Annotated in this window: 214 protein-coding genes, 5 tRNA genes and 1 pseudogene (2 of these 220 cut by a window edge); 145 read left to right on the top strand and 75 right to left on the bottom strand. The window is 62.6% G+C overall.

Translation table 11 applies throughout. The annotated features are described in order from the left end of the window. On the top strand, positions 1-1,140 hold the 3' portion of the coding sequence (locus tag K1177_RS07870; protein ID WP_224702729.1) for an oligosaccharide flippase family protein. 99 nt of this gene lie to the left of the window's left edge; the window shows 1,140 of its 1,239 coding nt (coding positions 100-1,239); the start codon falls outside the window, past its left edge; its stop codon occupies positions 1,138-1,140. Here K1177_RS07870 and K1177_RS07865 read toward each other — a convergent pair. The 3 genes from K1177_RS07865 to K1177_RS07855 form a co-directional block, all read right to left on the bottom strand. Further along, positions 1,130-2,110 (bottom strand): phage head spike fiber domain-containing protein, encoded by a 981-nt coding sequence (locus K1177_RS07865; protein ID WP_224702728.1) that lies wholly within the window; start codon positions 2,108-2,110, stop codon positions 1,130-1,132. The two genes, K1177_RS07870 and K1177_RS07865, sit on opposite strands and share 11 nt — an antisense overlap. Next, positions 2,110-2,373: a spike base protein, RCAP_Rcc01079 family gene (locus tag K1177_RS07860; protein ID WP_224702727.1), complete on the bottom strand. Its 264-nt coding sequence runs from the start codon at positions 2,371-2,373 to the stop codon at positions 2,110-2,112. Before K1177_RS07860 ends, K1177_RS07865 begins: the two co-directional genes overlap by 1 nt. A gap of 92 nt (positions 2,374-2,465) precedes the next feature. Next, positions 2,466-3,479 carry an FG-GAP repeat domain-containing protein gene (locus K1177_RS07855; protein ID WP_224702726.1) on the bottom strand — a complete coding sequence of 338 codons (1,014 nt, stop codon included), beginning with the start codon at positions 3,477-3,479 and terminating at the stop codon, positions 2,466-2,468. Between the two features lie 385 nt (positions 3,480-3,864). Between K1177_RS07855 and K1177_RS07850 the strand changes: the two genes are divergently transcribed. From K1177_RS07850 to K1177_RS07825, 6 genes are all read left to right on the top strand, one after another. Beyond that, entirely contained in the window at positions 3,865-5,019 is a 1,155-nt protein-coding gene (locus K1177_RS07850) for a plasmid recombination protein (protein WP_224702725.1), read from the top strand. A gap of 82 nt (positions 5,020-5,101) precedes the next feature. Then, positions 5,102-8,509 carry a type I restriction-modification system endonuclease gene (gene hsdR, locus K1177_RS07845; protein ID WP_224702724.1) on the top strand — a complete coding sequence of 1,136 codons (3,408 nt, stop codon included), beginning with the start codon at positions 5,102-5,104 and terminating at the stop codon, positions 8,507-8,509. Between the two features lie 65 nt (positions 8,510-8,574). Continuing rightward, on the top strand, positions 8,575-10,110 hold the full coding sequence (locus K1177_RS07840) for a class I SAM-dependent DNA methyltransferase (RefSeq protein ID WP_224702723.1): 1,536 nt from the start codon (positions 8,575-8,577) through the stop codon (positions 10,108-10,110). Positions 10,111-10,143: 33 nt separating this feature from the next. Continuing rightward, entirely contained in the window at positions 10,144-11,469 is a 1,326-nt protein-coding gene (locus K1177_RS18525; RefSeq protein WP_224703712.1) for a restriction endonuclease subunit S, read from the top strand. Between the two features lie 27 nt (positions 11,470-11,496). Further along, complete coding sequence (locus tag K1177_RS07830; RefSeq protein ID WP_224702722.1) at positions 11,497-12,366, top strand: GIY-YIG nuclease family protein; 870 nt, start codon at positions 11,497-11,499, stop codon at positions 12,364-12,366. Between the two features lie 7 nt (positions 12,367-12,373). Further along, entirely contained in the window at positions 12,374-13,297 is a 924-nt protein-coding gene (locus tag K1177_RS07825; RefSeq protein WP_224702721.1) for a restriction endonuclease, read from the top strand. A 379-nt stretch (positions 13,298-13,676) separates the two neighbouring features. On the opposite strand, the gene K1177_RS07820 is transcribed toward K1177_RS07825, so the two are convergent. From K1177_RS07820 to K1177_RS07805, 4 genes are all read right to left on the bottom strand, one after another. Continuing rightward, positions 13,677-14,516 carry a hypothetical protein gene (locus tag K1177_RS07820; RefSeq protein ID WP_224702720.1) on the bottom strand — a complete coding sequence of 280 codons (840 nt, stop codon included), beginning with the start codon at positions 14,514-14,516 and terminating at the stop codon, positions 13,677-13,679. A gap of 410 nt (positions 14,517-14,926) precedes the next feature. Then, on the bottom strand, positions 14,927-15,220 hold the full coding sequence (locus K1177_RS07815) for a hypothetical protein (protein ID WP_224702719.1): 294 nt from the start codon (positions 15,218-15,220) through the stop codon (positions 14,927-14,929). A gap of 18 nt (positions 15,221-15,238) precedes the next feature. Further along, a complete protein-coding gene (locus K1177_RS07810) occupies positions 15,239-15,631 on the bottom strand; it encodes a hypothetical protein (protein WP_224702718.1) in 393 nt (130 codons plus the stop codon). 945 nt (positions 15,632-16,576) lie between these two features. Next, complete coding sequence (locus K1177_RS07805; RefSeq protein ID WP_224702717.1) at positions 16,577-17,071, bottom strand: hypothetical protein; 495 nt, start codon at positions 17,069-17,071, stop codon at positions 16,577-16,579. A 290-nt stretch (positions 17,072-17,361) separates the two neighbouring features. Here K1177_RS07805 and K1177_RS07800 point away from each other — a divergent pair, with 290 nt between their 5' ends. Together K1177_RS07800 and K1177_RS07795 are read left to right on the top strand one after the other, a co-directional pair. Then, complete coding sequence (locus K1177_RS07800) at positions 17,362-18,624, top strand: tyrosinase family protein (protein WP_224702716.1); 1,263 nt, start codon at positions 17,362-17,364, stop codon at positions 18,622-18,624. A gap of 111 nt (positions 18,625-18,735) precedes the next feature. Continuing rightward, entirely contained in the window at positions 18,736-19,122 is a 387-nt protein-coding gene (locus K1177_RS07795; protein ID WP_224702715.1) for a hypothetical protein, read from the top strand. 786 nt (positions 19,123-19,908) lie between these two features. Here the strand turns inward: K1177_RS07795 and K1177_RS07790 are convergent. Continuing rightward, entirely contained in the window at positions 19,909-21,372 is a 1,464-nt protein-coding gene (locus K1177_RS07790) for a competence protein CoiA family protein (protein ID WP_224702714.1), read from the bottom strand. 44 nt (positions 21,373-21,416) lie between these two features. Further along, positions 21,417-22,658, bottom strand: a complete 1,242-nt coding sequence (locus K1177_RS07785; protein WP_224702713.1) for an AAA family ATPase — start codon at positions 22,656-22,658, stop codon at positions 21,417-21,419. Between the two features lie 1,236 nt (positions 22,659-23,894). Here K1177_RS07785 and K1177_RS07780 point away from each other — a divergent pair. The 10 genes and pseudogenes from K1177_RS07780 to K1177_RS07735 all read left to right on the top strand — a co-directional run bounded on the left by K1177_RS07780 (position 23,895) and on the right by K1177_RS07735 (position 34,161). Next, positions 23,895-24,107, top strand: coding sequence for a transposase (locus K1177_RS07780; RefSeq protein ID WP_396119703.1), 213 nt, complete (start codon positions 23,895-23,897; stop codon positions 24,105-24,107). A 12-nt stretch (positions 24,108-24,119) separates the two neighbouring features. Further along, the gene (locus K1177_RS07775) at positions 24,120-24,287 is read left to right on the top strand and encodes a hypothetical protein (RefSeq protein WP_224702712.1); all 168 of its coding nucleotides are present in this window, start codon (positions 24,120-24,122) and stop codon (positions 24,285-24,287) included. 94 nt (positions 24,288-24,381) lie between these two features. Beyond that, positions 24,382-24,651 (top strand): IS66 family insertion sequence element accessory protein TnpB, encoded by a 270-nt coding sequence (gene tnpB / locus K1177_RS07770; protein WP_224702711.1) that lies wholly within the window; start codon positions 24,382-24,384, stop codon positions 24,649-24,651. A 54-nt stretch (positions 24,652-24,705) separates the two neighbouring features. Further along, positions 24,706-26,227: pseudogene (gene tnpC / locus K1177_RS07765) on the top strand (IS66 family transposase). A 293-nt stretch (positions 26,228-26,520) separates the two neighbouring features. Next, positions 26,521-29,454 (top strand): hypothetical protein, encoded by a 2,934-nt coding sequence (locus K1177_RS07760; protein WP_224702710.1) that lies wholly within the window; start codon positions 26,521-26,523, stop codon positions 29,452-29,454. Further along, complete coding sequence (locus tag K1177_RS07755) at positions 29,432-29,887, top strand: hypothetical protein (RefSeq protein ID WP_224702709.1); 456 nt, start codon at positions 29,432-29,434, stop codon at positions 29,885-29,887. The genes K1177_RS07760 and K1177_RS07755 overlap by 23 nt, the downstream gene beginning before the upstream one ends. Next, positions 29,887-31,218 (top strand): response regulator, encoded by a 1,332-nt coding sequence (locus K1177_RS07750; RefSeq protein WP_224702708.1) that lies wholly within the window; start codon positions 29,887-29,889, stop codon positions 31,216-31,218. Before K1177_RS07755 ends, K1177_RS07750 begins: the two co-directional genes overlap by 1 nt. A 315-nt stretch (positions 31,219-31,533) precedes the next feature. Next, the gene (locus K1177_RS07745) at positions 31,534-32,430 is read left to right on the top strand and encodes a hypothetical protein (RefSeq protein ID WP_224702707.1); all 897 of its coding nucleotides are present in this window, start codon (positions 31,534-31,536) and stop codon (positions 32,428-32,430) included. 5 nt (positions 32,431-32,435) lie between these two features. After that, entirely contained in the window at positions 32,436-33,731 is a 1,296-nt protein-coding gene (locus K1177_RS18520) for a phospholipase D-like domain-containing protein (protein WP_224702706.1), read from the top strand. Beyond that, positions 33,703-34,161 carry a hypothetical protein gene (locus K1177_RS07735; protein WP_224702705.1) on the top strand — a complete coding sequence of 153 codons (459 nt, stop codon included), beginning with the start codon at positions 33,703-33,705 and terminating at the stop codon, positions 34,159-34,161. The genes K1177_RS18520 and K1177_RS07735 overlap by 29 nt, the downstream gene beginning before the upstream one ends. An 892-nt stretch (positions 34,162-35,053) precedes the next feature. Here K1177_RS07735 and K1177_RS07730 read toward each other — a convergent pair. Then, complete coding sequence (locus K1177_RS07730; protein WP_224702704.1) at positions 35,054-35,899, bottom strand: hypothetical protein; 846 nt, start codon at positions 35,897-35,899, stop codon at positions 35,054-35,056. Between the two features lie 229 nt (positions 35,900-36,128). Here K1177_RS07730 and K1177_RS07725 point away from each other — a divergent pair, with 229 nt between their 5' ends. Then, positions 36,129-36,290 carry a hypothetical protein gene (locus K1177_RS07725; protein ID WP_224702703.1) on the top strand — a complete coding sequence of 54 codons (162 nt, stop codon included), beginning with the start codon at positions 36,129-36,131 and terminating at the stop codon, positions 36,288-36,290. Here the strand turns inward: K1177_RS07725 and K1177_RS07720 are convergent. Continuing rightward, complete coding sequence (locus K1177_RS07720; protein WP_224702702.1) at positions 36,287-37,135, bottom strand: hypothetical protein; 849 nt, start codon at positions 37,133-37,135, stop codon at positions 36,287-36,289. The two genes, K1177_RS07725 and K1177_RS07720, sit on opposite strands and share 4 nt — an antisense overlap. A gap of 60 nt (positions 37,136-37,195) precedes the next feature. On the opposite strand from K1177_RS07720, the gene K1177_RS07715 reads away from it, so the two are divergent. Then, positions 37,196-37,426, top strand: coding sequence for a peptidoglycan recognition protein family protein (locus tag K1177_RS07715; protein ID WP_224702701.1), 231 nt, complete (start codon positions 37,196-37,198; stop codon positions 37,424-37,426). Between the two features lie 6 nt (positions 37,427-37,432). Here K1177_RS07715 and K1177_RS07710 read toward each other — a convergent pair whose 3' ends face one another. Together K1177_RS07710 and K1177_RS07705 are read right to left on the bottom strand one after the other, a co-directional pair. Next, positions 37,433-38,317, bottom strand: a complete 885-nt coding sequence (locus K1177_RS07710; RefSeq protein ID WP_224702700.1) for a TIR domain-containing protein — start codon at positions 38,315-38,317, stop codon at positions 37,433-37,435. A 985-nt stretch (positions 38,318-39,302) separates the two neighbouring features. After that, positions 39,303-39,683 (bottom strand): helix-turn-helix domain-containing protein, encoded by a 381-nt coding sequence (locus tag K1177_RS07705; protein WP_224702699.1) that lies wholly within the window; start codon positions 39,681-39,683, stop codon positions 39,303-39,305. Between the two features lie 313 nt (positions 39,684-39,996). On the opposite strand from K1177_RS07705, the gene K1177_RS07700 reads away from it, so the two are divergent. After that, positions 39,997-41,112, top strand: coding sequence for a tyrosine-type recombinase/integrase (locus tag K1177_RS07700; protein WP_224702698.1), 1,116 nt, complete (start codon positions 39,997-39,999; stop codon positions 41,110-41,112). An 81-nt stretch (positions 41,113-41,193) separates the two neighbouring features. On the opposite strand, the gene K1177_RS07695 is transcribed toward K1177_RS07700, so the two are convergent. Together K1177_RS07695 and K1177_RS07690 are read right to left on the bottom strand one after the other, a co-directional pair. Beyond that, positions 41,194-41,269: transfer RNA gene (locus tag K1177_RS07695), tRNA-Thr, on the bottom strand. Between the two features lie 76 nt (positions 41,270-41,345). Continuing rightward, the gene (locus K1177_RS07690; protein WP_224702697.1) at positions 41,346-42,779 is read right to left on the bottom strand and encodes a mannose-1-phosphate guanylyltransferase/mannose-6-phosphate isomerase; all 1,434 of its coding nucleotides are present in this window, start codon (positions 42,777-42,779) and stop codon (positions 41,346-41,348) included. 388 nt (positions 42,780-43,167) lie between these two features. On the opposite strand from K1177_RS07690, the gene cysD reads away from it, so the two are divergent. Then, entirely contained in the window at positions 43,168-44,076 is a 909-nt protein-coding gene (cysD, locus tag K1177_RS07685) for a sulfate adenylyltransferase subunit CysD (protein ID WP_224702696.1), read from the top strand. Continuing rightward, the gene (gene cysN / locus K1177_RS07680; protein WP_396119695.1) at positions 44,076-45,962 is read left to right on the top strand and encodes a sulfate adenylyltransferase subunit CysN; all 1,887 of its coding nucleotides are present in this window, start codon (positions 44,076-44,078) and stop codon (positions 45,960-45,962) included. Before cysD ends, cysN begins: the two co-directional genes overlap by 1 nt. A 3-nt stretch (positions 45,963-45,965) precedes the next feature. On the opposite strand, the gene K1177_RS07675 is transcribed toward cysN, so the two are convergent. Then, entirely contained in the window at positions 45,966-47,183 is a 1,218-nt protein-coding gene (locus tag K1177_RS07675) for an ROK family protein (RefSeq protein WP_224702695.1), read from the bottom strand. A gap of 227 nt (positions 47,184-47,410) precedes the next feature. Here K1177_RS07675 and xylF point away from each other — a divergent pair, with 227 nt between their 5' ends. From xylF to K1177_RS07640, 7 genes are all read left to right on the top strand, one after another. Further along, positions 47,411-48,454 (top strand): D-xylose ABC transporter substrate-binding protein, encoded by a 1,044-nt coding sequence (gene xylF, locus K1177_RS07670; protein ID WP_224702694.1) that lies wholly within the window; start codon positions 47,411-47,413, stop codon positions 48,452-48,454. Positions 48,455-48,592: 138 nt separating this feature from the next. Further along, positions 48,593-49,894, top strand: coding sequence for a sugar ABC transporter permease (locus tag K1177_RS07665; RefSeq protein WP_224703710.1), 1,302 nt, complete (start codon positions 48,593-48,595; stop codon positions 49,892-49,894). A gap of 12 nt (positions 49,895-49,906) precedes the next feature. Next, complete coding sequence (locus tag K1177_RS07660; protein ID WP_224702693.1) at positions 49,907-50,689, top strand: ATP-binding cassette domain-containing protein; 783 nt, start codon at positions 49,907-49,909, stop codon at positions 50,687-50,689. A gap of 61 nt (positions 50,690-50,750) precedes the next feature. Beyond that, positions 50,751-51,383: a DUF1345 domain-containing protein gene (locus K1177_RS07655; protein WP_224702692.1), complete on the top strand. Its 633-nt coding sequence runs from the start codon at positions 50,751-50,753 to the stop codon at positions 51,381-51,383. Between the two features lie 73 nt (positions 51,384-51,456). Then, a complete protein-coding gene (locus K1177_RS07650; protein WP_224702691.1) occupies positions 51,457-52,584 on the top strand; it encodes an S-(hydroxymethyl)glutathione dehydrogenase/class III alcohol dehydrogenase in 1,128 nt (375 codons plus the stop codon). After that, on the top strand, positions 52,574-53,056 hold the full coding sequence (locus tag K1177_RS07645) for a YaiI/YqxD family protein (protein WP_224702690.1): 483 nt from the start codon (positions 52,574-52,576) through the stop codon (positions 53,054-53,056). Before K1177_RS07650 ends, K1177_RS07645 begins: the two co-directional genes overlap by 11 nt. Before the next feature lie 164 nt (positions 53,057-53,220). Continuing rightward, on the top strand, positions 53,221-54,033 hold the full coding sequence (locus K1177_RS07640; RefSeq protein ID WP_224702689.1) for a polysaccharide deacetylase family protein: 813 nt from the start codon (positions 53,221-53,223) through the stop codon (positions 54,031-54,033). A gap of 3 nt (positions 54,034-54,036) precedes the next feature. Here K1177_RS07640 and K1177_RS07635 read toward each other — a convergent pair whose 3' ends face one another. From K1177_RS07635 to K1177_RS07615, 5 genes are all read right to left on the bottom strand, one after another. Continuing rightward, positions 54,037-54,429 carry a hypothetical protein gene (locus K1177_RS07635; RefSeq protein ID WP_224702688.1) on the bottom strand — a complete coding sequence of 131 codons (393 nt, stop codon included), beginning with the start codon at positions 54,427-54,429 and terminating at the stop codon, positions 54,037-54,039. Continuing rightward, positions 54,429-55,181: a 23S rRNA (guanosine(2251)-2'-O)-methyltransferase RlmB gene (gene rlmB, locus K1177_RS07630; protein WP_224702687.1), complete on the bottom strand. Its 753-nt coding sequence runs from the start codon at positions 55,179-55,181 to the stop codon at positions 54,429-54,431. Before rlmB ends, K1177_RS07635 begins: the two co-directional genes overlap by 1 nt. A 249-nt stretch (positions 55,182-55,430) precedes the next feature. Next, a complete protein-coding gene (locus tag K1177_RS07625; protein ID WP_224702686.1) occupies positions 55,431-55,721 on the bottom strand; it encodes a hypothetical protein in 291 nt (96 codons plus the stop codon). A 322-nt stretch (positions 55,722-56,043) separates the two neighbouring features. Next, positions 56,044-56,128 (bottom strand) — tRNA-Tyr (locus K1177_RS07620). 174 nt (positions 56,129-56,302) lie between these two features. After that, positions 56,303-57,157 carry a sugar phosphate isomerase/epimerase family protein gene (locus K1177_RS07615; RefSeq protein ID WP_224702685.1) on the bottom strand — a complete coding sequence of 285 codons (855 nt, stop codon included), beginning with the start codon at positions 57,155-57,157 and terminating at the stop codon, positions 56,303-56,305. A 97-nt stretch (positions 57,158-57,254) separates the two neighbouring features. On the opposite strand from K1177_RS07615, the gene K1177_RS07610 reads away from it, so the two are divergent. Then, positions 57,255-57,328: transfer RNA gene (locus K1177_RS07610), tRNA-Gly, on the top strand. Positions 57,329-57,527: 199 nt separating this feature from the next. Here K1177_RS07610 and cydX read toward each other — a convergent pair. The 3 genes from cydX to K1177_RS07595 are packed head-to-tail and all read right to left on the bottom strand — an operon-like array spanning position 57,528 to position 60,349. Next, entirely contained in the window at positions 57,528-57,623 is a 96-nt protein-coding gene (cydX, locus tag K1177_RS07605) for a cytochrome bd-I oxidase subunit CydX (RefSeq protein ID WP_224702684.1), read from the bottom strand. A 9-nt stretch (positions 57,624-57,632) separates the two neighbouring features. Further along, entirely contained in the window at positions 57,633-58,781 is a 1,149-nt protein-coding gene (cydB, locus tag K1177_RS07600; RefSeq protein WP_224702683.1) for a cytochrome d ubiquinol oxidase subunit II, read from the bottom strand. Further along, a complete protein-coding gene (locus tag K1177_RS07595) occupies positions 58,778-60,349 on the bottom strand; it encodes a cytochrome ubiquinol oxidase subunit I (RefSeq protein ID WP_224702682.1) in 1,572 nt (523 codons plus the stop codon). The genes cydB and K1177_RS07595 overlap by 4 nt, the downstream gene beginning before the upstream one ends. A 150-nt stretch (positions 60,350-60,499) precedes the next feature. Here K1177_RS07595 and cydD point away from each other — a divergent pair, with 150 nt between their 5' ends. Further along, complete coding sequence (gene cydD / locus K1177_RS07590) at positions 60,500-62,218, top strand: thiol reductant ABC exporter subunit CydD (RefSeq protein WP_224702681.1); 1,719 nt, start codon at positions 60,500-60,502, stop codon at positions 62,216-62,218. Continuing rightward, positions 62,215-63,882, top strand: coding sequence for a thiol reductant ABC exporter subunit CydC (cydC, locus tag K1177_RS07585; protein ID WP_224702680.1), 1,668 nt, complete (start codon positions 62,215-62,217; stop codon positions 63,880-63,882). Before cydD ends, cydC begins: the two co-directional genes overlap by 4 nt. Positions 63,883-63,884: 2 nt before the next feature. Here cydC and K1177_RS07580 read toward each other — a convergent pair whose 3' ends face one another. From K1177_RS07580 to K1177_RS07565, 4 genes are all read right to left on the bottom strand, one after another. Next, on the bottom strand, positions 63,885-64,802 hold the full coding sequence (locus K1177_RS07580; protein WP_224702679.1) for a phosphotriesterase family protein: 918 nt from the start codon (positions 64,800-64,802) through the stop codon (positions 63,885-63,887). 42 nt (positions 64,803-64,844) lie between these two features. Then, on the bottom strand, positions 64,845-66,824 hold the full coding sequence (locus K1177_RS07575; RefSeq protein ID WP_224702678.1) for a glycoside hydrolase family 43 protein: 1,980 nt from the start codon (positions 66,822-66,824) through the stop codon (positions 64,845-64,847). A gap of 159 nt (positions 66,825-66,983) precedes the next feature. After that, a complete protein-coding gene (locus tag K1177_RS07570; protein WP_224702677.1) occupies positions 66,984-68,339 on the bottom strand; it encodes a sensor histidine kinase in 1,356 nt (451 codons plus the stop codon). 1 nt (position 68,340) lies between these two features. Then, on the bottom strand, positions 68,341-69,018 hold the full coding sequence (locus K1177_RS07565) for a response regulator (RefSeq protein ID WP_224702676.1): 678 nt from the start codon (positions 69,016-69,018) through the stop codon (positions 68,341-68,343). Positions 69,019-69,207: 189 nt separating this feature from the next. Here K1177_RS07565 and K1177_RS07560 point away from each other — a divergent pair, with 189 nt between their 5' ends. Beyond that, complete coding sequence (locus K1177_RS07560) at positions 69,208-69,900, top strand: ROK family protein (protein WP_224702675.1); 693 nt, start codon at positions 69,208-69,210, stop codon at positions 69,898-69,900. After that, on the top strand, positions 69,897-72,206 hold the full coding sequence (locus K1177_RS07555; protein ID WP_224702674.1) for a glycoside hydrolase family 15 protein: 2,310 nt from the start codon (positions 69,897-69,899) through the stop codon (positions 72,204-72,206). The genes K1177_RS07560 and K1177_RS07555 overlap by 4 nt, the downstream gene beginning before the upstream one ends. Positions 72,207-72,366: 160 nt before the next feature. Here K1177_RS07555 and K1177_RS07550 read toward each other — a convergent pair whose 3' ends face one another. The 5 genes from K1177_RS07550 to K1177_RS07530 form a co-directional block, all read right to left on the bottom strand. Beyond that, entirely contained in the window at positions 72,367-72,780 is a 414-nt protein-coding gene (locus tag K1177_RS07550) for a hypothetical protein (RefSeq protein WP_224702673.1), read from the bottom strand. 318 nt (positions 72,781-73,098) lie between these two features. Further along, positions 73,099-73,701 (bottom strand): DUF6969 family protein, encoded by a 603-nt coding sequence (locus K1177_RS07545; protein WP_224703709.1) that lies wholly within the window; start codon positions 73,699-73,701, stop codon positions 73,099-73,101. Positions 73,702-74,167: 466 nt separating this feature from the next. Further along, complete coding sequence (locus K1177_RS07540) at positions 74,168-75,391, bottom strand: YeeE/YedE family protein (RefSeq protein ID WP_224702672.1); 1,224 nt, start codon at positions 75,389-75,391, stop codon at positions 74,168-74,170. A 104-nt stretch (positions 75,392-75,495) separates the two neighbouring features. Next, a complete protein-coding gene (locus tag K1177_RS07535) occupies positions 75,496-76,419 on the bottom strand; it encodes a sulfurtransferase (RefSeq protein ID WP_224702671.1) in 924 nt (307 codons plus the stop codon). A 222-nt stretch (positions 76,420-76,641) separates the two neighbouring features. After that, the gene (locus K1177_RS07530) at positions 76,642-77,550 is read right to left on the bottom strand and encodes a LysR family transcriptional regulator (RefSeq protein ID WP_224702670.1); all 909 of its coding nucleotides are present in this window, start codon (positions 77,548-77,550) and stop codon (positions 76,642-76,644) included. Between the two features lie 191 nt (positions 77,551-77,741). Between K1177_RS07530 and K1177_RS07525 the strand changes: the two genes are divergently transcribed. The 8 genes from K1177_RS07525 to atzF are packed head-to-tail and all read left to right on the top strand — an operon-like array spanning position 77,742 to position 85,965. Beyond that, complete coding sequence (locus K1177_RS07525) at positions 77,742-78,869, top strand: BMP family ABC transporter substrate-binding protein (RefSeq protein ID WP_224702669.1); 1,128 nt, start codon at positions 77,742-77,744, stop codon at positions 78,867-78,869. A 4-nt stretch (positions 78,870-78,873) separates the two neighbouring features. Further along, positions 78,874-79,998: an ABC transporter permease gene (locus K1177_RS07520; protein WP_224702668.1), complete on the top strand. Its 1,125-nt coding sequence runs from the start codon at positions 78,874-78,876 to the stop codon at positions 79,996-79,998. Further along, entirely contained in the window at positions 79,995-80,921 is a 927-nt protein-coding gene (locus K1177_RS07515; protein WP_224702667.1) for an ABC transporter permease, read from the top strand. The genes K1177_RS07520 and K1177_RS07515 overlap by 4 nt, the downstream gene beginning before the upstream one ends. A 10-nt stretch (positions 80,922-80,931) precedes the next feature. Then, entirely contained in the window at positions 80,932-81,609 is a 678-nt protein-coding gene (gene biuH / locus K1177_RS07510; protein ID WP_224702666.1) for a biuret amidohydrolase, read from the top strand. Beyond that, positions 81,606-83,138, top strand: a complete 1,533-nt coding sequence (locus K1177_RS07505) for an ABC transporter ATP-binding protein (protein WP_224702665.1) — start codon at positions 81,606-81,608, stop codon at positions 83,136-83,138. The genes biuH and K1177_RS07505 overlap by 4 nt, the downstream gene beginning before the upstream one ends. Next, entirely contained in the window at positions 83,135-83,803 is a 669-nt protein-coding gene (locus K1177_RS07500) for a cysteine hydrolase family protein (protein ID WP_224702664.1), read from the top strand. The genes K1177_RS07505 and K1177_RS07500 overlap by 4 nt, the downstream gene beginning before the upstream one ends. After that, the gene (locus K1177_RS07495; RefSeq protein WP_224702663.1) at positions 83,793-84,137 is read left to right on the top strand and encodes a cupin domain-containing protein; all 345 of its coding nucleotides are present in this window, start codon (positions 83,793-83,795) and stop codon (positions 84,135-84,137) included. The genes K1177_RS07500 and K1177_RS07495 overlap by 11 nt, the downstream gene beginning before the upstream one ends. Positions 84,138-84,171: 34 nt before the next feature. After that, complete coding sequence (atzF, locus tag K1177_RS07490) at positions 84,172-85,965, top strand: allophanate hydrolase (RefSeq protein ID WP_224702662.1); 1,794 nt, start codon at positions 84,172-84,174, stop codon at positions 85,963-85,965. Positions 85,966-86,070: 105 nt separating this feature from the next. On the opposite strand, the gene K1177_RS07485 is transcribed toward atzF, so the two are convergent. Continuing rightward, a complete protein-coding gene (locus tag K1177_RS07485) occupies positions 86,071-86,658 on the bottom strand; it encodes a HupE/UreJ family protein (RefSeq protein WP_224702661.1) in 588 nt (195 codons plus the stop codon). A 201-nt stretch (positions 86,659-86,859) separates the two neighbouring features. Here K1177_RS07485 and K1177_RS07480 point away from each other — a divergent pair, with 201 nt between their 5' ends. Then, complete coding sequence (locus tag K1177_RS07480; protein WP_224702660.1) at positions 86,860-87,252, top strand: MAPEG family protein; 393 nt, start codon at positions 86,860-86,862, stop codon at positions 87,250-87,252. A 56-nt stretch (positions 87,253-87,308) separates the two neighbouring features. Then, positions 87,309-87,384: transfer RNA gene (locus K1177_RS07475), tRNA-Trp, on the top strand. Between the two features lie 125 nt (positions 87,385-87,509). Here the strand turns inward: K1177_RS07475 and K1177_RS07470 are convergent. Further along, the gene (locus K1177_RS07470; protein ID WP_224702659.1) at positions 87,510-87,791 is read right to left on the bottom strand and encodes a hypothetical protein; all 282 of its coding nucleotides are present in this window, start codon (positions 87,789-87,791) and stop codon (positions 87,510-87,512) included. 280 nt (positions 87,792-88,071) lie between these two features. On the opposite strand from K1177_RS07470, the gene secE reads away from it, so the two are divergent. The 41 genes from secE (at position 88,072) to K1177_RS07265 (ending at position 120,594) form a co-directional block, all read left to right on the top strand. After that, a complete protein-coding gene (gene secE, locus K1177_RS07465) occupies positions 88,072-88,266 on the top strand; it encodes a preprotein translocase subunit SecE (protein WP_224702658.1) in 195 nt (64 codons plus the stop codon). Between the two features lie 43 nt (positions 88,267-88,309). Next, positions 88,310-88,840, top strand: coding sequence for a transcription termination/antitermination protein NusG (gene nusG, locus K1177_RS07460; RefSeq protein WP_224702657.1), 531 nt, complete (start codon positions 88,310-88,312; stop codon positions 88,838-88,840). A 197-nt stretch (positions 88,841-89,037) separates the two neighbouring features. Next, entirely contained in the window at positions 89,038-89,466 is a 429-nt protein-coding gene (gene rplK, locus K1177_RS07455) for a 50S ribosomal protein L11 (RefSeq protein WP_224702656.1), read from the top strand. A 3-nt stretch (positions 89,467-89,469) separates the two neighbouring features. Next, positions 89,470-90,162: a 50S ribosomal protein L1 gene (rplA, locus tag K1177_RS07450; protein ID WP_224702655.1), complete on the top strand. Its 693-nt coding sequence runs from the start codon at positions 89,470-89,472 to the stop codon at positions 90,160-90,162. A 313-nt stretch (positions 90,163-90,475) separates the two neighbouring features. Continuing rightward, a complete protein-coding gene (gene rplJ / locus K1177_RS07445; protein ID WP_224702654.1) occupies positions 90,476-90,997 on the top strand; it encodes a 50S ribosomal protein L10 in 522 nt (173 codons plus the stop codon). A 66-nt stretch (positions 90,998-91,063) separates the two neighbouring features. Further along, positions 91,064-91,438: a 50S ribosomal protein L7/L12 gene (rplL, locus tag K1177_RS07440; protein ID WP_224702653.1), complete on the top strand. Its 375-nt coding sequence runs from the start codon at positions 91,064-91,066 to the stop codon at positions 91,436-91,438. A gap of 348 nt (positions 91,439-91,786) precedes the next feature. Further along, on the top strand, positions 91,787-95,929 hold the full coding sequence (rpoB, locus tag K1177_RS07435) for a DNA-directed RNA polymerase subunit beta (protein ID WP_224702652.1): 4,143 nt from the start codon (positions 91,787-91,789) through the stop codon (positions 95,927-95,929). Positions 95,930-96,007: 78 nt separating this feature from the next. Next, the gene (gene rpoC, locus K1177_RS07430; RefSeq protein ID WP_224702651.1) at positions 96,008-100,192 is read left to right on the top strand and encodes a DNA-directed RNA polymerase subunit beta'; all 4,185 of its coding nucleotides are present in this window, start codon (positions 96,008-96,010) and stop codon (positions 100,190-100,192) included. Between the two features lie 123 nt (positions 100,193-100,315). Further along, a complete protein-coding gene (locus K1177_RS07425; protein ID WP_224702650.1) occupies positions 100,316-100,762 on the top strand; it encodes a YdeI/OmpD-associated family protein in 447 nt (148 codons plus the stop codon). A gap of 375 nt (positions 100,763-101,137) precedes the next feature. Further along, entirely contained in the window at positions 101,138-101,509 is a 372-nt protein-coding gene (gene rpsL / locus K1177_RS07420; protein ID WP_046136734.1) for a 30S ribosomal protein S12, read from the top strand. 12 nt (positions 101,510-101,521) lie between these two features. Then, the gene (gene rpsG / locus K1177_RS07415) at positions 101,522-101,992 is read left to right on the top strand and encodes a 30S ribosomal protein S7 (RefSeq protein ID WP_137152199.1); all 471 of its coding nucleotides are present in this window, start codon (positions 101,522-101,524) and stop codon (positions 101,990-101,992) included. A 12-nt stretch (positions 101,993-102,004) separates the two neighbouring features. Then, positions 102,005-104,095 (top strand): elongation factor G, encoded by a 2,091-nt coding sequence (gene fusA / locus K1177_RS07410; protein WP_224702649.1) that lies wholly within the window; start codon positions 102,005-102,007, stop codon positions 104,093-104,095. Positions 104,096-104,151: 56 nt separating this feature from the next. After that, positions 104,152-105,342 carry an elongation factor Tu gene (gene tuf / locus K1177_RS07405; RefSeq protein WP_224702648.1) on the top strand — a complete coding sequence of 397 codons (1,191 nt, stop codon included), beginning with the start codon at positions 104,152-104,154 and terminating at the stop codon, positions 105,340-105,342. 70 nt (positions 105,343-105,412) lie between these two features. Further along, positions 105,413-105,721 carry a 30S ribosomal protein S10 gene (gene rpsJ / locus K1177_RS07400; protein ID WP_056232628.1) on the top strand — a complete coding sequence of 103 codons (309 nt, stop codon included), beginning with the start codon at positions 105,413-105,415 and terminating at the stop codon, positions 105,719-105,721. Between the two features lie 82 nt (positions 105,722-105,803). Then, entirely contained in the window at positions 105,804-106,505 is a 702-nt protein-coding gene (gene rplC / locus K1177_RS07395; RefSeq protein ID WP_137152196.1) for a 50S ribosomal protein L3, read from the top strand. Then, the gene (gene rplD / locus K1177_RS07390) at positions 106,506-107,126 is read left to right on the top strand and encodes a 50S ribosomal protein L4 (protein ID WP_137152195.1); all 621 of its coding nucleotides are present in this window, start codon (positions 106,506-106,508) and stop codon (positions 107,124-107,126) included. It abuts the gene before it with no gap. Continuing rightward, positions 107,123-107,416 carry a 50S ribosomal protein L23 gene (locus tag K1177_RS07385; RefSeq protein WP_224702647.1) on the top strand — a complete coding sequence of 98 codons (294 nt, stop codon included), beginning with the start codon at positions 107,123-107,125 and terminating at the stop codon, positions 107,414-107,416. The genes rplD and K1177_RS07385 overlap by 4 nt, the downstream gene beginning before the upstream one ends. A gap of 16 nt (positions 107,417-107,432) precedes the next feature. Continuing rightward, positions 107,433-108,272: a 50S ribosomal protein L2 gene (gene rplB, locus K1177_RS07380; protein ID WP_224702646.1), complete on the top strand. Its 840-nt coding sequence runs from the start codon at positions 107,433-107,435 to the stop codon at positions 108,270-108,272. A 3-nt stretch (positions 108,273-108,275) separates the two neighbouring features. Next, complete coding sequence (gene rpsS / locus K1177_RS07375) at positions 108,276-108,554, top strand: 30S ribosomal protein S19 (RefSeq protein WP_137152192.1); 279 nt, start codon at positions 108,276-108,278, stop codon at positions 108,552-108,554. Position 108,555: 1 nt separating this feature from the next. Beyond that, entirely contained in the window at positions 108,556-108,936 is a 381-nt protein-coding gene (rplV, locus tag K1177_RS07370; RefSeq protein ID WP_137152191.1) for a 50S ribosomal protein L22, read from the top strand. Next, positions 108,936-109,676: a 30S ribosomal protein S3 gene (gene rpsC, locus K1177_RS07365; RefSeq protein ID WP_224702645.1), complete on the top strand. Its 741-nt coding sequence runs from the start codon at positions 108,936-108,938 to the stop codon at positions 109,674-109,676. The genes rplV and rpsC overlap by 1 nt, the downstream gene beginning before the upstream one ends. 15 nt (positions 109,677-109,691) lie before the next feature. Continuing rightward, positions 109,692-110,105, top strand: a complete 414-nt coding sequence (gene rplP, locus K1177_RS07360; RefSeq protein ID WP_108398529.1) for a 50S ribosomal protein L16 — start codon at positions 109,692-109,694, stop codon at positions 110,103-110,105. 11 nt (positions 110,106-110,116) lie between these two features. Next, the gene (gene rpmC, locus K1177_RS07355; protein ID WP_137152189.1) at positions 110,117-110,311 is read left to right on the top strand and encodes a 50S ribosomal protein L29; all 195 of its coding nucleotides are present in this window, start codon (positions 110,117-110,119) and stop codon (positions 110,309-110,311) included. A gap of 12 nt (positions 110,312-110,323) precedes the next feature. Beyond that, positions 110,324-110,575 (top strand): 30S ribosomal protein S17, encoded by a 252-nt coding sequence (gene rpsQ, locus K1177_RS07350; protein ID WP_224702644.1) that lies wholly within the window; start codon positions 110,324-110,326, stop codon positions 110,573-110,575. 62 nt (positions 110,576-110,637) lie between these two features. Beyond that, positions 110,638-111,006, top strand: a complete 369-nt coding sequence (gene rplN / locus K1177_RS07345) for a 50S ribosomal protein L14 (protein WP_035102635.1) — start codon at positions 110,638-110,640, stop codon at positions 111,004-111,006. Further along, positions 111,006-111,317: a 50S ribosomal protein L24 gene (gene rplX, locus K1177_RS07340; RefSeq protein ID WP_224702643.1), complete on the top strand. Its 312-nt coding sequence runs from the start codon at positions 111,006-111,008 to the stop codon at positions 111,315-111,317. The genes rplN and rplX overlap by 1 nt, the downstream gene beginning before the upstream one ends. After that, positions 111,310-111,867: a 50S ribosomal protein L5 gene (gene rplE / locus K1177_RS07335; RefSeq protein WP_224702642.1), complete on the top strand. Its 558-nt coding sequence runs from the start codon at positions 111,310-111,312 to the stop codon at positions 111,865-111,867. The genes rplX and rplE overlap by 8 nt, the downstream gene beginning before the upstream one ends. Positions 111,868-111,897: 30 nt before the next feature. After that, on the top strand, positions 111,898-112,203 hold the full coding sequence (rpsN, locus tag K1177_RS07330) for a 30S ribosomal protein S14 (protein ID WP_224702641.1): 306 nt from the start codon (positions 111,898-111,900) through the stop codon (positions 112,201-112,203). A 12-nt stretch (positions 112,204-112,215) separates the two neighbouring features. Next, positions 112,216-112,614 (top strand): 30S ribosomal protein S8, encoded by a 399-nt coding sequence (gene rpsH, locus K1177_RS07325; protein WP_046172880.1) that lies wholly within the window; start codon positions 112,216-112,218, stop codon positions 112,612-112,614. Positions 112,615-112,653: 39 nt separating this feature from the next. Then, positions 112,654-113,187 carry a 50S ribosomal protein L6 gene (rplF, locus tag K1177_RS07320; RefSeq protein WP_224702640.1) on the top strand — a complete coding sequence of 178 codons (534 nt, stop codon included), beginning with the start codon at positions 112,654-112,656 and terminating at the stop codon, positions 113,185-113,187. Between the two features lie 12 nt (positions 113,188-113,199). After that, entirely contained in the window at positions 113,200-113,562 is a 363-nt protein-coding gene (rplR, locus tag K1177_RS07315; RefSeq protein ID WP_224702639.1) for a 50S ribosomal protein L18, read from the top strand. A gap of 22 nt (positions 113,563-113,584) precedes the next feature. Then, complete coding sequence (gene rpsE / locus K1177_RS07310) at positions 113,585-114,118, top strand: 30S ribosomal protein S5 (protein WP_056232660.1); 534 nt, start codon at positions 113,585-113,587, stop codon at positions 114,116-114,118. A gap of 23 nt (positions 114,119-114,141) precedes the next feature. Next, the gene (rpmD, locus tag K1177_RS07305; RefSeq protein WP_224702638.1) at positions 114,142-114,330 is read left to right on the top strand and encodes a 50S ribosomal protein L30; all 189 of its coding nucleotides are present in this window, start codon (positions 114,142-114,144) and stop codon (positions 114,328-114,330) included. Between the two features lie 14 nt (positions 114,331-114,344). Further along, positions 114,345-114,845 carry a 50S ribosomal protein L15 gene (gene rplO, locus K1177_RS07300; protein ID WP_224702637.1) on the top strand — a complete coding sequence of 167 codons (501 nt, stop codon included), beginning with the start codon at positions 114,345-114,347 and terminating at the stop codon, positions 114,843-114,845. 129 nt (positions 114,846-114,974) lie between these two features. Beyond that, positions 114,975-116,315, top strand: a complete 1,341-nt coding sequence (secY, locus tag K1177_RS07295) for a preprotein translocase subunit SecY (RefSeq protein WP_224702636.1) — start codon at positions 114,975-114,977, stop codon at positions 116,313-116,315. Continuing rightward, positions 116,312-116,875 (top strand): adenylate kinase, encoded by a 564-nt coding sequence (locus tag K1177_RS07290; protein WP_224702635.1) that lies wholly within the window; start codon positions 116,312-116,314, stop codon positions 116,873-116,875. Before secY ends, K1177_RS07290 begins: the two co-directional genes overlap by 4 nt. 176 nt (positions 116,876-117,051) lie before the next feature. Beyond that, positions 117,052-117,420, top strand: coding sequence for a 30S ribosomal protein S13 (gene rpsM / locus K1177_RS07285; protein ID WP_224702634.1), 369 nt, complete (start codon positions 117,052-117,054; stop codon positions 117,418-117,420). Between the two features lie 78 nt (positions 117,421-117,498). Continuing rightward, positions 117,499-117,891: a 30S ribosomal protein S11 gene (rpsK, locus tag K1177_RS07280; RefSeq protein WP_137152177.1), complete on the top strand. Its 393-nt coding sequence runs from the start codon at positions 117,499-117,501 to the stop codon at positions 117,889-117,891. Positions 117,892-117,991: 100 nt separating this feature from the next. Next, on the top strand, positions 117,992-119,017 hold the full coding sequence (locus K1177_RS07275) for a DNA-directed RNA polymerase subunit alpha (protein WP_224703708.1): 1,026 nt from the start codon (positions 117,992-117,994) through the stop codon (positions 119,015-119,017). A 32-nt stretch (positions 119,018-119,049) separates the two neighbouring features. Then, the gene (gene rplQ, locus K1177_RS07270; protein ID WP_224702633.1) at positions 119,050-119,481 is read left to right on the top strand and encodes a 50S ribosomal protein L17; all 432 of its coding nucleotides are present in this window, start codon (positions 119,050-119,052) and stop codon (positions 119,479-119,481) included. Between the two features lie 75 nt (positions 119,482-119,556). Then, positions 119,557-120,594 carry an NAD-dependent epimerase/dehydratase family protein gene (locus tag K1177_RS07265; RefSeq protein WP_224702632.1) on the top strand — a complete coding sequence of 346 codons (1,038 nt, stop codon included), beginning with the start codon at positions 119,557-119,559 and terminating at the stop codon, positions 120,592-120,594. 15 nt (positions 120,595-120,609) lie between these two features. Here K1177_RS07265 and K1177_RS07260 read toward each other — a convergent pair whose 3' ends face one another. Further along, positions 120,610-121,149, bottom strand: a complete 540-nt coding sequence (locus K1177_RS07260) for a P-loop NTPase family protein (RefSeq protein WP_224702631.1) — start codon at positions 121,147-121,149, stop codon at positions 120,610-120,612. Positions 121,150-121,254: 105 nt separating this feature from the next. After that, positions 121,255-122,436, bottom strand: coding sequence for a type III PLP-dependent enzyme domain-containing protein (locus K1177_RS07255; protein ID WP_224702630.1), 1,182 nt, complete (start codon positions 122,434-122,436; stop codon positions 121,255-121,257). Between the two features lie 181 nt (positions 122,437-122,617). Between K1177_RS07255 and K1177_RS07250 the strand changes: the two genes are divergently transcribed. Both K1177_RS07250 and K1177_RS07245 read left to right on the top strand, forming a co-directional pair. Beyond that, positions 122,618-124,108, top strand: a complete 1,491-nt coding sequence (locus tag K1177_RS07250) for a Do family serine endopeptidase (protein WP_263574786.1) — start codon at positions 122,618-122,620, stop codon at positions 124,106-124,108. A 78-nt stretch (positions 124,109-124,186) separates the two neighbouring features. Beyond that, positions 124,187-124,723 (top strand): AAA family ATPase, encoded by a 537-nt coding sequence (locus K1177_RS07245; RefSeq protein WP_224702628.1) that lies wholly within the window; start codon positions 124,187-124,189, stop codon positions 124,721-124,723. Positions 124,724-124,754: 31 nt separating this feature from the next. Here K1177_RS07245 and K1177_RS07240 read toward each other — a convergent pair whose 3' ends face one another. Beyond that, the gene (locus K1177_RS07240) at positions 124,755-125,138 is read right to left on the bottom strand and encodes a VOC family protein (protein ID WP_224702627.1); all 384 of its coding nucleotides are present in this window, start codon (positions 125,136-125,138) and stop codon (positions 124,755-124,757) included. A 195-nt stretch (positions 125,139-125,333) separates the two neighbouring features. On the opposite strand from K1177_RS07240, the gene K1177_RS07235 reads away from it, so the two are divergent. From K1177_RS07235 to K1177_RS07215, 5 genes are all read left to right on the top strand, one after another. Continuing rightward, on the top strand, positions 125,334-126,659 hold the full coding sequence (locus K1177_RS07235) for a replication-associated recombination protein A (protein WP_224702626.1): 1,326 nt from the start codon (positions 125,334-125,336) through the stop codon (positions 126,657-126,659). 82 nt (positions 126,660-126,741) lie between these two features. Beyond that, complete coding sequence (crcB, locus tag K1177_RS07230; RefSeq protein ID WP_224702625.1) at positions 126,742-127,122, top strand: fluoride efflux transporter CrcB; 381 nt, start codon at positions 126,742-126,744, stop codon at positions 127,120-127,122. Beyond that, positions 127,119-128,105 carry an RluA family pseudouridine synthase gene (locus tag K1177_RS07225; protein ID WP_224702624.1) on the top strand — a complete coding sequence of 329 codons (987 nt, stop codon included), beginning with the start codon at positions 127,119-127,121 and terminating at the stop codon, positions 128,103-128,105. The genes crcB and K1177_RS07225 overlap by 4 nt, the downstream gene beginning before the upstream one ends. After that, entirely contained in the window at positions 128,102-128,764 is a 663-nt protein-coding gene (locus K1177_RS07220; protein WP_224702623.1) for an HAD-IA family hydrolase, read from the top strand. The genes K1177_RS07225 and K1177_RS07220 overlap by 4 nt, the downstream gene beginning before the upstream one ends. A 3-nt stretch (positions 128,765-128,767) precedes the next feature. After that, entirely contained in the window at positions 128,768-129,547 is a 780-nt protein-coding gene (locus K1177_RS07215; RefSeq protein WP_224702622.1) for an ATP12 family chaperone protein, read from the top strand. On the opposite strand, the gene folK is transcribed toward K1177_RS07215, so the two are convergent. The 5 genes from folK to K1177_RS07190 all read right to left on the bottom strand — a co-directional run bounded on the left by folK (position 129,544) and on the right by K1177_RS07190 (position 134,006). Further along, a complete protein-coding gene (gene folK, locus K1177_RS07210; protein WP_224702621.1) occupies positions 129,544-129,975 on the bottom strand; it encodes a 2-amino-4-hydroxy-6-hydroxymethyldihydropteridine diphosphokinase in 432 nt (143 codons plus the stop codon). The genes K1177_RS07215 and folK overlap by 4 nt on opposite strands. After that, entirely contained in the window at positions 129,975-130,361 is a 387-nt protein-coding gene (gene folB / locus K1177_RS07205) for a dihydroneopterin aldolase (RefSeq protein ID WP_224702620.1), read from the bottom strand. The genes folK and folB overlap by 1 nt, the downstream gene beginning before the upstream one ends. Positions 130,362-130,367: 6 nt before the next feature. Continuing rightward, the gene (gene folP / locus K1177_RS07200; RefSeq protein WP_224702619.1) at positions 130,368-131,219 is read right to left on the bottom strand and encodes a dihydropteroate synthase; all 852 of its coding nucleotides are present in this window, start codon (positions 131,217-131,219) and stop codon (positions 130,368-130,370) included. A 7-nt stretch (positions 131,220-131,226) separates the two neighbouring features. Beyond that, positions 131,227-132,996, bottom strand: a complete 1,770-nt coding sequence (locus K1177_RS07195) for an SLC13 family permease (RefSeq protein WP_224702618.1) — start codon at positions 132,994-132,996, stop codon at positions 131,227-131,229. 155 nt (positions 132,997-133,151) lie between these two features. Beyond that, entirely contained in the window at positions 133,152-134,006 is an 855-nt protein-coding gene (locus tag K1177_RS07190; protein WP_224702617.1) for a helix-turn-helix domain-containing protein, read from the bottom strand. A 132-nt stretch (positions 134,007-134,138) separates the two neighbouring features. On the opposite strand from K1177_RS07190, the gene K1177_RS07185 reads away from it, so the two are divergent. Further along, entirely contained in the window at positions 134,139-135,077 is a 939-nt protein-coding gene (locus K1177_RS07185) for a phytanoyl-CoA dioxygenase family protein (protein WP_224702616.1), read from the top strand. A gap of 93 nt (positions 135,078-135,170) precedes the next feature. Here the strand turns inward: K1177_RS07185 and rimO are convergent, their stop codons facing one another. Beyond that, on the bottom strand, positions 135,171-136,502 hold the full coding sequence (gene rimO, locus K1177_RS07180) for a 30S ribosomal protein S12 methylthiotransferase RimO (protein WP_224702615.1): 1,332 nt from the start codon (positions 136,500-136,502) through the stop codon (positions 135,171-135,173). A 249-nt stretch (positions 136,503-136,751) separates the two neighbouring features. Between rimO and K1177_RS07175 the strand changes: the two genes are divergently transcribed. Further along, on the top strand, positions 136,752-137,132 hold the full coding sequence (locus tag K1177_RS07175; RefSeq protein ID WP_224702614.1) for a DoxX family protein: 381 nt from the start codon (positions 136,752-136,754) through the stop codon (positions 137,130-137,132). Positions 137,133-137,211: 79 nt separating this feature from the next. Here K1177_RS07175 and K1177_RS07170 read toward each other — a convergent pair whose 3' ends face one another. Both K1177_RS07170 and lipB read right to left on the bottom strand, forming a co-directional pair. Beyond that, on the bottom strand, positions 137,212-137,796 hold the full coding sequence (locus K1177_RS07170) for a DUF4282 domain-containing protein (RefSeq protein ID WP_224702613.1): 585 nt from the start codon (positions 137,794-137,796) through the stop codon (positions 137,212-137,214). Between the two features lie 45 nt (positions 137,797-137,841). Then, positions 137,842-138,603 (bottom strand): lipoyl(octanoyl) transferase LipB, encoded by a 762-nt coding sequence (gene lipB, locus K1177_RS07165; RefSeq protein WP_224702612.1) that lies wholly within the window; start codon positions 138,601-138,603, stop codon positions 137,842-137,844. Between the two features lie 79 nt (positions 138,604-138,682). Here lipB and K1177_RS07160 point away from each other — a divergent pair, with 79 nt between their 5' ends. From K1177_RS07160 to K1177_RS07150, 3 genes are all read left to right on the top strand, one after another. Beyond that, positions 138,683-138,916, top strand: coding sequence for a FliM/FliN family flagellar motor switch protein (locus K1177_RS07160; protein WP_224702611.1), 234 nt, complete (start codon positions 138,683-138,685; stop codon positions 138,914-138,916). A 197-nt stretch (positions 138,917-139,113) separates the two neighbouring features. Then, positions 139,114-139,198, top strand: a tRNA-Leu gene (locus tag K1177_RS07155). Positions 139,199-139,333: 135 nt separating this feature from the next. Continuing rightward, positions 139,334-139,651 carry a hypothetical protein gene (locus K1177_RS07150; protein WP_224702610.1) on the top strand — a complete coding sequence of 106 codons (318 nt, stop codon included), beginning with the start codon at positions 139,334-139,336 and terminating at the stop codon, positions 139,649-139,651. Between the two features lie 65 nt (positions 139,652-139,716). Here the strand turns inward: K1177_RS07150 and K1177_RS07145 are convergent, their stop codons facing one another. Further along, a complete protein-coding gene (locus K1177_RS07145) occupies positions 139,717-139,944 on the bottom strand; it encodes a hypothetical protein (RefSeq protein ID WP_224702609.1) in 228 nt (75 codons plus the stop codon). A 264-nt stretch (positions 139,945-140,208) separates the two neighbouring features. On the opposite strand from K1177_RS07145, the gene mgtE reads away from it, so the two are divergent. From mgtE to K1177_RS07115, 6 genes are all read left to right on the top strand, one after another. Beyond that, positions 140,209-141,624, top strand: coding sequence for a magnesium transporter (mgtE, locus tag K1177_RS07140; RefSeq protein WP_224702608.1), 1,416 nt, complete (start codon positions 140,209-140,211; stop codon positions 141,622-141,624). After that, positions 141,625-142,188 (top strand): chloramphenicol phosphotransferase CPT family protein, encoded by a 564-nt coding sequence (locus K1177_RS07135; RefSeq protein WP_224702607.1) that lies wholly within the window; start codon positions 141,625-141,627, stop codon positions 142,186-142,188. Between the two features lie 393 nt (positions 142,189-142,581). Continuing rightward, the gene (locus tag K1177_RS07130) at positions 142,582-143,259 is read left to right on the top strand and encodes a glutathione S-transferase family protein (protein ID WP_318153277.1); all 678 of its coding nucleotides are present in this window, start codon (positions 142,582-142,584) and stop codon (positions 143,257-143,259) included. Further along, positions 143,256-143,681, top strand: a complete 426-nt coding sequence (locus tag K1177_RS07125) for a DUF1489 family protein (protein ID WP_224702606.1) — start codon at positions 143,256-143,258, stop codon at positions 143,679-143,681. Before K1177_RS07130 ends, K1177_RS07125 begins: the two co-directional genes overlap by 4 nt. Positions 143,682-143,769: 88 nt before the next feature. Further along, positions 143,770-144,615 carry a division plane positioning ATPase MipZ gene (locus K1177_RS07120; protein ID WP_224702605.1) on the top strand — a complete coding sequence of 282 codons (846 nt, stop codon included), beginning with the start codon at positions 143,770-143,772 and terminating at the stop codon, positions 144,613-144,615. A gap of 96 nt (positions 144,616-144,711) precedes the next feature. Next, complete coding sequence (locus K1177_RS07115; protein ID WP_224702604.1) at positions 144,712-145,620, top strand: division plane positioning ATPase MipZ; 909 nt, start codon at positions 144,712-144,714, stop codon at positions 145,618-145,620. Between the two features lie 24 nt (positions 145,621-145,644). Here the strand turns inward: K1177_RS07115 and K1177_RS07110 are convergent, their stop codons facing one another. Both K1177_RS07110 and K1177_RS07105 read right to left on the bottom strand, forming a co-directional pair. Then, positions 145,645-145,914, bottom strand: coding sequence for a hypothetical protein (locus tag K1177_RS07110; RefSeq protein WP_224702603.1), 270 nt, complete (start codon positions 145,912-145,914; stop codon positions 145,645-145,647). 85 nt (positions 145,915-145,999) lie between these two features. Continuing rightward, positions 146,000-147,544: an SPOR domain-containing protein gene (locus K1177_RS07105; RefSeq protein ID WP_224702602.1), complete on the bottom strand. Its 1,545-nt coding sequence runs from the start codon at positions 147,542-147,544 to the stop codon at positions 146,000-146,002. Positions 147,545-147,790: 246 nt separating this feature from the next. On the opposite strand from K1177_RS07105, the gene maiA reads away from it, so the two are divergent. The 5 genes from maiA (at position 147,791) to K1177_RS07080 (ending at position 152,849) form a co-directional block, all read left to right on the top strand. Then, positions 147,791-148,420, top strand: coding sequence for a maleylacetoacetate isomerase (maiA, locus tag K1177_RS07100; protein ID WP_224702601.1), 630 nt, complete (start codon positions 147,791-147,793; stop codon positions 148,418-148,420). A 185-nt stretch (positions 148,421-148,605) separates the two neighbouring features. Continuing rightward, on the top strand, positions 148,606-149,010 hold the full coding sequence (gene clpS, locus K1177_RS07095; protein WP_224702600.1) for an ATP-dependent Clp protease adapter ClpS: 405 nt from the start codon (positions 148,606-148,608) through the stop codon (positions 149,008-149,010). A 9-nt stretch (positions 149,011-149,019) separates the two neighbouring features. After that, positions 149,020-151,359 (top strand): ATP-dependent Clp protease ATP-binding subunit ClpA, encoded by a 2,340-nt coding sequence (gene clpA, locus K1177_RS07090; protein WP_224702599.1) that lies wholly within the window; start codon positions 149,020-149,022, stop codon positions 151,357-151,359. A gap of 189 nt (positions 151,360-151,548) precedes the next feature. Next, positions 151,549-152,022, top strand: a complete 474-nt coding sequence (locus K1177_RS07085; protein ID WP_224702598.1) for a GNAT family N-acetyltransferase — start codon at positions 151,549-151,551, stop codon at positions 152,020-152,022. A gap of 344 nt (positions 152,023-152,366) precedes the next feature. After that, positions 152,367-152,849 carry a copper chaperone PCu(A)C gene (locus K1177_RS07080; RefSeq protein ID WP_224702597.1) on the top strand — a complete coding sequence of 161 codons (483 nt, stop codon included), beginning with the start codon at positions 152,367-152,369 and terminating at the stop codon, positions 152,847-152,849. A 92-nt stretch (positions 152,850-152,941) separates the two neighbouring features. Here the strand turns inward: K1177_RS07080 and K1177_RS07075 are convergent, their stop codons facing one another. From K1177_RS07075 to K1177_RS07055, 5 genes are all read right to left on the bottom strand, one after another. Further along, the gene (locus K1177_RS07075; protein WP_224702596.1) at positions 152,942-154,192 is read right to left on the bottom strand and encodes an FtsX-like permease family protein; all 1,251 of its coding nucleotides are present in this window, start codon (positions 154,190-154,192) and stop codon (positions 152,942-152,944) included. Further along, on the bottom strand, positions 154,189-154,866 hold the full coding sequence (locus K1177_RS07070; RefSeq protein WP_224702595.1) for an ABC transporter ATP-binding protein: 678 nt from the start codon (positions 154,864-154,866) through the stop codon (positions 154,189-154,191). The genes K1177_RS07075 and K1177_RS07070 overlap by 4 nt, the downstream gene beginning before the upstream one ends. A 9-nt stretch (positions 154,867-154,875) precedes the next feature. Next, complete coding sequence (locus K1177_RS07065) at positions 154,876-155,307, bottom strand: twin-arginine translocation signal domain-containing protein (RefSeq protein WP_224702594.1); 432 nt, start codon at positions 155,305-155,307, stop codon at positions 154,876-154,878. Positions 155,308-155,449: 142 nt separating this feature from the next. Beyond that, positions 155,450-156,979, bottom strand: a complete 1,530-nt coding sequence (locus K1177_RS07060) for an alkaline phosphatase (protein ID WP_224702593.1) — start codon at positions 156,977-156,979, stop codon at positions 155,450-155,452. Positions 156,980-157,131: 152 nt separating this feature from the next. Further along, positions 157,132-157,785 (bottom strand): YoaK family protein, encoded by a 654-nt coding sequence (locus tag K1177_RS07055; protein WP_224702592.1) that lies wholly within the window; start codon positions 157,783-157,785, stop codon positions 157,132-157,134. A gap of 141 nt (positions 157,786-157,926) precedes the next feature. On the opposite strand from K1177_RS07055, the gene K1177_RS07050 reads away from it, so the two are divergent. From K1177_RS07050 to K1177_RS06975, 16 genes are all read left to right on the top strand, one after another. Further along, positions 157,927-158,937, top strand: coding sequence for a zinc-dependent alcohol dehydrogenase family protein (locus tag K1177_RS07050; protein ID WP_224702591.1), 1,011 nt, complete (start codon positions 157,927-157,929; stop codon positions 158,935-158,937). A 325-nt stretch (positions 158,938-159,262) separates the two neighbouring features. Next, positions 159,263-162,718, top strand: coding sequence for a DNA polymerase III subunit alpha (gene dnaE, locus K1177_RS07045; protein ID WP_224702590.1), 3,456 nt, complete (start codon positions 159,263-159,265; stop codon positions 162,716-162,718). A 301-nt stretch (positions 162,719-163,019) separates the two neighbouring features. Next, positions 163,020-164,864, top strand: a complete 1,845-nt coding sequence (locus K1177_RS07040; RefSeq protein WP_224702589.1) for an AIPR family protein — start codon at positions 163,020-163,022, stop codon at positions 164,862-164,864. A gap of 657 nt (positions 164,865-165,521) precedes the next feature. Beyond that, on the top strand, positions 165,522-166,868 hold the full coding sequence (locus tag K1177_RS07035) for an MFS transporter (RefSeq protein ID WP_224702588.1): 1,347 nt from the start codon (positions 165,522-165,524) through the stop codon (positions 166,866-166,868). 208 nt (positions 166,869-167,076) lie between these two features. Beyond that, positions 167,077-167,847, top strand: a complete 771-nt coding sequence (rpsB, locus tag K1177_RS07030) for a 30S ribosomal protein S2 (RefSeq protein WP_224702587.1) — start codon at positions 167,077-167,079, stop codon at positions 167,845-167,847. 71 nt (positions 167,848-167,918) lie between these two features. Further along, positions 167,919-168,848: a translation elongation factor Ts gene (gene tsf, locus K1177_RS07025; protein ID WP_224702586.1), complete on the top strand. Its 930-nt coding sequence runs from the start codon at positions 167,919-167,921 to the stop codon at positions 168,846-168,848. Between the two features lie 201 nt (positions 168,849-169,049). Then, positions 169,050-169,769 carry a UMP kinase gene (pyrH, locus tag K1177_RS07020; RefSeq protein ID WP_224702585.1) on the top strand — a complete coding sequence of 240 codons (720 nt, stop codon included), beginning with the start codon at positions 169,050-169,052 and terminating at the stop codon, positions 169,767-169,769. An 18-nt stretch (positions 169,770-169,787) separates the two neighbouring features. Next, a complete protein-coding gene (gene frr / locus K1177_RS07015) occupies positions 169,788-170,342 on the top strand; it encodes a ribosome recycling factor (protein ID WP_224702584.1) in 555 nt (184 codons plus the stop codon). A 29-nt stretch (positions 170,343-170,371) separates the two neighbouring features. After that, a complete protein-coding gene (locus K1177_RS07010) occupies positions 170,372-171,133 on the top strand; it encodes an isoprenyl transferase (protein WP_224702583.1) in 762 nt (253 codons plus the stop codon). Then, a complete protein-coding gene (locus K1177_RS07005; RefSeq protein WP_224702582.1) occupies positions 171,130-171,990 on the top strand; it encodes a phosphatidate cytidylyltransferase in 861 nt (286 codons plus the stop codon). Before K1177_RS07010 ends, K1177_RS07005 begins: the two co-directional genes overlap by 4 nt. A 32-nt stretch (positions 171,991-172,022) precedes the next feature. Beyond that, the gene (gene rseP, locus K1177_RS07000; protein ID WP_224702581.1) at positions 172,023-173,159 is read left to right on the top strand and encodes an RIP metalloprotease RseP; all 1,137 of its coding nucleotides are present in this window, start codon (positions 172,023-172,025) and stop codon (positions 173,157-173,159) included. Between the two features lie 183 nt (positions 173,160-173,342). Then, positions 173,343-175,481 (top strand): outer membrane protein assembly factor BamA, encoded by a 2,139-nt coding sequence (gene bamA, locus K1177_RS06995; protein WP_224702580.1) that lies wholly within the window; start codon positions 173,343-173,345, stop codon positions 175,479-175,481. A 72-nt stretch (positions 175,482-175,553) separates the two neighbouring features. After that, positions 175,554-176,582: a UDP-3-O-(3-hydroxymyristoyl)glucosamine N-acyltransferase gene (gene lpxD, locus K1177_RS06990; protein ID WP_224702579.1), complete on the top strand. Its 1,029-nt coding sequence runs from the start codon at positions 175,554-175,556 to the stop codon at positions 176,580-176,582. After that, a complete protein-coding gene (gene fabZ / locus K1177_RS06985; protein WP_224702578.1) occupies positions 176,579-177,043 on the top strand; it encodes a 3-hydroxyacyl-ACP dehydratase FabZ in 465 nt (154 codons plus the stop codon). The genes lpxD and fabZ overlap by 4 nt, the downstream gene beginning before the upstream one ends. Next, positions 177,040-177,849: an acyl-ACP--UDP-N-acetylglucosamine O-acyltransferase gene (lpxA, locus tag K1177_RS06980; protein ID WP_224702577.1), complete on the top strand. Its 810-nt coding sequence runs from the start codon at positions 177,040-177,042 to the stop codon at positions 177,847-177,849. The genes fabZ and lpxA overlap by 4 nt, the downstream gene beginning before the upstream one ends. A gap of 96 nt (positions 177,850-177,945) precedes the next feature. Further along, positions 177,946-179,097 (top strand): lipid-A-disaccharide synthase, encoded by a 1,152-nt coding sequence (locus K1177_RS06975; RefSeq protein WP_224702576.1) that lies wholly within the window; start codon positions 177,946-177,948, stop codon positions 179,095-179,097. Here K1177_RS06975 and gltA read toward each other — a convergent pair. Together gltA and gltX are read right to left on the bottom strand one after the other, a co-directional pair. Continuing rightward, entirely contained in the window at positions 179,073-180,362 is a 1,290-nt protein-coding gene (gene gltA, locus K1177_RS06970) for a citrate synthase (protein ID WP_137152122.1), read from the bottom strand. The two genes, K1177_RS06975 and gltA, sit on opposite strands and share 25 nt — an antisense overlap. Before the next feature lie 156 nt (positions 180,363-180,518). Further along, entirely contained in the window at positions 180,519-181,979 is a 1,461-nt protein-coding gene (gltX, locus tag K1177_RS06965; protein WP_224702575.1) for a glutamate--tRNA ligase, read from the bottom strand. 35 nt (positions 181,980-182,014) lie between these two features. On the opposite strand from gltX, the gene K1177_RS06960 reads away from it, so the two are divergent. Beyond that, positions 182,015-184,162 (top strand): ComEC/Rec2 family competence protein, encoded by a 2,148-nt coding sequence (locus K1177_RS06960; RefSeq protein WP_224702574.1) that lies wholly within the window; start codon positions 182,015-182,017, stop codon positions 184,160-184,162. Here the strand turns inward: K1177_RS06960 and K1177_RS06955 are convergent. Genes K1177_RS06955 through K1177_RS06940 form a run of 4 tightly spaced genes read right to left on the bottom strand, consistent with a single transcriptional unit; the run spans position 184,131 to position 188,517 of the window. Next, positions 184,131-186,089, bottom strand: coding sequence for a beta-galactosidase (locus K1177_RS06955; RefSeq protein WP_224702573.1), 1,959 nt, complete (start codon positions 186,087-186,089; stop codon positions 184,131-184,133). The two genes, K1177_RS06960 and K1177_RS06955, sit on opposite strands and share 32 nt — an antisense overlap. An 11-nt stretch (positions 186,090-186,100) precedes the next feature. Beyond that, a complete protein-coding gene (locus K1177_RS06950; protein ID WP_224702572.1) occupies positions 186,101-186,979 on the bottom strand; it encodes an SMP-30/gluconolactonase/LRE family protein in 879 nt (292 codons plus the stop codon). Next, positions 186,976-187,587 carry a 2-dehydro-3-deoxy-6-phosphogalactonate aldolase gene (locus K1177_RS06945; RefSeq protein ID WP_224702571.1) on the bottom strand — a complete coding sequence of 204 codons (612 nt, stop codon included), beginning with the start codon at positions 187,585-187,587 and terminating at the stop codon, positions 186,976-186,978. Before K1177_RS06945 ends, K1177_RS06950 begins: the two co-directional genes overlap by 4 nt. Positions 187,588-187,596: 9 nt before the next feature. Further along, on the bottom strand, positions 187,597-188,517 hold the full coding sequence (locus K1177_RS06940; protein ID WP_224702570.1) for a 2-dehydro-3-deoxygalactonokinase: 921 nt from the start codon (positions 188,515-188,517) through the stop codon (positions 187,597-187,599). A gap of 293 nt (positions 188,518-188,810) precedes the next feature. Between K1177_RS06940 and K1177_RS06935 the strand changes: the two genes are divergently transcribed. From K1177_RS06935 to K1177_RS06925, 3 genes are all read left to right on the top strand, one after another. Further along, on the top strand, positions 188,811-190,619 hold the full coding sequence (locus K1177_RS06935; RefSeq protein WP_224702569.1) for an IlvD/Edd family dehydratase: 1,809 nt from the start codon (positions 188,811-188,813) through the stop codon (positions 190,617-190,619). A gap of 153 nt (positions 190,620-190,772) precedes the next feature. Then, the gene (locus K1177_RS06930) at positions 190,773-191,558 is read left to right on the top strand and encodes an SDR family NAD(P)-dependent oxidoreductase (protein ID WP_224702568.1); all 786 of its coding nucleotides are present in this window, start codon (positions 190,773-190,775) and stop codon (positions 191,556-191,558) included. Between the two features lie 39 nt (positions 191,559-191,597). Then, entirely contained in the window at positions 191,598-192,095 is a 498-nt protein-coding gene (locus K1177_RS06925) for a GyrI-like domain-containing protein (protein WP_224702567.1), read from the top strand. Here the strand turns inward: K1177_RS06925 and aat are convergent. The 5 genes from aat to K1177_RS06900 form a co-directional block, all read right to left on the bottom strand. Then, complete coding sequence (aat, locus tag K1177_RS06920) at positions 192,079-192,729, bottom strand: leucyl/phenylalanyl-tRNA--protein transferase (RefSeq protein ID WP_224702566.1); 651 nt, start codon at positions 192,727-192,729, stop codon at positions 192,079-192,081. The two genes, K1177_RS06925 and aat, sit on opposite strands and share 17 nt — an antisense overlap. Before the next feature lie 159 nt (positions 192,730-192,888). Beyond that, a complete protein-coding gene (gene accC, locus K1177_RS06915; protein ID WP_224702565.1) occupies positions 192,889-194,235 on the bottom strand; it encodes an acetyl-CoA carboxylase biotin carboxylase subunit in 1,347 nt (448 codons plus the stop codon). 10 nt (positions 194,236-194,245) lie between these two features. Further along, entirely contained in the window at positions 194,246-194,743 is a 498-nt protein-coding gene (gene accB / locus K1177_RS06910) for an acetyl-CoA carboxylase biotin carboxyl carrier protein (protein WP_224702564.1), read from the bottom strand. A gap of 34 nt (positions 194,744-194,777) precedes the next feature. Beyond that, entirely contained in the window at positions 194,778-195,215 is a 438-nt protein-coding gene (gene aroQ / locus K1177_RS06905; RefSeq protein ID WP_224702563.1) for a type II 3-dehydroquinate dehydratase, read from the bottom strand. Between the two features lie 94 nt (positions 195,216-195,309). Continuing rightward, positions 195,310-196,182, bottom strand: a complete 873-nt coding sequence (locus K1177_RS06900; protein WP_224702562.1) for a DsbA family protein — start codon at positions 196,180-196,182, stop codon at positions 195,310-195,312. A gap of 157 nt (positions 196,183-196,339) precedes the next feature. Between K1177_RS06900 and K1177_RS06895 the strand changes: the two genes are divergently transcribed. Next, positions 196,340-197,491, top strand: coding sequence for a pyridoxal phosphate-dependent aminotransferase (locus K1177_RS06895; protein WP_224702561.1), 1,152 nt, complete (start codon positions 196,340-196,342; stop codon positions 197,489-197,491). 71 nt (positions 197,492-197,562) lie between these two features. Further along, positions 197,563-198,144: a hypothetical protein gene (locus K1177_RS06890; protein ID WP_224702560.1), complete on the top strand. Its 582-nt coding sequence runs from the start codon at positions 197,563-197,565 to the stop codon at positions 198,142-198,144. A 9-nt stretch (positions 198,145-198,153) separates the two neighbouring features. Here K1177_RS06890 and K1177_RS06885 read toward each other — a convergent pair whose 3' ends face one another. From K1177_RS06885 to K1177_RS06875, 3 genes are all read right to left on the bottom strand, one after another. Beyond that, positions 198,154-198,525 (bottom strand): VOC family protein, encoded by a 372-nt coding sequence (locus K1177_RS06885; protein ID WP_224702559.1) that lies wholly within the window; start codon positions 198,523-198,525, stop codon positions 198,154-198,156. A 64-nt stretch (positions 198,526-198,589) separates the two neighbouring features. Next, the gene (locus K1177_RS06880; protein ID WP_224702558.1) at positions 198,590-199,282 is read right to left on the bottom strand and encodes a helix-turn-helix transcriptional regulator; all 693 of its coding nucleotides are present in this window, start codon (positions 199,280-199,282) and stop codon (positions 198,590-198,592) included. Positions 199,283-199,330: 48 nt separating this feature from the next. Beyond that, positions 199,331-202,018, bottom strand: coding sequence for an Rne/Rng family ribonuclease (locus K1177_RS06875; RefSeq protein ID WP_224702557.1), 2,688 nt, complete (start codon positions 202,016-202,018; stop codon positions 199,331-199,333). A gap of 635 nt (positions 202,019-202,653) precedes the next feature. Here K1177_RS06875 and K1177_RS06870 point away from each other — a divergent pair. The 4 genes from K1177_RS06870 (at position 202,654) to prfB (ending at position 208,227) form a co-directional block, all read left to right on the top strand. Then, positions 202,654-203,889: an N-acetylmuramoyl-L-alanine amidase gene (locus K1177_RS06870; RefSeq protein WP_224702556.1), complete on the top strand. Its 1,236-nt coding sequence runs from the start codon at positions 202,654-202,656 to the stop codon at positions 203,887-203,889. A gap of 188 nt (positions 203,890-204,077) precedes the next feature. Then, complete coding sequence (locus K1177_RS06865) at positions 204,078-206,549, top strand: penicillin-binding protein 1A (protein ID WP_224702555.1); 2,472 nt, start codon at positions 204,078-204,080, stop codon at positions 206,547-206,549. After that, a complete protein-coding gene (locus tag K1177_RS06860; protein ID WP_224702554.1) occupies positions 206,550-207,044 on the top strand; it encodes a peptide deformylase in 495 nt (164 codons plus the stop codon). Positions 207,045-207,101: 57 nt separating this feature from the next. Continuing rightward, positions 207,102-208,227, top strand: a protein-coding gene (gene prfB / locus K1177_RS06855; RefSeq protein ID WP_224702553.1) for a peptide chain release factor 2 whose coding sequence is annotated in 2 segments (ribosomal slippage) — positions 207,102-207,170 and positions 207,172-208,227 — 1,125 coding nt in all. Because the reading frame shifts where the segments join, the coding sequence is not laid out codon by codon here. A gap of 62 nt (positions 208,228-208,289) precedes the next feature. Here prfB and K1177_RS18515 read toward each other — a convergent pair. Together K1177_RS18515 and K1177_RS06845 are read right to left on the bottom strand one after the other, a co-directional pair. After that, positions 208,290-209,450 carry a M23 family metallopeptidase gene (locus K1177_RS18515; protein ID WP_224702552.1) on the bottom strand — a complete coding sequence of 387 codons (1,161 nt, stop codon included), beginning with the start codon at positions 209,448-209,450 and terminating at the stop codon, positions 208,290-208,292. A gap of 65 nt (positions 209,451-209,515) precedes the next feature. After that, positions 209,516-210,004: a peroxiredoxin gene (locus K1177_RS06845; RefSeq protein ID WP_224702551.1), complete on the bottom strand. Its 489-nt coding sequence runs from the start codon at positions 210,002-210,004 to the stop codon at positions 209,516-209,518. A gap of 145 nt (positions 210,005-210,149) precedes the next feature. On the opposite strand from K1177_RS06845, the gene K1177_RS18510 reads away from it, so the two are divergent. After that, positions 210,150-213,638 (top strand): AsmA-like C-terminal domain-containing protein, encoded by a 3,489-nt coding sequence (locus K1177_RS18510; protein WP_224702550.1) that lies wholly within the window; start codon positions 210,150-210,152, stop codon positions 213,636-213,638. Between the two features lie 58 nt (positions 213,639-213,696). Here the strand turns inward: K1177_RS18510 and tyrS are convergent, their stop codons facing one another. After that, entirely contained in the window at positions 213,697-214,947 is a 1,251-nt protein-coding gene (gene tyrS, locus K1177_RS06835) for a tyrosine--tRNA ligase (RefSeq protein WP_224702549.1), read from the bottom strand. Positions 214,948-215,081: 134 nt separating this feature from the next. Further along, a complete protein-coding gene (locus K1177_RS06830) occupies positions 215,082-215,744 on the bottom strand; it encodes an alpha/beta hydrolase (RefSeq protein WP_137152090.1) in 663 nt (220 codons plus the stop codon). Between the two features lie 289 nt (positions 215,745-216,033). On the opposite strand from K1177_RS06830, the gene K1177_RS06825 reads away from it, so the two are divergent. The 8 genes from K1177_RS06825 to aroA all read left to right on the top strand — a co-directional run bounded on the left by K1177_RS06825 (position 216,034) and on the right by aroA (position 224,416). After that, complete coding sequence (locus tag K1177_RS06825; protein ID WP_224702548.1) at positions 216,034-217,164, top strand: cysteine desulfurase family protein; 1,131 nt, start codon at positions 216,034-216,036, stop codon at positions 217,162-217,164. Positions 217,165-217,228: 64 nt separating this feature from the next. Next, the gene (gene sufB, locus K1177_RS06820; protein ID WP_224702547.1) at positions 217,229-218,731 is read left to right on the top strand and encodes a Fe-S cluster assembly protein SufB; all 1,503 of its coding nucleotides are present in this window, start codon (positions 217,229-217,231) and stop codon (positions 218,729-218,731) included. A gap of 100 nt (positions 218,732-218,831) precedes the next feature. Further along, positions 218,832-219,581, top strand: coding sequence for a Fe-S cluster assembly ATPase SufC (gene sufC, locus K1177_RS06815; RefSeq protein ID WP_137153361.1), 750 nt, complete (start codon positions 218,832-218,834; stop codon positions 219,579-219,581). Between the two features lie 2 nt (positions 219,582-219,583). Further along, on the top strand, positions 219,584-220,792 hold the full coding sequence (sufD, locus tag K1177_RS06810) for a Fe-S cluster assembly protein SufD (protein WP_224702546.1): 1,209 nt from the start codon (positions 219,584-219,586) through the stop codon (positions 220,790-220,792). 147 nt (positions 220,793-220,939) lie between these two features. Then, positions 220,940-222,160 carry a cysteine desulfurase gene (locus tag K1177_RS06805; protein WP_224702545.1) on the top strand — a complete coding sequence of 407 codons (1,221 nt, stop codon included), beginning with the start codon at positions 220,940-220,942 and terminating at the stop codon, positions 222,158-222,160. Positions 222,161-222,174: 14 nt separating this feature from the next. Then, a complete protein-coding gene (locus tag K1177_RS06800) occupies positions 222,175-222,609 on the top strand; it encodes an SUF system Fe-S cluster assembly protein (RefSeq protein WP_224702544.1) in 435 nt (144 codons plus the stop codon). 52 nt (positions 222,610-222,661) lie between these two features. Beyond that, the gene (locus K1177_RS06795) at positions 222,662-223,042 is read left to right on the top strand and encodes a HesB/IscA family protein (RefSeq protein WP_224702543.1); all 381 of its coding nucleotides are present in this window, start codon (positions 222,662-222,664) and stop codon (positions 223,040-223,042) included. A 96-nt stretch (positions 223,043-223,138) separates the two neighbouring features. Then, complete coding sequence (gene aroA, locus K1177_RS06790; RefSeq protein WP_224702542.1) at positions 223,139-224,416, top strand: 3-phosphoshikimate 1-carboxyvinyltransferase; 1,278 nt, start codon at positions 223,139-223,141, stop codon at positions 224,414-224,416. Between the two features lie 3 nt (positions 224,417-224,419). Here aroA and K1177_RS06785 read toward each other — a convergent pair whose 3' ends face one another. From K1177_RS06785 to parE, 3 genes are all read right to left on the bottom strand, one after another. Continuing rightward, positions 224,420-225,424 (bottom strand): GGDEF domain-containing protein, encoded by a 1,005-nt coding sequence (locus K1177_RS06785; protein ID WP_224702541.1) that lies wholly within the window; start codon positions 225,422-225,424, stop codon positions 224,420-224,422. A 197-nt stretch (positions 225,425-225,621) separates the two neighbouring features. After that, positions 225,622-227,169: a DEAD/DEAH box helicase gene (locus tag K1177_RS06780; RefSeq protein ID WP_224702540.1), complete on the bottom strand. Its 1,548-nt coding sequence runs from the start codon at positions 227,167-227,169 to the stop codon at positions 225,622-225,624. A 337-nt stretch (positions 227,170-227,506) separates the two neighbouring features. Beyond that, positions 227,507-228,875: the 3' portion of a DNA topoisomerase IV subunit B gene (gene parE / locus K1177_RS06775; RefSeq protein WP_224702539.1), read on the bottom strand. It continues 644 nt past the right edge of the window; the window shows 1,369 of its 2,013 coding nt (coding positions 645-2,013); its start codon lies beyond the right edge, outside the window; the stop codon is at positions 227,507-227,509.

Here is a 228,875-nt window from a genome sequence, read left to right as displayed (position 1 = left end):
GGGTTTGGTATCGCGCTCACGATGCAGTCTCTGGGGCTGATCGGCTCGCTTGTGGTTCAGTACGGGTTCCATGTCTCAGCGTCCCGCGAGATTGGCTTGGCCACTGAGCCCGCCCAGATCAAGCTCATCTCGAGCAAAGTGCTGGGGGCGCAGGGCATTACGAGCGTTCTTGCAACCGTGCTTGTCGTTATTGGCGGGTTGTTCACCGGCATATTCTCCGGATCGTTTTGGCCCATCCTTAGCGCTGTCCTGTTCACATTGGGCACAGGCCTCAGCCCCGCTTGGTACTTCAGGGGTACGGGGCGAGCGGCGACGGGAATAGCGCTGGAAGTGATAGGGCAAGCTGTTTCCCTGGTCGCTATCGTCTTGTTTGTTCGCAGTCCCGAACAGTTGGAGTTCTCATTGCTGGCGGTTGCCCTTGGCCCTGTGTTGTCCACGGCAATCGGTCTGGTGTGGTTGATGCGCGAACTTGGCGGTCTCGATCGACCTTCATGGAAGGCAGTCTTGGACGCCGTCACCATAGGATTTCCGCTGTTTCTGGTGCGTGCGTCCAGTTCAGGATTCACGTTTGGTTCGGTTTGGATAGTTGGTCTGTTAGCAACTGCTCAGGATGCAGCGTATTTCGGTGTGGCCAGCAAGCTCATTGGCGCAATTACCGTAATGAGTCAGCCGATTACATTTACGCTGCTCCCCAATATTTCTCGGGCGGCGAAGGAATCTCGTGGCACAGCTATTCGAGTTGCAACCAAATGGGGGAGCGCGCTGCTCATAGTAGCGCTTTGTGGCGTAGCAGGCGTTTATGTTTTGGGCGACTTCGTCATTGGAGTCTTGTTTGCGGACGACATGGCGCCTGCAGCTGAACTCACCAAGGTACTGTCCTGGGTCTGCATTCTGGTAGCCATCAAGGAAACGCTGGGCGACTTGATGCTAATCCCACTGCATCGGGATCGCATTGTTGCGGGGGGGGTGATGTTTGGAGGCGCCAGCGGTCTGGCGCTGGCGCTCCTTCTCGTCCCACTTTGGGGTAGTTCCGGCATGGTACTGGCGAGAATGGTCGCCGAGGTTCTCGTGATACTGGTACTCACTGCCGGCGTCTGGACACTTTTGCGAAGCCCGCAACAGCCTGCGGTCAACTCGTAAGGGTTCGTAACATCCCGCCGTTAAGCCAACCCAATGGAAGTGGTTCGTTTTGGTTGTGCCCGGCAAGGGAGGCAGTGGCCCCGGTGTCCAGCACTGCGGTTGCATCAAAGCTGCTCAAGGGGTGCGTCAGGACCATGATGTCCTCAGCACGGGTTAGGGCGGAGCCGTTGGTTAGGATGGGTGACGTTGCTGCACTGCCCAGTTCCATCTGGCCACCAGCCACCCGCAGCGTCATGGCGATATTGGCTGCGTTGCCATAGGCGATTTCGATGACGGGGCGGACGTAGGCGGTGCCGGGCTGGACCAGGGTCTGGGTTTCGCTGAAGCGTTGCGGCGTGGCGGTGAGGCTGTCGCGGATGTTGCTGCCGTAGAGCGTGCCCAGGGCACTGCCGCCCGGTGCAACCTCGATCAAATTGATACGTATGAAACTGATATTGGCCAGCGTGCCGGCGGGCAGGCTGAGGAAGATCGACTGTGTCCAGGTCTGGCCGCTGGCCGCCGCGATGCCCGTGGGACTGTCAAACGAGATCTGTGTGCCGTTGGCCGAGTTGCTGGTGCCAGACAGGGCGAGGTCGACAAAGGGCAGACCCCGCTCCATGCCGCTGGTGCCCACGCTGGCGGCGAGCCCGCCGCCGACGAAGCGGGTCCAATTGGTGGGCAGGGTGCCCGGCGTGCCGGGCAGGGCGCCGCTGCCAGCGCTGTTGCGGATGGCATTGGTGCGCGCCGGCTCGAGCAGCAGCCCGCGGTCGGTGACCGCAGGCACATCGGCGGCAAAGCTCAGCCAGGTCCCGGCCAGGTCGGGCGCCAACTTGGCGCTGGCGCGGGAGAAGCTCAGCGCCTCCGCCGCGGGCACGCCCTGGCCAGCGCGCATGAAGCGCCAGCCGGTGAAGTCGGCGGCGTAGAGCGCGCCGTTTGGCCACCATGGGGCGGGGCGATTGCCGGACACGGGTGAGAGGGCGAGGCCGAGCATCAGACCAGCCCCACCAGCGCGGTGGCCGTGGTGGCGCTGGCGCGGACTTGGCGCACGCGCAGCGGCAGGATCGCGCCCGATGCCGCGCCGCTGAGCGTCAGGCTGGCGCCCGAGGCAAGCACCAGGCTGATGTTGCCAGCGCCGCCCACATAGAGGGCGCGGGTGATTTCCGGCAGGTCGGCGCCGTCGCTGGGCGTGATGGCAAAGCCATGGCCGGCAGGTGATTCAAGGCCGGGGGCGTGGTCAGCAAAGCGGTCTGGCATGGATATCTCCTGGTCGAGTGATGTCGACCAGGAGCATAGTGCGCCCCGTCGGGGCGGGGACTAACGGCACCGAGGGTGCCCGGGTTACCCGATCAGGCTGGGGTCAGCGTTTCCGGAGCCGTGCTTAGACGATAGGCGCGCCAGCCGCTGGCCGTTTCGAGCAGCAGGTCGTCGATGCCGTCATTGTCATGGTCTTCAACGGCCACAAGTTTCAGGCCGTTGTAGTCCCCCAGCGATATCGACTTGCCGGTACCCAGGGCATAGAGCCAGCCGCTGGCGCGCTGCAGCAGCACCTGGGCGGCGCCATTGCCCTCGAAACTGCCGATGGCCAGGGGCTTGCTGTCGCTGGCCTGGCCCAGGTCCACGGGGCCGGATTTGAGGCTGATGGCGAAGAGCCAGTCGGAATCATCGCGGCGCAGCACCACGTCGGCAAGGCCATCGCCATCCACATCGCCCAGGCCGACAACGCTCAGGCCTGCCACAGAGCCCACGTCGACCGTCTTGCCATCCGGCTTGGCGAGATAGAGCCAGTCGCCGGAGCGCATCAGCCTGTCGGGTGTGCCATCGCCATCCAGATCCGCCTCGGGGCCGCCGAGCAGGGCAGCAACCGACAGGCTCTCCGGCGTGGCGGTCACTTCAGTCTTGGTCTTGGCGGCGGGCTCGGCTGCCGGTGCGGCCGCGGCGGTTGTCATCGCGGCGCCGCCTTCAAGCAGCTTGCCAATTGCGGTGGCGGCAGCCGGGCTCAGCGGGCCGGCGCTGCACACGGCCTGGATGCCGCCCTGGGCGCAGAGACTGTTGATCTGCGCGATGGTGTCTGCCGTCAGCAGGCCGGTGGGGGCATCGCTACGCAGGCCGCGCTCGATGAGCGTCTGCTGGATCAGATAGACATAGAGATTGTCGTTCACGGCCACCACTTCGGGCAACAGCGTGCCCATGCCAGTGCCTGCGGCGGTGAGAGTCTTGCTGGCGGCCTCGAAGCCGGCCGGGCCCCGGACAGTGCCGAGGCCGGTGATCATGTCGGTTGGTTGGCCAGACTGCCCAAGGGCTGGTCCGGCCATTGGCCCAGCCATCAGAATGGCGAAGGCGAGAGCTTGATAGGCTTTCATGGCGCGTCTCCATTGCGTGGTGAACGGGAGGTTAAGGTTTTTGGACGCGTCCGACCAGCCTTTCCGGCACCCTTGCCCTTCCAGCCTGCGCAAGGCAGGTCTGAGATGAGCGGGCAGCACATCTGCGTCAGCGCCGAGGCGGGCGCATCTTTGGATATCCGGGCAGTTTTGGGGAATGGTGCCGGCAGCAGGGTTCGAACCCGCGACCCCCTGATTACAAATCAGGAGGTGAACTTGCAAAACTGGCGGAAAACATCGGTTTTTCTGCATCCTGGTTTACACTGTCGGGCGATATCGATGACCAATTTGCGGGCGTCTCCCGTATCGGCTGTAAACCAATCAACTCCCGAGAAAACGGTCCTGGTCGCGCTGACGGGGGTGGGGCATGACTTTCTTTGCTTTCACGCACAGCGAACCTGTCGAGACCCGTCAGCGTCTCAGGGACCTTGAACGTCATGGGCTGCGCGTGGACCTGCTGGCGCGGAAAAATCTGCGGCACGGTGCCATCTCGGGCGCCGGCTTGGATTGGCCGAACTTTAGTGGCCGCCGGCTCACCAAAGCATATGCAGAATTTAAGAAGCGCAACGACGTGAATCCCCGAAAAGGAGCCCAGTTGTTGCACTCCATAGGGATTGGCATCTCGCCAGGTTGGATAAGGGAAACGGGTCATCTTCATGACCCCGCTAACCCTCGTAACGTCCAGATTTTCGACGCGGCCATCGCGTGGGTCAAGAGCTTTGCCGGTGATGATGCCGTCATTAGCGCCCGTATGGACTTGGATGAGGAGGGCGGTGGCTGGGTGGACGTCTACTTCGCGCCGATCCGGCTGGAGAAATACAAGGGGCGTTCGCAAACCAAACGGGTGATTTCCGTGAACAAATGCCTTGAGGAAACCGCAGTCGGCTTGGGGTATCCGAAGGGATCTCACTATTCCGCTTTGAACACAAGCTGGGCCAAATACGCAAAGAAGCATCTCGACCCAGCCATTGAGCGTGGCACACCCGGGCGCGACACGGGCAAGGAGCATCTGACCCCTCGTCAGTACAAAGCTGAACAAGAGGCGAAAAAGAAAGCTGCATCTGCGGAGCGGCGGGAACAGGAAGCCCTTGCTCAGAAGATAGAGTTTGAGGAGGCAACAATTGCCATCGAGGAAGATCGCAAAAAGCTCGCGCGATCGTTCGAGGCCAACGCGAACACACTATTGGAGATTTTCACTGATCCTGAACTCGAAAAACTCGAGCCAAGGCCGCGAGCTGGCACCTGGAAAGCACCGAAGTCCATCGCGGCCAAGGTCAACACGTTGGGTCCTATGATGAACGTGGTGTTGAAAGTGCTGGACACACTCGCGATCAAGGTGGCGGAGCTGCGGGAAAGGCTGGAAAAGATCGTGCGGCGAGAAAAGCAACTTGGTGACGTATTGGTCGAATTGGAGAAGGTCAAAGACCGTTTAGCGGCAGAAGACTTGCAAGCGGTCGAGCGGGGAAGGGCGGTCGCTCGAAACGCCGAGAATGCGGCAACCACCGATGAGCCTTCACCCTGATAGTCAATAAGGCATTTGCAAAGGTCGACAAGAAGGTGGCTAAATGGCCAAATGAGAGAAAATCTCTAGAGCTGGGGGGCACTTGTCGGCAAATTTCGGTCATTTGAGCCAACTCAGTCCAGAGCTGTATCGCCTCGGCACCCTAGCAGAGCGCTTTTTTGCTGAGGACGCCAACACGTCGCTGATCAAAAGTCGTCAGTTTGGCGAATACATGGTCAAGGAAATTGCTGCGTTGTCCGGCGTGTATGACCCCGAGCGCCAGGAAAAAACGAACGACCTGATCCGCCAACTGGCAACGCAGCAGGTACTGCCGCGAGAAGTGGCCGACATTTTCCACGCTGTGCGCCGGAGCGGCAACGAAGCGAGCCACGGCGTTGGTGGCTCGGTTGCCGACGCGCTGGCTGCACTGAAGTTTTGCCGAGCACTCGGGGTTTGGTACCGCCGTACCTTTGGGCGTGATCCAGACTTCAAGTCGGGACCATTTGTACCACCTCAGACCACCCAGGAGCTGGACAGGGCCACAAAAGCAGAGCTGGAGGCCCTCAAGCGCCAAGTGCAACAGGCGGAAGCCGAGCTTGCTGCCGCCAACGCCTCTGCGGATGAGCTGGCCAAAGCGCGGGCAGCTGCGGAAGAGCTTGCTCGACAAGCGCAACAAGAGAGTGCGGTTTGGGAACAAACTGCCGTTGAACTTGAAGCCAACCAGTCTGTGCTAGCTAGCAAGCTAGCTCAACTGCAGGCCCGAGCTAGAGAGCAACCGCAGCAAAGCCAAATTGAGTTCAAGCAGGCCGGCCTTCGGGCGGCCAGCCGGCTCGAACTCGATGAACGGCAGACCCGCCGTCTCATTGATGTGCAGCTCGTCGATGCAGGTTGGGAGGCCGACAGCGACAATCTGGTATTTCAGAATGGTGCCCGACCCGAAGCTGGACGAAATCTTGCGATTGCCGAATGGCCATCGGAAGGCGGACGTGCGGACTATGCCCTTTTTATCGGTCTCACCTGCGTGGCCGTCATCGAAGCGAAGCGGGAAAGTGTCGACGTGCCGTCGACGTTGCAGCAGGCTGAACGCTACGCCCGAACCATCACCTTACCGCCAGAAAACCGGCATCCCGATGGCCCCTGGAGGCATGGTCTGACTGAGCCCATCCGTGTACCATTTGTCTTTGCCACCAATGGGCGGTCCTTTGTCCGTCAGTGGCCGACAAAATCGGGGATATGGTTCTGTGATCTGCGCCGCGACACTGACCATGCCAGACCGCAGACGGCCTGGTTCTCGCCCAAAGACCTGCTTGATATCCTGTCGACCGATCTGGACGCTGCGGCCGCCGGCCTGGCCGATGAGAGCTTCGGCAAGGGCAGGATGCGGCCTTATCAGGAGGAGGCGATCGCCGCGATCGAGGACGCAATCGTCGCTGGCCAACGTGATATTCTCATTTCGATGGCCACGGGAACTGGCAAAACCCGCACGAGCATCGCCCTGATGTACCGCTTGCTCAAACATAAGCGGTTCCGGCGCATCTTGTTTTTGGTCGACCGCAAGGCGCTGGGAAAACAGACCAGCGACGCGCTGGAGACGACCGAGATCGAGGGGCTGTTGAACTTTGCCCAAATCTACAAGGTGGCGGGTCTTGATACCAAGGTGCCCGAGGCCGACGATCAGGTGCAGGTGGCAACCATTCAATCGCTGATCGCGCGTGTGCTGAATGAACCCGATCCCGCCAAACGGCTGACGCCCGGAACCTTTGATTGCATTATCGTGGACGAGGCGCATCGTGGCTACACCCTCGATGCCGAACTCCGCGAGAGCGATATCGGCTTTCGCAATCTTGAGGATTATCAATCTGCTTACCGGCAAATCCTCGACTATTTCGACGCAGTGAAAGTGGCGCTCACGGCGACCCCCGCGCTGCACACCCGCGAGATCTTTGGCCATCCGGTCTTTCACTATGGATACCGCCAGGCCGTGGTCGAAGGCTATCTCAACGACCATCTGCCCCCAAGACGCATCACCACCGCGCTGTCAGAGGCCGGCATTCATTTCGATGGTGCGGAAGAGGTCGAGATCATTGATCGTCAGACCGGCCAAATTGATCTCTTCGACCTGCCTGATGACGTCTCGCTGGATTACGATGTCGCCGATTTTAACAAGAAGGTCTATTCCGAAGCCTTTAACCGCATTGTTTGCCGAGCCATTGCGACGGAAATTCCGCCGGAGCAACCGGGCAAGACGCTGATCTTTGCCGCGCGCGACGCCCATGCGGACGATATTGTACGCTTGCTGATCGAGGAGCTCCAGGAGGAGTACGGCAAGGACGCCGTGCCACACGGCATGGTTGCCAAGATAACTGGCAATGTCGATAAACCCGACGACCTAATCCTCAAGTTCAAGAACGACCCATACCCAAAATACGTGGTGACCGTCGACCTGCTGACTACGGGCATCGACGTGCCCTCCATCTGCAATCTGGTGTTCGTGCGCCGGGTCAAGAGCCGCATCCTCTATGACCAGATGATCGGGCGGGCCACGCGCCTTTGCCCGGAAGTCGGCAAGGAGCATTTCCGCATCTTTGACGCCGTTGATCTCTATGCAGAGCTGCAGGAGATGACCGACATGCGGCCCGTCGTGGTCAGGCCGGATATCTCGCTCGGTCAGCTGGTCGCCGACCTTGGCAATGCGCAAACCGATGAGGACAGGGACTGGGTGGCCGGCCAGGTCGTCGTGCGCATGCGCTCGATGAGCAAGCGAATCGACGACGAGACCCGGCAGAGTTTTGAACGGCAGGCGGGCGAACCAGTGGAGGCTGCTGTTCAACGCCTGTCAAAGTTGTCCGGCGCCGCCTTGCTGGACTGGCTCAAGGCCAATCCCCGGATCGTCGAGCTGCTGGATCGTCGGCCAGCAGGCGGGCGCGGCGGTGATGGCGTGGTGATTTCGCCGCACGAGGATCAACTGCTGCGCATCGAGGAGATTTTCGGCCAGAACACGACGCCGGAAGATTACATCACCGGCTTTGAGCGCTTCGTGCGCGAGAACATGAACCAGGTGCCCGCCCTGATTGCTGTTACCCAACGGCCGCGCGATCTGACGCGCAAGGAATTGTCAGAGCTGGCAGGCCTGCTGGACGAGAAGAACTACTCCGAAGCCATGCTGCGCGCTGCCTATGGCCGGGCGCGCAATGCCGATATTGCCGCCCATATCATCGGCTTTGTGCGCCAGGCGGCTTTGGGCGATCCACTGGTTGCCTATGCGACGCGCGTGGAAAACGCCATCGTCAGGATGGAGCAGTCGCGCGCCTGGACGGCCAAGCAGAAGGAATGGCTGCGCCGCATTGGCAGGGCGCTCAAGGACAAGCCGGTGGCCGATCCCAGCCTGCTCGACCAGGGTGTATTCGCCGACAAGGGCGGTTTCAAGCGCATCTCGCAGGAATTCGACGGCGAGCTGGGCGATGTCCTGCACAGGTTCAACGAGGCGATCTGGGGACCATCGGCCGCCTGAGTTGACCCGGGCTGCCCACCCACTACAAGCGAGCCTCAGACCGGCCAGCGGAAGCGAATCTCACCATGAATGCCAATACCATCGTTCAAAAGCTCTGGCGTCTCTGCACCGTCCTGCGCAAAGACGGCATCACCTATCAGCAATATGTCACCGAGCTGACTTATCTGCTGTTTCTCAAGATGATGGCCGAGCGCAATCGCGAGACGGGCAGCCTGCCACTCGGCATGCGGTGGGCGGATCTTGTTGCCGCCAATGGTCTCGATAAGCTCGAGCGCTATCGCAAGACGCTGGTTACCCTGGGCGCGGCCAGCACACGGCTGGGCAAGGACGATGCACTAGTATCGCCGCCCGCCGACACGGCCACGCCAGAGGAGCGCAAGCAATATGCTGATGCGCGACCGCTGCCGGATATGGTGCAGGAGATCTTCGACAATGCGTCGACTTTCATCCGCGAGCCGCAGAACCTGACCACGCTGGTGACAGCCATCGACGAACTCGACTGGTTTTCCGACGAGCGCGACCAGTTCGGCGATCTCTATGAAGGGCTGCTGCAGAAGAACGCCGAGGAGACTAAGCGCGGAGCAGGGCAGTATTTCACCCCGCGCGTGCTGATCGAACTACTGGTGCGCCTGATGCAGCCCCAGCCCGGCGAGAAGATCCAGGACCCGGCCGCCGGCACCGGCGGCTTCCTGATAGCCGCCGACCGTTTCATACGCGCCAAGACCAACGACTATTTCGATCTCGGCGAAAAGCAGCAGAATTTTCAGAAGCATCAGGCCTTCCGCGGCATGGAAAACGTGCCGGGCACGCTGCGCCTGCTGCTGATGAACCTTTACCTGCACGATATCGACAGCGATCAAGTCCATCTGGGCGATACGCTGTCGGACAAGGGCACCGGCCTCGGCCGCGCCAACCTCATCCTGACCAATCCGCCCTTTGGCCCGGCGGGTGGCGCCCCGACGCGGCAGGATCTGTCGGTCACGGCGACGGTTTCGTCCTATCAACTGCCCTTTGTCGAGCATTGCATCCGCGCGCTGGAGCCTGGCGGTCGGGCCGCCATCGTCGTACCAGACAATGTCCTGTTCGAGGATGGGCGCGGCAAGGCGCTGCGCCAGATGATGATGGACTGGTGCGACGTGCACACCATCCTGCGGCTGCCGACCGGTATCTTTTACGCCCAAGGGGTGAAGACCAATGTCATCTTCTTGACGCGCGGCAAGACCGAGACGGGCAATACCAAGGCCGTCTGGATTTATGACCAGCGCGCCCAAATGCCCAAATTCGGCAAGACGACGCCGCTGACCCCGGCGCATTTCGAAGGTTTTGAGCAGGCGTTTGGCAGCGACCCCTATGGCAAGCAGCGCGGACGTGACGAGGGCGAGGCAGGGCGCTGGCGCCAGTTCAGCCGCGCGGACATTTCGGCTCGCAGCGACAATCTTGATATTTCATGGCTGCGCGAGGCGGAGGACGAGGCGGAAGAAGGGCTGATCGAGCCCGATGACATCGCAGCCGCGATCCTGGGGCATTTGCAGGCTGCGTCGCTGGAAGTTGAGGCTCTTGTTGCGGTTCTAAACGATGAGTTGCCTGAGGCGGCGGAATGAGCGGCCTGCCCAGAGGATGGGTGCAGGCAAAAAATTAGCGAGATCTGTGATCTCATAAACGGGAAGGCATTCAAGCCAACCTACTGGTCAACGAGCGGTCTGCCCATTGTTCGAATTCAGAACCTGAACAACGCCGCTTCGGCCTTCAACTTCTTCAGTGGAGAGGTGGAAGACAAGTTTCTGATCGAGAACGGACAACTTTTGTTCGCGTGGTCAGGTACGCCAGGCACTTCTTTTGGCGCGCATGTTTGGAGCGGAGGTGATGCCGTCCTCAACCAGCACATATTCAAGGTCAATTTTCCGACGCACCTACTGAACAAGCAATTCCTGAAACATGCGATCAATCAAAAGCTTGATGAACTTATCGGCAAGGCGCACGGCGGGGCGGGGTTGCAGCACGTCACCAAGGGCAAATTCGAGGAGACAGTGCTCTCTCTCCCACCCCTGGCCGAGCAAAAGCGCATCGTGGCCAAGCTGGATGCGCTCTCCGCGAAATCCGCCCGCGCCCGCACCGAACTCGCCCACATCGAAACCCTCGTCTCCCGCTACAAGACGGCCGTACTTAGTAAAGCGTTTAGCGGGGAGCTGACGTCAGCTCGATTTGCCGAGGCGGAGGGTGAAAGAAGGCTTGGCCGTCCGCTGCACTGGGAGCAGATGCAGCTGGGTGAAATCGCCGACATTAAGTCCGGGATCACGCTAGGAAAGAAACGCAAGCCGGACGAGCAGTTGTTGGAGTTGCCATATCTGCGCGTTGCGAATGTGCAGCGCGGTTGGCTCAACCTTGATCAGATCAAGACAGTTCAGGTCACCGCGAAAGAAGCGGAAGCGCTTTACCTTCGAGAAGGCGACGTGCTCATGAACGAGGGCGGAGATCGCGACAAGCTAGGACGCGGCTGGGTATGGGAAGGTCAGATTCCTGACTGCATCCACCAAAACCACGTTTTCCGGGTCCGCTTGGCATCAGGATCGGTACCGTCTCGCTTTTTGTCCTATTACGCCAACGAGTTTGGGCAGAAGCACTTCTTCGACGAGGGAAAACAGACGACAAATCTGGCTTCCATCAGCAAGGCGAAGCTATCTGCAATGCAAATTCCTGTTCCGCCCTTCGATGAGGCTACGGAAATCGTTCGCCGCATCGAATCCGCCTTCGCCAAGATCGACCGGCTGGCCATCGAGGCCAAGCGCGCCCTAACGCTGCTGGGCAAACTGGACGAGGCGATCCTGGCCAAAGCCTTCCGCGGCGAACTGGTCCCCCAGGACGAAAACGACGAACTCGCCGAACACCTGCTCGTCCGCATCCGCGCCGAGCGCGAGGCGGCGCCGAAAGTGCGGCGCGGGCGGGGACGACAACAAGCGTAGCGCAATCGGCAAGCGACGAGGGGGAGCATGGCAAACGCCTTTTTTACCTATGTCTGGGGCACGCCAGGCAATCCATGCTGGCCGCTGACCTTCGGGTCAAAGGCTGCACGCACAACTGCCAAGCGAGCCTTGAGCGAAGGCGATTTCGTCTTCACTATTGGCACCAAGGGCGAACCAACGTCGCTGCCGGAGAGGGGGCGGGTGCTTGGCGTCTATCAGGTCTCTTCGCTTGAAGTGAACACCCAGGACTATGTGGGCCAGATCGGCGAAGTCGATGTGGTTGAGCGGGTGGTCAGCAAGTTCCCCTTCGCGCTGCACCCCATCGCAGCCTGGCAAATCACCGCCGCGGCCAACGTCTTTTCCGCAATTGCCGGGCCGTTGACCGGCGCGCACCACCTGAAAGCACAATCCACCGTTGTGGAACTCGATGCAGCCACAGGCGCAGCGCTTCTGGCACTTGAGCGGCGTCCCGTCGCCCTCGCCGAGCCCAAAACGCTGCTCGGTCGCGGCCTCGTCGCGCAGAAAAATAGCAAGCTGGCCCCCAAGCACGACGGCGAGTTCAGCGGACACTTCGGCGAACACGACATCTGGTATGTCTATGCGCTCGCCCTTAGGGATCAGCGGGGACGCGATCTGGCCTTCAAGATCGGATATGCCAGCGACCCCGCTGCGAGGCTAGCAACGCACAACGCGCCGATGGCCTCGGAAGTGACGGGGCTGACCTGGCAGCTTGCACTCAAGCAGCCGACCTCGACTGAGGATGAAGCGCGCGCGGTGGAGCAGGCGCTTCTGGCGCATTTCTCGACACAGAAACTGCCAAGCAATGGTGAGATCGTTGCGGGGCCGTCCCAGTCAGCCATATTGTCGGCCATCGCCGCCATTCTGCGATCAAGTTGAGGCGCCCATGATCCCCGATTACCAGACCCTGATGCTGCCCGTACTTCGCCTCGCGGCGGAGGGCGAAACTCGGGTGGCCGATGTGGCCGGGCGCATCGCCGATGATCTCGGCCTGACATCGGACGAACGCGAGCAGATGCTGCCAAGTGGTCGCCAGCGTGTGCTGCACAACCGTATCCACTGGGCCAAGTTCTATATGAGCAAGGCCGGGCTGATCGCGTCACCGGCACGCGGTCGGTTCGTGGCGACGGAAAAGGGCAGGGCCCTGCTGGCCAGCAAGCCCGAAAAGATCGATGTCGCGCTTCTGATGCAGGAAACGGCATTCCGCGAGTTTTACCGGAACGAGTCCAGCACTGCCGGCACAGACACCGGGATCATTGAGCCCGTTCGCGCCGTCGCCGCCTCGACGACGCCAGAAGAGCAGATCGATGCCGCCTATGCTTCGCTGACAGGCGCGTTGCGTGACGAGCTTCTGGAGCGGATCCTCGAAAATAGCCCAGCCTTCTTCGAGCAGCTTATCGTCGACCTGCTTGTCGCCATGGGCTATGGCGGCAGCCACAAGAACGCCGCGGCCCAGCTGGGTCGCTCCGGCGATGGTGGCGTGGACGGCATTATCAACGAGGACCGGCTCGGGCTCGACCGCATCTATGTGCAGGCGAAACGCTATGCGCCCGCCAACCAGGTCGGTCGTCCTGACGTCAATGGCTTTGTCGGCAGCCTGGTCGGGCTGGGCGCCAGCAAGGGCGTGTTCGTCACCACCTCGACCTTCAGCCAGCCCGCGCGGGACTATGTGAAACACCTAGCCCAGCGCATCATCCTGATCGACGGACGGGAGCTGGCTGACCTCATGATCGAGCATCAGGTCGGTGTTCGCGGCTATCGCACGGTGGAGTTCAAGCGTCTCGATGAGGACTTTTTCAACGAAGAGTGACGCACTTTGGAAGGCTATGGGGAGCCGCTTGAGTGGGCCTCTGGAACGCCCTCCGGAGACGGTACAAAGGTGTGTCGGATGGCATCTGGTGGTCTCAACGCCTGAAGTTTGTTTGACCTAGTTTTATTGGGGCAAAGTCAATGCCCCAACCCACGGGGCGTTGACCCCCTGACGGGGGCCGCTCTGCTTCAACGCCCAGTGGGTCAGGTCAGCGATGATGTGCCCGGGTTTGCTCGTGTCACCAAGGTGGTCTTTAGCCCCGAGACCGCCCCTCGCGCTGTCGCGCAGGGCGGTGAAGTCGCCTCCGGCTCCTCTCGCGGAAGCCAAGATTTTTTGGATGCGGAAGTGATCGGGGCGTATCGGACTGGCGGGCAGGGGGCTACTCGTAACCGGGGACTTCGCCGAAACGATAGAGGATTTCCCTTGGGCCGTTCATGCTGCCGGGAGGTACGCCAATGTGCTTCCAGGCAACCACACCGGCGTAGTCGCTGCGCACCATTGCTCGCGCCAAATCCAACGCCTGCTCCTCGGATTCCATTTCCCTGGGATCGGCGGACTGCACAAGCTTGTCGTCCTGGTCACGCACAAATCCGGTCACAAAGAACGCTTCCCTCAGGGTAAAGAACCAGTCCGGTTCAGGCGGTTCCGAGCTCTGGAAGGAGATTTCGGTTTGCCGGAGCCGTTCTTTCTCTGCGCTCCACTCTCGCAGCTGGTCACCAGTGATAGGCCGCTCGGGCAAGTGCGCAGGTGGCCATTCACCTGGGAACATTGTCAGTTCTCTGATCGACGCCGGATCAGCTGCGCACTGGTCCAGTAGCCTCTGGATCGCCGCATAGGCGTTTGCCGGACGGGCCGTATAGAGCATTATAGTCTGACCTTCACTTGGTCGTGGGACGTAGCGAAAGGCGTGTGTCGCGTGCGCAGCATCCATCTCCAGGATCACGTCTGCAACCTCGTGGCTTGCCCTGAGCCCTTTGCTGACCGCCATCAGGAGGAGCTCCTTCAATGAGTGCCGAACGCGTGGCTCTTTGAGCTCTTTTTCGCTAGTGCCGACCCGCTCAAGGAAGGATTTGAGCGCCAGCTCTGCCGCCATTGCGAACAGGTGGTTCAGCGGCTGCCAAAAATCATCTGCCGTAGTCGAGCTCTTGTGCAGTACCCGTGCTGCGTCGAGGTACCGGACAGCGACCGTCAAGATTGCCCGATGGGCGTTGATTGCCATTGGTAATCTCGACCATTCCTTCGAATGCTTCACGCGCCACGCCCGCGAAGCAAACCCGGGGCTGGCTCTGACGCTGAGCGTGGCCAGTAGCACATATGTTCCGCGAGAACCCGAGCAGAAGCAAGAGGCGCCTGAAGTGGCCGCATTTCGTTGAGGACTGGCTAGAGCTTGTGAGATTTGACGAGAAGGCCGCCCTACAAAAGGTGCGGCTGGTCATTTGGTTGTGCAAGCCTGTACGAACATTGGCGCGAGCCGGTTGGTGGACGGTGCCGAGAGGCAGCAACGCGCCCCATTCCGGTCTTTCGATGTGCCTCGGGCCGCCCCCAACAGCGGACATCGCCATTTGCCCAATGAACGACCTGCCTGGGGTGGATAGTTGCCATACCGAAAATCCGGCTAGCCTTCGATCCTCAACTTACGCCAGTCGTCTCTGAGGAAACCCTGACGCAGTCGCGCTTGTAGCCCACCTCCTCAGGCTGGTCTCTGTTGTTGATGGCGAAGAGCCTCGCCTCTTCGACGAGGCCCTGCAGCAAGAAGTGGCGGATTTTCGGATGGAGCTGCACCTCGATGTCCGCCCGTTCTCGGGTGGCCGTTTCCCACCCGCCCTCCTTGGTGCTTTCGGCCAAAGCGAGTGCGCACTCGTAGTAGTGACGCCACCTTCTGCCGGGTGCCGGCAGCCGAAGAGGGTCTTCGCTGTCGGGCACGGATCACGCCAGTAATACTCAAATACTATTCCTGAAAAAGGCGAAAGAGCCGACGTGGAGCGGGGTGGCCACGGCGCCTATGGCGACAAGCCTTTGCGCCTGTGCCTTCGCGTTGGCCCGGTCGGTTGCCGAAGGCCGAGCCGAACCGCCCTTACTCTCGAAGGCAAACCACTCACCCGCTGCGGACTGGCCTATGAGATCGGGCCGAGAGCGTCCAAGGATGGATGGATTAAGAGTGTCCTTGAAAACGTCAAGGTGCAGCAACCAGGGCGTATGAAGGTAACGTGAGGCAAACAGCTTGGTGAACGTCATGCCGAGGAAGTAACTCACCATTCCATTTTCGGTAGGATCGAGGGCGGCGAAAGCAGAAGTCTTCGCAATATTGCCGTCTCCGTCTTCGTAAAGGGCCATGCGTACTAGCGACAACCGGAACATGGCTTCGTGAAGGGACGCCTGACCATGCTGCAGGACATGATAGGTGCTCGGTCTGCCAATGGTTGCCGCAGCCCAGAGGACATCGTCCCACGATGCACCCAGGTTACCCAGCCCGGTACGCTGAAGGGGGCGCGAAATTCGTCGCTGCGAAAACGGATGTCCATAGTCCGCAATATCCCTTGGTGGCATACGGTTGTTGGCGCCAGTTTGGCAGGATTGTCTCGATCATCGTCAACATGAGCGGGCACGAAGTACACGTCAATAGTCATTCTAAACCACTAGAAACTACCACCATTCCGTATTGTAGCGCGGCTAGGCATGCATAACTGCGGCCTTCAGAGCCGCTGCATCTAAGCTCGAACCAAGCAATAAAATCGACAGCGGTGGGCCGCTGTGCAATCGGCAGCGGCGACGCCGTCATCTGTGCGAGTGCTTCTTGCACGAAATCATTTACTAGCGATCGCACAGCAGCAATTACGTGCTGCGGGCCCCGCGTTCGACATCAGTAAATTTCGGCCATGCGCCCCATTCGGATCGTCATGAGGGCATTTGCAGCTTCATAAAACCGGACGGCCCGATCAAGTCGATACGATAACGACAATGGGGGCGGTGTTGGTCAGCCTGCTTCTAATCAATCGACACGCGGTAGGCCATCGGCATCTGTGACCAGCGCATCAAGCAACCTGATCATTGATTTGGCCACCGACCGCTGCCCTTTTCAAGCATCCGACATATGCATCAGGGCGATGTGCTCCGGCCCGTTGAACACCACTTCCCCGCTCAAGGTCTCGGATTTAAGGTCGAGGAGTATGAGATATTGGGCCTTGGCTTCCACGTGCCGAAAATTCGCACCCCTTCCCGTGCCGGTCGCTTCGAGGCACTTCATGAGCCAGAGCCGTTTCGCTCCCAAAGTTCATGTAACTACGGTGATTTAACTGCGATGAACTGCGCCGCGAAGCCTGCGGGTGCGCCTCCGTGAGGCGCCGTTCGCACCACCGCGCCGATCAGCGCCGGGACCTGATCGATAGAATTGTCCCAAGTCGGCGACAGATAGGCGAAATAGTCATACGCCCACATCTCGCCGCCAATCATCCCGGTGCCCTGGAACTTCGCAGTGACCGCGTCCTGGCCGTACTCGGCCTGCCCGGAGATGGTGAGCGACCAACCTGATCCGCCAAGTGTGCCCGTTATCCTCCCGGTGTCATCTTCGTCGATGACGACCTGAGCAATGCCAAAAAGCAGGTTGTTCGGTTCGACAGAAGCATTTGGGTCATTGATGAAACTTCGATAAGTCCATGATCCTTCAAACGCACCTGAAGTGTCGGGCAGTGTTACTGAAACACTGGCTGGCTGCGCCAAAGCGGCACTTGGCGCAGCAATTGCTAGTAAAATCAATGCAATAAATCGACCGGTCACGTTTGGCTCTCCCTTGTCAAATTCGAGGTTCAGTTCTCACCCTCAAAGCTTGAAGATGATATTGTAGTTGACGAATATTATTCGTAGTCACATTCTGAAGTCCACGAAAAATAAGGAGTGCGGTGATAATGGACAGAAGGTCAGTGTTGTTGTCAGGAGCCGCAGTCCTGGCAGCGCCGTTTATTCAGACGTCGCCTGCGAGGGCACAGGTAACGCGCATTAGGCGTGATGTGACGAGCCTGTCGACTTCTGATCCATTCTTCACTCAGTATGCCGAAGCAGTGAAGGCCATGCACGACTTGCCGCAGTCGGATCCAAGATCATGGTTCTCCCAGGCCATGATCCATCTCGACCACTGCCCGCATAGGTCACAGGGCTTTGCGCCGTGGCACCGCGTCTACCTCCTGAACTTTGAGGCGATTTGCGCAGATCTGATCGGCAATCCTGACTTCGCTCTGCCGTACTGGAACTGGGCCAATAACTCCGGCCGGCTGCCAGGCGCATTCTTTGGCGGCACTAATTTGGACGTGGGGTTCTGGGGTGATGATGGTTCCCAGGTCGGCACGTCGGCAACAAGCGCCCTCACGCCAACCTTCGGTCTTCATGACCATCCGGCGGTTGGCAGCATCTTCTTCCAGAGGCAAATCGATCTACTAAAAACGCAGACGGATTTCACTCTGTTTTGGCGGCAACTTGAGGGCAATCAGCACAATACCGTCCACGGCGTGGTTGGTGCGACTGGCGGGCACATGGGGTCCTTACTTTCGCCGTTGGACCCGTGCTTTTGGCTGCACCACTGCAATGTGGATCGCATCTGGGCCGAGTGGCAGGCCGCGGGCAATGTTCAACCAGCCATAGGCGAGAACTACGTCGGGCAGTTCGTCGATGGCGCAGGGAACTCAGCCGACTTCTCAGCTGATCAGTATGTCCCGCTCGCGAACCTCGATTACAGCTACGACAGTATCCAATTGCCGGACATCCTGTCGCCGTTCCTAAACGAACCCACGGACGAGGCGCTCAACAACCTGTTGAGGCAGGAAATTCGTCCGATTGGAGTGGGCGAGGCGCCGGCGGAAGCGGTGCTACCAAACGTCGAGACGTCGGTAGAGGTCCGGAGTGCTGGCATCCTGGACGAGTTGTTCGAGCAACGATTCTTTAGACCCGCCGAAATTTTTAGCACTCAGCGAGTGGGTGTCGGACAACGCCGCATCCTAGCTCGGTTCCGTGATGTGCGGCCGACCAGCGCTGCAAACGGGATGATCGCGAAGGTTTTCGTTAACTGTCCGTATCTCAGCCCCGTAATCGACTACACGGATCGCAACTATGCCGGTGCTTTCGCGTTCTTTGCGGTTGGCGGGAGCGCGCATTTGGGGCACCACGGCGGTGAAGGTAGTGACTTTGTGGTCGACATCACTGAGCCACTGAGGGACCAGGCAGCGAACGGTCGGTTGGACCCCTCCGCTATCGAAGTGCAGTTGATGCCGGCGATTAGTGAAACCGGTTCGCCCGAGGCAAGCTTCACGTTCAACAGTGTTGAATTGCTGAGCACCTGAACTGTAATTCAGCCACCTTCTTCCTACATTAGGTAAGAAGGAGTATGACCTATGTTCCGAATTTTATTCGTTGCCGTCGCGGTCGGCTGCTCTGCTCAGAGGGGGGTGTCTATGGAGCAAATCCAGACGCTTTCCCTTCCTGAAGAGAGCGTGGTCAGTGCGGACACCTCGGTCGCTGTGAACCTGCCACAAAATGTACCCGAGGCTGCCTACTCGCTGCTGGTTACCATCAAACCTCTTGCCGTGGGCTCAAGCAACTTTGTAATGCAAGCCTGTCCAGAAGCCACTTGTGAAGCAGCCCCAGAGCAGGCATTGGCGATCATGAGCTTCTTCCCGCCCCCGATAGTGGGTGAGGAGCGGCAGTTTGTAATCCAGGTGCCGGCGGCCGCTAGTGCAGCTCACTCGCAGGACAAGCTCGTGCTGTCTCTGGTTCCACTCGTCGAGGGAGGAGCGAAGGCGACCGAACTCCAGATCACTTCGGTTGAGGTCATGCAGTAGCAAGCGTGATCGACTAGCGCACGTACCCGCACTGATGCCCGATGCGGTCTGGTCGCCAATTGGCTAATCGAGACTTGCGACGCTAAGGCGCATGAGAAGGGGCAAGTTCTCTGGTTCGGCCTCGTCGCGATTTTGTGATGCAAAGTTACCACAATAGCGCGAAATTGGATGCCCAAATGTCCCACGAAAGCAGGTGGCTCGATGATAGTCACGCTCGGGCCACGCGTCGGCGCCCGAGCTGATAAGCTAATGTCTGCTATCGATAATCCGACAAAAAAGACTGACGGACCGCTTCCGGCCCCAATCGAGACCTTGGATTTCTTGTTTGTGCGCTTCGCCAAGGTCGTCTGCCTCTCCCTTCCTCATAATGTCGCTTGGCTCGATCTGGTCCGCTAATGCTGGACCAGAAAGATGATGTAGCCCCGCTTGCGCTGTCGCGCACATTTTGAGGATGGGGCCCGGAGGCCGACTTGACTCCGGATTTGTCCGCTTGCGCCTGCGGCGCTTGCCCCAGCTTCGATGGAAGCTGGGTAGGGGAGTGTAGGCGGACCTCTCCGGCGTCAACCTCTGGCTCGGATCTTCTTTCTTTTGGTTATTGGCTGCCGGAACGGCATCTTTGAAGGGATCTCCGATCCCTTCCGTCATTGAGAAGGCCGGCCTGCCGGCCGTCTCGGGGCGTTTACCCCGAGCCCACTTCGGGTGAGCGGAGTAAACGACACGATCTGCTTCTGGCTCTCGGATGAGCCAGAAGCAGAACACTTGCTGTGTATGGATTAGGGGAGGAGCCTAGGGCTGGCGCTGATGCGGTGCCATGCCATTGGGCGCCTTGGCCAGGAGCCAGAACGACAGCCAGGGGTGCAGGGCCGAGATCATGTGACGATGGTAGGCGTGGAACGGGTGCAGCTTTCCGGCCGAGGTCTTAAGCCTTACCATCTTAATGCGAAGCTCGGGAGTGAGCACCGCAGCCACAGCTGGCACGGCGTCGGCAACATGCTCGATGAGCGGGATCCAGTGCTTACCGGTACGGGAAGCAACAATAGCCGCAGCACACGCTGCCACCATCTTGCCAGCCACTTCCTTGTCCTCGACGGAGGCATTGTTGAGCCGCTCGACCGCTTGCAGCCAGCGCAATACGCGCGGCAGCTCGTCCTGGATGGACTGCCGCAGATCGCGCGCTCCGACCAGTTTGGCCAGCGCACTCCATTCCGCTGCAACGAGGTTGAGGTCTGCCCCTGACGGAACGGCGCTGGCGATCTTCTCCGTCAGTGCAGGCGCCTTGGCCTGGAGCTTCTCGGCCAGCGCCGCAGCATAAGCACGCTGGCCCTCGGCATGACGCTGCCCCTCCGGCATGAAGATGACATCCGGTGCGACCATGCGGCTGCGCCAGCGATTGTACACCGCAAACGGGTGCTGGATGCAGGGCTCAAGCGATAGCTCGCGCAGATGCAGGACGCTTGTTTCCTCCGAGCGCTCATAGCTTGCCGCATCGACAGCAAGGATGCGGCCGCCAGCGGCCAGGTACAGGTCGCGGAAGTTCTGGTTGTTGAGCAAGCTAAGCTCGTGTGCGCTGGTCACCCAGACCAGGGCGATCCCGGCGGCCCGGTATGCAGCGGTGCGATCTGTGATCGTGATGAGCGGCATGCGGGCAAGCTGCAGCTCTAGGGCAATGGGCTTGCCCTTGTACGTGGTGAAAACATCCGGCTTGCGGTGCCCGTCACCAATATTGATGAAGTGCTTGTCGACGACCGGCTCAGAAAAGTCTGGGTCGCAGCGGATGCTGTCGGCAAGGCAGTGCTTGAGCCGCCAATGCGGCTCACCTTCCTGGTTGCCACCAAACTGCCCAGCACCGGTATCGCGCATGACGTCAGGCGTGCGCCAGTCGCACTCCGCCGGCGTGCCACCATAGTGCTTGAAGTAAGCACCGCGACCGTCTCCAGTTGAGGCCGTGTGGCTGACGGCGAGATAGACCGGGCTGTTGCACTGGGCACAACGGAACAGGACGTTGCCCTCGCCGCGCTCATGGGCAATGGCGCGCCTTACGGCCGTGAGGTCGACTGCGGTCATCCCGTCCAGCAAAGCATCGACGGGCATGATCAACGGCTCAACACCACGCGCATCGAGGACCTTCTTGATGGCGCGACGGGTCTTGCGGTTCCCGACGATAGCGGGCACCGAGCTGCTGCGGGGTGGAACGGCACTGCCTTTTTGGGCGACCGAGGGAAGGTTTGGCGTGTTCTGGAAGCTAGTCATAGGGCAAAGCCTTTCGATTTCTTGATTCTTTGAAGAAATGGGGTTCAGTGGAGACGCGGACGGCGGAGAGTTGCCTCTGCTGCGTCGAGTGCCCTGTTGAGCTTGCGAAGGCTTTTGATCTGGCCCTTGGCGCACGCGCGGGTGAGTTCAGCGATCAGTTCAGGCTCGAGGTGACGGCGACGAACCTCGGCCTGGGCCACCGCGGCCAGGTCCTTGGGCGTCAAAGCCGGGATCTGGACGACCTTGCAGCGGTCCCTGACGGTCGTGGGCACCTTGTCGAGATCGTTCGCGAGCATGATCCAGTTCAAGAACCGCAGGTCGAGGTCGATCTGCAGGAAGTGCTCACGCACCCGTCCTGCAGTCGCAGGCTCCAGGAACGGAAGCAAGGCTTCCGCCGGCTTCTCCCGCGCACCGCGGCTCACGTCGGAGAGCTTGTCGATCTCATCGAAAACCGCGATGGGATTACCGACCCCATGCTGGATCAATCCCTGGACGATCGCGCTGGGCCGGGATGACCTGAAGACCGAGTCCCCACCCACAAGATCCACAGTGGTCATCATCGTTGAACCATCGAGGACGATGAGTGGTAGCCCAGTGGCTTCAGCGACAAGTCGAACAATAGTGGACTTGCCCTGCCCCGGCGGCGAAACGACCAGCAATGGCCGGAAGTGCAAATAGTTGGCACCGCGCATCAAGGCCAAATGAGAGCTGTCACGGAGGGCCTGAAGGAAGGCGCCGAACGCCGGTGCCCGGGCAAAGAGCGCACTGATGACCTCATCAATGGCGTGCTCGGTTGCCGGTCCAATCAGCTTGACCGGTGTATCTGCATCCAGCTTGAGCCGAACCTTCTGCTGGTGGTCAGCCCCATCCCCACCTCCGGCGCTGATGGTGCCTTTGGTCAGCGGGTCGGTGAGCCGCAGATAGGTGACCGGTCCGGTCGGCAGGAACACCGTCCGGGGCTTGCCCATCTGGACGGTGCTGATCGCACGATCCTGGCGTTCGACATCTTCAAGAGTGAGGCCATCGGGGTGAAACCACCGCCATGGGTTTATGGACTTGTCGTCGCCCTGGTCGGCGAGAGCAGAGGGATGCAGGTCTTCCTGCTCGTAATCAGTGAGCGTGTTGGCAAGGTCGAGCGGGTCGAAGTCCTCGTCGCCGTGAGGACGCGGCTTGAACATGGAGACGGGCTTCGGAGCGGCGTCGGCACCAGAAGCGTCATCGCGCTCTTTGCTGCCCGCAGGCAGCATTTTTTGGTTTTTTGCAATTTTCGTCATGTTGACCATCATCAGTACGAGCCAAACCGTGGCGTCCAAGACGCGGAGAGTAGGGCTCGTAAGGAAACTGGATCCGCAGCATCGCTGCCTCAGGCGGTGGGCCGGAGATCAGTCAGCGATGATGTGCGGAGAATGGAGCGGCTAAGCGCGGGCCGATACCGGCCAGGCGCGGTGCATCGCACAAGCGCCAGACCATCCAGTCGATCCATGGTCGCAATGATGGGGAAGAGAAGGGTTGCTGCGAATCTTGTCGCAGCCGTACATACGGTCAGCCATGTGGCTTCTCCTGTTCACGCAGGTTGATGGTCACTTGGTCAGGCCGTCAAAGTGGGTCCAATCACTTTGGCGGCCGCCTTCTGGTGGCCATGGGTCCATGTGGACTCGGCATTCAGCGTGACAGCCTTGCCCAGAATGTCACGCTCTCTTGTTGGTAATGGTTAATGTCGAGCTGCGCTGACTTAATCGGCGGTGGCTCCTTGTGCTACGTGTCGCGCTGCAATAAGTGTTACGTTGGTTGCGCAAATCCAGCTAACCCGCTGATCTGCAAAACCTGTCCGGAGGCGCAAGATTCCCTCTATCGGGATCGAGCCGTTGCTGGCGCGGGTGGCCGAAGTAGGGGCGGGGGCTACTGTAGGCGGCGATGCGCCTAACTGCACGCGCCAGTTTAGCTCAGCGGCGAGCTTAGCGCCTGTGCAGACGAGAGAAGTCAGGGTTGGGGGCGCCGCAGCCTGGCCCTCGAAGCATGTTAGATAATCCACATTGCTCCTCAGCCTACGATGCCGCGCCACGCTGACCAGTCAGGGAAGCGGTTGCAAGTTCTGAGGGGACCTTGAGCTTTATTATGCCCCCAATGCACTCTGCCGGGACTGACCAGTCCGCCTCCCATCTGGGACATTCACGGGTGCCCTCGCAGCGGCAAAAAAAACTGGCCCGCAAGCGATCTTGCTGCATATGGCGTAGAGTAGAAAGATCTTGCTTACGCTAGTTGCCGACAGGCCGAGCCCAATCCATATCCGGTTGCTGTAGGGCCTAAATAAGCACTTTAAGTAGGATTTCGCACCGCGGGGCGCGAATGGGGGGCTGACTGTTGTTCAATCCGAGTCGGCGTGCCATCGTCTCACTTCGCACATTGCACGGATTTGTTGATTATTCGGGAGCTGCGCTGTAGTCGGTGTTCTGCGCCCACCTTCCGTCCGCTTTGCAGCCATGAGATTCCGCACGGGTTGATGACAGTGCGGGAGCTTCTCCATGGACGCTCTAATGGAGCTTCTCACAAGCGGCGTCAGGCGGCGACATAATCGGCAACAGCCTGACTATGAGAAGGCGCGGATTGTTGCCGAGACGCTGCGACCTGGGACCACGGTGGGCGAAGTCGCGCGGCGGTATGGTCTAAAGGCGAACCATGTCTCGGCGTGGCGGACGATGGCCCGAAACGGGAAGTTGGTGCTAGCGGCGCCATAGGATCCGGTGGAGTTGGCAACGCTGATGGTCGCTCCGATGATTGAGCAGGTGACGGCAGCGGAGCGGGTGGCGGCGGTCGGGCCGGAGATTGTGCTGGGATCGGTGGTGATCCGGCTGAAGCCAGGCGCCTCCGCGCAACGGATTGCTTTAGACTTTCGTGCACTCACGGCGACCACATGATCTTCACCTCGAACCGGCTGCGGATCATGGTAGCCACCAAGCCGGTTGACCTCCGGAAAGGCCACGACAGCCTGGCTGCGCTGGTCAAGAACGTTTGCACGAGGATCCGTTCACCGGCACGATCTTTGTGTTCCGCGCCAGGAAGAGCGATCGGCTGAAGTTGCTCTACTGGGATGGCACGGGTCTGGTCCTGGCCTACAAGCGCCTTGAAGAGCACAGCTTCAGTTGGCCTGCGGTGGAGGACGGCTTGATGACGTTGAGCCACGCACAGTTCGAGGCGCTGTTCTCTAGGCTCGACTGGCGGCGGGGGGCGGTCGGTGGAAGCGCGGGCCCCAGAAGCGGTCGAATAGCTGCGGCGGGATGACTCAAGGCTTGTTTTTTGCGGTATCGGCAGCGCCTGACTTGGTAGAATCTGGTCATGCTCGATGCCGCCGAACTTCCTGACGATATTGCTGCCCCAAAGGCGATGCTCGTCACCGCAGAGGTGCGTGATCGGCGCAAGGATGAACGGATTGCCCAACTGGAAAAGCTGGTCGCCGCGTTCGGGCGTCGACCAGAAAAGAGCGATGCGGACCAGTTCGAGCTGGCGCTGGAGGATCTGGAAACGGCCATCGCGGCGGTCCAGGCCGAAGAAGATGCTTAGGACCGTGCCGCCAAGCGACCGGCCAAACCGCGCAGCGCCAATCGTGGGTCGCTCCCCAAGCACCTGCCGCGGATCGAAGAGATCATTGAGCCCGAAAGCCTGGTCTGTGGCTGTGTCGGCGGCCTGCACCACATTGACGAGGAGGTCTCCGAGCGGCTCGATGTGATCCGGCCCAGTTCCGGGTGATCGTGACCCGTCGCTCCAAATATGCTTGCCGATCCTGCACGGACTGCGTGGTGCAGGCTCCGGCACCCGGGCGGTTGATCCCGGGCGGGATGCCAACCGAGGCCATGGTCGCCCATGTACAAGTCAGCAAGTACGCCGATCACCCGCCGTTGTATCGCCAGGCGCAGATTTTTACCCGTCAGGGTGTTGATCAGGACCGCTCAGCCCGTGCCGATTGGGTTGGTCGGGCCGCCTTCGATTTGCGTCGGCCTACGATGCCCTGATGGCTGACTTCAAACGGTCATCGAAACTGTTCATGGATGAAACCTGCGCCCCGGTGCTCGATCCCGGTGCCCGCAAGACCAAGACCGGACACTTCTAGGCTCTGGCCCGCGATGATCGGCCCTGGAGTGGCACCGCACCACCCGGTGTTGCCTTCACATCTGCTCCCGGCCGAGGTGGACTTCATGCCGAACGGATATTGTAGGGCTTTAGCGGCATCCTGCAGGTGGATGGCTATGCCGACTATAACCGGCCGCTTGCGCTCGGCCGTGTCGGAGCGGATATACAGCTCGCCTATTGCTGGGTCCATGCCCGTCGCAAACTGATTGAGATCACCCGCGCAGGCACTGCCCCGGCTGCAGAAGAGGGTGTGCGGCTCATCGGCGAGCTCTATGCCATCGAAGCCGAGATCCGAGGCCTCGGCCCGAATGCCCGCCTTGCCACTCGCCAGCAGCGATTAGCACCGGCGGCCGGAAGAATAAAACAATGGCTTGAACTTAATCGCGCCCGCGTCTCCGCGAAAGCGCAGCTCGGGGAGGCCTTGAGTTACATCGCCAAATACTGGCCGGTGTTAGTGCTGTTCCCCACCGATGGCGGCATCGAGCTCGACAACAATGCCGTCGAGCGGACTATCCGGCCAATCGCGCTGAACCGAAATAATGCACTTTTCGCCGGCCATGATGCAGGGGTCGAAAACTAGGCCGTCATCGCCTCGTTGATCGAGACCAGCAAGCTCAACGCCGTCAATCCCTATGCCTGGCTGGCCGCGACCCTCCAAGCCATCGTCGCCTACCACAAGCAGAGTCGCATCAATGAACTGCTTTCGTGGAACTATGCCACCGACATGTGATCGGCACGACACTTACGCCGCGCTTCCAAACTTGCGAAATCAACTTCCTAAATTACTCTTCGACCCAAGACGTTACGGTTCGTCGATGACGTCGACCATCGCATAGCGACATATTGCCCAGCCGTTTTCTATATCAACCTGTTGCATATCCAAAGTTTAGGCGACGCCATCAGCATTCGAAAGATAGTGGCTTCTTGGCTGCGTCAGCGTGACAAGGCAGGGACTGCGAGATTGAGGAAAGCGCCAACACTTCATCTAGTTCATCGACGGCTTTGGATTTCTTGACGCAAGTAATGTCTCAGAGTGAGTATCGTATTGTCCAAGTTCCAATTTGGATTTATGTGTCTTCGGGTAATGGCTATCGTTATTCTCCTGTCTTCGGCCCAATGGATGAGCGCGCCAACCTCACAAGGGACCGGCTGGTGGCAGCCCTTGACCAAACCCAATTTGTGAAGCAATTTTCCTTGATGGGGAAGCCGGTGACAGACAGCATTATTGTTAGAGGTTTCGAACTTCGAGGGATCTACTTGCGTGAGCTTGCAAGTGTCGCAACACCTCACGAGCGCTCGAAGGGGAATAGAATCGTTTCAAGCGATGGAGTGCTAGACGATCTAGCGTATTCTGTACTCCAAGACTTCAATTTTTCTTCCATATTGTCAGAGAGAGACTTTTTGATTGGGCTGCCAGTCAGCGACTTTAGGTCGGCTCTTATTGCTTACTGCCTGGGCGGCGCGTATCTCGATTCACCCCTCCCGCAACCAATTACAGACGCTTCACCTGCGGCACGGTCGATAATTTGGGAGACTTTGTCCCCTACCAATCCTTCCGTCTCTGAGTTGCGGAATAAGCTTACAGAAAGCGTGGCATCTGTAATGCAGCTCCATTTGGGAACAACGGAAGACGTCTTCAAGCTACTCAACACACTGGGCATACCGACTGTCGGCGCCGGAATTGATGGCATGAGAAGGTCTCTGTTGTCGGCGAGAAAGCATATCGTTCGCGTGATGGGGCCTGATTTACCTACTCTCCTGTGCATCTTGTGTGACGCACAGGCGGACCTAGAACACTTCGACATCCCGACTTACGTTGCTCTATCGGAAGTTTGGGGTGTCGCGACCTTGGTGGCGAAGTTGTTGTGGCTGAGGAGGTGGTCTCGGATCCGCAACTACGACGACGTTGCCGAAAGGTTCACGACCGAATTATTCGCAAAACGGGGAAACCAAGATCCGTTTCTGGGACACTTGTTGTCTGGCGAGGGTATCGTCAAATCTGATGACATGGAATCGCTCGACCGGATCATCTTGAAGATAAGAGAAATCGCCTATAGTATCGATAGGAATGATTTTTCTAGGACCGTTGAGCAGATTGTTGAGCTGTATAACACTGACCCGTACAGCTGCTGGTTTCTTGACTGGACATCGTTAACTATAGCAATTCGAAGAGAACCCAGAATTGTTAGTCCAGAGATGGCGCTCGTCAATTTGCTTTGTGGACATCCAAATGTTGGGCGAAGACACCGCTCCGTTCGAATTCGGAAAGGAGATGGCGCTTACGAGAGTTCAATGCTCTCGCTTGTAGATTCATTTCCAAATCCAAAGATTTTTTCGCTAGCTAAAAGTGCTGAAGGATTGTCCGGTTTTGCACGCTCGATGTACCTTTCGTCTTTGCTCAAACCGTCTACAATTGCAGTCTTGGCAGTAGCCCTGAACCATCAACCTGAATGGATACAGCCGCTGCTGCAATCAGCGGAACTCCGGGATGACGCTAAGCTTAGCGCGTTGCGATCCGACCTTGCAACCGAACTAGCCCAGTTGGGGATGTTGGAGGACGAGGAGGCCAATTATATCCTTCGTGAAGAAGAGGCTACGCTAGGCGTGCTTTTCTTGCGTGGGCACAAGATGCTGGGTACCCTCCGTATCAGTTGGGAAGATACTGGCAAACAAATAGCCTCTTACTTTGGCGATAGGTTACAGTTCGCAAAACGCTTGGTTGACCTCAACGCAAACGAAGAAGACCAGATCGTCCCAAGAATGTCAGCGCTGCTGGCTTCTCAGATCGTCTCCTTTGTAATGTTGGACGGTCCCGACAATGTTAAGACTGCGATCAGTGATGGCCTGAAACACAACCAACTCTTAAATCACTTCATCTCCGCATTTCAGGATGCGGTTACGGAGTCCCGTCGTTCAGGCAGGGCTCAGGGGTACACCCCAACGCGGCTGCGCCCCCTCACAGCGGATGGCCAGCCGACGGAGGTCGGGGCTCTGCTAAACCGCTTGCACGACGAGCTGACAAGTGCAATCAAGGCCTACAATACTCGGCACTTGGCCGTTGACCCTGAAAGTACAGTCTTCGTTCGTTCGTCGACGGTAGTTACCCGTCTTCTTAATGCGGACCTTGCGCAACCGCAGAATGTCTTGAACGCTAACGAAACGATATACAAAGCCGTTAAGTTAATTAAATCCGAGGTGGATTATTTTCTCAGCAAGGCAAGAGAAGAACTTGCACGTACAGTGCAAGAGTATCTTATACGGATAACGGCCATCATTCCTTCGGAAGACTGGGAAGGTTGGGGCCATGATGAACTGGGTCATACTAGATTCACGGAAGCTCTAAGCATGCAGCTCGCTACGGCTGTTGGAGAAGCGGCTCGATGGATAGCTATCGCCGACCCAGACGAGCGAATTGAGCATTTCAAGTTTTCGAATCTAGTAAAGCTCGTTGCCTTGAGCCATAGGCCCGAACGCCCCAACCTAATAAGCTCTACAACGTCCAGAATCATTCCGGGCGAAGGGGTGGTCGTGACAAGCTCGGAGTACGAAGTTTCTGGCAAATTCTACGCATTTCTCGATTCTGTGTGTAAGAATTTGATCTCGAACGGCTTTAAGCATTCAAACATGGGCAAGGCCACTAAAATTCAGATTGAACTGCAGGTTGGCCGTAACGAATTGCGGGTCATTTGTCAGAACACTATAAGCACTGCAACAGCCGCAAAGATCAGGAACGAGCTGCCTGAACTGGTCCGTTCAGCAAATCAGGCTAGCCCAAAAAAGGCCGCTGAGGACACCGGGTCTGGACTTCAGAAAATTATCGCGCGCGGCCTGCAGTCGCTAGGCTCAAAGCCCCAAATTCGTTTGCGATTGCTTTCTAACCCCCGAAGACTTGAAGTCGGAGTGATACTCAAGCACAAGGGAGGAAGCGCGATTTATGAAGCGAGTTCTCATAGTTGAGGATAACATTCAGAAGGCGAACGCCATAACTTTTGCCCTAAAGGCTGCCTTCGGGGAGTTGGCGTATATTCTTCTAGTTAACACTGTGTCCGTCGCCATGGTGGTCCTCACGGCTGAACGATGGGATGGGGTGGTCCTGGATCTGTCTTTTCAGCGGGCCAGCGGTATGAAGGAAGGAATAGACCGGCCACAACTTGCTGGCGTGAAGGTACTGCAACAACTGGACGAAATGCGCATTGGCGTTCCCGTATTGATTGCGACCCAACATTCTTCATTTGTTGACACTGAGTTCGGTGACTTTCATAGCGTCCACGAGGTGGCAACTACTCTTGAGGAAATTTTCACCGACAACCTTCGGGGCGTCGTTGAGGTGGACCTGTCTAGCACCGAGTGGCAGCCAGTCTTAACTGATTTGGCCAGCAGGTTTTTTTGATGCGGAACGACTTTCGCGTTTTGATAATTGACGATTCCGAGGCCAAAAGGCGTCGAGTGATGGAGAGGTTGGCAGAGACAACCGCTCCGTTTAACTTGGCTTTTGTGGAAGCAGGAAACTACGAAGAGGCCTGCGCTAGGCTTTCAGAGCAGGTGTTTGATTTTGTAGTTTTGGACATCATGCTCCCGGCCGGCAACGGGGAGCCACATCCACGCTGGTCGAGGATCCTCATCGAGAAAATTGCATCAGGAACCTTAAGTACGCCCGTCAATATATTCGGCCTTACCGAATATGAGGATATGGCAGAGCAAGAAAAGTTGTTCTTTGAGGAAAATCTGTTCGGACTATCGGTATTCAATTGGAATGAAGATGGTTGGGCAAACTTCATTGGCGCAAAAATTAGGTTCATCGCGACCGCAATTCATACTAGCCTGTCCTTTCAGATGTCGAATTTTGACTTCGATTTTCTGGTTTTAACTGCTAGGCACGATAGTGAGTATTTGCCAATACGAAATGTCTTGTTCGGTGAAACCAAGTCGTCGCGACACCCGGTTTGGAGGGAGGCTTCCCACTTCGGTGCAATTCATACCCAATCCGGCCGGTCCTTTAAGACTGCGCTTGTTTGTGTAGGTGAAATGGGGCTGGCTGGGACAGCAGCTATCGCCGCTCAAGCGATCCAGTTTTTGCGTCCGAGAGTTGTGGCGATGTTAGGCATGTGCGCCGGTTTCGAGGGAAAAGGATGCAATCTTTTGGATTGCATCGTCGCCACCGAGGCTGCCTGCTGGCAGGACGGGAAACATAGCCGCGATGATGGAAAGTCTGTTTTTGATGACAGGGGAAAAAACCGAAACTGTTCGCCTGGCAGCCGTGCCGTCATCGACGAGATGATCGAGAGGTACGACGATAGTTTTGCCGAGCTAATGTCGTCCAAGGCAAAGCTACCGCGGTTTAGGTCCCTCAAGAAGGCGCTAGGTAGTGATGTTGGCGACGTACCTCGCGTTAGATCTGGCCTTGTCTTATCAGGCTCATCAATTGTAGCCGACGAGGATCTCCGCAGATCGATCGAGGCTCGGCACGCCACAGCAGTGGGCTTGGAGATGGAAATCTACGCGCTCTATACGGCTGCCTATAGGTCCATGGGTAGACCGCCCCAGTATTTCGCTATCAAGGGCATAGCTGATTTTGCAGATGGCAGTAAGAAAGACAAAGCTCAAACGTTTGCGAGTGAGCTGTCGGCTTCGGTGTTTTTAAGAATTGTTGAGATGAGGGGCGAGGACCTCATATCGGAGGACGGCGCTAGACGCGCCATGCCGGGGCTTGTCGGAAGATAGACCTTGTCAGTGAGGGCAGGCAAAAATAAGTCCAGCCGTCGGTCAAGCTAACACTTACACGCCGTCGGGGCGGTCCAAACTTCGGCGGCATTTCATCAACCCAAGGACTCTCCTCAAAATCGGAGGGAACTTGGGGCTCAGGTCAAAGAACACCGATCAGCGCATTGAGGCCAACCTGACGCGGCTGCTTGAGCGGGCAGGGAAGTGAGGCTCGTCTGGAAGTAACCAGACAGAGGCTGATTGCATTTGTCAAGGTGCGGGTGGTATGGCAACTTCAATCCTTATGAGAGTGGCTAATCTCTATGGGGTGGCGTGGTGATCGGGGCCAGATACATCAAGCAGGTCATTGCCTTCTTTTGTATTCTCGGAAGCGTCTCTCCCCCGGCTTCCTCGGCCGATACCATCAAATTCCTGTCTTGGAACGTGTCGAACTACGTTCCGGCATCTGGATACTCCTATCGTGGAGCAATTGGTACCAGGCGACTTGAAGCCGACCTCCTTGCGATAAGGCAGATTTTGGCTGACGGGTACGACGCGCTGCTGCTTCAAGAGGCGGTAAACGATCTAGCCGTTCGATCGACGGTGGGTCCTCTATACTCGGTGCTGTCCACCGAGGAGTATCGCGAAATAGTCAGTGCTCCGCCTCAACTAGAAAGACTGGTGCAACCTTTCGTTGCGATTGCGGAGAATGCAACACTTCAGGTTGCCGAAACCGAAAGCTGGCGTCTGGACGGGGCCGTGGATGGAAATTATCTCACCCGGGATATACTTTACGTCCAACTAGCCTGGGGGCAGCAAAAGATCGGGCTGGTCCACGCTCATATGAAAAGCGGTTGCAATGACACCCTCGCTAGCGTCCAGTTGGACTGCCGGTTGATGAACTCACAGTTCGAAGCGATCGGAGCTGGCGTGGAGCAGAAGATTGGTTTGGTAGATGCGTTGCTGGTGATCGGCGATTTCAATAGAGAGTTGCTTAACCCACGTCTCAAGCAATGGCGCGACGACAAAGTGCCGTGGGCGAGGGAGTTCATCGCCATACCACCATGCTGGCTGAGGCCGTCGCCGCAGCCGATCGACTTTGTCATTGTGGCAAAATTGGCCGCAGGGTTGCGGCTAGCGACCGTTCCTATCGAAACGAGCGATCTGGAACTACTTCTGCCGAACCGGATCAGTGATCACTGCCCTGTAGCCTTCGAACTGGCAGGTGGGTAGCAACTGTGTTTCTCCAAGCACTCACCGCGCTGCTGATCGTGATATCCGGCCAACTGAGCCCCCCAGTGGAAAACGTCGCTTTCTTTGGCAATCTTCCAAAATGCAATGCCGTGTCCAGCGGCCGTGAGCCGAACGTCATCCCCGACACCGACCGCCAGCTTCCCACTTTCGAGCTCTATTGCGATGCTGAAGATCAAGAACGTCAGGGCGATAGCTACCTCATTTCGCTGCTCAGAATAAATCAGGGCCACTTTGATCAGGTCGATGGATTGTTCTGGGCAGTCGCTGATCGGACTTTTTCTCGGGTGCTATGCAGCGCCTTGTCTCCAAGCGCCGTCCACGTCAGGCTTTTCGTAGGGGGAAGCGATAGCGCGCTACGTCCCTTATTGAACTGCAGCCTAGCCTCGGCTCATAAGAGCGTAAGATCTGTCCCATTATTTGACGGGCTTTCCTCTTTCCACCCGAAGTTTCTTGCAGCCGTCGCCGATAACGAAAGCTGGACATATGTCTCCAGCGGCAACCCCACTACTCGGTCAGCCACGGTGGTCGATTTCAACGTGTTATTTAGAGGCTCGGCGACAAGCCAGCTCTATTTATGGCACAGATGCGTGGTCCAAATCTTCGAGCGCTTCATGGCGTTTCCGCAGGATGAGCCTCTGAAAGGCTTGTACCAGCAATGCCGTTTACCGTCCTACAGTACCCGAGATGCCTCTGTCGTCCCCTACCTGATGCCATTCGATCAGGACGCGTACCTCGCGCAGTTGGCCTTCTGGGCCGGTCGCTCCGATGAAATAGACATTTCATCTCAATCCTACAATTCCGACCGGATCCTGGAGATCATTCGGCTTGCGGCAGATAATGGCGCCAAAGTCAGATATCTGCGGGATGACGATATACTGTTGTCCACCGATCCAACTGTTGCAGGGTTGGCAAATAGCTATGACGAGCACATTCTATGGGACCGCCAGTTGTGCGGCCTTGGTGTGTCCCGACGATACCTGCTCACTAAACCAGGCAGCAGCTTTCTCCACTCCAAATTCTTCATATTCCGGGGGTCTTTTGGAATACGGGTCCTTTTCGGCTCTGGAAATCTTACCTATTCAGCAATTACCGACAATTTGGAGAACAACTATTTCTCTTCTGACGAGGAAGTCGCTCTTGGATTTGCTGGATTCTTTGATAAGTTATGGCAGGTATCTGTCGACTATGATCATTGGCGGTCAATAGCCGAGATGCTTGGGTCCTATCGTGGCAAGAAATGGGTGGACGGTAATGACTGTGCTAAACGATCTTCGCGATGAAACAAGGGCGGCCTTTGAGCGCTTTTTGGAAAGTTCAAAGAGCGCCGAGCTTCCTATCGAGCGACTCAACTGCTATCTGGTACATGCGATTGCTACTCACAAAACATTCCTGAAGTTCGCGCCATTCGAAGCTGAACTAAGTCAGACAAAGGGTGCCTGGGAGCTTGTCAAGAGTGGAGAGGATCGTGTCCAAAGCATCGTCCCCAAGCTTTTGGAGTGCATCGCTATCGAGATAAAACCAACCGCAGGTATTCGCAGTGATGGAAATAATCCGTGGGATGCCACTAAGGAATTTTTCAAAGAATGTCTCGATAATCTTTTGGAGAACTGGGATCAGCCCGGCGAATTGATCGACAATTTTCGCGAAGACTTGCACGAGTGGTGGGATGACGTCGGCGATTGGTTGGACGAAAATATTCGCAACTTCTAGCCTCGTAGCGGGCTCGCTAGCGTGGCATTTCAAAGCCTCGAGTACCGCACCGTCCAGCAGCCTTTGAATTCGCAGATCATTGGTCACTAACTGCGTGCCGCTAACGTCAATTCGGCTGTCGATCGCGGCGCCGACCTAAACAGATTAATGGACGTGTCACACCAAGTCGACCTATAGGCGCCAAAGCCGATCACTCTCAAGGTGTGGACGAAAAGACCCGTTGATAGTCGTCGATAGCATCGGGATCGCTTCGTTTCAGTCGGTCCAGCAAGTCGCGTGCGTCTGCATTGTGAACGGCAAGATTATGGTTCATTGCGGACATGCCCTCAATAACGAGCGCAAGCAACCAAAAGAAACCCGTGTGTGCCTTCGCAACCTCGGTCACTTCCACTGTCAGATCACCAATTGACTTCGGGTGCGTGAGCCGATTTCGGACAGCAATCGCAGGTTTCAGGCGTTCGCAACCTGGATGCGAGCAGTCGACTTCGAAGTTAGCACTTTGAGCAGCGACCCTTGTTGCAGGTCCTACCATCGTGGTTAGCGGCAGAAATCAGGTCTGCTCGACCACGTCTCCGCGCTCGCCTACCACATAGCTCTTTTCCTGGAGCGCTATCTCGTCTAGTGCGGAAAGCAGTCCGATGTCCTTGGCTGCATCGCGGACATGCTCCCGAAACGCTCAAACAACTCCTTTAGCGGAGGCTAAAATTGCTCGAATGGTCTCGCGACGGTGCGTTGGGCTATCTTAATCTTCCGCACGCTGGGGCGCGTACGCGACATCATCCACCAATAGAGCGTGTACGAAGCCGATTTTGAGATCGCTCAATGCCGCCGTGCCCTGTGTTGGCGGCACTAAAACCCCCGTGGATGTGGTGTTCCCACGGATGTGCCAAGCTCAGGTGGTAGTGGGTTCCAAAGGGTTCCTCTCGCCGGGCCTATAGCGACCATAGAGCGCCTCCACATCACCATGCATGCGTTCAAATTCCACTTTTGAAGTCAGGCGCCGGCGCCATGTTGGAATCGCGGTGATCGGCGCCGAAATACCGATCAACACCATCAGCACGGCCCCCAAGGCGGCAAGGACATAAACTAAGCCGCTAATGACGCTGACTTCCCAAAAATAGTCCCACCTGTTTGAGAGAGTGTCCAAATCGACTTTCACAACGTCGATCTCGGCCCCGCCAAGCGTTACCTTCGCCAATTCGGGTACACGGTAGGACCGGTCACCAAGGAGAATAAAGTCTAGACTGCTGTGCGGGGCGATGTTCAGCTTATCGAGTTGCTCTTGGCCGACAATTTTCCACTCGCTGTCATAGACCACAGTCGCTCCGCTCCCCAAATAGGATAAGGCCTCCTTCGATGGCATCAGGGCGACGTCTTTCAGAGTGCGGTCGGTGTTGTTCACCAGTCGCATATGAGCAATTTCAGGAGGTACATCCGACAGAAGCTTTTCATCATCGCGAAGCATATCCCTCAAAATCTTCAGGACAACGGCGGCTTCGCCATCGAGTTTAGCTACGAGTCCGTCCAACTGGGTCGCTGCCACACTAAGCGTGGCCCTGGCGTCTGAGAGTAGATGAGGTTCAGGGTTGTCTAGCTTCACGACGTAAGCAGATATCTGCGTTCGAGAATACTGATCCTGCAGAACGGCAAATATAAAAGTGCCTAGGGCAAATAAAGCGGCAGGGATTACCACGGTCAAAACGGCAATGACAACGCTTGTAGCGTGCTCCCGGAGCATCAAGTCCTCCTCATTCGCGAACACTCCCATCGATTGACCAAAATAGAGATTCGAACAAGACAGTGTAACGCTGGGTGGCACATGGATAACACATGGAGAGCAAAACCCCCAGATTTGCTGGGCATGACGTCAGATTGAGAATCCTCGTGTCAATGGTTCGATTCCGTACGGCCTTCGCACCAGCTAGAATGGTGCCAAGCCGCCAGAGGCGGCGCGCGGGATCGTCATCATGGCTAGCGCTACTTCGGGCATTAAGGTGGGCGTGAATGTGGCCTACGAAACCGATGGCATCCACCCCGACGATCCCGGTCACGCCGCCCTCATGCCTCTGGCCAAGAACGCTATTTCGGCCCTGCAAACCGTGCAGTCGGGCAGCCTGATCGTCAGTTAGATTTCCTGTCGGTCTGAGGCAGGCATCTTGGCCACAAGATCGCCTGCCAGCATTAACACGGCAAACGCAACCTCTTTCACATCACGAGGCGGAATCGACACTGTTTGCCCGAGGTTGAAAGTCTGCGTTCTGGTGATGGTGCGCAGCATCACCTGCGTTTCCTTCTGGGTAGGGGCATCGAAATGCATTGCCGTTTCATTGCCCTCGGCATCGAGGTGGTAAAGCTCGACGGTCGGAAGGCTCAAGGTGAGCTGTCCGTTTTGGTCAACGTCGCGCTCTCCCACCACACCACCCCGGTGCTCGAGACAGTTTCGCACCGTCTGGAATGAATGTAGTTCCGGCGTCCATGTGAGAGGAGCAGATAGTCCATCCTGCACCCGTTTGAGAAGCTGGGGATAGTTGAGCGCTTGGGCGCTGGGCCGAATTGCTTCCATGCGGGCAACGACCCTCTCCAGGACTTCATCAGGACTGCCGCCCGCCAACGTTTCTGGCGGCGTCTTCAACAGCTCCATATGCGCGCATGCGGTCTCTAGCGTCTCACGGATGGCCCGCGCCAGGTCGGAGAAGCACATTGCAACCAGGCGCCGCTGATACGCTTCGCGTTGCTCGGCAGCGCTGCGGCCCCGCGTTTTCAAGCTGAAGTGCATGTGTTGGTCTGGATTGGTGGGGATGTTCTCAACGTCTGCGCCAGCAATGACCGTAAAGGCCAAACTAAATATGTCGGACACCTCGCTTGCCGTTTGGTAGGCCACCCGCCCAACTGCGTTTCTATCCAAGGTTACGGTGACCTTCTCCGTCGCCTGACCCACCATGCCGCCCCCTTTCTGCCAGCCGTTGCTGGCCAAGAACCTCACCACTATAGGAGACCACCAAAAGCCCCTTCGAAGGTCACGACGCTGCTTGTCATGCATGTCAACGCCACCCTCGCCTCGCGCGATATCGGCGCTGCAGAGGTGCGCGCGATGCAAAAGTCACAAGGGTGGAGCGATGTCGGCTACAATGCCCTCAGCGTCAGCATCAGTATATCTGAATTGACCTATCACGCGACCCAGCAAGAAAAGCGCACCAACACGCTGGTTGAGATGACTGGCCCTATCGTTCCGCTCACTCCCGTGAACAAAGGTGCTCCGGCCTGACGCACGCTAACTGCGGATCGCTGCCTCAAAATCAATGGCAATTCCAGCGGCCGACATTTCGCGGGCCAGCTCGTTTTTCCAGCCCAGCTGGTGGCTAATGTAAACGACACCCTGATAGTCTGACGGTCGTTCGACACTAGGGCCGAGAAGAACAACCACGCGCTCCACTGGAAGCTGAGACAGGAAGAAACCAAGCTCAAAGATCACGTTTTGCCTCGCTCGCGGCGATAGGCTAGCCGAGTCCCGACCGCCCACGTCATCGCCGGTCATGAGGACAACGGCAAAGTCGGCGGTTGCGGCAGTCTCGATGAACTTCGTTATGATCGTCCGCCCTGCGTTGACCTGCTCGTGCAGAATGACCGGCAGTGTGCCGACGCGCGTAAGGTAGAGCGCCAGCTCGTTTTTGGCCGCGTCATTTGTCCCGTGAACGATGAATACGCGAGCGCGCTCAACCGGCCTTGGCGGTTCGGGTGCCGCGACGACTCGGCGGAAACCATTGGCGGTCGCCCATTGAACTAGATCGGCGTCCTTAACGGCCCAATGAGTACGGTTGTCTTCCCAATCGTGGTCGAAACCAAGCTCTCGACGGTGTTCGAAGACGGTCGCCGTGGGGATTGGGTCAAAGCTCTCGTCAACCCTGAAACGAAAATGGACGTCCCCGCTGTCAATCAGCAGGTCAGTTAGCCAAGCAATTCTGGCGGGGTTTTCAGCGCCTTTTTCGAACCCTAGCAAAACAGGAAGTGCTCGAAGAGCTTCGAAGGCGGCCATGTCTTTCGCAGCGTACTCCCGCTGCTGCCAGACGCCCGTGTACTCTAGTACGCGGGCTAGCTCCATCTGAGAGCCGCCCGGATTCCAAGGCTCGTCATTGCCCCGCATAATCAGATTGTACACAGCCTGGGCCTCCACCCTAGAGCGCAACATTGCTCATGACTTTCGGTTAGATGATGTCGAGCGCGAACGGAAGGGGTACCTTCAATAGTTGGTCGCGCGCCACTCTAGCGATCCGCCGATCCGGTACCTCACCCTCTCGCGCCAGCGGGTTCGTTCGTCCACCCCAATTCAGTTCCCTGTCCTGGCAATGGGGACCGGCTAATTTCAGGGCTTCGCCAAAGCTCGATGAATGTCTGAAATGGGGCGCGTTGCGGTCTGGCGGCTGTTGGCCCGCCCAAACTCCGGTATTTCTTAGTTTGCATGTCGCCCATATCGTCTGCCCCTCCCTTCTCATAGTGCCGCAGGGCTGAATCTGGCCCGCTCGTCCCGGGTTGGATGGCGGGCGGCGCGCTGTCAAGAGAATTTTGAGGAAGCGCTTTGGAGTCGACCTGATCCTAGATTTCTCCGCTCGCGCAACAGCTTCGATGGGAACTGGGGGAGGGAATTGGGGTAGGCCTCTCCGGCGTCAATCTGTGGAGCGGAACCGCTTCCTTTCGACGGATGGCTGCCGACACGGCATCTCTGAAGGGATTTCCGATCCTTCCTGTCCGAGTTAAGGCCGTCTCGCCAGCTGCATCAGGACGGTTATCCGAACCCTCTTTGGGTAAGAGGAGCATCGGTTATTAAGGAACGAGCAAAGCGGCAGCTGTGCTCGCCAGCGTAGAGCAGGGCGTCGCGGGTGCGGATGTCCTACAAAAAGTGCTACAGCCTGTGCCACTTCGAGCTGGGATCGCCTAGTAAAGCATTGAAAAATAACATCTATGAGATAGCCGAGATTCCCGTTTCGGGGGCGGGCCCTAAGCGGACTCTGATGGCATAACCTGGGGCACTGTCGCCGGCCCCTAACGCGCCCTCGACATCCGCCGACTCTAGCTTTTGGTCGGCGGCAAACTAGACCTCGTTGTGAACGTGCGCGGGCTTGCGTGCTGTATCAGCTGGTGTTTGGTCACCCTGATGGCGTCCAGTTCGCGGAGGTCCATTTCTTGCCCGCGTCAAGCGCTTTCAAGAATGTTCCCAACTTGTGTAGCCGTCCTCGTGGCAACCCGCCTCTTAGCTCACAAAAATCATTGTCAAAGATGCCCGATTTCACTGCGGACAGGCGTTCAAGATCAATTGCCACGCCGGGCTTATCTACATCGTCCATGAACACCACTCCCAGGAATTTGTAGACCTCTGCGACCTTTTCAAGCGTGACCGCTTTGACGGGCTCACCCTTTTCAATCCTGGTGATTGTTTCTGGTGAAACGTCAGCCAGAAACGCTGTTTCCCGAACCCCGAGCCCCGTTCCCGTCCTCGCCAGCCGGCTTTGCAACGCGCCTAGAGTCAATCCAAATCCTCACTAAAATTGGTACTATGTAACGAATTCGCTTGCCAGGCTTCTATTTTTTGTACATCGTACCAATAATTCGATCAACAACCCGATGCGGACCGGAGACATAAATTGCCACGCAAACGCGCAAGTTTCTCCGCTGATGATGTGTTCCGGGCACTTACCGGAGCAAAACGCGCCGGCCTAAACGTCACTCGTTGCGAGGTTACGCCGCAGGGACAAATAGTGTTGCTATCAGACGCTATGGCCGCAGTTGACCAAAAGACCCCAGCTGAACCATCGTATCCTCGATCAGCGCTTGAGCGTTGGCTTGCTGACGAAAATGCGCGTTGACCTAAAGGGGGTACACAGGGTTACGAAGCGGTTGGCTCGTGGCAGCCTCCGAACCTACTACTATGCTTGGCGGGGCGGCCCACGCATCCAAGCAGATCTTCGCGACCAAGACGCCTTCATCGCTGAGTTTCAACGCCATAAGCTCTTTCGCGCGCCACCAGAGCACAAGCGGGTTTTGTCGGACTTAATCCGGTCATACATCAGTTCAGCAGATTACACCGGCCTATCTGCAAAAACGAAAGAAGGATACGACAAGGCCCTTTCCCGAATTCAGGGCAAGTTCGGTACTATGCCGATAGCGGCGCTGGAGGAGAAGGGCGCGCGCAGCGTCATCCGGAAGTGGCGCGACGATGTCCTCGCTGTCTCTCCGCGTGCGGCGGATCTGACTATGGCGGTTTTCACTAAGGTCTTGAACTTCGCCAAAGACGAAGAGGAGATCTCACGAAACCCACTGGACGCGTTGACCAAGCTTTCAAGCGGAACCCGGAAGGACATCATCTGGTCCGACGAACAGATGGCGTTGTTTGCTGCAGTCGGTCCAACGCACCTGGTGCGTGCGATGATCTTGGCCAAGTGGACGGGTCAGCGCCAAGCCGATCTCCTAAACCTCAGTTGGCGTGCGTATGATGGTGAGTACATCCGGCTGCAACAAGGAAAGGCTGGCCGTGGCAAAGCAGGCAAGCGAGTCAAAATTCTCGTTTCGGCCGAATTGCGGGCAACGCTTGAGACGATACGAGCTGAACAGGAGGCACGGGCAGAGCATCCCAACCCTCGGAAAAGAAAGGCGTTGCCAACGACAGTCTTGACCACCGAAGACGGGGTTGCATGGAAGTCTGGCTTCAAGGCGTCCTGGGGGGCGGCCGTCAGGGCTGCGGGGATTTCGGGCGTAACCTTTCACGACTTCCGCGGCACTTTCATCACCCTGGCTTATCGGGCTGGCGTGGCCATCAAAGACATTGCTGAAGCCAGTGGTCATGATGAAAAAGAATGCGAGCGCGTCATCCGACAACACTACCTCGCAGGTGGCGCTGACACGGTGATTCAAAAGCTTGAGTCATCGGGTTCGTTCGCCGCAAAATCGGACCAGCTGTAAACCGCGTCGAAGACTGTAAACTAAGAGGCTCGAGAACCAGAGATGATTATGTCTGAAGAGCGCACGAATGCTGGAGATTTCTGGTGCCGGCAGCAGGGTTCGAACCCGCGACCCCCTGATTACAAATCAGGTGCTCTACCAACTGAGCTATACCGGCATGCGCAGGCGTGTAGCATCGAAGACGATTGGCTGCAATGGCCGGTTTCGGGCTTGGCCACCATGCCGCGAGGTGACTATGGCATCGGCGCGACCCGGCCGAATTCGTCATCGAGCCGGATGATATCGTCCTCTCCCAGATAGGAGCCGGTCTGCACTTCGATCAGCTCCAGCTCGATCCGCCCAGGGTTGGCAAGGCGGTGTACACAGCCGAGAGGCAAGTCAATGGATTGATTCTCGTTGAGCGTGTAAACCCTTCCATCTATTGTGACTTCTGCGATGCCGCGGACGACGATCCAGTGCTCGGCCCGATGATGATGCCGTTGCAGGCTGAGCCGCCGACCGGGTTTGACGAAGAGCCGCTTGACCTGGAAGCGCTCGCCCATGTGCACGCTCGCATAGCCACCCCAGGGGCGGAACTGCGTGCGGTGTACCTCGGTCAGAGCTGCCGTGTCCTTGTTGGCGCGCAGCCGCTGCACCATGGCGCCGACGTGCTGCGCATTGTCCAGTCGGCCGACAAACACGGCATCATGTGTTGCGATGACGGCAACGTCCTTGAGGCCGTCCACAGCCACATGGGCATGGTCGGACACAACAAGGGCATTGCTGACAGCGCTCAGGGTGACCGGCCCCCGCGTCAGATTGTTGTCCGGGTCGCGCGGCCCGGCCTTCCAGATGGCGTCCCAGCTGCCCAGGTCCGACCAGAGGAATTCGACCGGCAGCACCACAGCGCGGCCTGTATGCTCGAAAATGGCGTGGTCCACCGAGATCGAAGGCGCGGCGGCCGTGGCCTCAGCGTCAAGACGAATGAAGTCGAGGTCAGCCGTTGCGTTCTCGAGTGCTGTCTGTGCTGCGGTTGCCGTGCTGGGCGCGAGCGCGGCGCATTCCGCGAGAAAGCTATCGGCGCGGAGCATGAACATGCCTGAGTTCCACAGGTGGTCGCCGGCCGCCAACATGCGTTGCGCTTCGGCGGCGTCGGGCTTTTCCACGAATGAGGCGATGGGACGGGCGCCTGCGCCGGGGAGTGCGCGAATATAGCCGTAGCCGGTCTCGGGCCGGTCGGGTGTCAGCCCGAAGGCCACCAGATCGCCATTGCGGGCGGCGATCGCGGCAGCGGCAATGGCCTGGTGATAGGCCTGCTCGGCGGCGAGCAGATGGTCCGACGGCAGCACGAGGAGGGTGATGTCCTGTCCCCAGACGGCCGCCGCGTGCCGCGCCGCGACAGTTATCGCAAAAGCGGTGTTGCGGGTCATGGGCTCGAGCAGGATGGCGCCCAGCGTCACCCCAAGGTCAGCCGCCTGCTCGGCGACGACGAAGCGATAGTCGACATGGGTCATGACGATCGGCGGGGCGTAGATCGCAGGATCGTCCACGCGCTGCAGCGTCTGCTGGAACAGCGTCAAGGTCGCGTTGAGCGCGAGAAACTGCTTGGGCCGTGCTGTTCGCGACAGCGGCCAAAGCCGCGTGCCCTGACCGCCAGCGAGGATGACCGGTACAATCAAATTCGACATCAGTAACCCCCAAGTCGTGATGAGCGAACGATTTTATCTTTTTGTTTAGCATGTGGTGGATCGACAGTGAAAGCCTCGATGAAGACTGCCGTTGCCGGCGTTCGGGGCTCCGTCTACCCGGCTGGTCTGTGCGCTGGATGGGTGGTGAGAGCGAGCGAGAGAACTTTTTTTCTGCCCGGTTCGGCTCCGGCGCATTTTCCAATGCGCGTTTGCCGCGAGCAAAGTTGCGCCTTCGCATGGTTGGCAAGCCCCTGAGACGATTGTGCTAATGGCCTCGCCAGGCCCGGATTTGCGGCCCTTTTCGCCTTGATCGACATTCGGTGGCGGCATACCAACGGGGCCTGTTTCAGGCCTGCTCGTCAGGCGTGCGTCCGGAGCGTGATCACAAGTGCAGAGCCAGTCGCTGACCCATTTGCAGGCCCTCGAAGCCGAAAGCATAGAAATCCTGCGTGAGGTGGCGGCCAGTTTCGAACGGCCGGTGATGATGTATTCGATCGGCAAGGACTCAAGCGTCTTGCTGCATCTGGCGCGCAAGGCGTTCTATCCCAGCAAGATCCCGTTTCCGCTGCTGCATGTGAACACCACATGGAAGTTTCGCGAGATGATCGCTTTCCGCGACTCCATGGCGGAGAAATACGGGTTCGACCTGATCAGCCACACAAATCCTGAGGGATTGGCCAACAATATCAACCCATTCGACCATGGTTCCTCGCGCTATACCGACATCATGAAGACGCAGGCGTTGCGCCAGGCGCTCAACGCCGGACGCTATGATGCGGCCATCGGTGGAGCGCGGCGCGACGAGGAAAAGTCCCGCGCCAAGGAGCGCATCTTTTCCCACCGCAATGCCAACCATGCCTGGGATCCCAAGAACCAGCGTCCCGAATTGTGGAAGGTGTTCAACACCCGGCTCAATCCGGGCGAGAGCATGCGGGTGTTCCCCATCTCGAACTGGACCGAGCTGGACGTGTGGACCTACATCTACGATCAGGGGATCGAACTGCCGTCGCTCTATTTCGCCAAGCCGCGTCCGGTCGTGGATCGTTCGGGCACGCTGATCATGGTGGACGACGAGCGCATGCCGCTTGAGCCCGGCGAGACGGCGCGCATGGAAATGGTGCGGTTCCGCACGCTCGGCTGCTATCCGCTGACCGGCGCCATTCGTTCCGATGCTGCCGATCTGCCCTCGATCATCATGGAAATGCAGGCCAGCCGCACCTCGGAACGCGAGGGCCGGCTGATCGACAGCGACAGCGTCGGTTCGATGGAAAAAAAGAAGCAGGAAGGGTACTTCTGATGGCCCAGCCGATGCACACGCCTGATACCGACATTGGCCTGTGGCTGCAGCAGCAGACCGACAAGTCGCTGCTGCGTTTTCTGACCTGCGGCAGTGTGGATGATGGCAAGTCGACGCTGATCGGCCGGCTACTCTACGATAGCCAGCTGATCCTGGATGACCAGCTGGCGAGCCTGAAGAAGGAAAGCCACAACCGCACGACAGGCGATGAGGGCATCGACTTTTCGCTGCTGGTCGATGGTCTGACGGCCGAGCGCGAGCAGGGCATCACCATCGATGTGGCCTATCGGTTCTTCTCCACTGACAAGCGCAAGTTCATCGTCGCCGACACCCCTGGCCATGAGCAATATACTCGCAACATGGCGACCGGCGCCTCCAATGCCGATCTGGCGCTGGTGCTGATCGATGCCCGCAAGGGCGTGCTGACGCAGACGCGGCGACACAGCTTCATCCTGTCACTGATTGGCGTGAAGCATGTGGTGCTGGTGGTCAACAAGATCGACCTGGTGGACTATGACGAGGCGGTGTTCGATCGCATCGTTGCCGAATACCGGGCCTTTGCCGCGCCGCTGGGTTTCAAGACGCTGGAGGCCATTCCGGTCTCGGCCCTGCGCGGCGACAATATGCTGGCCCAGAGCCCGAACACGCCCTGGTATGGCGGTCCGGCGCTGGTGCCATACCTCGAAACCATCGATGTCTCGGAAGATCGATCGGCGCAGCCGTTCCGCTTCCCCGTGCAATGGGTGAACCGGCCGAACCTGGATTTCCGCGGTTTCTCGGGCACAGTCGCGTCGGGCGCCATTGCGGTTGGCGATGAGGTGCTGATTGCCTCCTCGCGCAAGCCGGCCGTGGTCAAGCGTATCGTCACCATGGATGGCGATCTCGACCAGGCCATTGCCGGGCGGGCGGTGACCCTGGTGCTCGACCGCGAAGTCGATATTTCGCGCGGCGATGTGCTGTCGCGCCCCGGCGAGACGCCGGAGTATTCCAACCAGTTCCAGGCACGCGTGATCTGGATGAGCGAGGAACCAGCCTATCCGGGCCGGTCCTATCTGCTCAAGGTGGGGGCGCAGACGATTTCGGCGACTATCACCGATCTCAAGTTCCGCACCAATGTGAACACGCTTGAGCAGACCGCGGCCACCAAGATTGACCTCAATGAGGTGGCGACGGTGACCCTGGCCACCGACAAGCCGATTGCCTTTGACAGCTACAAGACCAATGCGCTGACCGGTGGTTTCATTCTGGTGGACCGACTGAGCAATGCCACGCTGGGCGCCGGCACCATCGACTTCGGCCTGCGCCGCGCGCAGAACCTGACCTATCAGGCCTTCGACGTGAACCGCGATGTTCGCGCGACCATGAAGGGGCAGTCGCCGCAGATCATCTGGTTCACGGGCCTGTCCGGTTCGGGCAAGTCGAGCGTCGCCAATCTCTTGGAACGGCGCCTCACCGCCGAGGGCAAGCACCTCTATATCCTCGATGGTGACAATGTCCGCCATGGCCTCAACAAGGACCTGGGCTTCACCGAGGCGGCGCGCGTCGAAAACATCCGCCGCGTTGCCGAAGTGGCGCGGCTGATGGCCGATGCCGGGCTGATCGTGCTGGTGTCGTTCATCTCGCCGTTCCGCAACGAGCGGCGGCTGGCCCGCGAGATCGCTGGCGACCTCCGCTTCTCGGAGGTCTATGTCGATACCCCGCTCGAAGTGTGCGAAGCGCGCGACCCCAAGGGCCTCTACAAGCGGGCCCGGGCCGGCGAGATCAAGAACTTCACCGGCATCGACAGCCCCTTCGAGGCGCCCGAGCACCCCGATCTGGTGCTGCACGGCGCCCAGTTCGAGGTCGCCCAGCTGGCCGACCAGCTCTACGACTGGCTCAAGATCTAGCCGCTAGACCAAGCCGGCAAACTCGGCCTGGTCAATCTCGGTCAGTGTCTTCATCAGCAGGCCCTTGAATATGGGCTCCTTTTCGTCGCGATGCGCGACGACGGTTGGCAGGCCATTGATCCTGCAGACGAGGGCGCTCGAGAGGGCCGCGGTGATCTCGGCCTGCATCAGGCCGAAAGCCCGCGCGCCGGGCCCGACGATCAGGATATGGGACGGGTCGAACACGGCCATCATGCGGCTCAGGCCAAAACCGATGGCGCGTCCCGCCAGGTTGAAGGCGTGGGCGGCGCTGCGGTCGCCGGCCTCGGCGCGGGCGATCAATCCCTCATATTCCTGCAACGGGACGGCGGGCGCGGGCAGGGTGGTCTCCGGCACGGAATAGGCGTTGCGCAGCACGCCATAGTCGGCGGCATAGGCCTCGACGCATCCGCGCATGCCGCAGCGGCACAGGGCGCCGTTGGGCACGTGGTTCATGTGCCCGAACTCGGTGGCGCCCTCGTCGCCGCGCCCGGTAATCTGGCCGCGGAACGTCATGCCCATGGCGACTGTGGAGCCGACAAAGACTGTGGCGACGCTGGCGTCATGCAGACCGGGGTCGAGCCAGCGCGCCCCTTCGGCAAGCAGGCGTCCGCGCTTGTGCAGCGTCACAGGCAGGCCAAAATGCTCCACCAGGTCCAGCCCAAAGGGCTTGCCGGCGAGATGGGCGATCGGCGACCACTTCAGCGACATGCCGTCGCGATCCAAAATCCCCTGCACGGAAATGGCGATACGGCGCAGCGGCACGCCGGGCGCGGCATTGCGCGAGCGCAGATAGGTCAGGCGCTCGATGAGGAAGGCTGTGGGCGTCGTCTCTTCGAAGCTGGCTGGGTTGAGCGGTGTCTCGATGCGGTCCACCAGCACGCCGCCATAGTCGACCAGCGAGAGCCTGGCGCGATTGACGTCGAGTTCCACCAGCGCTGCTGCTGCGGCCATACGGCAGAAGCCGACCAGGGTTGCCGGGCGGCCGCGCATGCGGGCATCCGGCTTTTCCACGGTCGCCAGTTCCTGGACAATTCCCTGTGCAATCAGGTCATGGGTGATGGCGGTGATGCTGGCGTGACTGAGCCCTGTCGTGCCCGCCAGGGCGGTGCGCGCCATCTCGCCCTGCGTGCGCAAAGCGCCCAGCACCAGTCCCCGGTTCTGTCGCCGGACGCTGTCACTATCGCTGACATTCCGCGCCAAGCAGTCTACTCCCTACGTCGCTGTGCAACACATCATTGTCCGCTTCATATCGCAAACGGTATTTATTGCGGGTTGCGGAATTGATGTTGACTCAATCCGGCCCATCATGCGACTTCTTTTTTCGAGCAGTGAAATTAATGCTCGGGGCGCCGGTGGAGGGGGCCCGCTGGGGCAATGCCACCGGCACAAATGTGGGCAAGAGGACTGGCCCACGAGGGAGGACAGACATGAACAAGTTTCTAGCGGTTTTGCTTTGCAGCACCGTCATCGCCGGCGCCGCTGGCGTCGCCTATGCGCAGGACGACGTCGTTGTTGGCGTGTCGTGGAACAATTTCCAGGAAGAACGCTGGAAGACCGACGAAGCGGCCATCAAGGCCGTGCTGGATGCCGCCGGCGCCAAGTATATTTCCGCCGACGCCCAGTCGTCTGCGGCCAAGCAGCTGACGGATATCGAAAGCCTGATCAGCCAGGGCGCGGACGCCATCATCGTGCTGGCGCAGGACAGTGAAGCCGTCGGGCCGGCCGTTGCCGCTGCCGTGGCCGAGGGCATTCCGGTGGTCGGCTATGATCGCCTGATCGAAAACCCCGATGCCTTCTACCTGACCTTCGACAACAAGGAAGTCGGTCGTCTGCAGGCGCAGGGCGTGTTTGATGTCCAGCCCAAGGGCAACTACGTCTTCATCAAGGGCAATTCGGCTGATCCCAATGCCGATTTCCTGTTTGCTGGCCAGATGGAAGTGCTGCAGGCCGCGGTTGACGCCGGCGACATCAAGAATGTCGGCGAAGCCTATACCGACAACTGGAACCCGGAAGTGGCTCAGGCCAACATGGAGCAGTTCCTGACCGCCAACAACAACGAGGTCGACGCTGTCGTTGCCTCCAATGACGGTACTGCCGGTGGCGCCATCGCCGCTCTGACCGCACAGGGCCTTGCAGGCTCGGTGCCGGTCTCGGGTCAGGACGGCGACCATGCTGCCCTGAACCGTATCGCTTTGGGCACGCAGACCGTTTCGGTCTGGAAGGACGCTCGCGAACTGGGCAAGAAGGCCGCTGAAGTGGCCCTCGAGCTGGCTGGCGGCAAGGCTCTCAATGAAGTCACCGGCGTCGTGCCCTTCTCGGGCGGTCCCAAGGGCGTGGAGATGAATGCCTTCTTCATCGCTCCCGTGGCGATCACCAAGGACAACCTCAACGTCGTCATCGACGCTGGCTGGGTGTCCAAGGACGTGGTGTGCCAGGGCGTTGCCGCTGGCTCGGTTGCCGCCTGCAACTAGACTTGCAGGGCTAATGGCTCAAAAAGGATGGTGCCGCAGCGTTTGCGCTGCGGCACTGTCATAAAAGGTTGGCGCCGCCGGTGATCGGGCAGGGCGCCTTGCCTTCGGGGGAGACTTGTCTTGGCTGATCAGCACGCCGTGCAGAATATCGTTCATCCCAGTGTGCATGCGCGCAATCCGTTGCAGCGCTTCCTGATAGCCACCGAGCTGGACACCCGCCTGCTGGGCATGGTGGGCGCTCTGGCCATCATCTGGATCGGCTTTCACGTGTTTTCCGGCGGGCTGTTCCTGACCCCGCGCAATCTGTGGAACCTGTCGGTGCAAACCGCCTCTGTGGCCGTGATGGTCACGGGCATGGTTCTGGTGATCGTCACCCGCAATATCGACCTGTCGGTCGGCTCCATCCTGGGCCTGGTGGCTATGGTGATGGGCGTGATGCAGACAGACATCCTGCCCACCCAGCTTGGCCTTGGGCTCGGACATCCGCTGATCTGGGTGCTGTCGCTGGCCGCGGGCCTGATCGTGGGCACCGGCATTGGTGCGCTGCAGGGCAGCATCATCGCCTATCTGCGTGTGCCGGCCTTCATCGTCACGCTGGGCGGCTATCTGGTGTGGCGCGGTGCAGCCTGGTGGGTCACCATGGGGCGCACGGTGGCACCCATGGATCCGACCTTCCAGCTGATGGGCGGCGGACCGACTGGCTCCGTTGGCGCCTTCTGGAGCTGGGTTGTCGGCATCGTCGCCTGCTGCGCCATTGTCGCCGGGCTCTATATGGGGCGCCGCCAGCGCCGTCGCTTCAATTTCCCGCTGCGCCCGGTCTGGGCGGAAGCGGCCCTCGCCATCATCGGCTGCGGGCTCACCATTGCCGCCGTCTGGGTGGCCAATGCCTATCCCTGGCCGGTGCGCATCGCCGAGAAATATGCCGAGGCCACAGGCATGGCGATCCCGCCCGAGGGGCTGTTCATCTCGCATGGCATTGCCATACCAGTGCTGATCGCGATGGGCGTGGGCATGGTCATGACCTTCATTGCCACCCGCACGCGCTTTGGCCGCTATGTCTTTGCCATGGGCGGCAATCCGGAGGCAGCCGAACTCGCCGGCATCAATACCCGCTGGGTCACGGTCAAGATTTTCATGCTGATGGGCGCGCTCTGTGCCATTGCCGCTGCCATTTCCTCGGCGCGCCTCAACGCCGCGACCAATGCCATGGGCACGTTGGACGAGCTCTATGTGATTGCCGCTGCCGTCATCGGCGGCACCTCGCTGGCCGGCGGCGTGGGCACCATTGCCGGTGCACTGCTGGGCGCGCTGGTCATGCAGTCGCTGCAGTCGGGCATGGTGCTGATGGGTCTCGACAGCCCGCTGCAGTCCATTGTCGTGGGTATCGTCCTCGTCTTTGCGGTGTGGCTCGACACGCTCTACCGCCGAAATAAACACTAAGGAGTCCTTGTGATGCTGGACGCCCGTACCCCTCTGGTCGAGATGACCGATATCTCGATCTCCTTCGGCGGCATCCGCGCTGTCGACCACGCCTCGATCGATCTGTTCCCCGGCGAAGTTGTCGGCCTTCTGGGCCACAATGGCGCGGGCAAGTCGACGCTGATCAAGATCTTGTCGGGTGCCTACAAGCGCGACGCCGGCTCGATTCGCATCAATGGCGAGGATGCCACGATCAACAATCCCCGCGATGCCAAGGGCTATGGCATCGAAACGATCTACCAGCAGCTCGCGGTGGCGGACAATGTGGACGCAGCGGCCAATCTCTTTCTTGGTCGCGAGATCACCACGCCTATCGGCACGCTGGACGACGCTGCCATGGAGGCCAAGGCGCGCGAGGTCATGGGCCGGCTCAATCCCAACTTCCGTCGCTTCAAGGAGCCGGTCAAAGCCCTCTCGGGCGGCCAGCGCCAGTCCGTCGCGATTGCCCGGGCGATCCTGTTCAATGCCCGCATCCTGATCATGGACGAGCCGACGGCTGCCCTTGGTCCGCAGGAAACCGCACAGGTCGGCGATCTCATCAAGCAACTCAAGGCCGATGGCATCGGTATCTTCCTGATCAGCCATGACATCCATGACGTGTTCGATCTGGCAGACCGCGTGGTGGTGATGAAGAATGGTCAGGTCGTGGGCAGTGCCCGCACCAGTGACGTCACCAAGGACGAAGTCCTCGGCATGATCATCCTGGGCAAGGTGCCGGCTGGCGCCGTGCCAGGGCCGGGCGCGCTGCAGAGTTAGCGCTGGACATTCCGGCTGGCGTACTGCTGCTGTCGTCGCAGGTTCGCAGCCGGAGTCGGTCATGATCAACCCTCGCCATCGCCTGTTCTACATTTCGATGCTGGCCGGTGCCGCGGCGGGGGGCATCACCTTTTTGGTTGCGCAGGACTGGGCAGTCACCATCGGGGCGGTCGTCTTCTTTCTGTTCTACCTGGCTTTGGCCTTGCGCCGTTTGCCGACCTTTACTGCCAAGCATCTGCGTACGGCGGCCGCCGATGCCGATGTGCCGATGGGCGCGATCTTCGGTGTGACGGCGCTCATCGTGGGCGTCTGCATCGTCTCGCTGTTCCAGGTCATCAATGCGCCGGACGGGCGCGGCGGGCTGCAGCTGGGGCTCAGTATCGGCGCCGTGCTGCTGAGCTGGTTCGTGGTTCACACCATGGCCACCTACCACTACGCCTATGAATTCTACGAGGGCAACGGCGGCGAGGGGATTTCGGGCGGTCTCGACTTTCCCGGTGGCGACGATCCGGATGGCTTTGCCTTCCTCTATTTCGCCTATGTGATCGGCATGACTGCGCAGGTAGCGGATGTCGCCATCACCACCAACAAGATGCGCCGTCTTGTGCTGGTGCACAGTGTCTTCTCGTTCTTCTTCAACACGATCATCGTGGCAGCAACGGTCAACGTGGTGGTGTCGATCGGCTCGGGCTGACAGCAAGTCGGTTGCCGCATCCCCGGAGCCTGTGCCACACAATGGGCAAAACGGTCTCTGGAGAATCTCTGACATGAAAACCCGCGCCGCAGTTGCCTTCGAGGCTGGCAAGCCGCTTGAAATCGTCGAGCTGGACCTTGAAGGCCCCAAGGCGGGCGAGGTGCTCATCGAGATCAAGGCCACCGGCATCTGCCACACTGACGACTTCACCCTGTCGGGCGCCGATCCCGAAGGCCTGTTCCCCGCCGTGCTGGGCCATGAAGGCGCCGGCGTGGTGGTCGAGGTCGGGGCAGGGGTGACCAGTCTCAAGGTGGGTGACCACGTCATCCCGCTCTACACGCCGGAATGCCGCGAGTGCTATTCCTGCCGCTCGGGCAAGACCAATCTCTGCACGGCCATCCGCGCCACCCAGGGCCAGGGCCTGATGCCCGATGGCACGTCGCGCTTCTCGCTCAATGGCAAGCCGATCTTCCACTACATGGGCTGCTCGACGTTCTCGAACTACACCGTGTTGCCCGAGATTGCCGTGGCAAAGATCGATGCGGCCGCGGCCTTCGACAAGGTCTGCTACGTCGGTTGCGGGGTCACCACGGGCGTTGGTGCGGTGATCAACACCGCCAAGGTCGAGATCGGCGCTACCGCCGTGGTGTTCGGCCTGGGCGGCATTGGGCTCAATGTCATCCAGGGGCTGCGCCTGGCCGGCGCCGACATGATCATCGGCGTCGATATCAACAATGACAAGAAGGCCTGGGGCGAGCGCTTCGGCATGACCCATTTCGTCAACCCCAAGGAGATCGAGGGCGACATCGTCCCCTATATCGTCAATCTCACCAAGCGGCGCGGCGATCTGATCGGCGGCGCCGACTACACCTTCGACTGCACCGGCAATACAACGGTCATGCGCCAGGCGCTTGAGTGCAGCCACCGTGGCTGGGGCAAGTCGGTGGTGATCGGCGTGGCCGCCGCCGGCAAGGAAATCTCCACACGGCCGTTCCAGCTGGTCACCGGACGCACCTGGATGGGCACCGCCTTTGGCGGCGCCAAGGGCCGCACCGACGTGCCCAAGATTGTCGACTGGTACATGAACGGCAAGATCGAGATCGATCCGATGATCACCCACACGCTGCGTCTGGAGGACATCAACAAGGGCTTTGAACTGATGCGGGCCGGCGAAAGCATTCGCAGCGTCGTTGTCTACTGACGCCTTGGGCGCCGCGCCCACCATCTTTGTTGATGCCGATGCCTGTCCGGTGAAAGACGAGGCCATGCGCGTTGCCGAACGCCTTGGTCTCGTCATTACGCTGGTGAGCAATGGCGGGGTGCGCCCCTCGCGCGATCCCATGGTCAAGGTGGTCGTCGTCCCCGCGGGCGCCGACGCCGCCGATGACTGGATCGTCGATCAGGCGCAGGCCAATGACATTGTGCTCACCGCCGATATTCCGCTGGCCAGCCGGGCCATCGACAAGGGCTGCCATGTGCTGGGCTTTACCGGCAAGCCCTTTACGCCAGCGTCCATCGGCATGGCGCTGGCCATGCGGGAGCTGAACCAGCATCTGCGCGAGACGGGCGAGAGCAAGGGCTACAATGCCGGCTTCCGTCCGGCCGACCGCTCCGCCTTCCTCAGCGCCCTCGATACGCTGGGGCGCAAAGCTAAAGTGCTGGCCGGTAAGTAGTTCTTAAGGCTTTGCAAGCCGAATATTAACCATAATGGGAAAAACTGGGCTGGTCGCAATAGTACCGAGTTCAGTCCGTGTCGCTGTCACGCTTTGTCTTGTCGCTTGTCGTCGTCGGCGCCGCTCTGGCTGGTTGCGCCAAGCCCCCCTCGGATCGGGATCTGATGACCCGGACGGGCAAGGGGGACATAACCAATTCCATCGTCGATCCCGCCGCAGGCTCGGCCTTGCGGGCCTATCAACCGGTTCTGGAGCAGCCCATGCCCGAGCGCATCTTTGCCTCCGGCAAACTGGGTGGGCGCACGCTGGCTGTCGGCAGCACAGCCGATATCATCCTGCGTCCGGGTGAGGTCGTGCTGACGTTCGACGATGGCCCGCGCCCAGGCAAGACCGGCGAGATCCTGGCCACGCTCGACCAGTTCGGCGTCAAGGCAACCTTCCTGATGCTGGGGTCTGCGGCCAAGGCCCACCCCGACCTGGCGCAGCAGGTCGCGCTGCATGGCCATACTGTTGGCAGCCACACCTATTCCCATGTCGATCTCAGCAGTCTGGATCGTCAGGCGGCCATCGACGAGATTGCCAAGGGCGAAAGCGCCGTTTCGGCAGCGCTGGCCGGGGCAGGGCAACGGCTATCGCCCTTCTTCCGCTTTCCCTATCTGGCCCAGACGGGTTTCCTGCGCACCAATCTGCTGCAGGGCAATGTGGTGGTGCTCGACGTCGATATCGACAGCAAGGACTACTACAAGGATACGGCCGAAACCGTCACGAACCGCACTTTGGCGCGTCTGGACGCGCGGGGCAGCGGGGTGATCCTGTTCCACGATATTCACCAGCGTACCGTCGACCTGCTGCCCGGCTTTTTGGCCGAACTGCAGGACCGCGGCTACTCGGTGGTTCGGCTGGTGCCCAAGGACAACTCGATCTTCGGTCGCGACATCATCACGGCCGACGGCGCCGCCCTGCGCGGCAGTCTCTAGGGCCTAGTCTTCCTCGTCGTCTTCGACGTCGGTGAGATAAACCGAAACCTCGATGTCGATGCCGTGGCCGGCAATGGCCGCGGCGACAAGGGCGGGCAGGCGCGCAGACATGGCCTCGCCCTCTTCGGGATAGTCAAAGGCCAGATCCAGCACCGCCTTGCCGATGCGCCGATCGTCCAGCATGGCAGCGATGGTCGGGCCGGAGCGCTCGGCCAGTTCCAGCAGGCTGCGCACCGGATTGGCGGGTGCGACATCCACCTGGGCGTAGAAGCTGCCCTCGGCATCTTCCGGCTCATAGCGGCTGCAGAGCTGGCGCAGCGCGGCGTCGAGCTCGAACTGCCCGATGGTGACACCCGACAGACGCAGGGCGATGGCAAAGGGGGCAAACTGGCTCATCAGCTTCGTCCGGCAGTGACCGCAAACAGCGCTATGGCGGCGGCATTGGAAACATTGAGCGACTTGATCGGGCCGGGCATGTCCAGCTTGACCATCTCGTCGCAGAGTTCGCGGGTGCGCTGACGCAGGCCCTTGCCCTCGGCACCCATGACGATGGCCATGGCCCTGTCATCACTGCGTGGCTTGAGCTGATGTTCAGATTCCGAATCAAAGCCCAGCACCAACATGCCGCGTGCCTTGAGCTTTTCGATGGCGTCGCCCAGGTTGCGCACTTCGATCATGGGCACCAGATCCAGCGCGCCGGAGGCTGATTTCGCCATGACGCCGGTCTCGCGCGGCGAATGGCGCGCGGTGGTGATGACGGCATCGGCGCCAAAGGCGCAGGCGGTGCGCAGAATGGCACCGACATTGTGCGGATCGGTGATGTGATCAAGGATCACGACGAGGCGGAGCGGGTGGATATCGTCAAGGCCGAAGCGGCCAACCGGATCGACTTCGAGTGCTGCGCCCTGGTGCACGGCGTCATCACCCAGCAGGCGATCGAGTTCCTTGGGCGTGGTTTCCTTGACGGTGACCTTGCCGATCTCGCCGGTTTCTTTCAGCCGGTTAAGGGCATTGGGCGTGGCCAGCAGCACCTTCTTGATGCGGTTGGCATTGTCCAGCGCGGCGCGCACCGTATGCAGACCATACAGGTACACCGGGCCGTCATCGGGGTCGTAGCGTTTCTTGGGCGGGAATTTGTTGAAGCTCATGAGCCTTGCCTAGCGCCTTTGCGCAGTGCCAGCAAGCGGCTCGCCATGCAGAGCGGCCAAGTGGCAAGGTCTGGCCATTCTGGGGACGGGCGACGGGTGAGGGTAACTCCCTCTCACCCAACTGTTAAGCTGCTGTCATTGCGTGGCAATTTCCATATGCCTTTTTGGAAATGCACCACGCTGCCCTACATCATGTCTGTGCGTCACAGCACGTTCCGGACTGCTATCGAGCAGCCAACAGGCGAGGGGTCAACACGCCGTCTCCTGTTCCTCCTGCACGACTGGTTCATCCAACGACAGTTTCTCGGCGTGGTCCCGCAACGACTTAGCCAAATGTGCGTGCTGGCTGACCAGCTCTTTCAGAGTAGCTACCACGGACGCCTCACGCTCGGGCGAAAGGGCTGCCTCCTGCGCCAAGGCGTGCACGGTCTTTGTCAGCTCAATAATGGCAACGGTCAGGTCGGATGCCTGCTCCAATACCTTCTGGTGTCCGTGGGTGGCGGCCGCGGCACCTAGGATTTCTATTTTGTTCGTATCCAAGATGTGCGTCCACTTTGAATTAATTCCCACAGGGATGTTATTCAATATTGTGTGTTGTGCACAAGGTGCGCGCGACTGAAAACGCTGCCTGTTTGGCCTATTCAGGCCTGCGCCACACGGTGATTTCTGTCGGAGAGCAGGACGAGGAAGCCCGTTGAGTGCTGCCGCTGCAAGGGATCAGCGATTCCCGTGGCTGCCGCAGCGCGGGCAGGACAAATCCTTGGGTCATGAACCTGCCCCGGCGGCGAGGCCGAAACTGTCCAACAGTGTGGTGGGGGAGGTGCCAGGAACCGCTGGCCCTTGGGCCTCAGCGGGAGGGCGATGGTGGAGGGGACTGGATTCGAACCAGTGTACGCTAAGCGGTCAGATTTACAGTCTGATGGATTTAACCACTCTCCCACCCCTCCACTACATCGTCGTCTGGGTAGGATGACAACGCGCCGAGGCGTGTCGTCGGGGCGGTTTATGGTGGTCTGTGACAACAGTGTCAACACCCCACGCGCATGGCTCGACAAAAAACCACTGCTCTGTGTGACTGGGCCAGCTTTGCCGGGCGTTTCAGCCGGACGGGGCTGGTGCAGTCACGGCGCCGCGTCGGCCCATTGCTGGCGCAGGAAGAGGATGGATTCGGCAAACAGCGTCTCGAAGTCGGGAAACAGCGGTCGCCACACCCGGGTTGCCGCTGCCAGTTCGGGCAGGCCGGCGCCGAAGGCCTCCAGCGTCACCCAGCCGTCATGGCCGTTGGCACGAATGGCAGCAAATACCGCGGCAAAGTCGATCTGGCCCCGCCCCGGGATGCCGCGGTCGTTCTCGGACACATGCAGCACGCCCAGATGCCGGCCCAGACGGGCGATGGCCCTGGGCTGGCTCTGCTCTTCGATATGGGCATGGAAGGTGTCGTACATAATGCGGAAAGCCGGGTGGTCGACCCGCTCGGCATAGGCGACGGCCTGTTCGGTGGTGTTGAGGAAATAGGTCTCGAAGCGGTTGAGTGGTTCGAGGCTGATGATCATGCCATTGGCCTGGGCCCGCTCGGCCAGAGCGTGGTGGGCTTCGGCGCCATGGTTGAGCTCGTCTTCGGTGGCGCCCTGGCCGGTAAAATGGCCGATCGGTGCATGGACTGGCCCGCCCAGGCTCTCCGACCCCAGGGCGATGGCGCAATCAATGGCCCAGTCGAGATGCTGCCGCCCGGCAAGGCGTTCCGCAGGATCGGCGCTGACCGGATTGGCCAGCGCAGAGGGAATCACCGACGTCGAAGTGCGGCGCAGCCCGATGCGGTCGAGCTCACGACCCAGCCACTCGTAATGCGCCGGCGCACCACGCAACACGGGCACTTCCACGCCGTCATAGCCAAGGTCCTTGAGGCGGTGCAGGTGATCGATGTGCTCGGCCTCGATGAAACCGCTGAGGCACAGTAGATTGATCCCGAGCTGCATGTTCCGTTCACTCTCCGATATCTGCCCGCAGACCGGCCTGAGGGGTTGCGGGCGCGGCGCTGTCAAGCTAATGGCATTCCTGTCGGTCACCGACCGAGCGGGTATAGCTCAGTGGTAGAGCAGCAGCCTTCCAAGCTGAATATGCGGGTTCGATTCCCGCTACCCGCTCCAATCCTCATCCTTGCACAACCATCGGCCCGCTGAAATGGCTGACTGTTTTACGGCCGCTCAGCAGTGCGGCGGCGTCGTGTTGCGCGTAGGTTTGAAGCGATGTCGGGGGCAGGGGCGGGGCGGCACAGCGTCGTGGGCTGGCGTGAGGCGGGCCGAAAGACAACCGCCGCACCAGGGTTCTGGCGCGGCGGCTGATGGGTCAGGTTTTTTCTTCAGTCAGCTCATACCACATCGCATTCAGAATGCCGAAGCAGCAGGCCAGGCTCATGCCCAGGATCCAGGCAAAGTACCACATGATGATCTCTCAATACGCGTTGGGGTTGCGGTTCAGGCTGGTGGTGGTCACAGGGCCGCGCATCACGCGGAAGACCCAGGTTGTGTAGAGCAGGATGATGGGCAGGAAGAGCAGCGTCACGCCCAGCATGATGAACAGGGTCAGCTGGCTCGACGAGGCATCCCACACGGTCAGGCTCGAGGCCGGATCGATCGAGGACGGCATCAGGAACGGGAAGAGCGACAGCCCCGCCGTTGCGATGATGCCCAGGATGGCCAGGCTTGAGCTGAGAATGCCGAGCACATGGGCCCGTGCCGTCAGTGCGACATAGGCCAGCAGGCTCCCCAACAGGGCCAGCGCGGGTGCGGCCAGGGTCCATGGCATGGCAGAATAGTTGCTGGCCCAGCCGCCCGTGGTGATCACCACGGTCTTGCCCAGCGGGTTGGACGGGCCGCCCGTGTCGATGGCGCTGCTGATGCTGTAGCCGCCCAGCATGGTCAGGGCGACCACGCCACCCAGGATGAACAGGACCAGGGTGGCCAGGGCTGCCCAGCGGCCATAGGTGCGGGCCCGCTCAGCCATCGGACCCTGTGTGCGGGCGGCAATCACCGTCGCGCCCTGGGTGAGCAGCATGGAGAGGCTGACCAGGCCCGCCAGCAGGGCAAAGGGAGTCAGCAGGCCGAAGAAATTGCCCTCGTAGCTCACCCGCAGCGTGTCATCGAGGCGGAAGGGGGCGCCCAGGAACAGATTGCCCACGGCCACGCCGAACACCAGCGAGGGAACAAAGCCGCCGATGAACAGGCCCCAGTCCCATACCGAGCGCCAGGTCGGGTTGTCGACCTTGGAGCGGAACTTGAAGCCTACGGGCCGCAGGATCAGTGCCAGCAGAATGGCGATCATGGCGATATAGAAGCCCGAGAAGCTTGCCGCATAGATGGCCGGCCAGGCCGCAAAGATGGCGCCGCCGCCCAGCACCAGCCACACCTGGTTGCCTTCCCAGGTGGGGCCGGACAGGTTGAGCAGCACGCGCCGTTCCGCATCGTTGCGGGCAACGAAGGGCAGCAGGGCACCGATGCCCAGGTCCATGCCGCCCATGATGGCAAAGCCGATCAGCAGCGTGCCGAGCAGCGCCCACCAGATCAGGCGCAGGGTTTCATAGTCGAGAGGAAGTGCGCTCATTCTGCAGGCTCCGGAAAAGCGGTTGCGGGAACGGGGGGGTGATCAAGCGCGGTCTGCTCGGCCGGCCCATGCCGGACGACGCGCAACATCAGCCAGACCATGACGATGGCGAGCACGGTGTAGACGGTAACAAAGAACGCCAGCGAGATGATCAGATCCCAGACATGTAGGCCGGACGCTGCGTAGAAGGTGGGCAGCACGCCCTCGACCACCCAGGGCTGGCGGCCATATTCGGCGATCAGCCAGCCGGCTTCTGCCGCCAGCCAGGGCAGGGGCAGGGCCCAGAGTCCAATGCGCAGCAGCAGCGGGCTCGACGTCAGCGTGTGGCGCGAGGCCTTCCAGAACCACAGGGCAAAGAAGGCGATGAAGAAGAAGCCGATGCCCACCATCAGGCGGAAGCTCCAGAACAGCGGCCAGACATCGGGGACAGTGTCGAGGGCCGCCAGGGTGATCTCTTCGCCGGTGGCGTTCTCGACGTCGGGCCGGTACTTCTTGAGCAGCAGGCCATAGCCGAGGTCGGCCTGGTTGGCGGCGAATTCGGCGCGGGCGACGGCGTCGTTCCTGTCGGCCTTGATGGCTTCGAGCGCGGTATAGGCCTTGATGCCATTGACGATGCGGCCAGCGGCGCGCTCAGTCAGCTCGGTGATGCCCGGGAGGTCGCGATCAATCGACCGCGTGGTGATCAAGCCCAGCACATAGGGCAGCTTGACTTCATAGGTGGGGCGGCCATCGGCGCCGGGGATGGCAAAAAGCGTCAGCGCGGCCGGGGCCGGCTCGGTCTCATACATCGCCTCCATGGCGGCGATCTTCATCTTCTGATGCTCGGTAGCGACATAACCGGACTCGTCGCCCAGTACGACCACCGACAATGCGGCAGCAAGGCCAAAGCTGGCGGCCACCACCATCGAGCGCTTGGCCATTTCGACATGGCGGCCGCGCAACAGGTAGAAGGCGCTGATGGCCAGGACGAAGACGGCGCCGGTCACATAGCCGGCGCTGACCGTATGCACGAACTTGGCCTGGGCAACGGGGTTGAACAGCACGGCCATGAAGTCGGTGACTTCCATGCGCATGGTGTCGGGGTTGAACGTGGCACCCACCGGGTTCTGCATCCAGCCATTGGCAATCAGGATCCAGAGCGCCGAGAAATTGGCGCCCAGGGCCATCAGCCAGGTGACCGTCAGATGCGCCACGGGGCGCAGCCGATCCCAGCCGAAGAAGAACAGGCCGATGAAAGTGGCTTCCAGGAAGAATGCCATCAGGCCCTCGATGGCCAGCGGCGCCCCGAAGACGTCACCGACATAGTGGCTGTAGTAGCTCCAGTTCATCCCGAACTGGAATTCCATGACGATGCCGGTGGAAACACCGACCGCGAAGTTGATCCCGAACAGCGTGCCCCAGAACAGCACGGCCTTCCGCCATATGGGGCGCCCGGTCATCACATAAACGCTCTCCATTGTCGCAACCAGAATGGAGAGTCCCAGCGTGAGCGGGACAAACAGGAAGTGATACATCGCGGTAGCGGCAAACTGCAGCCGCGACAATTCGACGACGAGTGGGTCTGTCATGTCGCAATACCTTAGGTTCATTCCGGACACTGCCGGGTGATCCATGCTTACGCCTGTGCAGAACGGGTGCTGTTGACATGGATCAATGCCCCGCCAGCCAGAGCTGCGATGACTGGGCCATTGCCGGTTACTTGCCCAGGTTGTGCTGCCATGAGTTCCTTGCTGACGCTGCGAAACCTGTCCGCCCCGACGACGACGGGCCGGATGGCAATGGCGCTGCCGCTGGTGTCTGGCCTGCTGCTCATTCCCCAGGCCTGGCTGCTGGCGCATCTGCTGCAGGGCACGGTGGTGGATGGTCTCTCGGTCAGCCTGCTGGGGGCGCCGCTGGTCTATCTGGCGCTGCTCATGGTGGCACGGGTGGCCCTCGGCTTCGGCGCCGATGTGCTGGCGCTGGCCAGCGCCGAACAGGCCAAGTCGCGCCTGCGCCGTACCCTGGTCGAGACCCTGTTTCGCAAGGCGCCGATCTGGACGGCCAGCCGGTCCAGTGGTGCCCTGTCTGCCGCGATGGTCGATCAGGTCGAAGCGCTGGATGGCTATCTGACACGCTATATGCCGGCCATGGTGCAGGCTGCCTTGCTGCCTATTGCAATTGCCGTGGCTGTGCTGCCGGTGGATTGGTTTGTGGCCCTGCTGTTTGCCATCACCGCACCGCTCATCCCGGTGTTCATGGCGCTGGTTGGCTGGGGCGCCGAGGCGGCCAATCGTCGCCAGGCGACAGCCCAGGGGCAGCTGAGCGGCTATTTTGCAGATCGCCTGCGTGGCCTGGTGACGCTCAAGCTCTTCGGTCGGGACGCTGCCGAGATCGAACAGGCCGGCGCGGCCAGTGAAGCCCTGCGTCACAGCACGATGGGGGTGATGCGGATTGCGTTCCTCAGTTCGGCCGTGCTGGAGTTCTTCGCAGCGCTGGGCGTTGCGGGCGTCGCCCTCTATGTCGGGCTGAGCTATCTGGGGCTGGTCAACCTCCGGTTCGAACCGTTCTCCCTGCAGGCGGGTCTGTTCTGCCTGTTGATGGCGCCCGAGGTCTATCAGCCCCTGCGGCTTCTGGCCGCGCACTATCACGACCGCGCCACCGCCAAGGCCGCCGTTGCCGAGATCGCAACGCAGTTTGGCAGCGCCTCCGTTGAAGACGATCAGATCCCCAGCGCCATCGCCGTGCCCGCAACGGCCGCCGGTGCCCGACTGGTGCTGCATGACCTGTGCGTGGATGCGCCCGACAACCGCCCGGTGGTCTGCAAGGCCAGTTTCAGCCTCAAGCCCGGGGAGCACATCGCCATCGTCGGTCCAAGCGGCTGTGGCAAGTCCACCCTGCTTGAAGCCATCGCCGGCTTGCGCCCCTATCGCGGCAGCCTGCTTCTGGACGATTGTGAACTCGACCAGATCGCGCCAAGCCAACTGCATGAGGTCATCGGCATGGTGGGCCAGCGTCCGCTGATCTTCGCGGGGACCATCGCCGACAATATTGGCCTGGGTGACCGCACTGCCGACGCAGCTCGGCTGCAGGAGGCTGCGCGTCGCGCGCAGGTCAGCCGCTTCGCCGGCCAGCTGCCGCTCGGGTTGAACACGCCGCTCGGCGAAACCGGCCTTGGCTTGTCCGGCGGCGAGCGGCAGCGCGTGGCGCTGGCGCGGCTCTATCTGCGGACGCCGGGGTTGATCCTGCTTGACGAACCCACCGCCCATCTCGATGTCGACACCGAACAGGCGGTCCTGGACGAGCTGATGGGCTTTGCGCGGCAACGCACCATGATCGTGGTGACCCATGCCGACGCCGTCGCCGCGCGGATGAATCGCTGCTTCCGTCTCGTCGATGGCCAATTGCTGCCCATGCCGGTGCCCAAACTGCCGCCGGCCGGCCGGAGGTCGGCAGCATGAAGGCGCTCCTGAGCTTTTTCCCCGCCTTCCGCCCGGTGCGGGGACTGTTCCTGCTCACCATTGTGCTGACCACGGTCACGGTGGCCGCCGGCATCGGGCTGCTGGGCCTCTCGGGCTGGTTCCTGACGGCTGCGGCGCTGTCAACCGCCGGCGCGGCCTTCAACCTCTTCGGCCCATCAGCCGGCGTACGGGGCCTGTCGTTCGTCCGCATCCTCTCGCGCTATTTCGAAAAGCTGACAGGCCATAGCGCAACCCTGCGGGCCCTGTCGGACCTGCGCCGCTGGCTGTTTGGGCGCATGTTCGCGCGGTCGCCGCTGCCGGTCTCGATCGGGCGCGGCGATCTGGTCAGCCGGCTGATGGCCGACCTCGACGCGCTCGATACCGTGTTTCTGGTCGCATTGGGGCCGATCGCGGTGGCGGTTATCACCGGCATTGGCATGAGCGTACTGCTGGCACTGGTGTTGCCGGTAGCGGCGCCCCTTTATGCCATAGGCTTCCTTGTCGCCACGGTGCTGGTGCCGGTCGCGCTCGTGCAGGTTTCGCGCAAGCTGGGCAACCAGGCGGCCGAAGCCGGCGCGCAGCTGCGCACCGGCATCCTCGAGAGCCTCGACGGCCATCGGGACCTGGCTCTGTTTGGCGCCCTGGATGCAACCACAGACCGCATTGGCGTTCAGGCCGAACGCCTCTCGATGGTCAAGCAGAAGCTCGGGCGGTTGGGCAGCCTGGCGGCCGCTGCGGTGCAAATGACTTCGGCCATCATCGTCGTTGGCACGTTGGCGGCCGGGATTGATGCCGTCTCAAACGGCCGTATGGACGGGCCGGTGCTGGTCGGCCTCGTCCTGGCCGTGATGGCGAGCTTTGAGGTTTCGGCGGTACTCGTCCGCAGCGCCAGCCGGTTGGCCGGCTCGATCGCGGCGGCCGAGCGCCTTGTGGATGTGGCCGGAGGTGCCGCGCCTGTGGACGGGGTGGCGCCCGAGGTGTCCTTGCGCGCCAATGCCGGGCTCGTGTTCCGAGCGGTCGACTTCGGTTATGACGCCCGGGCGAAAGTGCTGAACGGCGTGGATTTTGCCATCGCTGAAGGCGAATGCGTTGCGCTGCGCGGCCCCAGCGGGGCCGGCAAGTCGACCGTGGCTCAGCTTCTGGTCGGTCTGTTGCAGCCGCTGGCCGGCACCATCCATGTCGGCGGCGTCGACATGGCCCAGATTCCCCTGGACGCGCTGCGGCGGCATATCGCGCTGATGACGCAGGATGCCCCGGTTTTCCACGACACGGTGCGCAACAATCTCCTGATCGGTCGTCCCGATGCCGACGACACCGCTCTGTGGGCGGTGCTCGATGCCGTGCGGCTGGGCGAGGCCATTCGCAGCCTGCCCGGCGGGCTTGATGCCACGCTGGGCGAGGGCGGGCAGAGCCTTTCGGGGGGGCAGGCGCGGCGCATCTGCCTCGCCCGGACGCTGCTGTCGCCAGCACCCGTTGTGGTGCTGGATGAACCGACGACGGGGCTCGATCCCCAGGCGGAGGCCGCTTTCCTGGCCGATGTGCCCCGGCTCACCGCGGGACGCACGGCGCTGGTCATCACCCATGCGGATGTGCCCGCGACAGGTTTCCGCGTGCTGACGCTGCGGGCAGGACACATCGTGGACCAAGCCGCCGGCACCGCCTGAGGTCAGGGCCGCGAGAAGGCGCGGAACGGGTTGGCGTGGGTCAACTGGACGATGGTTGCCTCGTCAACGCCCCGCCGGCGCAACTCAGGCAAGAGCTCGGTGCTCACCACGGTATAGGGCTTGGGCGTGCCGCCGCCGGGCAGGGCCGGGTCGAACCAGCCGCGGTCGTGGCTGATCAGCAATTGTGGCCCGAGACCCGCGTCGAGCGCCCGCACGATCAGATCTGCGCTTTCGGACACGGGCACGGCGCCGATATTGTCATATTCGATCCAGGCGCCGCGCGCTGCGATGGCCTTGTGCAGCGCGAAGTCGGGCTCGGCATGGGTGTGGATGGACACGAAGCGATCGATGGCACCGCCCTCGGCGGCGATGATATCGAGCTGGTCCATCACCACGCGTCCGCGAATGGTATGGCTGCCGATCAGGGCGCCGGTGGCCTTGGAGGCGCGCACGGCAGCACGCAGGATGTTCGCTTCGAGCGGGGTGATGCCGTCGTCGCCGGCGCTGATCTTGATCCAGCCGGCGGGCACGCCCGTCTCGTCCATGCCGTCGGTGAGTTCACGCAGCATCCAGTCGCCCAGTTCGGCCTCGCTGGCGTCCCGCACCCAGTCCGGAATCCAGGGCTCGCGATAATTGCCGGTCGGCACGACGATGGGGAAATTGGTGGCCAGGCTCACAGCGATGTCCATATCGGCGCGGCGACCGACGCCGCCGGTGGAGCATTCCACCAGCGCGGTGACGCCCAGCGCCTTGATCGCCTCGATCTCGGGCACCATCAGCGCCAGAACCTCGGCCTCGTCGGCCTCGGCATAGCCCGGCTGGTCGGGGGTGCGCAGGTCCACGAACACATGTTCATGCGGCAGGATCATCCCGAGCTGATCGGCGCTGCGCTTGCCCAGGGTGGTGTAGAGATAGGTCATCGATCTTCTCGCGGCTTGGGTTGGGGCCAGGATTGCGGACAATCAGCTGACGATAAAGCGGAAACGGACGCCGTCCAGACCGTCGGGCCGGGGCCCCGGGCTGTCGGCACGCACCATGCCATCATCATGGATGCGCAGATAGCGGTGGGTGGCCAGGGACATCAGGATGAGTTCGCCGGTCGGCGTTTCCACCCATTGGAATTCGGTGGCACTGCCCGGCAGCCCGCCCACGCTCACCACGCCACCCGCTGTTACCGACAGCGGGCCATCGGCATGACGGAGGATCACCCGGCCCAGCGCAACCTCCTCGACTGTCAGCGTCATCGGCGGGCCGCCGACAACAGTTCCGACGTCCACCGCCAGCCCGACACCTGTGTCGCGTGCCAGCACCAGCGTGCCGCTGGCGCCGGCCGGGATGGGCTGCATCAGGCCGCGCGGATGCGGCTCGTCGAGGGTGAAGCTGTCGAAATCGGCGTGGCCGCCGGGCTGTCCCGCGCCATTATAGGCAAACAGCGCATAGCGGATGCCCTGGAAGGTCTTGAGCTGGAAGGTCATGATGTGGCGCGGGCCGATGGGCGCAAACTGAGCGCCATCGGTGGAATACAGCAACTGCGCTTCCTCGCTGAGGTAGTCGCAGTCCGCGCGCAGCCAGACGGTGGTTGCGTCTGTCGCCTCAGTCAGGGTTTCCCCGGTCTGAAAGTCAAAATGTCGGATCTCAAAGCCCTTTGCCGTGCGGGCAATGCCCACCCAGCGCCACGGCATGCCCAGCAGCGCAAGGCCCGCCACATCGCCCAGCGCCAGGCCCGAGGCATCGAGGCGTGCGGTCGCTATGGAGCGCGGGCCCATCGCCCGCTGGGTCAGGCTGTTGCGGGCGTGCCAGAAATCCTCGGCTGGCAGCGTGTGCAGCCGCAGGCAGCCGGGCCGTTCGGTCAGCGACCATTTGTCCGCTACCGGCACATGGTTCCATTGCCAGAGGGGGTTCAACTCGGTCGCATCGAAGTCGTCGCTGCGCTCTGGCCAGGGCACGGCAATGGCGGCCTCGGGAACGGCGGGCTTGACCCAGGTGCGCGGGGTGCGGCCCAGATTGCCGGGCAGGCCGAAATAGGGCCAGCCATCCTGCCAGGTGATGGGCGAGAGGCAGGTGAGCCGCCCCAGCGCGTTGTAGTCCATCATCGACCACCCCCACCATTGCCCGTCGGGTGTATCGACAATGCCGCCCTGGTGCAGGTTGAGACGGCCATTGTTGCCGGGGTTGGGTGGCACAATCTCGAAAGGTGGTTCGGGCGTGAAGGGAATGCCGGCGCCCTTGATCTTGTAGCCTTCCACCAGGCCGAAGTCCTCGTCGATCGAGATCGCGGGGTTGATCTCCCAGGGGCCGTCCAGGCTGTCCGCCCTGGCGCAGGGCATGCGCATGCGGCCGACGAACCAGGCGCTGGTGATCAGATACTTGCCATCAACCTTGTAGAAATGGGCGCCTTCACCCATCAGGCTGTCGGGTGGCGTCAGGTCGCGCTCAGTGCCGGGCAATACATGATGCAGCGTAACATCCAGCTCGGCGATCTTGAGATTGCGATAGCCCCAGACGACATAGGCCCGCCCATCGTCGTCAAAGAACACCGTCAGATCATGGTAATTGTAGCTGGCCTCGCTGTGCTGCCAAGGGCCGCGGGGATCGCTGGCGGTGAAGATCTGTGTCTTCTGCTTGTTGACGTTGGAGAAGATATAGAACTTGCCGTCACGATAGCGGATGCAGGGCGCCCAGATGCCCTGACCGTATATCTCGCCGCCCTCCAGCCGAAACTCGGGCCCCAAGTCGAGCTGGTCGAGCGCGTAGCCCAGCAGCGTCCAGTTCACCAGATCGGTCGAATGCAGCACCGGCAGGCCGGGCATGGTGTGCATGGTGGTGCCGGTCATGTAGAAGTCATTGCCGACCCGGATGATGTCGGGGTCCGAAAACTCCTCGTAGAACAAGGGGTTGGTATAGGTGCCGTTGCCGTTGTCCGCGGTCCAGGTGGTGGCCATGGGTGCTGTCTTTGGTTTGATGGTGCGGCGCGCATGGGGCGGCTGGCACGGTGTTATGGGAGAGCGACCGTCCTCCAACAGTCGTTCGCATCATAACCATTGATATGGATCAGGCAATCGGCACGCGATGCTTTTCTCGGCCTGCCGCGCGTTGCCCTGTCAATGCCGGGAAAAGGCCGATTGGGGAACCATCGTCAGGCGGGCGATCAACCCCGGCCGGGCATCTTCCAGCACGATGCCGGCGCGGTGGCGGGCGGCGATGGCCTTGACCATGGCCAGTCCGAGTCCGGTGCCGCGTTCATCGCGCTCGGCGTTTAGGCGATAGAAAGGCTCAAACACGCGTTCCCGCTTTTCATCGGGAATGCCCGGTCCGGTGTCGCGGACCCAGACCACCGGTGCGCCGTCGCCTTCGCCCAGGCCCAGGGTGATGGCCGCGCCCGGGCCGGCATAGCGCGCGGCATTCTCGATGAGATTGACCAGCAGTTGCTGCAGCATGCGGCGGTCGCCGAAGGCCTGAGAGACCGGGCCATCCGGCGGGCTATAGGTGATTGTCTGCTGCTGGTCTTCGACCACCGGCGCAAAGGTCTGCGCCAGGTCGGCCAGCATCTCGTCCATGTCGAAGGGCGCAAAGGCTGACGTGTCGTCAGAGGCCTCGATACGCGAAATGCGCAGGATGGTGTCGAGCGTGTCCTTGAGCCCATCCATCTCGACCTGCACGCGGTCGAGATAGTCCGCAGTCTCCTCCGGACCCGCCGCTGCAGCGTTCTGCAGCAGGATGGAAACGCGGTTGAGAGGGGACTTGAGGTCGTGGGCGATGGCAATGGCCGTATTGCGCAGCGTCGCCATCAGCTCGGACAGACGGTCAAGATAGGCATTGATCTCGCGCGAGACGAAGTCGAACTGGTCATTGCGGTGGCTGATTGGCAGCCGCACCGCGGTATTGCCGCCGGCCACGCTTTCAAGCGTCTGCGCCAGCCGCCGCAGCTTCCGCGAGGCATTGCGGCTGGCGATATAGCCCACCGCCAGGCCAGCCAGGGCGATCACCAGGCCCGCGATGGCGAGGGTTTCCAGCACCACAGCGCCGACAGTTGCCGCGTCGTCATTGGTGCTGGCCACCACCACAACATGGTCGCCGATGACGCCAGCGCGCGCCAGCATGTCGCGCGCTGGCTCGCTGGTGCTGGCGGGCAGGGTGATGGTGCCCCAACCGGTGAAGTCGGGAGCGCTGGCGATATTGCCGGCAACGTGGACGCCGGACTGGGTGAACAGCCCGAAGGCAAAGGTCGGCGCGGCGCGGGTTGCGCTGGCCCAGGTGATGAACTGCGCCAGGCCCAGTTCGCCCGCGCGCTGCTCGGCATCCTGCATCAGCACGAAGTCCTCGGCGACGCTGGCGCGCAACTGGTCCGTCAGGGCGCTGGTGATGCGGTCATAGGCGAACAGGCCGGCAATGCTGAGCACGATGACGAGCACAGCCGTCACCAGCAGCATGGAGCGAAAGGTGTCGCCCGATGTCACATTAGCGTGGTGCGTGAATCGAATAGCCCGAATTCCTCGTGGTGTGGATGAGCGGCACGTCGAAGGGTTTGTCGACCTTGCTGCGCAGCCGGCTCATATGGGTTTCCACCACCGTGGTGCGGGGGTCGAAGTTGAAATCCCAGACCTGCTCAAGCAGCATGGTCTTGGTCAGGATGCGTCCGGCGTTGCGCATCAGCACTTCAAGCAAAGCATATTCCTTGGCCAGAAGCTCAATCTGCTGGCCGCCGCGTCGCGCCGCATGCGTGAGCAGGTCAAGTTCCAGATCATGCACGGTCAGCCGCGTCGTCTGGGTGGCTTCCTGCGGGCGGCGGGTGAGGGCAGTGATGCGGGCCATCAGTTCGGAGAAGTGGAAGGGCTTGACCAGATAGTCGTCGCCGCCCGCCAAAAGGCCCTCGACGCGGTCATCGACGTCGCCCATGGCGGTCAGGAAGATCACCGGTACCTTGCTGGCAGCCGCGCGGAGCGCCTTGAGGACCGACAGCCCGTCCATGCCGGGCATCATGCGGTCCAGGATCAGCAGATCGCAGGGGTTGTAGAGGCAGAATGACAGCGCGTCGCGCCCATCCGTCACATGCTCGACGCTGTGGCCCTCCTGGCTCAGGCCATTGATCAGGAACTGGGCCGAGGTCCGGTCATCTTCGGCGATCAATATCTTCATGGCTGCCTCTCCGGCCGGGCAGTCTGGACTGCACTCATAACCCTATCATGGCATGGCCAGCCAAACGCGCAATTGGCGTCAGCCTTACAAATCTGCAAGATTGGCCCGATACTTGCGCCGGCCGCAAATGGACCACAGTCCTGCCGCCAAGTCCGCCCGCCTTACGCTGACTTGAGAGGACACGCCAGAATGGACGACACGAGTAAAACGAGCCGGATCGTCCTCAGCGTGGATGTGGGCGGCTCGCATGTGAAATGCCTGACCAGTGCTGGTGGCACGCCACAAAAGGCGGATTCCGGCTCCAAAATGAGCGCCAGCCAGATGTGCGACGCCGTCAACGACATGATGGCGGGGCAGCACTATGACTGTGTCACCATCGGGTTCCCCGGTCCGGTGATACACAATCGGCCGATTTCGGAGCCGCATAATCTGGGGTCGGGCTGGGTCGGCTTTGACTATGCGGCCGCGCTGGGCAAGCCGGTGCGGATCGTAAATGATGCGCTGATGCAAGCACTTGGCAGCTATGACGGTGGCCGCATGCTGTTCCTGGGGCTGGGCACCGGCCTGGGTGCGGCGATGATTGTCGATGGTATTGCCGAGCCGATGGAACTGGCGCATCTGCCCTACAAGAAGGGCAAGACGTTTGAGGATTATGTCGGCGAAGCCAGCCGCAAGAAGCGCGGCAACAAGCATTGGCGCAAGACGGTCTTCGACATTGTCGAGCGCATCACAGCAGCGCTGGAGCCCGACTATGTGGTGATCGGGGGCGGCAATGTCGATCATCTCAAGGAGCTTCCGCCCAAGTGCCGTCGTGGCGACAATGACAACGCCTTCGCTGGCGGATTCCGCGTTTGGGCCAACAAAGGGTTGACCGAAGAGTGACCGAACAGCAGCCGATCAAGAACACGCCGCCCGGTGCTCCCGGAATTGCCCCCACCTGGTCGTCCAGCGACAAGGATGCGGTGACCACGTCGCTGGGCAGCAGCCGTATCTGGGCGACCGTTGGCCATGGCATTGTCAACGAGGTCTATTGGCCCTCGACCGGCCATCCACAGATCCGTGACCTCGGCTTCATCGTCGCCGGCCCCGATGGCTGGACCGAAATCAAGCGGGCCAATCGCTATGCCATTTCCACGCCGCATGACGGGGTGCCGCTGCCCAAGGTGGTGCATGAGGGGCCGGGCTATCGGCTGGAACTGGAATTCCTCTGCCATCCGCTGCGCGACACGCTGCTGATCCGCTATGCGCTTTCGGGCGATGGTGTGCGCCTTTATGCGCTCTTGGCCCCGCATCTGGGTGGCAGCGGCAGCAATGATGCCTTTGCCAGCGAGGAGCTGTCGGCGCTGGGCGCCAATGTGGCGCTGTGCCTGCGCGCCGATAGCGGCTTTTCGCGCAGCAGCGCCGGCTATGTCGGCTCCTCCGATGGCTGGCAGGATTTTCACGCCAATGGCGCCATGACCTGGAGCTATCCCGAGGCGCGGGATGGTAATGTGTCACTGATGGGCGAGCTGGCGGCCAATAGCGGCACGCTGTCGCTCGGCTTTGCCGAAACGGCGGAGGGCGCACGGACGCTGTCGCGCTCGGGCCTGGCGGATGACTATGATGAAACGGTCGACCTCTTTGTCGAACAGTGGCGGCAGTGGACGGCCGGGTTGCGCATTCCCTATACGACACCGCAATTGCAGCGGGCAGCGGAGCTGTCGGCTGCGGTGATCAAGGTGCATGAGGACCGCACCTATGCCGGCGCCGTGGTGGCCAGCCTCAGCGTGCCCTGGGGCAGCAGCCATGATGATGCCGGCGGCTACCATCTGGTGTGGACGCGCGACACGGTCGAGGCGGCGTTTGCGCTTGTCACCATCGGCAAGCTCGAAGATGCCGGGCGCACGCTCGATTATCTCATCGGCACCCAGGCCGAGGATGGCAGCTGGGCTCAGAACTATTTCCCTGATGGCCGCGGCTATTGGACGGGCAAGCAGCTCGACGAGGTGGCGCTGCCGGTGCTGCTGGCGGCCAAGCTGCAGGCGGCAGGGCATTTGACCTTCAGCGCGCCCGAACAGAACATGGTGCGCAAGGCGATTGGCTTTATCGTTCGCAACGGGCCGATGAGCGATCAGGATCGCTGGGAAGAAAACGCCGGCGCCAGTCCCTTCACCCTGTCGGTGGTGATCTCGGCCCTTGTGGTGGCGGCAGATTATTTTGCCGAGGCCGAACGCGACTATCTCCTGGCACTGGCCGATTGCTGGAACGAGCGCATCGAGGACTGGACCTATGCCGCCCAGGGACCGCTCGCCGCTGATGCCGGCATTGCGGGCTATTATGTCCGTATGTCGCCGCGCCCGGCCGAAGGCGGGCTGGCCGGGGCAATCGACCGGCGCAATGTCGCGCATGGCCGCGTCGCGGCCAAGGCTCTGCTGGGCATGGAGTTCCTCTATCTGGTGCGCACCGGGCTGCGCTCGCCGCATGACCAGCGCATCGTCGATACGGTCAAGCTGGTCGACAGCGTGCTGCGGCGCGAGACGCCCAGCGGGCCCAGCTACTATCGCTATAATGGCGACGGCTATGGCGAAAAGGATGACGGCAGCGCCTTTGACGGCATCGGCGTCGGCCGGCTCTGGCCGCTGCTGACCGGCGAGCGCGGCCACTATGCCGTGGCGGCTGGTGAAGATGCGCAACCCTATCTCGACGCCATGGTGCGTATGGCCGGGCCTGGGGGGCTCTTGCCCGAGCAGATCTGGGACAGCGCCGCCATTCCCGAGCGGGGCCTGGAACCCGGCAAGCCGAGCGGCAGCGCCATGCCGCTGGTCTGGGCGCATGGCGAACTGCTCAAGCTACTGGCCGCCTCGGTGACCGGCCGCTGTGCGGAGAGCTTTGCCCAGGTCGAAACCCGCTATGGCGGGCAGTCGCCCCAGGCGGACTGCTGGATCTGGCGGGAAAGCAGTGCGTTTGCCGGCGTGCCGAAAGGCCGGGATGTGCGCGTCGAGTGCGAAGAGCCCTTCGTGCTGCATTTCGGCGACGCCGACTGGAAACAGGTCAGCGAGCGGGATTCGATGCCTGTGGGGTTCGGCATGCATGGCGTCACGGTAGAGGCGGATGTGCTGGTTCGGCTTGGCACGTTGCGCTTCACTGTGTTCTTCACCGAGCGCCAGGCCTGGCGGGAACAGGATTTCGCCATTTCGCTTCGTGGCTGATGCGCAGGATTGCGCATAGCAAAACGCCCCGGCAGAGGGCTTGCCGGGGCGTTTGGCCGTCAGGGGCGGCGCAGACGCGGGACATCGTCTGGCCGTCCTGGCCAGCGGTCAGTTGCAACGCGCGGGAGGTTCGCGCCGCAGTTCCGACCGCTGGGATCGCTTACGAGACGTAGATCGACACATTGCCCGCGCCGTCCGACACCAGGTCGACAACGTCATTGATGGCGATGTGGTTGGCTTCGAGCAACTTGGACGCTTCGGGATTGGCCTTGAGCGCCTCACGCAGCTGGCCGATCGACTGCGCATCGGCCGTCAGCAGGTCGACCGCCTTGGCGGTGTCGTCGTCCTTGGTCCAGGCCGTGTCATACTTGACGACCGTGACGGACTTGGCGGCTGCCAGGTCGGTCACTTCGGTCGGGTTGAAGACGCCCAGCTGGCTGCCGAAATCCGCGATCGCCATGCCGCTGCCGGGGGTGGCCGTGGTGAACGTGGGGGCGGCGAAAGCCGCGCCCGCCGAAACGACCACGGCAAAGGCAACAATGGCGGGGGAGGCGATTTTGGCAAAGCTCTTCATTTTGATCTCCTATTGCGAGGCTTGAAACGGATCGGGGCGGAGAAACCGTTGGCCGGTCGCGGTCGATGCATCTGCATCAACACAAACAGGTTTAGGCGGGTGAGTTTGCCTGCACCTCGCCCGAGCTTTACTTATTTGTCAGGTTGCGGGTGGTTCTGAGGGCCAGCGAACGACCCCACCCGGGCCAGCCATTCGACCATAGGTCTCATGGCCTTGTCGGCTCAAATCGCGCCGCTGGCGCAATTTGACCTTCGCTCGCCTCGAGGCCCCTCAAGGGGGAGGGGCGACAGAACCGCGCCGGTCTGAACTTGAAACGATCTAGACGCCCAGCGCTTTGGCGCGGGCTGCCAGGTCCACCATCAGCTCGGAGGTGACTTCGAGGCTGCGATCCTCGCGGGTGGCGATGCCCTCAGGCGGCTGGTGCCGGTCCAGGCAGGCGTCGCGCTGTGCGATGAGCTGGGCAATCTCGGCCTGGTAGAGGCTCAGGACAGCGGTGAGCCAGCGATTGACCAGATAGGATGGCCGCGCCATGTGCACGTCAAAGCGCTCGAGCAGCGGCGTGGTGGTGGCAGCATCGGCCCAGTCGTCACCGACCACCCAGTGATTGACGGTGAACAGCCGCACCAGCCGGCCATAGGCATCGACACCGACGCCGACCAGATGGTGGATCGGACCGGTCTTGCCCTGTGGCCGGATGAAGCAGTGGAAATGCCCGTGCTCGGCGGCATGGGGGCTGGCATCGTGGCAGTGGTAATACCATTGCGCGCCGCTGTCGGGATCGAAGACATCGCCGGGCGGATAATGCGCCCAGGTGACCGGTGCGGCGCCGCGCAGGGTTTCGAGCAGCACATTGTCGCCGCTCTTGGCCAGAATGGTCTGGCAGAACAGGGCTTCCTGGGCGGCGCGCTGCAGGTCGCTCATGGCTGGGCCTATTGCCCCATGGCCGCGCAGGGCGCCGCAGCAGCGCAGGGCGCAGCCACAGGCGCCGGTGCAGCCGCGGCACAGGGGGCCGCAGCTGAACACGGTGCGGCTGCCGAGCAGGGCGCTGCCGCTGCGCATGGTGCAGCAACGGCTGCCGGAGCAGCGGCGGAACAGGGTGCTGCGGCTGAGCAAGGCGCGGCAGCGGCGCAGGGAGCTGCTGCCGAACATGGGTTGGCCGCGGCGCAGGGCGCTGCCGCGCAGGGCGATGCTGCCGGGGACGCGGCGGCGCATGGCGCAGCAGCCGCGCAGGGATTGCCGGCCCCACAGGGATTGGCGGCACAGGGGGCGGCGCTGGCCGCCATGGCTGCGGGGGCCGCCGGCGCGGCGCGATGGCTCACATGATCGGCGGCAATGGCGCCGGTGGCGGCGACGAGGGCGGCGCCGAACAACAGTGTATTGCGATTGCTCATGAGCGCTTGAACCCATCCAGACCAAAGAGCGGCCGGGCAAAGACCCCGACCAGGCTGCCACCGAAGGCGGCGGCGAACCAGAGCCAGCCGTGCAGGCTGCCCGAGGCAATGCCGGAGAACAGCGCGCCGATATTGCAGCCAAACGACAGCCGGGCACCATAGCCCATGATCAGTCCGCCGATGATCGCCGCCAGCAACGAGCCCAGTGGCAGCTTGGCCTTGGGCGCAAACTTGCCGGCCAGGGCCGCCGCCAGCGCGGCGCCCAGAATGATGCCGAAGTCCATCACCGAGGTGACATCCTGCAAGACGCTGGAATTGAGCGCCTTGGCCTGGGCCGGCCAGGTCCAGAATTCCCAGCTGGCGACATCGATGCCGACAGCCTGGGCGATCTTGGCGCCCCACAGGCCAAAGCCATAGGTGATCGACCAGGGGTGGCCGGCCACGAGGAGCGTGGCGATATTGAGGAGGGCAAGGGCGAGGCCTGCGCCGACCAGCGGCCAGGGACCATGCAGCAGGCGCTCGATGCCCTTGCGGCTCGTGGCCGGTTCGCGCTCCAGCGACCCATGGCTGCGCCGCTCGATCACAGCCGTGATCGCGGCGACGGCGGCAAGGCCCAGCAGCGTGACGGCCAGGCCGCCCGGCACACCGAGCACGGTGCCCAGGCTCGTTGGCGGCAAGGCGGGCAGCGTCAGCCAATAGGGCAGGTGGGCGGTGCCCAATACCGCGCCGACGATGAAGAAGACCAGCGTCACCAGCATGCGGGCGCTGCCGCCGCCAACGGTGAACAGCGTGCCCGAGCCGCAACCGCCGCCCAATTGCATGCCCAGGCCAAAGAGAGCGGCGCCGAACAGCACGGAGACGCCGACTGGCGCTGTTGCGCCCACCAGGGCCTGGCCGCCAACGCTGCCCATGGCGAGCAGGGGGATGAAGGCAATGGCGGCGACAGCGATCATCAGCATCTGGGCGCGCATGGCGCGGCCGCGCTTTTCAACCACCATGCGGCGCCAGCCGCCGGTGAAGCCGAAGGAGGCGTGATAGAGCGTCGCGCCGAGCAGGCCGCCGATGAGGAACAGCAGCGACTGGCGGGGCGACACCAATTGGCCGATCAGCTGGACGCCGATCACGATCAGCAGGCTCACCACCAGGGCGACGCTCTTGTCCACCGATGGGGCGGGCAATGTCGGCGCGGACCCCGGCGCTGTCGCGGACAGCTGGCTCATCAACGAATCTCCTCAATGCATCAGATGTTTGGTGGCCGAAAAAGTCAGGCGGTGTCCAGGCCTTAAGCCCGGACACCGCCCGTAATCAGGTTGATCGTGAGATATCAGAGGCCGTTGACGACCGGGCGGGATTCGTCGGCAGCCCATTCGGCCATCGAGCCGTCGTACATGCGGGTGTTCTTGTTGCCCTGCACTTCGGACAGGCCGAACCAGACGATGGACGCCCAGTGGCCGGTGTTGCAGAAGGCGATGTTGGCCTCATCGGCGCCCAGGCCCACGCCAGACGCCAGGTTGGCGACGGTGTCGGCGCTGACGAAAGTGGCGTTGTCGGCGCTATAGAGCTGGCCGTTGTCGATGTTGACGGCGCCGGGGATGGTGCCGGGGACGCGCACGACCGGGCTCTTGCCTTCGCCACGATACTGCGCGACCGGACGACCATCGACGAGCTTGGTGCCATTGGCGATGGCGGCTTCGACGTCGGCGGTGGTGGCCAGCAGCTGCTGCTGGAAATTGGCGGTGAACTGGGCGGGCTCAAGCGTGGTGGCGACCTCGGTCACCTCGCCGCCGGCTGCATCCCAGGCGCGCGCGCCGCCATTGAGGATCGACACGGCGTCGTGGCCGAGCACCTTGAAGGTCCAGTAGACGCGGGTGGCGGCGCCGAACTCGGAGGAATTGGTGCCCTGCGAGACGATGACGACATGCTTGTCATTGCTGATGCCCAGGTCGCCGATCAGCTTGGCGGCCACATCGGCGCCGGGGAACTGGGCCGGCACGCCCTGGACTTCCTGGCGCCAGCCCGCGGTGCCATAGGGTGCCGAGATTGCGCCGGGGATATGGGCGGTGGTGTAGGGCAGCACGTTTTCGACGGCATCGCGGACGTCCAGAACCACCAGGCTTTCATTGCCGAGGTGATCCTGCAGCCAGGCGGCGTCGACCAGAGGGGCATCCGTCAGGCGTTCGGCATGGGCGCCGCCAACCAGCGCAGCGAAACCAACAACCGCCACGGCGGCAAACTTTGCGAACTGCATCTTTGAACTCCAGAACCAGTGTTGCCGCAATCCTAGGACAGGGGGGACGGCGCTGTCTGGCGATGGCTTATCCATTATCGGGCCGGAGGGGGATAAACTTGCCGCGCGGACCAGACAGGGGAGCATCGTATTCTCGACTCCCGGAATCGAGTCAGCAGACGGTGAATCCGCAAACTGCTGCAATGCACTGACAGACCAGCACAAATGGCGGTGACGCTGACGTCAGGCCAGCTCGTATTCATCGGCAAAAGCCGAGGAGAGCTGCGCGGCGAAGCGGGCGGCGGCGACGGGCAGGGTGCGCCCCTTGAGCTGGCCCATGTACAAAATGCCGGCGGGCACGTCGCGGGTGTCGAGCGGGGTGGAGATCACCATGCCGCCGGTCTTGGCCAGCGACAGGCCGATGGGGATCTGGAACGACACCAGATGTTCCTGGGCAGCGTAGTGGCGCAGGAAATCGAAGCTGTCCGATTCAATCATGGGCGTCAGCGCGCGCGCGGTGCGCAAGGCGGCCAGCTCCATCAGATTGCGCACGCCATAGGGTAGGGTCGGCAGGGCAATGGGGTAGTTGAGGCAATCACCCAGCCTGAGGGTTTGCTTGTCGGCCAGCGGGTGGTTGCGGGCCATCACGGCATGCACGGGCTGGCGCACGCTGATGATGGTGTGGAATTCGGCCATGCGCACGGGCTCGAAGACGATGGCGATGTCGGCGGTGTGGTCGGCCAGCGCCCGTTCCGCCGCCTCGCGGTCGCGCACATGTACGCCAAAGCTCACATTGGGATGGGCCTGGCGATAGTGCGCGATCTGGCTGGGCAGGAAATAGGGCACCAGCGCCTGGCTGCAGGCAATCGAGACATGGCCGCGGCGAACGCCGGAGAGGTCGGCGATCTGCGAGCGCACCCGGTCCATGTCGCTGAGCTGGTTGCGGAGGGAGTGGATCAGGATTTCCCCGGCGCTGCTGAGGCGCACGCCGCGCGGCAGGCGCTCGAAGATCGGCGCGCCCAGCTCTTCCTCGAGGTCGAGAATGCGCCGGTTGAGCGCTGTCGAGGTGATCGAGAGCGCCTCGGCGGCCTTGCGGATGGAGCCGGCCTTGGCCACGGCGACGATATAGCGGGCCGATGTCAGGTAGCGCATGGCGGTCTCCGGGCACTGGGATTGGACTGCTGCATTTTTTGCAGCACTCAAGCCAAAAGATAGCACCAGACATGCGCACTAACATCTGAAATCGTCGGCCTCGGAATAACAGTGCGGGTCGAAGCGCGGGCCTTGGGGGCACCGCCCGATCTGTGGACGCAGCAGTTTTCCGCCAGCTGGAGGCAGAGACAATGATCGATGACCGTCAATTCAATCGCCGTGGGTTCCTGAAGTCGGGCGCAAGCCTGGTGGGTCTGGCGGCCGCGGGCAGCCTGCTGCCGCTGTCGGCCGCACGCGCCGCGCCGCTCACGGTGGGCTTCATCTATGTCGGGGCCAAGGATGACTTTGGCTACAACCAGGCCCATGCCGAAGGCGCCGCGGCGCTCAAGGCCATCGAGGGCGTGACCCTGGTCGAGGAAGAAAACGTCCCCGAGACGGTCGATGTGCAAAAGACCATGGAGAGCATGATCAATTTTGATGGTGCGAGCCTGATCTTCCCGACCTCCTTCGGCTATTTCGACCCCCATATCCTGGCCATGGCGCCGAAATACCCCGATGTCCGCTTCCAGCATGCCGGTGGCATGTGGAGCGCCGACAAGCATCCGATGAATGTCGGCTCGTATTTCGGCTACATCGGCATGGGCCAGTATCTGAACGGCATTGCCGCCGGCCATGCCACCAAAACCAAGAAGATCGGCTTTGTCGCGGCCAAGCCCATTCCGCAGGTGCTGCTCAACATCAACTCGTTCCTGCTGGGTGCGCGCTCGGTTGATCCCACCATCACCTGCCAGGTGATCTTCACCGGCGAATGGTCGATGGCAGTCAAGGAAGCCGAGGCGGTCAATGCGCTGGCCGACCAGGGCGCTGACGTCGTCACCTGCCATGTCGATGGCCCCAAGGTGGTGATGGAAACCGGCGCCGGTCGCGGCATGTTCCTGTGCGGCTATCACGCCAGCCAGGCCTCGCTGGCGCCGGACAAATATCTCACCGGCGCGGAATGGAACTGGGCGCAGGTCTATACCGAGATGGTCAACACCATGCTGGCGGGCGAGACCATTCCCAATTTCGTGCGCGGCGGGCTGGCCCAGGGCTTCATCAAGATGAGCCCGCTGGGTCCGGCGGTGTCGGCCGAGGCGCGCGCCCAGTTCGAGGCTACCCAGGCTGAGATCATGAAGGGCGGCTTTGCCGCCATCAAGGGCCCGCTCAAGGACAACAAGGGCAATGTGATCGCCACCGAAGGCCAGAGTTTCGCCGAAGACGATGTCGCGCTCGAGAGCATGGACTATCTCGTCGAGGGCGTCGTCGGGTCGATCTCGTAACGCCATGGACACGGGCACTCCACAGGGCCTGTCTTCCAGCAGCACGGCAGGGGCATCCGCTCCTGCCGGGCCATCCCTGGCGGCCGTGATGCGGCGCAGCGAGGCGGTGGCCCTGCCGCTGCTGGCGCTGCTTGCGGGCCTCGCGGCCTTCGGCGTCTTCCTGCTGCTGCTGGGCAAGTCGCCCATCGAATTCTACGGCTATGTGTACCAGGCCGGGTTCGGCTCGGCCTTCTCCTGGGAGAACACGCTGTCGCGGGCAGCGCCGCTGCTCTTGGCCGCACTCTGCGTGGCGATCCCGGCCCGGCTGGGCCTGGTGGTGATCGGGGGCGAGGGCGCGATTGTGCTCGGCGGCGTTGCGGCCGGGGTCACCGGCGCCAGCTTTCCGGGTCTTGGCATCGGCGGCATTGCCCTGATGGCTGTGGCTGGGGCGCTGACCGGCGCCTTGTGGATCGGCGCCGTGGGCTGGATGCGCGTGCGGCGCGGCGTCAACGAGACCATATCGAGCCTCTTGATGGCCTACATCGCCATCGCGCTGATGAACCATTTCGTCGAAAGCGTGTTCCGCGATCCGGCAAGTCTGAACAAACCATCCACCGCCCCGCTGGAGGAAGCCTATCGGCTGGCCGACATGCCGGGCATGGCGGTGCATTGGGGGCTGGGCATCGGCCTGGTCGCCTGTATCGTCAGCTATATCGTGATGGAGCGCACCACCTGGGGCTTTGCCGCCCGCATCGTCGGCGGCAATGTGCGGGCGGCGCAGATCCAGGGCCTGCCGACGGGGCGGCTCGTGCTGGGCTTCACCGCTCTGGCCGGCGGCTTTGCCGGGCTGGCCGGCATGGTCGAGGTCAGCGCCGTGCACGGTTCGGCCAATGGCTCGCTGGCGGCGGGCTATGGCTATACCGGCATCCTGATCGCCTTCCTCGCCCGCCACAACGCCCTGGCCATCATCCCGGTGGCGGTGCTGCTGGCCGGCTTCGAGGCCTCCAGTGGTCTCGTCCAGCGGCGACTGGATCTGCCCGATGCCACCATGCTGGTGCTGCAAGGGCTGGTGTTCGTGGCGATCCTCGTCAGCGAGACGCTGGTGGGCCGCTTCCGCCTGTTCAAACCAGAAACATGGGTGCGCGCATGAACGGCCTCGACATCGGCTGGTGGGGCGTGCCCATCGCCATCATTGGCGGCGCGATCCGCGTCTCCACCCCCTTTATCTTCGTCAGCCTGGGCGAATGCCTGACCGAGCGGTCTGGCCGCATCAATCTGGGCCTCGAGGGCACGCTGGTGTTCGGCGCCATGGCTGGCTATGCCGTGGCCTTCCATACCGGTTCGCCCTGGGCCGGGGTGGCCGCAGCCGCCCTGGCCGGCATGCTCTTTGGCCTGCTGCATGGCTGGCTGTGCAGCCTGCCCAAGGTCAATGACATCGCCGTGGGCATTGCGCTGATGCTGTTCGGAACCGGCATCGCGTTCTTTTTCGGCAAGCCCTATATCCAGCCCGTGGCGCCGGACCTGCCGGCCATTCCTTTGGGCTGGTGGACTGATATTCCCCAGCTCGAGGCGGCGCTGCGCGTCAATGTGCTGTTCGTGATCGGCGCGATCCTGGCCTTTGCCATGGCCTGGATGTTCAAGGCGACGCGCGTCGGGCTGATCGTGCGGGTGGTCGGCGACAGCACCGATGCGGCGCGGGCCATGGGGCTTGATCCCAATTGGGTGCGGCTGTGGTCGACCGCCGCTGGTGGCGCGCTGGCGGGCATCGGCGGGGCTTATCTCTCGCTCTATTATCCCGGCAGCTGGAACGAGGGCATTTCCTCCGGTCAGGGCCTGATGGCCGTGGCGCTGGTGATCTTTGCCCGCTGGAATCCGATCAATTGCCTGTGGGCCGCGCTGCTGTTCGGCGGCGCCGGGGCGCTGGGGCCGGCCCTGCAGTCGGTCGGCGTTTCGGAAGGCTATTACCTCTTTTTCGCGGCGCCCTATGTGCTGACGCTGGGGCTGCTGGTGGCAACCAGTTCTCCCACCCAGGCCATTTCCGGCGCGCCGGGCGAACTCAGCATTACCAAATAGGAGCGGCACCATGCCCACCATCGCGGCAGACCCCTATAACTGGCCCTATAATGGCGATCTGCGGCCCGAGAATACGGCGCTTGTGATCATCGACATGCAGACCGATTTCTGCGGGGAGGGCGGCTATGTCGACTCCATGGGCTATGACCTGAGCCTCACCCGCGCGCCGATCGAACCGATCAAGGCGCTGCTGGCGGTGATGCGCGAAAAGGGCTTCCACATCATCCACACCCGCGAGGGGCATCGGCCTGATCTGGCCGACCTGCCGGCCAACAAGCGCTGGCGCTCGCGCCAGATGGGGGCGGGGATCGGCGACCCCGGTCCCTGCGGCAAGATCCTGATCCGCGGCGAGCCGGGCTGGGAGATCATCGACGAGCTGGCGCCGCTGCCTGGCGAAGCCATCATCGACAAACCGGGCAAGGGCAGTTTTTACGCGACCGACCTTGATCTGCTGCTGCGCAACTGCGGCATCGAGAACCTGCTGCTCACCGGCATCACCACCGATGTGTGCGTCCACACCACCATGCGCGAGGCCAATGATCGCGGCTATGAATGCGTGCTGGTCGAGGATTGCTGCGGCGCCACCGATCCGGGCAATCACGCGGCGGCCATCCATATGGTCAAGATGCAGGGCGGCGTCTTCGGCTCGGTGAGCAATAGCGCCGCCGTCATCGAGGCCCTGAGATGAGTGCCCTCGATCAGCCGGATTCGGCGCCCATCGGCGTCGAGACTGTCGGAATGACGATGAAATTCGGGGCCTTCGTCGCCCTCGATAACGTATCGATTCAAGTACGCCCCGGCACATTCCATGCCCTGCTGGGCGAGAATGGCGCCGGCAAATCGACGCTGGTCAAATGCATGATGGGCTTTTACCACCCGACATCGGGCCAGCTCATCGTCGGCGACCGCGAGGTCAGCATTGACGATCCCCGTGCTGCCCATGCCCATGGGCTGGGCATGGTCTATCAGCATTTTACCCTGGTGCCGTCGCTGACGGGGGCGGAAAATCTCGTCATCAACCGGCCTGACGTGCCGGCGGTGATCGACTGGGCCGATGAGCGCGGCGCGCTGGCCGACTTCATGGCCACCATGCCGTTTGCCGTGCCGCTCGATGTGCCGGTCAGCCGGCTGTCGGCGGGCGAAAAGCAGAAGCTCGAACTGCTCAAGCAACTCTATCTCGGGCGCAAGTTCCTGATCCTGGACGAACCCACCTCGGTGCTGACGCCAGCGGAAGCCGACGAATTGCTCGGCATGGTGCGGCAGATGACCGTCCAGGCCGGACTGACCGTGCTGATGATCACCCACAAGTTCCGCGAAGTGACCGCCTATGCCGACGAGGTCTCGGTGCTGCGGCGGGGCCGCTATGTTGGCGGCGGCAAGGTTTCTGACCTGAGCCATGCCGATATGGCGGCGCTAATGATCGGCGAAAAGACGCTGTCGCAGAAGGCTGCGCGCAGCGGCGTGCCGGGCGACGCCGTGCTCAGCCTGCGCGGCGTGCAGGCGGTGGACCGCTCCGGGCTCAAGCAGATCAGCCTCGACAGTCTCGACGTCCGTGCCGGCGAGATCGTCGGCGTGGCCGGGGTGTCGGGCAATGGCCAGACCGAGCTGATGGAGCTTTTGGCCGGCCAGCGGCCCTATCAGGCCGGCGCGATCGCAGTCAAAGGCCAGCCCTATGACGCCAGCCGCACCCAGGCGCGTGCGGCCAATGTGCGCTATCTGCCCGAGGAGCCGCTGCACAATGCCTGTGCCCCGCGCATGAGCGTGGCGCAGAACATGGCTTTTCGCGATTTTGACGAGGACGGGCAGGGCAAGCCGCGCTTCTGGCTCGACACCGGCGCCATGCGCGCCAAGGCGCGCGACCTGGTCGCCGCCTACAACGTCAAGACCACCTCGATCGACAGCCCGATTGCCGCGCTGTCGGGCGGCAATGTGCAGCGCGCCGTGCTGGCGCGCGAGCTGACGGGGCAGGTGGATCTGCTGGTGATTTCCAACCCCTGCTTCGGGCTGGATTTTTCGGCGGTGGCCGAAATCCGGGCCCGCATCATGGCCGCGCGCAATTCGGGAACGGCAGTGTTACTGATCAGCGAGGATCTCGATGAAATCCTTGAACTATCGGACCGGGTGCTGGTGATGTCGGAAGGACGCATTGCCTTCGAGACGCCCATCGGCGCCGCCGACATTGGCGAAATCGGCCAACACATGGCGGGGCACGCATGAGCCTACTTTCCGCACGTCCCTTTGCCATCGACATCGATCCGGCACGCACGGCGCTGATCGTCATCGACATGCAGCGCGATTTCGTCGAGCCGGGTGGCTTTGGCGCGAGTCTCGGCAATGATGTCACCCTGCTGCAGGCGATCATCCCCACGGTCGGCCGACTGATTGCCGGGTTCCGCGCGGCGGGTGTCACCGTGATCCACACGCGCGAATGCCACGCTCCGGACCTGTCCGATTGTCCGCCGGCCAAGCGCAACCGGGGCAATCCGGCGCTGCGCATCGGCGATGCCGGTCCGATGGGCCGCATTCTGGTGGCCGGGGAGCCCGGCGCCGACATCGTGCCGGAGCTGGCGCCGATTGCCGGCGAGATCGTCATCGACAAGCCGGGCAAGGGGGCCTTCTACGCCACCGAGCTGGGCACAATCCTCGCCGATCGCGATATTCGCCAGCTGGTGTTTGCCGGGGTCACCACGGAGGTCTGCGTGCAGACCAGCATGCGCGAGGCCAATGACCGGGGCTTTGAGTGCGTGCTGGCGACCGATGCCACCGAAAGCTATTTCCCCGCCTTCAAGCGGGCGACGCTGGAGATGATCGCGGCGCAGGGTGGCATTGTCGGCTGGCTGGCGACCACCGACGAGATTGTGAGTGCCCTGCATGGCGCCTAGCATTACCCATCCCGGCTTTCTGGCCGGCGCCTGGCGGGACTTGCCCTTCGAGCCTTTCCATCCCGGGGTCGAGATCTGCCGCCTGCATGATGAGGGCGAGGGCGGGGCGGTGGCCCTGCTGCGCTATGCCAAGGGCGCCAGCGTGCCGCGCCACCTGCACCAGGGCATCGAGACGATCCTCGTGCTCGATGGCGGCCAGAGCGATGATGCCGGCAGCTATGGCGCGGGCGCGCTGGTCATCAACCCCACCGACACATCCCATGCCGTCGCCTCGGCGCAGGGCTGCGTCGTGCTGATCATCTGGGCCAAGCCGGTCCGGATGCTGACTTCCTGACTGTATGACCTTCTGAACTGCAAGGACTTTGCCTATGTCTGCCATTGCCCTGACGCTGCCCAGCCTGCGTGCCGCCTATGCGGCGGGGACATCGCCCCGCGAGATTGTCGAACAGGTGTTCGCCGGCATAGCCGCTGTCGCCGATCCGGCCATCTTCATCCATCTGCTGGACAAGGCCGAGGTGTTGGCGGCGGCCGATGCACTGGGCGCCTATGATCCCACGCGGCCGCTCTGGGGCGTGCCCTATGTCATCAAGGACAATATCGACGCCGCTGGCAAGCCGACCACGGCGGCCTGTCCGGCCTATGAATATGTCGCCGCCGAGGATGCCTTTGTCGTCGCGCAATTGCGGGCGGCCGGCGCGCTTTTGATCGGCAAGACCAATCTCGACCAGTTCGCCACCGGCCTGGTCGGCGTGCGTTCGCCCTATGGCGTGCCGCGCAATTCCATCGACCCGGCCATCGTGCCGGGCGGTTCGTCGGGCGGGTCGGGCGTGGCCGTGGGCCATGGGCTGGTGACGTTTTCGCTCGGCACCGACACGGCGGGCTCGGGCCGTGTGCCGGCGGCGCTCAACAATATCGTGGGACTGAAGCCGACGCTGGGCACGCTTTCGGCCTCGGGCGTGGTGCCGGCGTGCCGGACGCTCGATACCATCTCGATCTTCGCGCTGACCGTGGCCGATGCCTATGCGGTGTTCTCCGTGGCCAACGCCTATGACGCCGCCGATGCCTATGCGCGGCGCTTTCCGACGCGGGCGCTGACGGCGGCGCCGGCTCGGCTGCGGGTGGGTATTCCCGATGCCGGCAGCATCGAGTTCTTCGGCGACCGCGTGCAGGCAGACTCCTTTGCGCGCAGTGTCGATGCGCTGCGGCAATTGGGGGCCGAGATCGTCGAGATCGATTTTGCCCCGCTCTATGCCGTCGCCCGCATGCTCTATGAGGGCGCCTGGGTGGCCGAGCGCTATACGGTGATCGATGATCTGCTCAAGACCAATCCCGACGCCATCCACCCGGTGACCCGCAAGATCATCACGGCGGCCGAACAGCTCAGCGCCGCCGATGCCTTCCGGGGCATCTATCGCCTGGCCGAGCTCAAGCGCCTGGCCGAGCCGGCGCTGGCTGGGGTGGACCTGCTCTGCGTGCCGACTATTCCGACCTTCTATTCGGTGGCTGATCTCGAGGCCGATCCCATCGGGCCCAATTCGCGGCTGGGCACCTATACCAATTTCGTCAATCTGCTCGATATGTGCGGCATTGCCGTGCCAGCGGCGCGGCGCAGCGATGGCCGGCCGGGCAGCGTGACCCTGTTGGCCCCGGCGGGCGCCGATGGGCTGGTGGCCGCCGTGGCCCAAGGGCTGGAGCGGCATTTCCCGCACAATCTTGGCGCCACGGCCTGGGCCTTTGCCGAGGCGGCGCCGGTGGCGCCTGCCGTCGAGGCCGACGAGATGGAGATCGCCGTCTGCGGCGCGCATATGACCGGCCTGCCGCTCAATGGTCAGCTGACCAGCCGCAAGGGCCGCTTTCTGCGCGCGGTCGAGAGTGCGCCGGAATATCGCTTCTATGCGCTGGCCGGTGGCCCGCCCAAGCGGCCGGGCATGGTGCGGGTGTCTTCGGGCGGCAGCGCCATCAAGATGGAGATCTGGGCCTTGCCCCGCGCCGCTTTCGGAGACTTTGTCGCCGGCATCCCGTCACCGCTCGGTATCGGATCGGTGGTGCTGGCCGATGGCAGCAGCGTCAAGGGTTTCATCTGCGAGGCCATCGGCGCCGAGGGCGCCACGGATATCTCTCATCTGGGCGATTGGCGGGCTTTCCTGGCGCAGCAGGCGTAACATCAGCGTAACGCAAGCGTTACGCTGGCGTTACGTATTTCTCTGGACATGAAAAAGGGGAGAGGGCTTAGGCCCGTCTCCCCTTTGATCTTTTGATAGTAGGGCCTAGAGCCAGCCAGCCAGGATGCCGACGCCGCCCAGGGCTGCGAGGCCACCGGCGAGGCGGGTGATCCCAGCGGCATGGCGACCGGCGAGCCGGGTCAGGCCCAGCGTGCCGGCGATGCCAGCCAGGTGCAGCAGGCCCGTGGCAACGAGGAAACCGGCGGCATATTCCAGCGCCGCAGCCGATGCCGGCATTTCGGCGCCATGGGCGTGGCCGTGGAACAGGGCGAAGACGCCCACAAGCGCCATGGCGGCGGTCTGGGGCAGGGGGCGACGCAGCGTGGCGGCCGCGCCGATGGCAATGCTGGAGAAGGCGATGCCCGTCTCGACCAGCGGCATGCCTGTGCCGGCAATGCCCACGCCGAAGCCGACCACCATCATGGCCAGAAAGCTCAGCGGCACCGCCCAGAGCGCGCGCCCGCCCATGGCCGCGGCGAGAATGCCGACCGCCACCATGGCCAGCAGATGGTCCAGCCCGCCCAGCGGATGGGCCAGGCCGTGCGAAAAGCCCATCACATGGTCAAGACCAGGGTGGGCGAATGCCATTGTGGGGGTGAGCAGCACCAGGGCCAGCGAGAGAACGAAACGCATCAGCTTCCTTCCGGGACCGGTCGATCCCTGAGTGAATAAATGTCGGCGCCCGCCGCGGATTCCCAAACTCGCCCCGTCTTTATTGGACGATGCCGGGAATTTGTAAATCCATGTCGCGACATGGCTTGTGTGAATGGGTGGCGGAGCCCGCCCGATGGTCGTATGCACACCCATTGCCGACCCAACTGACAGGTAACCGTGATGTTATTGATCATTCTGCTCGTTCTTGCCCTAGTCTTTGTCCAGGCCCTTCTCCCGGGCAAATTTCTGACCGACCAGGTTGGCCCGCAGGCCCAGATGGGGCCGCGCGACGACCTGCCGCCGCCCACGCCCATTCTGGCCCGCTCGCGCCGCGCGCTGGCCAATCTGCACGAGACCCTGCCGATCTTTCTGACGCTGGCTGTGCTGTCGATCGTGCTGGGCGAGCAGGGTTGGCTGTCGCTGATCGGCGCTGCGCTCTACCTCGTGGGGCGCGTCGTGCATGTGGTGTGCTATCTACGGGCCTTGTCGCCCTGGCGCTCGCTGGCCTTTTCGGTGGCCGTGCTGGGCATGTTGGCACTCGCCGCGCCGCTTGTTCCCCATATCTTTGCCTAGGCGTCGCAAGGCTCTTGCGAAACGGTCATTTTGCCATTAGACACGGCCTCGCCTGAAGGGGTTTAGCTCAGTTGGTAGAGCATCGGTCTCCAAAACCGAGGGTCGTGGGTTCGAGTCCCCCAGCCCCTGCCAGGCACAAATCATGTGACATGGATGGATCGTTTGGCGCAGCTGTGTGGCTGCGCTGAGAGACGCGTCTGCGTGGCGAGGCCTGCGTGGGACGGGAAAGCGCGTGACCGGGCGGCGGTCGGGCCATGCTACTCCGCTGCGACAGCCAGCTTGGTGGTGTGGCGGATCTTGAGCTTGTTGAGCTGATGGGCCGCGTGGGCCAACAGCGCGGTGCGCACTTCGGCTGTCGAGACGGTGCCGACGTCGGCCTTTACCTTGAGGTCCAGGTGGTAGTTCGTCACATTGCCGAGGAAGGTTTCCTCGATGTGCACGCGCACCAGCCCGGTAATCCGGCCGGCAATGGCACGGTGCGGTCCGAAATGGCGGATTTCGCAGCTTTTCACGACAAAGTCGGATGCGGACGCAGTCATGGCACGCCCCCTGCAGCCATTATGTTCCCTGGTAATGTCTATAAAATCCAATGCATCGGGCGAATCAAGTGTGATTCGTGTGGTTCTCCCACTGTCGTTAACGTCCGGTGGAGCCGCGCCAGCGCGCGGTCACTGGAAAGCCGGTGATGCCGGGGGCAGATTCTTGGGCGGACGTGTTGCATTTGGCCCGGAGTTTCTCTAGATAGCCACATTCGAGCCGTGCGGGAATCCTGCGCGGCCTTTGGTATTGCGCCAAAAAATACGAAGAGTAGATCTGCCAATGGCCCGTACAAACCCGATCACTTTTCTGCAGCAAGTGCGGCAGGAAGTTTCCAAGGTCACCTGGCCGGGCCGGAACGAAGTCCTGATCTCAACGATCATGGTCATCGTGCTGGTCACTGCGGCAAGCCTGTTCTTCCTGGCTGCAGACCAGATCATTTCCTGGCTGGTCGGGCTGATGCTGTCGATCCGCTAGTCGGGTTCTTGAATACATCTCTTTCTAGGAGCGGCGGCGCCTAATGGCCATGCGGTGGTATATCGTTCAAGCTTACTCGAACTTCGAGCGCAAGGTGGCGGAAGACATCCGTCAAAAGGTTGCGCAGAAGAAGCTCGAGCATCTGTTTGAAGACGTGATCGTTCCGACCGAAAAGGTCGTCGAGATCCGCCGTGGCCGCAAGGTCGACGCTGAACGCAAGTTCTTTCCCGGCTATGTGCTGGTCAAGATGGACATGACCGACGAGGCGTTCCACCTGATCAAGAATACGCCCAAGGTCACCGGTTTCCTCGGCTCGGACAACAAGCCGATGCCGATCTCGGAAAAGGAAGCCATGTCGATCCTGCAGCAGGTGCAGGACGGCGTCGAGCATCCCAAGCCGTCGGTGTCGTTCGAAGTGGGCGAGAATGTCCGCGTGTCCGACGGTCCCTTCGCCAGCTTCAATGGCGTGGTGGAAGAAGTCGACGAAGAGCGCGCCCGCCTCAAGGTGGAAGTGTCGATCTTTGGTCGTCCCACCCCGGTGGAGCTGGAATACGGTCAGGTCGAAAAGGTCTGACCCCGGGCGCCTTTTCGGGCGCCAACACCAATTCTGGCTTGCGCCAGATCGCTGTCGGCTATATCCGGCGGCACGCCGTCGGTTCGCTGGCGGCAAAATCTGTGGAAGAGGGCGGCTGCTGCCAGGCAGCCGGATACACCTCGGACCACAGCGTCAAACGGTCCGCGTGACAGCGGACGAACACAGATAGGACGATTATGGCAAAGAAAATCGTTGGCTACGTAAAGCTGCAGGTGCCCGCCGGCTCCGCGACGCCGTCCCCGCCGATCGGGCCGGCTCTCGGTCAGCGCGGCCTGAACATCATGGAATTCTGCAAGGCCTTCAATGCGGCCACGCAGGAAATGGAAAAGGGTTCGCCCATTCCGGTCGTGATCACCGCCTATGCCGACAAGAGCTTCACCTTCGAGATGAAGCAGCCGCCGGTCACCTACTTCATCAAGAAGGCCGTCAACCTGAAGTCGGGCAGCAAGCTGCCGGGCAAGGAATCGGCTGGTACGATCACCGTGGCTCAGCTGCGCGACATCGCCCAGAAGAAGATGAAGGATCTCAACGCTGACTCCGTCGACGCTGCTGTGTCGATGATTGCCGGCTCTGCCCGTTCCATGGGCATTCAGGTCGAGGGTTGATAGATGGCACACGTTGGTAAGAAGATCGCCAAGGCCCGCGAGGGCATCGACCGCAACAAGCTGTACAAGCTTGATGAGGCCGTGAAGATGGTCAAGGCACGCGCCTCGGCCAAGTTCGACGAGACCGTCGAGATCGCCATCAACCTGGGCGTTGACCCCCGTCACGCCGACCAGATGGTCCGTGGCGTTGTCACCCTGCCCAATGGTACCGGCAAGACCGTTCGCGTCGCCGTGTTCGCCAAGGATGCCAAGGCTGACGAAGCCAAGGCTGCCGGTGCCGACATCGTTGGCGCCGAAGACCTGATGGAACAGATCATGGCCGGCAAGATCGATTTCGATCGCTGCATTGCCACCCCCGACATGATGCCGCTGGTCGGTCGTCTGGGTAAGATCCTGGGCCCGCGCAACCTGATGCCGAACCCCAAGGTTGGCACGGTTACCCCCGACGTTGCCGGCGCCGTCAAGGCTGCCAAGGGCGGCGCCGTGGAATACCGCGTCGAAAAGGCCGGTATCCTGCACGCTGGTGTTGGCAAGGTGTCCTTCTCCGAGGAAGCCCTGCTGCAGAACATCAAGGCGTTCACCGACGCCGTGCAGCGTTCCAAGCCCGCTGGCGCCAAGGGTACCTATGTCAAGCGCGTTGCCGTGTCCTCGACCATGGGCCCGGGCGTGCATGTGGAGCCGGCTTCGGCTCTCTAAAAAGAATTTCGGGCGGCTTCGGCCGCCCGGATAGCTCCCCGCAAGGGGAGTTAAGTCCTGTCCGAGACTGCAGGTGCCAACCAATTCGGGTTGGCTTAAAATCGCAAGATGCCAGCATAGATGGGGTGACAACCAGGAATTTCCGGCCCGCAAGGGCAGGGGTGCTCCTGGTTCGAACCAGGCCAGTTGCCCTTTGGGCAGCACGGTTGACAGGCATGTAACCGTTGCTCCTCTCCTCCATCGCTGGAGACCAGGGGGCAGCAATTGGCAACGGCCCGACAGACTTTCGTCGGGCTCAATGTGGAGACTAGCAGTGCAAAGAGCGGAAAAGCGTGAGCTTGTCGCATCGCTTCAGTCAGCCCTGTCGGGTGCTGGATCGATCGTCCTCGCGCAGAATGCCGGTCTGACCGTCGCCAACCTTGAATCGCTTCGCCGCGAAATCAAGGCCGCTGGTGGCCAGGTCAAGGTCGCGAAGAACCGTCTTGCCAAGCTTGCTCTTAAAGAAACCGACAATGCGGACATGTCGGCCCTCCTGACCGGGCCGATCGTCATCGCTTATGCGGCCGATCCCATGACTGCGCCCAAGATTGCGGCGAAGTTTGCTGAAAAGAACGCGAAGTACGTCGTTCTTGGTGGCGCCATGGGCAAGACCGCTCTTGACGCGAACAACGTCAAGGCGCTGGCGACCATGCCCTCGCTGGATGAACTGCGCGCCACGCTGGCCGGGATGCTCAAGCAGCCCGCAACGCGTATCGCTTCGGTCATCGTGGCACCTGCAGGCGGCATTGCCCGCGTGCTGGCCGCCCATTCGGAAAAGAGCAACGAAGCAGCGTAACCCCCATCGGTCCCCTCAAGGGACCATCTGGTTTGAACTGAACACCTAAAAAGAGAGATTTATCAAATGGCTGATCTCGCCAAGATCGTAGACGACCTGTCTGCCCTGACCGTTCTGGAAGCTTCCGAGCTGTCCAAGATGCTCGAAGAGAAGTGGGGCGTTTCCGCCGCCGCTCCGGTTGCCGTTGCTGCTGCCGGCGGTGGCGCTGCTGCCCCCGCTGCTGAAGAAAAGACCGAATTTGACGTGATCCTCGCCTCCTTCGGCGACAACAAGATCAACGTCATCAAGGAAGTCCGTGGCATCACCGGCCTGGGCCTGGGCGAAGCCAAGGCTCTGGTTGAAGCTGCTCCCAAGGCTATCAAGGAAGGTGTCAACAAGGCTGAAGCCGAAGACATCAAGAAGAAGCTGGAAGCTGCTGGCGCCAAGGTCGAATTCAAGTAATTTCGACTTCTGCCTTGAAATTTGCGAGATGGCGCTTTATGTGCCATCTCGCATTCTCGTTTTGCGGGACATGATTCGCCGGACCGATTGGATGGGTCCCTGGCGCCAATTTGCGGAATATATGACGAATTTGATGTCTGAGGCACGCTGACGTCCACGTTGCCCTGTGGTTGCTGACCATGGGGTGTTTTGGCGTTTCGTGCTTTTCCTGTCCTTGGCTGGGGCAGGGCCCAGGCATCACCAGCCCAACCTAGTGCCTATCAAGGGCAAATATCCCGAGACCCGACGGCTGATAGTCGGATTTTTGGATATCTGCCTCCGAGACAATCGCAAGAAACAGGAGCTTTCATGGCTACCACGTTCAACGGCCGCCGCAAGGTACGCAAGTCCTTCGGGTCCATTCGCGAAGTCACGGAGATGCCCAATCTGATCGAGGTCCAGAAGGCCTCCTATGATCAGTTTCTTCTCGTGGATGAGCCCAAGGGTGGCCGTCCCGACGAAGGGCTTCAGTCCGTGTTCCGTTCGGTCTTTCCGATCACCGACTTTTCGAACACCGCCTCTCTCGAATTTGTGAAGTACGAATTCGAGCAGCCCAAGTACGACATCGATGAGTGCCGTGCGCGCGACATCACGTTCGCTGCCCCGCTCAAGGTGACGCTGCGCCTGATCGTGTTCGAGGTGGACGAAGAGACCGGCGCCCGTTCGGTCAAGGACATCAAGGAGCAGGACGTCTACATGGGCGACATGCCCTTCATGACGAGCAACGGCACCTTCATCGTCAATGGCACCGAGCGCGTCATTGTTTCCCAGATGCACCGTTCGCCGGGCGTGTTCTTCGATCACGACAAGGGCAAGACCCATTCCTCGGGCAAGCTGCTGTTTGCCGGCCGTATCATTCCCTACCGCGGCTCGTGGCTCGATATCGAATTCGACGCCAAGGACGTGGTGTTTGCGCGTATCGACCGTCGCCGCAAGATCCCCGTGACCAGCCTGCTCAAGGCGCTGGGCATGGATACCGAAGAAATCCTGGCCACCTATTACAACACGGTGACCTATTCGAAGACGTCGACCGGCTGGCAGAAGCCCTACGACGCCGAGAAGATGAAGAATGCCAAGCCGAGCCATGACCTGATCGACGCCAAGACTGGCGACGTCGTGCATGAAGCCGGCAAGAAGCTCTCGGCCCGCCAGGCCAAGAAGCTGGCCGAAAACGGCCTGACGCACCTGCTGGCGGTCAATGAAGACCTCTATGGCATGTATGTCGCCGAAGACCTGATCAACCTCAAGACCGGCGAGGTCTATATGGAGGCAGGTGACGAGCTCGACGAGAAGACGCTGACCAAGATGATCGATCTTGGCTTCGACGAGCTGCCGATCCTGGACATCGATCACGTCACCATCGGCGCCTATATCCGCAACACGCTGGCGATCGACAAGAACGAATCCCGTGAAGATGCCCTGTTCGACATCTATCGCGTGATGCGTCCGGGCGAGCCGCCGACCGTGGACACCGCCGAAGCCATGTTCCAGTCGCTGTTCTTCGACAGCGAGCGCTATGACCTGAGCGCGGTTGGCCGCGTGAAGATGAACATGCGCCTCGAGCTCGACGCTCCCGACACCATGCGCACCCTGCGCAAGGAAGACATCGTGGAAGTCGTGCGCACGCTGGTGGACCTGCGTGACGGCCGCGGCGAGATCGACGACATCGACAACCTCGGCAACCGTCGCGTTCGCTCCGTGGGCGAACTGATGGAGAATTCGTACCGCCTTGGCCTGCTCCGCATGGAGCGCGCGATCAAGGAGCGTATGAGCTCGGTCGAAATCGACACCGTCATGCCGCAGGACCTGATCAACGCCAAGCCGGCTGCCGCCGCTGTGCGCGAGTTCTTTGGCTCGAGCCAGCTCAGCCAGTTCATGGACCAGACCAATCCGCTCTCGGAAATCACCCACAAGCGTCGCCTGTCGGCGCTTGGGCCGGGCGGTCTCACCCGTGAGCGTGCGGGCTTTGAAGTCCGTGACGTGCATCCGACCCACTATGGCCGCATCTGCCCGATCGAGACGCCGGAAGGCCCGAATATCGGTCTGATCAACTCGCTGTCGACCTTTGCGCGCGTCAACAAGTACGGTTTCATCGAGACCCCTTACCGCAAGATCGTCAATGGCAAGCTGACCGACGATGTCGTCTATCTGTCGGCCATGGAAGAAGCCAAGCACTACGTTGCCCAGGCGAACGTGAAGTTCACCAAGGATGGCGAGCTGGCCGATGACCTGGTCGTGGCCCGCCATGCCGGCGACAACGGCCTGACGCCCAAGGAAAACGTCGATCTGATGGACGTTTCCCCCAAGCAGATGGTGTCGGTGGCCGCTTCGCTGATCCCGTTCCTGGAAAACGACGACGCCAACCGCGCCCTGATGGGTTCGAACATGCAGCGTCAGGCTGTGCCGCTGCTGCGCGCCCATGCGCCCTTCGTGGGCACGGGCATGGAAGCCGTGGTGGCCCGTGACTCCGGCGCCGCCATCGTGGCCAAGCGCAAGGGCATCGTGGACCAGGTGGACGCGACGCGTATCGTTATCCGGGCAACCGAGGAAACCGATGCGTCCAAGTCGGGCGTGGACATCTACAACCTGATGAAGTTCCAGCGGTCGAACCAGTCGACCTGCATCAACCAGCGTCCGCTGGTTGTGGTGGGCGATCACGTCAACCAGGGCGACATCATTGCCGATGGTCCCTCGACCGAGCTGGGCGATCTGGCCCTGGGCCGCAACGTGCTCGTCGCGTTCATGCCCTGGAACGGCTACAACTTCGAAGACTCCATTCTGCTGAGCGAAAAGATCGCCATGCAGGACGTCTTCACCTCGATCCATATCGAGGAATATGAAGTGATGGCCCGCGATACAAAGCTCGGTCCTGAGGAAATTACGCGCGACATTCCGAACGTGTCGGAAGAAGCGCTGAAGAACCTGGACGAAGCCGGCATCGTGCACATCGGCGCCGAAGTCGCCCCGGGCGACATCCTGGTCGGCAAGATCACCCCCAAGGGTGAATCGCCGATGACGCCGGAAGAAAAGCTCCTCCGCGCCATCTTCGGCGAGAAGGCCTCTGACGTTCGTGACACCTCCCTGCGCGTGCCGCCGGGCGATGCTGGTACTGTCGTTGAAGTGCGCGTGTTCAACCGCCACGGCATCGACAAGGACGAGCGCGCCATGGCCATCGAGCGCGAGGAAATCGAGCGTCTCGCCAAGGACCGTGACGACGAACAGTCGATCCTGGACCGCAACGTCTATGCGCGTCTGAAGGAAATGCTGTTCGGGAAGGCGGCGACGGCTGGCCCGAAGGGCTATGTGGTCGGCACCAAGCTCAATGACCAGATGTTCGAGGCTCAGCCCCGGTCGAAGTGGTGGCAGTTTGCCGTCGACGACGACAAGGTGATGAGCGAGATGGAAGCCCTTCATGCCCAGTATGAAGAGAGCCGCCGTCTGCTCGAGAAGCGCTTCATCGACAAGGTCGACAAGCTGCAGCGCGGTGACGAACTGCCGCCGGGCGTGATGAAGATGGTCAAGGTCTTCATCGCCACCAAGCGCAAGATCCAGCCGGGCGACAAGATGGCCGGCCGTCACGGCAACAAGGGCGTGGTGTCGCGCATCGTGCCCGTGGAAGACATGCCGTATCTGGAAGATGGTACGTCGGTCGACATCGTGCTGAACCCGCTGGGCGTGCCCTCGCGCATGAACGTGGGCCAGATCCTCGAGACGCACCTGGGCTGGGCTTGCGCCGGCATGGGCAAGAAGATCGACGAGATGGTCCGTGCCTACCAGCGCAATGGCGATCTGAAGCCCCTGCGCCTGGAAATCCAGGACCTGTTTGCTGGTGATGAAGCTATCACCGACCTCGACGACGACGGCCTTGTGCGTCTGGGCGAGCACCTGTCCAAGGGTGTCTCGATCGCGACGCCGGTGTTCGACGGCGCCAAGGAAGCCGACATCGTGGTGATGCTGGAGCGGGCAGGGCTGAAGGCCTCGGGTCAGTCGACGGTGTTCGACGGCCGTACGGGTGAGCAGTTCGATCGTCAGGTGACCGTGGGCTATATCTATATGCTCAAGCTCGACCACCTGGTGGACAACAAGATCCACGCCCGTTCGATCGGTCCGTACTCCCTGGTCACCCAGCAGCCGCTGGGCGGCAAGGCCCAGTTCGGCGGTCAGCGCTTCGGCGAGATGGAAGTGTGGGCTCTGGAAGCCTATGGCGCGGCTTATACGCTCCAGGAAATGCTCACCATCAAGTCGGACGACGTTGCCGGCCGTACCAAGGTTTACGAAGCCATCGTTCGCGGCGACGACACGTTCGAAGCGGGTATCCCCGAGAGCTTCAACGTTCTGGTCAAGGAAATCCGCTCGCTCGGTCTCAATGTCGAACTCGACATGCGCGACCTGGGCGACGGCACCGATCAGGCCGAAGCGGAGCTCGCACCTCCTCAGGAAGCGGCGGAATAATCCGGCACTTCCTACCCCCATTCACTTCCTGAGGGAGCGGGCCTGGTGGCCCCTCCCGAGGGAAAGAGGAGAGAATTGATGAATCATCATTCCCACGTCATGGACCCGTTCAACCCGGCCGTTCCGGTGCAGACCTTCGACCAGATGAAGATCTCCATCGCGAGCCCGGAAAAGATCCTTTCCTGGTCCTATGGCGAGATCAAGAAGCCGGAAACCATCAACTATCGTACGTTCAAGCCCGAACGCGATGGCCTGTTCTGCGCGCGCATCTTTGGCCCTGTGAAGGACTATGAGTGCCTGTGCGGCAAGTACAAGCGCATGAAGTTCAAGGGCGTGATCTGCGAGAAGTGCGGCGTTGAAGTCACGCTCAGCCGCGTTCGCCGTGAGCGCATGGGCCATATCGAGCTGGCCGCTCCGGTTGCGCACATCTGGTTCCTGAAGTCGCTGCCGTCCCGCATCGCGCTGCTGCTCGACATGACCCTGAAGGACATCGAGCGCATCCTGTATTTCGAGAACTACGTCGTTCTCGATCCCGGCCTGACCCCGTTCACCCAGCATGAGCTGCTGAACGAAGAGCAGTATCTGGATGCCCAGGACGAATATGGTGCCGACAGCTTCACCGCCAAGATCGGCGCCGAAGCCATTCGCGACATCCTGCTCGCCCTTGACCTGGAGAAGATCGCGGCCGACCTGCGCGTGGAAATCGCCGAGTCGACCACCGAGCTGAAGCCCAAGAAGCTGGCCAAGCGCCTCAAGATCGTCGAGCAGTTCATCGTGTCGGGCAACAAGCCCGAGTGGATGATCATGACGGTGATCCCGGTCATTCCGCCCGAGCTGCGCCCGCTGGTGCCGCTGGATGGTGGCCGTTTCGCCACGTCGGACCTGAACGATCTCTATCGCCGCGTCATCAACCGCAACAACCGCTTGAAGCGCCTGATCGAGCTGCGTGCGCCTGACATCATCATCCGCAACGAAAAGCGCATGCTGCAGGAAGCTGTGGACGCGCTGTTCGACAACGGCCGCCGTGGCCGCACCATCACCGGTGCCAACAAGCGTCCGCTGAAGTCGCTGTCCGACATGCTCAAGGGCAAGCAGGGCCGCTTCCGTCAGAACCTGCTCGGCAAGCGCGTGGACTATTCGGGCCGTTCGGTGATCACCGTGGGTCCGAACCTGAAGCTGCACCAGTGCGGTCTGCCCAAGAAGATGGCGCTTGAGCTGTTCAAGCCCTTCATCTACTCGCGCCTCGAGGCCAAGGGCTTCAGCTCGACGGTCAAGCAGGCCAAGAAGCTGGTCGAGAAGGAAAAGCCCGAGGTCTGGGATATCCTGGACGAGGTCATCCGCGAGCACCCGGTTCTGCTGAACCGCGCGCCCACGCTGCACCGTCTGGGCATCCAGGCCTTCGAGCCCATGCTGATCGAAGGCAAGGCCATCCGTCTGCACCCGCTCGTCTGCTCGGCCTTCAATGCCGACTTCGACGGCGACCAGATGGCCGTGCACGTCCCGCTGTCGCTCGAAGCGCAGCTGGAAGCGCGCGTGCTGATGATGTCGACCAACAACATCCTGCACCCTGCCAACGGCCAGCCGATCATCGTGCCGAGCCAGGACATCGTGCTGGGCCTGTACTACCTCTCGCTCATGAATGAGAACGAGCCGGGTCAGGGCATGGCGTTCGGCTCCTATGCCGAGCTCGAGCATGCGCTCGACAACAAGATCGTCACGCTGCACACCAAGATCAAAGGCCGTGTCACGGCCTTCGACGCGGACGGCAAGGAAACCACCGAGATCGTGGAGACCACGCCTGGTCGCATGCTGATCGGCCAGATCCTGCCCAAGCATCCGGCTGTGCCGTTCGCGACGGCCAACCAGCTGATGACCAAGAAGATGATCTCCAAGATGATCGACACGGTTTATCGTGGCTGCGGTCAGAAGGAGACCGTGATCTTCTGTGACCGCGTCATGCAGCTTGGCTTCAAGAACGCCTGCGACGCTGGCATCTCGTTCGGCAAGGACGACATGGTGATCCCGGCGTCCAAGTACACCATCGTGGACGCCGCCCGGAAGCAGGTCGAAGAGTTCGAGCAGCAGTACAACGACGGCCTGATCACTCAGGGCGAGAAGTACAACAAGGTGGTCGACGCCTGGGCCAAGTGCGGTGACAAGGTCGCCGAAGAGATGATGGACGCTATCCGTACCGTCCAGATCGACCAGGAGACGGGTCGTCAGAAGCCGATCAACTCGGTTTACATGATGAGCCACTCCGGCGCCCGTGGTTCACCGGCCCAGATGAAGCAGCTGGCCGGCATGCGCGGCCTGATGGCCCGTCCGGACGGCTCGATCATCGAGACCCCGATCACGGCTAACTTCAAGGAAGGCCTGAACGTGCTGGAGTACTTCAACTCCACCCACGGTGCCCGCAAGGGTCTGGCCGACACCGCTCTGAAGACGGCAAACTCGGGTTACCTGACCCGTCGTCTGGTGGACGTGGCGCAGGACGCGATCATCGTGTCCACCGACTGCGGCACCGAGCGCGGCCTGACCATGGAACCGATCGTTGATGCCGGCCAGGTTGTGGCCTCCATCGGCCAGCGCGTTCTGGGTCGTACGGCTGCCGACGACATCTTCCATCCCCTGACCGGCGACCTGATCGCCGCCAAGGGCACGATGCTGGAAGAAAAGCATGTCGAGATCATCGAAGAGGCCCGGATCCAGTCGATCCGTATCCGCTCCCCGCTGACCTGCGACATGCGCCAGGGCACCTGCGCGGCCTGCTATGGCCGTGACCTTGCTCGCGGTACCCCCGTGAACATGGGTGAAGCTGTGGGCGTTATCGCCGCACAGTCGATCGGTGAACCCGGTACGCAGCTGACCATGCGCACGTTCCACATCGGTGGCACGGCACAGGTGGTTGACTCCTCGTTCCTGGAGTCGGGCGCAGAAGGCACCATCGCCATCCGCAACCCGAACGTGGTCAAGGTCGAGGGCGGCAAGCTCGTCGTCATGGCCCGTAACGTCTCGCTCGCTATCCTGGATGCCGAGGGCAAGGAACGCGCCACCCACAAGGTGACCTATGGTTCCAAGCTCCTGGTCAAGGAAGGTGACGCGGTTCGCCGTGGTCAGCGCCTGGCCGAATGGGACCCCTACACCCGTCCGGTTCTGGCCGAGGTCGAGGGCGAGGTCGTGTTCGAGGATCTGGTGGACGGCGCTTCGGTTGCCGAAAACACCGACGAGGCGACCGGCTTCACCAAGCGCGTTGTCATCGACTGGCGCACCAACCAGCGTGGCGAGGGCCTCAAGCCCGCGATCGCCATCGCTCGTGGCGGTGCCGTGCAGAAGGTGGAACGTGGTGGCGATGCCCGTTACCTGCTCTCGGTTGACGCCGTTATCGCGGTCGAGCCCGGCGAGAAGGTCTCGCCCGGTGACGTGCTGGCGCGTATTCCGCTGGAAAGCGCCAAGACCAAGGACATCACGGGCGGTCTGCCGCGCGTGGCGGAACTGTTCGAAGCCCGTCGTCCCAAGGATCACGCCATCATCGCCGAGATCGATGGCACCATCCGCTTTGGCCGCGACTACAAGAACAAGCGTCGCGTCATCATCGAGCCGCATGATGAGGGTGCCGAGCCTGTCGAATATCTGATCCCCAAGGGCAAGCCGTTCCACCTTCAGGAAGGCGATGCCATTGAAAAGGGTGAATATATCCTGGACGGCAACCCGGCGCCGCATGACATCCTGGCCATCAAGGGCGTGGAAGAGCTTGCTCGTTACCTCGTCAATGAAATCCAGGAGGTCTATCGTCTGCAGGGCGTGCTGATCAACGACAAGCACATCGAGGTGATCGTTCGCCAGATGCTGCAGAAGGTCGAGATCGTCGATCCCGGTGAGTCCGGCCTGCTCAAGGACGAGCAGCTCGACAAGCTGGACTTTGACGAGCTCAACGACGCCCTGGTCGCTGACGGCAAGAAGCCGGCGACGGCCAACCCGGTTCTGCTGGGCATCACCAAGGCGTCGCTGCAGACCCGCTCGTTCGTTTCGGCGGCTTCCTTCCAGGAAACCACCCGCGTGCTCACCGAGGCTGCAGTGTCCGGCAAGGCCGACCTGCTCGAAGGCCTCAAGGAGAACGTGATCGTGGGTCGTCTGATCCCGGCCGGTACCGGCGCAGGCATCTCGTCGGCCAAGCTCATCGCCTCCAAGCGCGATGACCTGATCCTGGACGAGCGTCGCCGCCAGGCCAACACGGTGCAGATCCCGGCGCCCGCCGCCGAGTAAGCATCGACACAAGATTGATCGAGGGAAGGGGGCCGCAAGGTCCCCTTTCTTTTTGCCCCTTGGTTTTGCTGATTGTCTTGCGGATGCGGCGTGGCAGACTGGCGCCGTGGAGGAGGTCGCCGCATGCCCAGCTTTGAGACGCAGATCGCCCAGATGGGCAACAATACCGGCATCGAAGTGCCGCCGGCGGTGATCGAAGCCTTGGGTGGCGACAAGAAACCGGCCGTTGTCATAACGATCGGCAGCTTTACCTATCGCAGTACCGTGGGCGTAATGGGCGGCAAATTCCTCATTCCGCTCAGTGCCGAGCGCCGGCAGGCGTCCGGACTCAAGGGCGGTGATGCCGTTACGGTGCAGCTCGAGCGCGACGAAACGCCCCGTGAAGTGGTTGTTCCAGAGGATCTGGCCGCGAAGCTGGCTGAAAATCCGGCAGCGCAGGCGGCATTTTCAAGCCTCAGCTACAGCCAGCAGCTACGCCATGTGCTCTCTGTCACCGATGCCAGGACAGAAGAGACGCGTCAGCGACGGATCGAAAAGGTGCTCTCGACGATGGTCGGGTCGGCGGGGTAGAGCAGGGGCAGGGCTACCGCCTCAAGCATGGCCAAGACAGCATCGTGAACTGATGGCAAGCCTGTGCATGGCAGCCGCACGGTTTTTTCACGAAAGAATCCTTGACGCAAAAGAGAGTCGGCACTAAACAGCCCCTACCTAAGCGGTCGGTCGTGATTGTCACACCGGGTACCTGCCATCTTGTGCGGGCATCCAGGACACTCAAACACACTGTCGGGTAACTAGACGAAGCAAATCCTTGTGCGCATGACTGCTCCTTTTGGGGTGGTCCGCTGCAATTAAGGCGCCGCCGTTCCCCTTGAGGGGGTCGGATGAGCGCCGTTTTGGTTTGGTTTGTTTAGACCGCAATGAATTTTGGACGATGGAAAGAGCGAAATGCCCACCATTAATCAGCTGATCCGCAAACCACGCGCCAGCAAGCCAAAGCGGAACAAGGTTCCGGCAATGGAAGCAAACCCGCAGAAGCGCGGCGTTTGTTCTCGTGTGTATACGACCACCCCGAAGAAGCCGAACTCGGCGCTGCGTAAGGTTGCCAAGGTCCGCCTCACCAATTCGCGTGAAGTGATCTCGTATATTCCGGGCGAAGGCCACAACCTGCAGGAACACTCCGTGGTCCTGATCCGTGGCGGCCGCGTTCGCGACCTTCCGGGCGTTCGCTACCACGTGCTCCGCGGTGTCCTCGACACGCAGAGCGTCAAGGATCGCAAGCAGCGCCGGTCCAAGTACGGCGCGAAGCGTCCGAAGTAAGGAGATAGATCTATGTCCCGTCGCCACCGCGCAGAAAAGCGTGACGTTATTCCGGACGCAAAGTTCGGCGATCTCGTCCTTACCAAGTTCATGAATTCCCTCATGAAGGACGGCAAGAAGTCGGCTGCCGAAAGCATCGTTTACGGTGCCTTCGACATCGTCGAAGCCAAGTCCAAGCAGGACCCGATCACGGTGTTCCACACTGCCCTGGACAATATCCGTCCTTCCGTCGAAGTGCGTTCGCGCCGCGTTGGCGGTGCCACGTACCAGGTTCCGGTTGAAGTCCGTGCCGATCGTCAGCAGGCCCTGGCCATTCGCTGGCTGATCGAATCCGCCCGCAAGCGCGGTGAGAACACCATGCGTGAACGCCTCTCCGGCGAGCTCATGGATGCCCTCAATGGCCGCGGTCAGGCCGTCAAGAAGCGCGAAGATACGCACCGTATGGCTGACGCCAACCGTGCCTTCTCGCACTACCGCTGGTAGTAGGAGCGCCACATGGCACGCGAATACCCGATTAAGCTGTATCGTAACTTCGGCATCATGGCTCACATCGATGCTGGCAAGACGACCACGACCGAACGCATCCTCTACTACACCGGCAAGTCCCATAAGATCGGCGAAGTCCACGACGGCGCTGCGACCATGGACTGGATGGAGCAGGAGCAGGAACGCGGCATCACCATCACCTCGGCTGCCACGACCACGTTCTGGAAAGACCGTTCGGGCGTCCAGCACCGCTTCAACATCATCGACACCCCCGGCCACGTGGACTTCACCATTGAAGTCGAGCGTTCGCTGCGCGTGCTCGACGGTGCTGTTGCCCTGCTCGATGCCAACGCCGGTGTCGAACCCCAGACCGAAACCGTCTGGCGCCAGGCTGACAAGTACCACGTGCCGCGTCTGGTGTTCGTCAACAAGATGGACAAGATCGGCGCCGATTTCTATCGCTGCGTCGAGATGATCGGCTCCCGTCTGGGTGCCCGCGCTGTTCCCGTTCAGCTGCCGATCGGCGCCGAGAACGAGTTCAAGGGCGTTGTCGACCTGATCGAGATGAACGCCCTGGTCTGGCGCAACGAAGAGCTGGGTGCCCAGTGGGACGTTGTCGAGATCCCGGACGACCTCAAGGCCGCTGCCGCCAAGTACCGCGAGCAGATGATCGAAGCCGCCGTCGAGCTCGACGACGATGCGATGGAATCGTACCTGAACGGCGAAGTGCCGAACAACGACACCATCCGTCGCCTGCTGCGCCGTGGCACGATCGATGCGAAGTTCTTCCTGATCTTTGCTGGCTCGGCGTTCAAGAACAAGGGCGTGCAGCCCCTGCTGGACGGCGTGATCGACTTCCTGCCGTCGCCGTCTGACGTTCCTGCCATCCAGGGCATCGACGCCAAGACCGAACAGCCGATCGAGCGTCATGCTGACGATGCCGAGCCGCTGTCCATGCTGGCCTTCAAGATCGCCAACGACCCGCACATGGGCTCGCTGACCTTCTGCCGCATCTACTCGGGTCACATCGAGCAGGGCGCCATGCTGGAAAACACGGTCAAGGAAAAGCGCGAACGCGTTGGTCGTATGTTCCAGATGCACGCCAACAGCCGCGAGCAGATCACGGAAGCCTTTGCCGGCGACATCGTGGCCATCGTGGGCCTGAAGGACACCACCACGGGCGATACCCTGTGCGCACAGAACTCCCAGGTTATCCTGGAGCGCATGGTGTTCCCCGAGCCGGTTATCGACATCTCGGTTGAGCCGAAGTCGAAGGCCGACCAGGAAAAGATGGGCCTGGCGCTCAATCGCCTGGCTGCCGAAGATCCGAGCTTCCGCGTCAAGACCGACGAAGAATCCGGCCAGACCATCATCTCGGGCATGGGTGAACTTCACCTCGACATTCTCGTCGACCGCATGCGCCGCGAGTTCAAGGTCGAGGCCAACGTCGGTCAGCCGCAGGTGGCTTACCGCGAAACGATCACCAAGCCTGCCAATGTGGACTATACCCACAAGAAGCAGTCGGGTGGTTCGGGTCAGTTCGCCCGCGTCAAGCTCTCCATCGAGCCGGGCGAAGTGGGCAAGGGCCTCGAGTTCGTCAACGCCGTCGTCGGCGGTTCGGTTCCCAAGGAATACATCCCGGGCGTCGAAAAGGGCGTGAAGTCGGTGATGGGCGCCGGTCCGCTGATCGGGTTCCCGATCGTGGACGTGAAGGTGACGCTCACCGAAGGCGCTTACCACGACGTCGACTCCTCGGTGCTGGCGTTCGAAATCGCCGGTCGCGCCGGCTTCAACGAAGCGATCCGCAAGGCATCTCCCAAGATCCTTGAGCCGATCATGAAGGTTGAAGTTGTCACGCCGGAAGACTACATGGGCGACGTCATCGGCGACCTGAATTCTCGGCGTGGTCAGATCCAGGGCACTGAAAGCCGTGGCGTCCTCCAGGTCGTGAATGCCTTCGTCCCTCTGGCGAACATGTTCGGCTACGTGAACTCCCTGCGCTCGATGAGCCAGGGCCGTGCACAGTACTCGATGACGTTCGATCACTACGAGCAGGTTCCGCAGGCAGTCGCCGACGAAGTCCAGGCCAAGTACGCCTAAAACAATAAACTGAAACTCAAGGTTGGCCGCAGGGCTAACGAATACGGAGAGAAGCGATGGGCAAGGAAAAATTTTCCCGCAATAAGCCTCACTGCAACATCGGCACCATCGGTCACGTTGACCATGGCAAGACCTCGCTGACCGCAGCGATCACCAAGATCCTTGCTGAGACCGGTGGCGCGACCTTCAAGGCGTACGACCAGATTGACGCTGCCCCCGAAGAAAAGGCACGCGGCATCACCATCAACACCGCTCACGTTGAGTATGAGACGACCAACCGTCACTACGCCCACGTGGACTGCCCCGGCCACGCCGACTATGTGAAGAACATGATCACCGGCGCTGCCCAGATGGACGGCGCGATCCTGGTCGTGTCGGCTGCCGACGGCCCGATGCCCCAGACCCGCGAGCACATCCTGCTGGCCCGTCAGGTTGGCGTGCCCGCCCTGGTGGTGTTCCTGAACAAGTGCGACATGGTCGACGATCCGGAACTGCTCGAACTCGTTGAGCTCGAAGTCCGTGAACTGCTGTCCTCGTACGAGTTCCCCGGCGACGATATCCCGATCATCAAGGGCTCGGCTCTGGCCGCTCTCGAAGATTCCGACAAGAAGCTCGGCCATGACGCCGTTCTCGAGCTGATGGCTGCTGTGGACTCCTACATCCCGCAGCCCGAGCGCCCGGTTGACCAGCCCTTCCTGCTCCCGATCGAAGACGTGTTCTCGATCTCGGGTCGCGGTACCGTGGTGACCGGCCGTGTCGAACGCGGCATCGTCAAGGTTGGCGAAGAAGTCGAAATCGTCGGCATCAAGGCAACCCAGAAGACCACCGTGACCGGCGTCGAAATGTTCCGCAAGCTGCTCGACTCGGGCCAGGCTGGCGACAACATCGGTGCCCTGATCCGCGGTATCGACCGCACCCAGGTTGAGCGCGGCCAGGTGCTGTGCAAGCCCGGTTCGGTTACCCCGCACACCGACTTCGTTGCTGAGGCCTATATCCTCACCAAGGAAGAAGGCGGCCGTCACACTCCGTTCTTCGGCAACTACCGTCCCCAGTTCTACTTCCGTACCACGGACGTGACGGGCATCGTGACCCTGCCGGAAGGCACGGAAATGGTTATGCCGGGCGACAACATCAACATGAACGTTCAGCTCATCGTTCCGATCGCCATGGAAGAGAAGCTCCGCTTCGCTATCCGTGAGGGTGGCCGCACCGTCGGCGCCGGCGTCGTCGCGAAGATCCTGAAGTAAGCCTTATTGAGACATTCGCAGCGCGCGGATCAACGCGCGCTGCGATCCATTTTCGTCAGGATTTACAAAGATGAACGGTCAGAATATTCGCATTCGCCTCAAGGCGTTTGACCATCGCGTTCTCGACGCGTCCACGCGTGAGATCGTCTCGACGGCCAAGCGTACGGGCGCGCAGGTTCGCGGTCCTATCCCGCTGCCGACGCGAATCGACAAGTTTACCGTCAACCGCTCGCCGCACATCGACAAGAAGTCGCGCGAGCAGTTCGAGATCCGGACCCACAAGCGTCTGCTGGACATTGTGGACCCGACTCCCCAGACGGTTGATGCGCTGATGAAGCTCGATCTCGCCGCCGGCGTCGACGTCGAAATCAAGCTCTAAGACAGAAGTTTCCGCGCCTACCAAACAAAGGGTCCTCTGAAACCATGACCCGGTACGGCGCCAAGAGAGAAGGTAATAACCGATGCGTTCTGGATTGATCGCACAGAAGCTGGGCATGACCCGCATTTTCGCTGAGGACGGCTCGCACGTCCCGGTGACGGTGCTGGGCCTGCAGAACTGCCAGGTGGTGGGCCAGCGGACGGCTGACAAGGACGGCTATGTCGCATTGCAGCTTGGCGCAGGCCAGGCCAAGGCGAAGAACACGAGCAAGGCCGAGCGCGGCCAGTTCGCTGCTGCCAAGGTCGAGCCCAAGCGTCATGTCGCGGAGTTCCGCGTTGACGAGGCAAACCTCATCGAGGTTGGCGCAACGCTGCAGGCAGACCACTTCATCGAAGGCCAGCTGGTGGACGTCACCGGCACTTCGATCGGTAAGGGCTTTGCCGGCGGTATGAAGCGCTGGAACTTCGGCGGCCTGCGTGCAACGCACGGCGTGTCGGTTTCGCACCGCTCGATCGGTTCTACCGGTGGTCGTCAGGACCCGGGTAAGACCTTCAAGAACAAGAAGATGCCGGGCCACATGGGCGATCGTCGCATAACCACGCAGAACGTCAAGGTCGTCAAGACCGACGTCGAGCGCGGTTTGATCATGATCCAGGGTTCGGTTCCCGGCGCCAAGGGCGCTTGGATCATGATCAAGGACGCTGTGAAGAAGCCTGCCCCCAAGGGCGCTGCTTTCCCGGGTTCGTTCAAGGCCGCCGCTGAAGTCGCGGGGGAAGGTAACTAAATGGAACTCAAGGTCACAACCCTCGACGGCAAGGCCGCTGGTACCATCCAGCTCGCTGACGACGTCTTCGGTCTGGAAGTCCGCCAGGATATTCTGCACCGCATGGTTCGCTACCAGCAGCTCAAGGCGATGGCCGGTACGCACGACGTCAAGAATCGTTCGGAAGGCGTCCGCACGGGCAAGAAGTTCGTCAAGCAGAAGGGCTCGGGCGGCGCACGTCATGGCGATCGCAAGGCTCCGCAGTTCCGTGGCGGCGGCCGTGCATTCGGTCCGACCCCGCGCAGCCATGCCATCGATCTTCCCAAGAAGGTCCGGGCTCTGGCGCTCAAGCATGCGCTGTCGTCCAAGATCAAGTCCGGCTCGCTGATCGTCGTTGACAGCGTTGCCCAGAAGGAAGCCAAGACCGCTGGCCTGCTCGCCACTTTCGGCAAGCTGGAATGGTCGAACGCCCTGATCATCGACGGTGCTGCCGTGGACCAGAACTTCGCTCTGGCTGCCCGCAACATCCCGCACATCGACGTGCTGCCGGTGCAGGGGATCAACGTTGTGTCGATCCTCAAGCGCGACAAGCTCGTCCTGACCAAGGCAGCGCTCGAAGCGCTCGAAGCGAGGTTCGCATGAACAAGCTTGCCGCATACGACATCGTTCGGAACCCCGTCGTGACTGAAAAGTCCACGATGGCTTCGGAAAACAACCAGGTCGTTTTCGACGTGGCGATCGATGCCAACAAGACCGACATCAAGGCTGCCGTCGAGCAGCTGTTCTCGGTCAAGGTCAAGGCAGTCAACACCCTGGTCCGCAAGGGCAAGGTGAAGCGCTTCCGTGGCAAGATTGGCACGCGCAACGACGTCAAGAAGGCGATCGTGACCCTCGTCGACGGCCAGTCGATCGACATTTCGACCGGCCTCTAAGGGAAGAGACAGAAAAATGGCTCTTAAAACTTACAATCCCACCTCCGAAGGCCGTCGTCAGCTCGTGACGACCGATCGTTCGGAACTGTGGAAGGGCAAGCCGGTCAAGACCCTGACCGAAGGCCTCTCCAAGTCCGGTGGTCGCAACAACCGCGGTCGCATCACTGCCTACCATCGTGGTGGCGGTCATAAGCGCACCTACCGCATGATCGACTTCAAGCGCGTCAAGTTTGACGTGGTCGGGACGATCGAGCGCCTGGAATATGATCCGAACCGTACGGCCTGGATCGCTCTGGTGAAGTACGAAGACGGCGAGCTCGCCTATATCGTTGCGCCCCAGCGTCTGTCGGCCGGCGACAAGGTCATCTCGTCGATGAACACCGTCGACGTGAAGCCGGGCAATGCCATGCCGCTCGAGCGCATGCCGGTCGGTACGATCGTGCACAACATCGAGCTCAAGCCCCGCAAGGGCGGCCAGGTGGCCCGTTCGGCTGGTGCTTATGCCCAGTACGTCGGTCGCGACCAGGGTTGGGCGATCCTTCGCCTGAACTCGGGTGAGCAGCGTCGTGTGCATGGCTCGTGCCTTGCCACCGTCGGTGCCGTGTCCAACCAGGACCACTCCAACACCTCGCTCGGCAAGGCCGGTCGTTCGCGTTGGCTCGGTCGTCGCCCGGTCAACCGCGGCGTGACCATGAACCCGGTCGATCACCCGCATGGTGGTGGTGAAGGTCGCACGTCTGGTGGCCGTCATCCGGTGACCCCGTGGGGCAAGCCGACCAAGGGCAAGAAGACCCGCAGCAACAAGGCAACGGACAAGTTCATCGTTCGCAGCCGTCACGTGAAGAAGGGCAGGTAAGCCATGACCCGTTCAATCTGGAAGGGGCCGTTCGTCGACGGCTACATGCTCAAGAAGGCCGAGAAGGCCCTGGCATCTGGCCGCAACGATGTGGTCAAGATCTGGAGCCGCCGCTCGACCATCCTGCCGCAGTTCGTGGGCATCACGTTCGGCGTTCACAATGGCCAGAAGCACATTCCGGTCAGCGTCACCGAAGACATGATCGGTCACAAGTTCGGCGAATTCGCACCGACCCGTACCTACTACGGTCACGCGGCCGACAAGAAGGCCAAGAGGAAGTAATATGGGCAAGCCAAAAACTGAGCGCGCTCTCAAGGACAACGAGGCTAAGGCTGTTCTGCGCATGCTGCGCATCAGCCCTCAGAAGCTGAACCTCGTCGCGCAGTTGATCCGTGGCAAGAAGGTCGAGAAGGCTCTGGCCGAACTCGAATTCAGCCACAAGCGGATCTCCGGCCAGGTCAAGAAGGTGCTGGAAAGCGCCATCGCGAACGCCGAAAACAATCACGGCCTTGATACCGACGCCCTCGTCGTTGCCGAAGCCTTCGTTGGTAATTCGCTGGTCATGAAGCGCTTCACCGCTCGCGGTCGTGGCCGGTCTTCGCAGATCCAGAAGCCGTTTGCGCATCTGACGATCGTCGTCCGGCAAGTTGAGGAGGCCGCATAATGGGCCAGAAGATCAATCCAATCGGCTTCCGTCTGGGCATCAACCGGACTTGGGACAGCCGCTGGTACGCCAACAAGGGCGAATATGGTTCGCTGCTTCAGGAAGACCTGAAGATCCGCACCATGCTGCTTGAAGATCTCAAGGCTGCTGCAGTCTCCAAGATCGTCATCGAGCGTCCGCACCGCAAGTGCCGCGTGTCGATCCACACCGCCCGTCCGGGCATCGTGATCGGCAAGAAGGGCGCTGACATCGACAAGATCCGCGCCAAGGTGAAGCAGTTCACCGACAGCGAGGTGCACATCAACATCGTTGAAGTGCGCAAGCCCGAGACCGATGCGACGCTGGTTGCCCAGGGCATTGCCCAGCAGCTGGAACGCCGCGTGGCCTTCCGTCGCGCCATGAAGCGCGCCGTGCAGACCTCGATCCGCATGGGCGCCGGCGGTATCCGCGTCAACGTTGGTGGCCGTCTTGGCGGCGCCGACATTGCCCGTACCGAATGGTATCGCGAAGGTCGCGTTCCGCTGCACACGCTGCGTGCGGACATCGACTATGGCACTGCCGAGGCGAAGACCACCTACGGCATCATTGGTATCAAGGTGTGGATCTTCAAGGGCGAAGTCCTTGAGCATGATCCGTCCGCTCATGAGCGTCGCGCCACCGAAGGTGCCGATCAGGGTGGCCAGCGTACTGAGCGCGAACCGCGCCGCGAGCGTGGCGATCGCGATCGCGAACGCGCATAAGAAGGTTAGTTCATTATGCTGCAACCTAAGAAGACCAAGTTCCGCAAGGCTCACAAGGGCCGTATCCATGGCGTTGCCAAGGGCGGTACCGAGCTGGCTTTCGGCCAGTATGCCTTGAAGGCCACCGAACCCGAGCGCGTCACGGCTCGTCAGATCGAAGCGGCTCGCCGCGCGATCACCCGTGAAATGAAGCGCCAGGGCCGTGTGTGGATCCGTATTTTCCCGGATCTGCCGGTGTCCAAGAAGCCGACCGAAGTGCGTATGGGTAAGGGCAAGGGTTCTGTTGAATTCTGGGCCGCCCGCGTCAAGCCCGGTCGTATCGTATTCGAGATCGACGGCGTCCCCGAGGACGTTGCCAAGGAAGCCCTGCGCCTCGGCGCAATGAAGCTCCCGATCATGACGCGGGTTGTTACCCGCATTGCCGACTAAGGACGATGAGCATGAAAGCCAGTGATGTGCGGAGCAAGACCGCAGACGAACTGAAGGACCAGCTCGTCGACCTGAAGAAAGAACAGTTCAATCTGCGTTTCCAGCGTGCTACCCAGCAGCTCGAAAAGCCGACCGAGGTCAAGAAGGTTCGCCGCGATATCGCGCGGATCAAGACGATCTTGGCCGAAAAGAACGCAGCGAAGTAAGGAGCCGCGACCATGCCAAAGCGCGTTTTGCAGGGGACTGTGGTCTCCGACGCCAATGATAAGACGGTCGTGGTGCGCGTCGAGCGCCGTTTCACGCATCCGGTCATGAAGAAGACCGTGCGTCGGTCCAAGAAGTATCACGCTCACGACGAGGCCAACCTGGCCAAGGTCGGTCAGATCGTGTGGATCGAGGAATGTGCGCCGATTTCCAAGAACAAGCGCTGGACGCTTGTCACGGATCAGTCATCGGCTCCGTCCGCGTAGTTTAGATTTCAAGGTCGACGAGCCGGGGACGGCGGGTCGATTTAACAAGAAGGCATCCAGTCATGATTCAGATGCAATCAAATCTCGACGTCGCGGATAACTCCGGCGCGCGTCGTGTCATGTGCATCAAGGTGCTGGGCGGCTCGCATCGCAAGTACGCTTCGGTCGGCGACATCATCGTCGTTTCGGTCAAAGACGCTATTCCGCGCGGCCGCGTTAAGAAGGGTCAGGTCATGAAGGCCGTGGTGGTTCGCACCGCGTTCGACATTCGCCGCCCCGACGGCACGGTGATCCGTTTCGACAAGAACGCCGCGGTTCTGATCAACAATCAGAAAGAACCGATCGGCACCCGTATCTTCGGACCGGTTCCGCGCGAGCTCCGCGCCAAGAACCACATGAAGATCATTTCGCTCGCACCCGAGGTGCTGTAATGGCTGCCAAGATCAAGAAGGGCGATAAGGTCGTCGTCCTTGCTGGCAAGGACAAAGGCAAAACTGGCCAGGTCCTGTCGGTGATCCCGACCGAAACGAAGGCGATTGTCCAGGGTATCAACCTGGTGCGTCGTCACACCAAGCAGACCGCGTCGACCGATGCCGGCATCTTCACCAAGGAAGCGCCGATCCATCTTTCGAACCTCGCGATCGCCGACAAGGATGGCAAGCCCACCCGCGTTGGTTTCCAGATCAAGGACGGCGTCAAGACGCGCGTCGCAAAGTCGACCGGAGATTCGATCGATGGCTGAGACCGCTTACACTCCCCGTCTGCGGGCCGAGTATGACACCACGATCAAGGCAGCCCTGCGCGAGCAGTTCGGCTACAAGAACGTGATGGAACTGCCGCGTCTGGACAAGATCGTGCTGAACATCGGCGTTGGCGAAGCCGTCAACGACACCAAGAAGGTGAAGTCGGCTGCTGCCGAGCTCGAGAAGATTGCTGGCCAGAAGCCCGTCATCACTTATGCTCGCAAGTCGATCGCCGGTTTCAAGGTGCGCGAGAACATGCCCCTGGGCGTGAAGGTCACGCTGCGCAAGGCTCGTATGTACGAGTTTCTTGACCGTCTCGTGAACATCGCTCTGCCGCGCGTCCGCGACTTCCGTGGTCTGAACGCAAATTCCTTCGACGGCCGTGGCAACTATGCTATGGGCATCAAGGAACACATCATTTTCCCCGAGATCAATTATGATCAGATCGACCAGATCTGGGGCATGGACATCGTGGTTGCCACGACGGCCAAGACCGATGATGAAGCGCGTGCGCTGCTGAAGGCATTCAACTTCCCCTTCCGCCAGTAAGCGGATAGGGAAGGGAAAAGGAATCAGGACATGGCAAAGACCAGCTCCACCGTTAAGAACGAAAAGCGTCGCGCGCTTGTTAAGCAGTATGCTGCCAAGCGTGCCGCTCTGAAGGCCGCGACCAAGGATCAGTCGATCCCGATGGATCAGCGCTTCGCTGCTCAGCTCAAGCTTGCTGAACTGCCGCGCAATTCCGCCAAGGTTCGCATCCGCAACCGCTGCGAAGTCTCGGGTCGTCCCCGTGGCTTCTACCGCAAGCTCAAGCTGAGCCGCATCGCGCTGCGTCAGCTGGGCAACCTGGGCATGATCCCGGGCCTCGTGAAGTCGAGCTGGTAAGGAGAACAGAAGATGAGCTTTTCCGATCCCATCGGCGACATGCTGACCCGTATCCGCAACGCCCAGATGCGTCGCAAGAATTCCGTTTCGACGCCGGCGTCGACCCTGCGTGGTCGTGTGCTGGACGTTCTCCAGTCCGAGGGTTTCATCCGCGGCTATTCGGAGACCAAGTTCGAAAACGGTGCCTCCGAGTATGAAATCGAACTGAAGTACTCGGACAACGAAGCCGTCATCCGCACGATCGAGCGCGTCTCGCGTCCCGGCCGTCGCGTTTACGCTTCGGTTAAGAATATTCCGCAGGTTGCCAACGGCCTGGGTGTCTCGATCCTCTCCACCCCCAAGGGTGTGATGGCCGACCACGAAGCCAAGGCTGCCAATGTTGGTGGTGAGGTACTCTGCCGCGTCTTCTAAGACGGCGCGGTAAGACGACTACTCAAGAAAGAAGATAGAATGTCACGTACTGGCAAGAAACCGGTTGCACCGGTGAGCGGCGTTACGGTCACGATCGATGGTCGGACCGTTACCGCAAAGGGCCCCAAGGGTGAACTGAGCATCGTGCTCATGGATTCGGTCAATGTTGAGAACGGGGCCGAAGGCCTGGTCGTTTCTCCGGCCAATGACACGCGCTTTGCGCGCGCTGCCTGGGGCACCACCCGTGCACTGATCCAGAACATGGTCACCGGCGTCTCGGCCGGCTTTGAAAAGAAGCTGGCCATCCAGGGCGTGGGCTATCGCGCCGCTATGCAGGGCAAGGATGTCAAGCTGTCGCTTGGTTTCAGCCACGAAGTGATCTACGAAGCCCCCAAGGGAATCACCCTGGCCGTTCCGGCCCCGACGGAAATCGTCGTGACGGGCATCGACAAGCAGCAAGTTGGCCAGGTTGCGGCTGATATTCGTGCATGGCGCAAGCCCGAGCCCTACAAGGGCAAGGGTGTCCGTTATGCCAACGAGTACGTCTTCCGCAAAGAAGGCAAGAAGAAGTAAGGAGCGCCTGCAATGGCTATCAGTGCAAAAGGTGCGGAGCGCCGCAAGGCTCGTGTCCGCAAGGCGCTCAAGGCTCGTGCCTTCGGTCGTCCCCGTCTCAGCGTTTTCCGCTCGGACAAGAATATCTACGCCCAGATCATCGACGATTCGACCGGCCGTACGTTGGCTTCCGCGTCCACGCTCGACAAGGACGTCAAGTCCACGGTCAAGAATGGTGGCACCGCAGAGGCTGCTGCTGCGATCGGCAAGCTGATCGCCGAGCGCGGTTCCAAGGCCGGCGTCGCTGAAGTGATCTTCGATCGTGGTGCGTATATCTATCATGGCCGTGTGAAGGCCCTTGCAGACGCTGCCCGTGAGGGCGGCCTGCAGTTCTAGAACACGGCGAGGAAAGAGAATTATGAGCAGAGACGTTCAAGAGCGCGAAAGCGAATTCGTCGATCGCCTGGTCCACATCAACCGCGTGGCCAAGGTGGTCAAGGGCGGCCGTCGTTTCGGTTTTGCCGCACTCGTCGTTGTCGGCGACCAGAAGGGCCGCGTTGGCTTTGGTCACGGCAAGGCCCGTGAAGTGCCAGAAGCGATCCGCAAGGCTACCGAGCAGGCCAAGCGCCAGATGATCCGCGTTCCGCTGCGCGATGCCCGCACGCTGCACCACGATGTGCAGGGTCGCCATGGCGCCGGCAAGGTCATCCTGCGTGCAGCCGTTCCCGGTACCGGCATCATCGCCGGCGGTCCGATGCGCGCCGTGTTCGAAACGCTTGGCATCAACGACATCGTTGCCAAGTCGCAGGGCACTGCCAATCCCTACAACATGGTGCGTGCTACCTTTGATGCGCTCAAGCGCGTCGATAGCCCACGGTCGGTTGCATCCCGCCGCGGTCTGAAGGTTTCCGAACTGCAGGCTCGCCGCGGCGAGACTGCGGTCGAAGCGTGATCGCTCAGGTCCGGAGAAACATCATGGCTGAGAAGAAGACCCTTATCGTAGAGCAGATCGGTTCGCCGATCCGCCGCGACAAAGTGCAGCGCGCGACCCTGATCGGTCTCGGGCTCAACAAGATGAACAAGCAGCGCGAGCTGCTCGATACGCCAGAAGTGCGCGGCATGATCAACAAGCTGCCGCACCTCGTCCGCGTCGTCGGCGAGTAAGAAAGGTCCATCTGATGACCCGTTTGAACGAACTTCGCGACAACCCCGGTTCCTCCAAGACCCGTATCCGCATCGGTCGCGGTATCGGCTCCGGCAAGGGCAAGACCGGTGGTCGTGGCGGCAAGGGCCAGACTGCACGCTCGGGCGTGGCGATCAACGGCTTTGAAGGCGGCCAGATGCCCCTTCACATGCGTATGCCAAAGCGCGGCTTCAACGCGCTGAACCCCGGCGACTGGAACGAGGTCCGTATCGACCGCCTCCAGGCCTATATCGATGCTGGCAAGCTCGACCCCAAGGCTGTGATCGATGCCGCAGCGCTGATCGCTGCCCGCGTCATCCGTCGTCCCAAGGACGGCGTGCGCCTGATCGGTTCGGCCGGTTTCACCGCCAAGAAGGTGACGTTTAACGTCAACTACGCTACGGCCGGTGCGACTGCCGCTATCGAAGCTGCCGGTGGCAAGATCGATCTCATCCCGGCCAAGGAGTCGTGGAAGAAGACCCCATACGCCGGCTAAATCCGGCTTGGCGCACCCGGCTGCTGGTCGGGTGCGCCTTTTTTTGGTTTGTTGCGTTAGGGATGCAGATGCATCTGCGTCCTGAAGCGCTCCGAGCGCACCTGGCATTGAAGCCATAGGGAGCGATACATGGCGTCCGCAGCCGAACAGCTGGCACGTAATCTCAATTTTTCGACGTTCTCCAAGGCGAAGGCCCTGCAGCAGCGCATCTGGTTCACACTGGGCGCGCTGCTTGTCTATCGTCTGGGGACATTCATTCCGGTTCCGGGCATTGACCCGGCTGCCTTTGCGGAAACCTTCAAGGCGTCGCAGCAGGGCATTCTGGGCATGTTCAACATGTTCGCTGGTGGCGCTGTGCAGCGCATGGCGATCTTCGCGCTGAACCTGATCCCCTATATTACCGCGTCCATCGTGGTGCAGGTGGTTGCCACCGCGTCGCCGCGCCTAGAGGCCCTCAAGAAGGAGGGTGGCGAGGCTGGCCGTCGCAAGATGAACCAGTACACGCGCTACCTGGCCGTGGTTTTCTGCGTCGTGCAGGCTTATGGCATTGCCGTGGGCCTCGAGGCCAGCCAGGGCGTTGTGCTCAATCCGGGCTGGTTCTTCCGCATCTCCACCGTCATCACCCTGGTGGGTGGCACCATGTTCCTGATGTGGCTGGGTGAACAGATCACCTCGCGTGGCGTCGGCAATGGTATTTCGCTGATCATCTTTGCCGGCATCGTGGCCAATCTGCCCACCACGGTGGTGCAGACCCTCGAGCTGAGCCGTACGGGGGCACTGCCGCCGCTGGCTGCCGCCGGCGTGCTCCTGCTGGCCCTGGTGGTGATCGCGGGCATCGTGTTCTTCGAACGCGCCCAGCGTCGCCTTCTGATCCAGTATCCGAAGCGCCAGGTCGGCAACAAGATGTTCCAGGGGGACACCTCGCATCTGCCGCTCAAGCTGAATACCTCGGGCGTTATCCCGGTGATCTTTGGCTCGTCGCTCCTGCTGCTGCCGGCGACCATTGCGTCGTTTGCTGCCCAGGGCAACGCTCCGGAGTGGCTGCAGGTGGTCACGGCGCTGCTGGGACGCGGTCAGCCGCTGTATCTGGCGCTGTTCGCCTTCTTCATCATCTTCTTCTCGTTCTTCTACACTGCGATCGTGTTCAATCCGGTCGAGACGGCAGACAATCTCAAGCGCTCCGGCGGCTTTATTCCGGGCTATCGTCCGGGCGAACGCACCGCTGCGCATATCGATTATGTGCTGACCCGCATCACCGTTGTTGGCGCGCTCTATCTTACCGTTGTCGCACTGATCCCCGAGGTCGTGCACAACCAGCTGGCCGTCAGCCAGTTCATCGGCGGCACCTCGCTGCTGATCATGGTCACGGTGACGCTCGATACGGTCAGCCAGATCCAGAGTCATCTGATCGCGCAGCAATATGAGGGGCTGGTCAAGAAGTCCCGTCTTGGAGGAGGCAAGCGTCGATGAGGTTGATACTGCTCGGACCGCCGGGGGCGGGGAAGGGGACGCAGGCCAAGATCCTGATCGATGCCTATGGCATTCCTCAGCTGTCGACCGGCGATATCCTGCGCGCCGCCATTCAGGATCGCACACCCCTTGGCCTTGCGGCCAAGGAAGTGATGGATCGCGGCGATCTGGTGTCCAACGACATCGTCAATGGCATTGTCTCTGAACGTCTGGACGCCGAGGACTGCAAAGCCGGGTTCATCCTGGATGGCTTTCCGCGCACCATTGCCCAGGCCGAGGCGCTCGATGGCATGCTCAAGCAGAAGGGCATGACGCTGGACGCGGTTATCGAGATGACCGCCGACGCCGATGTCCTGATTGCCCGCGTGATCAACCGCGCCAAGGAAAGCAATCGTCCGGATGACAATCCGGAAGTGATCCGCAAGCGCCTGGACGTCTACAAGAATGATACCGCGCCGCTGGTGGACTACTATCGTCAGCGCGGTCTGGTGAAGACGGTCGACGGCATGGCGCCGGTGGACCAGGTGACCGCTGCCATCAAGGCCGCGATCACGCCGTAAAATTTCGGGCTTGACTTGGCGGTTGACTCCGCGGAATCGAGCCCTTAAAGAACCGCTTCAGTCTCACGGATTATTGGGCTGGATTCGGTTCTCCAGGTAGTTGGGGTCGAATTCCGGTCCCTTGTTGTTTTAGGGCGCCAGCCGTGATGGTTCGCGCTGAATGAAGGAGAGCAGACGTGGCTCGTATTGCTGGCGTCAATATCCCGACGAACAAGCGCGTTGTAATCGCGCTGCAGTATATCCATGGGATTGGCGACAAGTTCGCCGAGGATATCTGCAAGAAGGTTGGCATTCCGCTGGAGCGTCGTGTGAACGAACTCACCGATGCGGAAGTCATCCAGATCCGCGAGACCATCGACAGCGACTATGTCGTTGAGGGTGATCTGCGTCGCGGCGTGGCGATGAACATCAAGCGCCTGATGGACCTGGGTAACTATCGTGGCCTGCGCCACCGTCGCGGTCTGCCCGTGCGCGGTCAGCGTACCCACACCAATGCCCGCACCCGCAAGGGTCCGGCCAAGGCAATCGCCGGCAAGAAGAAGTAAGAACCCGCATTCTGGGTTCTTCGATGTAGCTGCCGGGGCTTTGCTGACGGCAGCGCTGATATCGAATAGAGGAAGTACATGGCTAAGACTGAAGTCGCGCGCGTCAAGCGCAAGGAACGCAAGAACATCATTTCGGGCGTTGCCCACGTGAATGCGTCGTTCAACAACACCATGATCACCATTGCGGACATGCAGGGCAACACGATTGCCTGGTCGTCCTCGGGCGTCATGGGTTTCAAGGGTTCGCGCAAGTCGACCCCCTATGCAGCGCAGGTTGCTGCTGAAGATTGCGCCAAGAAGGCCCAGGAACACGGCATGAAGACCCTTGAGGTCGAAGTGCGTGGTCCCGGTTCGGGCCGTGAATCGGCGCTTCGCGCCCTGCAGGCTGCTGGCTTCAACGTCACGTCCATCCGCGACGTCACCTCGATCCCGCACAATGGCTGCCGCCCGCGCAAGCGGCGCCGCGTCTAGTCTAGACCGTTTAGAGAGCTCCCGGCCGATTGAATGGGCCGGGAGTCTTATTGCGTTTGCGGCGGAGCGGCTCGGGCTGGGGCCGCGATTTTGAAAGGACATAACCGTGACGATCCAGAGGAACTGGCAAGAACTGATCAAGCCGACCAAGCTGGAGATTGTTTCGGGCAGCGACAACGCGCGCGTGGCCTCGGTCGTAGCCGAGCCGCTTGAGCGCGGTTACGGGCTTACCCTTGGTAATGCCCTGCGTCGCGTGCTGCTGTCGTCGCTTCAGGGCGCGGCAGTGACTGCAATCCAGATTGATGGCATCCTGCATGAATTCTCCTCGCTTCCGGGCGTGCGTGAAGACATCACCGACCTCGTTCTCAACGTGAAGGAAATCGCGCTGAGCATGGGCGGCGAAGGCCCCAAGCGCCTTGGCCTGTCCAAGCAGGGTCCGGGTGCCGTGACGGCTGGTGACATCAAGGTCACCGGTGACATCGAAGTGCTGAACCCCGAGCTGGTGATCTGCCACCTCGACGATGGCGCCGAGATCAACATCGAATTCACCGTGGACACCGGCAAGGGCTATGTCGCTGCCGACAAGAACCGTCCCGAAGACGCACCGATCGGCTATATCCCGGTCGACTCGCTGTTTTCGCCGGTTCGCCGCGTGAGCTACAAGGTCGATGCGACCCGTGCCGGCGAAAGCCTGGACAAGGACAAGCTGACCCTGCAGATCGAGACCAATGGCGCCGTGTCGCCGGAAGATGCGCTGGCCTATGCCGCGCGCATTCTCCAGGACCAGCTGTCGGTCTTTGTGAACTTCGAAGAGCCCAGCAAGGAAAAGGCCCAGGATTCGGTTCCCGAACTGGCCTTCAACCCGGCACTGCTCAAGAAGGTCGACGAGCTCGAACTCTCGGTTCGTTCGGCCAACTGCCTCAAGAACGACAACATCGTTTACATCGGCGACCTCATCCAGAAGACGGAAGCCGAGATGCTGCGGACCCCGAATTTCGGCCGCAAGTCGCTCAACGAAATCAAGGAAGTCCTGGCACAGATGGGGCTTCATCTCGGAATGGACGTTGCCAACTGGCCACCCGAGAATATCGATGACCTCGCCAAGCGCTACGAAGATCACTATTGATCCCGCGCTGCCAAGCACTTTAGGAGACCACCATGCGCCACGGTAATTCAGGTCGCAAACTCAGCCGGACTGCCAGCCACCGCAAGGCCATGTTCGCAAATATGTCCGCCGCGCTGATCAAGCACGAGCAGATCGTCACCACGCTTCCCAAGGCCAAGGACCTGCGTCCGATCGTCGAGAAGCTCATCACCCTGGGCAAGCGCGGCGATCTGCATGCGCGTCGCCAGGCCATCGCGCAGGTGCGCGATGAGGGCCAGGTTGCCAAGCTCTTTGCCGTGCTTGGCCCGCGCTACAAGGAACGTCAGGGCGGCTATATCCGCATCCTGAAGGCCGGCTTCCGTTACGGCGACAACGCCCCGATGGCCGTGATCGAGTTCGTCGATCGCGACGTCAACGCCAAGGGCCAGGACAGCGGTCCGGTGCAGGTGCGTGACGACCAGGACGGTGAATACGAAGCCGCGTAAGCGCGGACGTCATCAAGATCATAAGGCGGCTGCGGTTCATTCCGTGGCCGCTTTGTCGTTTGGGCTGGAGTGAGCATGCCGTCGGATCTGGTGCTTGTCACAGGTGCTAGTGGCTTTGTGGGCAAGTGGACCGTTATAGCGCTGCTGCGGGCGGGCTATTCGGTGCGCGGCAGCGTGCGGTCAGAGGACAAGGCCGAGGCTGTGCGGAAGGCGGTCGTCAGCCAGCTGGGGGAGGATGTTCTCTACCGGCTCAGCTTCGTCAAACTCAACCTGCTGCTGGACTATGGCTGGTCCAAGGCGATGTCCCGCGTGGACGCGGTGATGCACATTGCGGCGCCGGTGCAGGCGTCCGAGCCGCGCGACAAATCCAAATTCATGGCTGCAGCCGTGGGTGGCACAGAGCGGGTCCTGCGCTTTGCCGCTTTGGCCGGCGTGCGCCGCGTCATCATGACGTCCTCGGTCGCGGCGGTCGCCTATGGTCACGGGAACCAGTCGGCCGTGCAGACCTATAGCGAGGCCGACTATACCAATCTGGCCGGCATGCGGGTGCCCAGCAGCTATCATATTGCCAAGACCAATGCCGAGCGCACCGCCTGGGCCCTGGCGCGGGCGTTGCCACTCGATCTGACCACCATCCTGCCCAGCGCCATCCTGGGGCCGGTGCTGGACGATGATTTCAGCGCCTCGGTGGCCCTGGTGGGCAATATGCTGGTGGGGGCGGGGCCCGCCATGCCGCGCAGCGGGTTTTCGGTGGTCGATGTCCGCGACGTCGCCGCCGCCCATCTGGCGGCGCTGCAGAAGCCCGCTTCGGTGGGCGAGCGCTATCTGGTGGCTTCCGACTATCTGACCATGCCCGAAGTGGCGACGATCCTGCGCAGTGCGTTTCCCGACCATCCGGTCGCGGCGCCCTATCTGCCGGACTGGCTGGTACGGTTGATGGCGCGCTTTGGGGGGCCGCTGCGCGTGGTCTATGAGGATCTGGGCCAGCAAAAGCACTATGGGCACGACAAGATCGAGAAGCTGCTCGGCCGGCCGCTGCTGCCGGGGCGGGAGGCGATCCTGAGCTGTGCGTCGACCCTGCTGGCGCTGCGCCAGTCCAATGCCGGCCCGTAGGGGCGTGGCGCGGTTCTAGCGCCGCTTGCTCAGCTGCCAGGCGGCGTAGAGCGCATTGACGTCATTCAGGCTGTGGCAGACCACGTTGGGCAAGCCGGTTTCCGCCGTCATGCGCCAGTATTTGCTGGCGTTGCGGGTCTTCCAGATCCAGTTGATCATCGACCACTTCACGCTGTCGCGGCTGCCGGGCAGGGCGCCCAGACGCTGCTTCTGGAACAGCGTGCGGCGGAAATAGCGGACATAGCGCTTGAGGTAATGGTCATCGATGACGATGACGCCGCTGGCGCGGGCAAAGCGTTGCGGCATGATGTCGGTGTAGTTGCCGTCCATCACCCAGGAATCCTGCGCGATCGCTGCATCGTGCAGCGCACGGAATTCGGCCTTGTCGCGGGGCACCCAGTCGGTTCCCGGCTGGTGACAGAAGACGTCCAGGTGGATGGCCTCGATGCCGAGCTTGCGGGCAATGGCGTCGGCCAGTGTCGACTTGCCGGCATTGCTGGGGCCAAGGATCATGATGCGGCGGCCGAGATCGGCCAGGGGCGGAATGGTCTGCATTTTCAGTTCCGATATAAAGCGGGGATCGGGGTGGAAAAGGCACGGCGGTAAAGACGAAAATCCCCGCCGGAGCGGGGATTTGTGCGTGTGGGCGGGGCGGGCGCCTTATTCGGGCTGCTGGTCCTTGCCGGTATAGGCATCTTCGACCCAGAACTGGTCGCGGCGGTCAAAGCCGTTGAACGGGGTGAGCGAGGCCTGGGTATAGGCGCCCATCAGGCCGAACTCGATCCAGTCGTCTTCGTCGATATCGGCCGGCAGGGTGAACACCTGGGGCAGCACGTCATAGCTGTCGCAGGTCGGGCCCCAGATGGTGAAGTCCGAGAATTCCTGGTCGTTGTCATGCAGGCGCGGGCCGCGCCAGACGCGCACCGGCGGGGTGAAGTGCATGAACTTGACTTCCATCAGGCTGCCATAGGCGCCGTCGTTGACATAGACCGACTGGCCACCGCGCTGATGCTTGACGCGCAGCAGCAGCGAGGTCGAGCTGGTCACCAGGGCACGACCGGGCTCGATGATCAGGTCCGGCTTGCGCTTCTCGCCGAAGTGATCGCTGACGGCCGTGGCAATGGTCTCGAAGTAATAGTCCATCGGCGGCGCTTCGCTGGTCGGGTAGGGGGCCGGATAGCCGCCGCCGATGTTGAGGCGCTTGAGCTCGATGCCGGCTTCCTCGACGATGCGGGCGGCCGCAGCGATGTGGCGCTCATAGGCATAGGCGTCTTCGCACTGGCTGCCGACGTGGAAGCACAGGCTGGGGGTATAGCCCATGGTCTCGACGGCGGCGACGATTTCGGCGGCGCCCTGTTCCATCACGCCGAACTTGATGCCGAAGTCATAGGACTTGAGCGCCTTGCCGGCCTTGAAGCGGGTGGTCACTTCGACGTCGCGGCTGGGCGACACGACGGCGGCCAGCTGGTCGAGCTGCTGGGGATGGTCGATGGTGAAGCTGCGCACGCCGAACTCTTCGTAGGCCCGGGCGATCTCGCGCTTGTTCTTGATGGGGTTGTTGTAGTGCATCACTGCGCCGGGGGCGTAGTCGCGCACCAGTTCCATCTCGGTGTTGGAGGCCACGTCGAAGGCCTTCAAACCTTCGCGATGCAGCTGGGCGATGATGTGGGGCGAGGGGTTGCACTTCACCGCATAGGTCAGCAGGCCGTCAAAGCCCTTCTTGAAGACCTTTGTGGCCCGGTGCAGCTCGCGTTCAGAGAACAGGAAGGCCGGGAAATCCGGCGCTTCCGCCGCGATCAGGGCGGAGGTGTTCGGGTAAACGTGCTTCGGCTCGGTGGTCATGGACGACTGGCCTTTCGGGCTGGGGGAAGTGCGGAAAACGAGCGCTGCATATAGGGCGGTGAGCCCCCTCACGCAAACGTTTATTTGGCCACAAAATGCGTCAGTTGCGTGACGCCATTTTCGTGCCTGAATCCGGGCGTTTGCGTGAGCCCGCTGGCGACCCCGTTTTGGGTCCCGGCCAATGGCAGGAGATAGGCAAGTGTCCAAGCGCGCAGTGATTTTGGCAGGTGTGGCCGTCGTGGCGATCGCCGTGGCGGGAACCCTGGCGTTTTCACCCTGGAACAGTCCGAGCACCGCGCAGACCGCGGCGCCGCCGGCTGCCGTGCCTGCGCTCATTGACAGTGCGGTGCCGCAGAGCGATGCACAGATCAAGCTCAGCTTCGCCCCGGTGGTGAAATCGGTGTCGCCCTCGGTGGTCAATGTCTACGCCACCCGCATCGAGCAGCAGTCGGCCTCGCCCTTCGCCAATGATCCCTTTTTCTCCCGCTTCTTCGGGCAGGGGCAGTTCCAGAGCCGGCCGCGCGAGTCGCAGTCGCTGGGCTCGGGCGTGATCGTGGATGCCGGCGGCGTCATCCTCACCAATCGTCATGTCATCGAGGGGGCTACCGATGTCCGCATTGCCCTCTCGGACGGGCGCGAGTTCGCCGTCGACATCGTCATCGAGGATGCCCAGACCGATCTGGCCGTGCTGCGCGTGCGCGATCCCGGGCAGGCGAACTTCCCGGCCATCACCTTTGCCGATTCCGATGCGCTCGAAGTGGGCGACCTGGTGCTGGCGATCGGCAATCCCTTTGGCGTCGGCCAGACCGTGACCAGCGGCATTGTCTCGGCCCTGGCGCGCACCGGCGTCGAGCGCTCGGACTATGAGTTCTTCATCCAGACCGATGCCGCCATCAATCCGGGCAATTCGGGCGGCGCCCTGGTCGACATGGCCGGGCATCTGGTGGGCATCAATACCGCCATCTATTCGCAGTCGGGCGGCTCGGTGGGCATCGGCTTTGCCATTCCGGCCAATATGGCCAAGCTGGTGGCCGAGGCCGGCGTCTCGGGCGGGCAGATCGTGCGCCCCTGGTTTGGCGCCAAGATGCAGGCGGTAACGGCCGATATCGCCGCCAGCCTCAATATGGTGGCCCCGCATGGCGCGCTGATCACGGAAGTGGCCCCCGATGGCCCGGCGGCCCGCGCCGGCTTTGCCTCGGGCGATGTGGTCATGAGCGTGGACGGTGTCGCGGTTGATGACCCCAGCGCCTTCAACTTCCGCCTGGCCACCAAGCCCATCGGGCAATCGGTCAAGCTTGAGCGCCTGCGCAACGGAAGCAGCGAGTCGATTGATTTCACTGTCGAAGCCGCGCCCGTGCCCGATGCCAACACCACGGCCACCATTACCGGGGATTCCCGCTTTGCCGGCACCACCGTGCGCCAGCTCGATCCGGCCCTGGCCGAGGTCAAGGGCCTGGCCTATGACGCCAAGGGCATCATCGTCACCGAAGTGGCGCCCAACAGCCCGGCCGAAGCCATGGGCCTCAAGGTCGACGACATCATCCTCCAGCTCAACGATACCGCCATGGACAGCGCCAAGGCCTTCGCCCAGACCGCCAGCCAGCGCGTCCGCACCTGGCAGATCATCCTGCAGCGCGACGGTCGCGTCACCCGCAGCATCATCAGCGGCTAGGCTGGTCTTCCCAAGCCGACATGGGGCGCGCATCATCGGCGATGCGGCCGTTCCGGCCGCCGGGCAGGAGGGGAACCCATGATCGTCGTGCTCAATGGCTATCCCGGTGTCGGCAAGCTGACCATTGGGCGGGAGCTGACGCGGCTGCTGTCGGGTCGGCTGCTGGACATCCACACGGTCTACAATCTCGCCTTTGCGCTCACCGAGTTCAAATCGGCTGCCTTCAAGGCCACGGTCGAAAAGGTCGAGGCCCTCGGGCACGAGCTGATCGGCCAATTGCCCGCCGACGTGCCGGTCGTGCTGACGACCGTGCTGGCGGGCGATGATCCCTGGGCCGTGGCGGAGTGGGATCGGATGACGGCCCTGGGCCGTTCACGGCCGCCGTTCTGCGTGGTCCACGTCGCCTGTGCGCTCGATGAGAACATGCGCCGCATCCAGTCCGAGGGCCGCGACCAGATGCGCAAGCCGCGCGACCCCGACTATGCCCGGCGCAACCACGCCAGCGCCAAGCCGCTGTTCGGTGGCGACGAGCCCAATCTGCTGCAGCTCGACGCCACAGGCCTGACGCCACTGCAGTCGGCCGAGGCAATCGCGGACTGGCTGAAGACGGTGTAGCCGTCTGCCGAGCCAGCCCGGGCCGGCAAGCCTATTCCGGGGCGTGGCAGACCGCTTCGATATTGTTGCCATCGGGGTCGAGCACGAAGGCGCCGTAATAGGTGGCGTGATAGTGCGGGCGCAGGCCCGGCTTGCCATTGTCGGTGCCGCCGGCGGCCATGGCGGCGGCATAAAAGGCATCGACCTCGGCGCGGGTCTTGGCGGCAAAGGCGATGTGGACGATCGGCTTCTGGGCGTCGCCTTCAGTCAGCCAGAAGGCCGGGCCAGTCTGGCCATAGCCGCCGACCTTGACGCCATTGGTGTACTCGCCGGGCACCTGCACGAGGAAGCTCGAGCCCAGTGGCGCCAGCGCGGCATCGTAGAACTGGCGGGCGCGGTCGAAATCGCGGACGGTGATGCCAAAGTGGTCGAACATGGTGGTCGGCTCCCAAAGTGTGTTGATACCCCGGTCCTAATGGCGCCCTGCTGACAGTCTGCGGCAGCACGCTGTGCCACAGTTGATGGAGAGGCGGACCGGGCAGGGGATTTGCACCTTGCATGGGCCTCCGCCCTTGCTCCCCGCGCCGGGCTGGCCTAGGCAGGAGCAGTGTCCAAGAACCGATGATCCGGCATGGCAGACCTATTCGCTCCTGATCCCGAAAGCGCCGTTGAAGCCGATGCCGCCCGGCCGCTGGCCGATCAGTTGCGGCCGCGCTCGCTCGACCAGGTGATCGGGCAGAGTCATTTGCTGGGCCCCAACGGCACGCTGCGCCGCATGATCGCCTCGGGCCGGCTGGGTTCGCTGATCCTGTGGGGCCCGCCGGGCACCGGCAAGACCACCGTGGCGCGGCTGCTGGCCGACCAGATCGGCTATACGTTCGAGCAGATCTCGGCGGTGTTCTCCGGTGTCGCCGATCTCAAGAAGGTGTTCGAGAAGGCGCGCTTCGAGCGTCTCAGCGGCCACAAGACGCTTTTGTTTGTCGACGAAATCCATCGCTTCAACCGCGCCCAGCAGGATGGTTTCCTGCCGGTGATGGAAGACGGCACCGTGGTGCTGGTCGGCGCCACCACCGAAAACCCAAGCTTCGAGCTCAATGCCGCTCTGCTGTCGCGCAGCCAGGTGCTGCGCTTTGAGTCGCTGGCGACTGAGGATCTGGAAAAGCTGGTCGCCCGGGCCGAGGCGCTCACCGGGGCAGCGCTGCCGCTCGATGCCGAGGCGCGGCAATTGCTGCTGACCCTCGCCGATGGCGACGGGCGGGCCCTCTTGGGCCTGGTGGAAGAGGTACTGGCTTCCGTCCGGCAGGACGAGACGCTGGACGCGGCGGGCCTCCTCACCGTCGTGCAGCGCCGCGCGCCGATCTATGACAAGGCGCAGGACGGGCACTACAATCTGATTTCGGCGCTGCACAAGACCATCCGCGGCTCCGATCCCGATGCCGCGCTCTATTATTTCGCCCGCATGCTCGACGCCGGCGAGGACCCGCTGTTCCTGGCGCGCCGGCTGATCCGCATGGCCGTGGAGGATGTGGGGCTGGCCGATCCGCAGGCGCTGCCGCAGGCCGTCGCGGCGCGGGATGCCTATCAGATGCTCGGTTCACCCGAGGGCGAACTGGCGCTGGCGCAGGCCGTGGTCTATCTGGCGCTCGCGCCCAAATCGAACGCCGTCTACACCGCCTTCAAGGCCGCCAGCGGCGTCGCCAAGTCCACCGGCTCGCCCATGCCGCCCATGGTCATCCTCAATGCCCCCACCAAGCTGATGAAGGGGTCGGGCTATGGCGATGGCTATATCTATGATCACGACACGCCCGAGGGCTTTTCCGGCCAGGAGTATTTCCCCGAGAGCATCGGCCGGCAGAAATTCTACGAGCCGGTCGAACGCGGCAGCGAGCGCGATTATCGCAAGCGCATCGACTATTTCGAGCGCCTGCGGGCGGCCAAGCGGGAGAACCTGGAATGAGGCCAGATCTTTCCGGACGGCGCCTCTCCCTCGCCGCCGCGCTGCAGCCGCCTGAACCAATCTCCCCCTCGGAGCCAAATTGATGTTTCCCTTTGTTCTCGTCGGCGCCGGCGGCGCCCTGGGCGCGATGAGCCGCTATGGGCTTTCGGTGCTGATCGGCCGCCTCTGGCCCATGGCCTTCCCGCTGGCGACGCTGCTGACCAATATCCTGGGCTCGGTGTTCATGGGCGTGCTGATTGGCCTTCTGGCCCGCTTCATGCCGCCGCAGCAGGCCGAGCTGCGGCTGTTCCTGGCGGTTGGCGTGTTGGGCGGGTTCACGACATTTTCGTCCTTTTCGCTCGACACCATTGTGCTGATCGAGCGCGGGGATGTCATTGCGGCAGGGGCCTATGTGCTGTTGTCGGTTGTGGTTTGTCTCATTGGGCTTTATCTCGGGCTTTTGGTGACCCGAGGCGTGGCATGAGTGGCGTTCAACAGCGGCAGGTAGAGAGCGACGAAGACGGCATGCGTCTGGATCGCTGGTTTGCCCATCATTTTCCCCAGCTCGGCTTTGGCCGGCTGCAAAAGCTGATCCGCAATGGCGAGGTCAAGGTCGACAAGGCCAAGGTGACCACCAGCACGCGGCTGTCGCCGGGGCAGGTGGTGCGCATTCCGCCTATCGACGATCCCGACACGGTCAAGCCGGTCAAGGTCAATGCCGAAGACGCCAAGCTGATCGCCGAGATGATCCTTTATGAGGATGACGACATCTATGTCCTCAACAAGCCGCATGGCCTAGCCGTGCAGGGCGGCACCGGCACCAAGCGCCATCTGGACGGCATGCTCAAGAGCCTGCCCAACAAGAAGGGCGAGCCGCCGCGCCTGGTCCATCGCCTCGACCGCGATACCTCCGGCTGCCTGATCGTCGCCAAGACCAAGGCGGCCGCCAGCCATTTCGGCGCGGTGTTCCGCTCGCGCTCGGCCCGCAAGATCTATTGGGCCATTGTCGCCGGCAATCCGCATCCGCCGCAGGGCGAAATTTCCTGCTTCCTCGCGCGCCAGTCCACCGACGATGGCGAGCAGATGATCGTGGTCAAGAATGGCACGCCGGGTGCGCAGCACTCGATGAGCTATTATTCCACCACCGATACGGCCAGCCGCCGCTTCGCCTGGGTCACGCTCAAGCCCGTCACCGGTCGCACGCACCAGCTGCGTGTGCACATGGCGCAGCTCGGTACGCCGATCATCGGCGATCCGCGCTACTTCAACATCGAGAACTGGCAGGGTGCCCCGGGCCTGAGCTATGGGCTGCACCTGCATGCCCGCCGCATTGCCATTCCGCTGCGCAATGGCCAGCGCCTCGATATCTCGGCGCCGCTGCCGCCGCATATGCGCCACAGCTTTGAGACCCTGGGCTTTGATCCGGATCGCTACGACGTCAGCGGCGATCCCGAGGACGGCGCATGATCCTTGTCATGTTCGACATGGATGGGACGCTGATCGACTCGCAGGCGCTCATCACCGAACATATGGCCGCGACTTTCCGCAGCTTGGGCCTGGTTGCGCCGACGCCTGAAGAGGGGCGGCGGGTCATCGGCCTGTCACTGCCCATCGCCATGGCGCGGCTGGCGGGGACCGATGACACCGTGCTGATCGACCAGCTGGTCGAAACCTATCGCGCGCATTATCGCGCTTCGGTGGTGACCGACGCGGGGCGCGAGGGCCTGTTTCCCGGCACGCTGGAGGCCCTGCAGCGGCTCAATGCCCGCGATGACGTCATCCTGGGCATTGCCACAGGCAAGGGGCTCAATGGCGTTCACCGCCTCTTGGCGCTGCATGGCGTGTCGAACTATTTCACCACGCTGCAGACGCCGGACCACAATCCCAGCAAGCCCCATCCGGGCATGCTGCTGCGCGCCATGGCCGAAACCGGCGCGACGCCGGACCAGACCATCATGATCGGCGACACCACCTTTGATATCGACATGGGCGTGGCCGCTGGCACCCGCACCATCGGCGTCACCTGGGGCTATCACGACCCGCGCGAACTGATCGCGGCGGGCGCCAGCACCATGATCGACCGCTATGACCAGCTCGACGGCGCCATCCGTCAACTCGTGGAGTAAGCCATGCGCGACCAGCTCGAAGACATCCAGAAGCATCTGGACGATGGCTATGGCCGGGCGCAGCACCTCAACAAGGTCGAGCTGCCCAAGCGCTTCTACAAGGATGTTGGTGTCGCCCCGGTCGATGGCGGCTTCACCGTCACCCTCGACGCCCGCCAGGTGCGCACGCCGGGCCGCAAGATCCCGGTCGTCGTGCCGGCAGCGCCCATTGCCACCACCATGGCCGAGGAATGGCTGGGCCAGGGCGAGTTCATCAATCCGGCCACCATGCCGACCGTGCGGCTGATCAATTCGGCTGTCGAGAGCGGCGAGGACAATGTGCCGGCCTTCCGGGCCGAGATCGTCAAATTCGCCGCCAATGATCTGCTGCTCTATCGTGCCGAGTCGCCGCAGGAGCTGGTCTCCGAGCAGGAGCTGGTTTGGGACGGCGCGCTGGTGCGGATCGCGCGGCATTTCGGCGTCAGCTTCCAGCCCACCTTTGGCGTCATCCACCAGCCGCAGCCGCAGACGACGCTCGATCGCCTGGCCGAAGTGCTGGAAAGCGAAAACCTCTTTACCCTCACCGCGATGGTGTCGATGACCGGTCTCACCGGCTCGGGCCTGCTCACCCTGGGCTATTGGCACAAGCTGCTGACACCCGACCAGGTCTGGGCGGCGGCGCATGTCGATGAGGACTACCAGATTTCCCAATGGGGCCAGGACGAGGAAGCCGCCGAACGCCGCGCCATGCGCCGCAATGAGTTCGACACCGCCGTGGCCGTGCTCGAGGCCCTGCGGTTTTAGTCGGTCGTCGCGACCAGCGCCGTCACGTCATCGACGAGTTCACCCAGCGGCACCAGCACGAAGTCGCGTTCATGCGCAAAGGGATGGGGCAGGGTCAGGCGATCGGTCTTCATCCGCACGCCCTCATAGGCGATGATGTCGATATCGATGAGCCGGGGGCCCCAGACTTCCTTGCGCACGCGGCCCATGGCGCGCTCAATCCCGAGCACGGCGTCGAGCAGGTCGATGGGCGCCAGGGTCGTCTCAATGGCCAGCGCCATATTGGCAAAGTCAGGCTGGTCGGTCTTGCCCCAGGGCTTGGTGGTCAGCACGGAGGATTGCCGCACCACCGAGATGCCCTCATGGGCGTCCAGCCGCGTCACCGCCTCGGCCAGTTGACCGCGGGGATCGCCGATATTGGCGCCAAGGCTGAGCCAGGCGCGGGGCATCACGCGGCCTTCCGCTGGCGGTGCAGCTCGATGGCCGCCTCGCCGCGCACCATCGCTATGGGCGCCTCGGGCTTGCGCAGGCGGATGATGATCCAGGTGACGCCGGGAAAGGCCGCAAAGAGCGCCTCGACAATATTGTTGGCGACGGCCTCGAGCAGGTGCATGCGCTGCCCTTCGAAGGCGGCTTTGACCACGTCATAGATGTCGGCATAGGAAATGCCGGTGCTGAGCTTGTCCGTCGTCGCGGGCGCGGTCAGGTCGGCGCCCAGCTCGAGGTCGATGAAGAATCGCTGGCCGAGCTTGGCCTCCTCGGCAAAGACGCCGTGGAACCCGTAAAAGCCTAGGTCTTTCAGGATGATACGGTCGCCGGTGAATGGCTCGGTCATGCGGGCTTACCCCAGTTGTACGGGCGGACCATACAGCGTTGCCTCGGCCACGCGAAGGGCGTCGCGATTGGCGCGCACATCATGCACGCGGAAGATATGGCCGCCGCGCAAATAGCCCAGAACAGAGGTGGCGATGGTGCCCGCCAGCCGCTCATCGGCCTGGTTGTCCAGCAGTTTTCCGATCATCGACTTGCGGGACGTACCCACAAGGATCGGCATGCCCGGCGGACAGGCAGCGGCCAGATCGTTGAGCAGGGCATAGTTCTCGGCCAGCGACTTGCCGAAGCCAAAGCCGGGGTCGGCGATCAGCCGGTCGCGCTGGAGGCCCGCCGCCGCCGCAATGGCGATGCTGTCGGTGAAATAGGCCTGCATGGCGTCGGCCAGCGAAGCGGCCTCGGTGGCATTTCGCTGCCAGTGCATGGCGATCACCGGAACCTGGTAGAGGGCGGCGATCTCGGCCATCTCCGGCGCGCCTTGGAGGCCATGCACGTCGTTGATGATAGAGGCGCCCGCCTGGATGGCCTGGTCGGCCACCAGCGGCTTATAGGTGTCGATCGAGATGGGCAGGTCCACCCCGTCGGCGCGCAGCGCATCGAGCACGGGCATCACCCGGTCGAGCTCCTCCTGCACACCCACCGGCGCGGCGCCGGGGCGGGTGCTTTCGCCGCCAATATCGAGAATATCGGCGCCCTCGGCGATCATCTGTCGGGCATGGGCGCGGGCGCGTTCGACCCCGGCATGGCGGCCGCCGTCGGAAAAACTGTCCGGCGTGACATTGAGAATGCCCATCACCAGGGCGCGTCGGCCCAGGGCCAATGGCGGGCGGCCGGGCAGGGCGATGGAATGGCTGGTGTGCATGGGCGGCTCAGAACGGCCAGACGATCATCAGCATGGGCACGGCAACCAGCACCACCATGATCGAGAGCGGCGCGCCCAGGCGCCAGTAGTCGCCGAATTTGTAGCCGCCCGGGCCCATGACCAGCGTGTTGCACTGGTGGCCGATCGGGGTGAGGAAGTCACAGCCGGCTCCAATGGCCACGGCGAGCAGGAAGGCCTCGGGCTGGTATCCCAGGTCGGTGGCAAAGGTCGCCGCGATCGGTGCCATCACCAGAACGGTCGCGGCATTGTTGAGGAAGGGCGTCACGGCCATGGCCGCGACCATGATCAGTGCCAGGGCGCCCCAGCCGGGCATGGTGCTGGCCGTCATCGACAGCCAATTGGCGACGATGTCGCTGGCGCCTGTGGTGCGCAGGGAGTCGGACACCGGGATCAGGCAGGCCAGCATGATCAGGATGGGCCCGTCAATCTGGGTATAGAGGTCGCGCAGCGGCAGCGCGCGGAACAGCACCATGGCGGCGGCGGCAGCAAAGAAGGCCGGTGCCACCGGCACGATGCCCAGCGCCGTGGAGGCCATGGCTATCGCCAGGATCACCAGCGGCAGCAGGCCGCTGCGGATGCTGCCCAGGCGCAGCCCGCGCTCCACCAGCGGCAGGCAGTCCCATTCGCGCAGCAGTTCGGGCAGGCGCTTGATATGGCCCTGGATCAGGATCACGTCGCCATTCTGGAAGCGGATCTGGCCCAGACGCTCGGTAAAGCGCTCGTCGCGGCGGCTGACGGCCAGGAGGTTCAGGCCCGTGCGGTCAAACAGGGTCAGTTCCTGCGCCGTAGCGCCGATCAGCCCGGAACTTTCCCCGATCACCGCTTCGATGACGCCGAAATCGGCGGCGTCCTTGGTGGCTGCGCCACGGCGCTCGGAGAAGACGAGGCCGGACTGGTTCACCATCTTGTCGAGGGCCTCGGGCTCGCCGGCGATCAGCAGGATGTCGCCGGCGCGCAGCTTGGCGTCGGGCAGGGGCGTGCGGCTGCGGCCGCCGGTGCCGACGATGCGGGTCACCATGGCCTGGCCGTCGGCCAGCGACTGGATTTCGCCAATGGTCTTGCCGATAGCGGGGGATTCGTCGGTCACCCGGGCTTCGGTGGTGTAGTTCTTGATTTCGACGGCGCTGTCCAGGCCGGTGCTCTCGCGCTTGCGCTCGGGCAGCAGGCGATAGGCGATCACCAGGAAGATCAGGCCCACGATGGTCAGCACGAGGCCCACGGGGGTGTAGTCGAACATGGTGAAGGGCGTGCCGGTCAATTCCATGCGCACGCGGGAAACGATAATGTTGGGCGAGGTGCCGATCTGCGTCATCAGCCCGCCCAGCAGCGAAGCGAAGGACATCGGCATCAGGAACAGCGACGGCGAGACATTGGAGCGCCGCGCCATCTGGAAGGCGATGGGCATCATGATGGCGAGCGCACCGATGTTCTTCACAAAGGCGCTGAGCACGGCCACCACGGCGGTCAGCAACAGCAGTTGCGCGCGCGGCCCCGAGATATTGGGCGCAAAGCGGCGCACCGCCACTTCCATGATGCCGGAGCGCGAGACAGCCGCGCTCACCACCAGCGCGCTGCCCACGATGATGACGATGTCATCGGAAAAGCCGATGAAGGCCTCGCCGGGCGCGATGACGCCAATGGCCAGGCCGGCAAGCAGCGAACAGATCGCCACCACATCATAGCGCCACCGGCCCCAGACGAACGCCACCATCATGGTGGCGATCAGCAGGAAGGAGAGGGCTTGCGAAAGTGTCATGTCGATCCTGTCGTGCCGCAGTGACGCCAGACCATCGCATTGAAGCCGCGGCGGCAAGCGTAAATTCCGCTGTGACGCCAGCTATTGCTGTGGACAGCTTTGGGCAAATCGGGCAGTCGGCCCCTTGCGCTCAGCACAAGAAAACGCTGGTGGCATCAGGTGAAATTGGCCCTGTACCGGCTCGGCGTCATGCCCTTGAGCGCCTTGAACTGGCGGTTGAAATTGGCCAGCGAGTCATAGCCGACGCTGCCGGCAATCATGCCCACAGGCATGTCGCCCGATGACAGCAGCGCGCAGGCACGGCCGATGCGCAGGCGGATGAGATATTGCGTCACCGTCTGGCGGGTGTGGCGCAGGAAGCTGCGATGCAGGCCCGAGGTGCTGAGCGCGGCGATATCGGCCAGTGTCGCCAGGGACAGCGGCTCGGCGAAATGGGCATGGATATGGGTCAGCACGCGGTCGATGCGGTGGCGTTCGCCGGCGGCTGGGGCAATGCCGGGTGCCGTCGCCGACAGGGGCGTTGCCTGCCGGTCCTCGGCCAACAGTGCCAGCACCCGCACCAGGGCCAGAAAGCGGTCCACGGCGGGGAGGCCGAAGAGTTCGGCGATGAGCGGCCGCGCGCGGGCGGCCATGGGCGCCGAAAAGGCAAGGCCGGTTGCGGCGCGGTCCAGCATGGCCGCAACGCCGGCCAGCTCGGCATTGGCTGTCAGGCGCTCCGCCCACAGCGACTGGAACCACATCACCAGCGCGGTGTGCGGCGCGTCGGGTTGGGGGCGGTCGACCGAATGCCAGGTGTGCGGCAGATAGGGGCCGATCAGCACCAGGTCGCCATCCTCATAGCGCCCGATGTGGTCGCCGATATAGCGCTGGCCGGTCGAATTGAGCGTCAGGGTCAGCTCGAACTCGGGATGGTGATGCCATTGAAAGGGAATGCCGTCGTCCAGCGCGCGATTGAGCCGGGCCCAGGAGGCGCCGTCTTCCGTCGTCAGATGCTCCAGATAGGGCTTCATATGGCGCAGCAATCCCCTTCCACGCCAGAATAGTATCAGTCTTGGCCATGCGCGGGCAAGCCGAACGCCACGCTCCCATCTAGGCTGCTCCCATCAACAAGCGCCACAGGTGCAGGCAAATGGGAGACAGACATGCAGGCGGCCACCAAACGCGACAGCCATCCGACCACGCAGGTGGTCACCACCCAGCTCAAGGACATCGTCAAGAAGCTGCCGCTGCGGGTGCTGAGCCCCGAGGATTGGCAGCACTGGATAACCAAGGGCTATGTGATTGTTCGCAATGCGGTTCCGCAGGAAAATGTGGAGCGGCTCAAGGCCTTGCTCTGGGAATTTGACGAAAAGAATCCGGCTGACCCGAGCACCTGGTATGCGCCGCAGCGGCGCGATCACATCATGAAGGAGCTCAACGGCACCGGCATGGTGGAGATCTACAACCACCAGTATCTGTGGGACAACCGGATGGAGCAGCGCGTCTATGACGCCTTTGTCGACATCTGGGACATGGAGGAGCTGTGGACCAGCATCGATCGCGCCAATCTGAACGTCCCCAAGAAGGTCAAGGGCAATCCCAATGGCTTTATCCATTGGGACAGCGACACCTCGCTCGATCCGCTGCCGATTGGCGTGCAGGGCGTGCTGAGCCTGGTCAAGCAGGATGGCGACGTCGGCGGCTTCCAGTGCATTCCCGAGCTGTTCTACAATTTCGAGGAATGGGTGAAGACCCAGCCGGCCGACCGCGACCCGATGCACCCCGACACCACGGGCCTGACCATCACCAATATCGAGATGGAGCCCGGTGACCTGATGATCTTCAACACGCTGCTGGCCCATGGCGTGCGCCCCAACCATTCCGACGGGCGAGTGCGCATGGCGCAATATATCTCGATGTTCCCGGCCGATGAGGCCAATACCGCCGAGCGCACCGAGCGTATCCGGTTGTGGCGCGAGCTGGACCATCCCAAGCGCGATGCCTTCCCCGGCGATCCGCGCGAGTGGGAAAAGAAGAACGCCACCACGGCCAGACTGACGCCGCTGGGCGAAAAGCTGCTGGGGCTCAAGAGCTGGCACTGACCAGCCAGCCGGCCAAAACACGAGAGGCGCAACCTTTTGGCTGCGCCTCTCTTTTTGAGTCCGGGTCGGCCGCTAAGCCATTGAAATCAGACTCTAGTTCAGGCCTGCGACAGGCGTGGCGAACAGGTCATATTCGTCACTGTCGGTGACGAGCACATCGATCATGTCGCCCGGCTTGATGCCGGTGGCATTGGCGATGATCACCTGGCCGTCGATCTCGGGCGCATCCCATTTGGAGCGGGCGATGGCCTTGTTCTGGTCGGGCTGCACGTCGTCGACCAGCACCTGGATGGTGCGGCCCACCTTCTTGGCCAGCTGGCCGGTGGAGACGTTCTGCGCCACTTCCATCAGGCGCTCGAAGCGGTCCTGCATGACTTCGTCGGGCACGATGCCCTCGAGCTCATTGGCCGGGGCGCCGGTCACGGGCTCATATTTGAAGCAGCCGGCGCGGTCGATCTCGGCTTCCTCGATGAAGTCGAGCATCATCTCGAAGTCTTCTTCGGTCTCGCCGGGGAAGCCGACGATGAAGTTCGAGCGGATGGTGAGGTCCGGCACCTGCTCGCGCCACTTCAGGATGCGGTTGAGCGTCTTGTCCTGATGGGCGGGACGGCGCATGGCCTTGAGCACGGTGGGGGAGGCATGCTGGAACGGGATGTCGAGATAGGGCAGCACCAGGCCTTCGGCCATCAGCTCCATCACCTGGTCGACATGGGGATAGGGGTACACATAGTGCAGCCGCACCCAGGCGCCGAGCTGGCCCAGTTCCTTGGCCAGGTCATAGAACTTGGCCTTGACCGGACGGCCACGGTAGTTGCTTTCGGCATATTTGATGTCGACGCCATAGGCGCTGGTGTCCTGGGAGATGACCAGCAACTCCTTGACGCCATTGCGGATCAGGCCTTCGGCCTCGCCCAGGATGCCGGCGGCCGGGCGGCTGGCCAGGTCGCCGCGGATCTGCGGGATGATGCAGAACGAGCAGCGGTTGTTGCAGCCTTCTGAAATCTTGAGATAGGCGTAGTGGCGCGGCGTCAGCTTGAGGCCCTGCTCGGGCACCAGGTCGACGAAGCGGTTGGGCACGGGCGGCAGGTGCTCGTGCACGGCATTGACCACGTTCTCGTACTGGTGCGGGCCGGAGATGGCGAGCACCGACGGATGGGTCTGGCGGATGAGTTCTTCTTCGACGCCCAGGCAGCCGGTGACGATGACGCGGCCGTTTTCATTGAGGGCTTCGCCGATGGCTTCGAGCGATTCCTGCTTGGCGGAATCGAGGAAGCCGCAGGTGTTGACCAGCACGATGTCGGCGCCGGCATAATCGCGGCTGAAGGCATAGCCCTGGGCGCGGAGCGTCGACATGATGCGCTCGCTGTCGACGAGGGCCTTGGGGCAGCCGAGGCTGACGAGGCCAATTTTTGGCGCTTGGCTCATGAGAGCGGAGGTTCCAATGTTGGATAAGTTGGCTGCGTCATACAGAAATAGAGACGGTTACGCAATGTGACTACCGTCCCGGCCAGCCCGCATCAGGTGTTCCGAAAACGGCGAACACGCGAAGTTTACTGTTCGTTTGAGTGAACAGTGCGTCCGGTGTGGAGATGTTTGTCGCACCGGCTTTTGCCGGTAGATGGCATTCGGCGCGACATGCCGTCGCGCCCCAGACCCCACTATCGGAGCCTCCCCATGTTCGACCGTCTCTCCGCCTACGCGCCGCAGGCCCTCGCGGTGCTCCGCATCGTCAGCGGCCTGCTGTTCCTGCTGCATGGCACCCAGAAGATCATCGGCTTTCCCGCCATGGACGGCGGCACCCCGCCGCTGATGAGCCTGTTCGGCGCTGCCGGCATCATCGAGATCGTCACGGGCGTGCTGATTATCATCGGCTTTTTCACCCGTCCGGCCGCTTTCATCGCCTCGGGCACCATGGCCGTTGCCTATTGGATGGTGCATGCCCCCGGCAGCATCTTCCCGACGCAGAACTTTGGCGATGCCGCCGTGCTGTTCTGCTTCGTGTTCCTCTATCTGGTGTTTGCCGGCCCGGGCGCCTGGAGCGTCAACAAGAAGTAGCCCATTGGCTGACTGAAACGAAAAGGCCGCGCCGACCCTGGGTCCGCGCGGCCTTTTTGTGTCTGGCACCGTCTGGCTGTCAGACGTCGTCCTTGGCTGGCGGCGTGCGCTTGGCCGTGCGGCGCGGCGTCTTGATGATCGGGGTGGCCGTTGCCGCGGTTGTGGCCGATGGCGTTGCTGGCGCAGACTGAGCCGGGGCCGAGGACGGCGTCACCGTGGCTACAGGCGGCGCGGGGGGCACATAGGGCGCGGGCTCGGTCGCCGGGGTGATGTACTCGTCGGCCTCGGCATAGTCGGGCTCATCGCCTTCCTCGGCCAGTTCGCGGATGGCGTCGCGCACCTCATCGAGCAGCGATGCCGAATAGCGTGAGCGGTTGACCGTCTCGCCGCTCTGCTCATGCGCCTTGAACCAGACCAGCAGGGCTTCACAGGCGATGCGCAGCACCACCAGTGCCAACAGGCCAAACACCAGAATTTCCAGGACGCCCCACAATCCGGTGCCGAAGCCGAAGCTGAAGGTCAGGAACAGATGGCTGACGGCCCACAGCAGGATGGCGCCCAGGCCCAGCGCGTACAGAATCGGCACCAGCTTGGGAGACAGGATCGCGTCCAGACGGAACAGGGTCTGGCGGGTGAAGAGTCGCTTGAGGTCGTCCAACGTCATGGCTGGCTCCTTGGGTTGGCGCTGAAATGGGCACGTGCAGACAGTTTAGTTGCCCTGTCCTGGCAATCCAGCCCTTAGCAGGCTTTGCTCGGATGCGGAAATGGTGGGGCCGAAGCGACGCTCGAAGGCGCCACGCAGCACCGAATCGACTTCGGGCATGGAGACGATCTGGCCAAGGTCCTCCAGGCTGGTCACGCCCTGGTCGGTGATGCCGCAGGGCACGATGCCGTCATAATGGCTGAGGTCGGGCGCCACATTGAGCGAAATGCCGTGAAAGGTCACCCATTTGGAGACGCGCACGCCGATGGCGGCGATCTTGTCCTCCTTGAGTACGCCCTTTTCCGGCCGCTTCACCCAGACGCCGATGCGCGGGGCGGGGCGGCTCTCGGCCACCACGTTGAATCCGGCCAGCGTATCGACCACCCAGTCTTCCAGCCCCTGTACCAGACAGCGGATGTCGCGGCCGCGCTGGGTCAGGTCGAGCATGACATAGACCACGCGCTGGCCGGGGCCATGATAGGTGTATTGTCCGCCACGCCCGGCATCGAACACCGGGAATCGGTTGGTCAGCAGGTCGGTCGGCACCGATGATGTGCCGGCGGTGTAGAGCGGCTCGTGCTCGAGCAGCCAGATGGCTTCTTCGGCCTCTCCGGCGGCAATCGCCGCCGCGCGGGCGCGCATGGCGGCCAGTGCCTGGGGATAGGGGACAGTGGCCGGCGAGATGATCCATTCCACCGGACGCGCATCGCTGCGTGCCAGTTTGTTACGGATTTCGCAGCTTTGGGGGTCGGTTGTTAATGGTTCCATAACCATGAGTGTCGGAGGATCGTCCTATAAAGATGTGCGGCAACCCTTTGCCGTGCCGGGACAGGTTCCAGACATATCTATGAACACTCTAGACGATATTGAAGTGGACATCACGGTCGAACTGGGCGCGACCAGCATGCCGATTCACCATCTGCTGCGCATGGGCCGCGGCGCGGTGATCGAGCTGGACGCCAGCGAGAATGATCCGCTCAACATCTATGCCAACAGCACGCTGATCGCCCATGGCGAGGTGAGCGTGGAAGATGGCCACCTGCGCGTCCAGATCACCGGAAAATCCCGCCGCCGCTTCTAGTGCGCGCCGCTGGCGCGGGTTGGGCCACGCCCGAATCCGCGCCTCGCAGACCCTCGGCCCAGCGCCTGAGATGGTCGTTTTGCCCCTGCCTGTGCACAGGGCCGCGCAATAGTTGATTTAAGCGCTTGAGGTTACCACCGACCTTTGCTACATCCCCACTCGCTTCGCCCCCTTCGGGCGTGGCTCTACCAAAGTGTGCGGTCGTGGCGGAATTGGTAGACGCGCAGCGTTGAGGTCGCTGTGTCGCAAGACGTGGAAGTTCGAGTCTTCTCGACCGCACCAATCATCCCCCGGGATGACATAAGAAAAAGGGCTGCCCCACCGGGCGGCCCTTTTCTCATTGTGGTGCCTTGCTGGGTGGGCTGGCAGTTTATGCGGGCAAGCAGGCCGCCGGTCTGCATGATCCGGAGTTGCCCCATGCCGACCATCAGATCCTTTTTCTTTTCCGCGCTGACCGCAGGTCACCTGCAGGTCCTGTCGCGCGCCAGCTGGGCGCTCGGCGGATTGCTGACCATTGGCGGGGCTGTGGGCGCCCTGAGTGGATCCGCCTGGGCGCTGGCCGGCGTCGTGGTGCTGGCGCTGGGCAATCTGGACAAGATCGATCGCCTGCAGCGCTGGGCCGTCAGGCAGGGGGCCACTGCTTTGGCCGATGCGGCGTTGCTGGCGATGGCGACGCTGCTGGGCTCCGCGCTGGTCAGCCTGCCATGGCTGCTGGCGCTGGCGCGCATCGCCTAGAACCAATCGCCAAAAAGAAAGGCCGCCCCGAAGGGCGGCCCGGCCGGGAGGAGCCTGAGGTGTTCTTAGTTGGTCGTGGCCGGCGCCATGGTGTTGGCCGGCTCGGCAGGGGCCATGGTATCAGCCGGTGCTGCGGGCGTGGTGGTGTTGCCGGGCGCCGGGGCCATGGTATCGGCCGGAGCGGTGGTTGCCGGTGCAGTGGTGCTGGCGTCGTTGGAGGGGGCGTCGCCGCCGCAAGCGGCAAGAGCCAGGGCCAGGACGACGGCAGCAGGGGCAAGCAGATTCTTGGACATTTGGTTATCTTCCTTGTGTTGAAATCACCTTGCTTCAATCATTCGTGATCTAGAGGTCCATTTGGGCGGAGTTTGGACCCTCTTGGGGCGCAATCCGGGCATTCTCGGGGACTCGTGCCGGGCGCGGCCACAATCGGCAGCAGCGACAACGGCGACGCAACAAGCGCGCATAAGGGCCTGCACCAGCAAGACTATGTCTGGCGAACCGCTGCCGTATTGGCTACAGCTTGGCTGCCCGCAGGACCGGTTATGCAAGGGGCTCCGATGAGCACAGACTTCGAGACAGACCCTCATCGCGACACCGGGACCGAACCGGATGAATTCCGCGATGAGCAGGATCGCATCAGTCCGTTCTGGCTGGAGCGGCTGCGCGCCTATCTGGCGGCCGACCGGGCCGAGGATGTCGCCACCGTCATGGCGCCGCTGCATGCGGCCGACGTCGGCGACGTGCTGGAATCGCTCGATGCCGACGAGCGGCTGCAACTGGTGCAGTCGCTGGGGGATCGCTTCGACTATTCGGCGCTGACCGAGGTTGACGAGAGCGTCCGTATCGAGATCACGGACGCGCTGTCCAATACCGAAATCGCCCGCGGCGTGGCCGGCCTGGACAGCGACGACGCCGTCACCATTCTGGAAGATCTCGAACAGGTCGACCGCGACGAAGTGCTGGCCAAGCTGCCCACCTTCGAGCGGCTCAGCCTCAAGCGCAGTCTCGATTTCCCCGAGGAATCGGCCGGTCGGCGGATGCAGACCGATTTCATCGCCATCCCGCCGTTTTGGACGGTGGGGCAGACGATCGACTATCTGCGCTCCAATTCCGACCTGCCCGATGAGTTCTACCAGATCTATGTGGTGGACGCGTCCTATCAGGTGCTGGGGACGCTGCCGCTGGACAAGTTCATCCGCGCTGGCCGGTCCACCATCATCGAAGCGCTGATGAACACCAATCTGGTGCTGGTCGATGCCAATGAGGACCAGGAAGAGGCTGCCCGCGATTTCGAACGCTACGACCTGGTCGAGGTCGGCGTGGTGGATGAAAGCAAGCGCCTGGTCGGCGTGCTCACCATCGACGACATGGTGGACGTGATCCACGAGGAGGCCGACGAGGACATCAAGCTGCTCGCCGGCGTGGGCGACGAGGACATTTCCGATTCCACCGTCGATACCGTGCGCAGCCGCGTGCCATGGCTGGTGATCAACCTGTTCACCGCCGTCATGGTGTCCCTGGTTATTGGCCTGTTCAATGCCACCATCGAGCAGATGGTGGCGCTGGCCGTGCTGATGCCGATCGTTGCCTCCATGGGCGGCAATGCCGGCACGCAGACCATGACCGTCACCGTGCGCGCGCTCTCGATGCGCGAACTGGATGGCTCGCGCGTGCGCCGGCTGGTGCGGCGCGAGATGGTGGTGGGGCTGGTCAATGGCGTGCTGTTCGCGCTGCTGATCGGGCTGGTCACCTGGCTGCGCTTTGAAAACCTGCAACTGGGGATCGTCATTGGCCTGGCCATGATCATCAATCTGATCGTTGCCGGCACGGCGGGCATTCTCATTCCGCTGACGCTGGACAAGTTCAAGGCCGACCCCGCCATTGCCTCGGCGGTCTTTGTGACCACGGTCACCGATGTGGTGGGCTTTTTCGCCTTCCTGGGCATTGCCGGGCTGTGGTTCGGGCTGTTCTAGATGGTCGAGCCGGGCCGCATCATTGTGCTGCATGGCGCGTCCAGCAGCGGCAAGTCCACGCTGGCGCGCGGCCTGCAGGCGCGCATCGAGGCGCCGTTCTGGCATATTTCCATCGATCACCTGCGCGACGCCGGGGTCTTGCCTTCGGCGCGGTTCAAATCCGGCGAGTTCAACTGGAAGGCGGCAAGGGCGCCGTTCTTCGACGGCTTTCATCGGTCGCTGGCGGCTTATGCCCAGGCCGGCAATAATCTCATCGTCGAGCATATCCTCGATACCGACGGCTGGCTCGAACAGCTGGTGGCGCTGTTCGCGGGCTTGGATGTTTTCTTTGTCGGGGTGCATTGCCCGTTGCCGCTGCTGATTGCGCGGGAGCAGGCGCGGGGCGACCGGCCCGTCGGCAGCGCGGCGCAGGACTTCGCCACCATCCATGTCGGCCGCCAATATGACTTCGAGGTGCATGCCGAGCAGTCGGCCGACGACAATATCGCGGCTATCCTCGAAGCCTGGCGAGTGCGCAGCGGGGCGTCGGTTTTCCGGCGGCTGGCGGGGTCGGGTGAGCGATAGGTTTCCGGTTGCCATTCGGGCGTGGCCCTCATGGCCTCCTCGCCTAATTTTGCTCCACCGGAGCAAAATTGCCCTGTGGGCCGGCGAGGAGTGTGGCAACTTGGCCGCTTGCAAAGCTTTTGTGACGCGGTTAACGATTTATGACCGGGTGCGGTGTGCGTGCAACGCCACCACGCAACCCGGCGTGAACGGCTGACAAGGAGCGACTGATGCGGAGTCAACCGAAGGCCACCATGTGGCGTGCAGCGACCTGGACCATGGTCTGCCTGCTTTCTATGGGACTGGTATTGACGGTAGTTGCTGGCGTCTGACGCCGGGGTTATTCACTTGCAGGGATTTGGAAGGGCGCCCCGGCCACTGGGGCGCCCTTCTGCTTGAGACAGGAGCGGTCTGATGAAGCTGTTGATCGGCAATCGCAACTATTCCACCTGGTCGTTGCGGCCATGGCTGGTGCTGAAGCATTTCGGCATTCCCTTCGAGGACGAGGTGCTGCAGCTGTCCGGGCCGGGCTGGCGGGAGCGGCTGGCAGAGCGCTCGCCAACGGGCCGTGTCCCGGTGCTGATCGATGGCGACCTGGTCGTGCCCGAGACCATCGCCATCATCGAATATCTGGCCGATTGCTTTCCCGATAAGGCCATATGGCCGGCGGACCGGGCGCAGCGGGCGCTGGCCCGCGCGGCGGCAGCCGAGATGCACTCGGGCTTTTCGGCCCTGCGCAGCCATGCGCCGATGAACCTGCGCGCCTCCCATCCCGGCCGGGTCGATGCCGATCTGGTGGCGCGTGACCTGCGGCGGCTGGAAGCGCTGTTGGGTGGGTTGCTGGATGCCTCCGGCGGGCCGTTCCTGTTTGGCGCCTTCACTGCCGCAGACGCCATGTATGCGCCCGTGGCAACCCGCATCCGCACCTATGATCTGGCGGTGTCGGACCGGACCAGCGCCTATGTCGAGGCCATCTATGCGCTGCCGGCCTTCCAGGATTGGCTGGCCCAGGCGCTGCACGAGCCCTGGATCGTGGATGACGACGAGATCGACGTCATCCAGGGCCGCGTCAAGCCGGGGACGCTGGCATGATCCACATGGTCAAGCTGTGCGTGGGCGTCTCCAGCTTCGAGGAACTGGAGAGCTATCGCGACGAACGCGCGCACTGGTGGGGCGCCGACTATGGCGAGGACGTCCATGTTCACCGCACCCGCATGATGCCCAAGCGCGCCGAGGAGATGGAGGGCAAGTCCTCGATCTATTGGGTCATTGCCGGGCAGGTGGTGTGCCGTCAGCTGATTCTGCGGCTGGCGCCCTATACCGATGCCGAAGGCAAGAATTACTGCGACATCATCATGGCGCCCGAGCTTGTCCGCACGCTGCCCTATCCCAAGCGTCCCTTCCAGGGCTGGCGCTATCTCAAGCCCGAGGATGCGCCGCCCGACATGGGCGCCAATGAGAATGCAGAGTCGCTGGCCCTTGCTGCGGACCTGGCCAAACTTGGCTTGATATAACCCATTCCGGATCATCCGGTTAAGGGCTTGTTAACCATAAAAGCCCTTGTTGGTGCATGAGCATTTTGCACTGATTTGGGGGATGGCGATGGCACGACGCGGAGCGCATGTCATTGTGGTGGGTAATGAGAAGGGCGGGTCGGGCAAGTCGACCACGGCCTTCCATCTGGCCATCTATCTGCTGCATGCCGGGCATCGCGTGGCCTCGATCGATGTCGACAGCCGCCAGCAGACGCTGACCCATTATGTGCGCAACCGCCGGGCCCATGTGCGCGAGAAGGGGCTCGATCTGCCCAATCCCAAGCATTTCCACCTGCCGTCCGCCTGGGGCGATTCCCTCAAGGAGAACCATCAGGCCGAGTTCGACATGTTCCGCCGCGCCATTGGCGAGGTCGAGGACAGCGTTGACTATATTGTCATCGACACGCCCGGCTTTGATACCAATCTCACGCGCCTGGCCCATTCCATGGCCGACACGCTGGTGACGCCGGTCAACGACAGCCTGATCGACATCAATGTGCTGGCCCGGCTGGACCCGGAGACGGGCGAGCCGATCTCGACCAGCCACTATGCCCGGCTGGTGCAGCGCGCCCGCTCGGAGCGGCTGAGCGTGACCGGCGAGAGCGTCGACTGGGTGCTGGTGCGCAACCGGATTTCCATGCTCGGTTCGCGCAATGCGCGCCAGGTGCATGCCACGCTCGAGGCCATCGGCACCCGCTTCGGTTGCCGCGTGGCAGATGGTATCGCCGAGCGCGTCATCTTCCGCTCGCTGTTCCCCTCGGGGCTGACCGTGTTCGATCCGCTGGACGATGTGGCGGGGTCCGACGCGGCCAGCGTCTCCCATGTTGCGGCCCGCCAGGAATATCGCAATCTGGTGCTGTCGCTGAATCTTCCGCAGCCGCAGGTATTTGAGCCGATGCGCCTGTCGGCCTGACAGGCGCGTTAAGCGTTTAACCTTTATTGACCATAAGCCCGCTTGCCAGCGCGGCCCCGAGGCCGGACAATTGTGCCGGATTTCTGGGGGATTACCGTGAGCGGGAAAGGCGTACACGTCATTGTCGTCGGCAATGAGAAGGGTGGGTCTGGCAAGTCCACCACAGCCTTCCACCTGGCCATCTATCTTCTGTACCTGGGCTACAAGGTCGCCTCGATCGACGTGGACAGCCGCCAGCAGACCTTGACCCATTATGTGCGCAACCGGCGCAATTGGGCGCGCAGCCGCGAACTGCGCATTCCCCAGACCACCCATTTCCATCTGCCGCTGGCCCAGACGGATTCGCTCAAGGCCAACAACAGGGTGGAGTTCGACCTGTTCCGCCAGGCGGTGGGGGAGGTGGAGCATGACGCCGATTTCCTGGTCATCGACACGCCCGGCTTTGACACCAACCTCACCCGGCTGGCGCATTCCCTCGCCGATACGCTGATCACGCCGGTCAATGACAGCCTGATCGATCTCAATGTCATGGCCGAGTTCGACCCACTCGATGGCGAGCCGCGCGCGATGAGCCACTATGCCCGGCTGGTGCAGCGGGCCCGCTCGGAGCGCCTCGCCATCGATGGCAAGACGATTGACTGGGTGCTGGTGCGCAACCGCATCTCCATGCTCAGCTCGCGCAACATGCGCCAGGTGCAGTCCATGCTCGAGCGGATCGCGCTGCGCCTGGGCTGCCGGGTGGCCGACGGCATTGCCGAGCGGGTGATCTTCCGCTCGCTGTTCTCGATGGGATTGACGGTGTTCGATCCGCTCGACGACGAGGCTCTGGCGGGCCTGCCGTCGCTGTCGCACAGCGGCGCGCGGGAAGAGTATCGTAGCCTGGTGGAGGCGCTGAACCTGCCGGTCAGCGAAAAGGCGGAAGCACGCCGGGCGCTTGCCGAGAGCCGCGCATCGGCCAATGACGCGCGCAGCCGGTTTGTCAGCATCATGAACAGCGACAGCTAGCCGTTCGGCGGGCCTGTGGCCCGATCAGCGCTTGCCCAGTTGCAGCAGCACCGCGCGGCCGCCGCCGGGCGCGAACACGTCAATATCCACGCTCACGGGGTCCTGCACCATGCGGCGGGTGCGTGCCGACAGGGCCATCACCACGCCCAGCAGGTCGCCGACGCTGCGCTTGCGCGGCAGCATGCGCTGGGTAATGCCGTTCAGCACGCGATTGCGGGCGGCCATATCGTCGGACAACAGGCTTGAGCGACCCACGAACTGGGCCAGGTCGATCAGTGCAGTACGTTCGCTCATTGGGCTACTCCAAACACAGGCACCAATTTGCTTCCCCTCGGTGGCCGGCAGCGCATTGGCCCCGGCTCGTTCTTGTCGTTCTGTCTCAGCTCTGCATGGCCAGGCAGCTCATGTTCTGCTGCTTGAGCTGGTTGCACATGGCGGTGGCGTCCTCGCGGCCGCCGAAGCCGATGAAGCGGGCGCGGTAGAACACCTGGCCGCTCTTTTCGAAGCGCTCCACATAGGAGCGGAAATCACTGAGCTTGCCAGCCTTGCCGGCGGCGTCGGCCAGCATGGCGCGAGCGCTGTCTTCGGACGGGCCGGCGCCGATCTGGACCACCCAGCTGCCCGGCGCGGTGCCGGTGTCGGCGGTGTCGACGCTGCCCGAGGTCATCAGGTCGACCGGGGCGGGCGCAGCCTGCACATTGGCGGGCGGCACCATGTCGAGCGGGGCGGAGGGCGCGGTCTGGCCCAGGGCGGACGGCGGCGCGCCCAGGTTGTAGGTGTCGCTCAGCCAGGCGCCGATCACGTCCTGGCTGGGATAGGCCGGTGCCGGCGCCTGGGAGGGCGCAGCCAGCGTATTGGCGGCCTGCACGGCGGGCTGCAGGCCGAGGTCGGCCGGAATGGGGGCAGGCATGGGCGCGCTGGTTTCGGCCAGGGCGACCTGGGTTAGCGGCGCCTGCGGCAGGGCGCCATTGGCGGCGACCAGCTGGGCCAGGCGGAAGCCGGGCAGGGGCATGGGCACGACGAAGACCGGCGCGGCGCTGGGTGACTGGGCCACGGCGACCTGCACATTGCCGCCCTGGCGGCCCGGCATCGGGATCTGGGCCAGATAGGTGCCCGAGCGGGCCTTGGGCAGATAGGTTGCAACCAGGTTACGCACCTTCTCGTCGCGCGAACCGGCGGAGTTGAAGCCGAAGGCGACAACGACGATATGGCGGCCGTCCTTGCGGGCGGCGGTCAGCAGGTTGGAGCCGGCGGCATTGATGTAGCCGGTCTTGATGCCGTCGACGGCGCCCATATAGCCCAGCACGCGGTTGTGGTTGCCATAGGTGGACTTGCCGTAGCTGAAGCTGCGGGTCTGGAAGAACTCGTAGTAATTGGGGAAGTGCTGATAAACCGCGATGCCGAGGATGGCCTGGTCGCGCACCGTGGTCACCTGGCCGCCGTCGGGCAGGCCCGAGGCATTGCGATAGGTGGTGTTGCGCATGCCCAGGGCGCGGGCCGTGGCGGTCATGCGCTCGGCAAAGCGCTCTTCGGAGCCCGAGATGTGTTCGGCGATCACGCGGGCCATGTCGTTGGCCGACAGGGTCACCAGCGACTTGATGGCGTCCTCAACGGTAATGGTGCTGCCGGCGCGCAGACCCAGCTTGGTCGGCACGGCCGCCGCGGCGTGGCCCGAGACGGTCATCTTGGTGGAGAGCTTGAGATTGCCCGCGCTCAGTTCCTGGAACAGGACATAGAGCGTCATGACCTTGGTCACCGAAGCGGGGTAGCGCCGGCTGTCGGCGGCCTCTTCATACATGACCTTGCCGGATTTGGCGTCGACGACGATGCCGGCATATTTTCGCAGGTTTTCGATAGCTTGGGCGGGCGCCATGGTCGGCGCGGTGATGGCGAGGGCCACCAGCACAGTGGCAAGGGTGCGCATCACAACGACGCGCCATGGGGTTTTCGCCTGGGAAGCCACCCGATACTCCAAACTCTCGTGCACTTCTGTGCCCGTACGCAACAACAACACTGGCCTGTACAGGGGAGCCCCACGCACCCGCACACGCCGATAACCAGGCCGACACTACCCAGCTGCCGTTACGAATCCGTAAAATGCTGTCGATTTTGGTCGTGCTGTGGAAACTGGGTGACGATGACCGGGCGATTCCGGGGCAGGGAGGCGGCAATGACGCTCAGGCTCTACACGCGCTGGCAGAATTCGGCCGGCGAGAGGGTGCGCATCGCGCTCAACCTGAAAGCAATCGGTTACCAATATGTGGCCGTCGACACGCTGGGCAGTGCTGCCTATGCGGAGATCAATCCGCAGGGTCTGATGCCAGCCCTGGAAGCAGATGGCGCCGTCATTACCCAGTCATCGGCCATTCTGGATTTTCTCGAGACGACCTTTCCGGATCGTCCGCTGCTGCCCGACGATCCTGTGCTGCGGGCGCAGTCGCTGGCCTTTGGCGCCATCATCGCCTCGGAGATGCATGCCCTGACAGTCAATCGGGTTCGAAAGCAGCTGTTGTCCATGGCTCCGGACGCCGATGCTGCACGCTGGGTTCGGCATTGGCTGGGTTTGGGGTTCGCCAGCCTTGAGGCTTTGTTGCAGCGGCGGGCAAGGCGCTTTGACTATTGCTATGGCGATACCCCCGGCTGGGCAGACCTGCATCTGGTGCCGCAGGTTTCTGCCGCACGCCGCCTGGGGGTTGCGCTTGATCCCTATCGGCTGGTTTTGGACATCGATGCGCGGTGTTCGGCTCTCGAGGCCTTTGCGCAGGCGCGGCCGGACGCTCAGCCCGACTTTCCCGGCTGATGCCGCCTTCGCCGCCACCGATGACACTGGTTTGGCCGCTGCGATGGGGGCAATTTGCCAGTCAAATCCCTGCAATTGCAGGCATCACAAATTCGGGACTGGATGCCCCTTAACACGGGGCCGAATTTGCCTACATAATGCTCCTCACCATGCTGCTTCGTTTCTCTCACGACAGATGTACCGCCATGACTTTCGATGACCTCCTCGCACTGACCGAAGAGGCCCCAGCCGCACTGCGACTGGCGCCTGTTGCCGCCCATGCGGGGCCAGACAAAAACGAACCAGGCAAGGGTGGGACCGAAACGGGCACCATCACCAAGACCCGGCCCAAGACCAAGCGGCCCAATCTCTACCGGGTCGTGCTCCTCAATGACGACTACACGCCGATGGAGTTCGTCATTCTCGTTCTGCAGGACGTCTTCAACAAATCGCGTGAAGAGGCCGTGCAGATCATGCTGCATGTTCACCAGAAGGGGGTGGGTGAGTGCGGCATCTATCCATACGAGGTCGCCGAAACCAAGGTGACCCGCGTCATGGATACGGCACGCAAGAACCAGCATCCGCTGCAATGCGTGATGGAAAAGCAATAGGAACATCATATGCCCTCATTTTCTCGCGGACTTGAAAAGGCTCTGCATCAGGCGATGAACCTGGCGCGTGAGCGCAATCATGAGTTCGCTACGCTCGAACACCTCTTGCTGGCCCTGACCGACGACCGGGAAACCATCGCCGTGCTCACGGGCTGCGACGTCGATGTCGACGCGCTCAAGAGCGATCTCGAGGACTTCATCAATGAAGAGCTCGACAGCCTGATCGTGGCCAATGGCCAGGATGCGCGGCCCACCGCCGCCTTCCAGCGCGTGATCCAGCGCGCGGTGATCCATGTGCAGTCGTCCGGTCGCGAAGAGGTTACCGGTGCCAATGTGCTGGTCGCCATCTTTGCCGAGCGCGAAAGCCATGCCGCCTATTTCCTCGAACAGCAGGACATGAGCCGGCTGGACGCGGTCAATTTCATCAGCCACGGCATCACCAAGTCGGGCCCCAGCGAAGAGCGCAAGGTGCGCGGCGCCGAGGACGGCGAGAACCATGGCGAAGGCGGTGCCGAGGCCAAGAAGAGCTCGGCCCTGGCCGATTTCTGCGTCAACCTCAACGAGAAGGCCCGCCTGGGCAAGATCGATCCGCTGATCGGCCGCGATGCCGAGCTGCGCCGCACCATCCAGGTGCTGTGCCGCCGGTCCAAGAACAATCCGCTCTATGTCGGCGATGCCGGCGTGGGCAAGACGGCCATTGCCGAGGGCCTGGCCCGCAAGATCATCGAGGGCGATGTGCCCGAGGTGCTCAAGGAAGCGGTCATCTATTCGCTCGACATGGGGTCGCTCCTGGCCGGCACGCGCTATCGCGGTGACTTCGAGGAACGCCTCAAGGCGGTGATGAAGGAACTCGAGAAGATGCCGCATGCGGTGCTCTTCATCGACGAAATCCACACCATGATCGGCGCCGGCGCCACCTCTGGTGGTGCGCTCGATGCCTCCAACCTGCTCAAGCCGGCTCTCGCCTCGGGCGCGATCCGCTGCATCGGCTCGACCACCTACAAGGAATATCGCCAGTTCTTCGAAAAGGACCGGGCGCTGGTCCGCCGTTTCCAGAAGATCGACGTCAACGAGCCCACCGTTCCGGACGCCATCGAGATCGTCAAAGGCCTGCGGCCCTATTTCGAGGAGTTCCACAAGGTCAAGTACACCGACGACGCCCTCAAGGCGGCCGTGGAACTGAGCGCGCGCTATATCAACGACCGGAAGCTGCCCGACAAGGCCATCGACGTGCTCGATGAAACCGGCGCGGCGCAGATGCTGGTTACCGAGGACAAGCGCAAGAAGGTCATCGATGTCGAGGACATCGAGGCGACCATCGCCACCATTGCGCGCATTCCGCCCAAGTCGGTCAGCAAGTCCGATGCCGAGCTGCTGGGCAGTCTCGAGCAGAGCCTCAAGACCGTGGTCTTCGGCCAGGATGCGGCCATCACGGCGCTGTCGTCGGCCATCAAGCTGGCCCGCGCCGGCCTGCGCGAACCGGAAAAGCCGATCGGCTCGTACCTGTTCACGGGCCCGACCGGCGTCGGCAAGACCGAAGTCGCCAAGCAACTGGCCGATACGCTCGGCGTCGAGCTGCTGCGGTTCGACATGTCCGAATATATGGAGCGCCACACCGTCAGCCGGCTGATTGGCGCCCCGCCGGGCTATGTCGGGTTCGACCAGGGGGGCCTGCTCACCGATGGCGTTGACCAGAACCCGCATTGCGTGGTGCTGCTCGACGAAATCGAGAAGGCTCATCCGGATCTCTACAACATCCTGTTGCAGGTCATGGACCATGGCAAGCTGACCGATCACACCGGCAAGTCGGTGGATTTCCGCAATGTCATCCTGATCATGACCTCGAACGTGGGTGCCGCCGAGCTGGCCCGCAGCCCGATCGGCTTTGGCCGCAAGCGCGAGCAGGGCGACGACGAGGATGCGATCAACCGCACCTTCACGCCCGAGTTCCGCAACCGTCTGGATGCGATCATTTCCTTCGCCCCGCTGCCGCGCGAAGTCGTGCGTCGCGTGGTCGAGAAGTTCGTCCTCCAGCTCGAAGGCCAGCTGGCCGAGCGCGGTGTCACCATCGTGCTGCAGCCCGAGGCCGCCGACTGGCTGGCCGAGCGCGGCTATGACGAGCGCATGGGCGCGCGCCCGCTGGGCCGCGTCATCCAGGAGCACATCAAGAAGCCACTGGCCGAGCATGTGCTGTTCGGGGAACTGGTCAATGGCGGCACGGTCACCGTTGCCGTGCTGGGCGAGGGCCCCGACGCCAAGCTCGAGCTGATCGCGGTGCCCCCGCGCCCCGCCAAGCCCAAGGCCCTGCCCAAGCCGAAGAAGCCCAAGGCAACGGCCGAAAAGAGCTGATGCGGACGAGGTTATGAAGATGAACAAGAGGCCCGGAGCGATCCGGGCCTTTTTTGTTGCGCGGTCGCAGCTTGACGCAGGTCAAGGTGGTTGGGGCAGCGTGGGTGTAGCGTGCCTGCCGGGAGGATGAAGCGGAAAGGCAGGCACATCATGGCCGACGAGTTTACGAGACTGACCACGAGAAGCGGAATGGAGCTGCGGGTGCGCCCCGCGCGCCTGGGCGACGAAGTCGCCCTGACCAAGTTCTTTGCTGACGTCACCGCCGAAGACCGGCGCTTCCGCTTTCTGAGCATGGTGCGCGTGGGCAACGAGCATGTGGCGGCAATGACCCATGTCGACCACCGGCAGACCGAGAGCTTCGTGGCTTTCGCGACCGACAGCGACAGGATCGTGGGTGCGGCCATGCTGGCTTGCGACCCGGCCCTGGAGACTGGCGAGGTCGCCATCTCCGTGCGCGGCGACCACAAGAATCGCGGCATCGGCTGGGCGCTGCTGTGCCATGTCGAGGCCTATGCCAAGGCCAAGGGTGTGAAGCGGCTGATGAGCATCGAGAACCGCGCCAACAAGTCAGCCATTCAGATCGAACAGGAACTGGGCTTTGATGCATCGTCCTACGATGGCGACATGACCCTCGTCGTGCTGCAGAAGGGCTTGGCCGCCTAGGCAAGGGCCCCGGTAGAGCGTGCGCCGGTTCTCAAGGTCGAGGCCGGCGTCGATCTCATTCGTCTCGTCCCCGCCGGGCGCAGCACGTGTCTCATCGAGAGTGATCTTGGTCAGCCAGGGCAAGATTTTTCGCTTCTGGACGGTTTGCCCGGCGCATCTGCCGCCCGGTGGTGGCGCCGCTGCCCTATGAGGGGCCGGGTGCGCCCTATCAGGAGATCGAAATCCAGTTCGGGCTGGATCGCTAGGGCAGGCCGGCATGGCCCGTCGTGCCCGTGCCGCCTGTCACGCCAGCGTCACCAAGCTCTTCTATCGAAGTAATGTTACATCATTACGGAGACTGGCCGATGCTGCGCCCCACCCTTGTTGCCCTGTTGTGCCTGCTGCCGCTGCAACCGGTGCTGGCGGAGGATGAGCATGACCATGTGGCCAGCGTTGGCAGCCTGAGCGTGGTGCATCCCTGGGCGCGGGCCGCCGCGGCCGGTGGCGATACGCTGGTGTTCTTCGAGATCGACAATGGTGGCGCCGCCGTGCAGCTGGCCGGTGCGGCCACCGCCGTCGCGGCCGGTGTCGAGATCGTCGGGGCGACGCTGGGCAATGATGGCACTTTGACCTACCAGAGCGTGGGGCCGGTGCAGATCGCGCCCGGACATTTTGCGCTGGAGCCCGAGGGGCTCGGGCTGCGCCTCTCCGGCCTGACGCAGGCGCTGGTGCAGGGCGATGACTTAGCGCTGACGGCAAACTTCGGCACGGGCGCGCCCCTGGCGCTGCATGTCGAAGTCGAGGCTGCCGACGCCAAGGCGCATAGCCATGCCGGCCACAGCCACTAGCATCTGAAGCAATCCGAACCCGGCGGAGAGGCGTAGCTTCCTGGCTCCGCCGGGCTTCTGGTGGGGGAGTCGCGTCAGCGGCTCCCCTTGTCCTATCGCAGGCCGTCGACGACCGGCCGGCGATAGATCAGCACAGCGGGCAGGCTGGCCAGCACCAGGCCCAGCGCCACCAGGGCGCCGACCAGGCGGAATTCGCTGCTGCCGATCTCGGCCCGCATGGCGACCCCGGTTTGGTTGGCCAGCAGTTCGGAGACAATGGCGGCAACGCCCCAGCCGAGCAGCAGGCCCGCGATGGCCCCGGTGACGATGAGCGCGGCGACATAGACCCAGACGGTCGCAAAGACGAAGCCGCGTGACGCCCCCAGCGCCCGCAGCACGGCAAATTGCCGGCGCTGCAGATCGAGAATGGCCACGATCCCGGCCAGGATCGCCGCGACCACCAGGGCCTGGGCCGCCAGGGTCAGCGCACTCATGATGGCAGTGGCGTCGCCCAGCAGCGCATAGAGTTCGACCAGCACTTCTGCGGGAAAAAACGCCGTCGACTGCGGGGTGCGATAGGCGCCGCGCAGGCCATAGGCGGCCGACACGTCCACCGGCTTGACCACCACGGCGGGCAGGCCGGGCAGGCTGTCGGGGTCAAAGGGCGGGCCGATGTGGCTGTCGCCGGGCCGGTGGCCGGTGCCCAGGCCATGGGCCGACCAGTTGTATTCGATCGGCACCACCACGGCGCGGTCCCAGGGCGTGCCCGTGGGCTGCATGCGGCCAGTGATGGTGATGGTGGGGTGGTCGCCGTCGCCGCCGGGAACAGCAGCGCCGGCGGCGATGGCGTCGGCGGCGGCATCGGCATCGGTGCCGGTGGCGCCGCCATGGCCGTGCGACACCTCTAGATGGTCGCCGACGGCATGGGGCGACAGGGCGCCGACCACGGCCTCGTCGAGCGCTGTAAAGACGCGGCCCTCGGCCAGGCCGCCCGACAGATGCTCGACAAAGGCGGCGGTGGTGCCCACGACCGGCGCATCGCCAATGGCGTCCCCAAAGCCGATCGGAGCGACGAAGTCGGCCTGGTCGTCTTCGAGCAGCAGGCGGGTGATGGCCGGATCGAGCAGCGGCACGGCGCTGGGGTCGAGATAGACGGTGGAGAACAGCACGTCATTGTGGCTGCCGGGCGCAGCAACGATGAGGTCGAACTTGTCGGCGGCGCGGGCACTGCCCAGGCGCAGGGCGCGTTCCTGGGCGGAAATGGCAATGCCCAGGGCGACGGTCAGCGCGACAATGGCGATGAACAGGATGGCGGTGAAGCGGTTGCGGCGCAGCGAGGCCCAGGCAATGGGAAAAGGGTTCATGCGGTCGCCTCGCTCTGGCGGGTGCGGCCATGTTCGAGCAGCACAGTGGTGCCGGCCTGGGCGCGCAGGGCGGCATCATGGGTGGCCACCAGCACGGTGCGGCCCTGGTGCAGCGCCAGATCGCGTAACGCAGCGATGACGGTTTGGCCGGCGGCGGCGTCGAGGCTGGCGGTGGGTTCATCGGCAAAGATGACAGCGGGGTCGCCGATCAGCGCCCGGGCAATGGCGACGCGCTGCTGCTCGCCGCGTGACAGCAGCGCCACATGGGCGCGACGCTGCGGCACCTCGAGCTGGTCAAGCAAGGCGATGGCGCGGGGCCGGGCCGCCTTGGCCGAGACATGGTCGAACCACACCGGCACCAGCACATTGTCGAGCGGGCTCAGTTCCTCGATCAGGTGAAAATTCTGGAAGATGAAGCCGGCGTGCCGGCGGCGCCAGCGGTCGCGCTGGCTCTCGCCGAGCCGGGCAAGATCCTGGCCGGCCCAGGTGACGCTGCCGGCATCGGGGCGCAGCAGGCCCGACAGCAGATAGAGCAGGGTGGACTTGCCCGAGCCGGACGGACCAGCCAGGGCCGTCAGCGTACCCGGCGCCAGGGTCAACTCTGGCAGGTCAATAATGCCTTCGCCGGCAAAGGCGAGGCGCAGGCCAGAGGCGGCCAGCGGCAGTCCGGGCATGGTGCGCTTTCAGAGGCGGGTATAGGTGGTCTCGAGCAGGCGCACCTTGCTGACAAAGCCGGTTGCCGCGTCGGTCTTGACGCCAGTGTCAAAAATGCCTTCCACCCGGATCAGGTTGGAGAAGCGGGTGAATTCCATGTCGCCCTCGAAATAGGAGACGACAATATCATCGGGCCAGTCCGCCGCATCGTTGCAGAAGGGGCAGGTGGCCATGGGAATCTTGGTCAGCACGAAGAAATTGATTTCGGGCTTGAGCGGCGGCGCCATGTAGCCGGTCATTTCGATGCGCTGGCCCTGCAGGGCCATGGCGGTCTCGGAGAGCTCCTTGCCGCGCGCATACATGTCGCGGAAGCGCAGGCTGGGCGTGTTAGCAAAGGCCGGGGTGATGCCGGCCAGGAGAGGCGCCGTGGCGAGGGCGCCAAGAAAATTGCGTCTGTCCATGAGCGTGATCCTTCCCGCTGTTGCACCTCCAGAATAGCGCGGCTGGACGGCATGCGTGTGACACTCACGCTGTCTGTGAAACGGCAAGGCCGCCGGCGTGAACCGGCGGCCCCGATGGTCGCGCTGCCTATCTGGCAGCGTTTTACTTGGCGGCGTTCAGTTCAAGCGCCTTGGCCATGACGTGGTAGATCATGTTCTGCTCGATGACACCGTCGAACAGGTAGCTCTGCGGGCCCTGGGCGAAGATGGTGACGTCGTCGCCGGCATGGCTTTCCGAACCCATGGGGATCAGCGCCTGCTGCAGGAAGTCGATATCGGTAGTGTCGACATCCTTGAGGTCAGCGCGGATGGTCAGCGGGGCATCGGCATCGGCGCCTTCCGGACGGGTCGGGGGATTGGCTTCGTCATAGGACGCAGCGCCCGGGCCGTTCATGTAGCCCAGGGTGGTATAGGCCTTGCCGTCGTCAGCGGTGCCGGCGAGCCCCAGGATCGGGTTGCCACGCACCGGGTAGCCGGCAATGCTGAAGACGTGGCTGTGGTCAGCGGTGACCAGGATCAGCGTGTCTTCGGGGTTCACGGCGTCATAGGCAGCCTGCACGGCTTCGGACACTGCGATGGTGTCGGTCAGGGCGCGGGCGGCGTTGCCGGCGTGGTGGGCGTGGTCGACACGGCCACCTTCGACCATCAGCACGTAGCCGGCGTCGTTCTTGCTCAGGATCTCGATGGCCTTGGTGGTCATCTCGGCGATCGAGGGTTCGCCACCGGCATCCTTGGCGCGGTCGGCTTCATACTGCATGTGGCTGCCGTTGAAGAGGCCCAGCACGCGGGTGGTGTCGGCGCCCAGGGCGTCGAAGCCTTCCTGGTTCCACACATAGGCGCCGTCATTGTGCTTGGCCTGCCAGTCAGCGATCAGGTCGCGGCTCTTGCGCGCGCCCGTCTTGGTCTCGTCTTCGGGATCCTTCTGGCTGTCGAGCATGAAGTTGGCGCGGCCGCCGCCGAAGACGACTTCAAAGCCGTCACCGAACGACCAGTCGACCAGCTGCGATGCAATGTCGGCGCACTTGCCAGCGGCATCTTCGGGCAGCTGGGTGTCGTTTTCCCAGTCGCGGGCCACGGTGTGGGCATAGGCGGCAGCCGGGGTGGCGTGGGTGATGCGAGCGGTGGAGATCACGCCGGTGGCAAGGCCGGCTTCCTCGGCCTGTTCGAAGATCGACTTGGTGGTCGAGCCGGCCTGGCTCGCGCAATCTTCCAGCACGGCGGTCTGGTCGACACCGATGGTGCCGTTCAGCGCCTTGATGCCCGAGGTGATGGCAGTGGCGGTCGGCGCAGAATCGGCAACCTGGCTGTCATGGGTATAGGTCTTGACCAGGGCGGTGTGCGGCAGCAGCTTTTCGAAGGCGAGCGAATGGCTCTCGCCGTCGACGCCGGCATTCTGGCCTTCCAGGATACGGGCGGCGGTGATGGTGGGAACAGACATGCCATCAACGATGAACATGATGACGTTCTTGGCCTTGCCGGTGTTGGGCTTGACGGCTTCCTTGGCGGCCAGTTCAGCCTGGGCGGCGAGGAAGTAGCTGTCATCAGCCTGCGGCAGAGTCGACTGGGCAAAGGCGGGAACCGTGAGAGCGATCACGGATACGCCAGCCACAAGGGCACGGGCGAAAGAGGTCATGGGAGCTTCCTGGGTGTCGTTGAACGGCCGTAACACGGCTGCGTGAACACTAGGCAGAGCCAATGACAGATCGATTGCAGCTGTGTGACGGTTCGGTCAAAGGTCCGGGCAGGGCCGTCTCAGCGGCACGCTGCCACCGGTCCATGGCCGTGCTAGCCGATCACCTTGCCTGGCCGCCGCACCAGGAACGCGATCAGGAACCCGGTATAGACCGCCACGGGTACCAGCAGGGCCCAGAGCCCCAGCGCTGCATAGCCCAGGCCGCCGAGCATGCCGCCCAGCAGCAGCGAGGCCCAGACCAGCACATGCTGGGCCCAGCGCCAGGGTGGCGCCTGGCGGGCGAGGGCGCGGGCGAGGTCCTGCCCGGCCGCAAAGAGCGTGCCGGTGACAAAGGTGGTGCCCAGCCGCACCGAGCCGGTGGAAGGCAGGATGGCGTTCTGCGCGCCGGCCCCTGCCGCCAGGATCAGGATGACCTGAGCGGCCGGCACGCCCAGCGCCGCCAGCGCCAGCGTGATCACAAAGGCTGCCAGCACCAGTGCCGTCACCGCGCCCGAGCCCCAGCGCGGTCCCGCCTTGATGGCCACGAGCGAGCCGGCGACGCTGCCGAGGAAAAACAGCATCACCAGCGTGGCGGTGAGCCCCACCACCGCCCAATTGCCCAGTGCCAGCGCATCGCCCAATTGGGTGGTGTTGCCGCTCATGAAGGAGGTGAAATGGCCGCTGAGCTCAATAAAGCTCACCACATCGGCAAAGCCGGCGGCGGCAGTGAGCAGCAGGCCCAGGCTGAGCTGCGGCGTGGGGGTCAAGGTCGACTCCGGTTGCGGGGTAGGACCGGACACTGGCAAGCCCGCCGGGCCGATGCAAGGGTCTTGTGCGGGGGACGGCAAGTCGGGCAGGCTTGCCGCTGAACCAAAGCCAGAGCCGGACACCGGCCGGGGGGAGACGAGATGCGGTCTGTGCGGCTGGAAGCCATTCGCGCCATGGCGCTGCGCGAGGTGCCAAGGCCCGTGGCCGGGCCGGGCGAGGTGCTGGTGCGCGTGCTGGCCGCCGGCATCTGCGGCTCGGACCGGCACATGTACAAGGGCGAATATCCCACCGGGCGGCCGGTGACGCTGGGGCACGAGTTCTGCGGGCGTGTCGAGGCGGTGGGGAAAGGCGTGCGTGGCTTTGCCGGCGGCGAGCTGGTGACGGTCGATCCCAATATCGCCTGCGGCACCTGTCCCGCCTGCCGGGCGGGGCGGGTCAATCTCTGTGACAATCTCCTCGCCATCGGCGTGTTCCGCGACGGTGGCTTTGCCGACTATGTCGCCGTGCCGGCGCAGCAGGCCTTTGTGCTGCCCGAGGAGCTCGATCCCGTGCATGGCGCCTTCAGCGAGCCGCTGGCGTGTTGCCTCCATGCCCTCGATGTCGCGCGCATCGTGCCGGGCAGCACGGTGGCTGTGCTGGGCGGTGGGGTGATTGGCCTGCTCATGGTGCAATTGGCGCGGCTGGCCGGGGCGGCAGAGGTCGTGCTGGTCACCCGCCAGGCGTCGCGGCGGGCACTGGCGCTGGAACTAGGCGCGACGGTGGCCGTCGACCCGGCAGCGGGCGATGTGGTCGCCGCCGTGCGCGCCCTGAATGGTCACGGCGTCGATGTGGTGCTCGAATGCGCCGGTGTGCCCGAAACACTGCAACAGGGGCTGGGCATGCTGGCGCGCGGCGGGGCGCTGGTGCTGTTCGGCGTCACGCCGTCTGGCGTCGAAGTCCCGGTGCGGCCGTTTGATCTCCTCGTCAACGAGATCCGGCTCGAAGCCGCCTATCTCAATCCGCACACCCATGCCCGCGCCGCTGCCATGGTGGCCAGCGGCGTGCTCGAGCTCGACCGGCTGGTCACCCATGTCATCGGGCTCGAAGACGTCGCGGCGGTGGTCGGCGCCGCGCCGCAGAGGGGCGAAATCAAGGTCATCGTGCGGCCCTGAGTCTGGCCCCGCGCGGCGTCCCATTCGTCAACGCGCCGGCAATCTTTCCTAACGCTTTGCTAACCAAAGCGGGCCAATCCCCGTTGTTCCCGCTGTGCGCACTGGACAGGAACAAACAAGGAACTTATAAGAACATTATAGCAACACGGGAGATGCAGATGCTCACTTTCATCAAGGACTTCGCCGCATTCGTCACGCTGGGCGCCTTCACCATCGGGTCGCTGACCTGGATGGATGTGCTGACCCGACTCGTGTGACCGTGGCTGTGGATTGCGGCCCGCGGACAGTATGATCCTGGTCCCGGGCCGGTCATAAAGGTTCCATCATGCCAGGCCCCGGTTTTATCCATCTTCACGTCCATTCCGCCTATTCGCTGCTCGAGGGCGCGTTGCAGCTTGAGACCATTCTCAAGCTCGCCGCCGCCGATGAGCAGCCGGCGCTGGGCATTGCCGATACCGGCAATCTGTTCGGGGCGCTGGAATTCTCCGAAAAGGCCAGCAAGAAGGGCATCCAGCCGCTGGCCGGGGTGGAGCTCGCCATCGATTTTGCGGCCGCCGAGGAGCGCGTCAGCGAGCGTGGCCACAGCGCCTGGTCGGGCAAGTCCAGCGTCGTGCTGCTGGCCCAGACGGAAGCCGGCTTTGCCAATCTCTCCCGCCTCGTCTCGCAATCCTATATCGAGGGCGATGGCGGCGTGGCCCGGGCGCAATTGGGCTGGCTGACGCCGGAGCGCTTGGAAGGGCTGATCTGCCTCAGCGGTGGGCCCGAAGGGGCCATCGACATGGCCTTTGCCCAGGGGCAGGACGGCAACGCCATCAAGCGGCTCGACCGGCTGGCGGAGCTCTTCGGGGATCGTTTCTATATCGAGCTGCAGCGGCATGGCCGGGTGCAGGAGGCCGCTGTCGAGCCGCGTCTGGTCGATTATGCCTATCGCAAGGGCATTCCGCTGGTCGCCACCAACGAGCCCTTCTTCAAATCGGTCAAGGAATTCGAGGCGCATGATGCGCTGCTGGCCATTGCCGGCGGCACCGTGCTGGCCCAGACCGAGCGGCGCAAGCTCAACGACCAGTACTATTTCAAGACCCGCGCCGAAATGGCGTCGCTATTCTCCGATCTGCCCGAGGCGCTGGAGTCTTCGGTCGAGATCGCGCGGCGCATTTCCTATCGCCCGCGCACGCGCAAGCCGATCCTGCCCAAATTCGCCGCCGCGCCTGACCTGAGCGATGCCGATGCCGTGGCCGCCGAGGCCGATGCGCTGCGCGCCATGGCCGAGGAGGGGCTGCGCAATCGCCTGGCCAATCCCGGCCCGGCGCCGGGCAAGACGGCCGAGGAATATTGGGAACGGCTGGAGTTCGAGCTGGGCATCATCCAGTCCATGAAGTTCCCCGGCTATTTCCTCATCGTGGCGGACTTTATCCGCTGGTCCAAGGCGCAGGGCATTCCGGTGGGGCCGGGCCGCGGCTCGGGCGCCGGCTCGCTGGTGGCCTATGCCACCACCATCACCGATCTGGACCCGCTGGCCTACAACCTGCTGTTCGAGCGCTTCCTCAATCCGGAACGCGTGTCGATGCCGGACTTTGACATCGACTTCTGCCAGGATCGCCGCGAAGAGGTGATCCGCTATGTGCAGCGCAAATACGGCACCGAGCAGGTCAGCCAGATCATCACCTTCGGAACGCTGCAGGCCCGCGCCGTGCTGCGCGACGTCGGTCGCGTGCTGCAGATGCCCTATGGTCAGGTCGACCGCATCTGCAAGCTCGTGCCGGCCAATCCGGCCGATCCCTGGTCCATCGAGCGCACCATGAACGAGGTGCCGGCCTTCAAGCAGATGGCCGACGAGGACGAGACCGTCGCCGATCTGGTGGCCATTGCCAAGAACCTCGAGGGCCTGTTCCGTCACGCCTCGACCCATGCCGCCGGCATCATCATCGGCGATCGGCCGCTGCAGGATCTGGCGCCGCTCTACCGCGATCCGCGTTCGGACATGCCGGTGTGCCAGTACAATATGAAGTGGAGCGAGGCGGCGGGCCTGGTCAAGTTCGACTTCCTCGGCCTCAAGACGCTGACGACGGTGCAATATGCCGTCAACATGGTCAATCTCGATGGCGGCAGCTTCCGCATCGAGGATATCCCGATCAACGACAAGGCCACCTACGAGCTCTATGCCCGGGGTGACACCTTTGGTGTGTTCCAGGTGGAAGGCGCCGGCATGCGCCGGGCGTTGCTCGACATGAAGCCGGACCGTTTCGAGGACATCATCGCCATCGTGGCGCTCTATCGCCCCGGTCCGATGGACAATATCCCGCTGTTCTGTGACCGCAAGCACGGCCGCGAAGAGGTGGAATATCCCCATCCCGACCTCTCCAAGGTGCTCGACGAGACCTATGGCATCATCGTCTATCAGGAGCAGGTGATGCAGATCGCCCAGCTCCTCTCGGGCTATTCGCTGGGCGAAGCCGATATGCTGCGCCGCGCCATGGGCAAGAAGATCAAGGCCGAGATGGATGCGCAGCGCGAGCGCTTCCGCGAGGGCGCCATCAAGCATGGCCTCAAGCAGAGCCTGGCCGACACGATTTTCGACCTGCTCGCCAAGTTCGCCAACTATGGCTTCAACAAGAGCCATGCGGCCACCTATGCGCTGGTCAGCTATCAGACGGCCTATCTCAAGGCGCATTACCCCCATGAGTTCCTGGCCGCGTCGATGACGCTGGACATGGGCAATACCGACAAGCTCGCCGAGTTCCGCAGCGAGGCCAAGCGCAACAAGATCGAGCTGGTGCCGCCCTGCGTCAACCGCTCGGCGGTGGTGTTCTCGGTCAAGGACAAGAAGATCCTTTATGGCCTGTGCGCCGTCAAAGGCGTCGGCCGCCAGGTCGCCGAGCATATCGTCGAGGCCCGCGGCGATACCCCGTTCAAGGATCTCAGCGATTTCGCCCGCCGGGTCGATCCGCGCATCCTCTCCAAGCGCACGCTGGAGACGCTGGCCAATGCCGGCGCCTTCGACACCATCGTACCGCGCCGCGAAGATGCCTTTGCCGCCATCGAGGCGGTGATGGGCATGGCCCATTCGCTCACCGCCGAGCGCAGCGAGGGGCAGTGGAACATGTTCGACGTGGGCGAGCCCGAGCCCATCCGCATGCCGGCGGGCGTGCCGGCCTGGTCGACCACCGAGCGCGCCGATCGCGAGCTCAGCGCCATCGGCTTTCACCTTTCGGCCCATCCGCTCGATGCCTATTCGGACATGTTCGAGCGGCTGCGCGTGCAACGCTGGGGCGATTTCGAGCGGGCGGTGAAAGACGGGGCCAGCGCCGGGCGCCTGGCCGGCACCATCAGCGGCCGGCAGGATCGGCGCACCCGCAAGGGCACGCCGATGATGATCCTGACGCTGTCCGATCAGTCGGGCAGTTTTGAAGTCATTGCCTTTTCCGAGCAGATCAACGAATTCGGCGCCATTCTGCAGCCGGGCAAGTCGGTGATCCTGCAGGTAGGCGCCGACGAGCGCGCCGAAGGCGTCAGCCTGCGGCTGCTCTCCGCGCAACCCATCGATGGCATCGAGGATCGCATCGAGCGCCGCCTGACCGTCTTTGCCGCCGACGCCAAGGCCCTGGCCCCCATCAGCGCCCAACTCAAGCGCGGCGGCGAGGGCAGCGTCAATTTCGTCGTCATCCGCGACGGCGGCGCCCGCGAATACGAAATCGAACTCCCCGGCACCTACCGCCTGACCTCAGAAGTCGCCGGCGGCATCAAGGCGCTCGATGGCGTGACGGATGTGCGGTTTCATTGAGGACTGAGCTGGCGCTAGAGGCGCTGGCAGCTTGCGCCCCCAATGCGGTCGTTCAACCGGTCTTCGAGGTTTGCTCAAAGCTGCAGTAGTCACACGATTTCCACCGATAGGCAGGCTGCGTCGCCCGCATACAGGAGTGGCGCCACAACAGCGATTAGGCAGTCCAGCTACAACCTCTGCGCGACCCCGAGGTTAAAATTCGGAAGCGCAAATCGATGTTACGAACTCTGTATTTGAACTGTTGTGAGGCTATCCAGTTGTCGCCGTGTTGCGTACAACAATTCCAAGTTGGGGGGGCGGCATGCAGGCGAGCCAAAACAAGAAATACGCAATTCTGACCCGAATTCTCGATGAATACGTTCGAGAGGGACAAGGCGTCAAGAGACGCCGATCGTTGTTCGACACGACAACCGAGGAGAAGCAAAACCAAGCCAGGGCCAGAGCGTTCATCCATCTCTATTTGGCGTCTACCTATGGGCTCCTGGACTTCGAAGATCGAGAGTCTACAATTACCGATGCGAGCAATGATGGCGGTATCGACGGCTACTTCATCGACGCTGACAACAAAATTATAGATGTAATACAATCGAAATTCAGGGTGGGATCCAGCAATTTTGAATCGAAGAACATCAGCCCCGAGGAGCTGCTGGCGATAGACTTAGACCGCATCCTCGCCGGACATCTCGAGAACGCAGAGGGGAAGAAATACAATGGATATATTCACGCCTTTGTCGAGAAGGTTCAAAAGGTACCCGATATCGCTCGATACAAAACCAGGGTCACGATTTTGGCCAACGTCAAGTCAGAGCAGTACCCGCTGGCCCAGCGCCTGTTTCAAGGTGATCAGATCAACATCGTCAACTTCGAAAGATGCTACAGCGAGTTGGTCATGCCCACGATTAGGGGCGAGCAGCATTACTCCTCCAGCCTTAGACTCCAAATCGATCTAAGCAATAAGTCAAATTATTCGAGATTGAGTGCGGAGATTAACACGGCCCATGGCCCAAGCGAAGTAACCGTCGTCCTCGTTCCAACTCTTGAAATTGCTCAGATAACCTCGCGCTTCAAGAATTCTATACTGCGCTATAATCCTCGGTCGTATCTGGAATTCAAAGAACAACGGACCAACGAAGGCATCCGCGAGAGCATTGTCAGCGTTGAGACGGGTGAATTTGCTATCCTTAATAACGGCATCACCATGGTGTCCGACGATACCTACGTAAGCGAGCGCGTCGGAACCAAGAACAAAGCCCAAATTGAAATTGTGAATCCTCAGATCATCAACGGTGGTCAGACAGCATTCACTTTGGCGCGGATCTATGACGAAAGCTCAGACATCGAAAGGGCACGGCTTTTTGCTGGCAAAGAAGTGGTCTTGCGGATCATCACGTTGCCACAGGTTGACGAGGCATCGAAAAAGACCCTGATCCTCAGCATATCTTCAGCAACGAACTCACAAACAGCAGTCTCATACGTCGATCGGACCGCGAGCAACGACGGAAACCGGCAAGTGGCCGAGGTGGTCTTTGCTAAAACCGGGCTACTATACGAGCCGAAACGGGGCGAGTATGCGGATGCCTTACGCAGCGGGTTCATCACCGAGAACGACATAGTCGACAGAACAATCTTTACTCGCCTCATGAGTGTTGCGAACGGGCGATATGCTTTGGCGGTTGAGCGGCGGATCATGAGAAGTACGGGGGGCATTATCCCACCGGCCATGGACGGGGCCGTGATTGACAGATTTCTCGAGCTTCACACTATTTACTCACAGATCACCAAACTGAGGCCGTGGAGCACTGCCGCAGACAAGGTAACCAACGATTTGGCTTTCACGGTTTTGGTTCGCGGGCTGCTACAAAGACGACGGCAGGACGGACTTACCGATTGGCTGCCCCGGGTGATCGCAGAAGCACGAGAACTGGTTCCTGACTTTGAGCTTTGGGCCAGCGAAAACGTAGAAGAATTCATGACTACACGTTTGGACAAAACCACCCAAGTGCAGAAGAAGTCCTTTGCACACGGACGTTGGCGGAAGAGCGCCCGTTACGTGAATGACGTGGACGACTATGTGAGGCTGCTGGAAATTACGACGGATGAGGTCGGGCCTGAGACCGCCACCCTGCTTAATGGCGGCGCCAACTAGACAACATCCAGCAACCACACCGATCTGCGGTCTCATAGGTGGCCAACGTCTGCTGCCGAGAGAACTCGCCTAAGACCCGCCATTCCGCTAGCCACCCCATTTCCGACGCAACCCTGCACCCTCGCGCCTTACCCCCCTTATCCCCACCCCCAAATTCCCATGCCACACTCGCCCCGTTGCCCACCACGGAGCCCGGTCATGACGAGTGATCCAGCGTGGGGACTGCCGGGTGGGGCATGGGTCGCCAGGCTCCCGCATGGATGCTGACCACCAGCCGGACACTGTCCGAGGAAGAGGGCGCGGAGCCGCTTCGGATGGATTGTCCAACCCGAAAGGGCGGCTGCTCGATGCGTGTGTGAAAAATCCGGCGCGGTGGCGGGGCGCGAGCCTCTTCTCTTTCCACCACAATCCCGAGGCCAGCGCCTCGCCACCGCTGCTCTACCCCGAAACCGCGTTCAGGCGGCGCTTTGGCTTGCGCTTCATCCGGGCGGACCAGGCTCATGCCAGGCATGGGTTCACACCGGCGGTCGAAAACCCCGTGCCTTGTTCGTCGTCCTGCTGCCGGCTGCTGACACGTCTCGTCAGTCCGCCGGTGCATGGATACACTCAGCTTGCGTGTCCGCATGGCGCGCGGTTGACGGATAAAGGGCGAAGACGATGAAGCCGTTTCACCAAATCCTGGCCAATAACCTTGTGGCCAATGTCACCAATTTCACGGTCTGGTTCGCCATCACGTTCTGGACCTATCTCGAGACCCAGTCGGTGTTCGCGACCGGCATGATTGCCGGCGTCTATCTGGTGTTCACGGCGGCCTTCGGGTTCTGGTTCGGCTCGATCGTGGATCACAATGCCAAAAAGACGGCCATGCTGGCGTCGAGCCTGGTTTCGGCACTGTTCTATGCCGCAAGCCTGGTGCTGCTGCTGCTGGAGCCGGAGGGGGCCTTTGCCAATCCCTATGGCCCCTATCTCTGGGCCTTTGTGCTGCTGGTTATGCTGGGGGTGATTGCCGGCAATATCCGCTCGATTGCCCTGACGACGCTGGTAACGATCCTGATTGCCGAAGAGGAGCGCGACAAGGCCAATGGCCTCGTCGGCATGGTCTCGGGCATCGGCTTTCTCACCACCTCGGTGATCTCGGGCTTTCTGGTGGCCTATACCGGCATGCTGGGCGTGATCAGCCTGGCCCTTGGCTTCACCATTCTGGTGCTGCTGCATCTGGGCCTGGTGCGCATTGACGAGGGGCGTGTGGCGCCGAGCGCCGAGCATCCCGAGGCCCCCCGGCGCGTCGATATCGCCGGCACCATTCGGGTGATTTCAGCCGTGCCGGGCCTGTTTGCCCTGATCCTTTTCGCCTGCTTCAACAATTTCCTTGGCGGCATCTTCATGGCCCTGCTCGATGCCTATGGCCTGTCGCTGGTCAGCGTCGAGGTCTGGGGCCTGACGTTCGGCGCGCTCTCCACCGCCTTCATCCTGAGCGGCATCATCATTGCCCGGACCGGGCTGGGCAAGAACCCGCTGCGCACGCTGCTCATGGTCAATCTCATCACCTGGTCGGTGTGCTGCGTCTTCACGCTGCAGGCCTCGATCTGGCTGCTGGCCGCCGGCTGTTTCGTCTGGATGCTGCTGGGGCCCTATGCCGAGGCGGCGGAGCACACGACGCTGCAAAAGGTCGTGCCGCTGGAGCGGCAGGGCCGGGTGTTCGGCTTTGCCCAGTCCGTCGAGCAATCGGCCTCGCCGGTGACGGCCTTCCTTATCGGCCCGCTCACCCAGTTCGTGGTGATCCCCTTCATGACCGACGGGGCAGGGGCACAATCGATCGGTAGCTGGTTCGGTACCGGTCCCGACCGCGGCATGGCGCTGGTGTTCACCCTTGCCGGCGTGGTCGGCGTGGTGGTGACCATCATCGCCTTCAATTCGCGCCCCTATCGCGATCTGTCGCGCGCCTATGCCGCGGGCGACGATGGCGATGCCAGCGGCGGGGCAGCGGTGGCCAGCCCGTCCTGAGCCATCGCGGCTGGCCAATCGGGCAGGGGATGCGGGTTGCTCTTGCCCTTTGTGGCCAGTTCCCCTATATGCGCGATGCGTTTGACTGCGTGTCAGCGCGATTTCACACACGAGACGGGCTTTTCGGGGAACCGGGAAACCATCCGGTGGCGGGCAACCGTCGCAACGTTTCGTGGAGGCATCAACCGGTAAACAAGGAGCAGCCCACATGGCACTGCCCGATTTCTCCATGCGCCAATTGCTTGAAGCTGGCGTCCACTTCGGTCACCAGAAGCACCGCTGGAACCCCAAGATGGAACGCTACATCTTTGGCGTTCGCAACGACATTCACATTCTCGACCTGAGCCAGACCGTGCCGGCCCTGAGCCGCGCGCTGCAGCTGGTCTCCGACACCGTGGCCGATGGCGGCCGCGTGCTGTTCGTGGGCACCAAGCGCCAGGCCGCTCCGCTGGTGGCCGATGCGGCCAAGCAGTCGGCCCAGTATTTCGTCAACTCCCGCTGGCTGGGCGGCACGCTCACCAACTGGCAGACGATCTCCAAGTCCATCGCCCGCCTGCGTGAACTCGAAGGCATGAGCGAAGACGAGCTGGCGCTGCGCACCAAGAAGGAGCGCCTGATGATGAGCCGCGAGCAGGAACGCCTTGAGCGTGACCTGGGCGGCATCAAGGACATGGGCAACCTTCCCTCGCTGCTGTTCGTGATCGACACCAACAAGGAAGCCAATGCGATCAAGGAAGCCCGTCGCCTGGGTATCCCGGTCGTGGCCATCGTTGACACCAATTGCGATCCCGACACCGTCGACTATGCCATCCCCGGCAATGACGACGCCTCGCGTGCTCTCGAGCTCTATGTCTCGCTGATCTCCAAGGCTGCGATCGACGGCATCGGCCGTTCGTCCTCGGCCCTGGGTGCTGATCTCGGCGCTGCCGATCAGGCTCCGGCCGAAGAGCTCCCGACCGAAGACGCAACCGTCAACTAAGTCTGGTACGTCCAGTCTATTCTTGATTCGAACCATGCGGCCCCGGACAGGGGTCGCCGAAAGGTATTATCATGGTTGAAATTACTGCGGGCCTGGTCAAGCAGCTTCGTGACTCCACCGGCGTGGGCATGATGGACTGCAAGAAGGCTCTTGCCGAGACCAATGGCGACATGGAAGCCGCCGTCGACTGGCTGCGCACCCGCGGCCTGGCCAAGGCTGCCAAGAAGGCCGATCGCGTTGCTGCTGAAGGCCTGGTTGGCGTTGCCACCAATGGCACGTCGGCTGCCGTGGTCGAAGTGAACTCCGAGACGGACTTCGTTGCCCGCAACGAGCAGTTCCAGACCATCGTGGGCACCGTGTCCAAGCTGGCTCTCGACGCCGATGGCGACGTGGTCAAGCTCGGCGAAATGCCGTTCCCCGGCACCGGTCACTCGGTTTCCGCCGAGATCACCGAGGCTGTCGCCAAGATCGGCGAGAACATGGGCCTGCGTCGCACCGCCTTTGTGTCGGTCACCGACGGCGTGGTGGAAAGCTATGTCCACAATGCGGTCAAGCCCGGCATGGGCAAGATCGGCATTCTGGTCGCGCTGGAATCGACCGGCGACAAGGCTGCCCTCTCGACCCTGGGCAAGCAGCTGGCCATGCACATCGCTGCCACCAACCCGCTCTCGATCGATCCCGAAGATCTCGACCAGACGGTTGTGGCCCGCGAGCGCGCCATCATCCTCGAGCAGGTCAAGGAATCGGGCAAGTCCGCCGAGATCGCCGAGAAGATGGTCGATGGCCGCATGCGCAAGTACTTCGAAGAAGTCACGCTGCTGGCCCAGACCTTCGTGATCGATGGCGAGACCAAGGTCCGCGATGCGATCAAGAACGCCGAGAAGGATGCCGGCGCGCCGATCAAGCTGACCCGCTTCGTGCGTTTCGCCCTGGGCGAAGGCATCGAGAAGGTCGAGACCGACTTTGCTGCTGAAGTCGCCGCAACTGCCGGCGTGAAGTAAGCCAATCTGGCGGGCGGGCCCCATGGGTCCGCCTGCCGCTCTCCCGGCGGCCATGTTCTCGCCAGGGATCGAGCATAAAACCCTGCCAAATTCTGATTTTGACCGGCGCCACGCCTTCTGTTGATGGCGCTTTTGCCATAGTGTCTGCCGGGTGCTGCCGGATTCGGCGCCCCTGTGCTCAACTCAAGAAGGGGTTCGCCGATGGCGCCTGCCTACAAACGCGTTCTGCTCAAAGTGTCCGGCGAAGCGCTTTCAGGTGACCAGCAGTTTGGCATTCAGCCCGAATTTCTCGACGCAGTCGCCCAGCAGATCGCCGAAGTGGCCCGCTCTGGCGTGCAGATGGCCATCGTCACCGGCGGTGGCAATATTTTCCGCGGCATGGCCATGGCCGCCAATGGCAGTGACCGGGTCACCGCCGACATGATGGGCACGCTGGGTACCGTCATCAACGCCCTGGCCCTTGCCGGCGCCCTGACATCGATCGGCATCAAGGCCAAGGTGTTCAGCGCCACCACCATGCCTTCGGTGGCCGATACCTATACCGCCCGCGCAGCCAAGGCGGCGCTTGAGGACGGATTCGTCGTCGTCCTGGGCGGCGGCATTGGCAACCCCTTCTTCACCACCGATACCGCTGCTGCCTTGCGCGCGATCGAGCTGGAATGCGATATCGTGCTCAAGGGCACCAATGTCGATGGCGTCTATTCCGCGGACCCCAAGAAGGATCCTCAGGCGACGCGTTATGACCAGATCAGCCATGAAGATGTCATCACGCAGAACCTCAAGGTCATGGATACGGCGGCATTCGCCCTTGCCCGTGACAACAACATGCCGATAATCGTGTATTCTCTGGACGACAAGGAAGGTCTTTCCGGCGTCCTGGCTGGCCGTGTGCGCAGTACTCGCGTCGGCAAGCCGCTCTAGACTGGAAGGAAAACTGTAATGGCCTATGATCTCGCTGACCTCAAGACCCGCATGCAGAAGTCGATCTCGTCGCTGCGCGACGAGTTGTCCGGCCTGCGGACCGGGCGTGCCAGCGCAAGCCTGCTCGAGCCGGTGACGGTGGAAGCCTATGGTTCGCGCATGCCGCTCAACCAGGTCGCGACCGTTACGGTGCCCGAGCCGCGCATGCTCAGCGTCCAGGTGTGGGATCGCAGCATGGCCAATGCCGTCGAGAAGGCCATCCGCGACAGCGGCCTGGGCCTGAACCCGATGGGGGAGGGGCAGATCATCCGCGTGCCGCTGCCCGAGCTCAACCAGGAGCGCCGGCGCGAGCTGAGCAAGGTGGCCCACAACTATGCCGAGGCCGCGCGCGTGGCCGTGCGCCATATCCGTCGCGATGGCATGGATGCGCTCAAGAAGGCCGAGAAAGACAGCGACATGAGCCAGGACGACGCCCGCGTGCAGTCCGACCTGGTGCAGAAGGCGACCGATGCTGCCGTGGCCGAGATCGATCAGATCGTGGCGGCCAAGGAAGCCGAAATCATGCAGGTTTGACGCCGTTCGGCTGCGCTGGGAGGGCGTAGATGTCTTTGGACCCCATCATTGCCAATACGGCCGCGCAGCGCCAGCCGCTGCGCGTCCCTGTGCACATGGGGGTCATCATGGACGGCAACGGCCGCTGGGCGAAGGCCCGTGGCAAGCGCCGCACTGAAGGCCATATCGAAGGCGTCAAGTCGCTCCGCAACTTGGTCGAACTCTGCATCAACTATGGCGTGGCGCATCTGACGGTCTTCAGCTTCTCCTCGGAAAACTGGTCGCGGCCGCGCGAAGAGATCGCATTTATCTTCAACCTGCTGCGGCGCTTTGTTGCGTCAGACCTTCAGCGTCTGATCCGCAACAATGTGCGGGTCCGCATCATCGGCACGCGCGCCGGGCTCGAGGCCTCGCTGCTGCGGCTGATCGATGATGTCGAAGCCAAGACAGCCGGCAATACCGGGCTCGAGCTGATCGTGGCCTTCAACTATGGCGGCAAGGCCGAGATCGTGGAGGCCACGCGGCGCATTGCTGCCGATGTGGCGGCCGGCCGGCTCAAGCCCGAGGATATCACCGAGGACACGATTGCCTCCTCGCTCTACACCAGTGGCATTCCCGATCCCGACCTGATCGTGCGCACCAGCGGCGAGCAGCGCATTTCCAATTTCCTGCTGTGGCAGGCCGCCTATTCCGAGCTGGTATTCGTGGACGAATATTGGCCCGACTTCGACGAGGCGAGCTTCCTGCGCGTGCTTGAGACCTTTGCCCGGCGCGAGCGGCGCTTTGGTGGCATTGAGGCGGCTACGCCTTGAGTGACCCTGCCAATCCTGCGTCTGACTCGTCAAAGCCTGCCCGGCGGTCATGGGCAGACCTTGGCCCGCGGCTGATTTCCGCGCTTGTGCTGATCCTGGTCACGGCCACGGCGCTCTATCTGGGCAGTTATTTTTTTGCGGCGACGGTCGGAGCCGTGTTCGCCGGCGCCTATCGCGAGTGGGAAACCATGGTCTCGCGCGCACCGCTGACGCCGGTCGGCTATGGGCTGATCGGTCTGGTGGCGCTGTCGGGCCTGGCGTTTCCGGCGATCGGTCCGCTGGGCAGCGTGGCCATCATTGGCATAGCCTGCCTGCTGGCACTGGCGGCGCGCGGCGAGGGCATGCTGTGGCGGGTGCTGGGCCTGTGCATCTATGGTGCCATCATCATCGCTGCGCTGATGATGCGCGGCAATACGCTCGATGGGGTTCTGGCCGGCGTCTATCTTGGCACAGTCGTGTGGATGACGGATTCGGCGGCGTTCTTTGCCGGCCGGCAGATCGGCGGCGAGAAGCTGGCGCCGGAGATCTCGCCCTCCAAGACCTGGTCTGGCGCGCTGGGCGGCCTGGCGCTGGGCACCGGGGCAGGGCTGCTGGTCTGGGTGGTTGCCACCGACTCGCCGTGGTGGATCGGGCTGGTTCTGTCGGCAGTGATCAGCGTGCTGGGCCAGTTGGGCGACCTTGGCGAGAGCGCGATCAAGCGCCATTTCCGCATCAAGGACAGCGGCGACATCATTCCCGGACATGGCGGGCTGATGGACAGGCTGGACAGCCTTACATTCGGCGTCTTGCTGGTGCTGCTCGTGGGCGGGCTGCATGCCGGTTTCCATGCGGTCGCACAGGGGCTGCTCTACTGGTAGGCTGAGGCCTGTCAGGACGGACAAGGAATATCATGATCGACTACATCTATTGGCTGCTGTCCTTCGTGGTGCCATTCCTGGCCATCCTGACGGTCATCGTCTTCGTGCACGAGATGGGCCACTACCTCGTCGCGCGCTGGAACGGCATTGCCATCGAGACCTTCTCGGTCGGCTTCGGCAAGGAGTTGATCGGGCGCACCGACAAGCACGGAACCCGCTGGCGGCTCTCGGCAATCCCCCTGGGCGGCTATGTCCGTTTCGTGGGGGACATGAATGTCGCCAGCGCCCCCGACACCGACGCCATCGCGCAGGCCGATCCGACGCTGGCGCCGCGCCTGTTTGCCAACAAGGGCGTGTGGCAGCGCATTGCCGTGGTGGCTGCCGGGCCAATTGCCAATGTCATCCTGACCTTTGTGGTGCTCTATGCGCTGCTTCTGGGCTATGGGCGCTACACCATCCCGCCGGTGATCGGCGATGTCGTGGCTGGGTCGGTGGCAGAGAGCGCGGGCATCGAGCCGGGCGACATTGTTCTGGCCGTGGATGGCTACAAGGTGCGCGGCTTTGAGGACTTCCAGCGCCTGGTGGCGACCAGCCCGGACCGCCAGGTCACCATCGAAATCTCGCGCAACCAGCAGCCGCAGACGATCACGCTGGTGCCGGAGGCAACCAAGGTCGAGGGTCCGTTCGGAAGCGAGCAGCGGATCGGGCGGATCGGGGTCGCGCGGGACGTCAGCGATGGCGATGTGAGTCTGTATCGACCCGACCCGGTCGAGGCGATCGGCATGACCACCGAGGAAATTCGGTTCATCGTGCAGCGCACCGCCGCGTTCATGGGTGATTTTTTCGTCGGCAAGGGTGATGTTCAGCAGCTTGGCGGACCGGTCAAGGTCGCGCGGGTTTCCGGCGAGGTGGCGACTCTGGGAATTGTCGCACTCATAAATCTGATGGCGCTGCTGTCGCTAAATATCGGTTTATTCAACCTTTTGCCTGTACCTATGCTCGACGGCGGACATCTGCTGTACTATCTGATTGAAGCTGTTAGGGGGCGTCCGCTCAGCATGAAGGTTCAGGAGATCGGGTTCCGTATCGGATTTACCCTGGTCCTGAGTCTGATGGTGTTCACGCTCATCAACGATACGCTGTTTGAGTACCTGGGGATCCTGCGTTAACGCCCTGTTAACCTTGGTTCGTAAGGTGTTGCTCGAATACAAGGGCACGAAGCTTTTGCTAACCGCGTCGAGGCTTACACCTTGTCCTTGGTTAAAAAGGCGGTAAAACGGTGTCATGGAGTTATCTTGGGGATCGCTGTGCATGGCGATTCTCTGGGTTCGGTCGCAGAAGGCAAAAATAATATGATCCACCCCACTACGTCGATGCGCGGTGCATTCCTGGCGCTTGCGATACTCGGGGCTGCTCCACTTGCTGGCGCCAGTGTTCCGGTTCTGGGTGTTGCGACTGTGCAGGCGAAGGACCAGCTGGTCGCTTCCGTTCTGTTCGAGGGCAATCGCCGCTTCACCGATGCGCAGCTGCTGACGATGGTTGATGTGTCGGCTTCCGGCATCTTCACCCAGCAGCGTCTGGCAGCCGACACGGAGAGCATCCGTCAGGCCTATGATCGCGAGGGCTTCCGCTCCATCTCGGTGGTGCCGCGGACCGAGGCAACGGCTGACGGTCGTGTGCGTGTGGTGTTCACCATCAATGAAGGCAATCGCGCGGGTATCGCTGCGATCAACTTCACCGGCAACAATTCCATCAATGGCGGCAACCTCAAGGGTGCCATGCTCACCAAGGAAACCGGCTTCCTGAGCTGGCTCCTCAAGGATGACAGCTACGACGAGCAGAAGATCGCCGTCGACCGTGAGCGGATCCGCCTGTACTACGCAAACCGCGGCTACCCGGACACCCAGGTGACCTCGGTTGGCGAGTATGACGCTGCCAAGAACGCCTATTTCATCAATTTCACGATCAACGAAGGCCAGAAGTACTCCTTCTCGCAGGTCGGGATCGAAACCAGCATTCCTGGCCTGAATACCAATGCCCTCAAGGGTGTGGTGCAGACGGGCGAGGGCGGCCGCTACTCGGTGAACGAGCTGCAGTCCACCATCGAAGACATGACCTATGAGGCGACGACGCAGGGTTACTCCTTTGCCGACGTCCGCGCTCGCCTCGAGCGTGATGCCGCCAACGGCACCTTCAAGGTCACCTATCTGGTTGACGAAGGTCCGCGTGTGTATGTTGAGCGCATCAACATCACCGGCAACGACAAGACGCGTGACTTCGTCATCCGTCGCGAGCTGGAGTTTGCTGAAGGCGACCCCTTCAACCGTGCTCTGGTCATCCGTGGTCGCAACAACATCCAGGCCCTGGATTTCTTCTCGGCCGTGAATGTGACGACGGCTCCGGGTTCGGCGCCTGACAAGGTTGTCGTCAATGTCGCCCTGACCGAAAAGTCCACCGGTGAATATGGTGCGACCGCCGGTTACTCGACTGCTGACGGTATCCTGGGTGAAGTGTCGCTCACCGAGCGCAACTTCCTGGGTCGTGGCCAGTATCTGCGTGCCGCCATCGGCGCATCGCAGGCCGGCCGTACGTTCGACTTCTCCTTCACCGAGCCGCGCTTCATGGGCCTCAAGGTGTCGGCTGGCGTGGATGCGTATCACCGCATCAGCGAAGAGACGACCTCGAGCTACTATGGTTCGCAGGCCACCGGCGGTCAGCTGCGCGCTGGCATCCCGCTGACGTCCGATCTGAGCGCAACCGTGTTTGGTGGCGTTGAGCGCAAGCTCATCACCGACACCAAGGACAATCCGCGCTATCAGTCGTCGCTGGTTGTCGATGGTCAGGAGTTCTTCAAGGCCTATGGCGGCTACACGCTGACCTGGAATGGTCTTGACGATCTCAAGAAGCCGACCACTGGCCTGTATGCGACCTTTACGCAGCAGTACATTGGCTGGGACCACAACCTGATCAAGTCCGAAGGCCGTGCTCGCTACTTCGTCCCCCTGATGGAGGACAGCGGTATCGTGGCAAGCCTGAAGGGCCAGGCTGGCGTGATCAACGACCTCAGCGGCACGGGTGTGCATGCTGTGGAAGCCTTCAACCCTGGTTCGCAGCTGATCCGTGGCTTTGAAGGCCGTGGCCTGGGCCCGCGTCTGGCAAGCGGCGAATATCTCGGCGCGACCATGTACGCCGGCCTGTCTGCCGAAATCAGCTTCCCGATCCCGGCACTGCCCGAGAGCTATGGGCTGAGCGGCGCAATCTGGGCCGATGCGGCCTGGGTTGATGGCCTGCCCAAGATCGGCACCGGCGCAGCAGCCCTGTCGCCTGTCGATGCAGGCAGCACGGATGTGCCGTGGCGGACGTCGATCGGTGCCTCCCTGATCTGGGACTCGCCGTTTGGTCCTCTGCGTGGCGACTTCGCGCATGTTCTCAACAAGTCGAGCTCGGATCGCACTCAGGTGTTCCAGCTCACTCTGCAGACGCTGCTCTAGTCGTTATCGTGTGATACAGTTCATTGAGCCGCGGGGCGGTAGCGCCGCGGCTCAATGCTTTTGAGTGGCTCCATGGTCGATACTCGTTTTCATCGCTTTGCCGGTCCGACAACGGTTCGTGATATTCTTGCCGGCCTGGGCCGCAGTGAGCTGATCCCGTCGGGGCCGGCGGCCGATCTTGTGATATCCGGCGTGCAGGATCTCGATCTGGCCGGGCCTGGCGATCTCGCCCTGGCGGCCCATTCGAGTTACAGCGCCGAATTGAGTGCAACCGGCGCTGGCGTGGTCATCGTGCTGCCGGCGCTGCTCGAGCTGGTCCCCGAGGGCGTTGTGCCCGTCGTGTGCGACAAGCCGCATCCCCTGTTTGCCGATCTGCTGGACGTGCTGTTTCCCAACAGTACCCGTGCCATCATGGCCGGTCGTCGCCCGGATCTGGGTGAACCGCTCATTGAGGCCGACGTCTCCATCGGGGCCAATGTGGTGATCGGCGATGGCGTCGAAATCGGTCGTGGGACGACCATCGGCGCCAACACGGTCATCGGTACCGGCGTCACCATTGGTCGCAACAGCATGATTGGCGCCAACTGCACCATCGACTGTGCCCATATCGGCAATGACGTGGTGATCCACTCCGGCACGCGTATTGGCACGGAGGGCTTCGGCTGGCTCGACCAGGGGCGCGGCAACCGCAAGGTGCCGCAGCTTGGGCGTGTGTTGATCCAGGATCGCGTGGAGATCGGGGCCAATTCGACAATCGACCGGGGCGCCCTGGGCGACACCATGATTGGCGAAGGCACCAAGATCGACAATCTGGTCCAGATCGGACACAACTGTCGGATTGGACGCAATTGCCTGATCGCGGCCATGTCCGGGCTTTCGGGCTCCACCATTGTTGGCGATGGCGTGCTGATGGGCGGCGGCGTGGGCACGTCGGGCCATCTGAACATCGGTTCGGGGTCGGTGGTGCATGGCCGTGCCGCCGTCACCAAGGACTGGCCCGAGGGTTCCAAGCTAGCTGGCGCGCCAGCACAGGATATTCGAGATTTTTGGCGAGAGATCGCCGTCGTGCGTAGACTTTCCAAGGGAGACAAACGGGGATGAACGAGAGCACCGAGCTCACTGCGATGAGCATTGCCGAGATCCTCAAGAGCCTGCCACATCGCTATCCATTCCTGATGATCGACAAGATCATCGACATCAATGGCGATGAGAGTGCGGTCGGCATCAAGAACGTCACGTTCAACGAGCCCATTTTCCAGGGCCACTTCCCTGAGAACCCGATTTTCCCGGGCGTGCTGATCATTGAAGGCATGGCCCAGACGGCCGGCGCGATCGTGATCAAGCATGACTCGACGGGCGGCCGGAAGAACATCGTTCTGATGCTGGGCGTCGACAAGGCCAAGTTCCGCAAGCCGGCTGGCCCGGGCGACGTCATCGAGTTCCACATTTCCAAGATCCAGCGCCGCCGCAATGTCGGTCGCTATAAGGCCGAAGCCATTGTCGACGGCACCATGATCGCCGAGGCGGAAATCACCGCCATGATCGTTGAGGCGACTTCGTGAGCTCTGTGACCGTCCATCCGACGGCCATCGTCGCTGACGGCGCTCGTCTTGGGGATGGCGTGCGCATCGGGCCCTATTGCATCGTCGGGGCCAATGTCGTTCTGCACGACGGGGTGGAACTGATCTCGCACGTCTCCATCGACGGCTACACCGAAGTGGGGGCGGGCACCCGCATTTTCCCATTCGCATCCGTCGGTCATGTGCCGCAGGACCTCAAGTTCCATGGCGAGGCGTCGCGTCTGGAAATCGGCGAACGCTGCACCATCCGCGAGTCGGTCACCATCAATCCGGGGACTGAAGGCGGTGGCATGCTGACCAAGATCGGCAATGACTGCCTGATCATGGCCAGCGCGCATGTCGCCCACGATGCCATCATCGGCAACAATGTCATCATGGCCAATTATGTCGGCATCGCCGGCCACTGCCAGATCGGTGACAATGTGATCTTTGGCGGCACCTGCGTGATCCACCAGTTCACCCGCATCGGCGCCCATGCCTTTGTCGGCGCGCAGTCGATGGTGGATGGCGATATCATTCCCTATGGCATGGCCGTGGGCAATCGCGCCGCGCTGACCGGGCTCAACCTGGTCGGGCTCAAGCGCCGCAAGTTCGACCGCGAGGCGATCCATCGCCTGCGCGCTGCCTATCGGCAGATCTTCTCCAACGAGGGCACGCTGCGCGAGCGCGTCGAGGATGCCGCAAGCCTGTTCAAGGACGATGCCCTGGTGCAGGACGTGGTGGCCTTCATCATGGCGGCCTCGGATCGGCCGATCCTGACCCCGCGCGACGGGCAGACGGCAGACTGATGCTCAGTGCGTCCGGGGGCAACTGGCCGCGCGCCGGACGCCGCCCGGGCCGCGCGGCGTGGCCTGCGGTCGCCAAAGCATGGCGAGTCAAACGTCGTGACTGACCCACTCAAACTCTTCATCTTGGCCGGCGAACCCTCCGGCGACCGTATTGCCGCCGATCTGGTGCAGCGTCTGCGCGCCCGTGTGTCGCTGTCGCTGAGTGGTGTCGGTGGCGATGAGTTGAAAGCTTGCGGGCTGTCGCCGCTGTTCCCGATGAGCGACCTGGCCGTCATGGGCATCAGCGACGTGCTGCGCCGGTTGCCGCTGCTGTTGTGGCGCGTCGAGCAGACGGCGCGGTTCATCCGCTCGACGCGTCCCGATATCGTCGTACTGGTCGATGCGCAGGATTTTTCGCGCCTGGTGGCCCAGCGCCTCAAGGCATTGGGCTATGCCGGCGTGGTCATCCTTTATGTCGCGCCCTCCGTCTGGGCGCGGGCACCCCAGCGCGCAGCGCGACTCGCGCCGCTGTTCCGCGAAGTCATGGCCGTGCTGCCGTTTGAGCCAGCCGTCATGCAGCGCCTGGGCGGCCCGCCCACCAGCTATGTCGGCCATCCGGCCCTGGCGGAGCGTCTCGATGCCATTGAGCCGCCAGAGCGTGGGCCGCTGATGCTGTTGCCCGGTAGCCGCGATGGCGAGCTGCGCCGGCACCTGCCGATGTTCCGCGACGTGCTGGCTGCGCTCGGCAAGCATCCCACCATTGACGGTGTTGTCATCCCAACCCTGCCGGCGCTGGCCGAGCGGCTGCGCCGCGAGACGGCGGCTTGGCCGGTTCCGGTCGAGATTGTCTCCGAACGCAGCCAGCGCAAGGCGGTCTATGGCCGTGCCATTGCCGCGCTGTGTGTCTCTGGCACCGCCACGCTGGAACTGGCGCTGGCGCGCCTGCCCATGGTGGTCTGCTATGTGATGGACAGCCATCAGGCCCGGGCGTTTGACAAGTTGGGCAGACCGGCTGTTTCGCTACCCAATATTATCCTGGGCCGCGCCGTGCTGCCCGAGCTCGTGCAAGCGGGCGGCGTTGCCGATGCGAGCATCTCAGCGCTACGCGCGTTGCTGGACAACAAAAAAGCCCGCCATGACCAGATCCTGGCCTTTGGCGAGCTTTCGGAACTCATGCAGTCCGGTGAACCCGATTTTCCCCGTCAGGACCCGGCGGACCGGATCCTGAGCCATTGGGCAGGAATTCAGCGGTTGTCGACGCTTTCGTAGTCGCGCATCGGGGCGCCGTTGTAGAGCTGGCGCGGACGGCCGATCTTCTTCTGCGGATCGGCGATCATTTCCTTCCACTGGCTGATCCAGCCAACGGTGCGGGCGACCGAGAACAGTACGGTGAACATCGAGGTGGGGAAGCCGATGGCTTCCAGGATAATGCCCGAATAGAAGTCGACGTTGGGGTAGAGCTTGCGTTCGATGAAGTAGGGGTCCTCGAGCGCGATCTTCTCGAGCTCCTGGGCCACCTGCAGCGTCGGGTTGTTGTGCACGCCCAGCAGGTCGAGCACTTCCTTGGCCGTCTTCTGCATCACCGTCGCGCGGGGATCGAAGTTCTTGTACACGCGGTGACCAAAACCCATCAGCTTGAACGGGTCGCTCTTGTCCTTGGCGCGGGCGATGAACTCGGGAATGCGATCGACGGTGCCGATCTGCTTGAGCATGTTGAGCGCGGCTTCATTGGCGCCGCCATGGGCAGGGCCCCACAGGCAGGCCACGCCGGCCGCGATACAGGCGAAGGGGTTGGCGTCGGACGAACCGGCGAGGCGCACGGTCGAGGTCGAGGCGTTCTGCTCGTGGTCGGCATGCAGGGTGAAGATCAGGTCCATCGCCTTGGCGATGGTCGGGTTCACCTCATACTGCTCGGCCGGAACCGAGAAGCACATGTGCAGGAAGTTCGACGCATAGTCGAGATCGTTGCGCGGATAGACGAAGGGCTGGCCGACCGAATACTTGTAGGCCATGGCAGCGATCGTGGGCATCTTGGCGATCATGCGGATCGAGGCGATCTCGCGCTGACGCGGGTCGGTGATGTCGGTGGAGTCATGGTAGAAGGCGGCCATGGCGCCGACCACGCCGGTCATGATGGCCATCGGATGGGCGTCACGGCGGAAGCCACGATAGAAATAGTGCATCTGCTCATGCACCATGGTGTGTCGGGTCACCAGCTCATCGAACTCGGCCAGCTTTTCCTTGTTCGGCAGTTCGCCGTAGAGCAGCAGGTAGCAGACTTCGAGATAGCTGCTCTTTTCGGAGAGCTGGTCAATGGGGTAGCCGCGGTAGAGCAATTCGCCCTTGTCGCCGTCGATATAGGTGATGGCGCTGTCGCAGGCCGCCGTAGAGGTGAAGCCGGGGTCGTAGGTGAACATGCCGGTCTTGGCATAGAGCGTGCGAATGTCGATCACATCCGGGCCCACCGAGCCGGACAGAACTGGGAATTCGTGGGTCTGGTCCCCGATGACGAGTTTGGCGACTTTGTCGGTCATTGAGCTCTCCTCGATGGCCCCGAATGCGCCGTGCGATCAAAGTCGCACACGTCATGGGGCCGGCTATGTGGTCGTCACATATGTCCTCGGACAGGTATCAGCTTTTGCCGGCCCGAGGCAACTGATGGGTAAGCAAGGCTTACCCTCCGAATAGCACTAGACAGTGCCGATTTGATCGCCCAGGCGGGCCATGGTCTCGTCGCGTCCGATCAGCACCATGACCTCGAAAATCCCGGGCGAAATGGTGCGGCCCGTCAGGGCCGCGCGCAGGGGTTGCGCCAGCTTGCCAAGCTTGAGTCCTTTGGATTCAGCCAGGGTGCGCATGGCGGCGTCGATTGCGGGCACCGTCCATTCGTTGAGCCCGCGCAGCAGTTCGGCCATGTCGGACAGAATGGCGCGTGAATCGGTGGTCAGCAGAGCCGACGCAGCCGCATCAATAGTAAGCGGACGTGACGCATAGATGAACTGGGCCAGATCGATCAGCTCGAGCACGGTCTTGGCGCGCGGCTGCAGCTCGGGCAGGGCCGAAAGCACCGTGGCCTTGTTGGCCGTCAGCCCGTCGACGTCCATGGCGCGGCCCAGTTCCTGGGCGGTCGCCAGCATCACGTCATAGAGATAGTCGGGCGTGGCCTCGCGGATATAATGGCCGTTGATGTTCTCGAGCTTGACGAAGTCGAAACGTGCCGCGCCCTTGTTGAGGGCGTCGAGGCTAAACCACTCGACCATCTGGTCGGTGGTGAAGAACTCGTCGTCGCCGTGGCTCCAGCCCAGGCGCGCCAGGTAGTTGCGCAGCGCCGCAGGCAGGTAACCCATCTGGCGATAGGCCTCGACACCCAGGGCGCCGTGGCGCTTGGACAGCTTGGCGCCGTCCGGGCCATGGATCAGCGGGATATGCGCCATTTCCGGCACCGTCCAGCCCATGGCGTTGTAGATCACGATCTGGCGGGCTGCATTGGTGAGATGATCGTCGCCGCGGATGATGTGGGTGACGCCCATGTCATGGTCGTCGACGACGACGGCATGCATATAGGTCGGGGTCCCGTCCGAACGCAGGATGATGAAATCGTCCAGGTTCTCGGCCTTGAACACCACCTTGCCCTGGACATGGTCGTTGACGACGATGTCGCCGCTCAGCGGAGCCTTGATGCGGATAACGGGTGCGACGCCGGCCGGCGCCTCGGACGGGTCACGGTCGCGCCAATAGCCGTTGTAGCGCGGCGGCTTGCCGGCAGCGCGGGCCTCTTCGCGCATCTGGTCGAGCTCGGCGGGCGAGCAATAGCAGTAGTAGGCGTGGCCAAGCTTGACCAGCTCATGAGCGATCTCGGCATGGCGCGCGGCGCGGCCGAACTGGCTGATCGGCTCGCCATCCCAATCCAGGCCCAGCCATTTCAGGCCATCGACAAGGGCAATCACAGCCGCTTCGGTCGAGCGTTCGCGATCGGTGTCCTCGATGCGCAGCAGCATCTTGCCGCCCTGGTTCTTGGCGAAAGCCCAGCTGAACAGCGCAGTGCGGGCGCCGCCGATGTGGAGGTAGCCGGTGGGCGAGGGGGCGAAACGGGTGACGACCTGGGACATGAGACCGGAGTGCTTGGAGAGAGTGTGCGCCGTGTGTAGCATAGAAGGGCACGAGCGCAAGGGCGGGGGCAGGGCCGGTGCAGCAGGGCGATAGTCTGGAGACGGATCGGCTGGCTGCGCGTGCCGTGGCGCTGCCTTTGATGCCGGCGCCACCGACGGTGCCGCGCCGTCCATTCGATGTGCCGGTCACTCGGCTTTCATCGCTCCAGTCCGCGCTTTCAACGGCCATCGCCGGACGGCGTGTGTTCGTGCTTCTGCCCTTTGCGATGATCCTGGGGCTTGCTGGCTATGTGCAGCTTCCCGAGGAGCCCAGTCCGCTCGCGCTGGGCGGGTTGGTCCTGTTGGCGCTCGGTTTGCTGGGGGCTCTGCGCCGATCAATGCAGGTGCTTTGGGCTGGTTTGTTGACTGCGGCGCTGTTGGGCGCCTGCCTGCTTCCCATTCACGGCTGGCTGTTTGGCACACCCATGTTGGCGTGGCCCGCCTACGGGCTGTTCGAGGCCCGTGTCGACGAGATTGTCTCAGCCACCGATGGGGACAGGCGCGTCATCGTCACGGCGCTTCTGCCGCTTGATGGCACGCGGGCCGTGCCGATCCGCAAGGCGCGGTTGACCGTGCCGCCGCAGCCGCCGCTGGCGCCGGGCGACATCATCCGGGCGCGGATGCGGCTGGCGCCGGTGCCGGGCCCGATCCTGCCGGGAGCCTTTGACGGGCAGTTCCATGCCTATTTTGCCGGCGTTGGCGCCTATGGCTCTGCCACCAGCGATTTCGCCCTGGTGCAGGCCGGCTCAAGCTATGATCTGCTGCGCGGTGTCGAACTGCTGCGTATGGGCATTGGGCAGCGCATTGACGCGCAACTGGACGGTGTGTCGGCCGCCATTGGCCGGGCCATGGTGGTAGGCGACCAGAGCGCCATCAGCGACGAGACACGCTACTTCATGGCGCAGTCGGGGCTGGCGCATATCTATTCGATCTCGGGTCTGCACCTGTCGATCGTCGCTGGCGGCATTTTCTGGCTGTTGCGCTGGCTTCTGGCGGCAGTTCCCGCGACGACAGGCCGGCTGCCGGTCAAGCGCGTCGCTGCCGTGGCGGGCCTGCTGGCCGCAATGGGCTATATGCTGTTGGCCGGCGGGCTGGCCAATGTGCCGGCGCTTCGTTCAGCGATGATGCTCGGGCTGATTTTTGGTGCCGTGCTGGCGGGGCGGCAGGCGCTGACCATGCGCAATGTGGCCATTGTCGCCGTCGTCATTATCGCCATCGACCCGGCCAGCGTGTTCCGCGCCAGTTTCCAGCTGTCCTTCGCCGCAGTGGTGGCCCTCATCGGCGTCTACGAGATGCCGCGGCAGAGCCTGCCCGTTCTGCGCTCGTGGCCTGGGCGGCTGTGGGACACAGTCTGGGCGACGGCGCTGACCAGCCTGATCGCCGGTGCGGCGACGCTGTTGTTCTCGGCCTATCATTTTCAGCAAACCGCGCCGCTGGGCGTGATCAGCAATGTGCTGGTGCTGCCGGTGGTTGGCCTCATCATCATGCCCTTTGCCGTGCTGTCGGTGCTGGCCATGCCGCTGGGGATAGAGGCGCCGTTCCTCCTTATGATGGGCTGGGGCATTGATCGGATGGTTGACGTCGCCACACTGGTCGCAGGGTGGAGCGAGAACTGGACGGGTAACCCGTTGCTGACCGGTTGGGCTCTGCTGATCGGCCTGGTTGCCCTGGGCTGGTTTGCCTTCTTTCCAGGGCGACTACGCTTCCTGGGTCCGGCTGCGGCATTGCCGCTGGTGCTGATCGCCGGACTTGAAGCGCGCCCTGATGTGCTGGTCGCCGACAGCACGCAGGCCGTGGCCGTGCGGACGCAGGACGGCATGGGGTTGATCAGCGGGAGCGCCAACAGCTTCGTGGTGCAGGCCTGGATCGACCATTATCAGTGGGACATCACGGAGGGCTTTGCAGACCTTGGCTGCGACAGCCTGGGCTGCATCGCCCACACCCCCGACTTCAGCATTGCCGTGGTCAAGAACACGGCGGCCTTTGTCGATGACTGTGGTGCTGTGGATCTGGTCATTGCCCGCATGGACGTGCCGCGCTTCTGTAGCGGCAGTCAGATCATCGATGCCGATACGCTGGCCAGAGGCGGGGTGCAGTGGCTGGCATGGGACAGGGCAGCGGCGCGGTTTATTATCCGCGCCGCCATTCCAAGTATCACGAGGCCCTGGCGAGTCGTGCCACGGTGACGCCGGCGGGCGTCATCTCTGCCGAGCCCAGCGCGTAGCCGGCCTCGTCGCTGGCCGGCACCAGAGTGGCCGCGTGGGCGCCGTAGTTGACATAGATGCGGAAGCCATCGCGCGTGCGGCAGCGGACGCCGGCGGGCAGGGCCAGCGTCGGCAGGTCGGCTTCGGCGATCAGATAGTCCACCACGCGCTGCACCAGCGCCTTGGTGCCAGCGGCACCGAGGTAGAACAGCTTGCCCTGCGACATCAGCACCGGCCAGCCTTCGACGTCCTCGAAGATCACATTGGCCTTGGTCTCGATGCGCTCGCGCCAGTGAGTCACGGCACCGCCGCCCTTGACCTCGACTTCGACGGCCGGATTGATGCTGTCGATGCGCATCACCTTGACGTCGAGCAGGTTGGCGGCCAGGTCGGGGGCCAGCCGTGCCGGGATGGAGAAGTTCTCCGTCTTTGAGCCGGTGCGCGGTCCGATCAGCAGGTGACCTTCAAAGGATTCGACGGCCGATCGCAGATCGTCATTCCAGCTGAACAGTGCCGGAATGGCGACGATGTCATAGCCGGCAAAGCTCTTGGTGTGGGGCGAGATGATATCGATGTCCACGCCATGCTTGCGGAAGGCGGCGTAGATGCCGCGCACATGGGCGCCATGCGAGAAGCCATCGGCCTGGGGCTGGATCTGCCAGGCCCATTCGCTCTCATAGTCATAGACGATGGCGACGCGGCCTTTGTTTGCCGTACCGGCGAGACCGATCTGCTTGAGTTCGCGGGCGACCTGGGAGGCTTCGTCATAGGCCGGCGCCGGTTCGCTATCGGGGCGCAGCAGGCCGGCGTGCATCTGTTCCTGCGCGAAGGGCGCCTGGCGCCAGCGGAAATAGGACACCACTTCGGCGCCATGGCCAAAGGCTTCCCAGGCCCAGAGACGGGCCATGCCGGGCAGGGGATCGGGATTGTGCGTGGCCCAGTTCACCGGACCGGGCTGCTGCTCCATGATCCACCAGCGGCCATGGCCGACGGTGCGGTAGAGGTCGTGGTAGAAGGCCTGGAAGTCCGGCTCGCCCTGGCGCATGTAGGCGCGCTTGACCTCGTCGGACTCCGGACCGCCATCGAGATGGCCGAGCGGGTAGGCGTCCCAGGCGGCGACATCGAGGGTTTCCGCCAGGTCATAGTGATCGAAGTCGACAAAGCGGCCCATGAAATTGTGGATCACCGGCAGGTCCGGGCGACGGGCCTTGAGGATGTCATACTGCACCTTGTTGAAGGCGCTGACCTGATCAGAGGAGTAGCGGCGGAAATCGAGCAGATGGGCCGGGGCGCCATCGGTGACCAGCAGGTGCGGGAGCTCGATCTGGTCGAAACGGTCATAGTCCATCGACCAGAACACTGCGCCCCAGGCGGTGTTGAGCGCCTCGATGGAGCCGTACTTCTGTTCCAGCCAGCGCTGGAAGCCCTCTTTGGCGGCTGGCGAATAGGACAGCGTGGTCTGGTGGCAGCCGTATTCATTGTCAGTCTGCCAGCCGGCAAGCGCCGGGTGGTCGCCAATCGCGTCCGACAGCAGGCGCACGATGCGGGCACATTCCTCGCGGTAGCCGAGGTGGGAGAAATCATAGTGGCGGCGCGAACCGAAGCCACGACGTCGACCCTGCACGTCCACGGCAAGCATGTCGGGAAGCTTGTCGACGACCCAGCGCGGCGGCGTGGCCGTCGGGGTGCCGAAGATCACCTTGAGGCCATGACGGCCCAGCACATCCATGGAGCGGATCAGCCAGTCAAACTGCAGCTGGCCGGGCTTGGGCTCCAGGCGCGACCAGGCGAATTCGCCGATGCGGACATATTTGATGCCGACTTCGGCCATGCGGGCGGCGTCGGTTTCCCAAACGTCTTCGGACCAGTGTTCGGGATAGTAGCAGACGCCAAGTGTAGGGGTGGTCATGGGCAAAAGTCTCAGAGAGTGATTTTGGCTTCGGGGAGGCCGGCGATGTCGAGGTCGATGACGAACAGGCCGCCGGCCACCTTCTCGGCAGCGAGCTGTTCGGCGCTCATGTTCTTGTTGGCCGTGGTGATGAACAGCGTCTTGAGGTCCTTGCCGCCAAAGGCGGGGCAGGTGACCTGGCTGACGGGCACATCGATGATGCGGTCGACGCTGCCATCGGGCGCATGGCGCACGACGCAGCTGCCGCCCCAGCGGGCGTTCCAGAGGTAGCCTTCGCTATCGATCACCGCACCATCGGGATAGCCGGGTTGGTCGGAAACGTCGGCAAACAGTGTCCATTCGCCAATGGGCATGCCGGTATCCGGGTCGGTTGCGCACTGCATGATGCGGCGGGTGGGGGTATCGGTCCAATAGGCGATGCGGCCGTCCGGCGAGAAGCAGGTGGCGTTGGGAATGGCCACATCGCTCTTGAGCGTGGTCAGCACGCCTCCCCGGTAGTGGTAGACCGCGCCAATGGGCGCTTCCTCGGCGCCGCGGTCCATGGTGCCGATCCAGAAGGCGCCCGAGGGATGCACACGGCTGTCATTGGTGCGGGTGGCGGGCTTGTCGGCCTCGATCTCGTTGATGCGGTTCATGCCGCCAGTGGCGAGGTCGAAGACCTTGAGGCCGGTGTCTGTGGCCAGCGCCAGCGTGTCATCATCGACGATGGCGGCAGCCGCGACGGTCTCGTTGAACATCCAGCTGTCGGCGAATTCGCCATCGGCCGTCACGGCGAACAGCGTCTCGTTGTTGATGTCGAAGAAAAACAGCTGCTGGCGTCCGGGGTGCCAGATCGGGCCTTCACCCAGGGCGCATTGGCTGTCGATCAGAAGACGGGCGGTCTGGTTCATGCTGGCTTCCCCGCGTCATAGGCGGCCACTGCGGCGGCCGCGCGCTCGGCCACCTGGCTGGCATCCATGCCGGGCTTGTAGATATAGGTGCCCAGGCCAAAGCCGGCGCAGCCGGCGGCGAAATACTCGTTGAAATTGTCCGGGTTGGCGCCGCCCACGGCATAGAGCGGCAGTTCGGGCGGCAGCACCGCCTTCATCGCCTTGATGCCCTTGGGCCCCAGAACCTCAGCCGGGAAGAATTTCAGCCCAGTGGCACCCGCCTTGACGGCACGGAAGGCATCGGTGGGGGTGAAAACGCCGGGGAAGGAGAACATGCGCAGGCGGACGGTTTCCTCGATCACCTGCTTGTTGGTGTCGGGCGAGACCACAAAGGTGCCGCCAGCGTCGGAAACGGCCCAGACCTGCTTCTTGCTCAGCACGGTACCGGCGCCGATGGCCGAGCGATCGCTCAGGGCATTGGAGGCCATGGCGATGGAGGTGAAGGCGTCGGGCGAGTTGAGCGGCACCTCGATCATGGTGATGCCGGCATTGATGAGCGCCTCGCAGACCGCAATGGTCTCGCCCGGTGTGATGCCACGCAGAATGGCAATGAGGTGGCGATGGTCCATGGTCTACTCCTAAACGGTTCGGCCGCGCGCGGCCTTGAGGCCGGCCAGCACGATCTTGGTGGTGTCCTGCGGCACGCCGGTGGCGCCGATCATGGCTAGCACCTGGGCATAGAGACCGCACAGGGCCGGCGAGCCGATCAATGGCACGGGTTGCTCACCAATCAGATGACGATTGCTGCCCACCTCGGTGCCGATCAGCAGCCCCGAGAGATAGCCCGCGCACCAGTCCGGCTGGCGGTCGGAGAGCAGGGCGCTGGCGCGCACCTTGAACAGCGTGCCCAGCAGCTGATCGGGATGATCCAGACCGGCTCTGGCGCCCGCGACGAAGCCGGCGCTGCGGCCGGGCCCGTCGAGATCGCCATTGAGCGAATGACGCAGTACAGACTGGCTGCGCAGCAGTTCGAACATTTCCCCGGTCATGGCCGTCGAGAAGTGGCCGATGCGGGTGCCGTCGAGGCGGGCCCATTTCGAATGGGTGCCCGGCATGCAGACTATGCCGGCAAAATCGGGATGCAGCGCCGCCAGGCCCAGCAACTGGGTTTCCTCGCCGCGCATCACGTCGTCGCTGCCGCCACGCTGGCAAACGCCAGGGAGGATGGCAGGCGCCAGGCGCGGGTCGGGCATGGCGGGCCGCACGGCGCCGGCATAGAGATTGGCGAGATCGGTGGGGGCCTCGAGATAGGGGGCCTCAAGCCAACCCTGGCGAGCACCGGCCATGCCGCAGATCAGCACCTCGATCGGACCGCCGCCGGCGCTGGTGACGCCATCGAGCAGTTCCGTCAGCGCGGTGGGAAACTCCTCGCGTGTGAGCTTGCCCATGCCCTTGGGCGAGCTGCGCTCGACCGCAACATTGCCGTCCTTGTCGATGCCCCAGGCGCGCAGATTGGACGTGCCCCAATCCACCGCAATCCAGTCCACTAAATCCGTCACGAATGCCTCGCTGATGCCCGATAGCCGGCGCGACCCTACTGGCTGGGGGCGCTTTCATAAAGCCGGAATCGCACGTGCCAGCGGGTGGCACAAAAGCGGCATCGCATGGGCGCGTCTCCTCGATTGGTAAGGTTTTCGGGGCGTTCCGGCAGATCGGCCGGCGCTGTGAACCGGGAAATCGCATAAGTATGATTTTTCTGCGGTTTCCCATTCACAGCACCGCCAGCCATGATAGAAAGAGGCTAAACCGGACGCTGCTCTGCTGCGTCGGGCAGCAGCAAGGAAAGATCAAAATGACGGCAGGAAACGGCGGTACAGCGCCCAAGAAGTTGCGCTCGCGCGCCTGGTTCGACAATCCCGAAAACCCGGACATGACCGCGCTTTACCTCGAGCGCTACATGAATTTCGGCGTTTCGCGCGAAGAGCTGCAGTCGGGCAAGCCGATCATCGGCATCGCCCAGACCGGTTCTGACCTCAGCCCCTGCAACCGGCACCACATGGTCCTGGCCGAGCGCGTGCGCGAAGGCATCCGTGAAGCCGGTGGCATCGCCATCGAGTTCCCGGTGCATCCGATCCAGGAAACCGGCAAGCGTCCCACCGCTGGCCTTGACCGCAACCTGGCCTATCTGGGCCTGGTCGAAGTGCTCTATGGCTATCCTCTGGATGGCGTGGTGCTGACCATCGGCTGCGACAAGACCACCCCGGCCATGCTGATGGGCGCGGCGACCGTCAATATTCCGGCGATTGCCCTGTCGGTTGGCCCGATGCTGAACGGCTGGCACAAGGGCGAGCGCACCGGCTCTGGCACCATCGTGTGGAAGGCGCGCCAGATGATGGCCGCTGGCGAGATCGACTATGCCCAGTTCATCGAGCTGGTGGCGTCGTCCGCCCCCTCGACCGGCTATTGCAACACCATGGGCACGGCCTCGACCATGAACTCGCTGGCCGAGTCGCTGGGCATGCAGCTGCCCGGTTCGGCGGCGATTCCCGCGCCCTATCGCGATCGCCAGGAAATGGCCTATCGCACCGGCAAGCGCATCGTGGACATGGTGCATGAGGACCTCAAGCCGTCCGACATCCTGACCAAGGACAATTTCATCAACACCATCGTGGTCAATTCGGCCATCGGTGGCTCCACCAATGCCCCGATCCACATCCAGGCCATTGCCAAGCACATCGGCGTCGAGCTGGACCTGCAGGACTTCCAGACCTATGGGCACAAGGTGCCGCTGCTGGTGAACCTGCAGCCGGCCGGCGAATACCTGGGCGAGGACTTCTACCATGCCGGCGGCGTGCCGGCGGTGGTCAACGAACTGATGAGCCAGGGCCTGATCCGCGAGAATGCGCCCACCGTCAACGGCAAGACCATTGGCGAGAACTGCAAGACGACGACGATCCAGGACGACAAGGTCATCCGGCATTTCGACAATCCGCTCAAGACTGAAGCCGGGTTCCTGGTGCTGCGTGGCAATCTGTTCGACAACGCCATCATGAAGACATCCGTGATCTCGTCCGAGTTCCGTGATCGCTACCTCAACAACCCGGCCAATCCCGGTGCGTTTGAAGGCAAGGCGGTGGTGTTCGATGGTCCGGAGGATTACCATCACCGCATCGACGATCCGTCGCTCGAGATCGACGAGAACACGCTGCTGTTCATGCGCGGCGCCGGTCCGATCGGCTATCCGGGTGCGGCCGAAGTGGTCAACATGCGGCCACCGAGCTATCTGATCAAGAAGGGCATCACGGCGCTGGCCTGTATCGGTGACGGTCGCCAGTCGGGCACGTCGGGCTCGCCGTCGATCCTGAACGCCTCGCCGGAAGCGGCGGCGGGTGGCAATCTCGCCATTCTGCGCACCGGTGACCGCGTGCGGATCGATCTCAATACCGGTCAGGCGAACATCCTGATTTCCGACGAAGAGATCGCCAAGCGCCGGACCGATCTGGAATCGATGGGGGGCTACAAGTTCCCCAAGAGCCAGACGCCGTGGCAGGAAATCCAGCGTGGTATCGTCGGCCAGCTCGGCGACGGCGCCATTCTCAAGCCTGCCGAAAAGTACCAGCGCATCGCCCAGACGAACGGCGTTCCGCGCGACAACCACTGATCGAGAGGTCAGCTTCCGGTTACCCGAAAGGCCCGCCAGAGATGGTGGGCCTTTTTTTGTTTTGTGCCGGTCGAAGGGCGAAAGTGCCGCTCGTCGTGCGGAGTATGGTGGACAATGGGCCGCGCAGGCGGCGGCCAGGGAAGGAAAAGAACCATGTTGTTGAAGGACAAGACGGCTCTCGTCTATGGGGGCAGCGGTGCAGTCGGTGGGGCGGTCGCCAGGGCCTATGCGCGCGAAGGCGCGCATGTGGTGCTGGCCGCGCGCAACAGGGCGCCCATGGAAGCGGTGGCGGAACAGATCGCGGCCTCGGGTGACCGCGCCGAGGTGACGACTGTCGATGCGCGCGACCCCCAGTCGATCCGGGAGCATCTGAATGAGGTGGCCGGTCGGGTCGGGCCCATCAAGGTCATGTTCAACGGCACCTTCTGGGACGATGTGCAGGGCAGCCACATGGCGGAGATGGGATTTGACGCCATGATGGCGCCGATCCTGGGCGGTCTGACCACCTGGTTCCACACCGGGACGATCATGGCCCAACACATGGCCGCCAATGGCGGTGGGGTGATCGTGGGGATCACGGCCAATGTCGGTCGGGTCACCATGGCCAATGTTGGCGGCTTCGGCATTGCCTGTGCGGCGGTGGAGAATTTCCTGCGGCAGCTGGGCCAGGAAGAAGGTCCAAAGGGCGTGCGGGTGTGCTGGGTGCGCTCTCCGGGCTCGCCGGACGCGCCGGGCGTGCGCGACGCCTGGATGCAGCATGCCAAGGCGATCGGAAAGACCTTTGACGAGCTGTCAGAGGAATGGGGCAGCGGGGTGCCGCTCGGGCGCGTCACCGCGCTGGCGCAGGTGGCCGACGCAGCCGTGCTGCTCTCCAGCGATCTGGCGGCCGGCATGACGGCGACCTTTGCCAATGCCACCGGCGGGGCGCTGATCGACTGACGATTTTTGACTGGCCGGCATTCATTGGGGAGGACACCGATGCTGACTTTGCCTGAGACGATCACGCGGCCCGCGCAGGCCTATGCGTTCATCAAGTACACCGTGCCCATGGACAAGGTGCTGCAACCGGCCGACGAGGGCTTTCCGGTGCTGTTTGCCACGCTGGCCGAGCAGGGCATCGCGCCGGTCGGCCCCGCCTTTTACAACTACCGGCGCATCGACATGGCCACCACGCTCGATATCGAGGCTGGCGTAGCTGTGGCGCAGGCGGGCACGCCCACCGATCGGGTGCAGTTCGGCACGCTACCGGCCGGGCGCTTTGTCTCCCTGGCGTGGCACGGGCACCCCAACAAGCTCGAGCCGGTCACCGGCGTACTGATCGGCTGGGTGCGCCAGAGCGGGCAGGTGCTCGACATGGTCGAACGCAGCGACGGCGACCACTTCGCCTGTCGCCTTGAAATCTATGTGACCGACCCCGATGACGAGCCCGACATGGACAAATGGGTGACTGAACTGGCGTTCAAGCTGAAGGACTAGGGGTCAGCCGATCCAGGGCATCCCAGTCGCCCTGGTGGAGGAGCGCGTCAGCGAGGCGCTCCTCATAATCGCGGCGAGGAATTTCGATGCCGCCGAGCGAGGCCAGGTGATCGGTCAGGAATTGGGTGTCGAGCAGCACGAAGCCGCCGGCGTTGAGCCGGGCAACCAGATGCGCCATGGCGATCTTGCTCGCATTGGTGCGGCGATGGAACATGGACTCGCCGAAGAAGGCGCCGCCGATGGCCAGGCCATAGAGCCCACCGACCAGATCGCTGCCGTCCCAGACCTCGACGGTGTGGGCAATACCCCGGCTGAAGAGCTCGCCATAGACCTGGCGGATCGTGCCATTGATCCAGGTGGTGTCACGGTCTTCCCCCACCGTGGCGCAGCCGTGGATGATGGCAGCGAAGTCGGTGTCGACTTTCACGGTAAAGCCCGATTTGCGGATGGCCTTGCGTAGGCTGGTCGACAGGCGAAAGCCATCGAGCGGAATGACGCCACGGTGTTCCGGACTGACCCAGAACAGGTTTTCGTCTTCGGCGTCCTCGGACATGGGGAAGATGCCGGCGCTGTAGGCGCGGACGATCAATTCGGGCGTGATCTCGATGTCGAAGGGGTCGTGACGGCGCGACATGGCGGAACTCCGGAACGTCCAATCCTAACATCTGGGGCGGCGTCTTGCCATGCGACAGGACTGTCGTTTGCCATGGCGCCCGCGCATGGATCGTCCGGCGCCGCGATCAAAAGAAAAAGGGGTGCAGCGCACCCCTTTTGTATTTCGACAGTTTGGCCGTCAGGCCTTGTTCTCGGCCAGGAACTTTTCCAGCCAATGGATGTCGTAATTGCCGGCCAGAACGTCCGGCTCGCGAATCAGGCGCTGGAACAGCGGCAGGGTGGTCTTGATGCCGTCGATGACGAATTCGTCGATGGCACGGCGCAGGCGCTGCAGGCATTCGTCGCGGGTGCGGCCATAGACGATCAGCTTGCCGATCAGCGAGTCGTAATAGGGCGGGATCTTGTAGCCCTGGTAGACCGCCGAATCGACGCGCACGCCGACGCCACCAGCGGGGTGGTAGAAGGTGATGGTGCCGGGCGAGGGCGCAAAGGTCTGCGGGTCCTCGGCATTGATGCGCACTTCGATGGCATGGCCATAGAAGTTCACATTCTCCTGCTTCATGGACAGCTTTTCGCCCGACGCGACACGGATCTGTTCGTAGACGATGTCGATGCCGGTGATGCGTTCGGTGACGGGATGCTCCACCTGCAGGCGGGTGTTCATCTCGATGAAGTAGAAATTGCCGTTCTCGTAGAGGAATTCCACGGTGCCGGCGCCGGAGTACTTCAGCTTGCGCATCGCGGCGGCGCAGATCTCGCCGATCTTGTCACGCTCTTCCGGCTTGATGGTGGGGCCGCCGGCCTCTTCCCAGACCTTCTGGTGGCGACGCTGCAGCGAGCAGTCGCGCACGCCCAGATGGACGGCATTGCCCTGGCCATCGCCGAGCACCTGCACCTCGATGTGGCGCGGCTTGCCGAGGTATTTTTCCATATAGACCGAGTCATTGCCGAAGGCGGCCTTGGCTTCGGAGCGTGCGGTGGACCAGGCCACCAGCACATCGGCCTCGGAATGGGCCACCTTCATGCCGCGACCACCGCCACCGGCCGTTGCCTTGATCAGCACGGGATAGCCGATTTCCTTGGCGGTCTTAATCGCCTCGGCATCGGTTTCGACAGCGCCGGCGGAACCGGGCACGACGGGGATGCCCAGCTCGACGGCCGTCTTCTTGGCCGTGATCTTGTCGCCCATGATCTCGATATGGTGCGAGGAAGGTCCGATGAACGTCACCTTGTGCTCGGTGAGGATCTTGGCAAAGCGGGCGTTTTCGCTGAGGAAGCCATAGCCGGGGTGGACGGCATCGGCGCCCGTGATCTCGCAGGCCGCCATGATGGACGGAATGTTGAGATAGCTGTCCTTGGCGGACGGCGGGCCAATGCAGACGCTTTCGTCGGCAAGGCGCACATGCATGGCATTGGCGTCGGCGGTGGAGTGCACCGCCACGGTCTGGATGCCGAGCTCCTTGCAGGCGCGCAGGATGCGCAGAGCGATTTCGCCGCGGTTGGCGATCAGGACCTTCTGGAACATGAAGTCCCCCTTACTCGATGACGACGAGTGGCTCGCCGTATTCCACCGGCTGAGCATCCTGGACGAGGATGCGCGTGACGGTGCCCGAGCGATGGGCCGGGATCTGATTCATGGTCTTCATGGCTTCGATGATCAGCATGGTCTGACCTTCGGTCACCTTGGCGCCCACTTCAACAAAGGCCGGCTTGCCGGGCTCGGGCGAACGGTAGGCGGTGCCGACCATGGGGGAGGTGAGGGTGCCGGGGTTGGACGAGAGGTCTTCCACAGCGGCCGGAGCGGCGGCGGGCACGGAGCCGGCGGGCGTGACAGAGGCCGGTGCGGCCTGCGGGGCCTGCACATAGTGCTGCTGCGGCGGCGCGGCATAGGTCACGGCTTCGTTGGGATAGGAGCGGGTGACGCGGACCCGGAAATCCTCCTGCTCGATTTCGATCTCGGCGAGATCTTCCTTGTTGAGCAGTTCGGCGATGGCACGGATCAGGTCCTGATCCACTTGCGATGACTTGGTCATTCTTGTCGGTCTCCCGCGCGGTACGCGTTGATCGTTATTTGAGTTTCTCTGCGAGGGCTATGAGCGCCAGTCTATACCCGGTCACTCCAAACCCGCAAATGACGCCCAGTGCGGCGGCCGACACATAGGAATGGTGCCGGAATGCCTCGCGCTGGTGGATGTTACTGAGATGGACTTCGGCCACGGGCAGGCCCACAGCCTTGATCGCATCAGGGATGGCAATCGATGTATGGGAATAGGCAGCCGGATTTATGACGATGGCATCCGCCGTCTTGCGGGCATCCTGGATCCAGGTGACCAGTTCGCCCTCGTGGTTGGACTGTCTGAAATCGATGGTCAGGCCCAGTTCCGTCGCCGTCTGCTTGCAGAGCGTTTCGACGTCCTTGAGCGTGTGCGCACCATAGATGCCCGGCTCGCGGGTGCCGAGCAGGTTGAGGTTCGGGCCATTGAGGACGAGAACGCGCTTTGCCATTGTTTGTGCCTTGTGCACCGGGTCCGGATGCTGAAGCAAGCGCGGTTACACGAATTGCACCGAAAAGGCAAAGCGCCGCGCTTGCCGCGCGCGATCAGCCTTCGCAGGCGGTCTCGCCACAGGCGCGCATATTGGCGATGCGGCTGCGCAGTTCATCGAGCCCGATGGCGCCCGGAATGATCTCGTTGCCGATGATGTAGGTGGGCGTGCCGGTGATGTTGAGCGCCTTGGCGATCTCATAGGAGGTCTGGATGGTCTCGGCCACGGTTGGGGTGCCCATGTCGAGCTCGAGGGTCACCGGGCTCAGGCCGAGATTGGCGGCGGCGTCGAGCGCCACCTGCTTGTCCACCTTGCCGCGGCTGGTGAAGAGGGCCTCGTGGAAGCTCCAGTAGTCCACGTCGGCATCGCCCACCAGCACGGCCACGCGGGCCGCATCGATGGATTCGTTGGAGAGAATGGGGAATTCCTTGAGCACGACGCGCAGATTGGGGTCTTCGGCCAGGAGTGCAGCCATATCGGGCAGGGCCGAGCGGCAATAGCCGCAGTTGTAGTCGAAGAACTCGACCAGGGTAACGTCCCCATCGGGGTTGCCAAGCACGACCTGTCGTGGGTCGTTGAAGATCTTGTCGCGCATGGTGGCGATGGCGGAGGTGGCCTTGGCCTTTTCCTCGGCGCGCATCCTGGTGTCGAGCGCCACCGACATGCGCTGCAGGATGGTGGGGTCGCCCATGAGGAAGGATTCGATCATGGGGTTGATCTGGTCCTGGCTGATGGCCGCGACATCCTGTTGCGGGGCGGCGGGCTGCTCCGCCAGGCGCTTGGCATCATAGGCGGAGATGGCGGAATCGATCATGGCCTGCACGCTGGCCGTATCGGTCTCTGGCGCAGGCCGATTGAGCACCGAATAGCCCAGGGCGCCTGCAAGGATGCCGGCCAGGGCGACGAGGGCGATGGATACGCGCGACATGAGGGATTGAAACTCCGGAAGGATCTGTGCGCAGCCTTCTAGCAGACGCGATGCCAGTTTAGCACCCAGGAGTGAACGGCTTGCTCAGCGCCCCATCAAATGTTGTTGAGAGGGGGCGCCAATCAGGCTAGGCGATGCCGGAGCAAAGGGACCTGCCATGATCGATCCGACCACAGACGGGCTGATGCCGTTTCAGGCGATGGAAATCCTCAAGCGCGCCAAGGCGCTGGAGGCCACGGGCCGCAGCATCTGCCACCTTGAGGTGGGCGAGCCGGGCGCGCCGCCTGCGCCCAAAGTGCTCGAGGCGGTGCGCCAGGCGCTGCCGGCAGCGCAGGGCTATACCAATGCCAAGGGCCTGGCGGAACTGCGGGCCGGGCTGGTGGACTACTACCAGAGCCAGCACGGCGTGGCGGTGGATCCCGAGGCCATCATCTGCACCATGGGCTCGTCGTCCGGCTTCATCCTGGCGTTCCACGCCGCCTTCCGGCCGGGCGCGCGCATCGCGGTCACCCGCCCGGGCTATCCGGCCTATGTGAACACACTGCTGGGCCTGGGCTTTGGCGTGGCGGAAATTCCGGTGACCGCGGCCAATGGCTGGCGCCTGACCGGCGCCGATATCGCCGCAGCCCATGCGCGGGCGCCGTTCGACGGGCTGCTGTTTGCCAGCCCGGCCAATCCGACCGGCGCGGCGGTGGATCGTGCCGGCCTGCAGGAGATCGTCGAGACCTGCGCGCGGCTGGGCGTGACCTTCATTTCCGACGAAATCTACCATGGGCTGGATTATCGCGGCCCGTCGGTGAGCGCGCTTGAATTGACCGATCAGGCCATCATCATCAACAGCTTCTCGAAATACTACTGCATGACCGGCTGGCGCATCGGCTGGATGGTGGTGCCCGAGCGCTTCGTGCGCCGCGCCGAAATCCTGCAGCAGAACCTGTTCATTTCGGCGCCGACGCTGAGCCAGATCGCCGCCACGGTGGCGCTGGGCGAGCGCGACTATGCCGAGGAACAGAAGGCGGCATATGCAACCAACCGGTTACGGCTAACCGCAGGGCTGGCCGAGCTGGGCTTTGAGGTTGGCGCACCGTCGGATGGCGCCTTTTATGCCTATGCGGGGATTTCGGCCTTCTCCAACGACGCCATGGATTTCTGCGCGCGGATGCTGGACGAGGCCGGGGTGGCGGCGACGCCGGGCGTCGACTTCGACCGCACCGATGGGCATGGTTTTGTGCGCTTCTCCTATGCCGGGACGGGCACAAGCGTCGAGCAGGCCATCGAGCGCATGGGCGGCTGGCTACGACGGCGCTGAGCGGCATAGCGCATCGTTAAGCCCTTGCTGGCACGATTGGCGGGAGCAGGAAGGATTGGGAGGTCCGGACCATGCATACCCATCCCGCCGACCCCGGCATATTGGCCCATTGCGTGGCCATTGTGCGTGCCGGCAACGACACCGACGGCGCGGCGCTGATGCGACTGGCCGAGAAGCTGCGGTTTGGCGCTGTCGTGGGGCCGACGGTCAAGCTGGTGCCGCATGACTTCGACCACCGGTTGGTGTTCTTCCTGGTGCATTTTGATCTCGACACGGCTGCAAGGCGGCTGGTTCTGCAGGCTGTGCGGCAATCCGGAACAGTCAGCCTGAGCTATGCGCCGGTGGTGCTGTTCCTGCGCGAGGCCAAGCCGGACGAGGTGTTGGCCAATATCGAGCTGGGCTTTGACGATGTGATCAATGTGCCCGAGGACGGGCGGACGATCGCGACGCGGCTGGCTGCCCAGATCGGTCAGGAACATCTCTATATCGAGACGCGGCACTATCTGGGGCCGGATCGCCACCGGCTGGACAAGCATCAGCCCGTGTCGCCACACCGCAAGCCGGAGGAGCCGCATGCGCGGCTGACCATTCTGCGCACGGTGGAGGCGGGCGTGGCCATTGTGCGCCGCCAGGAGGCGCACAAGGCCCATTGAGCCGCAGCGCTAGCGCGGATTGGCGGCTGGTGCAAAGACCCGCAGACGGTGCCCGTCGGGGTCGGCGGCGACAAAGGTGAACCCGAAATCCATGGTCGTGGGCTGCTGCAGGATTTCTGCCCGGGTCTGCCAGTCGGCATAGGTCGCCCGCACATCGTCGTCGGTGGCGTGGCTGAAGGTGACTTCGACGCCGCCTGCGGGCTTGGGGGCCGGGACGATGTCTTTGGCGATCCAGAGGCCCAGCTTGAGGCCATTGGGCAGCACATAGAGCACGAAGGTGGGCGAGTTTTCCACGGGTTCGCGGCCGAGCAGGGCGGTGTAGAAGCGGGCGCTGGCAGCGGGGTCGGCGACGGCGAGCAGGATGTAGTTGAGGGTCGGCATGGGATGTCTCCTTGGGTATGGGGAGACCCTAGCCAACGGCGCTGTCAGTTTTCGGCAGTGGCTGTCAGGGCTGCGGCGGCACGGCGTTGATGGCGCGCCATTCCTTGAGCATGACGCCACGGCGCCGCGGGTAGCGATCCGCCAGCGTGGTGAGCGCGGTGATGCGGTCAATGCGGAAATGACGATAGGCCTGACGCAGTTCGCACCAGCCGGCGACCACGCGGGCTTCGTCGAAAAAGCCGATCAGGAAGGGCCAGATGGTGCGCTCGGTCTCTGCCCCATCGGGGCCACGATAGGTGATGGCCAGCTTGTGCTCGTTGCGGATGGCAAGGCGGATGAGACTGGCGTCAATCCGGGCGGGCGCTGGCGTGTTGCGGGCCACGAGGAGATTGGTGGCCTCGGCGCGTTCGCGCAGATCCTTGGGCAGGACGGCGGTGATCTTGGACAGGGCCTGCTGCGCTGACTGGCTCAGGCGATGGTCGTCGGAGCGCGCAGCGACCCAGCGTGAGCCGAGCACCAGGGCCTCGATTTCATCGGCAGAGAACATCAGCGGCGGCAGCGTGAAGCCGGGGCGCAGCACATAGCCCAGGCCCGGCTCCCCGACGATGTCGGCGCCCTGGCCCTGTAGCGTGGCAATATCGCGATAGAGCGTGCGGATGGAGATGCCCAGTTCCCGTGCAAGGTCAGGCCCGGTGACCGGCGTAGACCGGTTGCGGAGCAATTGCAGCAGATCGAGCAGGCGGCTGGTACGGGACATGGTGGCTCAAAAGCAAAGAGGCGGCCCAGGGGCCGCCTCTTGATCGTTCTAGCCGAGGCCGAGGCGGCGCTGCCACCAGCCGGCCTTCTTCTTGGGCTCGGGCTCTTCGCCGGCAGGCTTTTCAGCCGGTGCAGCACTGGAAGAGACCACGATGCCTTCGGCCGGCAGTTCCTTCTTGACGCGGCGCGACTTGGGCGCAGCCTCTTCTGCCGGCGCGGCAGCAGGTGCTGCGGGAGCCGGCTCGGGGGCAGCCACGGCTTCCGGCGCTGTGGCTTCAGCCGCCGCGGTCTCGGTTGCTTCAGCCTTGGGCTTGCGGGCACGCGGCTTGCGCTTGGGCTTTTCCTCGGCGGCCGCTTCAGGGGCGGCTGCATCGGCGGGAGCGGGTTCTGCGGTTTCCGCTGCCGGCGCTTCTTCGGAAGCTGCCGTCTTGCGGCGGCGAGTGCGCTTGGGCTTTTCGGCCGGGGCTTCTTCGGCCACGACCGGAGCCTCGACGGCCACTTCAGCCGCCTCGGCAGGTGCCTCGGCAACAGCGCTGGCCTCGGGTTCCGCTTCGACCGCTGCCTCGGTGGCATCGCTCACCACGGCAGCGACCGCGGCCTGTTCGCTGGACTCTTCGCCATCACGACGGTTGCGACGGCCACCGCGACGGCCGCGACGGCGGCGCTTGCGCAGTTCGCCCTCGCCCTGGGTTTCGCCAGCGGGACGTGCTGCGGCGTCTTCGCCATCCTCGCCCTCGGCCTCTTCCGCGTCGGCTTCGGTTTCGCCATCAACCGGTGCCGCCTGAGCGGCGCGCTGCTGCGGGCGGGCGCCATTGTCGTCACCACGATCGGCACCGCCACGACGGCGGCGACGGCGGCGGCGACGGCCGTTCTCGCCTTCGCCGGCTTCGGCGGCAGCCGGGCGGGCTTCGGCCTCGGTGTCTTCGTCTTCAGCCTCGTCGACGATATCATCGTCGATGTCGTCATCGATGACGGCGCTATCGACGCGGACATGCTCGGTGGCACGCTGTTCGGCATAGGCCATGACGCGGGCTTCGCCCTTTTCGATGGCGAACTGGTGCCCGGTCATCTTGCCGTCGGCGGTGATGGTGATCGAGAGCTGATTGCGCATCTCGAGCGCGATGAGGGTCTCGCGCTTGAAGTTGAGGATGTACAGGGCAACCTCGACCGGCACGCGGACGTTGATCGACTGGCCCTGGCGGCGCAGCACATGATCTTCAATGTGGCGCATGATCATCAGCGCCAGCGACTCGGTGGAACGCACAAGGCCGGTGCCATCGCACATCGGGCACTTGTGGGTGGAGCTTTCCACCACGCCAAAGCGGATGCGCTGGCGGCTCATTTCCATCAGGCCGAAATGGCTGATGCGGCCGACCTGGATGCGGGCGCGGTCGTCCTTGAGGCAATCCTTGAGCTTGCGCTCGACGGCCCGGTTGGAGCGGTTCTCCATCATGTCGATGAAGTCGATGACGATCAGGCCCGCGAGGTCGCGCAGGCGCAACTGGCGCGCCACTTCTTCAGCGGCTTCCAGATTGGTCTGGAGCGCGGTGTCCTCGATATTGTGCTCCTTGGTGGAGCGACCCGAGTTGACGTCGATGGAAACCAGCGCCTCGGTCGGGTTGATCACGATATAGCCGCCCGAGGGCAGGGTGACCGTGGGCGAGAACATCGAATCGAGCTGGGCTTCGATGCCGTACTTGGAGAACAGCGGCTGATCATCCTTGTAGAGCTGCACGTTCTTGGCGTGGCTCGGCATGATCATGCGCATGAAGTCCTTCGCCTCGGCATAGGCGTCGTCGCCGGCCACGAAGACTTCGTCGATTTCCTTGTTGTAGAGGTCGCGAATGGTCCGCTTGATCAGCGAGCCTTCCTCATAGACCAGGCAGGGAGCCTGGCTCTTGAGGGTGAGTTCGCGCACGCTCTCCCACAGGCGCATCAGATATTCGAAGTCGCGCTTGACCTCGGCCTTGGTGCGGGCTGCACCGGCCGTGCGCAGGATCACGCCCATGCCCTGGGGCACTTCGAGATCGGAGGTGATTTCCTTGAGGCGCTTGCGATCGGCCGCATTGGTGATCTTGCGGGAAATGCCGCCGCCACGGGCGGTGTTGGGCATCAGCACCGAATAGCGGCCGGCCAGGGACAGATAGGTGGTCAGGGCAGCGCCTTTGTTGCCACGTTCTTCCTTGACGACCTGCACCAGCATGACCTGGCGGCGCTTGATGACTTCCTGGATCTTGTAGTGCCGGCGATTGGGGCTCTGGCGGCGACGCTCGGGCACTTCTTCAAGCGCGTCCGCGCCACCGATGGATTCCACCGGTTCGGAATTGGCAGGCGCCTGCTCGATGTGGCTGGCATCTTCGTCACCATGGGCGTCGACGTCGCTGTCGCCTTCTGCCGCCGCTTCTGCGGGGGCAGGGGCTTCTTCGGCCTCATCGGCATGATCGTCGTCGTGCTCTTCGTCGCGCAGCAGGGCTTCGCGGTCGGCAACGGGGATCTGATAGTAGTCGGGGTGGATTTCGCTGAAAGCGAGGAAGCCGTGGCGGTTGCCGCCATATTCAACGAAGGCCGCCTGCAGGGACGGCTCTACGCGCGTGACCTTGGCGAGGTAAATATTGCCCCGCAACTGGCGGCGGGTCGCTGATTCGAAGTCGAATTCTTCGAGACGGTTTCCCTCAGTGACGACGATCCGTGTTTCTTCCGGGTGGATGGCATCCACCAGCATTCTCTTGGTAGCCATAGAAAACTCCGCGCGCTCGCGCGCCGACAAGAGGGTTCCGGATAGCCGGACCCCTTCTGGTGGCGCAGTGCGAGGCGAATGGTTTGGGGGTGGGTGCGCGCAAAAGCTCTGCCTCATGCGCGCCGGTATGATTGATCAGGGCCGAAAGATGCAGCATGGCAAAACGGCAATCGTCATGTTCGATCGCGTCGCGTCTTGTCCGCTTGCGGGCCATCTGACCTCTTCCTATTGGGTTGTCCGCGACGTACATCACGCCGACAACCGTCCGGTCCGACAGGAACCGAAATTCGTAGCGAAGCGCTGGAAATGCCGCTTCTGAACCTGTCCCGGAGAATACTCTTCGCTCCCGGACGGCTCCCCTCCCGCGTCGCTGTGGTGGTCCAAAGACTGCCCAAACAGGTCTAGCGAGAAGCTCGCGCTTCCCCTCTAGCGTGTAGGGATGTTGCGACCGATTGGCAACAGGAAAGTCAGAATCCGAGCGCCCGGGCAAATTTATGTGCGCCGGTTGGCCACGCCTGCAAATCATCGCATAAGAGCGATCGCGCCGCAGAGTCGTGCCATCGGGCCGGCGTTGCGGCATCATCAAGTCTCCGGGGGCCGGCCTGCGCGTGTTCACACCATTCCGTCAAGTCCTGATGTCCGTGGCGCTGGTGCTGGCGACGCTGGCATTGGGCCCGATGCCAGCGGCTGCGCAGGATGCCGCGGCCAGCGCGACCGCCGCCGAGGCGGCGCCCATCGGGCTGCCCAATGTTATGGATGTGCGGGTGACCGCGACGCCCGAACGGGCGCGGCTGGTGATTGACCTTGCCGCCAAGACCGAGTTTGCGCTGGTTTCGCTCGACAACCCCAATCGCCTGGCGATCGATGTGCGCGCAGCGACATTCTCCGTGCCCGAACCACTGGGGACGCCGGCGGGCGAGGGCATGATCGAGCAATACGAGGTTGAACAGGCTGGCCCAGACCGGGTGCGCACGACGCTGATACTCACCGGGCCTGCCCAGGTGCAGCAGGCCTATGTGCTCGACCCGTTCGAGGATCAGCCCGCCCGCCTGGTGGTGGACATCATTCCGGCGACAGCAGAGGAATTTGCCGCCAATGTTGCCAAGGATCTGGTCGCGTCGGCCAGCGTGCCGCAAGCGACCACCTCGACGCCCGCCGGCGGCTCCGAGCTGCCCATTGCAACACGACCGCTGGTGGTCATTGACCCGGGCCATGGCGGTATCGACAGTGGCGCCGAGGCGCTCAGCGGCGCCAAGGAAAAGGACATTGTCTTGGCCTTTTCCCTCAAGCTGCAGCAATTGCTGATCGCCTCGGGCCGGTTCGACGTGGCTTTGACCCGCGAGGACGATTCCTTCCTGCGGCTGGAAGAGCGGGTGGCGCTGGCGCGGGCCAACAAGGCCGACATCTTCATCTCCATTCACGCCGACAGTTTCCAGCAACCCGATATCCGTGGCGCCAGCGTCTATGTGCGCGACGAAAATGCGACCGATGTGCTGGACAAGTTGTTAGCTGAATCGGAGAATAAGGCTGACATTATCGCCGGATTTGCTGCACCGCAGATGGCGCCGGAAGTGGTCGATATCCTGCTCGACCTGATGCGGCGCGAAATGCGCCACCAGTCCTATACGCTAGCCGAGGACGTCGTGCGCCAGCTAGAGCCCAGCGTGACCATGCGGCGGTTCCCGGTGCGGCAGGCGGACTTCTTCGTGCTGCAAGCCCCTGATGTTCCATCGATTCTTGTCGAACTGGGCTTTCTGTCCAATGCGGACGACATGGCCAATCTGCTGCAGGGCGACTGGCAGGACCGGACGGCCGAGGCCTTGGCACGCGGCATATCGGCCTATTTCGACAGCCTGGCCAAGCAGCCGTGATGTGACATATCCATCACGTCTTGCCGGAAGCAGGCGCGGCCCTGCCGTGGCAACGCGTTGTGATGCCCAAACCAGGCCGATTCTGTTATGATTCTGACTAATTTCGCACTGTGTCGCCGTTCCGGTGCTTGTGCTGACATCAAGCGCGCCGCCGTGTTGCGGGACGGCGCTGCGGAGAGACTGATCTGATGCTGCGCTTGTTCGGCTGGCTGTTTGGCTTTGGCATTTTTCTGGCCCTGGTGGCCGTCGTAGGCGCCGGAGTCTACCTCACCACCGTGTCGACACAGCTGCCGGACTATACGGTGCTCAAGGACTACCAGCCGCCGGTGACCACGCGCGTGCATGCCGCGGACGGCACGCTGCTGGCCGAGTTCGCCCGTGAGCGCAGGCTGTTCCAGCCAATCGAGACGGTGCCGCCACTGGTGATCCACGCGTTCCTGTCTGCTGAAGACAAAGACTTCTACACCCATGGTGGCATTGCGCTGGACGGCGTGTTCCGCGCGATCCGCGACAATGCTTTGGCACGCATCGATGGCAATAATGCCATCCAGGGTGGTGGCTCCTCGATCACGCAGCAGGTGGCCAAGAACTTCCTGCTCACCTCGGAGCAGACCTGGGACCGCAAGATCCAGGAAGCGCTGCTGGCGATCCGTATCGAATCCACCTTTTCCAAGGATCGCATTCTCGAGCTCTATCTGAACGAGATCTTCCTTGGCCTGAACTCCTATGGGGTGGCAGCAGCGGCGCTGAACTATTTCGACAAGGCGCTGTACCAACTGACGCTGAGTGAGGCGGCCTATATCGCCGCGCTGCCCAAGGGGCCGAACAATTACCATCCGTTCCGTCGCCCGCAGGCCGCCATCGAGCGCCGCAACTGGGTGATCGATCGCATGGTGGAAAACGGCTATGCGACCGCCGAAGAAGGCGAGGCGGCCAAGGCAGAGCCGCTCAACGTGATCGCGCGAGCCGGTGGCAGCCAGCTCTATTCAGCCGAGTACTTCACCGAGGAAGTGCGGCGCGAACTCGCCAAGCTCTATGGCGAGGACCAGCTTTACGGTGGCGGTCTTTCGGTGCGCACCACGCTTGAGCCGCAAATGCAGGAATATGCGCGCAAGGCACTGATGGACGGGCTGATTGCCTATGACCAGGGCAAGGGCTTCCGCGAGCCAGTGGCCAGCATTGAACTGGGCGAGGACTGGGGCCTCGACGTCGCCAAGATTGCGCCCCTGAGCGACGTTCCGGAGTGGCAGTTGGCCGTGGTGCTTGAACTGGGCAAGAACGAGGCTCGCATCGGGTTGCGCCCGGACAACACGGCCGATGGCGGCGTGGCGCCCGATCGCGTGGTCGGCACGTTGTCGGGGCCCGAAATCAAATGGGTTTCCAAGCCGGTCGACCAGTTTCTTAAAGTCGGGGATGTGATCTACGTCGCCCCGGTGGAGGGCAAGACTGGCATCTATACGCTTGAGCAGGTGCCCGAGATCGAAGGCGCGCTGGTGGCGATGGATCCGCGCACCGGGCGCGTCCTGGCCATGGTTGGCGGCTTCTCCTATGCGCTGAGCGAATTCAACCGCGCCACCCAGGCGCTGCGCCAGCCTGGGTCGTCGTTCAAGCCGATCGTCTATGCGGCAGCGCTGGACAATGGCTATACGCCCGCCTCGGTGGTGCTGGACGCGCCGGTGGAAATCCGCAACAGCGACGGTTCGATCTGGCGGCCGGAGAACTACGCGCAGGAATTCTACGGGCCGCAGACGCTGCGGCGTGGCATTGAGCGCAGCCGAAACGTGATGACGGTGCGGCTGGCCAAGGACATCGGCATGCCGCTGGTGGCCGAATATGCCAAGATGTTTGGTGTTTATGACAGCATGCAGCCGGTGCTGGCCATGGCGCTGGGTGCGGGCGAAACCACCGATATGCGCATGACGGCGGCCTATGCCACGATCGCCAATGGCGGGCGCAAGATCGTGCCGACGCTGATCGACCGTGTGCAGGATCGCTATGGTGAGACCATCTACCGGCATGACCAGCGGTTGTGCCAAGGTTGCGAGGCCAGCGACTGGCATGGACAGGGCGAGCCGGTGATCATCGACAATCGTGAGCAGGTGCTCGATCCGATGACCGCCTATCAGATCACCTCGATGATGGAAGGCGTGGTGCAGCGTGGCACCGGCACCGCAGCCAAGGTGCTCAACCGCCCAGTGGCCGGCAAGACGGGCACTACCAATGACTACAAGGATGCCTGGTTTGTCGGCTTTACGCCGGAACTGGCCGTCGGCGTCTATGTCGGCTACGACAAGCCGCGCTCGATGGGGCGTTCGGTCACGGGCGGCACGTTTGCCGTGCCGATCTTTACCGAGTTCATGCAGAAGGCGCTGGCCGGCAAGCCGGCGACACCGTTCAACGTTCCTCCGGGCATGAGCACGACCTGGATCGACCCCAATTCGGGCACGCAGGCCTATAGCGGCGAGGGCGGCATCGCGGAATCGTTCAAGCCCGGCACCGGCCCGAACCTGACGACCTCGGTGATCGGGCTGTCGACGACCGATTATGACGCGATCCTGCGCGAGCAGCAGATGCAGCAGCAGTATGGCGGTGCCATCACCCGTCCAAGTGGCAACGGCACCTTTCTCGACCCCAACCTCGGCCGTGGCGGCTTCTTCTAGGTGAGCGGTTTCGTCATCTGGCCGGATGCCGCACTGACGCAGGTCGCTCAGCCGCGACCGGTCGATGATGGCCTGAGATCCGTAGCGACGCGGCTGCTGGCTGCGGCGCAGGAGGCGCAGGCCTATGGGCTGGCTGCTGCGCATCTAGGCCTGGTGGAGCCGGTGGTTGTGGTGAGTGTCAGCGACCCCGGCGCCGCGCGGGACTACCGGCTGCTCTACAATCCGGTGATCGAGAACCTCTCAGAGACGGCCAGTGCGGGGGCAGAAGGCTCGGTTTCCCTGCCGGGGATCGAAGTGCCGATCAGCCGTGCCGGTTGGTGTATGGTGCACCATGACGATGGGGATGGCGCCCAGCAGAGCCTGCGGCTCGAGGGCTTTGCTGCCCGGGTGGCGCAGCATGAAATCGACCAGATGAACGGAGTCTTTTTCCTCAACCGGCTGTCGCGGCTCAAGCGCGAGACAGCGCTGCGCAAGTTCCAGAAAAGCCAGCGCTAGGTTGATCGATCCGGGCACGTCGGGTACAGGATGCGGCCAAATCGAAGGAATTGTGCAATGCGTGCGGAAATTGAAAAGACCGTCGCCGAAATCGAGCGGGTTCTGACCCTGCTGAGGAGGCATCTTTGACTGGGATACAGCTGAACTTCGCCTCGATGCGCTGACGGCGCAAACAGAATCACCCGATTTCTGGAACGACCCCGAGAAGGCTCGGGTCACCATGCGCGAGCGTGACGAGCTGGATGTTGCCGTCAAATCGGTGCGCGAGCTGGAAGCCGGTATTGCCGACAATGTCGAGCTGATCGAACTTGGCGAGGCCGAGGGCGACGCCGACATCGTCAAGGATGCCGAGGCGGCGTTGATCGAATTGGCTGACCTGGCGCGCACGCGGCAGATCGAGACGCTGCTGTCCGGCGAGGTCGACAGCAACGACTGCTATGTGGAAATCCACTCCGGTGCCGGCGGCACCGAGAGCCAGGACTGGGCCAATATGCTGCTGCGCATGTATACGCGCTGGGCCGAACGCCGGAAGATGAAGGTCGAAGTGCTCGAAATGCACGACGGCGAAGAGGCCGGCATCAAATCGGCGACCATTCTGGTCAAAGGCCACAATGCCTATGGCTGGCTGAAGACCGAGAGTGGCGTGCACCGGCTGGTGCGCATCAGCCCCTATGATTCGGCCGCACGGCGGCACACGAGCTTTTCGAGCTGCTGGGTGTACCCGGTTGTGGATGACTCGATCGACATCGAGATCCGCGAATCCGATCTCAAGGTCGATACCTATCGCGCATCGGGTGCAGGTGGGCAGCACGTGAACACCACCGACTCGGCCATCCGCATCACCCACGTACCCTCGGGGATCATCGTGGCGTGCCAGCAGGAGCGTAGTCAGCACAAGAACCGCGCTACGGCCATGGCCATGCTGAAGTCCCGCCTCTATGAGGCCGAGCTGCAGAAGCGGGAAGAGGCTGCCAACGCGCAGGCGGCCAGCAAGACCGACATCGGCTGGGGGCACCAGATCCGCTCTTATGTCCTGCAGCCCTACCAGATGGTCAAGGACCTGCGCACGGGCGTGGAAAGCAGCCAGCCGGCGGCTATCCTCGACGGTGATCTCGACGCCTTCATGCAGGCCGCGCTGGCCCAGCGCGTGGGCGTGGCGACCGACGTGGTTGCCGAGGACTAATGCAAGCGCCGCCCGATCGGGCGGCGTTTTTCTTTGGATTATGGGTCTTCAGCGGCCGGTGATCAGCCGAGCAGCGCCAGCAGGCGTTTGCCGCTGTTCAGATAGGCCTGCGGATTGACGGCGACGTCATTCTTGCGCACTTCAAAATGCAGATGCGGGCCTGTGGAGCGTCCGGTGGACCCCACCTTGGCGATCGGTGTGCCCGTGCTGACGGCCTGCCCCTCAACCGCCAGATAGGCCGACAGGTGGCCATAGCGGGTGATGAGGCCATTGCCATGGGTGACCTCGACCGTCTTGCCATAGCCCGAGCGCTCGCCCACGAAACTGACGACGCCCTTGCCGGCGCTGAGCACGGTGGAACCGGAGGGGGCGGCGAAGTCGAGCCCGGAATGGAATGCGCGACCGCCTGAAAATGGATCGGTCCGATTGCCGAAACCAGAGCTTTTGCGGAAATTGCCGGTGATCGGCATGTGCACGGGGGCGCGGTCGATGCCATCGCGGGCCGCCTTGTAGCGGACCAGAGCGGTGAGCACCGCATTGGCGTCATCGACCATTGGACTGGATTCGGCGCCGGCCTGCGGCGGCAGCAGGGGGCCGCCAACACCGTCCTCAGGTTCGGGCAGGGTCAGGCGGATGCCCAAATCGGACAGTTCAGACATGATGCTGTCGGTGCGGTCGATGGCTGTTTCGGCAATCGAGGCCATGGCGAACTGGGTCTCGTCCATCATCTGGCTGACCGAGGCTGCGGTGGCGTCGATATCGGGATTGCCCGAGGCCGTGGTCGGTGTGGCGAGAGCAACCGGGCTGGTCTGGTCGTCCGAGCGCGCCAGGGTGGCCGGTTCAATGCCCAGTTCGCCGGCCTTGTCGACCAGGGCGCGGACGAGCTGGTGCTGTTCGAGAAGGACCTGTTGCTGCTGTGACAGTTCCTGCAGCTGCAGATTGATGTCGCCGGCCTGGGCATAGCTGCGCGAATGCAGGCGATCGACCTCGACGCGCAGCTGGGCGATCCGATCTTCATAGGCCTCCATGACCTGTTCGGACTGCTGGCTGAACAGGCGCGAGATATCCGGGGTCAACAGAAGGGATGTACCGAGCAGGCCGTTGCCCCCGAGCAGAATGGCAAACATGGAATAGAACAGGGCCGGATGGATGCCGTGGCGTGCCGGCTTCTGGCTGGCGGACGCCCCTTTTTCCGTTCGGCCAAAATGGGCAGTTTTCCGCACGCAAGGCACTCCAGTACATCATCTGACACGATGGCTGCAGTGTGCCGCAACATGGTTAACAAAGGCTATTTTGCTGGAGGCTTGGCCAGCTCAAGCGCAAGTGCGTCCAGCACTTTTTGTGCGTGGCCGAGGATGCGCGTCGCGCGCAGGAAGCGCAGCACGCGACCATCAGAACCGATGATGAAAGAGGTGCGGATCAAGCCCATGAACTCGCGGCCATAGAGCTTTTTGAGTTGCCACAGGCCAAAAGCCTCAATGGCCTGCCGCTCGACATCGGCCGCCAGGGGGAGTGTCAGGCCATATTTGGCGCGGAACTTGACGTGTTTTTCGATGGGGTCGGGCGAAATCCCCACGAGCCGTGCACCCAGGTCGTGGAAAGCGGCGGCGCGATCGGAGAATTCGCGATTCTCGTCGGTGCAGCCGCCGGAATCGTCCTCGGGGTAGAAATAGAGCACGACCGGGTGACCGCGCTGGGCGGACAGGGTGAAACTGGTGCCATCATCGAGGGGCAGGGTGAAGTCAGGCGCAAGGTCGCCTTCATACAATTGTGTCATCGTGCCGCTTCCATCAGTTCCAGGGGGCCGACATAGTGGGTGTTGGCGCCCGATTGTGGCCGGTATCATCGTGCATGAGATCGCTTACTGCGGTTGATTCTTATGGGCGCCGGACACTATCGACGGAGCCCTGTTCCGGAAGCAAGTGAGCGCGTCGATCTTACCAGCAGACACCCCGATACCGCCGCCCATTGTGGTCAGGCGCCCAAGGGCGCGGCACGCAGCCAAGCTGGCCGTGTGGATCCTGGGCATTCCGGCGGTGTTGCTGGTGGTGCTGTTTGCCGTGTTGCTGGTGACGCCGGTGCGGCTGCCTTTCGGCAGCGATGCTGCGCAGTCAATGGTGCGCTCGGCCCTGCCACCAACCAGTTCGCTGAGCCTGGGCGAGATGTCGCTGGCGCTGGAAGACGGGGTCTGGCCGGTCATCCAGTTCTCCCCGGTGGTCTATGCCGACAGCAAGACGGGCGCCAAGGTGTCAATCGCCGCGCTTGAGATCGGCTTCTCGCCGGCGCGGGCGCTGTTCGGACAGCCGGGCGCGACGGTCACCATCGTGCGGCCGCATGTGCAGATGGTGCAGGATCTGTTCGGACCGCGGCTGACCAGCCTTGAGCTGGTGGAGGATCCCGCCGACGGCACCCCCATCGTGCGGGTGCAGGAAGGAGAAGAGGCCTTTCCGGCGGTCAACATTGGCGCGAGCGGCATTGACCTCACCAAGATCGACCAGCATGCACCCATGCGTTCGGACAATGACTGGCTGATCTATAATCTTGAGGCCACTGAACAGGGCATTGCAGACCTGGTGGCGCAGACGGCGCAAGGGCGGTTTTCCCGGCTGCGGGTGCGTGACGGCATCGTGGGCATGTCGGACAGCGTCTACGGCCTGTTCCGCCGCTTTGAAAACATCGATCTGGAGATCGGACCCAGCGCCAATTTGCGGGATACCCAGGGCAGTTTTTCAGCCAGCCTGGGCGGGCGCACCATGGCCGGTGGCATTGCCAGAACGGTGGACGAAACCGGCGCGGTGCGCATCGAGGCAGATGTCACCAATATCGATTTTGCGGCCTTCCTGCCATTCATTGATGATCCCACCAGCATGGCGGCCCTGCGCGGGGCCGGGTCACTATCGATCGAAGTCAATTTTGCCCGGTCAGGCGGCAAGCTGGTGGATGGGCGTTTCAAGGTGGATCTGACTGGCCTCGACCTGCGGCTTGAGGATTCCTACTTCCCCATCGCCAGCTCGATCCTCGACATAAACTGGTCGCCGGCGGCAGGACAGTTCACGCTGGAAGAAGGCGCCCTGCAGATCGGGAACAGCTCGGCCAAGGTGTCGGGTGTGTTCGCCATGGGGCTGGACGCCAGCTATGGCCCGACAGTGGGGCTGGCGCTGAAGGCCCGCGATGTGGTGGTGCAGCCCAATGACATGGACGCACCTGCTCAGCCACTGGACAGCATGGAGTTTACCGGCTGGTCGGCGCCGCTCTATGGCGCCCTGGGCATTGACGCGCTGGTGGCGCGCAAAGGCGATGCCGTGGTGGAGGCCAAGGGCCGCGTGGACATGCTGCAGGCCGGGCTGGGGCTGGATCTGGAGCTGGCGGGGCAGGGGCTGTCCGCCGACGACTTCAAGCGCCTATGGCCCTACACGATGGCGCGGGAAAGCCGCGACTGGGTGGTGGCCAATGTGACTGCCGGCACGGTGCAGCAGGCGCGCATGGCGTTCAAATTCCCGGTGGGCACAATTGCCAGGCCGGGCGAGGCCGACAAGGCGGTGCCGCCGGGCGCAATCGCGATCAATCTGGTTGGAACCGAGGTCTCGATCAGGCCGACGGTCACCATGGCGCCCATTGCCATGGATGGCGAAATGCGCGTTCAGATCAGCGACAACAAGGTGACCATTTCTGCTGGTGGCGGGACATTGCCGACCAAGGCTGGCGATATCACGGTGACAGACCCTGCGGTCATCATCGACAGCTCGGTGCCGGGCGACGGGATCGTGGAAGTCTCGGGCGACATAGCCGGGGGCATTCCGGCCATACTGGCGTTGGTGGACGAACAGCAGCCGGGTCTGCTTGCAACGGCCGACCTGCCACTGGACCTCAAGGCACTTAGTGGCGTGGTGGATGCGGGCCTTGTGGCAACGGTGCACCTGCCTGCCGCCGATAGCGGCGAAGCGCCCAGCTTCGACTATGTGTTCAACGGCAATGCCAAGGATTTTGCCAGCAAGGAGCCCATTGAAAAGCGGATGATCAGCAATGGCCAGCTGGCGTTCAGCGCATCGCAGGACGGCTATCAGCTGGGCGGCACGGCCGACATCGACGGCATTCCAGCGCAGGTCGAGATCACCGGCACGCCCACGACCGACCCGGTCTTCCGACTGTCTTCAACAGTTGATGTGGCCGGGCTGGCCAAGATGGGTTTTGACGCGTCCACATTCCTGAGCGGCAGCCTGCGATTTGTGGCGCAGCCAATGCGCGACGGGTCGCTGAAGATGGCAGTCGACCTTGAAAACGCGGGGCTCGACATCAAGGACCTTGGGATCAGCAAGCCCGCAGGGACGCCGGGCACGGTGAGTGCCAGCATTCGCCAGAATGGAGAGGTGACCACGCTGGGCGATATCGCGCTGAGCTTCGGCACGGTGCGGCTTGAAGGAGCGCTGGAGTTTCACGCCAAGGATGGCCTGGTTGCAGCCGACTTCAGCCGCTTTGCGCTGGCTGATGGCGACAATGCGCAGGTCGCAGTCGCCCCGATCCGCGGCGGCTTTGCGGTGCGGGTGCGTGGCAGCCAGCTCGATCTGCGGCCGGTGCTCAAGCGCTTCTTCAGCATCGAAGAAGGCAGGGGCGGAGTGCAGACCGAGCAGTTCAACCAGACCATCTCGCTGGATGTGCAACTGGAACGGGCGACTGGATTCTACGCCACGACGGCATTCAAGCTGGGGCTCGACATGCTGCTTTCCGGGAGCGACATGCGGCGCGTGAACCTGACCACGACCTTCAGCGATGCCAACAGTCTGTCGGTGACGACCAATCCCGCCAGCGAGGGGCGGACATTGTCGGTGGCCTTCAATGATGCCGGCACCATCCTGCGCTTCCTGGGCGTCTATTCTCGCCTGGTTGGCGGCACGGGGAGCCTGGTGCTGACCACGGACGGCAAGCAGGACGTCGAGGCTGGCCAGTTGCTGATGCGCAGCTTTGCTATCGTGGACGAGGACAATGTGGTGCAGGTGCTGGGCAACCGCTCGGATTCCCTTGCCAGCGTGGCGCAGAGCAAGCGGCTCGATTTCGATGCGGCACAGGTGGATTTCCAGCGCAGCTCGGACCGGGTGCAGATCACCAATGCCATCCTGACCGGGCCGACGGTGGGCGGTACGCTGCGCGGCTTCATCTACACTGCGCAGCGCCAGTATGACCTGACGGGCACCTATGTGCCGCTGTTCGGGCTCAACAGCGTGTTTCAGAAGATCCCGCTGCTGGGGCCGATCCTGGGTGGACGCGATGGCGAGGGGCTGGTGGGTGTGACCTTTGCGGTCAATGGGCCGCTGGAGAACCCGCAGTTCCGTATCAATCCGCTGTCGGTGCTGGTCCCGGGTGTGTTCCGCGAACTGTTCGAGTTCCGCGCCAAGGCGCTGCCGGCGGCGCAATAAGCCGCAAAAAAACGGGGCGCCGGTTGCCCGACGCCCCTTCAATGCTGTTGGTCTGGGATCAGACCGGCTTGATCAGCGCGTGGCGCTTCTTGCCAACCGAGAGCTTGATGACGCCTTCAGGCAACAGCGCATTGTCGCCAATGGCGAGCTTGTCATCCTCGATCACAGCGTCATTGACGCGTACGGCGCCGGACTGCACGTGCCGCCGGGCCTCGCCGTTGGATGCCGCCAGTCCGGCAGTGACCAAAGCCGACAGGATGCCGAGTCCCGTCGCCAGCTCGGCATGGCTCACCGTGGCGGTGGGCAACGACAGATCGATGGCCCCGGACTCAAAGGTTGCCTGGGCAGTGTGGGCCGCTTCGGTGGCGGCCTGTCGCCCGTGGACAATGGCCGTGACCTCGGTTGCCAGGACCTTCTTGGCCTCGTTGATCTCGTTGCCGCCCAGGGCCGCGAGCTTTTCGATCTCGCTCAGGGGCAGGCGGGTGAAGATCTTGAGGAACTTGCCGACGTCAGCGTCCTCGGTGTTGCGGAAGTACTGCCAGAAATCATAGGGGCTGAAGAGGTCGCCATTGAGCCAGACGGCACCGGAGGCCGACTTGCCCATCTTCTCACCCGAGGCCTTGGTCAGCAGCGGCGTGGTCAATGCGTAGAGCTGCTCGCCCCCCATGCGGTGGTTGAGGTCGACGCCGTTGATGATATTGCCCCACTGATCCGAGCCGCCCATCTGCAGGATGGTGCCATAGCGGCGGTTGAGCTCGGTGAAGTCGTAGCCCTGCATGATCATGTAGTTGAATTCGAGGAAGCTCAGCGACTGCTCGCGATCAAGCCGCAGCTTGACCGAGTCAAAGCTGAGCATGCGGTTGACCGAGAAGTGGCGGCCCACGTCGCGCAGGAACTCGACGTAGTTGAGCTTGAGCAGCCAGTCGGCATTGTTGACCATGATGGCGGGGTTGGAGCCGCCATAGTTCAGGATATTGCCGTAGACGCGCTGGATGGAGTCGATATTGGTCTGGATCTGCTCGACCGTGAGCAGCTTGCGCTGGTCATCGCGGAACGATGGGTCGCCCACCATGGAGGTGCCGCCGCCCATCAGGCTGATCGCCTTGTGACCGGTCTCCTGCAACCAGTAGAGCATGGTGACCGAGATCAGATTGCCGATGTGAATCGAGGTGGCCGTGGCGTCATAGCCGACATAGCCACAGATCTGGCCCTGGTGGGCCTTGGCGTCCAGACCCTCGGGGTCGGAAATCTGGTGGATGAAGCCGCGCTCGTCGAGGACGCGCAGGAAGTCGGACTTGAACTTGGTCATGGGACAATCACTGAGATGAGTGAGACCGCCTGGCGAGCCTGCCGAGCCATGGGGTCGGTGCACTGGGGACCCCGTCCTTCGACAGGCTCAGGATGAGGTCCCTTCCAACAGATCGCAATGAATGCGCTGGAAACCTAGCGCCCGCCGCCGTCGGCGATCTCCTGACGGCGACGGTCGAGATATTCGGCACAGCGGGTGGTCAGTTCATCGACCTTGCCCTCGAAGAAGTGGTTGGCACCATCGACGATCTGCTGCTCGATGGTGATGCCCTTCTGGGTCTTGAGCTTGTCGACCAGCTTCTGCACCGAGGTGGGCGGTGCCACACGGTCCTTCTCGCCATGGATGATCAGGCCCGAGGACGGGCAGGGGGCCAGGAACGAGAAGTCATAGAGATTTTCCGGCGGGGCGACGGAGATGAAGCCCTCGACTTCCGGCCGGCGCATGAGCAGCTGCATGCCGATCCAGGCGCCAAAGGAGAAGCCGGCAATCCAACAGCCGCGCGATTCCCGGTTGATGGTCTGCAGCCAATCAAGCGCCGAGGCGGCATCGGAGAGCTCGCCAACGCCATGGTCGAACATGCCCTGGCTGCGGCCGACGCCGCGCGAGTTGAAGCGCAGCACGGCAAAGCCGCGCTCGGCGAACATGTAGAAGAGATTGTAGACGATCTGGTTGTTCATCGTCCCGCCGAACTGCGGATGGGGATGCAGAACGATGGCGATGGGAGCATTGGGCTCCTTGCCAGGCTGGTAACGCCCTTCCAGACGACCCTCGGGTCCGTTGAAAATCACTTCTGGCATGGTCTCACTTCTTCCGGCCGTTTCGGCTCTGTTCGTGTCTGTCGCGGGGCCCGCGCGGCGGCCTTGCGGCTTGACTAAGCCCGCCCGGCTGCCTAAAACATGGGTCACAAAATCCAGTTTAGAATTGTTCGAAACTCGATTTTTCGAGGCCGCGTGCGGCCTGCAAGAGCGCCCCTTGTAATGAAGTTGGGCGTCAAATTTCAAGAAGTGTTTGAGGTTGAGGGCGCATCAGCGCTCCGGCCCGGACATGGATGGTATGACCTGCGCACATGCGCCTGACGGGAATCCGATGACCAGACCGGCGATCTATCTTGATCATAACGCCGCGTCCCCGCTTCTGCCTGAAGCGCGGTCGGCATTGCTCGCCGGGCTTGACCTTGTGGGCAATCCCTCCTCGGTGCACGGCCATGGCCGCGCACTGCGCAATCTGATCGACACTGCTCGCGGGCAGGTGGCCAAGCTGGCCGGCGCTGAACGCAAGCAGGTGGTCTTTACCGGCTCGGCCACCGAGGCAATCACCCAGGCCATCGTCGGCGGCGCCAAGGCCTTTGCCAGCACCGCCATCGTGACCAGCGCGGGCGAACACGCGGCAGTCACCAAAGCAGCCGAGGCCACGGGCCTTGATGTCATCACCATTGGCCTTCTGCGCGATGGCTGCATTGATCTGGATCAACTTGCCGAGGTTGTCGCTACGCATGCGGGCAATTTGCTGGTTGCCCTGGGCTGGGTGAACAATGAGACCGGCGTGGTGCAGCCCATGGGGCGCATCAATGCGCTGGTGGGGCCGACCCGTCACACGCTGTTCGTCGATGCCGTGCAGGCCTTTGGCAAGCTGGATCTGGCATTTGCCAGCACCGCACCCGACATGATGGCCATCAGTGGCCACAAGATCGGCGCACCGGCCGGCGTTGGTGCTTTGCTGGTCAAGGCGCATGCCGATCTGGTGCGGTTGATCCCTGGCGGTGGCCAGGAACAGGGCCGGCGCGGTGGCACGGAAGCGGCGGCGCTTATTGCGGCGTTCGGCGCGGCCGCAGAGGCATTCCCCACGCGCTATGCGGCGGCCGGTGTTGAAACGCTGACCGCAAAGCTGCAGGCGGCCTTGCCGGCTGAGGCTGTGGTGTTCGGCGGCGCGCGGCTGGGCAATGTGATCAATTTCGCCGTGCCCGGCGTAAAGAGCGCGACGGCCATGATGGCGCTGGACCTGCTGGGTCTGTCGGTCTCATCGGGGTCGGCCTGTTCATCGGGCAAGGTGGGCCCCAGCCATGTGCTGGCCGCCATGGGCGTGACGCCGGAACTGGCCGAATGCGCGCTGCGCGTCAGCCTGGGCTGGAGTTCGACGGCAGAAGACATCGACGCGTTTGTTGCCGGTTACCAATCCATCCTGACGCGCCAGCGGGCGCGGCAGGGGCAGGCGGCCTAGGCCGCAAGAGTTTTACGGTTCGCGGCGACCTTGAATCGCCGAGGAGCAATCAGGAGAAGCCATCATGGCGGACTACGACCATATTCCCACGCTCAAGGAGAACATCGACAGGGCCACCGTGGATTCGGTGCTGTCGCTCGATGTGGACAAGTACAAGTACGGCTTCGAAACCGACATCGAATCCGACATGGCGCCCAAGGGGCTGAGCGAGGATACGGTCCGCTTCATTTCGGCCAAGAAGAATGAGCCCGAATGGATGCTGGAGTGGCGGCTGGATGCCTATCGTCGGTTCCTGACGCTGACTGAGCCGACCTGGGCCAAGGTGCACTATCCCAAGATCGACCTGCAGGACATGTACTACTACGCCGCGCCCAAATCGACGCCGGCGCCCAAGAGCCTGGACGAGGTCGATCCGGCGCTGATCGCCATGTATGACAAGCTGGGCGTGCCGCTGCGCGAGCGCGAAATCCTGGCCGGCGTCGAGCGTCCCAATGTTGCCGTCGACGCGGTGATGGACTCGGTGTCGGTGGTGACCACGTTCCGTGAGGAACTGGCCAAGGTCGGCATCATCTTCTGCTCGATCGCCGAGGCGATCCGCGAGCATCCCGAGCTGGTCAAGAAGTACCTGGCGTCGGTGGTGCCGGTGTCGGACAATTACTACGCCACGCTCAACAGCGCCGTCTTCACCGATGGCTCGTTTGTCTACATCCCCAAGGGCGTGCGCTGCCCGATGGAGCTCAGCACCTATTTCCGCATCAATGAGAAGAAGACCGGCCAGTTCGAGCGGACGCTGATCATCGCTGAAGCGGACAGCTATGTGAGCTATCTCGAAGGCTGCACGGCGCCGATGCGCGACGAGAACCAGCTGCATGCCGCCGTGGTGGAACTGGTGGCGCTCGACAATGCCGAGATCAAGTACTCCACCGTCCAGAACTGGTATCCCGGCGACAAGGACGGCAAGGGCGGCATCTATAATTTCGTCACCAAGCGGGGCGACTGCCGCGGTGTCAATTCCAAGATCTCCTGGACCCAGGTCGAAACTGGTTCGGCGATCACCTGGAAGTATCCCAGCTGCATCCTGCGCGGCGATGGTTCGCGCGGCGAGTTCTATTCGATTGCCATTTCCAACGGTCACCAGCAGGTCGACAGCGGCACCAAGATGATCCATCTGGGCAAGAACACGTCCAGCCGCATCATCTCGAAGGGCATTGCCGCCGGCTTCTCGGACAATACCTATCGCGGCCAGGTCTCGGCCCATGCCAAGGCCAAGAACGCCCGCAACTTCACCCAGTGCGACAGCCTTCTGATCGGCGATACCTGCGGGGCTCACACGGTGCCCTATATCGAGAGCCGCAATGGCAGCGCGGTGTTCGAGCATGAGGCGACGACATCAAAGATTTCGGACGACCAGATGTTCTACTGCCAGCAGCGCGGGCTGAACGAAGAAGAGGCGGTGGCCCTGATCGTCAACGGCTTCGTGCGCGACGTGCTGCAGCATCTGCCCATGGAATTCATGGTGGAGACGCAGAAACTGATCGCCATCAGCCTTGAAGGCAGCGTGGGCTAGGCGCTCCGCCTGCCGTAACTGAATGCTCAAAACCTATCGCCCGGTCGGCGCCAACTGAGCGACACCGGGTTCCAATTGGAGACTACAGATGACCACCCCAATCCTTGAAATCCGCAACCTGCATGCGCGCATCGAAGAGCGCGAAATCCTCAAGGGCGTGAACCTGATCATTCCGCCCGGCGAAGTGCATGCCGTGATGGGCCGCAACGGCTCGGGCAAGTCGACGCTGAGCTATGTGCTGGCTGGCAAGGAAGACTATGAGATCACCGAGGGCGAAGTGCTGCTCGACGGCGAGAACCTGCTGGAGATGGACCCGGCTGAGCGCGCTGCCGCGGGCCTGTTCCTGGCCTTCCAGTATCCGATCGAAATCCCCGGCGTGGCGACGATGACCTTCCTCAAGGCCGCCATCAACGCCCAGCGCAAGGCGCGCGGCGAGGGCGAACTGTCGACCCCGGACTTCATGCGCGCAGTAAAGACCGCCGGCACGGAACTCAATGTCGATACCGACATGCTCAAGCGCCCGCTGAACGTGGGCTTTTCGGGTGGCGAGAAGAAGCGCGCCGAAGTGCTGCAGATGGCGCTGCTGCAGCCCAAGATGTGCATTCTGGACGAGACGGATTCCGGGCTCGACATCGATGCGCTGCAGGTTGTCTCCAAGGGCGTCAACGCGCTGCGCGCGGCCAACCGCTCCATGCTGGTGATCACCCACTACCAGCGCCTGCTCAACCACATCGTGCCCGACGTGGTGCATGTGTTCAGCGACGGGCGCATCGTGGAAAGCGGCGACAAGGACCTGGCGCTGCAGCTCGAAGCCAAGGGCTACGCCGACTTCGACGGCGCGGCGGCCTGATCATGCGCCAGACCATGCCCGTGCGGCTCGGACCCGCTGAAGACACTTTGATTGCCCAGCTCAACAGCGTGGGCGCATCGGCCGAGGCTGACCGGATGACGGTCGCCGGCCTGCCGACGCGCCGCGTGGAGAGCTACCATTATACCGACCTCAAGACCCTGCTGAAGACGGTGCCGCCGCTGGCGACCCCCGCCAACCAGGCCAGCGCGCCAGCGCTACGCGTGGCAGGTGCCTATCAGCTGATGATCGCCAATGGCGTGGTGCAGGGTGCCAGCACGGCCCCGGCCGGCGTCATCGTCGGCACGACGACAGGTGGCGTCCTGTCCACCCGTGACGATGTGCTGGTGCATCTCAATGGCGCATTGGCGTGCGAGGCGCTGACGCTGACGCTCGAGAGCAGTGTCGATCCGGTGATCCAGATCGACCGCCGTTGCGAGGGCGATGCCGCCCATGTGGCGGATGCCGTGAAAATCTTTGTTGCCGACAATGGCTCAGCGGTGATCCTTGAGACCTTCTCGGGCTCCGAGGCGGCGCATGTGGGCAATCATGCCACCTATCTGGCGCTGGGCAAGAATGCGGTGGTGACCCATATCACCGTCGATCTGTCCTCAAAGGCGTCGTCACATTTCGCCAGCAATGAATATACCCTGGCCGAAGGCGCCAAGCTGCGCACGGTGACCATCCATGCTGGCGCCGGCCTGTCCCGCAGCCAGGTGTTTGCGCGCTTTGCCGGAGCAGGGGCGCACGCCGATTTCACCGGGCTGAACCTGGTGGCTGACGGCCAGCACAATGACATCACCATCGATATCCGGCATGGCGTGGCCCACACCACCAGCCAGGAAATGTACAAGCAGATCGCGCGCGGCCGCTCCAAGGCGGTGTTCCAGGGCAAGATCGTGGTCGAGCGCGATGCGCAAAAGACCGATGCCAAGATGATGATGCAGGGGCTGATGCTGTCGGACGAGGCGGAAATCCTCTCCAAGCCCGAGCTCGAAATCTATGCCGATGACGTGGTGTGCGGGCATGGCTCGACCTGCGGCGAGCTGGACGAAGAGTCGATGTTCTACCTGATGAGCCGCGGCATTCCCAAGGCCGAGGCCGAGACGATGCTGGTGCGTGGCTTCATTGCCGAAGTGCTCGATCCGATCGAGGACGAGGCGTTGAACGAAGCGCTCAACGGCATCGTCGACGGCTGGCTGCTTGGGAAGTAGGACAGGGGACTTTGGTGTCTTGTCCTTTCCTCTCCCTTGAGGGGAGGGACCGACGGAGGGGGTAGTTGCGTGGGTCAATGTTGGACCCCAACCCCCAACCCCTCCCCTCAAGGGGAAGGGGAGGCAGACTGCAAGGCCGGTGATTCAATGACCTTCGATCTCGAAAAAGTCCGTGCCGATTTTCCGATCCTGTCCGAGGTCATCCATGGCAAGCGCCTGGTGTATCTGGACAGCGGCGCGTCAGCGCAGAAGCCGGTGCAGGTGCTCGACCGCATGGACCATGCCTTCCGGCATGAATATGCCAATGTTCACCGCGGCCTGCATACGCTGGCCAATCGCGCCACCGAAGGCTTTGAGGCGGGGCGCGAGTCGGTGCGCCGATTCATCAATGCCAAGCGGGCCGAAGAGGTCGTCTTCACCCGCTCGGCGACCGAGGCGATCAATCTGGTCGCGTCGTCCTTTGCCGGGCCGCGGATTGCCGAGGGCGACGAGATCGTGCTCTCCATCATGGAGCACCATTCCAATATCGTGCCCTGGCATTTTCATCGCGAGCGCAAGGGCGCGGTGATCAAGTGGGTCGATGTGACCGATGACGGCGGCTTTGACCTCGATGCCTTCGAGGCCACGCTGACCGACCGGACGCGTATGGTCGCGGTTACCCATATGTCCAACGTGCTGGGCACGGTGACCCCGATTGCCGAGGTGATCGCCATTGCCCATGCGCGCGGCATTCCCGTGCTGATCGATGGCAGCCAGGGCGCGGTGCACACGACGGTGGACGTGCAGGCGCTGGACGCCGATTTCTACGTCATGACTGGCCACAAGCTCTATGGGCCGACCGGCATCGGCGTGCTCTACGGCAAATATGACCTGCTGGCCGAGATGCAGCCCTATCAGGGCGGCGGCGAGATGATCGATACGGTCAGTCTCGACACCGTCACCTACAATGCCCCGCCGCATCGTTTTGAGGCCGGTACGCCGCCGATCGTGCAGGCCATGGGCCTGGGCGCCGCGCTGGACTATATGACTGGTCTGGGGCGCGATGCTATTGCCGAACACGAGGCGGCGGTCGCCAGCTATGCCGCCGAACGGCTGGGCCGAATCAAAGCGCTGCGCATGATCGGCACGGCGCCGGGCAAGGGCGGCATTTTCTCCTTCGAGCTCAAGGGCGCCCATGCCCATGACGTCTCGACCATTCTCGACCGCTACGGCATTGCCGTACGCGCGGGCACCCATTGTGCCCAGCCCCTGTTGAAACGCTTCGGTGTCACCTCCACATGCCGTGCATCGCTTGCCCTCTACAACGGCAAGGACGATGTCGACGCGCTGGTGGACGGCATTGAACGCGCCCAGACTTTTTTCGCTTGATAGCGAGGACCAATATGACCGACCAGAGCAAACCCGACCAAGACGCTGCAGTCGAAATCGACGAATCCAAGATCGCCCCGGCGCCCACGATTCCCGAGCCGCGCATCACCCCGACGGTTGGTGCAGGCCTGCCCGAGGATGAGGTGGAGCGCATCACCACCGATCTGATCGGCGCGCTCAAGACCGTCTATGACCCGGAAATCCCGGTCGACATCTACGAGCTGGGCTTGATCTACAAGGTTGACCTGGATGATGACCGAAACCTGAGCATCGACATGACGCTGACGGCCCCTGGCTGCCCGGTGGCCGGCGAAATGCCGGGTTGGGTGGAGAATGCGGCGCGCGGCGTCGAGGGCATCCGCGATGTCACGGTCAACATGGTGTTCGATCCGCCGTGGGACGCCACGCGGATGAGCGAAGAAGCCCAGGTTGCCCTCAACTGGTGGTAATCCCGCGCGTTTCGTCCTATATATCGTGAAACGCCGATAGAAAGATCCGCCCATGGCCTTCAAGATCATGACGCTGAGCGATGCCGCTGCCGAGCGCATCACCGAAATCATCGAGGATTCCGACAAGCCGGTGATCGGGGTGCGGGTCGGCGTGAAGAATGCCGGCTGTGCCGGCATGGCCTATACCCTGGACTATGTGACCGAGCCGGTGCCCGGCGATGACCACGTCAGCGACAAGGGCGTCGAGGTCTATGTCGAACCCAAGGCCACGATGTTCCTATTGGGCACGGTGATGGATTTCGAACAGTCCAAGATGAGTTCGGGCTTCACGTTCCGCAATCCCAATCAAACGGGCGCCTGTGGCTGCGGGGAGAGCGTTCAGCTTAAGCCGGCCGATCTCAAGGCGATCGCCGAGGCCCGCGCCAACGGCTGACGCGGTGCACAGCGCGCCCTGTTGCGCGCGCGCCGGGATTGGCCTAACAGGCAGGGACATTCTGCCTTTGGCCCATCCTGTTTCCGAGTTCACCCCATGACCGACCTGCCTGCGGCCTTGTCCATCATCCCGCCCACGCACAAGCTGGTCGGGCGTGTGTCGCCGCCGGGCTCGAAGTCCATCACCAACCGGGCGCTGCTGCTGGCGGCGCTGGCCAATGGCACCAGCCGGCTCAGCGGCGCGCTCAAGAGCAAGGACACCGTGCTGATGGCGGCGGCCCTGCGTCAGATGGGCGTGACTGTCGAAGAGCCGGATGCGACCAGCTTTGTTGTCACCAGTCCCGGGCGCTTGACGGCGCCGTCTGAACCGCTTTTCCTGGGCAATGCCGGCACCGCGACGCGCTTCCTCACGGCGGCGGTGGCGACGGTGGATGGTACCGTGATTGTCGACGGCGACGCGGAGATGCGCCTGCGTCCGATCGGGCCGCTGGTCGATGCGCTGGTGTCGCTGGGCATTGATGCGTCGAGCCCCACGGGCTGTCCGCCGGTGACCGTGCGGGGCAAGGGCAATTTCGGTCATGGCCGCGTCGAGATCGATGCGGGGCTCTCCAGCCAATATGTCTCGGCGCTGCTGATGGCGGCGCCGCTGGGAGATGGCCCCATTGAGGTGGCGCTGGCTGGCAAAGATATCGGCGCGCGCGGCTATGTCGATCTGACGCTGGCCGCCATGCGCAGCTTTGGCGCCGAGATTGAGCAGATCGATGCCGGTAGCTGGCTGGTGCAGCCGAGCGGCTACAAAGCCTGCGACTTGCTGATCGAGCCCGATGCTTCAGCGGCAACCTATCTTTGGGGCGCCGAAGTTCTGACCGGCGGCAAGATCGATCTGGGCGTGGCGGCAGATGCCTTCACTCAGCCTGATGCCGCGGCGCAGGCGGTGATTGCGCAGTTTCCCAATATGCCGGCGGTGATTGATGGCTCGCAGATGCAGGATGCCGTGCCCACTTTGGCGGTGTTGGCAGCGTTCAACAATCAGCCTGTGCGCTTCGTGGGCATTGCCAACCTGCGGGTGAAAGAGACCGACCGCATTCGCGCGGTTGCCAATGAGCTCAACCGCATCTTGCCGGGCCTCGCCAGGGAAGAGGGCGACGACCTGCTCGTCGCTTCGGACCCAAAGTTGGCCAACACGCTGGCAGGACGGAACCACGTCGCGCGGATCGAGACCTATCACGATCACCGCATCGCCATGAGCTTTGCCCTGGCGGGCCTGCGGCTCCCTGGAATCGTGATCCTTGACCCGGCATGCACGGGCAAGACTTACCCTGGCTATTGGGACATGCTGTCCGGACTTGGTGTCGAACTGGTGCCAGCTGCCTGAGGATCAGGCGGCGGTAATCTTGATGGGGGCCATATTCACCAGGTCATCTTCTTTGATGACCTTGTTGCGACCGGCGTGCTTGGCCGCATAAAGACACCGGTCGGCGCGTTCGATGAGCGAGGCAGCGGTGTCCGTCGGGTGATAGACGGCCAGGCCGAACGAGGCCGTGATGCGGCCCAGCTTCTCATTGGTCGAGCGCTTGAGCAGTTCCTTGGCCTGGATGGCCTTGCGGATCTTTTCGGCAAGCGCCGTGGCGCCTTCCAGGCTGGTCGCCGGGAGGATGGCGACGAATTCCTCGCCACCATAGCGGGCGGCCAGATCCTTGCCCTTGATATTGGACTTCAGCGTCATCGCCACCAGCCGCAGCACCTGATCACCGGTCTGGTGGCCATAGGTGTCGTTGAAGGTCTTGAAGTGATCGATGTCGAGCAGCATCAGGCAGAGCGGGTTGCCACTCTCGGCGCATTCAGCCATGGCCGTGTCGAGGCTCTCGTCGAAGCTCTTGCGATTGGCGATCTTGGTCAGCGGATCGAGCAGCGACTCGCGGCGCACATCATCAAGGTCGCGCTGCAGTGCGGCGATATCGTCGCGCGATGCTTCCAGCTTCTGCTCAAGGGAACGGTTGGTTTCCTGCATGTGCCGGGTTTCGGCCAGAAGTTTCTGCGCCAGCGCCTTCATCGACGCCACGGAGATGTCGCGGTCGAGATCGCCGCTGGCCATCTGCAGGGAGCCTGAATAGGCGTTGGCCGTGGTCATGGCCGTGTCGATGGCGTCGTGCACGGCCTCGATACGGGCGTGCATGCGCTCGGATACATCCGACATGCGGTCGCTGACGTCGGCCTTGAGGAATTCGTTGTAGAGCGCCTCGGCCAAGGGTTGCGAGGGCGAGTCGCCGCCACGGAAGATGGCGTTGATGCGATTGTTCAGGGTCGGATTGACGCCTGAGGCGTAGGTGTACAGGAGCTCATAAAACTGCGGATAGGGCGGAATGGAGCTGCGCTTCAGCAATTCGAATGCTGAATTCGCGTAGCCCATTGCCCGCTTTAGTTCCTGATTAGACACCGAACCCCTCGCGCCCTTGCGCCAGAATCGCTTGGAGCTTCTGCCCTCAGCGATTCCCGTTTGCCAAATTACAGGTCACACTCAATTGAACACAACTGCCCAACAGCAATAAAGCGCTGCTTAAACAGTAATTATGCTGTTCCTCAGGGTACGATCCGCGTTGGACGCAGCAGGAACGCCGGAATCGGGCCGTCACTGCCGAACGGTGACTTGTCGTCGCTGTTGTTTTCCGATTCACGCGTTTCGGCGGGGCGGCGATTGCGGCCGCGCGCGGGGCGCGACTCATTGCGTTCAGTACGGGCTTCAGGCGCTGGCGCTTCCGCCTCAGTCGCGCTCGGGGCGGGGCGCTCCGACTTGGCGGGGCGCCGCCGGCTCTGCGGCTTTTCGCTCGGGGCCTCCACAGGCTCGGCCGCAGCCGGTGCTGGGGCAGCCTGGTTGGCGGCCTCGGCAGCTGCCCGCGTGCGCGGACCGCCGCGACGGCTGCGCGCCGGCCGGGCAGGGCGCTCTTCGGTCTCGTCACCGCCGGCTGCGACAGTTGCCTCGGCGGGGGTGGTGCGACGCGCCTTGTCTTCCAGCCAGTCGATCGGCTTCTGGATCAACTTGAGGATGGCGTCGAGATGCTTGCTGTCGCTGGGGGCCACAAAGGTATAGGCGGCGCCAGAGCGACCGGCGCGGCCAGTGCGGCCGATGCGGTGAACGTAGTCTTCGGCATGCACGGGCACGTCGAAGTTGAACACATGGCTCACGGCAGGAATGTCGAGGCCGCGGGCGGCAACGTCACTGGCGACCAGCAGGGTCAGCCGGTTGTTCTTGAAGGCGTCGAGGGTTTCGGTGCGGCTCTTCTGGTCCATGTCGCCATGAAGACCGCCGGCGGACAGGCCATGCCGCTCCAGCGAGCGGGCGAGTGTGGCCACATCGCGCTTGCGATTGCAGAAGATGATCGCATTGGTCAGCCCGTCGGCAGCAGCGATCAGATCGCGCAGCATGGCGCGTTTTTCCTCGGGCTTAGACCCAACCTTTACCAGCTTCTGGTCGATCGTGTCCGCGGTCGACGCGGCACGCGAGACCTGCACATGCACCGGTTCCTTGAGGAACTTCTTGGTGAGCTTTTCGATCTGGGCGTCCATGGTCGCCGAGAACAGCAGTGTCTGGCGGCGGGGCGGCAGGCGATTGACGATCTTTTCGATGTCGTCGATGAAGCCCATGTCGAGCATGCGGTCGGCTTCGTCGATGACGAGGATTTCCACGCCATTGAGCATGATCTTGCCGCGCTCAATCTGGTCGAGCAGGCGGCCGGGCGTAGCGATCAGCACGTCAACGCCGCGATCAAGCTTCTTGTTCTGGTCTTCAAAGCTCACGCCACCGATGATCAGCGCCATGGTGAGGCGGTGGTTCTTGCCGTATTTCTCGAAGTTCTCGCTGACCTGTGCGGCCAGTTCGCGCGTCGGCTCAAGGATGAGCGTGCGCGGCATGCGGGCACGGGCCCGGCCGTTTTCCAGCAGCGTCAGCATGGGCAGCACGAAGCTGGCGGTCTTGCCGGTGCCTGTCTGGGCAATGCCGATGACGTCCTTCTTCTGAAGAACGTGAGGGATAGCCTGGGCCTGGATTTCGGTCGGCTTGGTGTAGCCAGCGGCGGCTACCGCATCGGCTACTTTGGTGGAAAGACCCAGCCCGGAAAAATCATCAGTCAAATTCTGTAATCCACGTGAGAGGCGTAGCCCGGGGCCAATTCCAGTTCGAGACATTCGAACGGTGCGCCGGGGTGTTCAGTCGTGGTGCAGCCCTCGGAGACGCGACTTGCGTACACAACTGGGGTGGCCACCGGACGGGATGCAGCAAGTGCAGAGACGACGGAGTGGCCCTGAGGCACATTGGCTAAGGCGGGCCTTGTCGAGGTGACAAGCCGTCAAGCAAAAAATGCTCCAGCGGCGCGGACCATAGCGCAAAGGCCTTGTCTGTCAACGGGGTTGCGTTGTTTAGTCTTAATTGTGGCCGCTCCGACAAGCACAGAAATCGTCGCCAACCGGGCTAGATGTCGAGGTCGGTCACAAAGGCAGCATTCTCCTGAATGAACTCGAACCGGGCTTCGGGCTTGGTGCCCATCAGCCGATCGACCGTTATGCGCGTGGCATCGAGATCGTCGCGCACCTTGACCTGCAGCAGCGTACGGCTCTTGGGTGACATGGTGGTTTCGCGCAGATGCGCGAAAGGCATTTCGCCCAGGCCCTTAAATCGGGTGATGTCGACCTTTCCCTTACCTGTAAACTCGGTGGCCATCAGCTCGGCGCGATGGGCATCGTCGCGGGCATAGAGCGTCTTGCCGCCCTGGGTGATGCGGTAGAGCGGCGGCATGGCCAGGAACAGGTGGCCATTGTCGATCAGCTTGGGCATCTCCTGGAAGAAGAAGGTGATCAGCAGCGAAGCGATATGGGCGCCGTCGACGTCAGCATCGGTCATGATGATGATCTTGTCGTAGCGCAAATCCTCGTCGCGATAGCGGTCGCGGGTGCCGCAGCCAAGCGCCTGGATCATGTCCGAGATCAGCTGGTTGGCGGCCATCTTGTCGCGGGTGGCGCCGGCGACGTTGAGGATCTTGCCACGCAGGGGCAGCACGGCCTGGCTGGCGCGGCTACGCGCCTGCTTGGCGCTGCCACCGGCAGAGTCACCTTCGACGATGAAGAGTTCGGCGCCCTGGGCCGCGGTCTGCGTGCAGTCGGCCAGCTTGCCCGGCAGGCGCAGCTTGCGCGTGGCGCTCGCGCGGTCGATTTCCTTTTCCTTGCGGCGACGAAGACGCTCTTCGGCGCGTTCGACTGCCCAGTCGAGAAGCTTGCCGGCCTGATTGGGCGACGCGGCCAGCCAGTGGTCGAAAGCGTCGCGCAGGGCGGTGTCGACGATGCGGGTGGCTTCGCCGGATGCCAGCTTGTCCTTGGTCTGCCCGACGAACTCGGGCTCGCGGACGAAGACCGACAGCATGGCGTTGCAGTGGGCGAAAATGTCTTCCGCCGTCAGGATTGCCGCGGCCTTGTTCTTGGTCAGTTCGGCATAGTTCTTGAGACCGCGCAGCAGCGCGCTGCGCAGACCCGCCTCATGCGTGCCGCCATCGGGGGTGGGGACGGTGTTGCAATAGGAGGAGACGCCACCATCGCCCAGCGTCCATGCGACGGCCCATTCAACGGCGCCATGGGTGCCTGGCTTGCCCGAGCTGCCGGCAAACAGGTCGTCCACGATGCGGGTTTCGCCCTCGATGCGGGCGGCCATGAAGTCCTTCAGGCCATTGGGATAGTGGAAGACCGCCTTGGCAGGTGCGTCCTCGGTGACCAGAGACTCGTCGCAGCTCCAGCGCAGCTCGACGCCGGCGAAGAGATAGGCCTTTGCCCGCGTCATGCGATAAAGGCGT

This window comes from Devosia aquimaris, from assembly GCF_020169335.1.
Taxonomy (GTDB): domain Bacteria; phylum Pseudomonadota; class Alphaproteobacteria; order Rhizobiales; family Devosiaceae; genus Devosia; species Devosia aquimaris.
The sequence above is the reverse complement of the archived record's forward strand: the minus strand, read 5'-3'. Positions and strand labels throughout refer to the sequence as shown.

Bases quoted from the DNA above. Each gene is read 5' to 3' on its own strand.
- K1177_RS07865 (WP_224702728.1), bottom strand. From the start codon at position 2,110: ATGCTCGGCCTCGCCCTCTCACCCGTGTCCGGCAATCGCCCCGCCCCA.
- K1177_RS07860 (WP_224702727.1), bottom strand. From the start codon at position 2,373: ATGCCAGACCGCTTTGCTGACCACGCCCCCGGCCTTGAATCACCTGCC.
- K1177_RS07855 (WP_224702726.1), bottom strand. From the start codon at position 3,479: ATGAAAGCCTATCAAGCTCTCGCCTTCGCCATTCTGATGGCTGGGCCA.
- K1177_RS07850 (WP_224702725.1), top strand. From the start codon at position 3,865: ATGACTTTCTTTGCTTTCACGCACAGCGAACCTGTCGAGACCCGTCAG.
- K1177_RS07840 (WP_224702723.1), top strand. From the start codon at position 8,575: ATGAATGCCAATACCATCGTTCAAAAGCTCTGGCGTCTCTGCACCGTC.
- K1177_RS07830 (WP_224702722.1), top strand. From the start codon at position 11,497: ATGGCAAACGCCTTTTTTACCTATGTCTGGGGCACGCCAGGCAATCCA.
- K1177_RS07825 (WP_224702721.1), top strand. From the start codon at position 12,374: ATGATCCCCGATTACCAGACCCTGATGCTGCCCGTACTTCGCCTCGCG.
- K1177_RS07820 (WP_224702720.1), bottom strand. From the start codon at position 14,516: ATGGCAATCAACGCCCATCGGGCAATCTTGACGGTCGCTGTCCGGTAC.
- K1177_RS07810 (WP_224702718.1), bottom strand. From the start codon at position 15,631: ATGGCCCTTTACGAAGACGGAGACGGCAATATTGCGAAGACTTCTGCT.
- K1177_RS07800 (WP_224702716.1), top strand. From the start codon at position 17,362: ATGCACGACTTGCCGCAGTCGGATCCAAGATCATGGTTCTCCCAGGCC.
- K1177_RS07795 (WP_224702715.1), top strand. From the start codon at position 18,736: ATGGAGCAAATCCAGACGCTTTCCCTTCCTGAAGAGAGCGTGGTCAGT.
- K1177_RS07790 (WP_224702714.1), bottom strand. From the start codon at position 21,372: ATGACTAGCTTCCAGAACACGCCAAACCTTCCCTCGGTCGCCCAAAAA.
- K1177_RS07785 (WP_224702713.1), bottom strand. From the start codon at position 22,658: ATGATGGTCAACATGACGAAAATTGCAAAAAACCAAAAAATGCTGCCT.
- K1177_RS07780 (WP_396119703.1), top strand. From the start codon at position 23,895: ATGGACGCTCTAATGGAGCTTCTCACAAGCGGCGTCAGGCGGCGACAT.
- K1177_RS07760 (WP_224702710.1), top strand. From the start codon at position 26,521: ATGTCTCAGAGTGAGTATCGTATTGTCCAAGTTCCAATTTGGATTTAT.
- K1177_RS07755 (WP_224702709.1), top strand. From the start codon at position 29,432: ATGAAGCGAGTTCTCATAGTTGAGGATAACATTCAGAAGGCGAACGCC.
- K1177_RS07750 (WP_224702708.1), top strand. From the start codon at position 29,887: ATGCGGAACGACTTTCGCGTTTTGATAATTGACGATTCCGAGGCCAAA.
- K1177_RS07735 (WP_224702705.1), top strand. From the start codon at position 33,703: ATGACTGTGCTAAACGATCTTCGCGATGAAACAAGGGCGGCCTTTGAG.
- K1177_RS07730 (WP_224702704.1), bottom strand. From the start codon at position 35,899: ATGCTCCGGGAGCACGCTACAAGCGTTGTCATTGCCGTTTTGACCGTG.
- K1177_RS07725 (WP_224702703.1), top strand. From the start codon at position 36,129: ATGGCTAGCGCTACTTCGGGCATTAAGGTGGGCGTGAATGTGGCCTAC.
- K1177_RS07715 (WP_224702701.1), top strand. From the start codon at position 37,196: ATGCATGTCAACGCCACCCTCGCCTCGCGCGATATCGGCGCTGCAGAG.
- K1177_RS07690 (WP_224702697.1), bottom strand. From the start codon at position 42,779: ATGTCGAATTTGATTGTACCGGTCATCCTCGCTGGCGGTCAGGGCACG.
- cysN (WP_396119695.1), top strand. From the start codon at position 44,076: ATGGCCCAGCCGATGCACACGCCTGATACCGACATTGGCCTGTGGCTG.
- xylF (WP_224702694.1), top strand. From the start codon at position 47,411: ATGAACAAGTTTCTAGCGGTTTTGCTTTGCAGCACCGTCATCGCCGGC.
- K1177_RS07660 (WP_224702693.1), top strand. From the start codon at position 49,907: ATGCTGGACGCCCGTACCCCTCTGGTCGAGATGACCGATATCTCGATC.
- K1177_RS07655 (WP_224702692.1), top strand. From the start codon at position 50,751: ATGATCAACCCTCGCCATCGCCTGTTCTACATTTCGATGCTGGCCGGT.
- K1177_RS07650 (WP_224702691.1), top strand. From the start codon at position 51,457: ATGAAAACCCGCGCCGCAGTTGCCTTCGAGGCTGGCAAGCCGCTTGAA.
- K1177_RS07640 (WP_224702689.1), top strand. From the start codon at position 53,221: ATGACCCGGACGGGCAAGGGGGACATAACCAATTCCATCGTCGATCCC.
- K1177_RS07635 (WP_224702688.1), bottom strand. From the start codon at position 54,429: ATGAGCCAGTTTGCCCCCTTTGCCATCGCCCTGCGTCTGTCGGGTGTC.
- rlmB (WP_224702687.1), bottom strand. From the start codon at position 55,181: ATGAGCTTCAACAAATTCCCGCCCAAGAAACGCTACGACCCCGATGAC.
- K1177_RS07615 (WP_224702685.1), bottom strand. From the start codon at position 57,157: ATGCAGCTCGGGATCAATCTACTGTGCCTCAGCGGTTTCATCGAGGCC.
- cydX (WP_224702684.1), bottom strand. From the start codon at position 57,623: ATGTGGTACTTTGCCTGGATCCTGGGCATGAGCCTGGCCTGCTGCTTC.
- cydB (WP_224702683.1), bottom strand. From the start codon at position 58,781: ATGAGCGCACTTCCTCTCGACTATGAAACCCTGCGCCTGATCTGGTGG.
- K1177_RS07595 (WP_224702682.1), bottom strand. From the start codon at position 60,349: ATGACAGACCCACTCGTCGTCGAATTGTCGCGGCTGCAGTTTGCCGCT.
- cydD (WP_224702681.1), top strand. From the start codon at position 60,500: ATGAGTTCCTTGCTGACGCTGCGAAACCTGTCCGCCCCGACGACGACG.
- cydC (WP_224702680.1), top strand. From the start codon at position 62,215: ATGAAGGCGCTCCTGAGCTTTTTCCCCGCCTTCCGCCCGGTGCGGGGA.
- K1177_RS07580 (WP_224702679.1), bottom strand. From the start codon at position 64,802: ATGACCTATCTCTACACCACCCTGGGCAAGCGCAGCGCCGATCAGCTC.
- K1177_RS07575 (WP_224702678.1), bottom strand. From the start codon at position 66,824: ATGGCCACCACCTGGACCGCGGACAACGGCAACGGCACCTATACCAAC.
- K1177_RS07565 (WP_224702676.1), bottom strand. From the start codon at position 69,018: ATGAAGATATTGATCGCCGAAGATGACCGGACCTCGGCCCAGTTCCTG.
- K1177_RS07560 (WP_224702675.1), top strand. From the start codon at position 69,208: ATGGACGACACGAGTAAAACGAGCCGGATCGTCCTCAGCGTGGATGTG.
- K1177_RS07550 (WP_224702673.1), bottom strand. From the start codon at position 72,780: ATGAAGAGCTTTGCCAAAATCGCCTCCCCCGCCATTGTTGCCTTTGCC.
- K1177_RS07545 (WP_224703709.1), bottom strand. From the start codon at position 73,701: ATGAGCGACCTGCAGCGCGCCGCCCAGGAAGCCCTGTTCTGCCAGACC.
- K1177_RS07540 (WP_224702672.1), bottom strand. From the start codon at position 75,391: ATGAGCCAGCTGTCCGCGACAGCGCCGGGGTCCGCGCCGACATTGCCC.
- K1177_RS07535 (WP_224702671.1), bottom strand. From the start codon at position 76,419: ATGCAGTTCGCAAAGTTTGCCGCCGTGGCGGTTGTTGGTTTCGCTGCG.
- K1177_RS07530 (WP_224702670.1), bottom strand. From the start codon at position 77,550: ATGCGCTACCTGACATCGGCCCGCTATATCGTCGCCGTGGCCAAGGCC.
- K1177_RS07525 (WP_224702669.1), top strand. From the start codon at position 77,742: ATGATCGATGACCGTCAATTCAATCGCCGTGGGTTCCTGAAGTCGGGC.
- K1177_RS07520 (WP_224702668.1), top strand. From the start codon at position 78,874: ATGGACACGGGCACTCCACAGGGCCTGTCTTCCAGCAGCACGGCAGGG.
- K1177_RS07515 (WP_224702667.1), top strand. From the start codon at position 79,995: ATGAACGGCCTCGACATCGGCTGGTGGGGCGTGCCCATCGCCATCATT.
- biuH (WP_224702666.1), top strand. From the start codon at position 80,932: ATGCCCACCATCGCGGCAGACCCCTATAACTGGCCCTATAATGGCGAT.
- K1177_RS07505 (WP_224702665.1), top strand. From the start codon at position 81,606: ATGAGTGCCCTCGATCAGCCGGATTCGGCGCCCATCGGCGTCGAGACT.
- K1177_RS07500 (WP_224702664.1), top strand. From the start codon at position 83,135: ATGAGCCTACTTTCCGCACGTCCCTTTGCCATCGACATCGATCCGGCA.
- K1177_RS07495 (WP_224702663.1), top strand. From the start codon at position 83,793: ATGGCGCCTAGCATTACCCATCCCGGCTTTCTGGCCGGCGCCTGGCGG.
- atzF (WP_224702662.1), top strand. From the start codon at position 84,172: ATGTCTGCCATTGCCCTGACGCTGCCCAGCCTGCGTGCCGCCTATGCG.
- K1177_RS07485 (WP_224702661.1), bottom strand. From the start codon at position 86,658: ATGCGTTTCGTTCTCTCGCTGGCCCTGGTGCTGCTCACCCCCACAATG.
- K1177_RS07480 (WP_224702660.1), top strand. From the start codon at position 86,860: ATGTTATTGATCATTCTGCTCGTTCTTGCCCTAGTCTTTGTCCAGGCC.
- K1177_RS07470 (WP_224702659.1), bottom strand. From the start codon at position 87,791: ATGACTGCGTCCGCATCCGACTTTGTCGTGAAAAGCTGCGAAATCCGC.
- secE (WP_224702658.1), top strand. From the start codon at position 88,072: ATGGCCCGTACAAACCCGATCACTTTTCTGCAGCAAGTGCGGCAGGAA.
- nusG (WP_224702657.1), top strand. From the start codon at position 88,310: ATGGCCATGCGGTGGTATATCGTTCAAGCTTACTCGAACTTCGAGCGC.
- rplK (WP_224702656.1), top strand. From the start codon at position 89,038: ATGGCAAAGAAAATCGTTGGCTACGTAAAGCTGCAGGTGCCCGCCGGC.
- rplA (WP_224702655.1), top strand. From the start codon at position 89,470: ATGGCACACGTTGGTAAGAAGATCGCCAAGGCCCGCGAGGGCATCGAC.
- rplL (WP_224702653.1), top strand. From the start codon at position 91,064: ATGGCTGATCTCGCCAAGATCGTAGACGACCTGTCTGCCCTGACCGTT.
- rpoB (WP_224702652.1), top strand. From the start codon at position 91,787: ATGGCTACCACGTTCAACGGCCGCCGCAAGGTACGCAAGTCCTTCGGG.
- rpoC (WP_224702651.1), top strand. From the start codon at position 96,008: ATGAATCATCATTCCCACGTCATGGACCCGTTCAACCCGGCCGTTCCG.
- K1177_RS07425 (WP_224702650.1), top strand. From the start codon at position 100,316: ATGCCCAGCTTTGAGACGCAGATCGCCCAGATGGGCAACAATACCGGC.
- rpsL (WP_046136734.1), top strand. From the start codon at position 101,138: ATGCCCACCATTAATCAGCTGATCCGCAAACCACGCGCCAGCAAGCCA.
- rpsG (WP_137152199.1), top strand. From the start codon at position 101,522: ATGTCCCGTCGCCACCGCGCAGAAAAGCGTGACGTTATTCCGGACGCA.
- fusA (WP_224702649.1), top strand. From the start codon at position 102,005: ATGGCACGCGAATACCCGATTAAGCTGTATCGTAACTTCGGCATCATG.
- tuf (WP_224702648.1), top strand. From the start codon at position 104,152: ATGGGCAAGGAAAAATTTTCCCGCAATAAGCCTCACTGCAACATCGGC.
- rpsJ (WP_056232628.1), top strand. From the start codon at position 105,413: ATGAACGGTCAGAATATTCGCATTCGCCTCAAGGCGTTTGACCATCGC.
- rplC (WP_137152196.1), top strand. From the start codon at position 105,804: ATGCGTTCTGGATTGATCGCACAGAAGCTGGGCATGACCCGCATTTTC.
- rplD (WP_137152195.1), top strand. From the start codon at position 106,506: ATGGAACTCAAGGTCACAACCCTCGACGGCAAGGCCGCTGGTACCATC.
- K1177_RS07385 (WP_224702647.1), top strand. From the start codon at position 107,123: ATGAACAAGCTTGCCGCATACGACATCGTTCGGAACCCCGTCGTGACT.
- rplB (WP_224702646.1), top strand. From the start codon at position 107,433: ATGGCTCTTAAAACTTACAATCCCACCTCCGAAGGCCGTCGTCAGCTC.
- rpsS (WP_137152192.1), top strand. From the start codon at position 108,276: ATGACCCGTTCAATCTGGAAGGGGCCGTTCGTCGACGGCTACATGCTC.
- rplV (WP_137152191.1), top strand. From the start codon at position 108,556: ATGGGCAAGCCAAAAACTGAGCGCGCTCTCAAGGACAACGAGGCTAAG.
- rpsC (WP_224702645.1), top strand. From the start codon at position 108,936: ATGGGCCAGAAGATCAATCCAATCGGCTTCCGTCTGGGCATCAACCGG.
- rplP (WP_108398529.1), top strand. From the start codon at position 109,692: ATGCTGCAACCTAAGAAGACCAAGTTCCGCAAGGCTCACAAGGGCCGT.
- rpmC (WP_137152189.1), top strand. From the start codon at position 110,117: ATGAAAGCCAGTGATGTGCGGAGCAAGACCGCAGACGAACTGAAGGAC.
- rpsQ (WP_224702644.1), top strand. From the start codon at position 110,324: ATGCCAAAGCGCGTTTTGCAGGGGACTGTGGTCTCCGACGCCAATGAT.
- rplN (WP_035102635.1), top strand. From the start codon at position 110,638: ATGATTCAGATGCAATCAAATCTCGACGTCGCGGATAACTCCGGCGCG.
- rplX (WP_224702643.1), top strand. From the start codon at position 111,006: ATGGCTGCCAAGATCAAGAAGGGCGATAAGGTCGTCGTCCTTGCTGGC.
- rplE (WP_224702642.1), top strand. From the start codon at position 111,310: ATGGCTGAGACCGCTTACACTCCCCGTCTGCGGGCCGAGTATGACACC.
- rpsN (WP_224702641.1), top strand. From the start codon at position 111,898: ATGGCAAAGACCAGCTCCACCGTTAAGAACGAAAAGCGTCGCGCGCTT.
- rpsH (WP_046172880.1), top strand. From the start codon at position 112,216: ATGAGCTTTTCCGATCCCATCGGCGACATGCTGACCCGTATCCGCAAC.
- rplF (WP_224702640.1), top strand. From the start codon at position 112,654: ATGTCACGTACTGGCAAGAAACCGGTTGCACCGGTGAGCGGCGTTACG.
- rplR (WP_224702639.1), top strand. From the start codon at position 113,200: ATGGCTATCAGTGCAAAAGGTGCGGAGCGCCGCAAGGCTCGTGTCCGC.
- rpsE (WP_056232660.1), top strand. From the start codon at position 113,585: ATGAGCAGAGACGTTCAAGAGCGCGAAAGCGAATTCGTCGATCGCCTG.
- rpmD (WP_224702638.1), top strand. From the start codon at position 114,142: ATGGCTGAGAAGAAGACCCTTATCGTAGAGCAGATCGGTTCGCCGATC.
- rplO (WP_224702637.1), top strand. From the start codon at position 114,345: ATGACCCGTTTGAACGAACTTCGCGACAACCCCGGTTCCTCCAAGACC.
- secY (WP_224702636.1), top strand. From the start codon at position 114,975: ATGGCGTCCGCAGCCGAACAGCTGGCACGTAATCTCAATTTTTCGACG.
- K1177_RS07290 (WP_224702635.1), top strand. From the start codon at position 116,312: ATGAGGTTGATACTGCTCGGACCGCCGGGGGCGGGGAAGGGGACGCAG.
- rpsK (WP_137152177.1), top strand. From the start codon at position 117,499: ATGGCTAAGACTGAAGTCGCGCGCGTCAAGCGCAAGGAACGCAAGAAC.
- rplQ (WP_224702633.1), top strand. From the start codon at position 119,050: ATGCGCCACGGTAATTCAGGTCGCAAACTCAGCCGGACTGCCAGCCAC.
- K1177_RS07265 (WP_224702632.1), top strand. From the start codon at position 119,557: ATGCCGTCGGATCTGGTGCTTGTCACAGGTGCTAGTGGCTTTGTGGGC.
- K1177_RS07260 (WP_224702631.1), bottom strand. From the start codon at position 121,149: ATGCAGACCATTCCGCCCCTGGCCGATCTCGGCCGCCGCATCATGATC.
- K1177_RS07255 (WP_224702630.1), bottom strand. From the start codon at position 122,436: ATGACCACCGAGCCGAAGCACGTTTACCCGAACACCTCCGCCCTGATC.
- K1177_RS07250 (WP_263574786.1), top strand. From the start codon at position 122,618: ATGGCAGGAGATAGGCAAGTGTCCAAGCGCGCAGTGATTTTGGCAGGT.
- K1177_RS07245 (WP_224702628.1), top strand. From the start codon at position 124,187: ATGATCGTCGTGCTCAATGGCTATCCCGGTGTCGGCAAGCTGACCATT.
- K1177_RS07240 (WP_224702627.1), bottom strand. From the start codon at position 125,138: ATGTTCGACCACTTTGGCATCACCGTCCGCGATTTCGACCGCGCCCGC.
- K1177_RS07235 (WP_224702626.1), top strand. From the start codon at position 125,334: ATGGCAGACCTATTCGCTCCTGATCCCGAAAGCGCCGTTGAAGCCGAT.
- crcB (WP_224702625.1), top strand. From the start codon at position 126,742: ATGTTTCCCTTTGTTCTCGTCGGCGCCGGCGGCGCCCTGGGCGCGATG.
- K1177_RS07225 (WP_224702624.1), top strand. From the start codon at position 127,119: ATGAGTGGCGTTCAACAGCGGCAGGTAGAGAGCGACGAAGACGGCATG.
- K1177_RS07220 (WP_224702623.1), top strand. From the start codon at position 128,102: ATGATCCTTGTCATGTTCGACATGGATGGGACGCTGATCGACTCGCAG.
- K1177_RS07215 (WP_224702622.1), top strand. From the start codon at position 128,768: ATGCGCGACCAGCTCGAAGACATCCAGAAGCATCTGGACGATGGCTAT.
- folK (WP_224702621.1), bottom strand. From the start codon at position 129,975: ATGCCCCGCGCCTGGCTCAGCCTTGGCGCCAATATCGGCGATCCCCGC.
- folB (WP_224702620.1), bottom strand. From the start codon at position 130,361: ATGACCGAGCCATTCACCGGCGACCGTATCATCCTGAAAGACCTAGGC.
- folP (WP_224702619.1), bottom strand. From the start codon at position 131,219: ATGCACACCAGCCATTCCATCGCCCTGCCCGGCCGCCCGCCATTGGCC.
- K1177_RS07195 (WP_224702618.1), bottom strand. From the start codon at position 132,996: ATGACACTTTCGCAAGCCCTCTCCTTCCTGCTGATCGCCACCATGATG.
- K1177_RS07190 (WP_224702617.1), bottom strand. From the start codon at position 134,006: ATGAAGCCCTATCTGGAGCATCTGACGACGGAAGACGGCGCCTCCTGG.
- K1177_RS07185 (WP_224702616.1), top strand. From the start codon at position 134,139: ATGCAGGCGGCCACCAAACGCGACAGCCATCCGACCACGCAGGTGGTC.
- rimO (WP_224702615.1), bottom strand. From the start codon at position 136,502: ATGAGCCAAGCGCCAAAAATTGGCCTCGTCAGCCTCGGCTGCCCCAAG.
- K1177_RS07175 (WP_224702614.1), top strand. From the start codon at position 136,752: ATGTTCGACCGTCTCTCCGCCTACGCGCCGCAGGCCCTCGCGGTGCTC.
- K1177_RS07170 (WP_224702613.1), bottom strand. From the start codon at position 137,796: ATGACGTTGGACGACCTCAAGCGACTCTTCACCCGCCAGACCCTGTTC.
- lipB (WP_224702612.1), bottom strand. From the start codon at position 138,603: ATGGAACCATTAACAACCGACCCCCAAAGCTGCGAAATCCGTAACAAA.
- K1177_RS07160 (WP_224702611.1), top strand. From the start codon at position 138,683: ATGAACACTCTAGACGATATTGAAGTGGACATCACGGTCGAACTGGGC.
- K1177_RS07150 (WP_224702610.1), top strand. From the start codon at position 139,334: ATGCCGACCATCAGATCCTTTTTCTTTTCCGCGCTGACCGCAGGTCAC.
- K1177_RS07145 (WP_224702609.1), bottom strand. From the start codon at position 139,944: ATGTCCAAGAATCTGCTTGCCCCTGCTGCCGTCGTCCTGGCCCTGGCT.
- mgtE (WP_224702608.1), top strand. From the start codon at position 140,209: ATGAGCACAGACTTCGAGACAGACCCTCATCGCGACACCGGGACCGAA.
- K1177_RS07135 (WP_224702607.1), top strand. From the start codon at position 141,625: ATGGTCGAGCCGGGCCGCATCATTGTGCTGCATGGCGCGTCCAGCAGC.
- K1177_RS07130 (WP_318153277.1), top strand. From the start codon at position 142,582: ATGAAGCTGTTGATCGGCAATCGCAACTATTCCACCTGGTCGTTGCGG.
- K1177_RS07125 (WP_224702606.1), top strand. From the start codon at position 143,256: ATGATCCACATGGTCAAGCTGTGCGTGGGCGTCTCCAGCTTCGAGGAA.
- K1177_RS07120 (WP_224702605.1), top strand. From the start codon at position 143,770: ATGGCACGACGCGGAGCGCATGTCATTGTGGTGGGTAATGAGAAGGGC.
- K1177_RS07110 (WP_224702603.1), bottom strand. From the start codon at position 145,914: ATGAGCGAACGTACTGCACTGATCGACCTGGCCCAGTTCGTGGGTCGC.
- K1177_RS07105 (WP_224702602.1), bottom strand. From the start codon at position 147,544: ATGCGCACCCTTGCCACTGTGCTGGTGGCCCTCGCCATCACCGCGCCG.
- maiA (WP_224702601.1), top strand. From the start codon at position 147,791: ATGACGCTCAGGCTCTACACGCGCTGGCAGAATTCGGCCGGCGAGAGG.
- clpS (WP_224702600.1), top strand. From the start codon at position 148,606: ATGACTTTCGATGACCTCCTCGCACTGACCGAAGAGGCCCCAGCCGCA.
- clpA (WP_224702599.1), top strand. From the start codon at position 149,020: ATGCCCTCATTTTCTCGCGGACTTGAAAAGGCTCTGCATCAGGCGATG.
- K1177_RS07085 (WP_224702598.1), top strand. From the start codon at position 151,549: ATGGAGCTGCGGGTGCGCCCCGCGCGCCTGGGCGACGAAGTCGCCCTG.
- K1177_RS07080 (WP_224702597.1), top strand. From the start codon at position 152,367: ATGCTGCGCCCCACCCTTGTTGCCCTGTTGTGCCTGCTGCCGCTGCAA.
- K1177_RS07075 (WP_224702596.1), bottom strand. From the start codon at position 154,192: ATGAACCCTTTTCCCATTGCCTGGGCCTCGCTGCGCCGCAACCGCTTC.
- K1177_RS07070 (WP_224702595.1), bottom strand. From the start codon at position 154,866: ATGCCCGGACTGCCGCTGGCCGCCTCTGGCCTGCGCCTCGCCTTTGCC.
- K1177_RS07065 (WP_224702594.1), bottom strand. From the start codon at position 155,307: ATGGACAGACGCAATTTTCTTGGCGCCCTCGCCACGGCGCCTCTCCTG.
- K1177_RS07060 (WP_224702593.1), bottom strand. From the start codon at position 156,979: ATGACCTCTTTCGCCCGTGCCCTTGTGGCTGGCGTATCCGTGATCGCT.
- K1177_RS07050 (WP_224702591.1), top strand. From the start codon at position 157,927: ATGCGGTCTGTGCGGCTGGAAGCCATTCGCGCCATGGCGCTGCGCGAG.
- dnaE (WP_224702590.1), top strand. From the start codon at position 159,263: ATGCCAGGCCCCGGTTTTATCCATCTTCACGTCCATTCCGCCTATTCG.
- K1177_RS07040 (WP_224702589.1), top strand. From the start codon at position 163,020: ATGCAGGCGAGCCAAAACAAGAAATACGCAATTCTGACCCGAATTCTC.
- K1177_RS07035 (WP_224702588.1), top strand. From the start codon at position 165,522: ATGAAGCCGTTTCACCAAATCCTGGCCAATAACCTTGTGGCCAATGTC.
- rpsB (WP_224702587.1), top strand. From the start codon at position 167,077: ATGGCACTGCCCGATTTCTCCATGCGCCAATTGCTTGAAGCTGGCGTC.
- tsf (WP_224702586.1), top strand. From the start codon at position 167,919: ATGGTTGAAATTACTGCGGGCCTGGTCAAGCAGCTTCGTGACTCCACC.
- pyrH (WP_224702585.1), top strand. From the start codon at position 169,050: ATGGCGCCTGCCTACAAACGCGTTCTGCTCAAAGTGTCCGGCGAAGCG.
- frr (WP_224702584.1), top strand. From the start codon at position 169,788: ATGGCCTATGATCTCGCTGACCTCAAGACCCGCATGCAGAAGTCGATC.
- K1177_RS07010 (WP_224702583.1), top strand. From the start codon at position 170,372: ATGTCTTTGGACCCCATCATTGCCAATACGGCCGCGCAGCGCCAGCCG.
- rseP (WP_224702581.1), top strand. From the start codon at position 172,023: ATGATCGACTACATCTATTGGCTGCTGTCCTTCGTGGTGCCATTCCTG.
- bamA (WP_224702580.1), top strand. From the start codon at position 173,343: ATGATCCACCCCACTACGTCGATGCGCGGTGCATTCCTGGCGCTTGCG.
- lpxD (WP_224702579.1), top strand. From the start codon at position 175,554: ATGGTCGATACTCGTTTTCATCGCTTTGCCGGTCCGACAACGGTTCGT.
- fabZ (WP_224702578.1), top strand. From the start codon at position 176,579: ATGAACGAGAGCACCGAGCTCACTGCGATGAGCATTGCCGAGATCCTC.
- gltA (WP_137152122.1), bottom strand. From the start codon at position 180,362: ATGACCGACAAAGTCGCCAAACTCGTCATCGGGGACCAGACCCACGAA.
- gltX (WP_224702575.1), bottom strand. From the start codon at position 181,979: ATGCTACACACGGCGCACACTCTCTCCAAGCACTCCGGTCTCATGTCC.
- K1177_RS06955 (WP_224702573.1), bottom strand. From the start codon at position 186,089: ATGACCACCCCTACACTTGGCGTCTGCTACTATCCCGAACACTGGTCC.
- K1177_RS06950 (WP_224702572.1), bottom strand. From the start codon at position 186,979: ATGAACCAGACCGCCCGTCTTCTGATCGACAGCCAATGCGCCCTGGGT.
- K1177_RS06945 (WP_224702571.1), bottom strand. From the start codon at position 187,587: ATGGACCATCGCCACCTCATTGCCATTCTGCGTGGCATCACACCGGGC.
- K1177_RS06935 (WP_224702569.1), top strand. From the start codon at position 188,811: ATGACGGCAGGAAACGGCGGTACAGCGCCCAAGAAGTTGCGCTCGCGC.
- K1177_RS06930 (WP_224702568.1), top strand. From the start codon at position 190,773: ATGTTGTTGAAGGACAAGACGGCTCTCGTCTATGGGGGCAGCGGTGCA.
- K1177_RS06925 (WP_224702567.1), top strand. From the start codon at position 191,598: ATGCTGACTTTGCCTGAGACGATCACGCGGCCCGCGCAGGCCTATGCG.
- aat (WP_224702566.1), bottom strand. From the start codon at position 192,729: ATGTCGCGCCGTCACGACCCCTTCGACATCGAGATCACGCCCGAATTG.
- accC (WP_224702565.1), bottom strand. From the start codon at position 194,235: ATGTTCCAGAAGGTCCTGATCGCCAACCGCGGCGAAATCGCTCTGCGC.
- accB (WP_224702564.1), bottom strand. From the start codon at position 194,743: ATGACCAAGTCATCGCAAGTGGATCAGGACCTGATCCGTGCCATCGCC.
- aroQ (WP_224702563.1), bottom strand. From the start codon at position 195,215: ATGGCAAAGCGCGTTCTCGTCCTCAATGGCCCGAACCTCAACCTGCTC.
- K1177_RS06900 (WP_224702562.1), bottom strand. From the start codon at position 196,182: ATGTCGCGCGTATCCATCGCCCTCGTCGCCCTGGCCGGCATCCTTGCA.
- K1177_RS06895 (WP_224702561.1), top strand. From the start codon at position 196,340: ATGATCGATCCGACCACAGACGGGCTGATGCCGTTTCAGGCGATGGAA.
- K1177_RS06890 (WP_224702560.1), top strand. From the start codon at position 197,563: ATGCATACCCATCCCGCCGACCCCGGCATATTGGCCCATTGCGTGGCC.
- K1177_RS06885 (WP_224702559.1), bottom strand. From the start codon at position 198,525: ATGCCGACCCTCAACTACATCCTGCTCGCCGTCGCCGACCCCGCTGCC.
- K1177_RS06880 (WP_224702558.1), bottom strand. From the start codon at position 199,282: ATGTCCCGTACCAGCCGCCTGCTCGATCTGCTGCAATTGCTCCGCAAC.
- K1177_RS06875 (WP_224702557.1), bottom strand. From the start codon at position 202,018: ATGGCTACCAAGAGAATGCTGGTGGATGCCATCCACCCGGAAGAAACA.
- K1177_RS06870 (WP_224702556.1), top strand. From the start codon at position 202,654: ATGTCCGTGGCGCTGGTGCTGGCGACGCTGGCATTGGGCCCGATGCCA.
- K1177_RS06865 (WP_224702555.1), top strand. From the start codon at position 204,078: ATGCTGCGCTTGTTCGGCTGGCTGTTTGGCTTTGGCATTTTTCTGGCC.
- K1177_RS06845 (WP_224702551.1), bottom strand. From the start codon at position 210,004: ATGACACAATTGTATGAAGGCGACCTTGCGCCTGACTTCACCCTGCCC.
- tyrS (WP_224702549.1), bottom strand. From the start codon at position 214,947: ATGACCAAGTTCAAGTCCGACTTCCTGCGCGTCCTCGACGAGCGCGGC.
- K1177_RS06830 (WP_137152090.1), bottom strand. From the start codon at position 215,744: ATGCCAGAAGTGATTTTCAACGGACCCGAGGGTCGTCTGGAAGGGCGT.
- K1177_RS06825 (WP_224702548.1), top strand. From the start codon at position 216,034: ATGACCAGACCGGCGATCTATCTTGATCATAACGCCGCGTCCCCGCTT.
- sufB (WP_224702547.1), top strand. From the start codon at position 217,229: ATGGCGGACTACGACCATATTCCCACGCTCAAGGAGAACATCGACAGG.
- sufD (WP_224702546.1), top strand. From the start codon at position 219,584: ATGCGCCAGACCATGCCCGTGCGGCTCGGACCCGCTGAAGACACTTTG.
- K1177_RS06805 (WP_224702545.1), top strand. From the start codon at position 220,940: ATGACCTTCGATCTCGAAAAAGTCCGTGCCGATTTTCCGATCCTGTCC.
- K1177_RS06800 (WP_224702544.1), top strand. From the start codon at position 222,175: ATGACCGACCAGAGCAAACCCGACCAAGACGCTGCAGTCGAAATCGAC.
- K1177_RS06795 (WP_224702543.1), top strand. From the start codon at position 222,662: ATGGCCTTCAAGATCATGACGCTGAGCGATGCCGCTGCCGAGCGCATC.
- aroA (WP_224702542.1), top strand. From the start codon at position 223,139: ATGACCGACCTGCCTGCGGCCTTGTCCATCATCCCGCCCACGCACAAG.